At 70.1% G+C, this 230,686-nt stretch carries 188 protein-coding genes, 1 tRNA gene and 3 pseudogenes (2 of these 192 running past the window's edge); 91 read left to right on the top strand and 101 right to left on the bottom strand.

The window, feature by feature from the left end; genetic code table 11:
• A protein-coding gene (locus ACQEVY_RS19565; RefSeq protein ID WP_432950228.1) for an ArsR/SmtB family transcription factor crosses the window boundary here: on the top strand, positions 1–865 show its 3' portion. The gene continues 146 nt to the left of window position 1, outside the view; the window shows 865 of its 1,011 coding nt (coding positions 147–1,011); its start codon lies off the left edge, out of view; it ends in the stop codon at positions 863–865.
• Positions 866–950: 85 nt separating this feature from the next.
• Here the strand turns inward: ACQEVY_RS19565 and ACQEVY_RS19560 are convergent, their stop codons facing one another.
• On the bottom strand, positions 951–1,640 hold the full coding sequence (locus ACQEVY_RS19560; protein ID WP_432950226.1) for a nucleotidyl transferase AbiEii/AbiGii toxin family protein: 690 nt from the start codon (positions 1,638–1,640) through the stop codon (positions 951–953).
• Positions 1,641–2,829: 1,189 nt separating this feature from the next.
• On the opposite strand from ACQEVY_RS19560, the gene ACQEVY_RS19555 reads away from it, so the two are divergent.
• A complete protein-coding gene (locus tag ACQEVY_RS19555) occupies positions 2,830–4,437 on the top strand; it encodes a hypothetical protein (protein ID WP_432950224.1) in 1,608 nt (535 codons plus the stop codon).
• 38 nt (positions 4,438–4,475) lie between these two features.
• Here ACQEVY_RS19555 and ACQEVY_RS19550 read toward each other — a convergent pair whose 3' ends face one another.
• The 4 genes from ACQEVY_RS19550 to ACQEVY_RS19535 all read right to left on the bottom strand — a co-directional run bounded on the left by ACQEVY_RS19550 (position 4,476) and on the right by ACQEVY_RS19535 (position 7,574).
• Positions 4,476–4,883, bottom strand: a complete 408-nt coding sequence (locus ACQEVY_RS19550; RefSeq protein ID WP_432950222.1) for a DUF1257 domain-containing protein — start codon at positions 4,881–4,883, stop codon at positions 4,476–4,478.
• Positions 4,884–4,950: 67 nt separating this feature from the next.
• The gene (locus ACQEVY_RS19545) at positions 4,951–6,525 is read right to left on the bottom strand and encodes an AAA family ATPase (protein ID WP_432950220.1); all 1,575 of its coding nucleotides are present in this window, start codon (positions 6,523–6,525) and stop codon (positions 4,951–4,953) included.
• A 162-nt stretch (positions 6,526–6,687) separates the two neighbouring features.
• Entirely contained in the window at positions 6,688–7,365 is a 678-nt protein-coding gene (locus ACQEVY_RS19540) for a 4Fe-4S single cluster domain-containing protein (protein WP_432950218.1), read from the bottom strand.
• Complete coding sequence (locus tag ACQEVY_RS19535; RefSeq protein WP_432950216.1) at positions 7,362–7,574, bottom strand: DUF2997 domain-containing protein; 213 nt, start codon at positions 7,572–7,574, stop codon at positions 7,362–7,364. Before ACQEVY_RS19535 ends, ACQEVY_RS19540 begins: the two co-directional genes overlap by 4 nt.
• 290 nt (positions 7,575–7,864) lie before the next feature.
• Between ACQEVY_RS19535 and ACQEVY_RS19530 the strand changes: the two genes are divergently transcribed.
• Positions 7,865–8,971 (top strand): NAD(P)/FAD-dependent oxidoreductase, encoded by a 1,107-nt coding sequence (locus ACQEVY_RS19530; protein WP_432950214.1) that lies wholly within the window; start codon positions 7,865–7,867, stop codon positions 8,969–8,971.
• 9 nt (positions 8,972–8,980) lie between these two features.
• On the opposite strand, the gene ACQEVY_RS19525 is transcribed toward ACQEVY_RS19530, so the two are convergent.
• From ACQEVY_RS19525 to ACQEVY_RS19510, 4 genes are read right to left on the bottom strand one after another with little or no spacing between them, the layout of a single operon-like run.
• Positions 8,981–9,418 (bottom strand): nuclear transport factor 2 family protein, encoded by a 438-nt coding sequence (locus ACQEVY_RS19525; protein WP_432950212.1) that lies wholly within the window; start codon positions 9,416–9,418, stop codon positions 8,981–8,983.
• Positions 9,408–10,484 carry an endonuclease/exonuclease/phosphatase family protein gene (locus tag ACQEVY_RS19520; RefSeq protein WP_432950210.1) on the bottom strand — a complete coding sequence of 359 codons (1,077 nt, stop codon included), beginning with the start codon at positions 10,482–10,484 and terminating at the stop codon, positions 9,408–9,410. Before ACQEVY_RS19520 ends, ACQEVY_RS19525 begins: the two co-directional genes overlap by 11 nt.
• 47 nt (positions 10,485–10,531) lie before the next feature.
• Entirely contained in the window at positions 10,532–11,623 is a 1,092-nt protein-coding gene (locus ACQEVY_RS19515; RefSeq protein WP_432950208.1) for a DUF5937 family protein, read from the bottom strand.
• 22 nt (positions 11,624–11,645) lie between these two features.
• Positions 11,646–13,220 carry an AbgT family transporter gene (locus ACQEVY_RS19510; protein WP_432950206.1) on the bottom strand — a complete coding sequence of 525 codons (1,575 nt, stop codon included), beginning with the start codon at positions 13,218–13,220 and terminating at the stop codon, positions 11,646–11,648.
• A 320-nt stretch (positions 13,221–13,540) separates the two neighbouring features.
• Between ACQEVY_RS19510 and ACQEVY_RS19505 the strand changes: the two genes are divergently transcribed.
• A complete protein-coding gene (locus tag ACQEVY_RS19505) occupies positions 13,541–15,445 on the top strand; it encodes a CocE/NonD family hydrolase (protein ID WP_432950204.1) in 1,905 nt (634 codons plus the stop codon).
• A gap of 57 nt (positions 15,446–15,502) precedes the next feature.
• On the opposite strand, the gene ACQEVY_RS19500 is transcribed toward ACQEVY_RS19505, so the two are convergent.
• From ACQEVY_RS19500 to ACQEVY_RS19485, 4 genes are all read right to left on the bottom strand, one after another.
• On the bottom strand, positions 15,503–16,525 hold the full coding sequence (locus ACQEVY_RS19500; protein WP_432950202.1) for a LacI family DNA-binding transcriptional regulator: 1,023 nt from the start codon (positions 16,523–16,525) through the stop codon (positions 15,503–15,505).
• Between the two features lie 78 nt (positions 16,526–16,603).
• Positions 16,604–17,437 (bottom strand): ATP-binding cassette domain-containing protein, encoded by an 834-nt coding sequence (locus ACQEVY_RS19495; protein ID WP_432950200.1) that lies wholly within the window; start codon positions 17,435–17,437, stop codon positions 16,604–16,606.
• Positions 17,434–18,447, bottom strand: coding sequence for an ABC transporter permease (locus tag ACQEVY_RS19490; protein WP_432950198.1), 1,014 nt, complete (start codon positions 18,445–18,447; stop codon positions 17,434–17,436). The genes ACQEVY_RS19495 and ACQEVY_RS19490 overlap by 4 nt, the downstream gene beginning before the upstream one ends.
• Before the next feature lie 211 nt (positions 18,448–18,658).
• Positions 18,659–19,681 carry a sugar ABC transporter substrate-binding protein gene (locus tag ACQEVY_RS19485; protein WP_432950196.1) on the bottom strand — a complete coding sequence of 341 codons (1,023 nt, stop codon included), beginning with the start codon at positions 19,679–19,681 and terminating at the stop codon, positions 18,659–18,661.
• A gap of 288 nt (positions 19,682–19,969) precedes the next feature.
• Between ACQEVY_RS19485 and ACQEVY_RS19480 the strand changes: the two genes are divergently transcribed.
• Complete coding sequence (locus ACQEVY_RS19480) at positions 19,970–20,272, top strand: putative quinol monooxygenase (protein ID WP_432950194.1); 303 nt, start codon at positions 19,970–19,972, stop codon at positions 20,270–20,272.
• 84 nt (positions 20,273–20,356) lie between these two features.
• On the opposite strand, the gene ACQEVY_RS19475 is transcribed toward ACQEVY_RS19480, so the two are convergent.
• The 4 genes from ACQEVY_RS19475 to ACQEVY_RS19460 form a co-directional block, all read right to left on the bottom strand.
• Positions 20,357–21,487, bottom strand: coding sequence for an isoaspartyl peptidase/L-asparaginase family protein (locus ACQEVY_RS19475; RefSeq protein WP_432950192.1), 1,131 nt, complete (start codon positions 21,485–21,487; stop codon positions 20,357–20,359).
• Between the two features lie 445 nt (positions 21,488–21,932).
• Positions 21,933–22,598 (bottom strand): GntR family transcriptional regulator, encoded by a 666-nt coding sequence (locus ACQEVY_RS19470; RefSeq protein ID WP_432950190.1) that lies wholly within the window; start codon positions 22,596–22,598, stop codon positions 21,933–21,935.
• A gap of 393 nt (positions 22,599–22,991) precedes the next feature.
• The gene (locus ACQEVY_RS19465; RefSeq protein WP_432950188.1) at positions 22,992–23,591 is read right to left on the bottom strand and encodes a sugar O-acetyltransferase; all 600 of its coding nucleotides are present in this window, start codon (positions 23,589–23,591) and stop codon (positions 22,992–22,994) included.
• A 141-nt stretch (positions 23,592–23,732) separates the two neighbouring features.
• Positions 23,733–26,291 carry a GH32 C-terminal domain-containing protein gene (locus ACQEVY_RS19460; RefSeq protein ID WP_432950186.1) on the bottom strand — a complete coding sequence of 853 codons (2,559 nt, stop codon included), beginning with the start codon at positions 26,289–26,291 and terminating at the stop codon, positions 23,733–23,735.
• Positions 26,292–26,721: 430 nt separating this feature from the next.
• Between ACQEVY_RS19460 and ACQEVY_RS19455 the strand changes: the two genes are divergently transcribed.
• The 15 genes from ACQEVY_RS19455 to ACQEVY_RS19385 all read left to right on the top strand — a co-directional run bounded on the left by ACQEVY_RS19455 (position 26,722) and on the right by ACQEVY_RS19385 (position 48,788).
• Positions 26,722–27,729, top strand: a complete 1,008-nt coding sequence (locus tag ACQEVY_RS19455; protein WP_432950184.1) for a LacI family DNA-binding transcriptional regulator — start codon at positions 26,722–26,724, stop codon at positions 27,727–27,729.
• 302 nt (positions 27,730–28,031) lie between these two features.
• Positions 28,032–29,330 carry an extracellular solute-binding protein gene (locus ACQEVY_RS19450; protein WP_432950182.1) on the top strand — a complete coding sequence of 433 codons (1,299 nt, stop codon included), beginning with the start codon at positions 28,032–28,034 and terminating at the stop codon, positions 29,328–29,330.
• Between the two features lie 33 nt (positions 29,331–29,363).
• A complete protein-coding gene (locus tag ACQEVY_RS19445; protein ID WP_432950180.1) occupies positions 29,364–30,350 on the top strand; it encodes a carbohydrate ABC transporter permease in 987 nt (328 codons plus the stop codon).
• Between the two features lie 6 nt (positions 30,351–30,356).
• Positions 30,357–31,244 carry a carbohydrate ABC transporter permease gene (locus tag ACQEVY_RS19440; RefSeq protein ID WP_432950178.1) on the top strand — a complete coding sequence of 296 codons (888 nt, stop codon included), beginning with the start codon at positions 30,357–30,359 and terminating at the stop codon, positions 31,242–31,244.
• A 167-nt stretch (positions 31,245–31,411) separates the two neighbouring features.
• Positions 31,412–33,712: a glycoside hydrolase family 3 N-terminal domain-containing protein gene (locus ACQEVY_RS19435; RefSeq protein WP_432955298.1), complete on the top strand. Its 2,301-nt coding sequence runs from the start codon at positions 31,412–31,414 to the stop codon at positions 33,710–33,712.
• 123 nt (positions 33,713–33,835) lie between these two features.
• The gene (locus ACQEVY_RS19430) at positions 33,836–35,314 is read left to right on the top strand and encodes a glycoside hydrolase family 32 protein (RefSeq protein ID WP_432950176.1); all 1,479 of its coding nucleotides are present in this window, start codon (positions 33,836–33,838) and stop codon (positions 35,312–35,314) included.
• Positions 35,315–35,690: 376 nt separating this feature from the next.
• Positions 35,691–36,620 (top strand): dihydrodipicolinate synthase family protein, encoded by a 930-nt coding sequence (locus ACQEVY_RS19425; protein WP_432950174.1) that lies wholly within the window; start codon positions 35,691–35,693, stop codon positions 36,618–36,620.
• 620 nt (positions 36,621–37,240) lie between these two features.
• Positions 37,241–38,314, top strand: coding sequence for a LacI family DNA-binding transcriptional regulator (locus tag ACQEVY_RS19420; RefSeq protein ID WP_432950172.1), 1,074 nt, complete (start codon positions 37,241–37,243; stop codon positions 38,312–38,314).
• Positions 38,315–38,568: 254 nt separating this feature from the next.
• Positions 38,569–39,825 (top strand): sugar ABC transporter substrate-binding protein, encoded by a 1,257-nt coding sequence (locus ACQEVY_RS19415; RefSeq protein ID WP_432950170.1) that lies wholly within the window; start codon positions 38,569–38,571, stop codon positions 39,823–39,825.
• 20 nt (positions 39,826–39,845) lie between these two features.
• On the top strand, positions 39,846–40,829 hold the full coding sequence (locus tag ACQEVY_RS19410; RefSeq protein WP_432950168.1) for a carbohydrate ABC transporter permease: 984 nt from the start codon (positions 39,846–39,848) through the stop codon (positions 40,827–40,829).
• Positions 40,826–41,683: a carbohydrate ABC transporter permease gene (locus ACQEVY_RS19405; protein WP_432950166.1), complete on the top strand. Its 858-nt coding sequence runs from the start codon at positions 40,826–40,828 to the stop codon at positions 41,681–41,683. The genes ACQEVY_RS19410 and ACQEVY_RS19405 overlap by 4 nt, the downstream gene beginning before the upstream one ends.
• A 60-nt stretch (positions 41,684–41,743) precedes the next feature.
• Positions 41,744–43,525: an amylo-alpha-1,6-glucosidase gene (locus ACQEVY_RS19400; RefSeq protein WP_432950164.1), complete on the top strand. Its 1,782-nt coding sequence runs from the start codon at positions 41,744–41,746 to the stop codon at positions 43,523–43,525.
• A 59-nt stretch (positions 43,526–43,584) separates the two neighbouring features.
• Entirely contained in the window at positions 43,585–45,456 is a 1,872-nt protein-coding gene (locus ACQEVY_RS19395; RefSeq protein ID WP_432950162.1) for an RICIN domain-containing protein, read from the top strand.
• A gap of 413 nt (positions 45,457–45,869) precedes the next feature.
• Positions 45,870–47,750, top strand: a complete 1,881-nt coding sequence (locus ACQEVY_RS19390) for an RICIN domain-containing protein (protein WP_432950160.1) — start codon at positions 45,870–45,872, stop codon at positions 47,748–47,750.
• Positions 47,751–47,969: 219 nt separating this feature from the next.
• Complete coding sequence (locus tag ACQEVY_RS19385; RefSeq protein WP_432950159.1) at positions 47,970–48,788, top strand: isocitrate lyase/PEP mutase family protein; 819 nt, start codon at positions 47,970–47,972, stop codon at positions 48,786–48,788.
• A 238-nt stretch (positions 48,789–49,026) separates the two neighbouring features.
• Here the strand turns inward: ACQEVY_RS19385 and ACQEVY_RS19380 are convergent, their stop codons facing one another.
• From ACQEVY_RS19380 to ACQEVY_RS19365, 4 genes are all read right to left on the bottom strand, one after another.
• Positions 49,027–49,473, bottom strand: a complete 447-nt coding sequence (locus ACQEVY_RS19380; RefSeq protein ID WP_432950157.1) for a hypothetical protein — start codon at positions 49,471–49,473, stop codon at positions 49,027–49,029.
• A complete protein-coding gene (locus ACQEVY_RS19375; protein ID WP_432950155.1) occupies positions 49,470–49,736 on the bottom strand; it encodes a hypothetical protein in 267 nt (88 codons plus the stop codon). The genes ACQEVY_RS19380 and ACQEVY_RS19375 overlap by 4 nt, the downstream gene beginning before the upstream one ends.
• A 56-nt stretch (positions 49,737–49,792) precedes the next feature.
• Entirely contained in the window at positions 49,793–50,350 is a 558-nt protein-coding gene (locus ACQEVY_RS19370) for a hypothetical protein (RefSeq protein ID WP_432950153.1), read from the bottom strand.
• A gap of 136 nt (positions 50,351–50,486) precedes the next feature.
• On the bottom strand, positions 50,487–50,708 hold the full coding sequence (locus tag ACQEVY_RS19365) for a hypothetical protein (RefSeq protein WP_432950151.1): 222 nt from the start codon (positions 50,706–50,708) through the stop codon (positions 50,487–50,489).
• Between the two features lie 105 nt (positions 50,709–50,813).
• On the opposite strand from ACQEVY_RS19365, the gene ACQEVY_RS19360 reads away from it, so the two are divergent.
• Together ACQEVY_RS19360 and ACQEVY_RS19355 are read left to right on the top strand one after the other, a co-directional pair.
• Positions 50,814–51,476 (top strand): TetR/AcrR family transcriptional regulator, encoded by a 663-nt coding sequence (locus ACQEVY_RS19360; RefSeq protein WP_432950149.1) that lies wholly within the window; start codon positions 50,814–50,816, stop codon positions 51,474–51,476.
• Between the two features lie 135 nt (positions 51,477–51,611).
• Entirely contained in the window at positions 51,612–53,243 is a 1,632-nt protein-coding gene (locus tag ACQEVY_RS19355; RefSeq protein ID WP_432950147.1) for an MFS transporter, read from the top strand.
• A gap of 373 nt (positions 53,244–53,616) precedes the next feature.
• Here the strand turns inward: ACQEVY_RS19355 and ACQEVY_RS19350 are convergent, their stop codons facing one another.
• Positions 53,617–54,915, bottom strand: a complete 1,299-nt coding sequence (locus ACQEVY_RS19350; protein ID WP_432950145.1) for an SNG1 family protein — start codon at positions 54,913–54,915, stop codon at positions 53,617–53,619.
• 322 nt (positions 54,916–55,237) lie between these two features.
• The gene (locus ACQEVY_RS19345) at positions 55,238–56,425 is read right to left on the bottom strand and encodes a serine hydrolase domain-containing protein (RefSeq protein WP_432950143.1); all 1,188 of its coding nucleotides are present in this window, start codon (positions 56,423–56,425) and stop codon (positions 55,238–55,240) included.
• 121 nt (positions 56,426–56,546) lie between these two features.
• Here ACQEVY_RS19345 and ACQEVY_RS19340 point away from each other — a divergent pair, with 121 nt between their 5' ends.
• Entirely contained in the window at positions 56,547–57,125 is a 579-nt protein-coding gene (locus tag ACQEVY_RS19340) for a TetR/AcrR family transcriptional regulator (protein WP_432950141.1), read from the top strand.
• A 151-nt stretch (positions 57,126–57,276) separates the two neighbouring features.
• Positions 57,277–58,125: a recombinase family protein gene (locus ACQEVY_RS19335; RefSeq protein ID WP_432950139.1), complete on the top strand. Its 849-nt coding sequence runs from the start codon at positions 57,277–57,279 to the stop codon at positions 58,123–58,125.
• Between the two features lie 290 nt (positions 58,126–58,415).
• Here the strand turns inward: ACQEVY_RS19335 and ACQEVY_RS19330 are convergent, their stop codons facing one another.
• From ACQEVY_RS19330 to ACQEVY_RS19245, 18 genes are all read right to left on the bottom strand, one after another.
• Positions 58,416–64,103, bottom strand: a complete 5,688-nt coding sequence (locus ACQEVY_RS19330; RefSeq protein ID WP_432950137.1) for an amino acid adenylation domain-containing protein — start codon at positions 64,101–64,103, stop codon at positions 58,416–58,418.
• Positions 64,104–64,144: 41 nt separating this feature from the next.
• Positions 64,145–65,776 carry a (2,3-dihydroxybenzoyl)adenylate synthase gene (locus tag ACQEVY_RS19325; RefSeq protein WP_432950135.1) on the bottom strand — a complete coding sequence of 544 codons (1,632 nt, stop codon included), beginning with the start codon at positions 65,774–65,776 and terminating at the stop codon, positions 64,145–64,147.
• 73 nt (positions 65,777–65,849) lie between these two features.
• On the bottom strand, positions 65,850–67,670 hold the full coding sequence (locus ACQEVY_RS19320; protein WP_432950133.1) for a class I SAM-dependent methyltransferase: 1,821 nt from the start codon (positions 67,668–67,670) through the stop codon (positions 65,850–65,852).
• Complete coding sequence (locus ACQEVY_RS19315) at positions 67,667–68,905, bottom strand: class I SAM-dependent methyltransferase (protein WP_432950131.1); 1,239 nt, start codon at positions 68,903–68,905, stop codon at positions 67,667–67,669. The genes ACQEVY_RS19320 and ACQEVY_RS19315 overlap by 4 nt, the downstream gene beginning before the upstream one ends.
• A complete protein-coding gene (locus ACQEVY_RS19310; protein ID WP_432950129.1) occupies positions 68,902–69,099 on the bottom strand; it encodes a hypothetical protein in 198 nt (65 codons plus the stop codon). Before ACQEVY_RS19310 ends, ACQEVY_RS19315 begins: the two co-directional genes overlap by 4 nt.
• A complete protein-coding gene (locus ACQEVY_RS19305; protein ID WP_432950127.1) occupies positions 69,096–70,247 on the bottom strand; it encodes a saccharopine dehydrogenase NADP-binding domain-containing protein in 1,152 nt (383 codons plus the stop codon). Before ACQEVY_RS19305 ends, ACQEVY_RS19310 begins: the two co-directional genes overlap by 4 nt.
• A gap of 112 nt (positions 70,248–70,359) precedes the next feature.
• A complete protein-coding gene (locus ACQEVY_RS19300; protein ID WP_432950125.1) occupies positions 70,360–72,120 on the bottom strand; it encodes an ABC transporter ATP-binding protein in 1,761 nt (586 codons plus the stop codon).
• A complete protein-coding gene (locus ACQEVY_RS19295; protein ID WP_432950123.1) occupies positions 72,117–74,045 on the bottom strand; it encodes an ABC transporter ATP-binding protein in 1,929 nt (642 codons plus the stop codon). Before ACQEVY_RS19295 ends, ACQEVY_RS19300 begins: the two co-directional genes overlap by 4 nt.
• Complete coding sequence (locus ACQEVY_RS19290) at positions 74,042–79,663, bottom strand: amino acid adenylation domain-containing protein (protein ID WP_432950121.1); 5,622 nt, start codon at positions 79,661–79,663, stop codon at positions 74,042–74,044. Before ACQEVY_RS19290 ends, ACQEVY_RS19295 begins: the two co-directional genes overlap by 4 nt.
• A complete protein-coding gene (locus ACQEVY_RS19285; RefSeq protein WP_432950119.1) occupies positions 79,660–81,708 on the bottom strand; it encodes an ABC transporter ATP-binding protein in 2,049 nt (682 codons plus the stop codon). The genes ACQEVY_RS19290 and ACQEVY_RS19285 overlap by 4 nt, the downstream gene beginning before the upstream one ends.
• Complete coding sequence (locus ACQEVY_RS19280) at positions 81,705–82,571, bottom strand: ABC transporter permease (RefSeq protein WP_432950117.1); 867 nt, start codon at positions 82,569–82,571, stop codon at positions 81,705–81,707. Before ACQEVY_RS19280 ends, ACQEVY_RS19285 begins: the two co-directional genes overlap by 4 nt.
• On the bottom strand, positions 82,568–82,717 hold the full coding sequence (locus ACQEVY_RS19275) for a hypothetical protein (RefSeq protein WP_432950115.1): 150 nt from the start codon (positions 82,715–82,717) through the stop codon (positions 82,568–82,570). The genes ACQEVY_RS19280 and ACQEVY_RS19275 overlap by 4 nt, the downstream gene beginning before the upstream one ends.
• Positions 82,718–82,749: 32 nt before the next feature.
• Entirely contained in the window at positions 82,750–83,721 is a 972-nt protein-coding gene (locus ACQEVY_RS19270; protein WP_432950113.1) for an ABC transporter permease, read from the bottom strand.
• Positions 83,718–85,286: an ABC transporter substrate-binding protein gene (locus ACQEVY_RS19265; protein WP_432950111.1), complete on the bottom strand. Its 1,569-nt coding sequence runs from the start codon at positions 85,284–85,286 to the stop codon at positions 83,718–83,720. The genes ACQEVY_RS19270 and ACQEVY_RS19265 overlap by 4 nt, the downstream gene beginning before the upstream one ends.
• A 103-nt stretch (positions 85,287–85,389) precedes the next feature.
• On the bottom strand, positions 85,390–86,100 hold the full coding sequence (locus tag ACQEVY_RS19260; RefSeq protein ID WP_432950109.1) for a VOC family protein: 711 nt from the start codon (positions 86,098–86,100) through the stop codon (positions 85,390–85,392).
• Positions 86,097–87,182 (bottom strand): Gfo/Idh/MocA family oxidoreductase, encoded by a 1,086-nt coding sequence (locus ACQEVY_RS19255; protein WP_432950107.1) that lies wholly within the window; start codon positions 87,180–87,182, stop codon positions 86,097–86,099. The genes ACQEVY_RS19260 and ACQEVY_RS19255 overlap by 4 nt, the downstream gene beginning before the upstream one ends.
• Complete coding sequence (locus ACQEVY_RS19250) at positions 87,179–88,579, bottom strand: salicylate synthase (RefSeq protein WP_432950105.1); 1,401 nt, start codon at positions 88,577–88,579, stop codon at positions 87,179–87,181. The genes ACQEVY_RS19255 and ACQEVY_RS19250 overlap by 4 nt, the downstream gene beginning before the upstream one ends.
• Before the next feature lie 128 nt (positions 88,580–88,707).
• Complete coding sequence (locus ACQEVY_RS19245) at positions 88,708–89,496, bottom strand: thioesterase II family protein (RefSeq protein WP_432950103.1); 789 nt, start codon at positions 89,494–89,496, stop codon at positions 88,708–88,710.
• 261 nt (positions 89,497–89,757) lie between these two features.
• On the opposite strand from ACQEVY_RS19245, the gene ACQEVY_RS19240 reads away from it, so the two are divergent.
• Both ACQEVY_RS19240 and ACQEVY_RS19235 read left to right on the top strand, forming a co-directional pair.
• On the top strand, positions 89,758–90,651 hold the full coding sequence (locus ACQEVY_RS19240) for an alpha/beta hydrolase (RefSeq protein WP_432950101.1): 894 nt from the start codon (positions 89,758–89,760) through the stop codon (positions 90,649–90,651).
• 49 nt (positions 90,652–90,700) lie between these two features.
• Complete coding sequence (locus tag ACQEVY_RS19235; protein WP_432950099.1) at positions 90,701–91,174, top strand: hypothetical protein; 474 nt, start codon at positions 90,701–90,703, stop codon at positions 91,172–91,174.
• 46 nt (positions 91,175–91,220) lie between these two features.
• Here ACQEVY_RS19235 and ACQEVY_RS19230 read toward each other — a convergent pair whose 3' ends face one another.
• Positions 91,221–91,850, bottom strand: coding sequence for a proteophosphoglycan 5 (locus ACQEVY_RS19230; RefSeq protein ID WP_432950097.1), 630 nt, complete (start codon positions 91,848–91,850; stop codon positions 91,221–91,223).
• Positions 91,851–91,936: 86 nt separating this feature from the next.
• A complete protein-coding gene (locus ACQEVY_RS19225; protein ID WP_432950095.1) occupies positions 91,937–92,944 on the bottom strand; it encodes a helix-turn-helix domain-containing protein in 1,008 nt (335 codons plus the stop codon).
• Between the two features lie 171 nt (positions 92,945–93,115).
• Here ACQEVY_RS19225 and ACQEVY_RS19220 point away from each other — a divergent pair, with 171 nt between their 5' ends.
• Positions 93,116–94,135 (top strand): methyltransferase, encoded by a 1,020-nt coding sequence (locus ACQEVY_RS19220; protein WP_432950093.1) that lies wholly within the window; start codon positions 93,116–93,118, stop codon positions 94,133–94,135.
• 60 nt (positions 94,136–94,195) lie between these two features.
• On the opposite strand, the gene ACQEVY_RS19215 is transcribed toward ACQEVY_RS19220, so the two are convergent.
• Genes ACQEVY_RS19215 through ACQEVY_RS19205 form a run of 3 tightly spaced genes read right to left on the bottom strand, consistent with a single transcriptional unit; the run spans position 94,196 to position 96,451 of the window.
• Entirely contained in the window at positions 94,196–94,675 is a 480-nt protein-coding gene (locus ACQEVY_RS19215; protein WP_432950091.1) for a YybH family protein, read from the bottom strand.
• Positions 94,669–95,352, bottom strand: coding sequence for an SDR family NAD(P)-dependent oxidoreductase (locus ACQEVY_RS19210; protein WP_432950089.1), 684 nt, complete (start codon positions 95,350–95,352; stop codon positions 94,669–94,671). The genes ACQEVY_RS19215 and ACQEVY_RS19210 overlap by 7 nt, the downstream gene beginning before the upstream one ends.
• Before the next feature lie 37 nt (positions 95,353–95,389).
• Positions 95,390–96,451: a methyltransferase gene (locus tag ACQEVY_RS19205; protein ID WP_432950086.1), complete on the bottom strand. Its 1,062-nt coding sequence runs from the start codon at positions 96,449–96,451 to the stop codon at positions 95,390–95,392.
• A 243-nt stretch (positions 96,452–96,694) separates the two neighbouring features.
• On the opposite strand from ACQEVY_RS19205, the gene ACQEVY_RS19200 reads away from it, so the two are divergent.
• On the top strand, positions 96,695–97,585 hold the full coding sequence (locus ACQEVY_RS19200; RefSeq protein ID WP_432950084.1) for a helix-turn-helix domain-containing protein: 891 nt from the start codon (positions 96,695–96,697) through the stop codon (positions 97,583–97,585).
• 45 nt (positions 97,586–97,630) lie between these two features.
• Here ACQEVY_RS19200 and ACQEVY_RS19195 read toward each other — a convergent pair whose 3' ends face one another.
• Both ACQEVY_RS19195 and ACQEVY_RS19190 read right to left on the bottom strand, forming a co-directional pair.
• The gene (locus tag ACQEVY_RS19195) at positions 97,631–99,265 is read right to left on the bottom strand and encodes an IS200/IS605 family accessory protein TnpB-related protein (protein ID WP_432950082.1); all 1,635 of its coding nucleotides are present in this window, start codon (positions 99,263–99,265) and stop codon (positions 97,631–97,633) included.
• Positions 99,266–99,579: 314 nt separating this feature from the next.
• The gene (locus tag ACQEVY_RS19190) at positions 99,580–100,605 is read right to left on the bottom strand and encodes a response regulator transcription factor (RefSeq protein WP_432950080.1); all 1,026 of its coding nucleotides are present in this window, start codon (positions 100,603–100,605) and stop codon (positions 99,580–99,582) included.
• A gap of 133 nt (positions 100,606–100,738) precedes the next feature.
• Between ACQEVY_RS19190 and ACQEVY_RS19185 the strand changes: the two genes are divergently transcribed.
• Complete coding sequence (locus tag ACQEVY_RS19185) at positions 100,739–101,251, top strand: cupin domain-containing protein (protein ID WP_432950078.1); 513 nt, start codon at positions 100,739–100,741, stop codon at positions 101,249–101,251.
• A gap of 26 nt (positions 101,252–101,277) precedes the next feature.
• On the opposite strand, the gene ACQEVY_RS19180 is transcribed toward ACQEVY_RS19185, so the two are convergent.
• From ACQEVY_RS19180 to ACQEVY_RS19160, 5 genes are all read right to left on the bottom strand, one after another.
• Entirely contained in the window at positions 101,278–101,433 is a 156-nt protein-coding gene (locus ACQEVY_RS19180) for a hypothetical protein (RefSeq protein WP_432950076.1), read from the bottom strand.
• Between the two features lie 145 nt (positions 101,434–101,578).
• Complete coding sequence (locus ACQEVY_RS19175; protein ID WP_432950074.1) at positions 101,579–102,964, bottom strand: hypothetical protein; 1,386 nt, start codon at positions 102,962–102,964, stop codon at positions 101,579–101,581.
• A 73-nt stretch (positions 102,965–103,037) separates the two neighbouring features.
• Positions 103,038–104,309 (bottom strand): CU044_5270 family protein, encoded by a 1,272-nt coding sequence (locus ACQEVY_RS19170; RefSeq protein WP_432950072.1) that lies wholly within the window; start codon positions 104,307–104,309, stop codon positions 103,038–103,040.
• Positions 104,306–104,962 carry an RNA polymerase sigma factor gene (locus ACQEVY_RS19165; protein ID WP_432950070.1) on the bottom strand — a complete coding sequence of 219 codons (657 nt, stop codon included), beginning with the start codon at positions 104,960–104,962 and terminating at the stop codon, positions 104,306–104,308. Before ACQEVY_RS19165 ends, ACQEVY_RS19170 begins: the two co-directional genes overlap by 4 nt.
• Positions 104,963–105,776: 814 nt before the next feature.
• Positions 105,777–106,178 (bottom strand): hypothetical protein, encoded by a 402-nt coding sequence (locus tag ACQEVY_RS19160; protein WP_432950068.1) that lies wholly within the window; start codon positions 106,176–106,178, stop codon positions 105,777–105,779.
• A 395-nt stretch (positions 106,179–106,573) separates the two neighbouring features.
• Here ACQEVY_RS19160 and ACQEVY_RS19155 point away from each other — a divergent pair, with 395 nt between their 5' ends.
• Positions 106,574–107,152, top strand: a complete 579-nt coding sequence (locus ACQEVY_RS19155; RefSeq protein ID WP_432950066.1) for a dihydrofolate reductase family protein — start codon at positions 106,574–106,576, stop codon at positions 107,150–107,152.
• Here the strand turns inward: ACQEVY_RS19155 and ACQEVY_RS19150 are convergent.
• Positions 107,134–107,844 (bottom strand): helix-turn-helix domain-containing protein, encoded by a 711-nt coding sequence (locus tag ACQEVY_RS19150; RefSeq protein WP_432950064.1) that lies wholly within the window; start codon positions 107,842–107,844, stop codon positions 107,134–107,136. The two genes, ACQEVY_RS19155 and ACQEVY_RS19150, sit on opposite strands and share 19 nt — an antisense overlap.
• 1,056 nt (positions 107,845–108,900) lie before the next feature.
• On the opposite strand from ACQEVY_RS19150, the gene ACQEVY_RS19145 reads away from it, so the two are divergent.
• The 3 genes from ACQEVY_RS19145 to ACQEVY_RS19135 all read left to right on the top strand — a co-directional run bounded on the left by ACQEVY_RS19145 (position 108,901) and on the right by ACQEVY_RS19135 (position 113,725).
• The gene (locus ACQEVY_RS19145) at positions 108,901–109,674 is read left to right on the top strand and encodes a DUF4239 domain-containing protein (protein WP_432950062.1); all 774 of its coding nucleotides are present in this window, start codon (positions 108,901–108,903) and stop codon (positions 109,672–109,674) included.
• 130 nt (positions 109,675–109,804) lie between these two features.
• Positions 109,805–112,144, top strand: a complete 2,340-nt coding sequence (locus ACQEVY_RS19140) for a family 2 encapsulin nanocompartment cargo protein terpene cyclase (protein ID WP_432950060.1) — start codon at positions 109,805–109,807, stop codon at positions 112,142–112,144.
• Between the two features lie 168 nt (positions 112,145–112,312).
• Positions 112,313–113,725, top strand: a complete 1,413-nt coding sequence (locus ACQEVY_RS19135) for a family 2B encapsulin nanocompartment shell protein (protein WP_432950058.1) — start codon at positions 112,313–112,315, stop codon at positions 113,723–113,725.
• 516 nt (positions 113,726–114,241) lie between these two features.
• Here ACQEVY_RS19135 and ACQEVY_RS19130 read toward each other — a convergent pair.
• Positions 114,242–115,102 (bottom strand): helix-turn-helix domain-containing protein, encoded by an 861-nt coding sequence (locus tag ACQEVY_RS19130; protein WP_432950056.1) that lies wholly within the window; start codon positions 115,100–115,102, stop codon positions 114,242–114,244.
• A gap of 77 nt (positions 115,103–115,179) precedes the next feature.
• Here ACQEVY_RS19130 and ACQEVY_RS19125 point away from each other — a divergent pair, with 77 nt between their 5' ends.
• The 15 genes from ACQEVY_RS19125 to ACQEVY_RS19055 all read left to right on the top strand — a co-directional run bounded on the left by ACQEVY_RS19125 (position 115,180) and on the right by ACQEVY_RS19055 (position 137,188).
• A complete protein-coding gene (locus ACQEVY_RS19125; protein WP_432950054.1) occupies positions 115,180–116,970 on the top strand; it encodes an ABC transporter ATP-binding protein in 1,791 nt (596 codons plus the stop codon).
• Positions 116,967–118,682: an ABC transporter ATP-binding protein gene (locus tag ACQEVY_RS19120; protein ID WP_432950052.1), complete on the top strand. Its 1,716-nt coding sequence runs from the start codon at positions 116,967–116,969 to the stop codon at positions 118,680–118,682. The genes ACQEVY_RS19125 and ACQEVY_RS19120 overlap by 4 nt, the downstream gene beginning before the upstream one ends.
• 550 nt (positions 118,683–119,232) lie before the next feature.
• Positions 119,233–121,182 carry an HAD-IIIC family phosphatase gene (locus ACQEVY_RS19115; protein WP_432950050.1) on the top strand — a complete coding sequence of 650 codons (1,950 nt, stop codon included), beginning with the start codon at positions 119,233–119,235 and terminating at the stop codon, positions 121,180–121,182.
• 10 nt (positions 121,183–121,192) lie between these two features.
• Positions 121,193–121,525: a DUF6059 family protein gene (locus ACQEVY_RS19110; RefSeq protein ID WP_432950048.1), complete on the top strand. Its 333-nt coding sequence runs from the start codon at positions 121,193–121,195 to the stop codon at positions 121,523–121,525.
• 187 nt (positions 121,526–121,712) lie between these two features.
• On the top strand, positions 121,713–123,518 hold the full coding sequence (locus tag ACQEVY_RS19105) for a fatty acyl-AMP ligase (RefSeq protein WP_432950046.1): 1,806 nt from the start codon (positions 121,713–121,715) through the stop codon (positions 123,516–123,518).
• A gap of 3 nt (positions 123,519–123,521) precedes the next feature.
• Positions 123,522–125,867 (top strand): acyl-CoA dehydrogenase family protein, encoded by a 2,346-nt coding sequence (locus tag ACQEVY_RS19100; protein WP_432950044.1) that lies wholly within the window; start codon positions 123,522–123,524, stop codon positions 125,865–125,867.
• Positions 125,861–127,651, top strand: coding sequence for an acyl-CoA dehydrogenase family protein (locus tag ACQEVY_RS19095; protein ID WP_432950042.1), 1,791 nt, complete (start codon positions 125,861–125,863; stop codon positions 127,649–127,651). Before ACQEVY_RS19100 ends, ACQEVY_RS19095 begins: the two co-directional genes overlap by 7 nt.
• 46 nt (positions 127,652–127,697) lie before the next feature.
• Positions 127,698–128,006, top strand: a complete 309-nt coding sequence (locus ACQEVY_RS19090) for an acyl carrier protein (protein ID WP_432950040.1) — start codon at positions 127,698–127,700, stop codon at positions 128,004–128,006.
• Entirely contained in the window at positions 128,003–131,056 is a 3,054-nt protein-coding gene (locus ACQEVY_RS19085) for a type I polyketide synthase (protein ID WP_432950038.1), read from the top strand. Before ACQEVY_RS19090 ends, ACQEVY_RS19085 begins: the two co-directional genes overlap by 4 nt.
• Positions 131,057–131,193: 137 nt before the next feature.
• Positions 131,194–132,246 (top strand): 3-oxoacyl-ACP synthase III family protein, encoded by a 1,053-nt coding sequence (locus ACQEVY_RS19080; RefSeq protein WP_432950036.1) that lies wholly within the window; start codon positions 131,194–131,196, stop codon positions 132,244–132,246.
• A 35-nt stretch (positions 132,247–132,281) separates the two neighbouring features.
• Positions 132,282–132,509 carry an acyl carrier protein gene (locus ACQEVY_RS19075; protein WP_432950034.1) on the top strand — a complete coding sequence of 76 codons (228 nt, stop codon included), beginning with the start codon at positions 132,282–132,284 and terminating at the stop codon, positions 132,507–132,509.
• Entirely contained in the window at positions 132,506–133,372 is an 867-nt protein-coding gene (locus ACQEVY_RS19070; protein ID WP_432950032.1) for a 2-oxo acid dehydrogenase subunit E2, read from the top strand. Before ACQEVY_RS19075 ends, ACQEVY_RS19070 begins: the two co-directional genes overlap by 4 nt.
• A complete protein-coding gene (locus tag ACQEVY_RS19065; protein WP_432950030.1) occupies positions 133,305–134,198 on the top strand; it encodes a 4'-phosphopantetheinyl transferase family protein in 894 nt (297 codons plus the stop codon). The genes ACQEVY_RS19070 and ACQEVY_RS19065 overlap by 68 nt, the downstream gene beginning before the upstream one ends.
• 320 nt (positions 134,199–134,518) lie before the next feature.
• Positions 134,519–135,772 carry an alpha/beta fold hydrolase gene (locus ACQEVY_RS19060; RefSeq protein ID WP_432950028.1) on the top strand — a complete coding sequence of 418 codons (1,254 nt, stop codon included), beginning with the start codon at positions 134,519–134,521 and terminating at the stop codon, positions 135,770–135,772.
• Between the two features lie 381 nt (positions 135,773–136,153).
• Positions 136,154–137,188: an alpha/beta fold hydrolase gene (locus ACQEVY_RS19055; RefSeq protein ID WP_432950026.1), complete on the top strand. Its 1,035-nt coding sequence runs from the start codon at positions 136,154–136,156 to the stop codon at positions 137,186–137,188.
• A gap of 178 nt (positions 137,189–137,366) precedes the next feature.
• Here the strand turns inward: ACQEVY_RS19055 and ACQEVY_RS19050 are convergent, their stop codons facing one another.
• The 5 genes from ACQEVY_RS19050 to ACQEVY_RS19030 all read right to left on the bottom strand — a co-directional run bounded on the left by ACQEVY_RS19050 (position 137,367) and on the right by ACQEVY_RS19030 (position 144,853).
• The gene (locus ACQEVY_RS19050; RefSeq protein WP_432950024.1) at positions 137,367–140,180 is read right to left on the bottom strand and encodes a BTAD domain-containing putative transcriptional regulator; all 2,814 of its coding nucleotides are present in this window, start codon (positions 140,178–140,180) and stop codon (positions 137,367–137,369) included.
• Between the two features lie 91 nt (positions 140,181–140,271).
• Entirely contained in the window at positions 140,272–141,297 is a 1,026-nt protein-coding gene (locus tag ACQEVY_RS19045; protein WP_432950022.1) for an AfsA-related hotdog domain-containing protein, read from the bottom strand.
• A gap of 225 nt (positions 141,298–141,522) precedes the next feature.
• Positions 141,523–141,843 (bottom strand): ferredoxin, encoded by a 321-nt coding sequence (fdxA, locus tag ACQEVY_RS19040; RefSeq protein WP_432950020.1) that lies wholly within the window; start codon positions 141,841–141,843, stop codon positions 141,523–141,525.
• A gap of 75 nt (positions 141,844–141,918) precedes the next feature.
• Positions 141,919–142,950 carry a 2-oxoacid:ferredoxin oxidoreductase subunit beta gene (locus ACQEVY_RS19035; RefSeq protein ID WP_432950018.1) on the bottom strand — a complete coding sequence of 344 codons (1,032 nt, stop codon included), beginning with the start codon at positions 142,948–142,950 and terminating at the stop codon, positions 141,919–141,921.
• A complete protein-coding gene (locus ACQEVY_RS19030) occupies positions 142,940–144,853 on the bottom strand; it encodes a 2-oxoacid:acceptor oxidoreductase subunit alpha (protein WP_432950016.1) in 1,914 nt (637 codons plus the stop codon). The genes ACQEVY_RS19035 and ACQEVY_RS19030 overlap by 11 nt, the downstream gene beginning before the upstream one ends.
• Positions 144,854–145,191: 338 nt before the next feature.
• Between ACQEVY_RS19030 and ACQEVY_RS19025 the strand changes: the two genes are divergently transcribed.
• The 6 genes from ACQEVY_RS19025 to ACQEVY_RS19000 all read left to right on the top strand — a co-directional run bounded on the left by ACQEVY_RS19025 (position 145,192) and on the right by ACQEVY_RS19000 (position 153,366).
• Complete coding sequence (locus ACQEVY_RS19025; protein ID WP_432950014.1) at positions 145,192–146,223, top strand: SMP-30/gluconolactonase/LRE family protein; 1,032 nt, start codon at positions 145,192–145,194, stop codon at positions 146,221–146,223.
• Positions 146,224–146,253: 30 nt separating this feature from the next.
• Positions 146,254–148,602: an MMPL family transporter gene (locus ACQEVY_RS19020; protein ID WP_432950012.1), complete on the top strand. Its 2,349-nt coding sequence runs from the start codon at positions 146,254–146,256 to the stop codon at positions 148,600–148,602.
• Between the two features lie 401 nt (positions 148,603–149,003).
• A complete protein-coding gene (locus ACQEVY_RS19015; RefSeq protein WP_432950010.1) occupies positions 149,004–149,681 on the top strand; it encodes an HAD family hydrolase in 678 nt (225 codons plus the stop codon).
• Positions 149,678–151,345 carry an FAD-dependent monooxygenase gene (locus tag ACQEVY_RS19010; protein WP_432950008.1) on the top strand — a complete coding sequence of 556 codons (1,668 nt, stop codon included), beginning with the start codon at positions 149,678–149,680 and terminating at the stop codon, positions 151,343–151,345. Before ACQEVY_RS19015 ends, ACQEVY_RS19010 begins: the two co-directional genes overlap by 4 nt.
• Before the next feature lie 253 nt (positions 151,346–151,598).
• On the top strand, positions 151,599–152,654 hold the full coding sequence (locus ACQEVY_RS19005) for a ScbA/BarX family gamma-butyrolactone biosynthesis protein (protein ID WP_432950006.1): 1,056 nt from the start codon (positions 151,599–151,601) through the stop codon (positions 152,652–152,654).
• A gap of 106 nt (positions 152,655–152,760) precedes the next feature.
• Complete coding sequence (locus ACQEVY_RS19000; RefSeq protein ID WP_432950004.1) at positions 152,761–153,366, top strand: response regulator transcription factor; 606 nt, start codon at positions 152,761–152,763, stop codon at positions 153,364–153,366.
• A gap of 94 nt (positions 153,367–153,460) precedes the next feature.
• On the opposite strand, the gene ACQEVY_RS18995 is transcribed toward ACQEVY_RS19000, so the two are convergent.
• The 4 genes from ACQEVY_RS18995 to ACQEVY_RS18980 all read right to left on the bottom strand — a co-directional run bounded on the left by ACQEVY_RS18995 (position 153,461) and on the right by ACQEVY_RS18980 (position 159,502).
• Positions 153,461–154,711, bottom strand: coding sequence for a sensor histidine kinase (locus ACQEVY_RS18995; RefSeq protein ID WP_432950002.1), 1,251 nt, complete (start codon positions 154,709–154,711; stop codon positions 153,461–153,463).
• An 81-nt stretch (positions 154,712–154,792) separates the two neighbouring features.
• Positions 154,793–156,430, bottom strand: a complete 1,638-nt coding sequence (locus ACQEVY_RS18990; RefSeq protein ID WP_432950000.1) for a SagB/ThcOx family dehydrogenase — start codon at positions 156,428–156,430, stop codon at positions 154,793–154,795.
• A gap of 76 nt (positions 156,431–156,506) precedes the next feature.
• On the bottom strand, positions 156,507–158,945 hold the full coding sequence (locus ACQEVY_RS18985) for a TOMM precursor leader peptide-binding protein (RefSeq protein WP_432949998.1): 2,439 nt from the start codon (positions 158,943–158,945) through the stop codon (positions 156,507–156,509).
• Entirely contained in the window at positions 158,942–159,502 is a 561-nt protein-coding gene (locus tag ACQEVY_RS18980; RefSeq protein ID WP_432949996.1) for a TIGR04351 family putative TOMM peptide, read from the bottom strand. The genes ACQEVY_RS18985 and ACQEVY_RS18980 overlap by 4 nt, the downstream gene beginning before the upstream one ends.
• A 247-nt stretch (positions 159,503–159,749) precedes the next feature.
• Between ACQEVY_RS18980 and ACQEVY_RS18975 the strand changes: the two genes are divergently transcribed.
• A complete protein-coding gene (locus tag ACQEVY_RS18975) occupies positions 159,750–160,586 on the top strand; it encodes an AfsR/SARP family transcriptional regulator (protein ID WP_432949994.1) in 837 nt (278 codons plus the stop codon).
• A gap of 292 nt (positions 160,587–160,878) precedes the next feature.
• Positions 160,879–161,670, top strand: coding sequence for a thioesterase II family protein (locus tag ACQEVY_RS18970; RefSeq protein WP_432949992.1), 792 nt, complete (start codon positions 160,879–160,881; stop codon positions 161,668–161,670).
• Between the two features lie 246 nt (positions 161,671–161,916).
• On the opposite strand, the gene ACQEVY_RS18965 is transcribed toward ACQEVY_RS18970, so the two are convergent.
• On the bottom strand, positions 161,917–163,557 hold the full coding sequence (locus ACQEVY_RS18965) for an MFS transporter (RefSeq protein WP_432949990.1): 1,641 nt from the start codon (positions 163,555–163,557) through the stop codon (positions 161,917–161,919).
• Positions 163,558–163,854: 297 nt separating this feature from the next.
• On the opposite strand from ACQEVY_RS18965, the gene ACQEVY_RS18960 reads away from it, so the two are divergent.
• From ACQEVY_RS18960 to ACQEVY_RS18930, 7 genes are all read left to right on the top strand, one after another.
• Positions 163,855–165,147: an MFS transporter gene (locus ACQEVY_RS18960; RefSeq protein WP_432949988.1), complete on the top strand. Its 1,293-nt coding sequence runs from the start codon at positions 163,855–163,857 to the stop codon at positions 165,145–165,147.
• A 371-nt stretch (positions 165,148–165,518) separates the two neighbouring features.
• Positions 165,519–166,580 (top strand): ketoacyl-ACP synthase III family protein, encoded by a 1,062-nt coding sequence (locus ACQEVY_RS18955; RefSeq protein ID WP_432949986.1) that lies wholly within the window; start codon positions 165,519–165,521, stop codon positions 166,578–166,580.
• On the top strand, positions 166,577–168,163 hold the full coding sequence (locus tag ACQEVY_RS18950; RefSeq protein WP_432949984.1) for a class I adenylate-forming enzyme family protein: 1,587 nt from the start codon (positions 166,577–166,579) through the stop codon (positions 168,161–168,163). The genes ACQEVY_RS18955 and ACQEVY_RS18950 overlap by 4 nt, the downstream gene beginning before the upstream one ends.
• Positions 168,153–169,799, top strand: coding sequence for a phosphopantetheine-binding protein (locus ACQEVY_RS18945; protein WP_432949983.1), 1,647 nt, complete (start codon positions 168,153–168,155; stop codon positions 169,797–169,799). Before ACQEVY_RS18950 ends, ACQEVY_RS18945 begins: the two co-directional genes overlap by 11 nt.
• A 30-nt stretch (positions 169,800–169,829) precedes the next feature.
• Entirely contained in the window at positions 169,830–170,873 is a 1,044-nt protein-coding gene (locus ACQEVY_RS18940; RefSeq protein WP_432949981.1) for a ketoacyl-ACP synthase III family protein, read from the top strand.
• A gap of 191 nt (positions 170,874–171,064) precedes the next feature.
• The gene (locus tag ACQEVY_RS18935) at positions 171,065–171,475 is read left to right on the top strand and encodes a hypothetical protein (RefSeq protein WP_432949979.1); all 411 of its coding nucleotides are present in this window, start codon (positions 171,065–171,067) and stop codon (positions 171,473–171,475) included.
• Between the two features lie 188 nt (positions 171,476–171,663).
• Positions 171,664–172,902: a cytochrome P450 gene (locus ACQEVY_RS18930; RefSeq protein WP_432949977.1), complete on the top strand. Its 1,239-nt coding sequence runs from the start codon at positions 171,664–171,666 to the stop codon at positions 172,900–172,902.
• A gap of 85 nt (positions 172,903–172,987) precedes the next feature.
• Here the strand turns inward: ACQEVY_RS18930 and ACQEVY_RS18925 are convergent, their stop codons facing one another.
• A complete protein-coding gene (locus ACQEVY_RS18925; RefSeq protein WP_432949975.1) occupies positions 172,988–174,250 on the bottom strand; it encodes an FAD-dependent oxidoreductase in 1,263 nt (420 codons plus the stop codon).
• Between the two features lie 144 nt (positions 174,251–174,394).
• Positions 174,395–174,850 (bottom strand): SRPBCC family protein, encoded by a 456-nt coding sequence (locus tag ACQEVY_RS18920; protein ID WP_432949973.1) that lies wholly within the window; start codon positions 174,848–174,850, stop codon positions 174,395–174,397.
• Positions 174,851–175,197: 347 nt separating this feature from the next.
• On the opposite strand from ACQEVY_RS18920, the gene ACQEVY_RS18915 reads away from it, so the two are divergent.
• Positions 175,198–177,426 carry an MMPL family transporter gene (locus ACQEVY_RS18915; RefSeq protein WP_432949971.1) on the top strand — a complete coding sequence of 743 codons (2,229 nt, stop codon included), beginning with the start codon at positions 175,198–175,200 and terminating at the stop codon, positions 177,424–177,426.
• Between the two features lie 162 nt (positions 177,427–177,588).
• Here ACQEVY_RS18915 and ACQEVY_RS18910 read toward each other — a convergent pair whose 3' ends face one another.
• A complete protein-coding gene (locus tag ACQEVY_RS18910) occupies positions 177,589–178,131 on the bottom strand; it encodes a DapH/DapD/GlmU-related protein (RefSeq protein WP_432949969.1) in 543 nt (180 codons plus the stop codon).
• Between the two features lie 787 nt (positions 178,132–178,918).
• On the opposite strand from ACQEVY_RS18910, the gene ACQEVY_RS18905 reads away from it, so the two are divergent.
• The 9 genes from ACQEVY_RS18905 to ACQEVY_RS18865 all read left to right on the top strand — a co-directional run bounded on the left by ACQEVY_RS18905 (position 178,919) and on the right by ACQEVY_RS18865 (position 185,794).
• Positions 178,919–179,659 (top strand): response regulator, encoded by a 741-nt coding sequence (locus ACQEVY_RS18905; protein WP_432949967.1) that lies wholly within the window; start codon positions 178,919–178,921, stop codon positions 179,657–179,659.
• Positions 179,660–179,994: 335 nt separating this feature from the next.
• Positions 179,995–180,273, top strand: coding sequence for a hypothetical protein (locus tag ACQEVY_RS18900; RefSeq protein WP_432949965.1), 279 nt, complete (start codon positions 179,995–179,997; stop codon positions 180,271–180,273).
• A 75-nt stretch (positions 180,274–180,348) separates the two neighbouring features.
• Positions 180,349–180,894, top strand: a complete 546-nt coding sequence (locus ACQEVY_RS18895; RefSeq protein WP_432949963.1) for a stage II sporulation protein M — start codon at positions 180,349–180,351, stop codon at positions 180,892–180,894.
• A 26-nt stretch (positions 180,895–180,920) separates the two neighbouring features.
• On the top strand, positions 180,921–181,514 hold the full coding sequence (locus ACQEVY_RS18890) for a hypothetical protein (protein WP_432949961.1): 594 nt from the start codon (positions 180,921–180,923) through the stop codon (positions 181,512–181,514).
• 25 nt (positions 181,515–181,539) lie between these two features.
• Positions 181,540–181,926: a hypothetical protein gene (locus ACQEVY_RS18885; protein WP_432949959.1), complete on the top strand. Its 387-nt coding sequence runs from the start codon at positions 181,540–181,542 to the stop codon at positions 181,924–181,926.
• A gap of 1 nt (position 181,927) precedes the next feature.
• Positions 181,928–183,472, top strand: a complete 1,545-nt coding sequence (locus ACQEVY_RS18880) for a hypothetical protein (protein WP_432949957.1) — start codon at positions 181,928–181,930, stop codon at positions 183,470–183,472.
• Between the two features lie 26 nt (positions 183,473–183,498).
• Positions 183,499–184,080 carry an ABC transporter ATP-binding protein gene (locus tag ACQEVY_RS18875; protein ID WP_432949955.1) on the top strand — a complete coding sequence of 194 codons (582 nt, stop codon included), beginning with the start codon at positions 183,499–183,501 and terminating at the stop codon, positions 184,078–184,080.
• The gene (locus tag ACQEVY_RS18870; protein WP_432949953.1) at positions 184,071–185,003 is read left to right on the top strand and encodes an ATP-binding cassette domain-containing protein; all 933 of its coding nucleotides are present in this window, start codon (positions 184,071–184,073) and stop codon (positions 185,001–185,003) included. Before ACQEVY_RS18875 ends, ACQEVY_RS18870 begins: the two co-directional genes overlap by 10 nt.
• Positions 185,000–185,794, top strand: a complete 795-nt coding sequence (locus ACQEVY_RS18865; protein WP_432949951.1) for an ABC transporter permease — start codon at positions 185,000–185,002, stop codon at positions 185,792–185,794. Before ACQEVY_RS18870 ends, ACQEVY_RS18865 begins: the two co-directional genes overlap by 4 nt.
• Positions 185,795–185,922: 128 nt before the next feature.
• Here the strand turns inward: ACQEVY_RS18865 and ACQEVY_RS18860 are convergent.
• Positions 185,923–186,104: pseudogene (locus tag ACQEVY_RS18860) on the bottom strand (XRE family transcriptional regulator); the annotation flags it as partial.
• 124 nt (positions 186,105–186,228) lie between these two features.
• Here ACQEVY_RS18860 and ACQEVY_RS18855 point away from each other — a divergent pair.
• Positions 186,229–186,438, top strand: a pseudogene (locus tag ACQEVY_RS18855) (pentapeptide repeat-containing protein); the annotation flags it as partial.
• A gap of 523 nt (positions 186,439–186,961) precedes the next feature.
• Complete coding sequence (locus tag ACQEVY_RS18850; RefSeq protein WP_432955297.1) at positions 186,962–187,609, top strand: restriction endonuclease; 648 nt, start codon at positions 186,962–186,964, stop codon at positions 187,607–187,609.
• A gap of 60 nt (positions 187,610–187,669) precedes the next feature.
• Here the strand turns inward: ACQEVY_RS18850 and ACQEVY_RS18845 are convergent, their stop codons facing one another.
• Positions 187,670–188,551: a hypothetical protein gene (locus tag ACQEVY_RS18845; RefSeq protein WP_432949949.1), complete on the bottom strand. Its 882-nt coding sequence runs from the start codon at positions 188,549–188,551 to the stop codon at positions 187,670–187,672.
• A 240-nt stretch (positions 188,552–188,791) separates the two neighbouring features.
• The gene (locus ACQEVY_RS18840) at positions 188,792–189,265 is read right to left on the bottom strand and encodes a DUF3987 domain-containing protein (protein WP_432949947.1); all 474 of its coding nucleotides are present in this window, start codon (positions 189,263–189,265) and stop codon (positions 188,792–188,794) included.
• 190 nt (positions 189,266–189,455) lie between these two features.
• Between ACQEVY_RS18840 and ACQEVY_RS18835 the strand changes: the two genes are divergently transcribed.
• The gene (locus tag ACQEVY_RS18835) at positions 189,456–189,872 is read left to right on the top strand and encodes a hypothetical protein (protein WP_432949945.1); all 417 of its coding nucleotides are present in this window, start codon (positions 189,456–189,458) and stop codon (positions 189,870–189,872) included.
• A gap of 388 nt (positions 189,873–190,260) precedes the next feature.
• On the opposite strand, the gene ACQEVY_RS18830 is transcribed toward ACQEVY_RS18835, so the two are convergent.
• Positions 190,261–191,715, bottom strand: a complete 1,455-nt coding sequence (locus ACQEVY_RS18830; RefSeq protein ID WP_432949943.1) for an NF041680 family putative transposase — start codon at positions 191,713–191,715, stop codon at positions 190,261–190,263.
• A 214-nt stretch (positions 191,716–191,929) separates the two neighbouring features.
• Here ACQEVY_RS18830 and ACQEVY_RS18825 point away from each other — a divergent pair, with 214 nt between their 5' ends.
• The gene (locus ACQEVY_RS18825; protein WP_432944686.1) at positions 191,930–192,586 is read left to right on the top strand and encodes a maleylpyruvate isomerase family mycothiol-dependent enzyme; all 657 of its coding nucleotides are present in this window, start codon (positions 191,930–191,932) and stop codon (positions 192,584–192,586) included.
• A 120-nt stretch (positions 192,587–192,706) separates the two neighbouring features.
• Here the strand turns inward: ACQEVY_RS18825 and ACQEVY_RS18820 are convergent, their stop codons facing one another.
• Together ACQEVY_RS18820 and ACQEVY_RS18815 are read right to left on the bottom strand one after the other, a co-directional pair.
• Positions 192,707–193,363, bottom strand: coding sequence for a response regulator (locus ACQEVY_RS18820; RefSeq protein ID WP_432949941.1), 657 nt, complete (start codon positions 193,361–193,363; stop codon positions 192,707–192,709).
• Complete coding sequence (locus ACQEVY_RS18815) at positions 193,360–194,511, bottom strand: sensor histidine kinase (protein ID WP_432949939.1); 1,152 nt, start codon at positions 194,509–194,511, stop codon at positions 193,360–193,362. Before ACQEVY_RS18815 ends, ACQEVY_RS18820 begins: the two co-directional genes overlap by 4 nt.
• 259 nt (positions 194,512–194,770) lie before the next feature.
• Here ACQEVY_RS18815 and ACQEVY_RS18810 point away from each other — a divergent pair, with 259 nt between their 5' ends.
• Positions 194,771–195,190 (top strand): hypothetical protein, encoded by a 420-nt coding sequence (locus tag ACQEVY_RS18810; protein ID WP_432949937.1) that lies wholly within the window; start codon positions 194,771–194,773, stop codon positions 195,188–195,190.
• A gap of 211 nt (positions 195,191–195,401) precedes the next feature.
• On the opposite strand, the gene ACQEVY_RS18805 is transcribed toward ACQEVY_RS18810, so the two are convergent.
• The 4 genes from ACQEVY_RS18805 to ACQEVY_RS18790 form a co-directional block, all read right to left on the bottom strand.
• Positions 195,402–195,644: a hypothetical protein gene (locus tag ACQEVY_RS18805; RefSeq protein WP_432949935.1), complete on the bottom strand. Its 243-nt coding sequence runs from the start codon at positions 195,642–195,644 to the stop codon at positions 195,402–195,404.
• 564 nt (positions 195,645–196,208) lie between these two features.
• The gene (locus ACQEVY_RS18800) at positions 196,209–196,496 is read right to left on the bottom strand and encodes a putative quinol monooxygenase (RefSeq protein WP_432949933.1); all 288 of its coding nucleotides are present in this window, start codon (positions 196,494–196,496) and stop codon (positions 196,209–196,211) included.
• 94 nt (positions 196,497–196,590) lie between these two features.
• Positions 196,591–196,773: a hypothetical protein gene (locus tag ACQEVY_RS18795; RefSeq protein WP_432949931.1), complete on the bottom strand. Its 183-nt coding sequence runs from the start codon at positions 196,771–196,773 to the stop codon at positions 196,591–196,593.
• A 199-nt stretch (positions 196,774–196,972) separates the two neighbouring features.
• A complete protein-coding gene (locus tag ACQEVY_RS18790; RefSeq protein ID WP_432949929.1) occupies positions 196,973–197,308 on the bottom strand; it encodes an SRPBCC family protein in 336 nt (111 codons plus the stop codon).
• A gap of 663 nt (positions 197,309–197,971) precedes the next feature.
• Between ACQEVY_RS18790 and ACQEVY_RS18785 the strand changes: the two genes are divergently transcribed.
• Both ACQEVY_RS18785 and ACQEVY_RS18780 read left to right on the top strand, forming a co-directional pair.
• Positions 197,972–198,973 (top strand): ArsR/SmtB family transcription factor, encoded by a 1,002-nt coding sequence (locus ACQEVY_RS18785; protein ID WP_432949927.1) that lies wholly within the window; start codon positions 197,972–197,974, stop codon positions 198,971–198,973.
• An 87-nt stretch (positions 198,974–199,060) separates the two neighbouring features.
• Positions 199,061–199,546: a hypothetical protein gene (locus ACQEVY_RS18780; RefSeq protein WP_432949925.1), complete on the top strand. Its 486-nt coding sequence runs from the start codon at positions 199,061–199,063 to the stop codon at positions 199,544–199,546.
• An 87-nt stretch (positions 199,547–199,633) separates the two neighbouring features.
• On the opposite strand, the gene ACQEVY_RS18775 is transcribed toward ACQEVY_RS18780, so the two are convergent.
• Positions 199,634–200,086: a hypothetical protein gene (locus ACQEVY_RS18775; RefSeq protein ID WP_432949923.1), complete on the bottom strand. Its 453-nt coding sequence runs from the start codon at positions 200,084–200,086 to the stop codon at positions 199,634–199,636.
• A 141-nt stretch (positions 200,087–200,227) separates the two neighbouring features.
• On the opposite strand from ACQEVY_RS18775, the gene ACQEVY_RS18770 reads away from it, so the two are divergent.
• Both ACQEVY_RS18770 and ACQEVY_RS18765 read left to right on the top strand, forming a co-directional pair.
• On the top strand, positions 200,228–201,145 hold the full coding sequence (locus tag ACQEVY_RS18770) for a helix-turn-helix domain-containing protein (protein ID WP_432949921.1): 918 nt from the start codon (positions 200,228–200,230) through the stop codon (positions 201,143–201,145).
• A gap of 139 nt (positions 201,146–201,284) precedes the next feature.
• A complete protein-coding gene (locus tag ACQEVY_RS18765) occupies positions 201,285–201,584 on the top strand; it encodes a hypothetical protein (RefSeq protein ID WP_432949919.1) in 300 nt (99 codons plus the stop codon).
• A 550-nt stretch (positions 201,585–202,134) separates the two neighbouring features.
• Here ACQEVY_RS18765 and ACQEVY_RS18760 read toward each other — a convergent pair.
• From ACQEVY_RS18760 to ACQEVY_RS18725, 8 genes are all read right to left on the bottom strand, one after another.
• Positions 202,135–202,968: a PIG-L family deacetylase gene (locus ACQEVY_RS18760; protein ID WP_432949917.1), complete on the bottom strand. Its 834-nt coding sequence runs from the start codon at positions 202,966–202,968 to the stop codon at positions 202,135–202,137.
• A 371-nt stretch (positions 202,969–203,339) separates the two neighbouring features.
• Positions 203,340–203,510, bottom strand: coding sequence for a hypothetical protein (locus ACQEVY_RS18755; protein ID WP_432949915.1), 171 nt, complete (start codon positions 203,508–203,510; stop codon positions 203,340–203,342).
• Between the two features lie 27 nt (positions 203,511–203,537).
• On the bottom strand, positions 203,538–204,407 hold the full coding sequence (locus ACQEVY_RS18750) for a peptidoglycan-binding protein (protein WP_432949913.1): 870 nt from the start codon (positions 204,405–204,407) through the stop codon (positions 203,538–203,540).
• A 259-nt stretch (positions 204,408–204,666) separates the two neighbouring features.
• The gene (locus ACQEVY_RS18745) at positions 204,667–205,155 is read right to left on the bottom strand and encodes a hypothetical protein (protein ID WP_432949911.1); all 489 of its coding nucleotides are present in this window, start codon (positions 205,153–205,155) and stop codon (positions 204,667–204,669) included.
• Complete coding sequence (locus tag ACQEVY_RS18740; protein ID WP_432949909.1) at positions 205,152–205,787, bottom strand: hypothetical protein; 636 nt, start codon at positions 205,785–205,787, stop codon at positions 205,152–205,154. Before ACQEVY_RS18740 ends, ACQEVY_RS18745 begins: the two co-directional genes overlap by 4 nt.
• Positions 205,788–206,248: 461 nt before the next feature.
• Positions 206,249–206,809: a hypothetical protein gene (locus tag ACQEVY_RS18735; protein ID WP_432949907.1), complete on the bottom strand. Its 561-nt coding sequence runs from the start codon at positions 206,807–206,809 to the stop codon at positions 206,249–206,251.
• Positions 206,810–206,902: 93 nt separating this feature from the next.
• Complete coding sequence (locus ACQEVY_RS18730) at positions 206,903–207,211, bottom strand: cold-shock protein (protein ID WP_432949905.1); 309 nt, start codon at positions 207,209–207,211, stop codon at positions 206,903–206,905.
• Positions 207,212–207,384: 173 nt separating this feature from the next.
• On the bottom strand, positions 207,385–208,017 hold the full coding sequence (locus tag ACQEVY_RS18725) for a hypothetical protein (RefSeq protein WP_432949903.1): 633 nt from the start codon (positions 208,015–208,017) through the stop codon (positions 207,385–207,387).
• Between the two features lie 275 nt (positions 208,018–208,292).
• Here ACQEVY_RS18725 and ACQEVY_RS18720 point away from each other — a divergent pair, with 275 nt between their 5' ends.
• Together ACQEVY_RS18720 and ACQEVY_RS18715 are read left to right on the top strand one after the other, a co-directional pair.
• Positions 208,293–209,120: a zinc-ribbon domain-containing protein gene (locus tag ACQEVY_RS18720; protein ID WP_432949901.1), complete on the top strand. Its 828-nt coding sequence runs from the start codon at positions 208,293–208,295 to the stop codon at positions 209,118–209,120.
• On the top strand, positions 209,018–209,587 hold the full coding sequence (locus ACQEVY_RS18715) for a zinc-ribbon domain-containing protein (RefSeq protein WP_432949899.1): 570 nt from the start codon (positions 209,018–209,020) through the stop codon (positions 209,585–209,587). Before ACQEVY_RS18720 ends, ACQEVY_RS18715 begins: the two co-directional genes overlap by 103 nt.
• 16 nt (positions 209,588–209,603) lie before the next feature.
• Here the strand turns inward: ACQEVY_RS18715 and ACQEVY_RS18710 are convergent, their stop codons facing one another.
• Positions 209,604–210,053, bottom strand: a complete 450-nt coding sequence (locus tag ACQEVY_RS18710) for a hypothetical protein (RefSeq protein WP_432949897.1) — start codon at positions 210,051–210,053, stop codon at positions 209,604–209,606.
• 199 nt (positions 210,054–210,252) lie between these two features.
• Here ACQEVY_RS18710 and ACQEVY_RS18705 point away from each other — a divergent pair.
• Positions 210,253–210,574, top strand: a pseudogene (locus tag ACQEVY_RS18705) (transposase); the annotation flags it as partial.
• On the opposite strand, the gene ACQEVY_RS18700 reads toward ACQEVY_RS18705, so the two are convergent.
• From ACQEVY_RS18700 to ACQEVY_RS18690, 3 genes are all read right to left on the bottom strand, one after another.
• The gene (locus ACQEVY_RS18700) at positions 210,564–210,920 is read right to left on the bottom strand and encodes a hypothetical protein (RefSeq protein ID WP_432949895.1); all 357 of its coding nucleotides are present in this window, start codon (positions 210,918–210,920) and stop codon (positions 210,564–210,566) included. The pseudogene ACQEVY_RS18705 and the gene ACQEVY_RS18700 sit on opposite strands and share 11 nt — an antisense overlap.
• Positions 210,921–211,664: 744 nt before the next feature.
• Positions 211,665–211,889 carry a hypothetical protein gene (locus tag ACQEVY_RS18695; RefSeq protein WP_432955672.1) on the bottom strand — a complete coding sequence of 75 codons (225 nt, stop codon included), beginning with the start codon at positions 211,887–211,889 and terminating at the stop codon, positions 211,665–211,667.
• A gap of 104 nt (positions 211,890–211,993) precedes the next feature.
• Complete coding sequence (locus ACQEVY_RS18690; RefSeq protein WP_432949893.1) at positions 211,994–212,326, bottom strand: hypothetical protein; 333 nt, start codon at positions 212,324–212,326, stop codon at positions 211,994–211,996.
• Positions 212,327–212,885: 559 nt separating this feature from the next.
• Between ACQEVY_RS18690 and ACQEVY_RS18685 the strand changes: the two genes are divergently transcribed.
• Positions 212,886–213,329, top strand: coding sequence for a DUF4357 domain-containing protein (locus tag ACQEVY_RS18685; RefSeq protein WP_432949891.1), 444 nt, complete (start codon positions 212,886–212,888; stop codon positions 213,327–213,329).
• 111 nt (positions 213,330–213,440) lie between these two features.
• Here ACQEVY_RS18685 and ACQEVY_RS18680 read toward each other — a convergent pair whose 3' ends face one another.
• Both ACQEVY_RS18680 and ACQEVY_RS18675 read right to left on the bottom strand, forming a co-directional pair.
• The gene (locus ACQEVY_RS18680) at positions 213,441–214,418 is read right to left on the bottom strand and encodes a hypothetical protein (RefSeq protein ID WP_432949889.1); all 978 of its coding nucleotides are present in this window, start codon (positions 214,416–214,418) and stop codon (positions 213,441–213,443) included.
• A gap of 85 nt (positions 214,419–214,503) precedes the next feature.
• The gene (locus ACQEVY_RS18675; RefSeq protein WP_432949887.1) at positions 214,504–215,418 is read right to left on the bottom strand and encodes a recombinase family protein; all 915 of its coding nucleotides are present in this window, start codon (positions 215,416–215,418) and stop codon (positions 214,504–214,506) included.
• A gap of 310 nt (positions 215,419–215,728) precedes the next feature.
• Here ACQEVY_RS18675 and ACQEVY_RS18670 point away from each other — a divergent pair, with 310 nt between their 5' ends.
• Positions 215,729–216,091 carry a hypothetical protein gene (locus ACQEVY_RS18670; protein ID WP_432949885.1) on the top strand — a complete coding sequence of 121 codons (363 nt, stop codon included), beginning with the start codon at positions 215,729–215,731 and terminating at the stop codon, positions 216,089–216,091.
• Here ACQEVY_RS18670 and ACQEVY_RS18665 read toward each other — a convergent pair.
• The gene (locus ACQEVY_RS18665; protein ID WP_432949883.1) at positions 216,088–216,291 is read right to left on the bottom strand and encodes a helix-turn-helix transcriptional regulator; all 204 of its coding nucleotides are present in this window, start codon (positions 216,289–216,291) and stop codon (positions 216,088–216,090) included. The genes ACQEVY_RS18670 and ACQEVY_RS18665 overlap by 4 nt on opposite strands.
• A gap of 349 nt (positions 216,292–216,640) precedes the next feature.
• Between ACQEVY_RS18665 and ACQEVY_RS18660 the strand changes: the two genes are divergently transcribed.
• Both ACQEVY_RS18660 and ACQEVY_RS18655 read left to right on the top strand, forming a co-directional pair.
• On the top strand, positions 216,641–217,627 hold the full coding sequence (locus ACQEVY_RS18660) for an Arm DNA-binding domain-containing protein (protein WP_432949881.1): 987 nt from the start codon (positions 216,641–216,643) through the stop codon (positions 217,625–217,627).
• Positions 217,552–218,220, top strand: coding sequence for a site-specific integrase (locus ACQEVY_RS18655; protein ID WP_432949879.1), 669 nt, complete (start codon positions 217,552–217,554; stop codon positions 218,218–218,220). The genes ACQEVY_RS18660 and ACQEVY_RS18655 overlap by 76 nt, the downstream gene beginning before the upstream one ends.
• 182 nt (positions 218,221–218,402) lie before the next feature.
• Here ACQEVY_RS18655 and ACQEVY_RS18650 read toward each other — a convergent pair.
• From ACQEVY_RS18650 to ACQEVY_RS18625, 6 genes are all read right to left on the bottom strand, one after another.
• A tRNA-Arg gene (locus ACQEVY_RS18650) sits at positions 218,403–218,475 on the bottom strand.
• Between the two features lie 169 nt (positions 218,476–218,644).
• Positions 218,645–220,078 carry a glycoside hydrolase family 43 protein gene (locus ACQEVY_RS18645; RefSeq protein ID WP_432949877.1) on the bottom strand — a complete coding sequence of 478 codons (1,434 nt, stop codon included), beginning with the start codon at positions 220,076–220,078 and terminating at the stop codon, positions 218,645–218,647.
• Positions 220,079–220,696: 618 nt separating this feature from the next.
• Positions 220,697–223,975, bottom strand: coding sequence for a family 78 glycoside hydrolase catalytic domain (locus ACQEVY_RS18640; protein WP_432949875.1), 3,279 nt, complete (start codon positions 223,973–223,975; stop codon positions 220,697–220,699).
• 159 nt (positions 223,976–224,134) lie between these two features.
• Positions 224,135–224,557 carry a TIGR02611 family protein gene (locus tag ACQEVY_RS18635; RefSeq protein WP_432949873.1) on the bottom strand — a complete coding sequence of 141 codons (423 nt, stop codon included), beginning with the start codon at positions 224,555–224,557 and terminating at the stop codon, positions 224,135–224,137.
• Between the two features lie 65 nt (positions 224,558–224,622).
• On the bottom strand, positions 224,623–226,308 hold the full coding sequence (locus ACQEVY_RS18630) for an IclR family transcriptional regulator domain-containing protein (RefSeq protein ID WP_432949871.1): 1,686 nt from the start codon (positions 226,306–226,308) through the stop codon (positions 224,623–224,625).
• A 93-nt stretch (positions 226,309–226,401) separates the two neighbouring features.
• A complete protein-coding gene (locus tag ACQEVY_RS18625; protein ID WP_432949869.1) occupies positions 226,402–227,682 on the bottom strand; it encodes a M6 family metalloprotease domain-containing protein in 1,281 nt (426 codons plus the stop codon).
• Between the two features lie 250 nt (positions 227,683–227,932).
• On the opposite strand from ACQEVY_RS18625, the gene ACQEVY_RS18620 reads away from it, so the two are divergent.
• The gene (locus ACQEVY_RS18620; protein ID WP_432949867.1) at positions 227,933–228,577 is read left to right on the top strand and encodes a TetR/AcrR family transcriptional regulator; all 645 of its coding nucleotides are present in this window, start codon (positions 227,933–227,935) and stop codon (positions 228,575–228,577) included.
• A gap of 182 nt (positions 228,578–228,759) precedes the next feature.
• Positions 228,760–230,301 carry an MFS transporter gene (locus ACQEVY_RS18615; RefSeq protein ID WP_432949865.1) on the top strand — a complete coding sequence of 514 codons (1,542 nt, stop codon included), beginning with the start codon at positions 228,760–228,762 and terminating at the stop codon, positions 230,299–230,301.
• 223 nt (positions 230,302–230,524) lie between these two features.
• On the opposite strand, the gene ACQEVY_RS18610 is transcribed toward ACQEVY_RS18615, so the two are convergent.
• On the bottom strand, positions 230,525–230,686 hold the end of the coding sequence (locus ACQEVY_RS18610; protein ID WP_432949863.1) for a MarR family winged helix-turn-helix transcriptional regulator. The gene runs 342 nt beyond the window's last position; only the last 162 of its 504 coding nucleotides appear in the window; the start codon falls outside the window, past its right edge; it ends in the stop codon at positions 230,525–230,527.

Below are 230,686 nucleotides of genomic sequence, written 5' to 3'. Positions count from 1 at the left end.
CGCCGGGTACAGAAGGCGGTTGGCCGCTGGTCCTGTGACGGCGGCCGTCGTACGGGCCGGTCTCGGCAAGGCGTGGATCGCCGACTTCCTCACGCCGACCCCGACCGGAGAACCGGAGGAGTTCGAGGCGGAGGTCGCGCGCGTACGGGAGGCGTCGCCCGAAGCCGCCCGCGCCCACCTCGCCATCGCCCTGGGCGGCGGCCCGCACGCCCGGCGCGGCGACCCGCTGCCGCGCATCCTCCAGGACCGCGACGACCTTCCGGCCCGGGCCGCGGACCTGCTCGAGTACGTATGGGCCGAAGCCGTACGCCCCTACTGGGACCGGCGGCGACGCGTGCTCGAAGCCGATGTCGTCGCCCGTACCGCCCAGTTGAGCCAGGGCGGCTGGGCCGCCGCGCTCGACGCCATGCGGCCGGGCATGCGCTGGCTCGGCCAGAACCGGCTCCAGATCAACCTGCACGAATACCCGCCCCGCGAGATCTCCGGCGCCGAACTCTTCTTCGTCCCGGTCACGCCCCAGCGGCACGGCTGGGTCTCCTGGGAGGAGCCGCACCGGTATGCGGTCGTGTACCCGTGCTCGGGCGCGCTGGCAGGAGCCGAGCCGTCCGCCGCACCCGAAAGCCTCAACAGGCTGCTCGGCCCCGCACGGGCCGGCGTACTCGCCCTGCTCAACACCCCTTTGAGTACGAGCCAGTTGGTGGCGGTCACGGGCCACGGACTCGGCTCCGTCGGCCGCCACCTGAAGATCCTGCTCGACGCCGGACTCGTCCAACGGCGGCGGGCGGGACGGTCGGTGCTGTACTACCGGACGCCGGCGGGCGAGGTTCTCGTCAGGGCAGGGGGAGGCTGTTGCGGGAAATTGTGACACTCGAGGGGTCAAGTGTCACAATTTCCCGCAACAGCCTCCCCACCCCCCGGGCCGTAGCCGTAACCGCACTCGCTCGGTGCGGTCATTCGTCTTCCGGAACGTCCATCTCCATGAGCCGCTCCGCGATGTCGTCCGCCCACTCCTGCGCCCAGCGGCGCAGGTCTCCGATCGCCTCGTCGTCGAGTCCGTAGGCGGCGAATTGCCAGTCGTCGATCAACTCCGCGCCGACCAGGCGGGTTTGGAGATCGGTGAGGTCGAAGGTGTCGGGGGCGTGGCGGCGGCCCAGTTCCTCGAGTTCGGGGCGGGTCCAATGGTCCGCGGCGGCGTGTACGTCGACAAGGTCGCGGGCGAGGCCGCGGTCGGCGAGGGCGCGGACCTTGGTCCCGACCACATCTTCGAGGGAGAGGGTCAGCCCGTACTCGGTCTGTACGGGTGGATGCCACAGCGCTTCCTTGTACAGATCGACCTCGCACTCCTCGTACTCGCACTCCGCGATGCCGCCCGGCTCAGCGACGATCAGCCGAGCGGCGAGCGGTTCCGCGTCCAACGCCCTTACCTCCCAGCCCCGTTCCCCCAACGCCGCGCCCACATCGGCAGCGATCTTCCCCAGCGCCTCAGGACTCTCGGTGGCGAACTCCAAGTCCTGGCTCAGCCGCTCGACCAGCCCGTGTGCCCGTACCGCGTACCCGCCGGTGAGGGCGAGCGGATAGGGGGCGCCCGCGGCAAGCACATCGTCGAGCAGGCGGCGGCACGGACGGTACGCATGGGCCATGCATCGATTATCGACCGGAGGGCTCGGCTGTGCGCTCCTTCGCGTGCGCGAGGGTGATCGTGCGGTCACCTTCCGTTCAGCATTTCTTCGTCCCGCTCGGGACCCCTCCCCAGTGACCTGCGGGAGCATAAGGAACCTGTAAATGGGGCAAGATGTCCTGTCCATACGGCAGTTGGGGGAGTGAGTCGGTATGAGTGGGTCCGAAGAGCCAACGGGGGCCGGTGGCACACAAGAGCCGTCGAGCGGCGGACCAGAGCCAGAGGACACGCCACCGCCTTCGCCGCCACCGCCGGACGTAACTCCGGCACCGCCCGAGCCTCCGACGGACGTACCTCCGTCGTCGCCCCAGCCCGTATCGTCCGTGGCCGATGTGCCTCCGTCGGACGCACCTCCGCCGGGGTCCGAGCCCGCTCTGTCCGCGCCGCCTCCGCCGGGCGTATCTCCGTCGGGGTCTCAGCCTGTGCCGCATCCGTCGGACGTGCCTCCGGTGTCGCCCGAGCCCGTATCGTCCGTGGCCGATGTGCCTCCGTCGGACACACCTCCGCCGGGGTCCGAGCCCGCGCTGTCCGCGCCGCCTCCGCGGGACGTGCCTCCGGTGTCGCCCGAGCCCGTATCGTCCGTGGCCGACGCGCCGCCGTCGTCGCCCGAGCCGGCGTCCTCCGCGCCGGAAGTACCTCCGTCCGCGCCGCCTGCGTCGTCCGCGCCGCTTCCGGCGGAAGTGCCTCCGTCGGACGCGACTCCGCCGGGGCCCCAGCCTGCGTCGTCCGCGCCGCCTCCGCGGGACGTGCCTCCGGTGTCGCCCGAGCCCGTATCGTCCGTGGCCGACGCGCCGCCGTCGTCGCCCGAGCCGGCGTCCTCCGCGCCGGAAGTACCTCCGTCCGCGCCGCCTGCGTCGTCCGCGCCGCCTCCGCCGGACGTACCCCCGGCGTCGTCCGAGCCCGCATCGACCGTGCCGGACGTACCTCCGTCGTGGCCCGAGCCTGCGTCCTCCGCGTCGGAAGCTCCGGTGCCGGCCGGGCCCGCATCGTCCGCGCCGGACGCACCTCCGTCCGCGCCCGACGTACCTCCGGCACCGCCCGGGCCCGCGGCGTCTGCGCCGGTGGTACCTCCGCTGCCGCCCGCGCCCCCGTCCTCACCCCCACCCCCGCTCCCCCAAAGCCCGCCCTCCGTCCCCCCGGCCTCCGAGTGGTTGACCTACACGCTGCCGGAGGACGAGCCCGAGGATGCCGCGCCGCCGGACTCGTGGCGGGCCGCGGCAGCCGGGCTCTTCAACCTCAGCGGGCTCGGGCTCGGGTACGTATTCATGCGGCGCTGGCCGCAGGCCGCCCTGTGCTGGATCGCCACCGGCTGGTTGCTGGTGGCCGCGCTGCCCGCCGACCCGGACGGGGTGCCGGGCGGGGCGGTGTGGGCGTACGGCCTCGTACTGGTGGTGGCCGCAGCCCACGGGGCGTGGCTGGGACGCCGTACGCGGCTGACGTTGCCGGTGCGGCCGATGGTCGCCGCCGGGCTCGGGCTCGCGCTGCTCGTCGTGCCGGCCGGTAGCGCGGTGGGGTACGAGGCGGCGCGGGAAGAGGCGTACCAGCAGATGCTCCTCGACCGGCTCGACAAGACGGACCGGCTGGTCACCACCGCCTCGCAGCGCGACGGCGGCTTCGCCGAGGCGAAGGACGACTACGAGCGCGCGCTGAAGGCCTACCGTGCGCTCGGCGACGACCATCCCGGCAGCCGGGCGGCCAACCGCGTCCCCGACAGCCTCGACCGGTTCTACGACAAGGTCGCCGCGCCGTACCGCGAGAAGGAGTACTGCGAGGCCCTGGAACCGCTGCGGTATCTGTGGAAGGTGCCCGACCGGATGAAGGGCATGCAGTTCGGCTCCCTCACGTCCTGGCCCGAGGAGCCCCTCGCCACCTCGCTCTACGAGTGCGGCATCACGAACCTCGGCTCCGACGCCGCGACCACATCGACGGCGAACGGCGGGGAACTGGCCGAACTCCTGCGGGACTTCGCCGACTCGGAACCGGCCGCCAAGGTCGGACCGGCCGTCAGCGCGAAGATCGCCGACCAGTCCAAGGCGCTGAAGGGCAACGACCCCTGCCCGGCCAACGAGAAGTTGCAGGCCATCAGCACGACCGTGGGCGGCCTGCCCGAGGGCAGTCCCGGCGACGGGCTGCGTACCGACGCCGAGAACGCGGTGGAGTCCGGCACGTACGCCTGCGGGGTCGACGAGTTCAAGGACGACAAGTTCGGCGCGGCGGCCGCCACGCTCAGCGCCTTCGCCGACACGTACAAGGACAACAAGAACGCGAAGCGCGCCTGGAAGATCGCCATCGCCGCGGAGATCGCCGAGGAGCGGCCGGAGGCGGGCAAGAAGCTGCCGCAGTTCCGTAGTCCGGGCGGCGCCAAGATGCCCCTGGAGATCAGCAACGATTCCCCGACCCCGGTCGAGTTCCTCTACACCGGCCCGGTCACCGGCCGCATCACCCTCGCGGCCTGCGACGGCTGCACCAAGTACTCCAGCAGGGCGGCGGCCCAGGACGTCGCCTGCAAGAACAGTTCCACCTACTACCCGACCGACTTTCTCAACCTGCCCGCCGGCGAGTACCACACCCTCATCAAGTACGCCGGCGACGACACGGAGGACGTCACGAACGAGGCCGACGGCATGAGCATCGAACCCGGCTACGAGTACACCAACTGCGCGTACATGGTGAGCGGGAGCAGCTACCCGGGGCTTCCCGACCTCCCCGACTTCCCGACCCTGCCGGACCTCACCGAGCCCCTCGAGCCGACGGTCTGACTCACATGGTCTGACTCATTCGGTCCCTTCGGGGACGCTCACTGGAACCGCCGCAGCACCATCCTGACCGTCCCGTCCCGCTCCACCGTCTCCTCGGCCATGCTGAAGCCCTGGGCTTCCAGGGTGCTGGCCGTGAGGTGGTAGGCGTGGCGGGCGGTCACTTTTCCCAGCCAGGTCTCGTCGTGCTTGCTGCGGTCGTACTCGCTGATCACCGCCAGGTAGCGGCCGTCGTCCTGGTGCAGGAAGCCGATGTCGTTGGAGGCCGAGCCGATATGGGCGCGGCGGACGATGACATGGGCGCGGTCGGCGCGCTGGTCGCCCTGGTAGCCGTACAGCGGCTGGGCGGTGTCATGGACTTCGACGTCCCCGTAACCGACGTCCGCGAGCGCGGCGCGCAGGGCGTCCGGGTCGGTGATCTGGGTGGTCATGGTGGTGAAGTGCGACATGGAGGACCTCCAGGAAGTGAACCTTGAGGGGGATAAGGGAGTTGGGGCCTTCGGGGGCCCGGACCTGTCAGGGACCCAGCGGTTCCAGCGGAACCACGAACTGCCGTTCCGCCTCGACCGCTTCGTCGAAGGAAGCGGACTGTGCGCGACCCTCCCGCATCCAGGTCCGCAGCGCCCCGATGGTCTCGCGCTGGGACACCGACAGCGGCACCTGGCGGGCGAGCGCGGCGAGGATGTCGTCCGTCGTGAACTCGCGGTCCTGGTGGAACCCGACGTACATCGCGTCCACGATCGTCTGCTCGATCTCGGCGCCCACGTAGCCCTCGGAGCGCGCGGCCAGCGTCGCGATGTCGAAGTCACTCGGCAGGCGGCGCCGCTTGCGCAGGTGCACGGAGAAGATCTCGGCGCGTTCCTCGGCGGTGGGCAGGTCGAGGAAGAAGATCTCGTCGAAACGGCCCTTGCGGAGCACCTCCGGCGGAAGGCTGGAGACGTCGTTGGCGGTACCGACGACGAAACAGGGCGCCGTCTTCTCCTGCATCCACGTCAGGATCGTTCCGAACACACGGGTGCTGGTGCCCGAGTCGCCGCCGCCGTGCGCGAGCGCCTTCTCCATCTCGTCGATCCACACCACGCACGGCGCCACCGTCTCGGCCAGGCGCAGGGCCCGGCGCGTGCGTTCCTCCGCCTCGCCGACCAGCGAGCCGAACAGCGCGCCGACGTCCAGACGCAGCAGCGGCAGCCGCCACAGTCCGCCGATCATCTTCGCGGTCAAGCTCTTGCCGGTGCCCGGGATGCCGATCAGCGCCATGCCCTTGGGCGCCGGCAGCCCGTAATCCCGGGCCTCCTGAGTGAAGGCGCGCTCCCGCAGCCGTAGCCACTGCTTCAGTACGTCGAGCCCGCCCACGTCGTCCGGGGTCTCGTGCACCGGATAGAACTCCAGCGCCTCGCTCTCCCGGATGACCTCCTTCTTCTCCCGTACGACGGACTCGATGTGCCGATCGTCCAACGCGCCGTCGCGCACGATGGACTTGGCGTACGCGCGCCCGGCCTGCGCGGCGGTCATACCGAGCGCCGCCTGCCCCAGCTTCTCCCGCCCGCCCGGCGTCAGATCGACCTTGATGCCGGGCGTCTTGGTCAACCCGCTGAGTACGCCGTCGAGTTGGCGGCTGTCGGGCAGCGGGAGCTCCAGGACCTCGGTCTCGTTCTTGAGCTCCTCGGGGACCGTACGGGTCGGCGATATGACGACGATGGACTTACGGGTGAACTTCAGCCGCTGCGCCGTGTTGCGCAGCTTCCGCTTCACCTGGGGGTTGGACCAGCAGTCGTGGAAATCCTTCAGTACGAAGGTGATGTCGCCGTCCGCCTTCTCCACTTGCTGGATCACGGTCAACGGATCCTTCGCGGTGGGCAGGTTGCCGGGCTTGCCACTGAGCGCCTCGAACCCGTCCGCCAGATCCCAGGCGAGACAGGGCCGCCGCCCACGCTCACAGACCTCGGCGATCGCCTGCAGCGCACGTTCCTCTTCGAGGGTGACGACGACTATGAGCGTGTAGCGGGCGCGCAGGAAGAGGTCGAGCTCGGCTTCGAAGGTCAACTGGCCGTTGGCGGCGGCACTTTGGCGGCCATTCTTGTCGAAGCTCATGCGGCTATGGTCGTTCGTCACTCGGTACCTCGATGTCGAATGGCTGATGTTGATCAACGCGGCCTCGGGGAAGCCCGGTGCGATACCGCGCATCGAGGGGGCCGCAGGCCCCCAAGGGGCGCGGGGAACTGCGCGACCAGCCCCCACCGGCCCGCAGCGTCATCACTGCGCCTCCAGCCGAGCGCTTGGCGGATCCGCGGGCACCGGGGCAGGGGCGAACGGGTCGATGCCGGTGAGGGTCAGCCGGCCGTCGGGGTGGATGACCACCTCCGCGTCCGGTACCGCCTCGAGATCGTGCAGCGTGTACCGGTCGCCGAACAGGTGCACCGTCTTGTTGGCGGACCCCCGCAGACCGCGGGCGATGCGCCGCGCGGACTCGTACCGCCCGGCGAGCAGCACGTCGACGCTCGCGAACAGCGCCTCGGCGTCCGGCATACGGGTCACCTCCGGCCAGCGGTATCCGGTGAACAGGACGGCGGATAGGGGGGTTTCGGCGCGGATGCGGGCCAGCAGGCGCAGGACCGGTTCGCGCTGCTGGAGGGGTTCGCCGCCGCTGATCGTGACCCCCTCGATGCGGTCACCGAGACTCCGGATGCGCTCGAACAGCTCGTCCACGGGCGTCTCCTCGAGGCCCCGCTCGACGCCCCGTTCATGGGTCTCGGGGTTGAAGCACCCGGGACAGCCGAGCGTGCAGCCCTGCACCCAGACCACGGCGCGGGTGCCGGGCCCGTTGGCGGCGCTGTACGGCTCGAAGCCGTGGAGGCGGAGGCCCCGCTGCTGAGGCTGCCCCCGCTGGGGCTGGCCCGGCTGAGGTCGGCCCGGCGGCTGCCGTCCGCTCATGAACCCGGCCCGCGCCGCAGCCGCTCATCGACCCGCTCCTGGAGCAACTCCTGTGCCTCCGCGGTCATTTCACGCTCCACGATCTCTCCACCGAGCGCCTTCTCCAGATCCTCGGTGAGATCGAGACACCCCGCCCCGGCGACTCCGCGCACCTCAATCCGGGTGGTCCCGTCCGGCGCGATGAACACCTCGACTTCCTGCAACTCCATATGCCCTCTCCCTCTCCCCGGTCCATACGTCAGCTTCACAGTGGTCCAGGTCGGCCGGGAGGGGTCCCGAAGGGAAGGGGGCCGAAGCGGCAGAATCCGCCCGCCCGGTCAGGACCGTTCCTCGAGACGGGCCATACATCGGCTCATTCGTCACGTCACTTCACACAATTCACACCAAACAAAACCGCAACTTTAAGTTTCAAGTCATACGCTCGCCAGCAGTCGGGTTGCCGAAACACGACGGCATGTGTCGCGGCCCCGTTACCCCCACAAGGCACAGGAGAGTTGACGTGCGGGACCGCGACGTAGTGGTGATCGGCGGCGGCTATGCGGGCGTCCGTCTGGCGAAACGGTTGGACGGGCAGGCGCGCGTCACGCTGGTGGACCGCAAAGAGGTCTTCTTCCACCGCATCGCCTCACTGCGCGCGGGCGTGGACCCGGAGTGGACGGGGGCGCCCTTCATCCCGTACGACCGACTGCTCACCAAGGGCCAGGTGGCCGTGGGCAAGGTGGTCCGCATCGACACCACCGAACGGCAGGTGGCGCTCGCCACGGGTGAACGGCTGCCGTACGACGTGGTGGTGATCGCCACCGGCGCCGACTACCCCGAACCGGCCCGCTTCACCGGCACGACGCCCGAAGAGGCGGCCAAGTCGTTCGCCGAGCACCAGCAGAACATCGCCCACGCCGAGCATGCCCTCGTCGTCGGCGGCGGTCCCTCCGGCGTCGAACTCGCCGCCGAGATACGGCTGGCCCGCCCGGACGCCCGCGTCACGCTCGCCCACTCCGGTCCCGCGCTGCTCGACTCCACGGGCAGCGCACGGGCGGGGCGCAAGGCCCGCTCCTGGCTGGAGTCCCACGAGGTGGAGGTACGGCTCGACTCCTTCATGTCCCCCGGCTACGACTTCGGCACCTACCGCGACGCCCGCGGCACCATCATCGAAGCCGACCTCTCCTTCTGGACCACGGGCACCACCCCCAACACGCTCTGGCTCCGCCTGGCCGGACACGGCGACTGGCTGAACCCGGCCGGCCAGGTCAAGGTCGACAAGTCCCTCCGGGTAGAGGGCTGGAAGGACGTCTTCGCGGTAGGCGACGTGAACAACATCAGCGAACTGAAACTCACCCCCGCCGCACTCGCCCAAGCAGACCTGGCCGCCCACAACATCCGCATGTACCTCCAGAGTTCGGGCAAGCACCGCAAGGAGCCCCGCTTCTACCGCCCGATCCACCGCACCCCACTGATCGTCCCCTTCGGCCCGGCAGACGGAGTAACTATGCTCCCGGTACCAGGCGGCGAAACAGCGGTCCTGGGCGGCCGCACCAGCACCCTGGCCAAAGCGAAGAACCTCATGACCCCGTACATGCGGCGGCAGTTGGGGTACACCGCAGCCTGAGCCTCTGCGTCAGGGAGTACACGCCGCAGCGATCGACACGCTGTTCTCGTACAGGTGGTGCCGGGTGATCCGCCCATCCTCGACGCTGAGCCGCAGCGCGAAGGGACCCGCGAAGGACTTGCCCGTCGCGCGGACGGTCCCCGAGAGGTGCCCCATCAGAACGGCATCGACGCCGTCGACGAGGATCGTGTCGACGGACGCGCGGGCGTCCTCAGCCACGGTGTGCTCGGCCAACTCCGCAGCCTGAGCGGCGCATTCAGCGGCAGTGGAGCGGGGCCTGATCCACGGGACCACAGGATTCTCGGCGAGCATCCAGTCGACTTCGTCCGCGAAGAGCGCGGTGAGCCCCTCGATATCCCCGGCGAGACGGAGGGCGAGGAACTTCTGGACGGTGGCTCGGGTGGCGTCAGCGGTTTCGGTGGCGGTGTGCGTGGTGTCAGTCGTCATGGGGCACAGCCTGCCGGGATGCTGACGGAGCGTCGATTACCTCGGAGGTAAGGGCGGAACGGGGCGATGAGTTCGGCGAGTTGGGCCACGGGACGGTGGGCGTCATGTCAAGACGTACGCGGCCGACGATCGGCAAGTGGTCGCTTCCGGTCGAGTCCAGGGTCGACACCTCGGTCACCTCCGTCCCCTTGCCGAGCACGTGGTCGATCCGCGCCACCGGCACGGAAGTCGGCCAGCTGAACGCGAACCCCTCGTCGGGAGCGGACAGTTGGGAGGTGAGTGAATCCAGCCCGCGGTCCTGCACGGTGCCGTTGAGGTCGCCCACGAGCAGGAGCCGCTCGGCCGGGTCGGCCGCGATCCGTTTCCCGAGCAGTGTCGCGCTCTCGTCGCGGGCCGCCGACGCCAGGCCGGTCGCGCCGAGGCGGATCGACGGCAGGTGGGCCACGTACACCGCGACCTCGCCCTCGGGCGCGGCGACCGTGGCCCGCAGTCCGCGTTGCCAGCTGTCGGGGAAGCCCGCGGGGCGGATGTCCACGGGCCGGACGTCCGACAGGGGGTAGGCGGACCAGAGTCCAACCGTGCCGCGTACCGCCCGGTGGGGGAGCGAGCCGCCCAGGACGTCCTCGTACGCGGCGCGCGCCGCGGGCGTCAGTTCCTGTACGGCCACGAGGTCGCCGCGCGCGCCGAGCAGCGCCCGTGCGGTGGCGGAGGGTTCGGAGTTGTCGTCGGCCACGTTGTGCTGGACGACGGTCAGGTCGTACGAGCCCGGCGACGAGCCGAACCACAGCCCGCCGAACATCCAGAGCCAGGCAAGCGTGGGCACCAGACAGGCGAGCAGCCCCACCACCGACCGCTTGAGCAGCGCGACCCCGCCCAGCACCGGCACGGCCACCCCCAGCCACGGCAGAAACGTCTCCAGGAAACTCCCAAGACGCCCAACCCAGTTGGGCACGGCGGTATGCAGGACCAGCAGCCCGGCAACGCAGAGGGCGCACGCGACGAGCCCGTACTCCCACCGCCGCCCACGTCGCCGTTCTTGCGCGTCGCGCACCCCTCGTACGACCACAGGACCTCCTCGCTCGGACGGAGGACGCGCTTTGCCCGCCGGGCGGTTCACCGCGCCACGGTCGCGAGGACGTCGTGGCCCAGTCGCTGGATGACGTCCGTGGCGAGTCGGTGGCGTACCAGCTTGCCGTCTCGGGTGGAGCGGAGCAGGCCCGCTTCTCGCAGGGTGCGTAGGGCTCGGGAGACCTGGGGTTCGGTGGAGCCTAGGCGGGCGGCGAGTTCTGAGGTGGTGATGGGTTCGCCCAGGAGGTGGCGGCAGAGTTCCATGCGGGCGGGCGAGGTCAGGGCCATCAGGCGGTGGTGCAGGTCCCGCAGGGTCAGCTGTCCGGCCGGGGTGGTGCCGCGTACCGCGTACTGCACCACCACGCACGACGGGTGCTCGTTCTTGACCGTCAGGTGTGGCCACACCCGGGCGGAGGGGACCAGGACGAGGGGGCGCGGGGCCACCTTCACCTCGTCGGTCTGCAGCTTGTCCAGCCGGACCCGTTCCCCGGGGCCGACCCGGGCCGCTGTCGGCAGCAGCTCGGTGAGGACGTCCGCGGGCGAGCGTTGCGCCAGCCGGCGGCGTACCTCCCGCGCGTGGTCCTCCAGGGCCGGCCGCAGCGTGCTCCAACCCTCCGCGAAGAACGCCGTGTCGGCCGCCCGCAACACCGCCAGCAGCCGGTCCCGTAGCTCCAGCGGAGCCGCCACCAGCTGCCGGGCCAGCTCACCGCGGGCGTAGGAGCGGCGCAGGCAGCGGCGTACGTAGTCCTCCGCGGCGGTGGTGCCGGAGCGGAGCTCGCGGGCCGGCGGCACGGGCAGCACGTTGGTGCCGAGAACGCCCGGCGCCACCAGCTCCAGGAAGTCCTCCGTCGGCAAGGCCGCGATCGCCGCCAGTTCGCCGTAGAGGTCCGTCGTCGGCGGCAACGTACGGGGGAAGAAGAGGCGGCAGCGGAAGCGGGCCCACAGCGGAGCGAACACGGACAGCTCCTCGTGCAGCTCCGGTCCCGCCGCGGCGGCGCGGGCCGCCCAGCCGGCGGCCTCCGGGTGGTGCTCGGGTTCGGCGAGCACGTGCAGGCTCGCCATCAGTTCCGACAGGGCGGAGGGCCCGGCGGTGACATCCGCGGGGCCGAGCCCTCCGAGGTCGAGGACGATGCTCACGCCGTCAGCGTACGGCGGGAGTTCACCGAACCGGTGCGCCAGGACCGAGCGGGATGCCCAGCAGGTACCAGACGAAGAACAGCAGCACCCACACCAACAGCATGATCATGGCGAGGGGCAGCGTGAAGGAGACCAGGGTGCCGATGCCGGCCTTGCGGCGCAGCGTCTGCAGGTAGCCGACACAGAGCATGAACGACGTGCTCATCGGCGTGATGGAGTTCGTGCAGGAGTCGGCGATGCGGTAGAGCGCCATGGTGGTGGCCGGGTTCGTGCCGAGCAGCATCAGCATCGGTACGAGGGCGGGGGCGACCAGCGTCCACAGCGCGGAACCGGAGGTGATGACGAGGTTCATCAACGCGACCGCGACGATCAGCAGGGAGAACAGCACCAGCGTGGGCGCCCCCAACTCCCGTAGGAAATCCGCCCCTTCGACGGCGACGACCGTCGAGATGTTGGTCCACTTGAACAGGGCGAGGAACTGCGACACCGCGAAGAACAGCACCAGCAGCGGTGCGATCGAGCGCACCCCGTCCGCCATGAACTCCGGTATCGCGCGGCTCCCGCTGATCCGCCCGGTGAGCCACCCGTACACGGCGCCGATCAGCAGGAAGAAGACGGTGAGGAAGACGGCGATGGCGTTCATGAAGGTGGACTCCACGATCGCGCCGCCCTCACCGCGCAGCGGCGACGAGGCGGGCAGCATCGCGAGCACGATCAGCGTGGCGTAGGCGAGCACGGCAAGGCCGGTCAGCTTCAGGGCCCGCCGCTCGGTGGCGTCGTCGACCCCGGCCGCGACGACCTGCTGGGCCGCGGCCGCCTCCAGGTCCGCGTCGGGAATCAGGCGGTGCTCGCGCTTGGCGAGGATCTTGTCCACGACCAGGGCGATGGTGCCGGCCAGGACGAACGCCGAGACGGTGGTGAAGTACATGTTGTCCGTCGCCCGGACCGTCACGTCCTTGTCGACGAGGTGCGCGGCCTCGGTGGCCACGGAGGCGAACAGCGCGTCACCCGGGGCGATCAGCGGATTCGCGTCGCCCGCCGCGTTGATGGACACGAACGCGACGATCATGCCGAGCATGGGGGAGCGGCCCACCGCACGGAAGGCCACCGCCCCGAGCGGGATGAGGACCACATACGCGGAGTCGGACAGGAACTTCCCCAGTACGCCGCCCAGGGCCACGCCCAGGACGACGGTGCGCGGGGACAGGCCCGACAGCATGCGACGGGCCAAGGCTTCGAAGAGCCCCGACCGTTCGGCGACCGCGACGCCGAGCATCACCATCAGCACGATGCCGAGCGGGCCGAAGGTGACGAAGGACTCCTCGGCGCCCGTGATCAGGTCCCGTACGGCGTCCGCCGACAGGGCGTTGCGTACGCCGACCTGATCACCCGACGAGGGGTCCTCGACCCGCAGCCCGGAGACGTTCAGCACCCAGCTGGCGAGGGCGACGACCCCGCACAGGATCCAGAACAGCCAGAACGGATGCGGCAGTGCGTTGCCCGCGCGCTCGACCAGGTCCAGGAGCCGGGAGCCACGGCCCCCCTCGTCGGGCTCGGCGGCCTGCACCTCCTCGGGGCGGGTGTCGGGTGTGCTCATGGCGGCCTCCTGTGAGGACTGGGAGATGACGGAAGAGGGGGGAAGGGAAGCGGGGGGAGGGGAGGAGACGGGGAAGGGGAGGAGACGGGGAAGGGGAGGAGACGGGGAAGGGGAACGGGGGCATGGCGCGGCTGGGCCGCGAGCAGTGGTGCGAAAGGGAGCCCGGAGCCGGGCACGATCCGCCGGGAGGGAACGCGGGGCGTTCCCGGGTTGCGCTGACAGTAGGACCCGCGTCCGGTCCCGTCACCGTCCGGCGGAACAGTTGACCTGATGACGTCAAGTGATCGCCATGTTCCGGGCCGTTGCCTAGCGTCACGGGAGTGACCTCGTACGACACTGACGCCCCCCATGCCCACCGCCCCGAACCCCTCCGGGGCGGTGCCCTGTGGCGCCGCACCCTGCGCATCCCCATGCGGGACGGCGTCCATCTCGCCGCCGACCTGTACTCCGCCTCACCCGCGCCGGAAACGACCGTGCTTCCCGTACTGCTGGAGCGCACCCCGTACGGCCGGCGTGCGCAGCGCGGTTCGGACCAGGACCGCGGCGACGCACCGGTCCCGCAACCCGAGGACATCGCCCGGCACTTCACCGAGGCCCGCTACCACGTCGTACGCCAGGACTGCCGGGGCCGCGGCGACAGTGAGGGAACGTTCGTGAAGTACCTCGGCGAGGGCCCGGACGGGGCCGACACGATCGCCTGGCTCAGGAACCAACCGTGGTGCGACGGCAGGGTCGTGATGACAGGCGTGTCCTACTCGGCCCACGTCCAGGCGGCCGCGGCCGCCGAGGGGGTGGAGGGGCTCGCCGCCATGGTGCAGGACTCGGGCGGCTTCTCCTCCGCGTACGACGCGGGGATGCGGATGGGCGGCGCCTTCGAGCTGAAGCAGGTGACCTGGACCCTGCGGCAGGCGGTGACCAGCCCGGAGGCCGCCGCGGATCCGGTGCTGTCCGAGGCACTGTCACGGGTGGACGTGGCGGGCTGGTTCGGCGCGATGCCGTGGCGGCCGGGCTGCACACCGCTGCGGCATCTGGCGGCGTACGAGGACTTCCTGCTGGAGCAGTGGCGCCAGGACACCTTCGGCGACTACTACCGCAACCCGGCGATCTACGGGCGAGGCTTCTACGACCGCTTCCCGGACGCGCCGAGCCTGCACATAGGGAGCTGGTACGACCCCTACGTCCGCTCCACCATCGAGAACTTCACCGCCCTGCGCGAGCTGAAGTCGGCCCCCGCCTACCTGGTCATGGGCCCGTGGACGCACGGGCGCCGCTGCGAGACGTACGCCGGAGACGTGGACTTCGGCCCGCGGGCGCCACTGGACGGCAACCTCGCCCCGTCCTACCTGGAGTTCCGCAGCCGCTGGTTCGACCGGGCGCTGGGCCGGGCGAGCGACTCAGACCTCCCCGCGGTCCAGTACTTCCTGATGGGCGGCGGTGACGGGCGGCGGGACGCGGCCGGGCGGATGCGGCACGGCGGGGAGTGGCGCGCCGACACCTGGTGGCCGCCGACGGCGACGGCACCGGTCGACCTGTACCTCACCGCCGACGGCACCCTCGACGTCAACCCGCCCACGGTGGCCGCCGCATCGGTGACGTACGACTTCGACCCGCGCCACCCGGTCCCCACCATGGGTGGCCAAGTCACCTCGGGGGAGCCGGTGATGAGCGGCGGGGCCTACGACCAGAACGCCCCGGACGCCCGGGTGTACGGAGCGCGCGAGCCGTATCTGCCGCTGGACTCCCGCCCGGACGTGATCAGCCTGAGCACCCCACCCCTCGAGCGGGACGTCGTGCTGGCCGGCCCGGTGTCGGCGAGGCTCCACATCTCGACCACCGCCCCGGACACCGACTTCACCATCAAGCTGATCGACGTCCACCCGCCCAACGCCGACTATCCGCACGGCTTCGCCATGAACCTCACCGACGGCATCGCCCGCTGCCGCTTCCACCGCTCCACCGAGAAGCCGGAGTTGCTCACTCCGGGCCAGGTGTACGAGATCGAGGTCACCGCCCCCGACACGGCGAACCGCTTCACCGCCGGCCACCGCATCCGCCTCGACATCTCCTCCAGCAACTTCCCCCGCTTCGACGTCAACACCAACACCGGCACCCCCGAGGCAGCGGCCCGCCGCACCGCCGTAGCCACGAACACCGTGCACATGGATGCGGGGCACCCGTCGCACGTGCGGGTGTGGGTGGAGGGAGGGGCGGACGGGCTCGCGTAGCCGTACGCCCGGAAAACCTGCCTGCTCAAGGCCCAACTCAAGCCACCCTGAGGCCGCTTACGGCTTGGGCGCGGGCTGCTCCCCCGAGCCTCGGACGATCAGCCGGGTGGGAACGGTGATGGTGCGAGCCCGGGAGCGGTCGCCGTCGAGGCGGGACAGGGCGGTGGAGGCGGCGCTCCGGCCGAGTTCTTCGGGGTCTTGGGCGACGACGGTCAGGGCCGGTTCCAGTGCCTCGGCGAGGGAGACGTCGTCGAAGGCGACGACGGCGACGTCCTTGCGCTTGCTGCGGGCGAGTTCGGCGACGATGCCGAGCGCCATGATGTTGTTTCCGGCGAACAACGCCGTGGGGGGATCGGCCAGTTCGAGGAGCTGGGCGGTCGCGGCCTCCGCTCCCGGCTGGTCGTGTGCGCTGGCGAGCAGCGAGCGGTCGTAGGGGATGTCGGCTTCTTCCAGGGCCGCCCGATAGCCGGCGAAGCGTTCGCGACGCGTGTACAGCTTGACGGGCAGGTCGCCGACGAAGCCGATGCGGCGGTGCCCGTGGGCGATGAGGTGGGCGACGCCCTCGTGGGCGCCCGTGCGGTTGGTGCTGACGACACTGTCCGTGGACAGGCCGACTCCCGGCCGGTCGAGGAAGACGACGGGCAGCCCCGCCGTACGGTGCGACTTGAGGTGGGAGTGGTCGGCGCCGACGGACGGCACGACGATCAGGATGCTCACGCGCCGGGCGAGGAACTTGTCCGTCAACGCGCGTTCGCGGTCGGGGTCGTCGGCGGAGGAACCCATCAGCAGGGTCAGGCCCCGGTCGCGGACGGTGTCCTCGATGGCGCGGGCCACGGCCCCGAAGAAGGGGTTGGCGAGGTCGGGGATGACCAGTCCGATGGTGGTGTCCGGACCGCCGACGCGGATGTTGCGCGCCATGAGGTTCGGCTGGAAGCCCAGCCTGGCCATCGCGGCGAGTACCTGTTCCCGCGTCTGAGCCGAGACGGGTCCGTCCTCGTTGAGGACACGCGAGACGGTCTTGGCGCTGACGCCGACTTCTCGTGCGACATCGGCCAGGGTGGGGCGGCGGTTCGCTGCCATGGCGGAAACGGTCTCCTGCGCTCGTAACTCACGGGTTCCTGCTCGGGCCGGAACCCGTGAGTTGCTTCCGTCGGGTCGTCAGCTGGCCTGGACTCCCGCGGCCTTGGCCGCCGCGGAATCCGCCACGACAGTATCTCCGGCCTCGTCGACGGTCAGCGCGCCGGTCATGATGGCGACGACCTCGGCCATGGAGTAGTCGGACGGCTTGATCACGGCCGCGCGCCGGCCCAGCCGGTGTACGTGGATCCGGTCGGCGATCTCGAAGACGTGCGGCATGTTGTGGCTGATCAGGACGACCGGCATGCCCTTGTCCCGGACCCGGCGGATGAGGTCGAGGACCTGCCCGGACTCCTTGACGCCGAGGGCGGCGGTCGGTTCGTCCATGACGACGACGCTACGAGCCCATGCGACGGCACGGGCGACCGCGACGGCCTGCCGCTGTCCCCCGGAGAGCGTCTCGACCGACTGCGTCAGCGAGCGCAGGCCGATCTTCAGGTCGGCCATGTGCTCGGCGGCTTCCTGGCGCATGCGCTTCTTGTCGAGCATGCGGAAGGCAGTGCCGAGGACGCCGGGGCGGCGCAGTTCGCGGCCGAGGAACATGTTGGAGGCGATGTCCATGGAGGCGGCCACCGCGAGGTCCTGATACACCGTCTCGATGCCGTGGGCACGGGCGCTCTGCGGGCCGGAGAAGGCGATGGGCTTCCCGTTGAGGCGGATTTCGCCCTCGTCGGGAACCACCGCGCCGGTGAGGGCCTTGATGAGGCTCGTCTTGCCGGCGCCGTTGTCGCCGATGACGGCGAGGACCTCACCGGGCAGCAGGTCGAAGTCGGCACCGTCGATGGCGGTGACATGGCCGTAGCGCTTGACCAGACCGCGGGCCTGCAGAACAGGGGTCGGAGTTGAGGTGGTCATCGGGCCTTCTTCCGGGAGAGCTGGTCGACGGTCACCGCGAGGATCACCAGGACACCGGTGATCAGGGTCTGGTAGATGGAGGCGACCCCCATCAGCTGCAGGCCGTTGCGGAAGACGCCGACGATGAGAACGCCGATGAACGTGCCCAGAACCGATCCGCGTCCGCCGAAGAGGCTGGTGCCGCCGAGGACGACGGCCGTGATGCTGTCGAGGTTGTCGGTCTGCCCGGCCTGCGGGTCGCCGACTCCGGTACGGGAGATGAGCAACAGGGCGGCGATGCCGTAGAGGACGCCGGCCGCGGTGTAGACGCCGATGGTCAGGCGGGAGGTGCGGATGCCGTTCAGCCGGGCCGCTTCCGGGCTGTTGCCCAGCGCGTGGACATGCCGGCCCCAACTGGTGCTGCTCAGCGCATACGCGACGAAGAGGAACAGGGCGATGGTGACCAGCGACCCGTACGTGATGTCGGTCTTGCCGAGCGGGAAGGTCTGCCCGAGCGCCGTCAGCGGGCCGGGCAGGTTGGTGACCGTCTGCTCCTCGGAGTAGATGTGGGTCAGCGCGAACGCCACGTTGAGCATGCCGAGGGTCACGATGAACGGCGGCAGCGGGATCTTCTGCACCAGCGCCCCGTTGAGCAGACCGAAACCGCCGCAGACGACCAGGCCCAACGCGATCGCGGCGAGCGGCGGCAGAGACCCCTCGGCCGCCATCTTGGCGATCACGATGCTGCCGAACGCCATCACCGCACCGCAGGACAGGTCGATGCCCGCGGTGAGGATGATCAGCGTCTGGCCGATGGCGAGGGTGCCGACGACCATGACCTGCTGCACGATCAGCGAGAAGTTCCCGCCCGTGAGGAACTGGTCGGTCGAGAAGGAGAAGAAGACACAGGCCAGGAGGAGAGCGACCAGGGGGCCGGTGGTCGGTTGCATGAGCAGTCTGCGGGCCGTGGTCGGCGCTTTGAGCTCCGCGTACGGCGAGGTTTTGCTCGGGGGCGTGGACGTGGCAGTCATGCGGGTCCTTGTCGGAAGACTGAAGTCTTTGTCGGTCGGCAAGAGGACGAGAGGGGGCGGCCGCCCGGGTCGGGGAGGAGGGGGACGGCCGCCCCGCTGAGGGGTTTCGAACGGCGGTAACTACGGCGGCAGCGGCGGGAGTTACGGCCGCAACGGCGGGCGTACGGCGTCAACGGCCGTAGCTACGGCGGCAGTTGAAGGGGCCGGCGGCTCAGCCCCAGCAGTTCTCCAGCCCGTACGCGGTGTCCTTGGACGTGACCCCGTCCTGTGCCTTGTCGGTGATGAGAGTGACGCCGGTGTCGGTGTAACCGGACGCCTTCTTGCCGTCCTTGGCGTACGTCACGACGGCCTTGACGCCCTCGGCGGCCATCTTCAGCGGGTACTGCTGCGACGTGGCGGCGATCGTGCCGCCCTTGACGGCCTCGGTCCCGGTGCAGCCGCCGTCGACGGAGACGATCAGCACGTCCTTCTCCCGGCCCTTGGCCTTCAGCGCGGTGTACGCACCCAGCGCGGCGGGCTCGTTGATGGTGTAGACGACGTTGATGCCGGGTTCCTTCTGGAGGCAGTTCTCCATCGCGGTCTGGCCCTTGGCCTGGTCGCCTCCGGTGTCCTGGGAGCAGACGACGGAGGGGTCGCCCTCCTTGATGCCGAAGCCCTTCAGGAAGCCGTTGTGCCGCTGGACGCCGACGGAGACGCCCGGCGCCAGGTCGAGGGTCGCTATCTTCGCGTCCTTGCCCTTCATGGCCGCCTTGGCGTACTCGCCGATCAGCTCGCCGGCCTTGAGGTTGTCGGTGGCGAACAGGGCGTCGACCGCGCTCTCCGGCTCGGTCGGGGTGTCCAGGGCGATGACCAGGACACCCTGGGCCTTGGCCTTCTCGAGGGCCGGCACGATCGCCTTGGAGTCGCTCGGGGTGATCAGGATGCCCTTCACGCCGGCGGCGACCATGTTCTCGATGGCGGTGACCTGACCGGCGTTGTCGCCGTCGAACTTGCCGGCCGCGGTCATGAGCTCGACGCCTTCGGCCTTCGCGGACTTCTCCGCGCCCTCCTTCATCTTCACGAAGAACGGGTTGGTGTCGGTCTTGGTGATCAGACCGACCTTGACGTCGCCCGAACCGCTGCTCGCGGTGCCCGATTCCGATCCGGATCCACAGGCGGTCAGGGCGAGGGCCGCGACACCCGTGCAAGCAGCGGCTCTGATCAAGGAGGACGGCAGACGAGAGATGCGTGACATGAACGACTCCTGCGGGATTGCGGGCGAGCGGCCGGCATCGGGGCATGCCGTCCCGCAGTGTCATCGTTGACTTATGTCATCGTTGACACTGCTTGGCCAGGATGATGGACTCCGTTTCCACGCAACGTCAATGCCTAGTACCGGACACAAATCGGCAACGCCCGCGACGGCCGCCCGCCCGAAAGCCGTTCGGCGACTGCCCGCACCGTGCCCGTTCCGCCACCGCGTTCACGAGAAGAGCAGCGACTCCACCCACTGACCTCCACCCACGGACAAGGACCCGCAGCCATGACGAAAACCCTGCTCGCCGAGTTCACCGCCCGAGAGGGAGCGGAGGACGAGGTCGCCCGCCTGATCCGGGAGTACGCCCTGAAGGTGCGCGAAGAGAAAGGCAACCTGGCCTTCGACGTCTACACCAAGTCGGCCAACCCACGCGCCTACTGGATCTTCGAGGCCTACCGGGACGAGGCCGCCTTCAAGGCACACCTGAACGCCCCGTACGGCGCTCCGTTCAACGCCGCGCTCACTCCGCTGATCGAGGAGGACGGCTCCGTACTGACTTTCCTCGAGCCGCTGCCGACACCGCGGTAGACGGACGGCTGTGGCCATGCCGATCAGCCCCGAGTCAGGCGCTCGTGTCCGAGACCCGGCCCGGGGCCGCCACCGAGCGCCCAGTCAGGAGTTGGCGGGGGATTCGTCCGGGAAGATCTTGGTCTTGATCGTGCCGTCCTTGGTGAGGTAGCCGTAGAGCATGCCGGGGCTGCTGTGCGGGGCGTCGAAGGTGCCGTCGGGTCCGAGCGCGATGACTCCGCCGGTCCCGCCGAGCTGCGGCAGCCGCTTGACGAGGACCTGGTACGCCGCCTGGGGCACGTTCATCTTCCCGAACTCGATCAGGTTGGAGATCGTCGACGTCGCCGCGCCTCGGATGAATACCTCACCCGCGCCGGTGGCGCTCGCCGCCACGGTCCCGTTCTTCGCGTAGGTGCCGGCCCCGATGATCGGCGAGTCGCCCACCCGGCCGGGCAGCTTGTTGGTCAGTCCGCCGGTCGACGTCGCCGCCGCGAGGTCCTTGCCCCGGTCGAGCGCCACCGCGCCGACCGTGCCCTTGGACTGCTCGTCGGCCAGGGCCTCCTTGGACTTGGCGGCGCTCTTGTCGCCCGCCTCCTCAGCCTTCGCCTTCATCAGGGCGTCCCACCGGGCCTGGGTGAAGTAGTAGTCCTGGGTCACCGTCTTCAGCCCGTGCTGCGCGGCGAAGTCGTCCGCTCCCTCCCCGGCCAGCATGACGTGGTTCGACTTGTCCATCACGAGGCGGGCCGCCTGGATGGGGTTGCGCACGTTGCGCACCCCGGCGACGGCGCCTGCCTTCAGGTCGGAGCCGCGCATGATGGAGGCGTCGAGCTCGTGTCCGGCGTCGGCGTTGAACACCGCGCCCTTTCCGGCGTTGAACAGCGGGTTGTCCTCCAGCTTCTCCACTGCCGCCTGCACGGCGTCGGTGCTGTTGCCGCCCCGGTCGAGTACCTTCTGTCCCGCTTGCAGGGCCTCGCTGAGCCCGTCGCGGTATGCCTTCTCGACCTCCGGTGAGGTCGTGGCGGGGTCCAGTGCCGTTCCGGCGCCGCCGTGCACGGCGAGCACGACGTCCTTGGCCTCCGGCGCGGGCTTTCCGCCGGCCTTCTGCGCCGTGTGCTGGGCAGCGGGCTGGCTGCTGTCGGCAGCGGAGGCCGACCTTTCGGCCTGCGGCACGGCGATCGCTGTGGCCACCACCGCGGCCGTTGCCGCTACGGGAAGAATCAGTTTCGCAGGTCGCATGTGTGTGTTTCCCTTCCAGCATGTTCCGTCAGATCGGGTCGTTTTCATGAGCACTTCATAGGGGTCTGCGGCTGTCGTGCAGGTCCCGATGAGGCGGATTTCCCACCGGGCCTGGCCGTTGCGGGACGTGCGGGCCCTCCAACCGACTCCGACTGCCCGGACGATGTCCTGCAGCCGACGTTCCGTCAGAGGAGTCAGTCGGAGGAGGGCCTTGGGAGTCTGTTGTGGGCACGATGAGCAGAGCTGCCTGGAAGAGCGTCGGTGTGCGGCGCGGGCAGCGGCGTGGCACCGTCTGCGACGGGCGTTTCGGGCATGGCGACGGTGCTCCTCAAAGCCGGATGTGCCGGCAGACGGGGATGAGGGCATGAGGGAGGAAGTGGCGGCGTGGAAACGAGAAGAGGGCCGGGAGCGGTAAGGGGAGAGCAGCGGCGCCGGACGGGGATCGTCAGTCGCGGTGGGCGTCGTTGCCCGTCATGCTCGTGATCATCTGCAGTCGTACACGGTCGAGGTGGAGCTCCATCAGTTCGGCGGCACGCTCGACCTGGCCCTCGGCGATGGCCTCCGCGAGCTGGTCGTGGTCGGCCAGTGAGGCGTCGGTGTGCGACGCGGCCACGTCGTGCCTGCTACGCACCACGATGATCTGCTGATGCACCCGCCACACCTGCTCGGTGATGCGGGGGCTGCGGGCAGCGTCGAGCACCGCGCGATGGAAGTCGAGGTCCATGCGGTGCGCGAGCTCGCGGCCTGCGGCGAGGTGTTTCCTCGACCGTTCGCAGGCGCGGCGCAGCGCGGCGATGTCCTTGCGGTCGCGCCGTGCGGCGGCCAGGCGCGCAGCGGCGGTCTCGAGTGCTGAGCGCAACTCGAAGAGCGCCTCGATCTCATCCGGCTGGGCCTCGAACGCGACAGCGCCCTTGTTGGGGCGGTGCACCAGGAGGCCCTCACTGACGAGCTGCCGGATCGCTTCGCGCAGGGGTCCCCTGCTGATGCCGAACTCCCGGGCGATCACAGCCTCGTTGACCCGGGTGCCAGACGCGATCTGGCCGCTCAGGAGTCGCTCGCGAAGCGTCTCGACAAGCTGGACGGCGAGGCCGCGCTCAAGGGTGCCAGGCATGCGTACCTCCCGTCCGTTCAGAGCTGACCGATGACGTGATCGCCACGGCCACAAGTGGGTCCCACGCCGCCGACTGCGGCGGCAAAGTGTTGACAGATGACAGTTGATAGGGGCGGATCGCAGTCTGTCAACACCCCTGTGCGGTATCGACTCGGGCCTCGGCAAAGTGATAACTGTTAACACTTCAGGTCGACTTGACGGTACAGCCGCAGGCGGATCCCTCGAGGGCAGTCCCGACGACGCCTGATAGACGATGCACGGTCGGAAAGCCCGTGCGATTGTGTTCTTCTGGGCTTTGGAGCGGGCACCAACACTGCTGACCTGCCGTCAAGGCTAAGGTGCTTGCCCGTCCCGAGTGACGGTGCTGGTGGTCGTGGTCCCCCGCCACCGGCGCTAATGGGCGGTACGTGTGGTGAGGTCCTCGTCCGTGATGGCGCGGACCACCCGGCAAGGGGTTCCGACCGCGACGGTCATCGGGGGAATGCTGCGGCTGACGACGCTGCCGGCGCCGATGACCGACCCGTATCCGATGCGAACGCCGGGCAGGACCACCGCGTTGCTGCCGATCCACACCTTGTCCTCGATCACGATCGGTTCCGAGAACCGTCCGAAGTCGACGCGTCGCGAGGGATGCACCGGGTGTCCCGTCGTGGTCAGGGTGACGCTGGGCGCGATCATGACACCGTTGCCTATGCGGATGTCCACGTCATCGACGAACGTGAGGTTCACGTTCCCGAAGAAGTCGTCGCCGATGTGGACGTGGCTGCCGAACCCGGCGTGGAACGGCGGCAGCAGCACCGTGCGTTCACCGACCGAGCCGAAGATCGCGACGAGTAACGATCGACGCTTCTCCGTGTCGCTCGGTGGTGTGTGGTTGTACTCGAAGATCTGCTCGGTGCGGCGCCGAGGGGCCTGGAAGGCCGCTTCGGACTCGGTGTAGACGAGCCCCTTGGCGATGCGGGCCAGGACTTCTTCCTCGTGAGCATGCGTCACAGCGGAACGCTCCTTCATCCAAGGCATGGATCACGACGATCATCCTGCCTGCTGCATCGGAACTGCGACAGGGATCCAATGAGCCGAGAGCCGCGCGCCGGAAGCCGCTCCTGGCCTACCGGCGCGCGGACCCGGGACTTGTCACCGCCAGATGGACTTCAGCTGCCACGCCCGCAGGTGGTCGAGGGTGGCGGTGCCGCCTTCGGCGAAGAGCTCGACGCCGGTGCTGGAGGGGTCGGGGAAGATCTGGTCGGTGATCACGGCTTCGCCGTTGCCGCCGAAGACCTCGATGGATGACCAGTCGACGAGGATACGGAGCTTGACCTTGCCGTTCTTGGCCTTCAGGGGGGCGGTCTGGACGCCGGGGAAGGTGCTGTTGAAGTCGTCGACACCGGAGCGGGTGCGGTCGACGTACAGCTCCTGGGTCGTGGTGTCGTAGCCGATGACGGTCTCCTCGCCGCCCGTGCCGGTGCGGACCTTGAGGCCGAAGCGGTCGGCGTCCTTGAGGGAGAAGGTCGCCTCGATGTCGAGCGCCTTGCCCTTGGCCCCACGGCTGGTCAGGGGCTTGGAGGTGTTCTTGACGGTGATCCCGGACGCGGTGGCCGGGCGCAGCTGCCGCAGGGACTTCACGCTGTCCACCGGCCTGCTGGTCAGCCGGACTTGGCCGTCTACGGTGTGCAGGGCCATCTCCCTCGGAACGCTCTGCGCGCCGCGCCAGGGGGATGTGGGGACGGACTGGCCGTAGTCCCAGTTGTTCATCCAGCCGATCATGTAGCGCTTGCCGCCGGGGGCGTTCTCCCAGGACACCGCCGCGTAGTAGTCCTTGCCGTAATCGGCCCAATCGGCGCGCTGCACAACCGACTTGGCGGGCTTCTCGGCGGCGGTGAACTGGTCGGCCAGGACGTGGCCCCAGCCGCCCGTGTTCATGTCGACGACCTGGATCTGCGCCTTCTTGCCGGCGTACGGGCGCATGTCGAAGGACGCCCAGTCCAGGGTCTCGCTGTCGGCGCCGGTCGCGCTGCGGACGAACTTGCCGTCGACGAGCAGGTTGACGGACGTCTCTGTGGAGACGCGCTGGGCCTGGGTGTCGGACAGCACGATGTGGTCGACGTTGAGGTGGCCCCAGCCGCCGGTGTTGTCGTCGACGATCCGTATCCGCGCCTTCTTGCCGGCGAGGTCGCCGACGTCCCAGGACGCCCAGTTAAGAGCCTCGGCGTCCTTTCCGGTGGCGCTGCGGACGACTTGGCCGTCCACGAGGAGTTCAACCGCAGTCGCGTTATCGGAGCCGGCCGGGTGATTGCCGCCGCCGACAAGGAAGTTGATGTACTTCTTGTCGATGGTGAACTCGGGCGACGTGAGGGTGCCGGTGCTGGAGTCGCCCTTCAGGAAGCTGTTGGCCAGGCCCTTCCCCAGGAAGCCGGACACGCCCTGCTGGTCGGGGAGGGCGCCGGTGGCCGGTGCGGTGCCGAACGCGTCCCCGGTCGCCGTCCACTCGCCGTACGTTCCGCCTTCGAAGTCGGCGAGGACAGTGCCCTTGGGCGGAGTGCTGTCCATGACGGTTCCGGCCTCGTGCGGATGCCGCCCGCCACCGATCTTGAAGTTCAAGTAGGGGCTGTCAACGGTGAATTCAGGCGAGCTGAGCGTGCCGGTGGCGCCGTCACCGCCGTGGAAGCTGTTCGCGAGGCCCTTCCCGTCGAAGCCCTCCACGCCCTCCTGCCCGCCCACCGCCCCCGCTGCCGGTCCCTGGCCGAACGCGGACCCGGTCGTCGTCCACTCACCGAAGCCGGCGCCCTCGAAGTCCTGCACCACCGTGCCCGTGGGTGGGGTGTACGAGCCCTTGTCCTCGGCGGTGAACTTCTTGCCGTCGAAGTCGCCGATGAAGTACTGAGCGGCCGAACCGCCCGCAATACCACCGGGGTTGATGTTGACGACGAGGACCCACTTGATGTTGTCCGGGTCCCCGTCGACCGCGAGGGGGAACAGGTCAGGGCACTCCCACACGCCGCCCGTCGCACCGGCCGGCCCGAACTCGCTCTGCAGCTCCCAGTCCTTGAGGTTCTTGGACGAGTAGAACCGCACCTTGTGCTCGGCGGACAGCGACACCGTCATCAGCCAGCTCTTGGTCGGCGCGTGCCACTGGACCTTGGGGTCGCGGAAGTTGTTGGAGCCGATGTCGATGACGGGATTGCCCTGGTACTTGGTCCAGGTGCGGCCGCGGTCGGTGCTGTAGGCGAGCGACTGGGCCTGCTTGCCGCCCTCTTTGTAAGCGCTGGTGTAGATCGCCACCATGGGCGGGTTCTTCTTCGTACCGAACCCGGTGGTGTTGTTCCAGTCGACGACCGCGCTGCCGGAGAACACCATCTCCTCGTCGTCGTGCGACAGAGCGAGCGGCAACTCCTCCCAGTGCACGAGGTCCTTGCTCACCGCGTGCCCCCAGGACATGTCGCCCCAGGAGTTGCCGTTCGGGTTGTACTGGTAGAAGAGGTGGTACTCGCCCTTGTAGTAGACGAGGCCGTTGGGGTCGTTCATCCAGTTCTTCTTCGGAGTGAAGTGGAACTGGGGTCTGTACGTCTCGGAGTACGGCCGGGTGTCGGCGGCGACCGCCTGGGGGGCGAGCGAGGCTGCGGACAGGGCGCAGGCCGTCGCCACCGCCGCCACCAATCGCATGCGGGCATGCCGGGATACGCGTACAGAGCTCATGGTGTCTCCTAGTCCCGCGGTCGTCCGGGCAGCGGTGACTGCGGCTCCGGCGCGGACGGACCGAAAAGTGACACCCCAGGCCGATACCGACGTCGACGCCGTAGGCCAAGGGTGTCAACGATGACTTGTGTCATCGATGACATCGAGTGCCCCGATTATGAAGCCCAATCCGGCCAGTACGTCAACGGGTGCGGGCGAGATTGCTTCATTACGGGCCGGCAGGGCGGTCAACAGGGCGGTTAGGTGGGCCAGTTAACGAGTTGTTTCCGGGGTGTTGACCGCTCTGGCCTCTCGGTGCTTCACTGCCGGAACCGGTACCGAAACCGGTTCCGGGACCGCTTCCGGTACCGGTTGCACGGGTCTCTGTACGATCGGCCCTTCGGTGCGGGAGGAACGTCTTCCGCCTCTGCAGGAAGGGAGGGGAGGTGACATGGGAGTCACGATCGCCGACGTGGCCACGCGGGCCGGCGTCAGCAAGACGACGGTCTCGCGGGTGCTGAACGGCAAGGGCGAGATCAACGAGAACACCGTCTTGAAGGTCCGTAACGCGATATCGGAACTTGGCTATGTGCCGAGCGCCGGGGCAGTGGGGCTCGCACGCGGTACGACGCAGATGATCGGCATGCTGGTCCCTGATATGGCCTGGGCCTGGGCCGGCATCGTGCAGTCGGTCGTCTCGACGCTGGAGACCGAGGGCTTCGGACTGCGGATGCTGACCGTGAACCGCGGTGAGGAGTCACTGCGCAGACTGGGCCTGCAGGTCGCTGCCAAGTCGTTCGACGGTCTGCTGGTGGTAGAGCCCGAGGGGGCCATGGGAACCATCACGGAACTGCACGAAGCGGGGCTGCCGGTGGTGCTGATCGACGACCGCTTCCAGCGGCCGGGATTCCCCTACGTGGCCACCACCAACCGGGAGGGCGGCGAGCAGGCGGCGCGCCACCTGCTGGACCTCGGCCGCCACCGCCCTCTGGTGGTGACCGGTCCTGATGAGTACGGCTGTACTCAGGAACGGCTGGGCGGCTTCGTCGATGTCTATGCGCAGGCCGGGATCGAACTCGGCCAACGCAGCGTCATCTGCGGCGACTTCCGTTTCGAAAGCAGTCGGAGCGCGGTCGCGCAAGCTCTCGCGGACGGTGTGGAGTTCGACGCGGTCTTCGGGCACAACGACCCTATGGCGGCCGGGGTGCTCGCGGCCTTGCACGAGGCCGGCCTCAAGGTTCCGGGGGATGTCGCCGTGGTGGGGTTCGATGACGTCGAGCTGGCGTCGTACACCTATCCGGCCCTGACCACCGTCCGCCAGCCGATGCGGGAGATGGGTGAGGCGGCGGCGCGTCTGCTGCTCGACCATGTGCGGAGATCGCCGGAGGCCGCCGCCTCGCGCATCATTCCCACCAGCCTCGTGATCCGTGGCTCGACGTTAGCGCCGGGCTCGAACTGACGGAACGTCATCGCGATACGTAAGTGATGGCGCCCCTCGCGGGTCGGGCGGTGCGTTGCCGGTGACGCACCGCCCCCGGCTCCTTGCAGCCTCTCTCCTTGAAACCTCGGCGAACCTCTTCGGACTCGCCTCCTCGCAACTTCTCGCAGCGCCCCGCGGCTGCGCCTGCGTTCACGCCGCCATGCCCACACGCACCCTCCCCCCGCGCGTCCCGATCCGGGACACCGAACGGTGCGCCTCGCACACCCCGCTCTCACCCTTCGCCCCCGCGCCTGTATCGCTCAACGGCAAGGAGCCGCACGATGCGTATCACCAACCGTCACACCGTCAGAACTCTCCAGACCCTGTGCGTCACCGTCACGGCAGCCCTGGTGGCCACCGGCTGCGGCCGGAGCGAGGATTCCGGCCCCGGCAAGGATGCGCCTGCCGAGATCGGCGCGGGCAAGGCCAAGGGCAAGGTCGTCATGTGGTCCATGGGCGACACCGACAAGTCCCTCGTCAGCCTGGCCAAGGAATTCGAGCAGCAGAACCCCGACGTCGACGTCAAGATCACCCCGGTGCCCTGGGACGCCGCCCACGACAAGCTGACCACCGCGATCGCCAGCGGCAACGTCCCCGACATGTCCGTGATCGGAACGACCTGGATGGCCGAGCTGGCCGCCATGAACGGCTTCCAGGCCACCCCGACGTCGATCAAGTCGTCGGACTTCTATCCCGGCCAGTGGGACACCACGAAGTACAAGGAAACGTCCTACGGTGTGCCGTTCATCGCGAACACCATGGTGGTCTACTACCGCACCGACCTCACCGAGAAGGCCGGCATCAAGGGCGCCCTGGCCGGTGACTGGGACGGCTACGTGAAGGACCTCAAGGCCATCCAGGACACCGCCGGCAAGCAGAACCCCAAGATGCGCAACGCCACCGGGTGGAACATCGGCTTCAACTCCTGGATCTTCTGGTTGCCGCTGGTCTGGCAGCAGGGCGGTGACATCTACGAGGAGAGCACCAAGAAGTTCACCTTCGACTCGCCCGCGGTCGCCGAGGCGCTGAAGCACTACGCGAGCATCCCCAAGCAGGGCCTGGCGCCGACCGACAAGACGGAGAGCCTGCCCGCTTTCCAGGGCGGACAGAACGCCACCTACCAGGAGGGCCCCTCGGTCGTCGGCAGTCTCCGTAAGGACACCCCGAAGCTGGAGAGCGTGTGGAAGACCATGCCGCTGCCGTACTCCAAGCAGCCGGCCGGGTTCGCCGGCGGCAGCGACCTGGCGGTGTTCAAGGACGCCAAGAACTCTGACGCGGCATGGAAGTTCACCAAGTTCCTCAGCGAGCCCGCCAACCTGGCCGCCTATGCCAAGGACAGCGGCGCCATGCCCCCCTCGCCCGCCGCATGGGACGAGGCGCAGCTGAGCAACGACGAGAAGATGAAGGCGTTCGACGAGCAGCTCAAGGTCAGCAAGGCGCCTCCCGCCATCACGACCTGGCAGCAGATCGCCGACGCCATCGACTCCGAGCTGGAGAAGCTGTCCCTCGGCAAGGCCACTGTCGCGCAGGTGCAGAAGGCGCTGCAGTCCAAGGCCACCAGCATCGGCGCCGGACGCTGAGCGCCGCCGCGTGAGCACCCCTCGTACGGACGGATGACATCCATGTCCACGAAAACCCTCCCCGAACGGGGCGACGCCGGTCAGCAGAGCACCGCCGGGCCGAAGAGGAGCGCCGACAGCCGGCGCCCCGTGCTGGGCCGCACGGCGCGCGGCAGGCAGACCCGGGCCGCCTGGACCCTGGCCGTGCCCTTCCTTGCCCTGTTCCTCGCCTTCATGCTGCTGCCGGTCGCCTGGTCGCTGCTAATGAGCCTGACCGACACCAAGAGCGCCGACCTGCGCACCCCGCTGAACGTGTCGTTCGTCGCGTTCGACAACTACGTACGGCTCTTCCAGGACGATCAGTTCCTCCACGCCCTGCGTAACACCGCTGTCTTCGTCCTGGTCGGCCTGCCCCTGACCCTGGCCGCCGGGCTCGCGGCGGCGGTCGCCCTCGACCGCGGCATCCGCCGCTTCCGGGCCGTCTTCCGGGTCGGCTTCTACCTTCCGGTGATCACCAGCATCGTCGCCATCGCGGTGGTCTGGAAGACACTTCTGGAACCGCGTACGGGACTGGTGAACACCATGCTGGGCTGGGTCGGGATCGACGGCCCGGCCTGGCTGGCCGACACCCGCTTCGCCCTTCCCGTCATGATCCTCATGGCCGTCTGGCGCAACCTCGGCACCGTCATGATCATCATGCTCGCCGGGCTGCAGTCCGTACCCCAGTCTTTGATGGAGGCGGCCGAACTCGACGGCGCCGGAGCGTGGCAGCGCTTCTGGCGGGTCACCTTCCCGCTGCTGCGCCCCGCCCTGCTGCTGACCGCGGTGACCACCGGCATCGGCTATCTGCAGTTCTTCGACGAACCGTTCGTGATGACCCAGGGCGGACCGCTGGACTCCACCCTGTCGGCCACGATGTACGCCTACAACCAGTTCGGCAACGGCAACTACGAAGTCGCATCGGCCGCTGGCTACGTCATCTTCGTCCTCATCATCGCGCTGACCGTCCTGCAGTTCCGCGTGCTGCGAGACAAGGACTGATGCCCCATGAGCACCCTCTCCACTCTTCAGCCTGCGCAGCCGGGCACGGACCGGGCACTACGACGCCGCCACACCCGGCAGACCTGGGGCCAACCCTGGCTGTACGTACCGCTCGTCGGCGCCCTGCTGCTGATGATCGCGCCGTTTCTGTGGATGCTCTCCGGGTCCTTCAAACCCGAGGCCGACATCCGCAAAGTACCGCCCGTTCTGATCCCCAGCGCGCCCACGACCGCCAACTACGGCGAACTGTTCAGCAGGCTCGACTTCACGACGATGTTCACCAACTCGGTAGTCGTGGCTCTCGCCGTCACCGCGGGCAACATCATCTTCTGCTCGATGCTCGGATACGCCCTGGCCAAGCTGGAGTTCCGCGGACAGCGCGCCGTGTTCATGCTTGTCATCGGGACCCTGATGGTGCCGGGCCTGGTCACCTTCGTACCGCTGTACGTGCTGGTGGCCAACATGCAGCTGACCGGATCCGTGCTCGGGCTGATCCTGCCGTTCCTGGCCACCCCGTTCGGGGTGTTCCTGATGCGGCAGTTCATCTCGACCCTGCCCGACGAACTCATCGACGCGGCCCGCGTCGACGGCTGCCGCGAACTGGCCATCTTCTGGAAGATCATCCTCCCGCTGACCAAGCCCGCCCTCGCCACCCTGGGGATCATCACCTTCCTCGGCTCCTGGAACAACTTCCTCTGGCCGCTGGTCGTGGCCCAGAACGCGGACCAGTACACGCTGCCGGTCGGGCTCGCCCTGGCCAGCAGCGGACAGGACTTCACCCGCTTCGGCATCCTGCTCGCCGGCAGCGTCGTCGTCCTGCTCCCGGTGATGATCGTCTTCCTCCTCTTCCAACGCCACTTCGTGGCGGGCATCGCCACCACCGGCCTGAAGTGACAGCCCGACGCCCTCCCCGCCGCCCTGTGCCGCACCGGTCCCGCCCGGGGCGGCGGGCGGACGGCGCGCGAGCCCCGCCGTGCCGGACGGCGGCGTTCGCGTGACGAAGCGCTTGCCGTGGCCCATCAACTCTCTGATCTGTGACGACTCATCTCTTGGAGAACAACGTGGGACAGCCGGTCCGCTCTGCGGCGTACCTGGATCCGGAAGCATCCGTAGAAGCGAGGATCGAGGACTTGCTGCCACGGATGACGCTGCCGGAAAAGGTCGGGCAGCTGCTGATGCTCGACGCCCAACACGGGGACCTGGACGACATCGTGTCGGCCAAGCTGGCCGGATCGGTCCTGCATGTGTCGCCAGAGCTGCTGCCTCAGGCCATGGAACTGGCCCGGCAGACCCGGCTCGGCATTCCGCTGCTGACAGCCGACGACGGCATCCACGGCCACTCGTTCTGGCCGGGCGCGACCATCTTCCCGACCCAGCTGGCCATGGCCTGCAGCTGGGATCCGTCCTTGCTGCACCGGGTGGCCCGTGTGGCCGCGACCGAGATCGCGGCGACCGGAATCCACGGGACGTTCTCCCCGGTGCTGTGCATCACCCGCGACCTGCGCTGGGGCCGGATCAACGAGACGTTCGGCGAAGACCCGTACCTGATCGGCGAGTTGGGGGCGGCGATGGTACGTGGCTACCAGGGCGAGGGTCTTGGCGACCCGACAGCCGTGCTGGCGTACGCCAAGCACTTCGCGGGCTACTCCGAAACCCTGGGCGGGCGCGACGCGAGCGAAGCCGATCTCAGCCCGCGCAAGCTGCGCTCGTGGTTCCTGCCCCCGTTCGAGCAGGCGGTAAGGGCGGGCGCTCGCGGCTTCATGCTCGGGTATCAGTCGATCGACGGGGTGCCCATCACCGCCAATGACTGGCTGATCAACGATGTACTCAAGGGCGAGTGGGGCTTCACCGGCACGCTGGTGACCGACTGGGACAACGTCGGCCGGATGGTCTACGACCAGCGAACCTGCGCCGACTATGCCGAGGCCGCGGCGGTCGCCGTCAACGCCGGGAACGACCTCATCATGGCCACGCCGCAGTTCTTCGAGGGCGCGCAGGAGGCGGTCGTCCGCGGCCTGGTCGACGAGAAGGAGATCGATGACGCGGTACGGCGGGTTCTGCGGCTGAAGTTCGAGCTGGGGCTCTTCGAGGATCCGCGCACACCCGACCCCGAGCGGCAGGCGCAGGTGATCGGCTGCCGCGAACACGCCGACCTCAACCTCGAAACCGCCCGTCGTTCCCTGGTGTTGCTGCGCAACGACGGGCTCCTGCCCCTCGAAGGCGGGTTGTCCCGGGAGGACGGAACCGGCCGCGCCGCAAGCCAGGGCACAGCGCGGACGATCGCGGTGATCGGCCCGAACGCCGACAGCACGGAAGCCATGCTCGGCGACTGGGCGGGGGCCTCCGGCCAGGTTCCGTGGATGCCTGAGGGCCATCCACGGGCGTCGGTTGAGACGGTGCTCGACGGTCTTCACGCCGTCGCACCCGCCGACTGGACCATCACCTACGCCCGCGGAGCCGACATCGAAAGCCCCGACCAGGACGGGGGGTGGTCCACCGGGCCCGACGGCCAGCCACAGCCGAGCGTTTTCACCCCCGCCCCGGTCGACCAGGCCCAGCTTCGGGAGGCCACCGCTGCCGCAGAGGCCGCCGACTACGCCGTCGTGGTCGTGGGGGACACCATCGCCCTCACCGGCGAGGTGCGCTCCACGGCCACGCTCGACCTCCAGGGAGGCCAGATCGCGCTGTTGGACGCGGTCGCCGCCACCGGCACACCCATGATCGTCGTACTCGCCCAGTCCAAGCCGAGCACCCTCCCGGACTCGGCACTGAACGCGGCAGCACTCATCGAGGCGTTCAACCCGGGCATGCGCGGCGGCCGCGCCCTCGCCGAACTCCTCCTCGGACTCGTCGAACCCAGCGGCCGGCTCCCCGTCTCCTTCGCACGCCACGTCGGACAGCAGCCCGTCTTCTACAACCAGGTACGAGGCCAGCACGGGCACCGCTACGCGGATCTCACCCAGGACCCCCTGTTCGCGTTCGGCGAGGGCCTCAGCTACACCACCGTCACGCACTCCGACCTGGTCGTGCACGAGACGGACGTCCCCGTCGACGGGACCATCAACGCGACGGTGCGGCTCACCAACAGCGGCAGCCGCCCGGCCCTGGAGACGGTCCAGGCGTATGTCAGCGACCTGACCACCAGCGTCACTTGGGCCGAGCAGGAGCTGAAGGGGTTCGCCCAGGTCGAGATCGCGCCCGGCGAAAGCCTGGACGTCAGCCTCAGCATCCCTGCCGCGCAGTGCTCACTCGTCACGGCCGACAACCGCCGCGTGGTCGAAGCCGGTGAGTTCGCACTCCGCGTCGGCCCCAGCTCACGGCGCGAGCAGCAGCTGAGCACAGGCTTCCGCATCCTGAACTGAAGGCCGCGTACGGGCTGTACGGCCTCTGTACGGCCTTGAAGACCCCCGCCCCGCCGGCCCGCCGCCCCGCTCATCCGAAGGCCGGCGGGGCGGGTCCACTCTGAAACACCGAAAGGCACGCGTGTGTCCACCCCACCCCGTGATCCGCACCGCCCCGTGGCGCACCTGCGCCCGCCCCGCAACTGGATCAACGACCCCAACGGGCTGGTCTTCCACGACGGCCACTACCACGTGTGCTACCAGTACAACCCGTACGGAGCGAACCACGCGAACGTGCACTGGGGCCACTTCCGCAGCCCCGACCTGCTGACCTGGGAGCCGCTGCCGATCGCCCTGTCCCCGACCCCGGGTGGCCTGGACGCCGACGGCTGCTTCTCCGGCAACGCCGTCTCCGACGGCGACCGTCTCGTCGCCTTCTACTCCGCGCATCGCGAGGCCCGCTCGTTCCAGCACCAGCCGGTCACCTGCGCCGTCTCCGACGACGGCGGCAGAAGCTTCGGCCCGCGGGGCGAACTGCTCATCCCGGAGCTGCCCGAGGGCTGCACCATGTACCGCGACCCGTACGTCTGGCAGGACGGCGACGGCTGGCGGATGCTGGTCGGCGCCGCCCTCGCCGACGGCCGCGCCGCGGCCCTCCTGTACGACTCACCCGACCTGGAGACCTGGACGTACCGGGGGCCCTTCGCGGCCCGCGAGAAGGAGCCGATCAGCGGCACCGAACTGGACACCGGCGAGGGCTGGGAATGCCCCCAGTACCTCCCGGCAACGGCAGCCGACGGACGCGGCGCCCTCATCTTCAGCGCATGGAACCTACCGACCGGCCCGCAGAGCGTCGCAGCCCTGATCGGCGAAGAGCACGGCGGCCACTTCGAGGCCGGCCCACCGGTACCCGCCGACTACGGCCCCGACTGCTACGCCCCCGCCCTGCTGCGCGCACCCGGCAACCGGTGGCTCCTGTGGGGCTGGTCATGGGAAGCCCGCGACGAAGCCTGGGCCCTCGCGGACGGATGGGCCGGCGTCCTCACCCTGCCCCGCGAGATCCACGTCGACGACGACGGTTCGCTGCGCCAGCAGCCCGCCACCGAACTGCTTGCCCTGCGCGGCAGACACACCCTCCACGCCGAAGGCGCGACGCACGGCCCGCAGCCGGTGGACCTGGGCAGCGTGGGCCGCGCCTTCGACCTGACGGCCCGTCTGGAGCCAACCGGAAACGCCGGTCTGCGGCTGCTCACCGCGCCGGACGGCTCCGAGTACCTCGACATCCACCTCGATGCCGATGCGGGCGAACTGGTCGTCGACCGTGCCCACGCCTCACTGGACCCCCGGGCTCGCCGCGGCTCCTACCGGATGCCCTGCCCGGCCGATCGACCGGTCGACCTGCGCGTGATCGTCGACCACTCCATCGCCGAAATCTTCCTGACCACCACCGGCCAGGTCCTCACCCTGCGCTTCTACCCGACAGGCCAGGGGCCGTGGCGCCTGCAGGCCGGCAGCGCACCGGGTACGCGCCTCGGCTTCGCGGTCGACGCATGGGAGCTGCATCCGCTCGTGATCAAGGAACCGAGCACGGACGCCAACCCCACCCCCACCCCCGGAAACTGAACGAATCAGGTCCAAAGGAGGATCTTCCATGAGCTCGTACGGTCTCGGACGACGCCAGTTCATTACCACCGCTATTCGCGTCGCCGCCGCCTCGATCCAGCTTTCCGGGAACGCTGTCGCCGCCCGCAGCTGATGCAGGCCTCACGCGGAAACTCTGTGCGTCTCTGGCAGACGGGACTGCCTCGCACGGATGGCCAGGAGAGTTTCTTTGATGAAACTTTCTTTGGTGAAACTTTCTTTCGTGCAAGTCTGGCGAGTTGTTCGGGCCGTCTGTCGGCGTGCGTTTCGGTGCGGCATCCTCATGGGCCCTGGGTCGGGCCCGACATGAGCCCGGGTCGGGCCCGACGCTGAACTCGCCCCTCCGGAGGGAGCCCCGATGAAGCCACTGGCCGCGGACCAGGTCACCGGAGTGTGGGGCACGCTTCTGCTCCCCGTCGAAGGGCGGGGCGACATCGACTGGGAACGGCTGGCGGGTCAGCTCGACGTGCTGTTGACCAGCGGTGTCGACGGCGTCTACGCCCACGGCACCGCGGGCGAGTTCCACACCCTCGACGAAGCCGAGTTCGACCGGGTGAACGCGGTGCTGGCGGGGCGGTGCGAGGCGGCCGGGTTGCCGTACCAGATCGGTGCCTCGCATCCGGCCGCCCCGACGATGCTCGATCGCATCCGGCGCGCGGCCGCGCTGCGACCGGGTGCCATCCAGGTGATCCTGCCGGACTGGGTCCCACTGTGCGACGACGAGGTGGTGCGCTTTCTGGTCGGTGCCGCCGAGACCGCAGGCGACGTGCCGCTGGTGCTCTACAACCCGCCGCACGCCAAGACCCAGGTGCCGCCGCCGCTGCTGGGACGGGTAGCCGCCGAGGTCCCCCGGCTCATCGGGGTCAAGATGGCCGGTGGCGACGCCGCCTGGTACGCGGCCATGGCGGACACCGTGCCCCAGTTGTCGATCTTCGTGCCCGGCCACCTGCTGGCCTCCGGGCTGGCCCGTGGCGCGCACGGCAGCTACTCCAACATCGCGGCCATGTCGCCCCGCGGCGCGGTCGCGTGGTACCGGCTGATGACCACGGATCCGGCCGCGGCCGCCGATGTGGAGCGGCGCATCGGTGAGTTCTTCGTCCGGCACATCGCGCCGTTGCAGGCCCGCGGGCTGTCCAACCCGGCACTGGACAAGTTCCTGGCCACCGTCGGCGACTGGGCGGACATCGGCCTCACGCTGCGCTGGCCGGCCTCGTCGGCGCCCGTCGACGCGCTCGAACCGGCCCGCGCCGACGCCCACCGACTGCTGCCCGAACTCTTCCCGGCGTAGCCCGTACCTGGGGGCCCTGGCAGACCCGACGCCTAACGGCCCTGGCAGACCCGACCCGACCCGGCTCGGCTCGGCCCGGCGCACCAGAACGCCGGCCCGGGGGAGCGGATCGGCGGCCTGGTCGACTGCGAGGTGCGGCGATGTCGTACGAGCGGGCGTACGGGAACCATGTGCCGCCGTGGGCCCGGTGAATGGCGTACGGGGAAACCGCGCCGCGAGGGATCCATGCGCCCGCCAACGAGGTCGAACCGGTTCGAACTCCAACCGGATCGGGAAGCTAGCACCGACCAAAAGCGGCCAGCAATACCCACGACACAGAAACCTGCGGTGCGTCGGTCGGCCGCCCGGAGTGAGCGAGTCACGAGACAGCGATCTCCGCAGGTAGTAGGCGATATGTGGGGTCGCCGGCGAGAGTGAGTGCCGCCTCGGCGAGGTTTCGTCGCTGTTACGGGAAGTGCGCAGAGGCATTGACAGCCCTGTGGCTTGAACTTACCTTCACTTCACGCGAACCGGTTCGACAGCCGGTCGCCATCGGTATAAAGCCCTCAGCGCCAGCGGCCGACGATGGTCTCCTCCCCGAGATTGTCGAACCGGTTCGGGCAGTTCGAGCAAGGAGTGCCGTGAACATTGGTGAGATCGCCAAGCGGGCCGGTGTCTCGCGCAGCACCGTGTCGTATGTGCTGAGCGGCAAACGGCCGGTGTCCGACGGCACCCGCGAGAAGATCCAGCGGGTCATCGACGAGCTGGGCTACCAGCCCAACGCGAGTGCGCGCGCCCTGGCCAACGGCCGGACCAACACCATCGGTCTGGTCTTCCCGCCGGCCGGTAACCACTACACCGGCATGCAGCTCGATTTCATCGGCAGTGTCGTCGAGGCCGGCGCGGCCAAGGACTACGACGTGCTGCTCTCTCCCAGCGGTATGGACAGCGACCGCTCGTTCCAGCGGCTCCTGGGTGAGCGTCGGGTCGATGGCGCGATCCTGATGGAACTCCGGCTCCATGACGACAGGTTCGAGCACCTCAACTCGGTGGGCCTGCCCGCCGTCGCCATCGGCCGCACGGCACATCCGGAGAACGACTGGTGGGTCGGGCTGGACCACACCGCGCTGGCGGAGGCCTGCGTCCACCACCTCGCCGACCTCGGGCACCGCACGATCGCCTTCGTCAACCGGCCCGAACAGCTCCTGCGAGCCGGATACGAATCCGCTCACCGTGGGCTCGAAGGGTTCACCAAGGCCGCGGCGGAGCGCGGAGTCACCAGCCGTACGTACTGCTGCGGTGATGACGCATCCTCCGGCCAGGCCTGTCTGGAGCGGATCCTGTACGACGAGCCGGCCACCACGGCGCTCGTCACGCTGAACGAGGCCGCGCTGGGCGGTCTCTACCGGGGGCTGGCCAACGCCGGCCGCCATGTGCCGCGCGACTTCTCCGTCACCGGGGTCGTCGCCAGCCGGTGGGCGGAGACGGTGAACCCGCAGCTCACAGCCGCGGACGTGCCCGCGGAACAGATGGGCCGCCTCGCCGTCGACCTGCTGGTCGAGCGGCTCGACCACCCCGACGCACCGGCCCGGCACCACCTGCTCGCGCCACCGATCTCACTGCGTGCCAGCACGGGGCCCGCAGGCACGGGGCCCGCAGGCACGGGGCCCGCAGGCCCCGGACCCGCAAGCCCCGGACCCGCCAGCACCGGCTGACCCCGGCGACGTACGGGCTGAATCCGGCTCCGGCATGCCACCTGACATGACCCCTGACGCCCGCCCTTCCGACCAATAACACCCTCCGCCAACACCCTCCGCGTCCCCCACCCTTCCCCTCGCGCGCCCTCAACCGCCTTACCGAACCGCCCTATCGAACCGCCTTACCGGCCGCTCGGCCGCCTGAAGCCCTCTCACTCACCCATCACCACCCTCCCTGGCACGCCCATGCCAAAAACCAGAGGAACAGCCCCATGAACAGCCCCAAGAACAGATCCACCAGGCGCCGTCTCACCGCCGCGGTCATAACCGTCGTCGCCCTCACCGCCTCCACCGCCGCATGCTCCTCAGGCGAAGGCAACACCTCCGCGAAGTCGGCGGACGGCGGTACGTACACCGTCTGGGACCCGTACCCGCAGTTCGACAAGAGCTCGGCGTGGGCGAAGCTGCTGGACAGCTGCGGTACCGAAGCCGGCGTGAAGATCAAGCGGACGGCGTACGACACCAGCGACCTGACCAACAAGGCGCTGCTGGCGGCGCAGCAGGACAACTCCGCCGACGTGCTCATCGTCGACAACCCCGTGGTGTCGACCCTTGCCGAGGGCGGGGTGCTGACCACGACCGACGACAACAAGCTGGACACCTCGAATGTGGAGCCGAACCTCCTCGCGGCCGGTCAGACGGGCGGGAAGACGTACGGCACGCCGATCGGCGCCAACACCCTGGCCCTGTACTACAACAAGGAGGTCCTCAAGGCCGCGGGCGTGGACATCGCCTCGGTGAAGGACTGGGCCTCGCTGACGGCGGCGCTGGCGAAGGTCGACAAGGCGGGCAAGAAGGGCATCACCTTCTCCGCGATCGGCACGGAGGAGGGCAGCTTCCAGTTCCTGCCGTGGTTCTGGGGCTCCGGCGCGAAGCTGACCGAACTCGACTCGTCCGAGGGCGTCTCGGCGCTGAAGCTGTGGAGTGACTGGCTGAAGAAGGGCTACGCCCCCAACTCGGTGATCAACAACACCCAGACCACCAGCTGGCAGGAGTTCACGAGCGGCGACTACGCCTTCGCCGAGAACGGCACCTGGCAGCTCGCGGGCGCCGAGAAGGCCGGCTTCAAGTACGGGGTCATCCCCGTACCGGCCGCCAAGGGAGGCAGCGCCGCCGCCCCGACAGGCGGGGAGTTCGTCACCATCCCGGTGCAGAGCGAGACCGGCCGCTACGCCACCTCGCAGAAGCTCGTGGCCTGCCTGACCAACTCGCAGAACCTCCTCGACACCGACACCACCCTGTCGTACGTCGCGCCCACCGGCGAGGTGCAGGACAAGCAGGTCGCGGCCGACCCGAAGCTGGAGCCCTGGGTGGACGCCGTCAAGGCCGCCAAGGGACGTACCAGTGACGACCTCGGCACCAAGTACCCCAAGATCTCCGAGCAGATGTGGAAGGCGGTCCAGTCGGCCCTGAGCGGGTCGCAGTCGCCGAAGGACGCGCTCTCCGCGGCGCAGGACGCCGTCAAGTAACCGGAACCCGGGGCCTGTTGATGAACCGCACGACACAGCTGCCGGACCGTCGGACCGTGCAGAGCCGGAAGGGGGCGGCCCACGCCGCGCCGCCCCCGCCGCGCACGGCGCCACGGCGCCGTCCCACCTCCCAGCAGTTGGCCGCCTGGGGATTCCTCGCCCCGGTGACCCTCTACCTCGTCCTCTTCTACGCCTATCCGCTCTACCGCAACGTCGACCTGAGCCTTCGTAACTACACGGTCCGCTCCTTCGTCCAGGGCGACGCACCGTTCACGGGCCTGGAGAACTATCAGACGGTCTTCGACGACCCGACGTTCGCCCCCGCACTGCTGCACACCGTGGTGTTCACGGTGGTGTCGCTGGTCTTCCAGTACGCCATCGGCCTGGCCCTCGCGGTCTTCTTCACCCAGCACTTCCGGCTCTCCGCGACGCTGCGCGCCCTGTTCCTCGTACCGTGGCTGCTGCCGCTCATCGTGTCGGCCTCCACCTGGTCGTGGATGCTCAACAGCGACTCCGGTGTCGTCAACGCCGCCCTGCACGCCGTCGGCATCGACGCGGTGAACTGGCTGACCTCGCCGTCCTGGTCGCTGACCTCGGTGATCATCGCGAACGTCTGGATCGGCGTCCCCTTCAACCTGGTGGTGCTGTACAGCGGTCTGCAGTCCATCCCCGCCAGCCTGTACGAGGCGGCGGCCCTCGACGGCGCGAACGCCTGGCAACGCTTCTGGCGCATCACCTTCCCGCTGCTGCGCCCGGTGTCCGCCATCACCCTGCTGCTCGGCCTGGTCTACACGCTCAAGGTCTTCGACATCATCTGGATCATGACCAAGGGCGGCCCGGCCGACTCGTCCACCACCTTCGCCACCTGGTCCTACCAGCTCGGCTTCGGCAACCTGGTCCCCGCCTTCGGCCCCGGTGCGGCCGTCGGCAACCTGCTCGTCGTCGCCGCGCTGGTCTTCGGCCTGGTGTACCTGAGGGTCCAGCGAAAGCAGTACGCCTCATGACCACCGTGACCACGACACGACCGCGCCCCCGTCCGCGCCGGGGCCGGACCACCTGGTGGCAGACGGCGACGGGCCTCGCGCTCACGGCCGTCATGCTCTTCCCGGTCTACTGGATGCTGAACGTGTCCTTCACCCGCGACCAGGACATGCGCAAGTCGCCCCCCGACTTGTTTCCCATGAACGGCACGCTGGACGGTTACCGTGCCGTCCTCGACCAGCAACTTCCGTATCTCGCCACGAGTTTGGTCATCGGCCTGGGCGCGGTCGTACTGACCGTGGCGCTGGCCGCGCCCGCCGGCTACGCCCTGGCCAAGCTGCGCCCGCGCGGCGGCGGAGTGCTCAGCTTCCTCTTCCTGGTCGCCCAGATGATCCCCGGAATCATCATGGCGATGGGCTTCTACGCCATCTACCTCAGCCTCGGCCTGCTCCAGTCCGTCCCCGGTCTGATCGTCGCGGACTCCACCCTGGCCGTCCCCTTCGCGGTTCTGATCTTCACCGCGTTCATGTCCGGCATCCCCAGCGAACTGCTTCAGGCCGCGCAGATGGACGGAGCCGGGCCCCTGCGCACCTTCTGGTCGGTCGTGCTGCCGATGAGCCGCAACTCGATCGTCACGGTGTCGCTGTTCGCGTTCCTGTGGTCCTGGTCCGACTTCATCTTCGCCAGCACCCTGGTCAACGGCGGTGCCAACGAACCGATCACCCTCGGCATTTACCAGTACATCGGCAACAACAACCAGGAGTGGAACGCCATCATGGCCACCGCCGTCGTGGCCTCGCTGCCCGCCGCGGTGATCCTCGTCCTCGCCCAGCGCTACGTCGCCGCGGGCGTGACCGCCGGAGCCGTCAAGGACTGACCTCCTCCCTGACCACCGGCACACCTCCACCTCCACCGCTGAAGAATCGAGTAACCCCTCATGACCGCGGCCCGATCCGGACCCGCCTTCTCCATCCGTGACATCCCGTTCAGCACGTACGGATCCTGGTTCGACATCTCGCCCGTGGTGGCGGAGAAGACGTACGCCGAGGACCTCCACCTGGTCTCGCACCAGAACGGCATGCACGCGGTCCTGCGTCTGGTCCCCCTCGACGCGGCCACGGGCGACCGGGCCGAGACCCGCGTGGAGGCGACACCGGGTCTGCTCAGCTGGACCGGTGCGGACGGGCACATCGAGCTCGCCTACGAGACACCGGACACCGTCCGCATACGCGGCGAGGCGCTGGACCTGCGCGTCGCCGCGGCGGCGAAGACCCTGACCCCGTTCAGTGGCAGCTACTTCTACCGCGACCCGGTCGACGGCGCGTACATCCTCACCTCGTACGAGACCGGTCGCCGCTATCGGATCACCGTGCTGTCCGGTGCCGTGGCCGAATCGTCCGGCACGGAGGCTCTCGGCAGCGGCGACCGCGGCGTCACCGTCACCGCGGACGTCGACGGGGCCGACGGGACCGGCGGCGCCTGGGAGATCGCCGTCGAGGAGCTGGACTCGGCGCGGCGGCCCTTCACCTCCTCGGCGACGTTCGACCAAGTCGTGGCGGCAGCGCAGCGCTCGTTCGCCGAGTTCGCCGACGTGGTGGCGCCCTGGCGCTCGTCCGGCACGCCGGCCGCCGAACTCGCCGCCTACGTGGTGTGGTCCGCGACCGTGCGCCCGGCGGGCCTGGTCACCCGGCCCGCGGTACTGATGTCCAAACACTGGATGGACAAGGTCTGGAGCTGGGACCACTGCTTCAACGCCCTTGCCCTGGCCCCCGGTTCACCCGATCTGGCCTGGGACCAGTTCTCGCTGCCCTTCGACCACCAGGACGACAGTGGGGCGCTGCCCGACTCGGTCACCCACTCCGAGGTCCTCTACAACTTCGTCAAGCCGCCCATCCACGGCTGGACCCTGGGGCAGCTGCGCCGACGCCTCCCCGAACCCCTCGATCGGGCGGTACTGGCCGAGACGTACGACAGGCTGAGCCGCTGGACCGACTTCTGGCTCACCGCCCGGCGGGCACCCGGCGCCGCCCTGCCGCACTACCAGCACGGCAATGACAGCGGATGGGACAACGCCACGACCTTCGACCCCCAGCGGGTGATCGTCACCGCCGACCTGGCCGCCTTCCTCATCCTCCAGCTGCGTGAACTCGCCGCTCTGGCCACCGAGTTGGGGCGCTCCGACGAGGCCCGGCAGTGGACTCGTACGGCTGACACGACCCAGGCCGCGATGCTCGACCAGCTCTGGACCGGCGACCGGTTCGTCGCCCGCGCGGTCCACAGCGGGGACACCTGGAGCACCTCCAGCCTGCTCGACCTGATGCCGATCGCGCTGGGCGAGTATCTGCCGGAGGGGGTCAGCAGCGTACTGGCCGAACGTATCGAGGCACACCTGACCGCCTTCGGCCTGGCCACCGAACTGCCCACCTCACCGCACTACTTGGCCGACGGCTACTGGCGCGGCCCGATCTGGGCTCCCGCCACCGTCCTCGTCGAGGACGGCCTGCGCCGCGCCGGCCACGTGCGCCTCGCGGACGAGATCAGCGCCCGCTTCCGCGCCCTGTGCGAGACCAACGGCTTCGCCGAGAACTTCGACGCCCTGACCGGGGCGGGTCTGCGCGACCGCGCCTACACCTGGACCGCCAGCAGCTACCTCCTCCTCGCCGAAGCCCACGAGCTCCGGCACGCCGCACCCGCATCCGCCGCACACACCGGCGGCTGACAGACCCCTGGGCGCCCCCCACCCAGGCAGCACCCACCCCCTCTGGAGAACACATGCACATGTCCCGCTTCCTCCCACCGGCCAGAGGCACCACGGAGCCCGGCTCCGCAGGTGGCCGCCGGCTGCGCAGGACCACCGCGCTCGCCACGCTGCTCGCGTCGGTCGTGGCCGTCGCCCTCCCCGTCACCACGGCGCAGGCCGCCGACACCACCGTGGCCGTCGACTTCTCCGAGGCCGGAGGCGCCCCCGGCTACGGAGCATCGGGCACGATCTACGGCATGACCGTGGACGGTTCGCTGCCGCAGGACCACTTCTACAAGGACATCAAGTGGAAGTTCATGCGGGCCGGCGGCGCCCAGCTCAACAACGGCGGCTACGGCACCAGCCTGGCCGCCTACCAGACCCGCTGGGCCCCCACGCTCGCCCAGTACAAGCGCACCAAGGCGCTGGGCGGGACCTTCGTCATCCTGCCGCACGACCTGTGGGGATCCGACAGCACCACCACGCAGGGCTGGCCGGGCGACAACGGCGACTGGACGAAGTTCGACGCCTTCCTCGACCAGCTCATCGGGGACGTCAAGGCCAACAACATGACCGTCCAGTGGGACATCTGGAACGAGCCCGACTGGGCTCCCTTCTGGGCGCCGTCGCAGGCCCGGTACCTGGAGATGTGGAAGCGCGCCTACCAGAAGATCAGAGCCACCTTCCCGGGTGCCGTCGTCGTCGGCCCCAGTACCGCCGGGAAGCCCGCGTCCGGGGGTAGCGCCTGGTGGAACACGTACCTGGACTACGTGAAGGCCAACAACGTCGAACCCGACATCTACAGCTGGCACGACCTGCCCGGTGACCCGGTCACCGACGCGGGCGCCGTCCGGTCCAAGCTGGCGGCACGGTCGATGACCACGAGCCGTCCGTTCCAGGTCAACGAGTACGCCAGCACCACCGAGCAGAACCCCGGCCGCGGCGGCTGGTACATCTCCCGTCTGGAGCGGGCCGGCGCCGACGGCCTGCGCGCCAACTGGGCCTCGGCCGGAAACCTGCACGACTTCCAGGCCAACCTGCTGACCAAGACCGGCAGCCAGTACCTGCCGCTGGGTGAGTGGTTCCTGTACCGCTACTACGGCTCCCAGACCGGCAACATCGTCAAGGTCACCCCGGGTACTGGCACCGACGGCCTGGCGACGAAGGACAACACCGCCAAGAACGCGAAGATCCTGCTCGGCAGCAACGGCAACACCGGCAACATCACGGTCAACCTCAACCGCCTGGACACCACCGGCGTCGTCGAGAACGGCCGCGTCCGTGCGGTCGTGCAGCGCATCCCGAACAACGGCGGCGCCGCTGTGTCCGGCCCGGTCACCGTCTCCGACCAGACTCTGACCGTCAGCGGCAACTCCGCTTCCGTCAGCGTGCCGTGGACCAACGCGGCGGACGGCTACACCGTCACCCTGCTCCCGCCGTCCAACACCGCGATCTCCACGGTCGCGGTCGCCCAGCACAGCAACCAGTGCCTGGACGACACCAACCGGTCCACGGCCAACGGCACGCAGTACCAGCAGTTCCACTGCGAGGGCGGCTACCAGCAGATGTTCGACTTCAAGCCGGTCGCGGGCCGGGCGAACACCTACACGGTGGTCAACCAGCACAGCGGCAAGTGCCTGGACGTCTCGGGCCGCTCCACGGCCAACGGTGCCGCCGTCCTCCAGTACACCTGCAACGGCGCCACCAACCAGATGTTCACCCTCAACCCCGTCACCGCCCTGGGCAACAGCAAGGACTACCAACTGACCGCCGTCCACAGCGGCAAGTGCGTCGACGTCAGCGAAATCTCGACCGCAGCTGGCGCGAAGATCCACCAGTGGACCTGCGACCCCGCGAGCGCGCTGAACAACAAGAAAAACCAGATCTGGCGCCTCCAGGGCAAGGGCTGACGCACAGGGCAAGCCACAAGTTTCCGGGCCACCACGGCCCGGAGAGCGCCGCCCCGCTCTCACGCTCACCGAACAAGATTCGACATGTCGAGCATCTCTTGGGCATGCGCGAGTCGCCGACCCTCGCCGACCCTCGCCGACCCTCGCCGACCCTCGCCGGGCAGAGCGGCACTCCGTGCTGCGGGACCAGCAGCAGCTTGCCGCCTCAGCATGAGCGGCTGGTAACGCTGCGTCCATGCGGTCTCGCCCCGGGGGTGACCACCCCCGAGCTTCACCTCCTGCCGACGTCGCCTTCTCCTCGGCGGCACTGACGAACTCCGACCGCGGCACCCCGCCAGGACGGCGGCTGCCGAAGACCGCCCGGGCCCACCGGGGTCCGGGCAGCACCCACCCCCTCTGGAGAACACATGCACATGTCCCGCTTCCTCCCACCGGCCAGAGGCACCACGGAGCCCGGCTCCGCAGGTGGCCGCCGGCTGCGCAGGACCACCGCGCTCGCCACGCTGCTCGCGTCGGTCGCGGCCGTCACCCTGCCCGGCACCTCGGCCCAGGCCGCCGACACCACCGTGGCCGTCGACTTCTCCACCGCCGGGGGCGCCCCCACCTACCGCGCCTCGGGCACCATCTACGGAATGACGGAGAACGGCTCGCTTCCCCAGGAGCACTTCTTCAAGGACATCAAGTGGAAGTTCATGCGGTCCGGCGGCGCCCAGCTGGACGGCCAGGCAACGGGAGGGTGGGTCAACGGCAAGTACGACCGCCGCTGGAACTCCACCCTCGCCCAGTACAAGCGCACCAAGTCGCTCGGCGGGGCCTTCATCATCCTGCCGCATGACATCTGGGGAGCCGACGGCCAGATCATGCGCACCTACCCGGGAGACAACGGCGACTGGTCAAGCTTCGACGCCTTCTACGACCGCCTCATCGCCGACGCGAAGGCGGCCGGCATGACCGACGTCCAGTGGGACATCTGGAACGAGCCCGACTGGAGGCCCTTCTGGGACCGGCCGCAGTCCCAGTACCTGGCGATGTGGAAGCGGTCCTACCAGAAAATCCGGGCAGCGTTCCCCAACGCGGTCATCTCCGGCCCCAGCACCGCCGGCGATCCCACCGAGCCCTCCGTGTCGGCCTGGTGGGACGTCTACCTCGACTACGTCAAGGCCAACAACGTCGTCCCGAACATCTTCAGCTGGCACGACCTGCCCGGCGACCCCGTCAACGACGTTCCGGTCGTACGGCAGAAGCTGGCGGCCCGGTCGCTGACCACGAACCGCCCGTTCCAGGTCAACGAGTACGCCACTCGCTCCGAGCAGAACGTGGGCCGCGGCGGCTGGTACATCTCCCGCCTGGAGCGCGCCGGAGTCGACGGCCTGCGGGCCAACTGGGGTGACGCCAACCTGCACGACCTCATGGCGAGCCTGCTCACCAAGACCAGCACCGGCCAGTACCAGCCGCGGGGTGAGTGGTTCCTCTACCGCTACTACGGTTCGCAGACCGGCAACGTCGTCAAGGTCACCCCGGGCACCGGCACCGACGGCCTGGCGACGAAGGACAACACCGCCAAGAACGCGAAGATCCTGCTCGGCAGCAACGGCAACACCGGCAACGTCACCGTCGGCCTCAACCGCCTGGACACCACCTCCGTCGTCGAGAACGGCCGCGTCCGTGCGGTCGTGCAGCGTATCCCGGAGAACGGCGGCGCCGCCGTGTCCGGCCCGGTCACCGTCTCCGACCAGACTCTGACCGTCAGCGGCAACTCCGCTTCCGTCACCGTGCCGTGGACGGACTCCAGGGACGGCTACACCGTCACCCTGCTCCCGCCGTCCAACACCGCGATCTCCACGGTCGCGGCCGTCCAGCACAGCAACCAGTGCCTGGACGACACCAACCTGTCGACCGCCAACGGCACGCAGTACCAGCAGTTCCACTGCGAGGGCGGCTACCAGCAGATGTTCGACTTCAAGCCGGTCGCGGGCCGGGCGAACACCTACACGGTGGTCAACCAGCACAGCGGCAAGTGCCTGGACGTCTCGGGCCGCTCCACGGCCAACGGCGCCGCCGTCCTCCAGTACACCTGCAACGGCGCCACCAACCAGATGTTCACCCTCAACCCCGTCACCGCCCTGGGTAACAGCAAGGACTACCAACTGACCGCCGTGCACAGCGGCAAGTGCGTCGACGTCAGCGAAATCTCGACGGCACCCGGAGCAAAGATCCACCAGTGGACCTGCGACCCGGCAAGCACCCTGACCAACAAGAAGAACCAGATCTGGCGCCTGCTCGGCAAGAACTGAGCCCGGCCTGGCACATCCGACGGGGTCTCCCGGCTGTTGCCGGGGGACCCCGCTCGTGCCAGTCGAGCCACCTAAGTGGTCGGCTCCGGAGGCCCGTTCGGGCGTGGACTCCGGAGCCGGGGCCCATGCGTGTCGGTGCGTCAGATGCCGCGGGTGGGGCCGACGTCTGAGTCGGATTCTTGCCAGAAGGAGGGCAGCAGTCGATGTTTGACTGCGCGCATGATCGTCACACAGCCGGACAACGCCCGCCTCTTCCGCTCCCTGCACACCCCCACTGAGCCTCTCGCGCTCGCCAACGCCTGGGATGTCGCGAGTGCCCTCGTCATCGAGGCCGCGGGCGCCTCCGCGATCGCCACGACCAGTGCCGGCGTCGCCTGGTCACTGGGTTGTCCAGACGGCGACATCCTTCCCCGGGACCGGGCGCTGGAACTGATCGGCCGCATCGTCGCTGCCGTCGCGGTTCCGGTCACCGCTGACATCGAGGGCGGGTACGGCAAGAACGCCGCTGACGTTGCCGAGACCATCGCCGGGGTGCTCGCGGCGGGCGCTGTCGGCGTCAACATCGAGGACGGCACCCGACCTCCGACAGAGCTCGCAGCGCGGCTGGCCACGGCCCGGCAGACCGCCGACCGCACCGGCGCGGACCTGTTCCTCAACGCCCGAATCGACACCTTCCTGTCCGGGCCTGGCGACCCGGACACCCGCCTGAAGGAAACCTTGTCCCGGGCGCACATGTACGTCGATGCGGGCGCGGACGGCATCTTCGTCCCCGGCGTCACCGACACCGCCACCATCGCGGCGCTGGCCAGGGACATCTCCGTACCGCTGAACGTCATGGCCGGCCCCGGCACCCCGACCGTTGCCGAGCTCGGCGCCCTAGGCGTGGCCCGCGTCAGTCTCGGATCGGGCGTGGCACAGGTCGCCTACGCTGCAGCCCGCCGCGCCGCGAAGGATCTCTTCGGCACCGGCGGCTACGACTCCCTCGCCGACGGCATGGCCTTCCCGGAACTCAACGCGCTGCTCTCCGAGCCCCACTGACCCTGGCCGAGCCGGACGGAACGGCCATGACGGCCAGCCGGTGGTGAACGCCCGTCGGCTGCGCGTGAAGTCGTGGTCCGGTACTGCCCACCGCATGGGCCGCCAGCGCTCCGGCGACCCCTATGAGAACCCCTAGCACCCCGACCGTAAGGGAGTTGGCCAGCACGCTGGAGCTCCAGGCGAGGGCTGTGCCGATGCCCACGGCGCCTCCGGGCGCGTCTTGGGGGAGGGCGTCTCGTCAGACCTTCTCGACTCGTACGGAGTGCCCCGCGAGAAGTTGATTCATGTCGTCGGTGTCGGAGGTGAAGACAGTTGTCTGAGCTCCCTGCGTGGCTTCCCGCCCGGCCACGGCCGCCGGAACGGCGTCGATAGCGTACTTATGCCCATGCAGGCCGGCTGCTTTGAGCATGTCGCGCGCCATGGCGATCACCTGGTCGTCCGTGTGCACGACGCGGATCCGGGACAGCGTCCAGTTCCACAGTGCCTGCCTCGACGTTTCGCGAGGGTCCCATGCTTCCAAGGTCGTGAGCGCCGAGGTCACGATCGGGATGTCCAGCCGCGGAGCCGTCTTGATCAGCGCGGCCATCTCCCGATCGCCCTGAACCGCCTTGGAAAGAGCCTCGGAGTCGAACACGAAGACGCGCTGTCGCGGCCGGTGCAGCTTTGCTCGGGCGGTGCGGCTCACGCGGCCTCGTCCGAACTCGAACGCTGCTCGTCATGCCAGCCGTCGATGGCGGCGATGCGGTCCAGCGCTGCTTGCTGCTCTTCGTCCGTCACGGCGCCGTACTCGTCTTCGAGGTGTCCGGCCAACTCGCGCAGTCGGTCCATGGCGTCCTGGTGAGCGGCGGCGGCGGCGATGTAGCCGGACACCCCGCGCGCGTCGACGCGTTCCTTGATTGATTCCACTAGCTCTTCCGGCACGGTGATGGTGATCTTCCGGGTTGCCATACTTCAAGTATGCACGTTGCGTGCGTCGCAGTCTGCTCTTTTCGGGCCGATGCGCGTCACCCTTGGTTCGTCTGATCCGTCCTGGTCAAGGCCTCGGTGATCAGGCGGGTGGCGAAGTCCTGGTCGTCGGTGACCCTGTTGATGTGTTCCGCGAGGAGGACGGCTGTGGCTTCCAGGGGAGTCATCTCGGCGTCGGTCCAGGGGCCGTACTGTTCGCGCCACAAGTTGGGGCTGAGGCCGGTGCCCGCGGCGATGAGGAGGCCGGCCATGGTGGGGATGACCTCGGGGCGGAAGGTCTTGGGCATCATGCGCATCGTCGCCACGAGGGCGGGCACCACGTACTCGATGACGTCCTTGTCGTGGTCCTCGCAGGCTTTCCGCAGCCACTCCATGAACGAGTAGATGAGCGTGCCCGTGCCGTCCAGCAGCTCGTCGATTCCCGTGGGGCCCAAGGACGCGGCGAACTGCTCGACCATCTGCTGCTGTTCGGCGTCGCTCTCGCTATCGGTCTCGGTCTTGCTGTCGTAGATGGCTTTGAGTCGAGAGTCGATCATCATGAGCGCTCCGCCGATGTCGCCGACGGGTGCGTACTTGGGGTCACAGGGCGATGACATCGGGCTCCTCCTCATGCGACCGCAGTGGGTAGCGCGGCATGTTCGTACGGTAGTCGGCGATCGGGCGGCGGGTCGGCAGTCTGGCGAATTCCAGCGGGAGTTCGCCTGCCGTCGCTCAGCCCGTAGTCACCTCACCTCAGAGGTCGTCGCCCGGAGCCTCGTCGCGCTGCTGCTGCGTTCGCCCTCGGATGACACCGACCACCACCCCGAATCCCAGGCCGAGCGCGATCCCGAGACCCACATTGTCCGCGAGCACCCCGAGGGGGATGCCGAAGGCCATGCCAAGGGGTATCCAGAGTGCGAGCGCGTTGTCGGTGGACGAGTCGTTGGACCCGTCCTCTTCTCCCCGTTTCGTCATGTGGTCATTCTGCATGTCGGGGTCAACACCGCTGGGGGCCTGCGGAGCATCCTGAATGGTTGGGCCGGACGGGGCGGGTGCAGGAGGTTCGTTTAGGGTTTCGGCATGTCGAGTGCAGCGGGCGTGGGGGGCGGAGTGCCGTATCGCCGCAGGCGGCGGGGGGCGTTGAGCCGGGCGGCGGTTGTGGATACCGGGCGGGGGATCGCCGAGCAGGAGGGGCTGGACGCGGTCACGATTCGGCGGGTGGCAGCTGAGCTCGGTGTGTCGCCGATGGCGCTGTACCGGCATGTGTCGGACAAGCGTGAGCTGGTCGTCGCGATGCTCGATGATGTGGCTCGGCACCTTCCGGGTCTGCCAGAGGGCGGGGAGTCCCGGGAGCTGCTGGCGCTTGCCTTTGTCGGACTGCGTGACCATCTGGCTGCCAGCCCTTGGGCGGTGGAGGCGTTGCGCGGCGGTGAGCTGTTCGGGCCGGCCGTACTGCCGTATCTGGAGCGGGTGTTGGAGCTGCTCGAGCGGGCGGGGCTCGGTGAGCGGGAGGCCGTGGATGCGTACTGGGCGCTGTGGTGGTTCACCTTCGGGCATCTGACCAATCTGCCCGCGACGTTGCCAGCGGCCCGTCGCGAGAGGCTGGGGTTGTTGTTGAGGTCCGGGGCGGAAGAGCTGCCGCGGGTTCGGCGTATGGCTGATGTGCCCCTGGATCCGGGGGCTGCCGGCAGGGCGTTCCGGGCCGGGTTGGACGCGTTGATCGACGGGCTGCTGCCGCGCTGATTCCGCGTCGTCGCACCGGTATGTGACGTGGGTGCGAGTGAGGTCCCCGTGGCCTGAAGTTCCTCTTCCTCATTGCCCGTTGTGGCGCTCTGACCTTTAGTGTACGTAGTACACAAAGGCTCTGAGAGGTGGCCCATGACCGAACGGTCCCCGGACGCGGACAACGACAAGGCTCCGACCGCGGAGGCCGGTTCCGCGTCCCCCGACGGCGGCAGCCGCTGGCTGCTCGCGATGACGTGTCTGGCCGCTGTACTGATCACTCTCGACATCACCGTCGTCAACGTCGCCCTCCCGCAGGTGGCGGCCGATCTCGACGCCCAACTCGGGGATCTGCAGTGGGTGGTGAACGGCTACACGCTGATGTTCGCCGCGCTGCTCCTGCCCGCCGGCTCCATATCCGACCGCATCGGCCGCCGGCCGGTGTTCCTGGTCGGCGTGGCCGTGTTCACGTTGGCCTCGCTTGTCTGTGGTGCGGCGCCGAGTGTCGGCTGGCTCATCGCGGGGCGTGCGATTCAGGGCGTCGGTGGGGCGCTGGTGTTGTCCACCGCGCTGGCGTTGATCGCGGGCGCGTTCACCGGTCGGGCGCGGCAGTCGGCGATCGGCGCGTTCTCCGCGGCGGGCGGCGCGGCCGCGGCCATGGGGCCGCTGATCGGCGGGCTCGTGGTGGACGGGCTCGACTGGCGCTGGATCTTCTACCTCAACCTGCCGGTCTGCGGGTTCGTCATCGTGGGGATGCTGCTGCGGGTCCGGGAGAACGCCGATGTCCAGGCGGTGGGGTCGGCGGGCCGCCGTTTCGACATGGTGGGTACGGTGCTCGCCGTGGCCGCTCTGCTCGGGATCAACTACGGGCTCGTGGCCGGTCCCGAGGACGGCTGGACCGAGGCGGGCACGGTCGCTCCGCTGGTGGGCGGGGCAGTGCTGATCGCCGGTTTCGTCTGGTGGGAGTGGCGGCTGAAGGACCGGGCGATGTTCGACATCCGGCTTATGGCCATCCCCTCGTTCAGCGGGGCCATCCTGCTCAGTTTCGTGTGCCGGGTGATCTCCTTCGGCGTACTGCCGTATCTGATCCTGTGGCTGTCGGGCGCGCTCGGCTACTCGCCGCTGGACACCGGGCTGCGCCTCCTCGCGATGACCGTGCCGATCATGCTGGTGGCACCGCTCAGCGCGGTCATCCAGAAGCTGATGCCGGTCCAGGTGGTGATGGCTCTCGGCACCGCCCTGGTGGGCGTCGGCCTGTTCACGCTGGTGGGGATGGGCCCCGGGGACGCGTGGACGACGGCACTTCCGGGGCTGGTCCTGATGGGGGTGGGCGGGGCGATCGTCTTCCCGCCGCTGATGGGTCTTGCGGTGGACGTGGTCGCGCCCGAACGCGCGGGCATGGCCTCCGGCATGACGAACACGTTCTTCCCGCTGGGCACGGCCTCCGGGGTCGCCGTCCTCGGCGCCCTGTTCAGCGCCCGCATCGGCGACGGGCTTTCGTCGGCCGAACTCACCGAGCTCGGGGTGCCGTCCGCGGCCCAGGACGGCGTGCGGGAGGCCGTGTCCTCGGGGCAGTTCGAGCAACTCGCGCAGGGACTTCCGCCCGCGGCGCGGGAGGGCGTACTTGAGGCGGCGCGGGGCGCGTTGACGGATGGGCTGGCGCAGATCAGCCTGATCGCGGGTGTGGTGGCGATGGTCGGGGCGGTGGTCGCGCTGGTCCTGATCCGGGGCAAGGACCGGCTGGCGGTGGCGGTCCCGGAGGAGCAGGCCGCGGAGGCACCTGCCTGACGGTTCACGGCAGGAAGGCGGGCCGCGTCCTTTCCGAGGGCGCGCCCGCGCGGCCCGCCGCGCTTCGGTGGCTGGCGCCGGCGACCAGCGCTGAGCTCGTCTGCGGGTTCGTGGTGGCTGGTCGCGCCCCGCGGCGAGCCGCAAATGTCACAGCCCCGCGCCCCTGAAGGGCCTGCGGGCCCTCGCCGGTTGCCGCTGGCCAGGTCCTCTACGCCGCCCCGGCCGGGGCGTACGGCGCTCCCGGGCGGGGCGCGGTCCTTTGATCCGTCAGCTCTGCCCTGCGCGCGGGTCGACCATGCCTGCCCCAGGCCCAGCAACGGCGGGGCAGACACAGGCTCCCAGCGGGCCCAACGAACCCAAGGGACAAGGAACATCACGCCGACACGGCGGTCTTCTCGGGCTTCTTCTCGGCCGGGATGCGGTGCAGCCCCTTGCGGTCGTACCAACTGGTCGTGCCGAAGCCGAACAGCGTGGTGACCGCGAGGCCGACCGCCATCATCACCCACCCCCGGGTCAGGCCCGCGTCGGCCCGGGCGTCGTAGTAGAGGATCGAGCGGAGACCGTCGGTGATCTGCCGCAGCGGCTCGAACTCCGCGAGGAAGCGGTAGAAGCCGGGCAGCGCCTCGATCGGCGTGGCGGCGCCGGCCGTCGGCACCGCCATCGCGATGAAGAACAGTGTGACCACCAGCATGCCGGGCGTACCGAAGGCGGCGAGGAGGGTGAGCGCGCCGATCCCTGTGACGGCGATGGCGCACACCGAGAACAGCCACAGCAGCGGCAGATGGGCGGCGTCCATGCCCATGATGCCGACCGCGCCCGCCATGACCAGGGTGCCCATCAGCAGGGACAGACCGGCCATGAGAGTGCTGCTGATGGCGAGGGTCTGTACCCGGGTGGCCTGGATGAGCGGGCGGTGCAGACGCAGCGGGCCCATGTCGTTGTGGGTGTAGCCGAGGGCGTGGTCGACCTGGCCGCTGATGACGTTGGCGGAGAGCATGCCGCAGACCACCAGGACGAGCGCGTAGTAGAACGCCGTCATGCCCAGGCCGCTGTGTGAGTCGAGGGGATGCCCGTCCTTGACCGTGACGGCGGCCGGGTCGGCGAGCAGGACGCGCGCCGCGACGGGCAGTTTCGCCTGCCCGGTCCCGCTCTGGGCGGTCAGCTCCTTGCCCACCTGGAGCGAGGCGTTCTCGGCCGCCTGCGTCGTCGCCGCCCGGGCCAGGCTGGAGCCCACGCTGCCGGCGGACTGGTTGGTCAGTACCGTCAGCGTCGGGCGGGCCGGGGTACCGGTGGTCGCGGTGCTGGTCAGTGCGGTGGTCGAGGAGGTGAAGTTGGCCGGGACGACGAGCGCGCCGTAGAGCTTGCCCTCGCCGAGCTCCTCCTTCGCCCTTTTCTCGTCCATCACCTTCCAGTCGATCTCGCCTGCGCTCGCAGTGGACTCGATGATCGACTCGGTGATCCGCGCTCCCAGGTTGGTCTCCTGGCCATCGACAGCAGCCCCTTTGTCGGCGTTGACCAGACCGACGGGCAGCTTCTTCATGTGACCGACCGGATCGATGTTGGCACCGACGTACAGCACGGTGAACAGCAGAGCGAGTAGGCCTGTGATCACGCCGTTGACGATCCACAGGGGTGTGGCGCGCAGGACGCGGAAGGGGTGAATCGCACTCATGACTTAACTCCGGTGGCTTCGTGCATCTTCGGGAACAGCGTTTGTCGGCGGGTTCGGGAGGCGGTTGGCGATCAACTGGCTGGCGAATGTCAAGGAGATCTGACGGCACTGGGGAGGCGGGAACGTGGGACGGCCGGCCGCGTGTCCGGGCGGCTGGCCGTCTGGGCAGGTACCGCAGGACCTGGAAGAGAACTGCCTCGGGAGCATCGGTACAGCCATGGTCCGGCTGCGGATCTCCGTGTTCGTGTGGGCTGGTGTTGTTCGCGGAGGTCGGCTGCCTGGGGGGAGGGTTTTCTCGGGTCGGCGGGAAAGGGAACGGGCTTCAGCGGCGCAGGTTGCGGGAGATGTCCCGCATGGCGTCGATGGTTTCCTGCTCGTCTTGTTCCGTACCGTGGTCGCTGAGTTTCACGATCACTGTCTTCTCGGCCGGATTGACGTAGATGTACTGGCCGTAGACGCCTACCGCGCTGAAGTCGCCCGTGGCGCCGCTGGGATGCCACCACTGGGCGGAGTAGCTCCATCCGTCGGCCATCGTCACCGCGGGGGTACTCAGGCGGTCGATCCAGGCTTGGGGGACGATCTGGCGGTCGCCGGCTCGGCCGTTGTCGAGGACTAGCTGTCCTATCTTGGCGAAGTCGCGGGCGGTGGCGTTCAGGCAGCAGAAGGACTTCTCCGTCCCGCCCTCGCGGTCCAGGTTCCAGGTGGCGTCGTTTTCTGCGCCCATGGGCTGCCAGATGCGCTCCTGGAGTAGCGCCGCCACGGATTTGCCCTCCACACGGTGCAGGATCTGGCCCAGGAGCTGGGTGTCCACGCTGCGGTACTCGGCCTTGCTGCCCGGGGTGAAGCGCAGGGCGCGGTTGTCCTTGACGAAGTTCGGCAGGTCGGTGGTGAGGTACATCCGCGGGGTGCCGGTCCTGGGTATGCCGCTGTAGTCCTCGCTCACGTCGATGCCGCTGGTCATGTCCAGCAGGTGGCGCACGGTGATCTGGTCGTAGGCGCCGCCCTTTCTGAGTTCGGGCAGCAGGTCCACCAGGAGGTCGTCCTCGCTCAGGTGTCCTGCGGCGATGGACTGTCCGACCATCAGGGAGATCACGGACTTCGCGGTGGACCAGGAGCCGTGACGGGTCTGGGCGTCGACGCCGTCGCGGTACCACTCGTGAAGCAGGCGGCCGTCGCGCAGGACCAGGAAGGCGTTGGCGTGGGTGTCCGTCAGGAATTGCCGGGTGTCCTTGCGCCCGTCCTTCCACGGCACCGTGACCGGCAGCGGCACCGGGGCTTCCGGCAGCGGTGCCGGCTTGGTGGACGCGGACACTGTACGGGCCGGGAAGAGGGTGCCTTGCTGCGAGGGCGGGGTGTTCGACAGACGGGTGAGGGAGAGGGGGGACGGGAGGCTGAGGGCCGCCGTGGCCGCCCAGGGGCCGGCGATGAGAACCGTCAGAGCCGTCGGTACGGCGATGGCGGCCCGCCGGTGCCGGGCGAGGAATGCGCGCAGGGACGAAGGGGGCGCCACAGGAGTCTCCCGAGTCGTGAATGACAGGCATATGGATGACGGCCGTTATGGATAACAGTCGTTATTGATGACGACTGTAATCTAGGCTGGGCTCCCAAGCAACCGAAGAGAGAAGGCCCCGATGCCCCAGGCCCCTGACACCCGCCGCACGGAACTCCTTGACGCCGTCGTCGCCCACCTGGCCGAGCACGGCATGGCCGGCCTCTCCTTCCGTCCGCTGGCCAAGGCGCTGGGGCAGAGCACCTACGTGCTCACCTACCACTTCAAGGACAAGAGCGGCCTGCTCGCCGCCGTCCTCGACCACCTCGACCAACAGGAACGCGAGGCGCTGCAGGAGTGGGCATCCCAGGCGCCGCCGAGCTCGCCGGGTGCAGGGATCCTCGCCTTCTGGCACTGGCAGATCAGGCCGGAGGCACTCCCACTCGTCCGCCTCGGCTACGAGATCTTCGGGCTGCTGTCGAGCGGACGCATCAGCGGCCATCACCCGCGCATGATCGAGGAGTGGATCGACTTCATTGCTCACCAGCTCATGGCATACGGCTGGGGAGCGCGGGCCGCGCGCATCGATGCCACCCTCATCTCCGCGGCCGTCTCCGGGCTCATTCAGGACTACCTCGTCACAGGCGACCTGCCCAGGATCGAGGAGGCCCTGACCCGCCTCGCCGAATACATCGATGCGCCGGGTCCGGACAGCGAGTAGCCCCTCCCGGCCGCGCCTGGGGGCAATGATCAATGTCGAGGAGAAGTTTTGACAGGCCGTGATCCCGTACCGCGTTGTGCTGGACCTGACATCGGATCCGGGTGCCCCGGCCGTGCGGCTCCGCGGTCGGTTGTTTCATAGGTGGTCGCTCGTGAAACACCCGCCCGCCGGGCGGTCCACCTGCGGCGCCCCCGCGGGCTCCCCCTGCCGCACCGGCAAGGGCAAGGTGGCCATCCAGTACCACACCGCCCGCTTCCGCCTCGTGCCCCAACTCGCCAAGGCGCTCAGCGTGCCGACCCCGGCCGTACGCAAGCCGGGGTCGGTATGGACCGAGCTGCTCCAGCCGGTGAGCGCCAGCGCCGAACCGGTCGGGCACGTCCGCCTCGGCTACGCGCGCGCCTCGACCACCCGGCAGCCCCTCGACGCACAGCTCGACTCCCTCGCCGAAGTCGGGGTCACCCGCGTCTTCTCAGAGAAGATCTCCACCGGCGCCACCCGGCGCCCCGAGCTGGACGCCGTCGTGAAGCTCGCCGGAGAGATTCGCTCCTCCGGCGTCGCCGTCACCCTCGTCGTGCACGAACACAAGCGGCTCGGTCGCGGTATCGAACTCGCCATGCTCGCCGAAGAGCTGAAGGCCAGCGACGTCGGCCTGGAGTTCCTCACGGGGGAACTGAAGGGCTCGCACGACCCCTCCGGGATCGTCTTCACCGTGCTGGCGGCCATGTCCGGTATGGAGCGCGAGTACATCCGCGACCGCACCCTTGAAGGCCACGAGTCCGCGCGCCAGCGCGGCAAGACCATCGGCGGCGCGGGCGTCACCGACGAGTCCATGCTGTCCATGGCCCTCCACCTGCGCGACCAGGAGATGAGCCTGCGCGACATCGCCAAGCGGCTCGTCATCACCACCGGCACGAAGAAGGGCCAGCACCCCTCACCCGCCACCGTCATGCGGATGCTGCGCGAGCACGACGAGAAGGCCGCCATGGCGGCGAGCGTGTGATCATCCGCTACTTTGCGGCTGGTGTCTGAGCTATGACACCGGGGCCTACCCCAAGCGCCCCGAGCTTCCCCGCCGTTGGCCTGCGACCTGTATCGGGACGCGGCCGTACGCCGTATCCCGATGCGTCGCTGGGGGAGCCATCCCGAAGAAGGGCGCCCCCAGCGACGTACGAGCGAACGAAGACGCCTGTGGGCGCGAGCAGCAACTGCTCGCGCCCACAGGCGTCTTGTGTGTTCCGGCCCGGAACGGCGCTTGTCCGGCCCGGAGGTGCGCTCACCGGAGGTGTTCGCTCAGAGGACGCCCTCCTCCAGGACCTCCCAGCCGCCGGACTCGGTCACCAGCTCCGCGATCCGGCGGATCGTGGGCCCGGCGAAGAACTCGGCCAGGGGCACCTCGGCGCGCAGCTCCTGCCGGGCGCGTTCGATGAAGCGGATGGCTCGGACGCTGTCGCCGCTCAGGGTGAAGAAGCTGTCGTCGCGGCCGATGGCTTCGGTCGGGGTGTCGAGGAGGTCGGCCCATAGCCGTGCCAGGGCCAACTCCAGGTCGCCTTGCGGGGGTTCACCGGCAGCGCGTACGGGATCCTGGTCGGCGGCCAGCTCCCGTACCCGGGCTCGGTCCACCTTGCCGTTGGTGCTCAGCGGCAGTGACGGGAGTGGTGTCAGGCGGTCGGGCACCATGTGGGCGGGCAGGCGGTCCGCCGCCCAGCGGAGCACCTCCGCCGGGTCGAGGCCGGGCTGCTCCCCGGCCCCGGTCCCGACCACGGCCCCGGTTCCGACGAGGGCCTCGGCCTCGGCTCCGGCTCCGGCTCCGGCCTCGGCCCTGGCTCCGGCCTCGACCCCAGCCCCAGCCCCGGCAGGCACCAGCGCCCCCACCAACCGTCGCCGCGCCCCCTCCCCGGCGACCACCACAACCGCGTGCTCCACCCCCGGATGCCCGGCCAACACCGTCTCGATCTCGCCCAGTTCGATCCGATGGCCGCGGAGTTTGACCTGGTGGTCGCGCCTGCCGAGGAACTCGAGCAGGCCGCCGGGGCGGTAGCGGCCGAGGTCGCCGGTGCGGTACCAGCGTTCACCGGAGTCCGTCGCGACGAACTGGCGGGCCGTGAGGTCGGGTGCGTTGCGGTAGCCGTCGGCGACGCCCGTGCCGCCGATCCACAGTTCGCCCGCGACCCAGTCGGGGCAGTCGCGGCCCCGCTCGTCCACGACGCGGTAGCGCTGGTTGCGCAGCGGATAGCCGTACGGGATCGACCGCCACTCGGGATCGACCCGCTCGACCTCGAAGGCGTTGGACCAGATCGACGCCTCGGTCGCGCCGCCGAGGGCCACCAGGCGGCAGCCGGGCGCGGTCTCGGCGAGGCGGCCGGGCAGGTCGAGGCCGACCCAGTCGCCCGACACCATGGCCAGCCGCAGATCCGCGGACGCCGGCTGGTCCTCCCGTACGACGAGGAGCATGTCCAGCAGCATCGGCACGGTGTTCCACACCGTGACCCGGTGCGCGCGGACCAACTCGCTCCAGCGGTGCGCGTCCCGGCGTTCGGACTCGGCGATGGTGACCACCGCTCCGCCGGCGCCGAGCAGTCCGAAAACGTCGTACACCGACAGGTCGAAGTCCAGGGCGGAGACGGCCAGTACCCGGTCCTCGGGGCCGACGCCGAAGCGCTCGTTGATGTCCTCGACCGTGTTCGCCGCAGCCCAGTGGGCGATCTCGACGCCCTTGGGCTCGCCCGTGGAACCCGAGGTGAAGATGACGTACGCGAGCTGGGAGCCGGGCACGTCCACGAGGCCTTCGGCGCGTGCACACCGAGCGGCGTCCTCGACGAGCAGCGGGCGTGCGCCGGCCGGCCAGTCCCCGGCGTCCCTCGTGGCGGCGTCGGTGAGGGCAACGGTCAGTCCGGCGGTGCGGAAGATGCGTTCGCGGCGCAGCGGCGGCTGGTCGACGCCGACCGGGACGTAGGTCGCGCCCGCCGCGAGGACGCCGAGCACGGCGGCGATCTGCTCCGGCCCCTTCGGGAGCGTCACGCCGACCAGGTCGCCGGGCCGGACGCCGGCGGAGGCGAGCAGGGTGGCGATGCGCAGGGCCTGGTCGGCCAGTTCGCCGTAACGGACCGTGGCCTGACCGGAAATGCCGGAGATGACGGCCACCGCGTCCGGCTGCCGGGCGGCGTGGTCGAAGAACGGGTGGTGGAGGAGGGTGGTGTGCTGTTCCGCTCCGGTCGCGTTGACCCCGGCACGGACCTCGCGCTGCGCGGGTGGCAGCAGCTCGGGCACCGGGGCCTGCCAGTCTGCCGTGCCCAGCAGGTCCAGCAGCCGCAGATAGGCGGCGAACATGTCGTCGAGCACGCCACCGGGGAACAACTCCTCGACCGCGTCCCAGTTCAGCGACACCCAGGGGCCGTCGGGACCGTCGTTCACCTCGACGACCTGGTGGTCGAGCCACACCTGAGGGGTCTGCGAGATGCCCCAGACCTGCTGGTCGAACGGCTCCTTCGGGCGCGCGGCCAACTCGGTGACAGCACCCAGCGCGCTGGTGAACACCACCGGCACCGCCACCTCCTGACGGCCCGTCCGGCGCGACAGCTCCCGCAGCACGTCCACCGCCGAGACCTCGCGGTGGGCGAGGTCCTTCGACAGCCGCTCCTGCAGCCTGCGTACCCGCGCCAGCCAGGCGTCGGCGCCCCCGGGCTCGTACGCCACCAGCATCAGCGAGGTGAAGTCGCCCAGTACCCGGTCCACATGGGGATGCACCTCGGCCCGGTCGAACAGCGTCACCGTCAGGGTCATGTCCTCCCGGCCGCTCCACGCGCCGAGCACCTCGCAGAACGCCGACAGGAGTACGGCCGACGGCGTCAGCCCATGCTCGCGGGCACGCCCCGACAGCACCGCCCACCGCTCGGCATCGAGCGCGGCCGTACGCCGGGTGAAGTGCGGCTTCGCCACCTGCGCCGGGTCGGTGCGCAGGGGCAGCGCCGGGGCGGGCGGCAGGCTCTCGACGCGCTCCAGCCAGTACTTCTCGGCGGCGGCGAGCGCGTCCGGATCCGGGGATACGCCGAGGACGTAGTCGCGGAACGACAGGTCTACGGGCGGGAGTTCGGCCCGCGGATTCTCGTAGAGGGTGCCGAGTTCGGCGTAGAAGGTGAGGACGCTCAGGGCGTCCAGGACGAGGTTGTCCAGGCCGATGCCGATCCGGGCGCGACGCCCGTGCCGTACGACGCGGATGTCGAACAGCGGCCACTGGGACGGGTCGAAGACCTGGTGGGACATGGCCTCGCGGAGGTCGGCGAGGGCCGTGGGTTCCCCGTCGCCGGGCTCCGACTCGTCCGGCTTCGCCTCGGTGACGGGCACGGTGAAGCGGGGAACCTCCGGGAGTACGCGGATGTCGCCCCGTTCGTCGAAGACCGCGCGCAGCATCTCGTGGCGGGCGACCAGCCGGTTGACGGCTTCCTCCAGGCGGGGCACGTCCAGGCCGGTGACGTCGTACTCGCGGTAGAAGTGGCAGCCGATCCCGCCCAGGGTGAAGCCTTCGGCACGGCCCAGCCAGTACGACCGCTGCACATCGGTCGGCGGGAAGGGGTCGTGGCGGTGGTCCGGGTCGGGGCGCAGTACGGGGGCGGCGGGCGCCTGCTGGTCGGGCTGGCCCGGCCGCAACTGGGCCGCGAAGTCCGCGAGTTCGGGGTGCTCGAACAGCGCGGTGATCTCGGCGCCTTCGAAGCCGGCGGCGCGCAGGCGGCTCAGGCAACGAGTGGCGAGCAGGCTGTCGCCGCCGAGCACGAAGAAGCTGTCCTGGCGGTCGATGCCGGAGACGCCGAGGATCTCGGCCCACAGATCCGCCACGGCCTCTTCGACCGGGCCGCGGGGGGCGCCGCCTTCTACGGCCGGGTCGGCCAGGTCGGTGGGGATGCACGGGGTTGCTGCAGAGGGTTCATTCCCCAATCCCGCCCCTTCCCGAAGCCAGGGGCTCTGCCCCCGGACCCCCTTCGGGGCTACGCCCCGGACCCCGTTTCGGGGGCCAGCCCCCGAACCCCCGGTCCTCAAACTCCCCCAGCTACCGCTGGCGGGACCCCCAACAGGCTGATTGTCACCGGGGATCGTGGAGTCGGCCTCGGGGCGACGGTCTGTCGGCTCGACGTCGGTCCCGAGGCCGTGGTCCGCCCCCGTGACCGGCGACTGCCCCCGGCTCACCCCGAGCACATCGACGCGGCCGCCGGGCAAATACCGGGCGCGTACTCCCGTCGGCTGCCCGTCGACCTCCAGCTCGCCGGGCACCAGCTCGGGACGGGTCCGCCCCCGCGCGTCCACCACCCGGGAACGGCCGCCGCCGCCCGCATCATCGGCAGTCGCCGTGCCGCCAGGCACGGGGTCGGGCACGGCCCGGTCCCACGCGGCGTCCGTTCCCTCGTCGGCCAGCAGCTCAAACAAGGCCCGGTACGCGGTGAACATCGCGTCGAGCATGCCCTGCGGGAACAACCCTTCCCTGGCATCCCAGTTGACCAGCAGACCGCCCCGCACCTCCGACAGCTGGGCGTCCAGCCAGACCTGCGGCACCTGGGAGATGACCCACTCGGGCTGCCCGAAGTGCTCCTGGAACTCCTCCGAGAACAGTTCCCCGACGTTCAGCGCACTGGTGTAGACGACGGGCGCGAGCACCTGTTCGCCGCGGTGGGCGCGGGACAGGTCGCGCAGTACCTCGACTCCGGAGTACGCGCTGTGCCCGGCGGCGTCCTGGAACGTGGACTGGATGTGCCGGGCGCGATCGGTGAAGGGGGCGGTGCGGGACGTATCGACGGCGAGGAGTACGGAGTTGGTGAAGTCGCCCACCACCCGGTCGACGTCCGGATGGAACCTCTCCCGCTCGAACAGCGGCAGGTTCAGCAGGAACCGGGGATGCTCGCTCCACGCGGACATCACCTCCGCGAACACGGCCGCCGCCGCCATGGCGGGCGTGACCCCGCGCCGCTGGGCCCGCTCGGTGAACCGCGCCCGCTGCTCGGGCGTGAACCGGAAGTGACGCCGGGTCACGCGGGTGTGCTCGCCGTCGAGCGCGTCGTCGACCAGGGGTAGGGCGGGGCCCGCGGGCAGGTCGGCCAGGCGTTCCCGCCACCAGGCGCGGGCCCGGTCGTGCGCGTCGGCGCGGCGGGTGGCGCGGGCGGCGAGGTAGCTGGGGAAGTCGTAGCCGACGGGTGCCGGTTGCTCGTCGGGGCGGGCGTACAGGCGGGCCAGGTCGGTGAGCAGGATGCGGAAGCTCATGGCGTCCGCGACGAGCATGTCCAGGTTGACGTGGGTGTGACTGGTGCCGTCCGGCAGCAACGACAGCTGGACGTCGAAGACCTCGCCGACGGTGATGTCGAGCCAGCGGTGAGAGAGCCGGTCGCGCAGGCCGAACAGCGCGCGCTCCGCCTCCTCCGGTGTCGCGGACCGCCAGTCGTGCACAGTCAGCCCCGGCCACGGCGGCTCGGGCAGAACGTGCTGAAGCCCGTCCTCATCGACCCGTACCCGCAGCATCGGATGGTGCCGCAGCAGCGCCCGTACGGCCTGCTCCAGCCGCTCGGCATCCACGGCGGGCCCGCTGAACTCGTGGTAGAAGTGCGCCCCGACGCCACCGAACCGCTGCCCGCGCGCCCGGCCGACCCAGTACGCGTGCTGCATCGGAGCCAGCTCGAAGGGGGCGGCGAGATCAACCCTGGGAGCGGGCTCACTGTCCGGGGCGGTGGTGGCGGTACGCGCCAGGAGGTGCCGCCAGGCGGCGAGGGTGGGCGTGCGGGTGAGGTCGGCGAACTCGACGTCGGAGCCCGCCGCGCGCAGTGAACTGGCCACTTTCATCAGGGAGATCGAGTCGAGCCCGATCTCGATCAGGTTGTCGTCGTCCGCTATGGAGCCCTCGGGCTCGTCCAGCAGCTCGGCTATCTGTCGGCGTGCGTCCTCGACGAGATCGCTTGCCTCATCGTGTGCCTCTTCGACGAGATCGTGCGTGGGGCTGCCCACCTGGGCCTCCTCGTGTTCCTGGTGTTGGGCGGGAAGTCGGGTCACTGCTGCTGGCGGAGGCGGGCGGCGAGTTCCCGCCGGTTGACCTTGCCGAGGCCGGTGCGCGGGAAGTCGTCCACGATTCGCACTCGGTCGGGGTGCTTGTAGGCGGCGACGCCGCGGGCGGTGAGATGGGCGATGAGGTCACGGCGGGTGGGCGGGGTGCCCTTGGGGATGACGCAGGCCCAGGTGCGCTCGCCCATGGTGTCGTCGGGCATGCCGACGAGGGCGACGTCGTGGACGGCCGGGTGGGCGAGGAGATGGTTCTCCACCTCCTCGACGGGGACCTTGTCGCCGCCGCGGTTGATGACGTCCTTGGCCCGCCCCTCCACCACCAGGTGCCCGGTGGGCAGTCGGCGGACGAGGTCGCCGGTGCGGTAGTAGCCGTCCGGGGTGAAGGCGGTCGCGTTGTGCTCCTCGGCCCGGTAGTAGCCACGGATGGTGTACGGGCCGCGGACCTGGAGTTCCCCCGGTTCGCCGTCCGGTACGTCGTTCCCGTCCGGGTCTACGATCCGTACCTCGTCGTCGGCGGCCAGCGGGCGGCCCTGGGTGGTGAGGACGAGTTCCTCCGGGTCGTCGAGCCGGGTGAAGTTCAGCAAGCCCTCCGCCATCCCGTACACCTGCTGCAGTTCGCAGCCGAGCAGCGGGCGCACCCGGCGGGCGCTCTCCTCCTTCAGCCGGCTGCCGCCCACCTGGAGCAGCTTGAGCGTGCCGGGCCGGGCCCGCCCCTGCTCGGCCGCGTCGAGCCAGGCCAGCGCCAGCGGCGGTACCAGGGCGGTTGCGGTGACCTGTTCGGACTCGATCAGCCGGAACGCCTCGTCCGGGGCGGCGCTGCGGCAGGTCACCACGGTGCCGCCTGCCCACAGGGCGCCCAGCATGCCGGGGCAGGCCAGGGCGAAGTTGTGCGCCATCGGCAGGGCGGCCAGATAGCGCGTCTCCTCGTCGAAGCCGCAGAGTTGGGCGCTGGCCCGTACGTTGTAGTGGTAGTCGTCGTGGGTGCGGGCGATCAGCTTGGGCAGTCCGGTGGTGCCGCCGGACAGAAGCAGTACCGCCACCTCGGACGGGTCCGGCTCCAGGCCGCGCCCGCCCGTCGATTCCGGGGGAGCGGACGCGAGTACGGCGTCGTACGCGGTGAACTCCGCGGCGTCGCCGACGACGATCACCTCCCGTACGGCCGGGACCTGTTCGCGCAGGGCGCGCGCGAGTGGCCGGTGGTCGAAGCCCGCGTGCTCGTCCGGGGTCACATAGGCGACGGCGCCGGAGAGCCTGGCCAGGGACACGATCTCGGTCTCGCGGTGCGGGGGCAGCGCGAGCACGGGCACCGCGCCCAGCCGGAACAGCGCGAAGCACAGCGGCACGAACTCCGCGATGTTCGGCAGATGGACCAGGACGCGTTCACCGGACCGGATGCCGCGGGCGCGCAGTCCCGCCCGGAGCCGGTCGGCCTGCTGGTCCAACTCCCGGTAAGTCCAACGGCGTTCGCCGTCGGTGACGGCGGTGCGGTCCGGCCACCTGCGGGCGCCGTGCCGCAGGATCGAGCCGAGGGTCCCGCCCTGCCAGTATCCCTTCGCGCGGTAGTGGTCGGCCGTGTCCTTCGGCCAGGGGACGAAGCCGTCCAGGAAACCGTCGGCCATGCTGGCACCTCCTGATGTCGTGACGATTCATGACGTTTCGTGATGTGGGGAGCGCCTTGGGGCGCGGTGCGGTTCAGTGCTGGGGGCGGGCTGAGTTGCCTGGGCTTCCCGGATTGCCTGGGCTTCCCGGGTTGTCCGGGCTTCCCGGACGGCGGGCGGCGAAGACGCGGTGGCCGAGGGGTTCGAGCGGGTGGCCCGGTTCGGGCAGGTCCACGACCCGGGTGAGGCCCGCCGAGTCGAGGACCTCGCGCCACTGGTCCAGGGAGAGGAAGGTGGCGCCGGTGCGGGCGCGGGCGTCCTGGGCGTCGACCATCAGGAACGCCTGCGTGATCATCACCCAGTACTCCTCCGCCGTCGGCTCGGTGAGCACCAGCCAGCCGTCGGGCACGAGCAGCCCGGCCAGCGAACGGATGGAGGCGTCGGTGTCGCGGGCGGCGTTGAGCACGCCTCCGGCCAGGACGACGTCGAACGAGCTTGGCGCGAAGCCCTGTTGGTGGGCCGGTGTGTCGATGTCCAGGCGGCCGAAGTCGACTCCGGGGGTTGTGCCCCAGCATTGGCGGGCTTGTTGGAGGAAGAAGGGGGTGACGTCGGTGAACAGGTACGTGACGTCGGCGCCGGAGGCCGTCAGTGCGGGTAGTGCCTGCTCGGTTGTGGCGCCGGTGCCGGCGCCTACCTCGAGGACTCGTAGCGGGCGGTTGCGTGGGTGGCGCGTCGCGATGGCGGCCAGGAGGCCGCCTACGGCGTGGTGTTGGTAGCGGGCGGTGACGCTCTCTCGGTAGAGCGACTCGGCCAGGGTCGTATCGCCTTCCGGGAAGAGCAGCGATACGGCGTTCGTCGTGCCGGTCAGCAGGTCGGGGAGGTGCCCGGCGCTGCGTCGCGCGTAGTCCACGGTGTCGGCTGAGCCGAGCGTGGCTCGCCATGCTTTCTCGGCTTCGTCCCAGGCGTGGTCGAGGGCGGGGCCTGTGAACTCGTCGGCGGACAGGGTGGGTTGGGGGCGGTCGCCTTCTTGGCGTAGCAGACCCTCGGTGGTCAGTACGGAGAGCCAGCGGCGTACGAGGCCATGGTGCTGTTCGGCGATCCGGGCGGCGGGCGGCACCTTGGGCTCGCTGTGTCCGGGGCCTGGTTCTGGGATCGAGGCAGCGAACAGGCCTTGGCGATAAAGGGAGTTGAGCATGGACAGCAGGGCCGCCCGGCCCACGGCGCGTACTGCGGCAACCGCGCCTTCGAGATCGATTCCGCCGACACCTCGCTCAGCGGCGGCTTGCGCGGCCTCTACGAGATCGGTCTCGCAATCCTCGCTGTTGCTGTCGGGGAGTGGCACGTGCGCGACCGTGACGCCCAGGGTGCCCGCGACCAGGGAGATCCGATCGTCCGGGAGCGGCTGGTCGCAGTGCACTACGCGGGACAGCGCGTGCAGGTCGGTGAGGGGCGCGGAGGGATGGTCCGGGAGCGCGTCCAGCAGGGCGGCGGGAAGGAACGCCCTGTCGGCTCCCGTGTGTTCCAGAAGGGCCAGCGCCCTGGCGGGGGACAGGGCGTCATGCCCGCACACCACGGCCGCGCCCGCCGCCCAGGCCGCCAGCGCCGCGTCGCCGCCCGCGCCCGCGTAGTCACCGAAGACCGCGACCTTGCGCACGTCGTCGCCGTACGCCTGACGCAGTCGCTCCACGAGGTCTACGAACTCGTCGGACTCGGCGGTCGGTTCAGAGCTGTTCATGAGTAGGGACGCCAGGCGTGCGTACAACGCCTCGGGCTCGTTCGGGGAGGTTTCGCCTCTTACGAAGTGGCGTGCCTGCGCCAGGAGTTGTGCCCCAGAGAGGACCGTACGGCCGTTCATCAGGGCGGGTGTGTCCCCGAGCCGTTCGAGCCCGGCGGCAACGGAACGTAGCTGCGTCATGAAGCGCCCTCCGCGGGAACGTCGGCGACGAACACGTGCTGGCCCACCGCGGCAAGCGGGGAGTCGGGATCGGGCAGCGAACCCAACGGGGTCAGACCCGCCGCCCGAAGCTCCTCGTCCCATTCCTCCGCGCCGAGGAACGCGCTGCCGGTCTCCCGCCGCCGGTCGCCGCTGCCCACGCGGGGCCTGCCGGGCTCGGGCGAGAGCAGGAACGCCATGGAGGTGAGCACCGCCCGGTTCTCGCCCACGGACTCCGTGAACACCAGCCGACCGCCGGGCGCCAGCAGCTCCCGGATGCGGCGGAGCGACGTACGGGCGTCGACGGCGTTGTGGAGGACGTTGCCCGCGAGGACGACGTCCGCGCTCCCCGGCGGCAGTCCCTGCCGGGCGAAGTCCTCGTCGATGTCGAGCAACGCGCAGCGCAGGCCCGGGAGTTCGCGGGCGTACCGCTGCTGGGCGGTCACGGTGAACAGCCGGGAGACGTCGGTGAAGAGGTAGTTGGCGTCCACGCCGCGCAGCGCGCGCAGCACCGCCGCGGTGCAGACGCCGGCGCCGCCGCCGAGCTCCACGATCCGCACCCGGCGGGAGCGCAGGCGCTCGGCCGCCTCCCGTACGGCGTGCCCGGCGGCGGCGTTGACGTACTCACCGACCGCGCTCGTCTGGTACCCGGCGAGCGCGGTCAACGCGTCCCCGTCCGGGAACAGCAACTGCTGCACCGTCACCTCGTCCCGCAGCAACTCTGGCAGCCGACCGAGCGCGGTGCGGTGGAAGGCGGGCATGACGGGCGGGAACCCGAGGGCGGCGTACGTCCCCTCGAGCGCATCCTCCGCTTCCCCGTCCGCCACGGGAGCGGTCAGGCTCAGCCCGAACCGGCGCCCGTCGGCGGACCGCACCACGACGCCGTCCTCCGCCAGCACCTCCAACCACCGCCGTACGAGCCACACATGCCGAGGAGCCACGGCCAGGGCGTCCATGATCTGGCCCGGGGAGCGAGGCGGACCGCCCGTCCGCAGAGCCCCGCTGGACACAAGCAACGAGCCGACGGCCGCAAGACTGACCCACCCCAGGGCCCGCATCGCCTCGGGCAGCCGCGCCGGATCGACACCGGGGTTCCGGGAGCGAAGGGCGGCCAGGCCGGCCGCATGGGCCGCTTCGAGAAGCTGGGCGTGCTCGGGAAGTTGGGTGTGCTCGGGAAGCGCCGGCGTCGCGTGCGCGGGTACGTGTGTGTGGCTCACGGGGCACCTTCCTCGACCGCGATCGGTTCTCCGTGCGCGCGGTCGGCCGCGGCCAGTGAGCGCAGGGCGGCCAGGCCGGCCGCATGGGCCGCTTCGAGAAGCTGGACCTGTCCGAGAAGCTGGGCGTGCTCGGAGAGTTGGGCCTCCCCGGGAAGCGCCGGTGACGCGTCCGCGGGTACGTGTATGTGCCTCACAGGACCCCCTCCTCGACCGCGACCGGCTCCCCGTACGCGCCGTCGACCACCGTCAGCCCCTCCAGCCCCGCCGCCGCACCGGCCGAGCGCAGTCGCCCCAACGTGGCCTCGGGGTCCAGAGCCTCGGCGGCGTAATGCCGGCCCGGGCGGACCTCGCCGCGTAGTGCCGCCATCACGGTCAGGGCGGTGACGGCGCCGCTGAGGCCGGAGTTGGAGCGGGCCCGCAGCACCGTCGTACGGGAGCGGGGGAGGCCCTGTCGCTCGCCGTCCAGGCTCACCACCAGGCCTACGAAGGGTGCGCGGCCCGCCAGGTCGAGGCGGCTTGCGGTGCGTAGCGCGGTCACGGCCTCCGCGCGGGGCAGGGTGTGGATGCGGTCGAAGGCGCGGCCGGTGTGTTCGCCGGTGAGGGCCGTGTACCAGTCGCCGTGCCGGAGGCCCAGGGATCGGGCCAGGCGTTCTGCCTCGGGGGCGAGGTGGGGCAGGAGCGTCAACGGCTCGGGGAGGAAGGGGAGTTCGGCCCCGGCGGCCCTGACGGACGCGGCGGAACGGCGGGACCCGTCCCGCCAGGCCGCCAGCATCTCCGTACGGCCCTCGGCGGCGGCCTGGAGGTAGTCCTCGGCGGCCGTCGCCGTGAAGTGGTCCCGTACGCACAGGTACGCGGACAGCCGGTGCACCTCGTCGAAGTCGCGGGCGGCGGCCCAGCGGGGGAGCAGGCCGGTGAGCCCGGGCTGGAGCCCGGCGGAGAGGACCGCCGAGCGTCCGGCGGCGGCCCACTCGGCGTCGTCGAGCTGTGCGTGCAACGGCTCGTCGCCGGCCGCGTCGACGTAGTCGGCCCCGGCGCGCAGTGCTGCACGCGCGACGCGGTCGCCGATCCGGTACGACGGTCCGGCGCAGTTCACCAGGACGCGGCAGCCTTCCGCGAACGCGGCCAGGGAGGCGTCGTCGGTGAAGTCGACGGGCCCGTGCTCGGCGGCGGGGCGGCCCCGGCCGTCGGCGCCGGACAGTTCCACGGTGGCGAGGCGGCGGGCGGCTTCGGCGTCCCGGCCGCCGATGCGCAGCGGGCCGAGGCCGAAGCCGTACAGCAGGCGGGCGGCGCTTGCACCGACTTCCCCGTATCCGCCGATGATGCCGATTCTGCGGGTGGTCACTGGCGCGTACCTCCTGCGTCGGATGAGGCGGGGACGAGGCGTCGGCCGTCGCCGCGCCGCCTTTCGTTCCAGAAGCCGGTGTTGCGGCCGTCGGCGGCGAGCAGTTCCTTGGTCACGGTCGCGGGCCTCCCGTATCCGATGAGGCGGGGACCAGGCGCCAGCCCTCGCCGCGCCGCCGTTCGTTCCAGAAGGCGGTGTAGCGGCCATCTGCGGCGAGGAGTTCCTCGTGCGTGCCCGACTCGGCGACACCGCCGTCGTCGAGGACGAGGATCTGGTCGGCGGCCACCACTGTGGGCAGTTTGTGGGCGATGACCAGCAGCGTGGAGTGGGCCATGAGGGTGCGCAGGGCCCTCTGTACGTACTGCTCGTTCTCGGGGTCGAGGGCGGCGGTGGCCTCGTCGAGCAGGACGATGGGGGCCCGTTTGAGGACGGCGCGGGCCACCGACACCCGCTGGCGTTCGCCGCCGGACAGCGACATGCCGCCCTCGCCGACCCGGGTCTCCCAGCCCTGCGGAAGCCGGGCCACGATCTCGTCGACGCCGGCGAGCCGGGCGGCCTCGCGTACCTCGGCCTCGGTGGCGTCCGGGCGGCCGACGCGAATGTTGGCCTCGAGCGTGTCGTTGAAGAGGTACACGTCCTGGAACACCAGCGACAGCTGAGCCATGAGGTCCTCGCTCGACAGCTCCCGTACGTCCGCGCCGCCGACCCGCACCGTGCCCGTGTCGGCGTCGAAGAAGCGGGCGATGAGCCGGGTGAGCGTGGTCTTGCCGGCGCCCGAGGGGCCGACGACGGCCGTCATCGTGTGCGCCGGGACACGGAAGGACACCTCCCGCAGCACGGGCTCACCGGGCCGGTAGCCGAAGCCGACGCGGTCGAACTCGATCTCTCCAGGCGCCGTCAGCGGCTGCGAACGCTCCGGCTCCTCCAGCGGACGCTCGGCGAGAATGTCGGCGATCCGCCGCATATCGTTGCCCGCCATGCGCAGGGCCCCGGCACGGCCGGAGACCTCGGCCAGCGGACCCGTGAACCGTGCCGTGAGGGCGAGCAGCGCGATCAGCCGTACCGGCTCGATGGCGTCGCCGGTGGCCAGCAGCACCCCGACCGTGATGAGCGCGCCAAAGGCGAGCTGCACCGCGAGCCCTCCCGCGAGGATCTTCGGGAAGGTCTCCGCGAGCCAGCGTCCACCCGCGGTGCGCTGCGCGGCGATCGCGTCCTCCAGGGGCTGGTAGCCACCGGTGGCGCGGCCGAAGGCACGCAGGGTCTGCTGGTTGCGGGCGTACTCGACGACCCGGCTGGCGGCCACCGTCGCGGCGGCGTCGGCGCGTTCCTCGCCCCGGCCCACCGCGGCCGCCGACCAGCGGTGGGTGAGCACGATGAGCGGCACGCACAGCACCGCCGTCAGACCGAGGCGCCAGTCGAGGAAGAACAGGGCGACCGCGATCGTCGCCGGGGTCAGGATGCCGGACACCACCGGCTCCAGCAGATGCGCCGTCACGGAGGTCACGGTCAGCACCCCGCCGGTCGCGCTCCTCGACAGCCGCCCCGTGGTCTCGCTGGAGAACCAGCCCAGCGGCAGCCGCGCCACATGGTCGCCCAGCCGTTCGTGCAGCGTGCCGAGCGTCGTCAGGGAGAGCCCGAAGCCCTTCATCGCCTGCACATAGCGGGCCACACAGGTGGCCGCCACGACCGCCGCCATCACCGCGATCCACCGCAGCGCCTCTCCGGTGTCCCGCCGCAGCAACGCGTCGAGCACCGGCACCAGCAGGGTCATCGCTACGCCCTGCAGTACGGCGTAGGAGGCCAGCCAGGCCAGATAGGCGCGCAGCGCACCACGGTTGGCCGGGCCGAGGATCCTTTCCAGGTCCCGGATCATGCCTCGCTCCTCTCGGAGGGCTCGGAGGGCTCGGAGGGCTCGGGGCCCGCCCCCGGTCCGGTTATGCCTGGCCCCGTCATGCCTGGCCCCGTCATGCCAACCCCCGGCTCCGTACTCCCGTACGCCTCCCACATCCGCGCGTACGTCCCGCCCTTCGCCAACAGGTCCTGGTGCGCGCCGAGTTCGACGACCCGCCCCCCGTCCAGTACGGCGATCTGGTCGACGCCGACGATCGTGGCCAGCCGATGCGCGATGACCAGCACCGTGCGACCCGCCGCGACGGCGGACAGCGCGTCCTGGATACGGGCCTCCGACTCCGGGTCCGCGAACGCCGTCGCCTCGTCCAGCACGAGCACCGGAGTGTCGGCGAGCAGCGCCCGCGCGATCGCGAGCCGCTGGCCCTCGCCACCGGAGAACTGGGCCTCCTCGCCCACCACCGACTCGTAACCGCGCGGCAGTTCCGTGATCCGGTGGTGAATCTGCGCGGCCTCGGCGGCGGCCACCAGCTCCTCGTCCGTCGCGTCCGCGCGGCCCAGCCGCAGGTTCTCGGCGACCGTGCCGTGCAGCAACTGCACGTCCTGCAGCACAAAGCCCACCGTCCGGTACAGCTCCTCGGGCGCGATCTCCCGTACGTCCGCCCCGCCGACCCGGATCGCGCCGCCCGTGACGTCGTGGAACCGCAACAGCAGCTTGGCCAGCGTCGACTTGCCGGCGCCGGACGGGCCGACGAGCGCGGTCACCGTGCCGGGTCGGCAGGTGAGGCTGACGTCGCGTACGGCCTCCGCGCCGTCGTCGCCGTACGAGAACGTGACGTCGTCGAACTCCACCAGGTGCCCGCTCGGCCGTACCGGGTGCTCGGCCACCGGCAGGACAGGCGTGTCCAGCAGCCCGGTGATCCGGCCGGCCGCCCCGCGGGCCGCACCGCGTGCGGTGAAGCCCGAGTTGATGGTCTGCAGCGTGGTGGGGACGATCAGCGCGACCAGCACCTCGGCGAGCACGTCGATCGGCGCCACCCAGCCGCGGTCGACGAACCACACCCCGCCCGCCAGGCTGACCAGCGCCACCACCGGCGCGGACAGCGCAATCGACGTGGACGCCTCGAGGCGCAGCATCGGGCGCACCCACCCCGCGTACCGCTCGCCGAAGGAGCCGGTGGCCTCGCGGTACGCGCGATGAGCGCGGCCGGTCTGCCCGAAGGACTTCACCACCGCGATGCCGTGCACGAACTCCACGATGGCCGCGCTCACCTGCCCGAACGCGGTGTCCATCTGCTGGAGCTTGTCGCCGATGCCGCGCATCATCCAGCCGTACGCGAGCGCGTACACGGGCAGCGTGGCCATCGCCAGCAGCCCGAGTCGCCAGTCCAGCCAGAACAGGTACGTCAGCCCGCCGAGCGGCAGAACCAGCGCGCCCGCCACCTCGACGTCATGGTGGGCGACGAGGTGGTGCAGGTCGGTGAGGTCGTTCTGAGCGGCCTTGCGCACCTGGCCCGACGTGTTCGCCGAGTACCAGCCGAGTTCGACCCGGCCGAGCCGGTCCACCATCCGGCGGCGCAGCAGCGCCTGGAGGCGGGCGTCCGCGATATGCGTGAGCCACAGGGCCAGGCCCGTACAGGTCCAGCCGAGGGCAAGGCCGACCACGATGACCACGACCGTGCCCGCCGCCTCACCTCCGTCGACGCCGCCCGGCCGCAACAGGTCCTTGGCCAGCTCGGCGATGCCGATGAAGGGGACCAGGGTGCTCAGCGCGCCGATCCCGCCGAGGACGATGCCCGCCCGGGTCAACCCGGCGACGGGCCGCCGCAGTTCACGCAACGCGGCCTGCGCGTCCTTCGGTTCGAGCGAGGGGCTGTGCCCGGCTTCGGCGACCGTTGTCTCCTCTGCCCGCTCGGGGCTCTCCACAGTGGTGGCAGTGGTGGATGTCATGACCGGCGTCCTCCGTCGAGCCGTGCGCCGATGTGCCGGGCCACCTCGGTGACCTGCGGGGGCTCGATGACGGTGAAGTGGTTGCCCGGTACGTCGATCACGTCGAAGCCGCCGACGCACGTCTTCTCCCAGAACCGCTGGGCGAGATGGCCGACGCCGCCGGTGATCCCGAAGGACTGCTCCTCCAAGGCCCGCAGGAACGTCATGTCACCGAGATACGGCTCCGGTTCGATATGCGCGGCGAGCACGCTGTGCCGGAACACCCGGTACAGCGCGGGAATCAACTCGGGCCCGACCGGCACCCCGGCCTGCCCCGCCGAGTGCCGCGCATACCGGGCGAGCCGCTCCTCCTGCGGGATCGCACTCTGCTCCCGTACGGCGGCTGCCACGGCCTCCAGGCCCGGATCGCCGGACAGTTCGGCCATGGCCCCGGCCGGCACCCGGCCGCCATGCTGCTGGGTCAGCAGCTCGAACGCCCGGTAGATATCGGCACTTTCGACCTCGCCGCCGAAGACCACCTCGGCCGGATCGAGATTGAGGTTGGGGACGAAGACGGCTTCGAGGGCGAGTTCCTCGTCGGTGTCGACCAGCATCGGAATGCTGTCTACGAGCGTGAGGTCGACGTCCTCCACCCCGCGCTCCAGCATGCGGCGGGCCACCTCGGTGGCGGTCAGCCCGCCCAGGCAGTACCCGATGAGCTGGAAACGGGTGTGGCCCTCGGCGAGCAGCCGCTCGGTGTAGTCGTCGGCGATCCGCGCGATGAGCTCCCGCGGCTCCACCGCGATGTACTCCTCGGGATCCGCGACCGCGAGCCCGAGCACCGGACCGAGATCCTGCGCCACCAACTCCTTAGCCAGGGCGCGGAAGTAGTCCATGGTGCCCAGCGCCGCGTGGAACAGCACGCGCGCCGGACGCCCGTCACTCCCGTCGTCTCCGTCGGGGGCTTCGCCGCCGAACGGGATGATCAGCGCGTTGCTGCGCGCGGCCCGGCGGCCCAGCAGTCCACCAACCCCGGTGGAGCCGGTCGTGCCACCTGAAGGCTCACCTTCCTGAGGCGCGGCCGGGGCACTGGACCGCAGGGAGGCTGCGAGCGAGGCGATGGTGGGCTCGTTGAGCATCTGCCGCAGCAGCGTGTCGAACGGTACGTCGGCCGCCTCCGGGATCTCCTCCCGCAGCCGTCCGGCGACCCGGGCCAGTACGAGGGAGTCGGCGCCCAGGTCGAAGACGTTGTCCCCCGGCCCGACCGGCTGCGGCAGCCCGAGCGACGAGGCCCACAACTGCCCGAGCCTGCCCTCCAGTTCACCTGCCTCGGAGCCGTCCGTCCCGCTGCCGTACGCGTCGGGCACGGCGATCCGCCAGTCGCCCAGCGTCCTCCGGTCGATCTTGCCGTTGCCGGTGACCGGCAGCGCGTCGACGACCTGAAGCTGCGCCGGAACCATGTGCGAGGGCAGCCGCTCGCCCAGGAAGCCCCCCAGCTCCTCGGCGCTCACCCGCGCCCGCCCGCTCTTGAAGCGCGCCGCGAACAGATGCATGCCCTGCGCCACCATCGCATGACCGTCGTCCGGCAGACACAGCACCGGCTCCCCGCCGGCCTCCTTGACCAGCGCCGTCCACTGCTGCCGGGACATCAACTTGCTACGCCCGTACGCCCGGTCCCCGCCCTCCGGCTCCATCATGAAGCCCTGCGTCAGCAGCAGATGCGGATGCTCCCCGGTCGGCTCCGTGAACACCAACCAGCCGTCCCCATCGAGCAGTTCGCTCGCTGTGGCGAGCGCGGCACGCGGATCGCGGACGCTGTTGAGCATGCCGGAGCAGACGACGACGTCGTACGAGTTCGGGGGCAGCCCCTGCGCACGATGATCGGCGTCGAGGTCGAACCGCCCGAAGCGCACCCAGGGCCGGTCGGCGAAGGCCTCGCGCGCGGCGGCCAGGAAGAACGCCGAGATGTCGGTGAAGTGGTAGTCGACGTCGTACCCCTCCAGCAGCGGCACGATCCGGGAGGTCATGGCCCCGGTCCCCGCGCCCGTCTCCAGGACCCGCAGCCGGGTGTCCTCCTCGCGGGCCGCCGCGACCCGGTTGACGAACGCCGCCGCCCCCTGGTTGAGGTACCGGGCGATCGAGTCGTCCGCGTACAGCGCCAGCGCGACGTCCGTACGACCCTCGGGGAACAGCAACTCGAAGGGGTCCTGCTCACCCTCCAGCAGGGCATGCAGCCGCTCCACGTGCTGCTCGTGGTACGTGACGAACTCGGGCGTGCACAACCCTGCCTGGACGCTCTCGGCGAAGTCCCCCCAAGCGGCGGCCACTTGACCGGCGTCCGTCGTCCGCAGCCGCGCGTACCGGTCCGAGGCGGGGTCGTGGCGCAGCCACCCGTGGTCGGTGAGGGCGGCCAGCCACCGGCGTACGAGCCAGTGGTGCCGTTCGGCCACGTGCGCTGAGGTGAGGATCTCCTCGGCCGAGTGCTCCTCGTTCATGGTGGCGAACAGGCCACGCTCGCACAGGGAGTTGAGCATCGCCGCGAGCGAGGCTTCGTGCAGCCGCCGTACGTGGTCCGCGACGGCGGAGGCGTCGAGCCCGCCGGTCTCCCGGTCGGCGGCGGCGCGGGCGGTCGCGATGATCCGGTCGGTCGCTGTGATCCGATCCGTCCCGTCCGGCTCGTCGGTGGCGGGGGTGTCCGCCGGCTGGACGAAGCCGAGCAGCATCCGGTCGTCGTGCCGCTCCCCGGCCGCTACGACCGCGGCGGCCCCGACGTTCGGGTGGGCGAGCAACGCCGCCTCGATCTCACCCAGCTCGATACGGTGCCCGCGGATCTTGACCTGGTTGTCCTCACGGCCCAGGAACTCGATCTCGCCGCCGGGCAGATAACGGCCCAAGTCGCCGGTTCGGTAAAGGCGTTGGCCGTCCACAGGGTGGAGGAAGAAGCGGCCGTCGGTCAGCTCCGCGTCGCCCCAGTAACCCTCCGCGAGCCCGGCGCCCGTGATGTACAGCTCCCCGGGCACCCACGCGGGCGCGTCACGCAACGCCTGATCCAGCACCCGGAAACCCTGGTTGGCCAGGGGAGTGCCGTAGGGAATGCTCGGCGCCTGCGGATCGACCCGCTCGACGGGGTGATGGATCGACCAGATCGCCGCCTCCGTCGCACCGCCCAGGCTGATCACGCTGAGGTCGGGCACGAGGGTGCGTATTCGGTCGGGAAGGGTGACGGGTATCCAGTCGCCGGACAGCAGCGCGAGGCGGAGCGAACCGACCTCGCCGGGCTCGGACGTCAGGTAGTCGGCGAGCATTTGGAGCTGCGCGGGAACGGTGTTCCACACGGTGACCCCGTGGTCGGCGATCAACTCCGCCCAGTGGGACGGGTCGGAACGGCGCTCGGCCCCCGGCAGGACGAGCGCGCCGCCGACCGCGAGTGTGCCGAAGACGTCGTACACGGACAGGTCGAAGCCGAGCTGCGCCACGCCGAGCACCCGGTCGCCGCCGGTGACGGCGAACCGCTCGTTGATGTCGACGACCGTGTTGAGCGCCGCCCGGTGGCTGATCATGACGCCCTTGGGGTCGCCCGTGGAGCCCGAGGTGTAGATGACGTAGGCGAGGGAGTCTGCGGGCACGACGACGGGTTGGTGGACCGCCGGTTCCACCTTGTCCACCTCATCCACGGCGATCACGCGCACGCCGTACGGCCACTCCTCCTGCTCGGCGAGCCAGGACTGGGTGAGGACATGGCGCACACCCGCGTCGCCGAGCAGTTTGTTGCGGCGCAGGGCGGGCTGTGTGGTATCCACGGGAAGGTACGCGGCGCCGGCGAACAGCGCGCCGAGCACACCCACGACCTGTTCGGCACCCTTGTCCATCACGACCGCGACCCGGTCGCCGGGGACGACCGGCTCGGGTGCCGACAGCAGGGCGGCGGCCACGCCGTTCGCCCGGGCTAGCAGTTCCTCGTACGTCAGTGTCCCGGCCGGGGTGATGACGGCGGGCGCGTGCGGGGCGTGCTCGGCCTGCCGCAGTACGGGCTCGTGCAGCAGTCCCTCGGGCAGCGGGCGCGCGGTGTCGTTGACCCGGCGCCGCTCCTCGCCCTGCCAGGCAGGCAGCCCGACCGGCTCGACGTTCTGCCATGCCTCGTCGCCGTCGGCGAGCCGGCCGAGCAGCGGGCCCAGCGCGGCGAACATGTCCTCCACCAGGCCCGCGGGGAACACCCCTTCCCGCACATCCCAGTTGACCTCCAGGCCGTAGGCGTCGTCCGTCACCTGGCAGTCGATGAAGACCTGGGGCGTCTGGGTGATGCCGTACCCGGTCCGCCGCTCCTTCTGCTCCTTCTTCGCTGTTCCCCCTGGCCCGAGGCCGATCGCCCCGGTGAACACGACCGGCATCAGGGCCGCCTCGCGTCCGCGCCGACGGGCGATCTCCCGGATCACCTCGACGCCCGAGTACAGCCGGTGGTCGAGGTCGGCGAAGAGCCGGGTGCCGATCGCGGCGGCCCGCTCGTGGAACGGCACCCCGGCCCCGCCCTCGACCTCGAGCAGGTTCACCGAGGTGAAGTCGCCGACCATGCGGTCCACGTCGGGGTGGAGGGGCAGCCGGTTGAGGAGGGTGAGGTTGAGGGTGAAGCGGGGCTGTCGGCTCCAGCGTTCCAGGACCGTGGCGTATGCGGCGAGTACGGCCGTGGATGCGGTGATGCCGTGCTGCTGGGCGCGTTCGCACAGCCGCTGCCAGCGGTCGGCGGCCAGCCGGAGGTGGTGCCGATCGAAGCGCACCTCGGGAGTCTCTGGAGTCTCGGGGGTCTTGGGAGTCGACGCGCCGGTCAGCAGGGGGAGTTCGGGCGCGGGCGGCAGCTCGTCGACGCGGGCCAGCCAGTAGTCGCGGTCGCGGCGGTGGCGGGCGCTGTCGCGCAGCCCGCGCTCGGCGAGCAGGTAGTCCCGGAACTGCACGTCCAGCGGCGGGAGTTCACCACCTCCGAGGAGTACGTCGAGCTCGTCGAGCAGGATGCCCGCGCTGGCCCAGTCGGCGATCAGCGAGTCGAGCGAGATGTGCAGGACGTCGCCGTCGTCGGTACGGGTGAGCCGCACCTCGAACAGCGGCCAGGCGGTCGTGTCGTACATCCGGTGGCCCAACTCGTCCCGTACGGAGGCGAGATGCTCGCCGAGCACGGCTTGCTCGGCTCCCCGCAGGTCGGTGAGGCGAATCTGGAGCCGCGGCACCTCGGGCAGCACGCGCTGCCAGCCGTCCGGTTCGACGACGGCGCGCAGCATGTCGTGCCGGGCGACGAGCCGGTTCCAGGCGTCCTCCAGCTCGGCCGGTTCGAGCCGGGGATACGTCACCTCCAGATAGCCGTGGCAGGCGACGCCTCCGTACCCGAACGGGTCGTGCCGGCCCAGGAGATACGCGGTCTGGACGTCGGTCAGCGGGAAGGGCTCGTGGCGGGCTTCGGGGTCGGCGGTGACGGTCTCCTGGGCGTTCTGCTCGTCGAGCAGTTCCAGGACGGTCTCCTTGTGGGCGCGCAGGGCGGCCTTGCGTTCCTCGGTGAGCACGCCCTGCGGGGCGCGGAAGCGAAGCTGTCCGGACTCCGCCCAGAGGTCGATGCCCAGGGCCCTGAGTTCGGTGATGAGCTCGGTCGCGGTCATACGAGTGTGGCTCCTCGGTCGGTGTCGTACGGAGTCGGTTCGGCGGCGTTCGCAGTCGAGGTCGCGGTCGAGGTGAGCAGCCGGGCCGCCTGCTCTTCGGGGTCGGTGCCGGGGCTCAGCAGCGCTTCGGTGGGGCCGGTGGCCGCCACCCGCCCGTCGGCGAGGACGAGCACCCGGTCCGAGGCGGTCTGCGCGACCCGGGCGTCATGGGTGATCAGCAGAACGGCGAGCCCGGTACGCTCACGCAACTCCGCCAGCAGCCGCAGCACGCCCTCCTGAGCCACGGTGTCCAACGCGGAGGTCACCTCGTCGCACACCAGCACAGCCGGCCGCCCGGCAAGCGCCCGCGCCAACGCGACCCGCTGCCGCTGCCCACCGGACAGCTCCCCGGGCAGCCGGGAGGCGAGTTCCGCCGGCAGATGAACGGACTCGAGCAACTCCCGTACGTGTACGTCGAGTTCGGCACGGTCGGTGACCCCGCACAGCCGCTTGAGCGGCCGCACAAGAGCGGTACGCACGTCCTGCCGAGGGTGCAGAGCCTCCGCCGGGTTCTGTGCCACCAGCCCGAGCCCGGCCCGCTCCGCCCGACTGCGCCGCCGCACGTCACGGGCGAGCGGGGTGTTGTGGAGCCTCACGGTGCCGTCGGCGACTGGGTGCAGCCCTGTCAGGCAGCGAGCCAGGGTGCTCTTGCCGACGCCGGAGACACCCAGCACGGCCAGGCATTCACCTTGCTCGACGGTGAGGTCCACGCCGTGGAGCACGGTGGTGAGGCCGTGGCGGGCGACGAGGCCGGAGGCCTGCAGGGCGGGGCCGCTGGCGGCGGGCATGGAGTTCGGGGCGTTCGCCTCGGGGCCGGGGCCTGGGTCCGTCCCACCAAGCAGGTCGGGCGAGGTACGTTGCGGTTCGGCAGCGCCCCGAAGGGGCGCGGGGAACTGCGCGACCAGCCCCGACGCTGCCGCAGACGCTCGACGGCCTGCTGCGGCAAATCCTGTCGCGGCACTTCCAGCGGAGCGCTCGGCGGTGCGCGGCTCGGCGTGCCGACTGTCGTCGGTCGGGCCGCCGTCCCCGGGCGGTTGGCCCGGCACCACTGGTTCCGGCGACGGATCGGGGTCCGCGTCCGTCCCGCTAAGCAGGTCGGGCGAGGTACGTTGCGGTTCGGTAGCGCCCCGTAGGGGCGCGGGGCTGCGTCCATTAGCGGCTCCGCCGCGGGGCGCGACCAGCCCAGACGGCGCCGCAGACTCTCGAGGGCCTGCTGCGGCACTTCCTGTAGCGGCACTTCCAGCGGAGCGCTCGGCGGAGCGTTGCGCGGCGACCAGCCGCCGCCCCGCCGCCGACTCCGGCGCGGTAAGCACCCGCTCCGCCGGACCCTCCTCCGCAACCTGCCCCCCGTCGAGCACGGCCACCCGGTCGGCGAACCCTCCCACCGCGGTCAGGTCGTGACTGATCCACACCATCCCGATACCGCGTTCGCGCAGCGCCCTGAGCTCACGAACCACCTCGGCCTTGGCCAACGGGTCGAGCGCAGTGGTCGGCTCGTCCAGAACCAGGACGGCCGGATCGCGGGCCAGAGCCGCAGCGAGCACGACCCGCTGCTGCTGCCCCCCGGACAGCTGGTGCGGATAACGGCGGGCAAAGTCCGCGCCGCCCGGCAGCCCGACGCGCTCCAACAGCCGACGCACCGTCACATCCCGTTCACTGCGCGGGACGCGCCCCGCCGCCGTGAGCAGCGTCGTACGGATCCTGCCGTACGGATTGAGCGCAGCGCCGGGATCCTGGCCGACGTACCCGAGGAGCGCACCCCGCACCCCGGCCGGCGGACGCGGCAGAACGTCCGCCCCACGCACGCGAACCCGCCCACCGGTATGCCGGATGCCGTCCCGCAGATGCCCGAGCAGCGCAAGTGCCAGCGTGGTCTTACCGGAACCGGAGGCGCCAACAACGGCAAGCGCCTCACCCTGTGCCAGCGACAAGTCCACCCCATCCAACACCGCACCGTCGCCGGTCTCCAGGCGCAGCCCCTCCACAACAAGGAAGCCGGTTGTCATGCGAGCACCCTCCGGGAACGGTGACCGGCGGAGTCGGCCGCCAGGTTGGCGGTGACGGCGACGAGCGCCACGGCCAGCACCGGCGCGAGCAACGCCCAGGGCTGGAGGGCCGCTCCAGGCAGCGCCTCGACGATGAGCAGCCCCCAGTCGGCGCCCGACGAACCGTCCACCCCGAGGAACCCGGCGGCGGCCACCAGGTACACGGCCCCGGTGAACCGGATACCTGCGTCGGCCAGCAACGCCCCGGCCACGAGCGGCAGAACCTCCCGCCCGAGCAGCCACCCCCAGCTCTCACCGCGGGCAACCGCGGCCTCCACATGGGCCCGCCCGACAACCTGCTCCGCCGCCGCGTGCGCCACCCGGGCGGACAACGGAGCCCCGGCCAAAGCGATCGCGGTGACCAGCCCCGTACGGCCGGGCAGCGCGGTGAGGACCAGCAGAAGCAACAGCACCGGCGGTACGGCGGCCAACGCGTCCAGCGGCCGCATCAGCAACGTCCGCGCCCAGCGATGCCGGTCGCCGACAAGGGCGGTGACCAGCCCGGCCGCCGCACCGAGCACACTGCCGATGGCGACCGCGAGCAGCCCCGTCAGCAACAGCGGCCGTCCACCGTGCAGCACCAGGGAGAAAACGTCCCGGCCGAGATGGTCGGTGCCGAGCGGCCCGCCGTTCCCGGGCGCCGCGTAGGGCGGCCCGACCGTGGCGGTCGGCGAATGCGGCGCGAGCTCGGGACCGAGCAGGACCAGCAGCAGCCCCACAGCGAACAGCCCCCGCCACACGTACGCCACCCGGCGCCCCTTGTGACTCGTACGGTCTCTTCCGCGGACGCGGCTGATCCAACTCACCGAGTTGATATGGCTCATACGACGGCTCCGGTCCGCAGCCGGGCCGTCAGCAGTACGACCGCCAGCTCGACGAGCAGGTCCAGCAGCAGCCCCGCGGCGAACAGCCCCCGCCACACGTGCGCCCCCCGGCGCCCCTTGCGACTCGTACGGCCTCTTCCGCGCACGCGGCTGATCCAACTCACTGAGTTGATATGGCTCATCCGGCACCCCCCGTCCGCAACCGCGGCGTAAGCAGCACCACAGCCAAGTCAGCAACCACCAGCGCCAGCAACATCGCCGCCCCCAGCACAATCACCAGCGCCTGCACCACCGGCAGGTCGCCCCCCAGCACCGCGCTCACCAGCAACTCACCGATGCCCGGATACCCGTACACCTTCTCCACCAGGACGGCCCCGCCGACCAGCCCCACCCCGGTGACCAGCCACACCTGCACCGCGACCGGCAGCACGGCGGGCACAACAGCCGTGCGCAGGATGGTGCGTTCGCGCACCCCCGTCAGCCGCAGGAACTCCACCTGGGGCCCGGCCAGTACGGTCACCGCGCAGGCCCGGATGACGCGAATCGCGTAGGCGGCGGCGACCAGCAGCAGGCTGAGGACCGGCATCACGAGCATCCGCGGGTGCTGCAGCGGGCTGTCCCCGGCGGGAATCAGTGACACTGCGGGCAGCGCCCCGAGGCCGACCGCGAACAGCAGGACCAGCCCGCTCGCGACGACGAACTCGGGGACGGACACCAACATCAGGGATCCCGCCGACACCGTCCGGTCGGCGGCCCTGCCGGGCCGCCGCGCCGCGTACAGCCCGGCCGCCAGCGACACCGGGACCAGCAGCAGGACGCACAGCCCGGCCAGGAGGACCGAGTTGCCGATGCGGTCGGCGAGCATGCCGGAGACCGGCTTTCCTGACGCCGAGGTGCCCAGGTCGCCGTGGAGGAGACCGCCGAGCCAGTGCGCGTACCGGGTGAGGACCGGCTCGTCCAGGCCCCGCGCCGCCTTGATCTCGGCGACGCGCTCGGGCGTCGCGTTCGGGCCGAGGCGCGCGGTGACGGGGTCGCCGGGCAGCAGGTCGACGCCGACGAAGACCAGGAAGGACAGCACGGCCAGTACGGCGCCGCCGGTCGCCACCCGCAGGGCGAGACGGCGCCGGACCGGCCCGGCGAGCAGCTTCACGCCAGACCGGCCTTGCCGAGGTAGGGGTACTTGGCCTGGTCGTGCACCTCGATGCCCGCCACGTTCGTACGGGCCAGGCTGAGGATGTCCGCGAGCCCCCAGACCACCGTGTTGCCCCGGTCGGCCATCACGTCCTGCGCCTTCGCCCAGGCGGTGCGCCGCTTCTCGTCCGTGGTGGCGGCCATCGCCTCCTTCAGCGCGCCCTGGAACTCCTTGTCGGGCAGCGTGAACGAGGGGTAGGCGGCCAGCCGCCCGTACATGACGGGCAGCGGCAGCGGACTGCTGGAGAACGTCACCGAGTTGACCTCGGCGAGAGCCTTCGGGTCGAAGAACTCCGCGATCGACACGACCTGTTCCTGAGCGTCCAGGCCGATCTCGCGCAACTGCTGGACGAACAGCTTCGTGGAGTCGTTGTAGCCGGTCTCGTACTCGGCGGAACGGGCCACCACCTTCGCCCCGTCGGCCCCGGCCTCCTTCACCAGCCGACGCGCCTCGTCGAGGTCCCGCTTCAGCGGACGGGCCTCGCTGAAGTACCGGGCGCCCTTGCAGAACAGGTCGTTGCCCTGCGCGCCGTAACCGAGCAGCACCGTCTCGACGAGCTGGGTGCGGCCGATGGCGAGACGGGCGGCCCGGCGCACCTTCGGGTCGTCGAAGGGGGCGCGGTTCGCGTTGAGGACGAAGGCGAAGCTGGTGCGGTTGGCGGCGCCCGCGGTGCGGATCGCGATGCCGGAGCCGCCGACGCCCGCCTTGGCGGTGCTGAACGGGATGTCACCGGCGTAGTCGGCCTGTCCGGTACGGACCGCGTTCACCCGGGCTTGCGGGTCTGAGACGCTGGAGAACACCAGCTCGTCGGCGGGCGACGCCCCGCCCCAGTGCTGGTCGAACCGGGTCAGACGGGTCTCGCGGCCCGCCTCGAAGGCGGCGACGCGGTACGGGCCGGTGCCGATCGCCTTCTTCGCGGAGAAGTCGGTGGCCTTGTTCTTGACCATCTTCGCGGGGAACGAGGCCAGCATCGTGGCCGGGTCACCGATCGGCTGCAGCGTGCGCACGGTGAGCGTGTGCGCGTCCTTGACGGTCACCTTCTGCATGTCGAAGTACATCTGCAGCTCGCTCGGCGCGGCCCGGTCGGGCGAGCTCATGTAGCGGAAGCTGTAGGCCACGTCGTCGGCGGTGAACGCCGACTCGTCGTGCCACAGCACGTCCTTGCGCAGCCGCAGGGTGAAGGACATGCCGTCGGCGGCCGGTTCGGCGGCGGTGGCCAGGGCGGGCTCGGGGGCCCCCTCCTTCAGGACGAACAGCGAGTCATAGATGACGCTGTTGCGCGCGAAGTCGGCGGGCGAGGACCCGCCGAAGGGGTCCAGCGACTCCTCGGCACCGGCACCGGCGAACACGGCCCGCAGAGTGCCGCCCTTGCGCGGCGTGCCCGAAGTGGCCTGCGGGGTGGGGCTGTTGGCGGCGCCGGGGGAGTCGGAGGAGCCGCCGCAGGCGGCGAGCAGGGAGCCGGCGCCGACCGTGCCGAGCAGGGCTCCGGTGGAGCGGATCAGGGTGCGGCGGGGCAGGGGCATCGGTGACCTCCGGAGCATTTCGTGATGGTGCGGGCGTACGAGGGGAGCGGTGCGACGAGCGCGGAGGGGGGAGCCGTCGTACGAGGGGAGCTGTGCGGGCGGTTCATGAGGGCACCGCCCAGACGGTCGCGCCGTGCAGAAGGGCCGGATCGGGGTCCTCGGCCAGACCGCTGATCCGGATGGCGCGTACGCCGGTGACCTCGGCCGCCTGCAGTTCGAAGGCGGGGTCGCCGCCGACGAGGCGTTCCACGGCCGCCCGGTCCTCTGGCCGTACGCCCATCACCACGCCGGTCAGGCGCTCGGCACCGTTGGCGTGCTCCGACGTGGCGGGGTGCAGCGGCGGGTCGTACGGCGTGACCAGGAACGGCAGCCGGTCCCGCCGCGGGTAGGCGAACCGGAAGCGAGTGGTCAGACCCCCGGGCGGCGTCCGCTTCCACGGCACCGCGCGGCCGAACGGCACACCGGCGCCCCGCAGTTCGGCCAGATCGGCGCGGATGTCCGGCCCCTCGGTGACCAGCGCCACGTCGACGAACCCCTCGGGCTCGCGCGACCAGCGGACCATCCGCTCGCCGGAACCCCGGCCGCCGATCAGCGTCATCGGCCACTTGAAGTACTTCGCGTTCGCCGGGGTGGTCAGCAACTCGATGATCGGCCCCTCGGGGAACCAGACGTGCGCGTGCTGCGCCTTGTCCTCGGCGGTGGCGTAGTGCACCTCGAAGCCCAGCTCGCGGTAGTCCCGTACGGCCTGGTGCAGATCGTCCACGCGGACCAGCACATGGCTGCACCGGCGGGCCGGGGACTCGGTGTGCTTCACGGCTCCAACCCTTCGACGGCGGCGGCGAGTTCGGCGGTGGGCAGGGGCTCCGGCTCGGCGGGCCGGATCAGTTCCGGCATCCCGAGCCGTCCCGTCAGATCGGCCCAGGCACGGGAGACACCGAGCGCCCACTGACCGCTGCGGGCCCGCCGCTCCGGGCGGTCGATGTCGTCACGCAGCCGCAGCAGGGAGCGTCGTACGGCATCCGGCCACAGCCCGGCGAATACGTCATGGAGGGTGCTGGTGGCGGCCGGGCCCAGGACGGTGGTGCTGGGCTCCTTGAGGCGGTCGGTGCCCTCGCCGCCCATCACCAGCCGGCCGGTGGCGTCGCGGGGCGCGTGCAGGCGGGCGTTCCACAGCACGGGCCCGTGCGTGTCGGCGAGGGTCAGCACCCCGCCCTCGCAGCCGAGCGCGATGCGGTGCATCAGGTAGGAGTGGTTGTCGGGGTCCTCGGGGTGCACCTGGTTCTGCACCCGCAAGGTGACCGGCACCCCGCCCACGACGGCATGCAGGCTGCTGAACGGCTGCCCGGCCACGGGCTCCGTGAAGGACCAGGGACGCAGCGACCCGACCGCCCGCCCGATCACATCGAGCAGCGGATACGCGACCTGGCTGTTGCACACGGCGTCGACGAACCGCACCTCCTGCCGCCGCCGCACCACCTCCGCCGCCGCGAGGAAACGGCGTACGGGCGCGAGGTCGGGATAGAGCGTGTTCACCGCATACGCGGTACCGCCCGCCCTGGCCGCCCGTACGCACTCGGCGATCTCGGAGGCATGCACGGGGTGTTCCTGCAGCACGTGGACACCGCGCCTCAGCAGCGCCTGCGCGAGGTCCGAGCCGGGCCCGCCGGTCGCCCCGGAGCGCACCACGACACAGGCGACGTCAACGTCCTCCGGAACCTGGGCCGTTGAGGTGTACAGCGGTACGCCATGCCGCTCGGCGCACCCCCGCGAGTACGCGCTGCCCCGGGCCAGTACGCCCGCCAGCTCGAAGTGCTCGGGCGCGGACCGTACGGCGTCGAGATAGACCCGCCCGAACGACGTACCGGCCACGACCACCCGCAGCGGTGCCCCGCTCATACGCGCCCCCGCACGTGCGCCGGGGCCGACGCGACCGGCTCCCGCGAACCTGCCACGGGCACCAGATGACGGGAGACGCTGCGCAACTTCTCCCGGGTCTCCTCCAGTTCGCGGTCCGGGTCGGACTGGGCGACGATGCCCGCCCCGGCGCGCAGCCAGGTGCGGCCGCCCTGCCGGTAGACACTGCGCAGCACCAGCGCGGCATCGATCGAGCCGTCGCTGCCCGCGGTGAGCACGGCCCCGCTGTACAGTCCGCGCGGCTCCGGCTCGGCGCCCCGTATCAGCTCGCAGGCCGCGGACTTGGGTATTCCGGAGGCGGTCACGGCGGGAAACAGCGCGCCGAACGCCTCCCAGGAGTGCCGCCCGTCGGCGAGCCGACCGGTCAGCTCGGAACCGAGGTGCTGAACGCTGCCGCGCTCCTTCACGGTCATGAAGTCCCGTACGCACACGGTGTCCGGCACGCATACCTCGGCCAGTTCGTCGGCCGCAAGGCGTACCGAGACCGCGTGCTCGTACACCTCCTTGGCGTCGCGCAGAAGTTCCTCCCGCAGCGCCAGGTCGGCATCGGCGAGCCCGTGCCGGGCCCGCGTCCCGGCCAGCGGCTGCGTACGCACCCGCCGGTCGGCCGTCACCTCGGCCACGATCTCGGGGCTGAACCCGGCGGCCTCCCAGCCACCGAGCCGCAACAGGAAGGACCGCGCGGGAGCGTTGGCGCGACGCCCGGCGAGATAGGTGGCGGGCAGATCGAGCAGGCCACGGACCGGCACCGTCCGGGACAGGATCACCTTCTCCAGCAGCCCCGCCCTGATGTCGGCCACGGCACGGGCCACCGCGGTCCGGTACTCCTCGCTGCCATGGCCCTCCACATCCGCCGCCACCTCAGGGCCGGCGGCCGGCATCCACGAGTCCGCCCGCACGCGCGCCGCGGCCAGACGCAGCTCCAACTCGTCGAGACCGTCCGGGTCTTGGGCACGCAGCAGGGCCGTGCCTCCGTCCAGCCGGATCTCGCGGCTCGGCACCATGAGCCGCACCAGCTCCGGAAGCCCGGACCCGTTCGCGGCGCCATGCGTGGCACCCGAGAGAACGTGGGCGAGGTCGAACCCCGCCCAGCCGTACGCCCTCCAGCCGCTCATCTCGACGAGCGACAGCGCCTCGGCGAACGCGTCGAGGGGCCGCCCGGGCACCCGCTGTTCCGGCCGCCCGCCCGCGGGACGCAGCACGGCACCGCGCTCGGTGACCGAGACCGAGATGTGCTCCCCTTCCGCCCACGCGACGGTTCCGTGCCGTTCGTACCCGACGTACGGGCCGGTCGCCGTCACCGCGAGCGCGGCCGCCGTGGCGACCGGATCACCGGCGGCCGGGACACGGCGCTCCACATAGCCGGGGGTCGGACTCACTGCGTCTCCTTCGTGCGGCGGCCTGCCCGATGGGCAGCTTTCGGACAGGACCGGACCTGGATCGATCGGGCGCGTACAGAGAGGGGGAGGGCGGCGCATTAAGGGGCAGAGGTGCCCCGGGGGCCGCCTCAGGAGGCCGGGACGCGGCAGGCTGCCAGCAGTTTCAGCACCGCCTGCCGCTGCGGCACGAGATAGAAGTGGCCGCCGGGCAGTTCGTGCAGCTCGAAGCCGCCCGAGGTGTGCTCGGCCCACCTCAGGGCCTGTTCGCGTTTCACCTCGGTGTCCTCGGTGCCGATGACGGCGGTGACCGGGCAGCTCAGCGGTGCTCCGGGCCGGTGGCGGTAGGTCTCCGCCAGCCGGAAGTCGTTGCGGATGGCGGGCAGGAACGCCTCGCGCAGCGCGGGGCTGTTCAGCACGGCCTCGCTCGTGCCGCCCAGCCGCATCAACTCGGCGACCACGGACTCGTCGGGCAGCAGGTGAGTGTCGCCGCCCACGAAGTCCGACGGGGCCCGCCGGCCGGACACGACCAGGTGCGCCACGGGCTGTCCGTACGACTCCTCGAGCAGCCGGGCGGTCTCATAGGCCACGACCGCTCCGAGGCTGTGCCCGAAGAGGACAACAGGGCGGTCGCGGAACGGAAGCAGGGCTTCGGCCACCGCGGCGGCCGCGTTCTCGACACTCGTCGAGAACGGCTCGGTGAATCGATCCTCCCTTCCCGGATACTGCACGGCCCACAGCTCGACATCGGGGGCCATGTCCTTCGTCCACGGGCCGAAGAAGCTCGCCGCGCCCCCGGCGTGCGGCAGGCAGACCACCCTGGTCGCCGCCTGCGGGCGCGGCTCACGACATCGGAGCCAGCCCGTCAGCGCTCCCCGCGGCGCCGCACTCCGCGCGACGCCCGTCCCCCGTCCGGTCATGCCATCTCCTATGGGCGATTATCGGTCATGATTAGGCAAGGCTCACCTTATGTGTACAGCGTATGCATGAGTCAAGAGAGGGGCTGCACTTGAATGGCAATTCTAGGGGTTTGAAAACCATTTTCAATAAATGGGGTCAAGTGAGAGCTACCTCACATCAGGAACGGTCTCGCGCAAGACGTCTCCATTGCGCGATGCGAGTCAAGGCCTCATCATCAGGAAACCTGTTAATTTAACGTTGCAGTGATAGGTGGTGGGACCATGCCCTTCAGCACCGACGTCCAGGCCAGAGGCATCCAGTTGCTGCTCAGCGGCATGATGAGCCGCGTACACGAGGATCTGCGCTTCACGGACGTCCCCAAGCGCACCGAGTCCCTCGAGGTGCCCACGGGCGCCGGACCGGTGAATTGCACGGTGTACCGACCGCCGGCCTCCACCGCCACCCCCGCCCCGGTGTACGTCAACTTCCACGGCGGCGGCTTCGTCGTGCGCCGCCCCGAGCAGGACGACCACATGTGCCGCTCCATCGCGGCCACCGCCGGCTGCGTCGTGATCAACGTGGACTACGACGTCGCCCCGCAGCGGCCGTATCCCGCCCCCCTCACGCAGGCGTACGACGTCTGCGCGTGGGTCGCCGACAACGGCACCGCGGGCGGCTGGGACGGTTCGCGCCTCGCCGTGGGCGGACACAGCGCCGGAGCCAACCTCACCGCCGGGGTGTGCCGCATGGCCCGGGACCGCGGCACCTTCACTCCCCGGCTTCAGATCATCGACTCCGCGCCGCTCGACCAGGTCGCCGACCCGGCCACCAAGCTTTCCCCCATCGCCAAGCCGCTGCTCAGCCCCCACCTCATGCGGGTCTTCACCGCCGCCTACATTCCGGACCCGGCCGAACGCGCACATCCCCTCGTCTCGCCCGGTCTCGCCGACGACCTCGCCGGTCTGCCGCCGGCCCTGGTCATCACCGCGGAGAACGACCGCCTGCGCGACGAGGGCGACGCGTATGCCAAGGCTCTGGAAGCCGCGGGGGTCACGGTCACCCACCGCGTCTTCACGGGCGTCGACCACTACTTCACCCACACCGGTCCGGTGCCCGCCGCGAAGGAGGCTATCGAGCTGATGGCGTCCACGCTGCGCACCGCACTCAGCGCCTGACTCCATCACGCGCCCGGCGTTGTCAGTGGGGCCTGGCAGCATCGGGAGCATGGATTACTGGCCCTACCCGCCGGATGAGGCGGACCGTCTCGATCCCTTCGACAGCGAGCGCACCGAGACGCAGTACGTCCTCTTCGGCGGCCACCGGCCCACCTCGGCGTTCACCGATCCCGACTGGTTCGGCTACCGCGAGCTGCACCTGTATGTCCCGTGGGGCTACAAGATCCTGCGGATGGCCCAGAAGGTGGCCATCCACCGCCATGGTGACCTCGTACGGGAATGGCCGGTACTGCATCGCAACCCTCACGTCGACCCCGTGGACACGCCCGCCGGCGAGACGCTGTACCTGGACAACTGGAAGCGCAGCGTTTGCGGATACCGGGTCCTGACATCGCCGACAGAGATGACCGCCGCCGAGGACGCGTACGACTACGCCGCCGCAACCGAGTTGGCCCGCGCCGCCTCGCGCGCCGAGGGCCGCGCTCTGGTGGTGTACATGTACGACGCCGCGAACTGGCACTGAGCACTGACAATTAGGCGACTCCGGTGCGTGGCGTTGTTGCTTGGGCTCAGACAGCCAGGAACTCCCGGGCCGCCGCCGCTCCTGCCGCCGCGTCCCAGCCGCCCTTGCCGATCACGGCGGTCACGTGGGCCTCCGTGACGTCGCCGTCTGCCGCGATGAGTGCGTCGATGGCGTCCGCAGGAGGCTCCGCCCCGCCGAGTCCCGGCGCTCCCCGGGTGTGCGAGATGACGCTCTTGTGGATGCGGTCATCGTTCAGGGCGGGCAGGCCGACGCTGAGGAAGCCGTCTGGGAGGTCGTACTCGGCGCGCTGCCACCGGGCGCCGTCGAAGCCGTACACAAAACCCACGTACTCGTCCGTCGCCATCGCCCGCGACACCACCGGCCGCCACCAGTCGGGCGCCCCGGCGAGCAGGTCGGTCTCTTCCTCGCCGAAGTACTCCGCCGCGGGGCCGTAGTACGTCTCCGAGTACTCATGGTCGTTGCCCAGCATGACCGCGCGGTCCTCGCCGAGGTGGTACAGGTCCACCCAGTTGCCGCCCCCGTCGTCGTAGTGCCAGACGGAGGCGCGCGCACAGCACCCGGATCCCCATCCCCGAGCCGCCAACACCGCGGCGAACGCCGCCCAGCGGCCCCGCAGTTGGGTCGGCGCGGGCAGGTCGAGCGTCACAAGTCCCATGGTGGAGTCCACCTCTCTCCCAGTCGGCCGTCGTCCCCCGGATGGATCGGTTCGGCCGCGCCCATTCAACCGCGCACCACTGACAATCAGCCTCGGTCCGCTGCCGGGTCAGGTTTGGCGGGCCTGGTCGAGGCCGCGTACTCGGCGGGTGTCTGGCCGTACTGCTTCTTGAAGGCGCGGATGAAGTGGCTGCTGTCGGCGAAGCCCCAGTGGGCCGCGAGCTCGGAGATGCTCCAGCGGCCGGACGGAGCGGTGAGGGCGAGTCGGGCTTCTTCCAGGCGGCGCCCGCGGATGTAGGCGGCCACCGAGTCTCCGGCTGTGGCGAAGGCCCGCTGCAAGGTCCGTACGGAGACGTTGAGTTGACGCGCCAGCATCGCCGGGGACAGTTCGGGATCGGCGAGGTGGCTGTTGGCCACGTCCTTCGCGGCCTGGGTGAGTGCGGGAGCCAACCGGGGTTCTGTGTCGTCGAACTGCCCCTGCACCACCGCCTTCGCCAGCTCGATCAGGGCGCTGTGCGCCCCTTGCACACCGGCCGGGCTGAGGTCGGCCATGGTCGCGTGGACCATATTCGTGTGGGCCACCAGCAGACGCAGCTCGGGTGCGTCCACCGGCCCGGTGACGCTGCGATTCCCGAGGAGTGGTCCGAGCATCTCAGCGGGCAGGAAGAGGAGCTTCGCCGTCGTGTGCGGCGCCGACTCGAACTGCGACGGCCGCCCCACGTGCCGTAGGAGGAACTGCCCGGCCGGTACGGTCTGTTCATCGCGACCGCGCGGGTCACCCACCGTCCAGGCGCCGCGCCGTACCACCTGCATCCGAACCTGATCCTCGACGTTGCCGAGGATGGCGTTTCCCCGGGCGCCTGACGCGCCGTGGACATCGACGATCGCCGCGTCGCGCACCCTGGCGCCGCGGGCCTTGACCCGGAAGTCCCCGATCGAGTCCGGGCTCAAGGCCGGCAGCCGGAAGACGGCGCCGAGCTTCGACTCCCACTCGCGCTGTAAGGCCTCGAACCCGCGCGGCCCGGCGCCCGCGCGGGTCGAGTCCAGTAAGAACGCCCCGCGCGACCCCTCGGTCTTCGGTGCAGCGTTGTTCATCGTCTACCTCCATGCGATTGGACAACGTTGTCTGGTGGCGCGGATGTTCCGTTCTGATGCCGCTGTGGTTCAAGGCCGTGCTGCGCCGGCCTTCCTAAGCTTCGGCGGGAGTGGCAAACCCAGGGCGGTTCCGGGTGCTACGCATAAATGAGGACAAAGAGGAGAGCGCTGATGAACCCGCCGATGCCGGTGCCGAAGCCGACTGATGTCATGTTGCAGATGGCGGGAGGTTTTCAGGTCTCCCAGGCCGTCTACGTCGTCGCCAAGCTGGACGTGCCGACGATGCTGGACGAGGCCGGCGGCCCGCTGACGGTGAGCGAACTGGCGGAGAGGTCCGGCGCGCAGGTCCAGCACTTGCGCCGTCTGCTGCGCACGCTCGCGTCGATGGGGGTGTTCGTCCTTGACGGTGACGAGGTGTCCCTGACGCCCATCGGCGCGACGTTGTCCCGCAACGCCGACGATTCGCTGCACGCGGTGGCGCTCATGTGGATGGAGACCCACTATGCGCCGTTCGGCGATCTGCTCCACACGGTCAAGACGGGCGAGCCCGCCGCGAACCACCACTTCGGCAAGCCCTTCATCGACTGGGTGACCGAGAACCCGGACCGGGCGCAGCTGCTCAGCGATGCGATGGCCTCGGTCACCAAGGGCCTTCGTACCGGCATGTTCGACGACTACAGCCTGCCTGCCGGTGAGCTCGTCGCCGACATCGGGGGAGCGGACGGCAGTGTTCTGGTCGAACTCATCAAGGACCTGCCCGACCGGCGAGGGATCGTGTTCGACCTGCCGCCGGTGACGCAGGCGGCGCGGGCCAACGTCGCCGCCCGGGGGCTCGAGGGCCGGGTCGAGGTCATCGGTGGTGACTTCTTCGACAGCGTGCCCGCCGCGGACATCTACGTACTCAGTGCCATCCTTCACGACTGGGACGACGCCTCCGCTGTGCGCCTGCTCCAGTCCGTGGCCAAGGCGGGCGGATCCGGAGCGCGGGTGCTGGTCATCGAGGCCGTCGTGCCGGACGGCGGTGAACCGCATCTGGCCAAGATGAGCGACCTCACGATGCTCGGTATGGCGCCCGGGATGGAACGGACCCGGGCGGAGTACGAGTCGCTGCTGAACGCCGCCGGCGTCGGCATCGACAGGGTCGTACCGACGTCGACTCCCTACTCGGTCATCGAGGCGACGGTCGCCTGAGCGGACGTCAGCCAGGGCGCGGGGGGCGCCCTGGCTGACGTAGCACCAGACGGTCAGTGGTCAGCCCTTGAGCATGATGGGCCGGCGGAAACTCGCGTAGGTGTACTTGCCGGTGATGCGCAGCTCCTCGTCGAAGTGGAAGATGTCGGTTCCTTCCCAGTGCATCCGGCTGCCGTAGCGGGCGCGGAGGGCCCAGCGCAGTACCGACTTGGTGCCGCGGGTGTGCTGGGGCGCCAGGTCGAGGCGGCAGGTCCAGCGGATGGCCGCCCGACGCTGCTGTTCGTCGATGAGCCGGTCGTGTTCGTCGAAGGTGACCAGGCCGAACTTCCCCGAGAAGATCGGCACGAACGCGGCGCGGATCTGTGCGGGTCCGCGGTGGACGGCGCCGTCGCCGGGACGGTACTCGGCGTCCTCCGCGAAGAAGGACATGGCGAGGTCGAGGTCCTGGACGTTGAAGCTGTCGACGAAGCGGTCGATGGTGTCGGTGATGGGCGCCCTGGGCTTCGCGTCCCGGCTGGGCTTCGCGTTCCCGGTCACCACGGTACGACCCCGTCGGCGCCGAGGAACTGTCCCGTCGGGCCGTCCGGGCCGAGGAGAGCGACCCTGGCGACGGTCGCGGCCGCTTGGGCCGGCGGCTGGCCCACCTGACCGCCCATCATGTCGGTCGCGGTCAGACCCGGGTCCACGCAATTGATCCGCATAGCCGGATATGCCTTGGCGTACTGGACGGTGAACATATTGAGGGCCGCCTTGGAAGCGCGATACACATCCTGCGGGTAGGCGGCGAATTCGTCGTCCGGATCGGCCGATTTGGCCAACGAGCCAATGCTGCTGGTCACGTTCACAACCGCCGGCCGCTCCGACTCCGCGAGGAGAGGCAGAAAGGCCGTCGTGACGCGTACGGCACCGAAGACATTGGTGTCGAAAATCTGGTGCACGAGGTCGGACGTGAGGTCTCCGATGTGCGTCGGCGGTTCCAGCAGGCCCGCGTTGTTGACCAGTACGTCGAGTCGGCCGACGGTCGCGGCGGCGGCTTGGGCGGAGGCGTCGTCGGTGACGTCGAGCCGTACGAATCGCCCGCCCAACTCGTCGGCGGCGCGCTCCCCTCGGGCCTTGTCCCGGCAGCCCAGCCATACGGTGTGGCCCTCGGCTATGAGGGCTCGGGCCGTCTCGTAGCCGATACCTCGATTGGCACCGGTAATGAGAATTGTTGACATGGCATTCTCCTGGAACTCTGGGGTTCCGTCCTGCTGGTCAGATGGCCTCGAGTTCCATGGCGAAGTAGCCGCCGCCGACGGGGTAGGTCTTGCCGCGGCGCCAGCAGGTGGCCTCGAAGAGCGCGTCGAATTCGTCAAGGTCTCGTTCGATGCCGCCCGTGACGCAGAGCATGGTCACGTCCGCGATGGTGGCGAAGTCGGGCTTCCCGATCTCCTGGTCGACGAGCATTTCCACCACCAGGGCGCGCCCGCCTTCGCCCGCCGCGGAACGGCAGTTGCGCAAGATCGTCGTACAGCGCTCGTCGTCCCAGTCGTGGAGCACGGTCTTGAGGAGGTAGAGATCCGCGCTGGGTACCTCATCGAAGAAGTCGCCCGGCACACCGGAGAAACGGTCGGACAGGCCCCGCCGTTCGGCCTGCTGGAGCGCATCATCGATGGCGTGCGGCAGGTCGAGTACCTGGCCCTGCAGAGCGGAATTGGCCTCCATGAGCGCCAGTACGAGGTGTCCGTCGCCGCCACCGACATCGATCGCCGTGGACAGGCCCTTGGTGTCGGCCTCGGCCAGGATGCCCTGGGTCACCATGCCGGCCAGGTCGCGCATGGACTCGGCGAACAGCTTGGCCTCGTCGGCTTTCTCCGGCCGCGCGTAGTAGTCGAAGACGTCCGCGCCCAGCGCCTTCTTCGCCTGGCTCGTGCCCTGCCGCACCGCCTCGGGGAACAGGCTCCAGGGCTGCCAGTGCGACTCCCCGGCCTGGATCAGCACCAAGGAACGCAGGGAGCCCGGCACGTCGCTACGCAGCATCTGGCCCCGCCCGGTCAGGCCGAACCGCCCCGACCCTTCGTAGCTGAGCACTCCCAGTGAAGCGGCGGCACGCATCAGACGGAACGTGGATCGCTCATGGCTGCCTTCGCGCTCGGCCACCTCCTTCGCCGTGCGTGCTCCATCGGCAAGGTGGTCGGCGATGTTGAGCTCGGCAACCGCGTGCAGCGTCTGGAGGATCGCGCCACCGGCGATCATCTGCATCAGGCTCGCGACATCCGCCGCCGGGTCGCCGGCGCCCGCGTCCGTTGCCGCGTGAGTCGTGGTCGTTTCGGTCATGGAATCCGTACCTCGTGCCTCTCGTGTCCCAGAGGCCTGTAATTTTGTTCGGGTTCGTGTGGGGGCGCTTGCAACTGAGCGACACATCCATGGGATTTCCGTGCCTTAACCGAAAAGGGCAACGGTGAGAGGGTCATGACGGGGAGCCGGCCGGGGAGGACGTTCACGGCAGACGTCACGCAGCCGCGAACGGCCAGAAACGGCTTCGAGGTCTTCCGGCAGGAGTGGGAGACACAAACGGGCGTGGCGTTACCCCTGCCCGCCTTCGACGTCGGCGATACCGGCGATTTCCGGATCAACGTCCAGGCCGCCAATCTGCACGACGCGGTGATCGCGGACGTCTACAGCGAGCGTTTCCTCGGGCGTCCGGCCACTGCCCGCGAATGCGACGACCGGGTGCTCGTACATCTGATGCGGCACGGCTCCTGGCGCTTCGCCGCACTGGACGGGCGAAGTGAGAGCGTCACGGTTCCGGCCGGGTCCTTCATCGCCCGGCACAACAACCCGCCCTCGTTGTTCGACGTGGCGCCCGGGGCCCGGGCGACGGTACTGATCCTGCCCACCGCGGTGCTCGGGCGGACAACCGGCGGCAGGCACGGCAGGCAGATCGTCGGTTCGGCCCGTTCCAGCGAGATGCGCATGCTCATGGCCCACGCGAGCATGGTCCGCGAGACCGTGCACGGCCTCACCGGGGCAGGCGTACGCGGCGCACGCGACGCCCTGCTCGAACTCGTAAGAGCCGCCGTGCGACACGAATTCGACGACACCGAGCCCCAGTTGGCCCCCGCACTCGCCCGCGCCGCGATGGATCTCGCGGACGAGCACCTCACGGACCCCGACCTCTCGCCTCGGTGGCTGGCACGCCAACTGAACGTCTCTATACGCACATTGCACCGCGCCTTCGCCACCGTCGAAGAGCCGGTGGCGGCCTACATCCGCCGCAGACGACTGGAACGCGCCCGGCACGAACTGCTCACCCCATGGGGCAGGCCGACCATCGCGGAAGCCGCGGCGCGCTGGCACTTCTCCGACAGCAGCCATTTCATCCGGGCTTTCAAAAAGCAGTACGGGGAGACGCCGGCCCGGATGACGGCCGCCTTCGACGCACATCGGCGGCGGCCGCCGGCCGTTTGATCTCCGCTGATCTCAGCGTGCCGGTGTCGATCTCGGTGACCGTTCCTAGAGACTGAGCGGGAGTGAGTCCTGGTGCCAGGACTCGTGCTCAGCCGTGTGCCCCGAACGGTGTTGGGCACGCTGGTCGCCCGCTTTCGCTCCACCGCCGGGCGGCGCGCATCTGGTGCGCGGTCCGGGAAGGTGGGGGCGGGGTTCCTCACGCCCTCGGGTCTCCGGTCGGGCCTGGACGGTCCGATGCCCCGCAGCATCGCTCTGGTGCTGCGGGGGCGGTGCCGTCCGTCGCCGGATCGGATGCCCGAGGGCGCGTCGCCCGACTGCGATGCTCGCCGCATCGTGCCGGGACATCTCACGTCGTGGGGTGGTCAGCGGTTTCTGCCAGTGCTGGGCACCCCACTTGCTCGTATATGCCGGGTCGACCGCGACGATGGCGATGCCTTGTTCGGCGGCCATCGATACGAGCCGGGCCTTGAGTTTCGCGGTGGGGAAGCGGGAGAGCAGGCGGCGGAAGCGTTTGTTGCGGCCGTGCTTCTCCCGGCTTCTGCCGTCGGTGAAGTTGAGGTCCTCGAGGGCGATCGCGGCGGCCCCGCAACGTTGGGCGTAGTGCAGCAGCCGACTGAGCGCATGCCGAATCTGTGCATCCCGGTGCTCGGTGCTGCCCGAGAGGTCGTAGAAGAAGCGCTGCGGCTCACCGACCGGGTTGCCGTGTACATCCAGGTGCCAGGTAGCGAGGTGGTCGTCGTTCATGTCCACGCCCACCACACCCCGCGCGAGGGCCGCGTCGAGTGGGAGGACCGGTACAGCGGCGCGCTGCCAGGAGGCGGTCACGTACCAACGGCCACGGAGAACGTCGTGGTGGATGCGGTAGGCCACCGCCCGGTTGGCGGTGATCCGGTCGCGCCACTCCCGCCCGCGATGCTTGAACGCTACGGTCGCATCCAGCACGTACCGGCCGTGCGGGGCGTTGGCCCGGTGGGCCAGCGGCGCCGGGAGCTTGAGGGAGAGCTGGCCGGTGTCGGTGATGCGGATGGTCTCGTTGCCGAAGCGTTTGCCGGACTCCCCGTCGGCGGTCAGGAACATCCGCGCCGCCTGCCAGTGCTCCCGCCACTGCTGCTCGCTCAGCCCGGCCGCCTCCAAGTGGTGGCGGGCGTTCGCCAGGCGCTTGCCGCCGCGCACCACGTGGACCCGGCCCGCCGCCCAGTCCGCCTCCACTGCGGCCAGCCGGTCCTGCAAAGCATGCTTGCGGCGGGACTTGGCATGCCACTCGGGGCGCGAGCCGTAGCCCCGCGCCAGCCCCTCTCGCTTGTCCGCCTTGGCGCCCAGCGGCCTAGCCAGCCGCGCCTCGATGGCGGCGATCTGCCCACGCAGCCAGGTCAGATGGGCAGCCTGCCCGCGCCTCGCCAGCGCCCACTGGTCATGGGTGGCCTTGGTGATGCTGCCTGCCCAGCGCGCCGACGACTGACTGGTCAGCTCCCGCTTGCGCCCCGCCCACGAGGCGGCATCGTGCCCCAGGCCCTGCCAGGACCGCTCCGCCAGATCACCCGCGGCCAACGAACCCAGGAACACCCCGACCTCGGCCAGCACCGCCGCATCTGTCTGCGACACCCGCAGTCGGTCCCGGATGGCCACCCCAGCGGGTACGGGCACCACGAACGACGCCGCCAACTCCCGCAGCCCGCCCACCCGTTCACCCCGGCCCGGTCGAAGATCCCGTCACGGCAGTCAACGAGCAGCACCCGCAAAGGTCACCCATTCGACCCAAGAACCCCAGTTCCCGTCCCGAAGAACGGAGACCGAGAACTCACCCCACGGCATGGATGACCGTCCCGGCACAGGCGCCGGGCGGCACCAACGACATCCGGCCTCGGCACTCACTCCCATTCACCAAAAGTCACTCCCGCTCAGTACGCCCGCAGCAGCTCCCAACCCCTCCCGGCTGACCGCAGCCTCCAGCGGCCAGCCAGCCAGCCAGCCAGCCAGCCGGTCGGCCGGCCGGTTCACGCGGTGTGGGGCGCTTCCATGGGCGGATGGCCCAGGGCACGCGCCACCAACTGCCCGCGGCTGCGCACGCCGAACTTGGCGAAGAGGGACTTCACATGGTCCTGCACGGTGTACGGGGACACGCTCAGCGCGGAGGCGATTCCCGTCGACGAGCGGCCGGAGATCACCTGCTCCAGGATCTCCCGCTCCCGGACCGTCAGCCCGTACGCGAGGGCCAGCATCCCGGTGATGCCGGAGGCCGGGGCCGGCTGGATGACGACCGAGGCGCCGGAGTGCGGGTCTCCGTCCAGCGGGGAGCCCCACAGCGACAGCCAACGTCCCGTGCGGGACCGTACGCGCAGATACGCCTCCTCGCCGCGACCGGCCCGGGCCGCCGCCGCCACCTCGTACGGGGCCAGCGGGCCGATCTCGTCCAGCCAGTGCCGCGCCGTCTCGTTAGCGACCAGGGTGCGGCCTTCGGCGTCGAGCACCAGGACACCGGGGCCGGCCGGAGCCTGCGGCGCGAGGGGCGTGGCGTCGACACAGGCCCGGCGCAGCGCCACCGCGACCGGCCGGGACATCGCGCGTAACAGCGCCGCCTCCCGCGGTGTGAAGTCCGCCCGGCCGCCCCGCCGGAACAGCGCCAGCGCGCCCCAGCACTCACCGTCCGCCACGAACACGGCACGCAGCTCGTGCTGGGCCTCGATGACCGGCAGGACCGTACGGAAGCGGGCACTGCGCGGCAGGTCACCGCCCACGCTGTCACTGAGAATCCCGACCGTACGGCCGGTCCGCGCCAGGTCCGCGAACTTGTCCACATCGGCCACGAGGTACTCGTTGTGCGACGCCAACTGCGCGCTGCCGGGCGGAATGCCCTCGGAGACGTCGTCGCTGACCAGCAGCGTCCACGGGTCGATGGCGCCGAAGCAGTACGCGTCGTACGGGACATCCTCGCCCAGCCGGGCGGCCACGCGGGAGCGCAGCGTTTGCGAGTCCAGACCGAGCCGGCATATCCGCTCGATGTCGCTCCGCAACCTCCGCACCGGCGCAGCCTAACGCCCTCCCAAAGATCCCAGAATTCTGGGATACCGCGCACCGGGGCACCCCACATAGCGTCCGCGTTGATCACCAGTTCCACGGTGATCATCAGTCGAATCGCGGAAGGATCGCATCGCAGTGAGTTCTCCCTACGTGGCCCAGGCCGGCGAGCATGAGCAACTGGAGTGGCTCGGTGGCGGGCTCATGGAGGTGCTGCTCGACGCGCGGCACACCGGTGGCCAGCTGAGCGTGTTCCGCTCCACCGTGCCGACCGCCACGGCCTCCCCGGTACACGTGCACCCCAACGAGGACGAGATCTTCGTGATGCTGCGCGGCAGCGGCCTGATCTGGGTCGGGGACCAACGGTTCGAACTCACCGAGGGAGGCATCGCCTTCCTGCCCCGCAACATCCCCCACGCGTACCGCCTCACCACCGACAACGTCGACATGCTCGCGATCGCCACCCCCTCGGGCATGGAGGGCTTCTTCCGCGACGCGGGCTGGGACAAGTCCCGCCCCAAGCCGGCCGACTGGGCCATCACCCCCGCGGACCTGGGTAAAGCCGCCGCCGCGAACGGCCAAGTCGTACTCGGCCCACCGCTGGCCGCCGACGAGATGATTTCGCCGGCCCTGGTCGATGTGAATTCCTGACCTGGCCCTGCGTCGACGCCTGCCGGTCAGCGCACCAGGGGGAGGAAGACCGTATCGACGATCTCTTCGAGGACGTCGTCGGGTACGGGAGCGAAGGTCACCCACACCCAGCTCGCGAATCCCGCGCAGGGCAAGGGAGTTGCCTTGCCTGTGGCGGCAAACAGGTCCTGAGGGACCGTCAATGTGGCTTGCCTGGCGTCCAGTTCTACGGGATCCACCGCCCCCTAGCGGCACACCTAGCCCGCTGACGGTCACCCGCGCACGTGCGCCTGTGGCCCGCGCACGGGTGCGGGCCACAGGCTGTCCATTGCCGTCAGGGCTTGTTCGTCAGCGGAGTCCGCGGGAGGCCAGCAGGCCGCAGACGTCCGTCATGCTCGTGCACTCGGCGGTGCCGGAGGCCAGTACGGTGCGGGTGCCGGGGATGCCTGCGATGCCGTAGACCGTGCTGCCTCCGCTCGTCGAGGTGAGTTCTGCCGGGAGTTCCTCGTCGGTCCAGGTGGTGCCGTTCCAGCGGGAGAGCAGCGTGTGGGCGCTGCCTTGGGGCGCCCAGCCTCCGACCCACACGCCGCCCGAGCCGTCCGCGCCCGAGGCGTTCACTTCGTCGATCCCGGGGGTGGGTATCTCCTGCCACTTGCGGCCGTCCCAGCGCGTGGAGATCAGCCCGTTCGGCACCCCTGGATCGTTGGTCTTGCCGAAGACATGGACCGTTCCGCGCCTGGTCGACACGACGTGGTTGGCCACCCAGCCGGCGCTGTACTCGAAGGGGACGGGGACGGTCTTCACCGTCCAGCGTCGGCCGTCGAAGTGGTAGAGCAGGGGCGTGGAGACACCGTCCGCCATGGCCTCGGCGCTGACCCATACGTCGTTGGGGCCGGTGCCGGTGATGTCAAAGGGCTGTACGGGCTTGCCGTCCGGTGCCTGGGGCAGTGCCGTACGGCTCCACTTGCGGCCGTCCCAGTGCTCCAGCATCCCGGAGTACGCCTGGTCCGGGTCGTCGGGGTCCGCCGTCGGGTTCCAGTCCATGGTGGTCAGCCATACGGAGTCCGCGCGCACCGACTCCATGTCCAGGACGAAACGGATCCAGCCCTCGGCGGGCCCCGGACGCGACACCGACTTCCAGCGGGTGCCGTTCCAGTGCTGCAGCACGATCGAGCCGGAGGCCTCGGGGAGCGCGGAGCCCTCGCGGAGCCGGTCCGCCAGGGTGTCCGGCAGCCGCTCCAGGAGCGTGTCCGGCAGCCGGTCGGCCTTGCGGCCCTCCTGCGTCCGGGCGGCTGATGAGGCAGCGGCGACTTCGATGTCGGTGTAGGTGCCGGCCGCCCAGACGTCGTCCGGCCCCGAGGCGGCCACTGCCTCCAACGTCGCGGGTCTGCCACCGGTCCCGGCGAGCGGGACATCGCTCCACCGGGTGCCGTCCCAGTGCTTGGCCACCGGAGCCGTAGTCCAGGACTCGTCCGCCTTCCCGCCGACCGCCCACGCGTCGGTCCGGCTCGTCGCGGTGACGTCGTAGAAGCCGGTCGACTCCGCCGAGGACGTCGGTAATTCGAGTTTCCAGGGCGCCTTCGCGGGGGCAGCGGCCTGCCGCTCGGCCGGCTCCGGCGCTGGTGCCTGCGGCTGCGCCTGCGCGGCGTACGGGGTGAGTGCGATGGCGCAGGCCGCGAGTGCGGTGGCCACACGGGTGGCGGGTGACGCCAACCGTCGTACGGGTGTTGTCATCTTTCCTGTTTCTCCTGTGGTCCTACTGGATCCTGTGCTGTTGTCGGCGGGCGTTCCGACGGGTCGTACGCGCTCACCGCTGAGCGTTCTTCGGCACGGTGATCTGGCTCTCGCCCCAGCTCATCCGGGTCGTGGCCGTGTAGTTCACCGTCGTGCCCGCGTCGAGACCCGCCTTCTGGGCCTTGGCGGACGGTTCGACCAGTACGAGCTGCTCGGAGAGCATCGCGCCGGTGGACGGGTCCACGACCAGCCGCTGCTCCACGCTGCCCAGCGGGGTCTTTGACGTGCCGGGGAAGGTGAAACCGGCGCCCTTGCGCCCCAGCGGATCGCTGACACTCCCCAGCCCCCGGACGCCGGGCATCTCCGCCATCACCCGGTACGCGGCCGCCCGGACCGCGGGCTCCACCGGCATCGTGATGAGGTTGGCCGCCTGCCGCAGCACGTACGCCGTGCGTCCCACGCCGGCCTCGGCTCCGCTGTCCTCTCCGTGCAGTTTCTCCAGCTCTCGGCGCAACTCGCCGCTATCGGAGGGCAGTTCACGCAGATCCTGGTACGAGACGTTGTGCGGGCCGAGGGCGTAGATCTTGTCGTCGGCGTCCGTCCGCATGACCATCGGCGGCCGGGTTCCCATCGTGTACCCGAGCGTGCCGCCTGCCTCGTTCCCCGTGACCTCGGCCTCCATCGTCTCGGGCGAGCCGGCGGCCCGCCAGCGTGCCTCGTCCTCCTTGGTCCGGGGGGCGATCACGGCGTCCAGACCGGAGACCATCAGGCTCTTTGTTCCCGGCCGCACGCCCACCGACCACTGGGAGGTCGCCGTGTCGCGTACGGCGAAGAGCTCCCCCTTGCCTCCCGTCGCGCTGACGAGGTTCACGTTCTCCGAGCGCGTGGTGGTCTGCCAGTACGTTCCTTCGGCAGCCGGCGTCTCGGCCTTCTTCGCCACGCTGAGCAGTTCGAGGCGGCCGTCGACCTGGACGTCACCCTGGCCGCCCGACGCCGACGAACCCGGCGCCGCAGCGGTGGAGGAGGTCTGCGGGGGTGCCCCCGGGTTCACGCCGAAGGGATCCCCGTCGAGAGTGGTCACGGCAACCGCGGACGCCGCGACGGCGGTGAGGGCCACCACGGTCCCGAGCGGCCGGATCCCGCCCCAGCGCCGCCCCGGCGCCCGGAACCCCGACACCCGGGAGCGTGCCGCGCTACTGTCCGTCGCGCCGGCCATGATGCGTGCCAGGTCCTCGCGCTGCCGCGGGGTGTCCGCCAGCCTGGACGGGTCCAGCTCGTCGGGCCGGGCGTCCGCGAGCACCTTCATGACGTCGGGTCGCCTGGACCGTTCCTGCGTGTTCTTCATGTGAGTGCTCCGTTGCGATCAGTGCGGTGCGGGGTCTGGGCGAGTGGTGCGGAGTTCGTCTGCTGCGCGGATGCCGGCCTCTGTATGGACATCGGTTCAGGTACCGGTCTCGGTTCACGTGCGGGTGCCGTCCCCCGTGCAGGTGCCGTATCTGCCGGATACGCCGGCTCCAGGGCCTTCTCCAGACGGCGGCGGGCCCGGTGCAGCCGGACGGTCACCGTCGCGGTGGTGCAACCCAGGACTCGTGCGGCCTGCTTGGCGCTCAGCCCGTGCCAGGCGATGAGCGTCAGCAGCTCCCGGTCGGCGTCGGACAGGCTCGCCAGTGCCTGCAGCGCGGCTTCGCGATCGGTCACGTCTGCCGCGACGTCGCCGACGTCGGTCCGGGCACCGCTGCTGATGCGCTGCGCCTCCGCGGCGGCGAGGGCGTACTGCCGGCTGTCCCGGCGACGCAACTCGCGCACCAGGTTGCGGGCCACCCCCAGGAGCCAGGGCAGCGCGGGTTGCGAGATGTCCCGCATTCGCCGCCAGGCCACGGCGAAGGTCTCGCTGGTGACGTCCTCTCCTACCTGCCGTCCCACCAGGCTCGTGGTGTAGGCGAGGACGCGCGGATAGCACTCCTCATAAATGTCCCGGAAACGTTGGGCATGTGTCATGCGCCGTCCCCTCATATCGACTCTGTTACCAAGCAATGCGCGCAGCGGCCGACTTCTTACAGGGATCCGAAATCCATGAGGGGTGATCCACGTCACGCAGATCTCCTCCGTGGCGGGTGGTCCTGTCCGGGACCGGTCCCCGGCGACCCCTGGTGCACTGGAATCCCCGACCCAGCGGAGGTCCAAGTGGCTCTGTTCCGGAGGCGAAGGCGCTTCTCGCCGCCTGCTGCTCAGCCTGCTCAGTCTGCGCGGTCTGCTCGGTCTGTGACTCCGGCCGGTCGGGCCGGTCAACAGCCGTGGTTGGACCATGGGTTGGTCAACGGCGACACGGTCGCGTGCGGCCGTTGTGCCCGAGGACTCAGAATCAGGCTCCAGTCCCCGTCGTCCGTGACGGTCAGTCATGACGGCGCACTTGATGGCATAGCCCTGATCTGCACCGCATGCGGCCGGTTGCTCTGCGCGAACTGCGCACTCGAAGCCAGCGACAATCCCTACCTGCCGAAGTGCGATAGCTGTCGAGGCCCGATAACCATCCCGATGTCGCGTTGAGATACGCGGATTTCGCCGATTCCGCAGACATCAGTCATCAGTCATCCGTACGGCTCGACGAGGGGGCCGCGTGCCGCCGCACTTCATGAGGATGTCCGGGTTCTATCTCGTTGTGATGGGCATCGGAGGGCATCGCGTCCTGGATATGCCGACCTGGCTCAGCGTATGGAACGTCGTGATGGGTGTACTTCTCATCGTCGGCGCGACGTCGAACGGGGCGGGTGAGGAGTGACGCGCACGTCCGCTGACGGTCACGCTCCAACGATCAAGACTTGGTGGTGTCCACGATGAAGCGGCGACTGAGACTGATCTCGCTCCAGAGCAGGCCCAGGTCGGTGGTCACCGTCAGCTCGTAGTTCCCGTCCCGCAACGCCGCCGCATCGAGCACCCGGTGGTTTCCGACCCAGAGGGTGGGAACGATCTCGCCGTTCAGCCTGACCTCGACATTGCGCAGCGCCTCACTGTTCAGGGTCGCATCGTCGCCGCTGCCGTCCGTGTCTTCGGTGTCCACCGTGAGCGTGCCCTTGGAAAGCGCGGCGGCGTTGAGCACGCCGTTGCTGGGGATGCCGCGTATCCGGAGCTCTGGCTGGTTCACCGCGTTGGACACTGCAATGCCGCCCATCACCAGGGCGGTGGCAACAGCGGCAACCAGGAATGCGATGAGCATCCTGCGCAGGGACCGGGCTCGTACAGGGTCCGACGTCTTCAGGGTCCGCCGCATGGACACATCCTTCAGGAGTTGCTGCTGCCGGTCGTCGGCTCCGCCTCTTCGCCCCGCGGGCCCGGGGACACGGACTCGCGGGTGTCCGGCGACCTGATGGTGCCACGTCAATCGTCATCACGGCATCCAGTTCGCCCGCACGCGTCTCGGTCTCGTAAGCGGATTCGGCAGGCCGAGGGCCGCAGCGTCGGCGTGGGCGGGGGTGCGGATTCGGAGTAGGCCTGGCGGAACCGATAGGTGTGCCGCCAAGCCGGCCGCTGTCGTTTCCGTCCAAGACGGCCGCCGTGGCCGCGATCTAGCGTGGGCTCCAGCAGCTCGCCCGATCAGGAGGAGACAGCACCATGCGTGACCTCGTCTACACCGGTTTCATGTCGCTCGACGGCGTCGTGGACTCGCCCGGCGGCGGGCCGGGGGAGGAGCACCGCAGCGGCGGCTGGGTGTTCAAGGACCTCGAGTTCGTCCCGGAAGCCTGGTCGCTGAAGGGCGAGGAGCTCGCCGACACTACGGCGCTGATGTTCGGCCGCCGCAGTTACGAGGCGTTCGCGCGGGTCTGGCCCGGCTCGGAGGACCACGCCGCCTACAAGGAGCTGCCGAAGTACGTGGTGTCGAGCACGCTGTCCGAGGATGCCCTCGTCGACGGGTGGGGGCCGACGACCATCCTGCGCTCGACCGAGGACGTCGCCGCGCTCAAGGAGGGCGAGGGCGGCGCGATCTTCATCCACGGGAGCGCGGAGCTGGCCCGGCGGCTGTCGGACGCCGGCCTGATCGACCAGTACAACCTGCTCGTCTTCCCCGTGCTCCTCGGTGCCGGGAAGAGCCTGTTCGGCCGGGCCGACCGGGACAAGCAGATGCTGACGCTGCGGGAATCGGAGAGCTACGCGAACGGGATCCTGAAGCTCGTTTACGACGTCAAGCGCTGATCCAGGTCGAGGGCGATCGCGCCGCCGGCGCCCTCGCGCAGCTGCCCGGCGGTGCGTCCGACGTAGGAGCGCAGTGCCCGGGCCAGGTGCGGTTCGTCGAAGTAGTCGAGCTTGGCGACGACATCGGCGGCCGGGTGGCCGGCCGCCAGCAGCTCCGCCGCCGTGCGGGCCCGCTCGATCTGCCGTACGCCACCCCGCGTCAGCCCGGTCGCGGCGCGGAACCGGCGTTCGACCGTGCGCCCCGAGACGGCCGGGCGGTGCCCCCGCAGCACCTCGGCGACGAGCGGGTCACGGACCACGATCCCGGCCCGGACGAGACGCTCGACCAGGGCCTCGGCGTCGTCGGGTCCGGGCGTCTCCCAGCGCGCGCCGTCCAGTCGGAACGTCCGGCGCGTGGTGTCGGGCAGCTCGACGCCACCGTCGACCAGCGCGGGCGTGGGCACGGCCCGCAACGAGGTGCCCACGGCGAACTCGACGCCCGTGAAGGCCGCGCCCTCCGGCACCGGCGCCGTGCCGGTCCGGGTCTCGGGACCGGTGACGCCCGCATACGCCCGGCCGCCCTGCTCCCAGAACACCAGCCCCCAGCGCACCCCCGCGACGGACGTCATCGCCGAGACCTGCTCGCTCGTGCAGGTCCACACGGCGTCGACCCACGGCGAGTCCGACTGGCGCGTCTCGAAGCGCAGTTCCACGGGTGCAGAATACGCCGCGCCGGGCAGCCGACGGCTGCTCCGGGCGAGAACGAGGACGTCGCTGAATCACAATCCCCGGGCTCCTGTCTATTCGTACAGCAGGTCGTGGCATGGCTCGTCCGAGGGGTGCGTGACGTATCCCGATTGCCCGCAGGTCTGCCTGCACAGTCTTGAAGACATGACGGAGTGGGGGATCAGGTCGGCCCGCGGGGGACTGACGCGAGTGAGCGTCGCCGCCGTTGTCGTGCTGGGCTCGGTCGCACTCACGAGTGGTGCGGTGCGGGCGGAGTCGGCCGACACGGACAACCCGCCGCCCCACGGTGTACGTGTCGAAGTGACGGCGGGGCCCGCGCCTGGATGCCGTCGGATCGTCGTTGACACCGAGGGCAGCCACTCCCTCCTGACCGTGGGGTGTGACGCCTGCCCGCACTCGTACGTGGCCGTGACAGCGCGCACGGCGCCCCAGCTGCAGTTGGGCCTCGTATGGAAGGGACCGTGCGAGAGGCCGCCCGCCACGCCGCCCCCACCTACTCCGAGTCCTGAGCCCTCGTCCCCGAGCCCTCCTGCCCCCACCCCTGCCTCATCTGCCCCCACCCTCACGCCACCTGCCCCCACCCCTACCTCCCCGGCACCCACGCCCTCACCACCGAGGGCCGCGGCTCCGCCGCCCGCGCTTCCCGTGCCGACCCGGCCGCACCCCTCGAAGGCGGCCGGTACGCCGAGCCAGCAGCCGAAACAGCCGGAGCGGGCGGCGCCGGCCCCGCAACCCGTCAAGCACCGGACGTACCAGGCCCCGCCGCGCAGAGCGACACGCGAAGGGACCCCGTTGATGACCCTGGCCCTGCTGCTCATCGCTCCGGCGGTACTGGCCGCGGCGGCCCTGCGCACACGTTCCTCGTCCGGGGGCGGCGGGCGCGGCCGTTAGGGCCCGTATCGAAGGTGGCGCCCACCCGGTTCGCGCCCCCTCACCACCGCCACAGGTTGCAACGCAGCGACCGGACCAGGCCCCACTGCAAACCCCACCCCACCGACCCTGCCGCGCTCTACGGAGGCTCCATGTCGCAATGGCTGGTCCTGGCCCTGGTGATGGCCTCGGCCTGCGTGGTGGTTCTGGCCATCACCCTGCTCAGGCACCGGCGTATCCCCGACGACGACGATCCCACCGAGACACCCGATGTCATCGAGTACATGACCATGATGATCGGCGTTGTCTACGCGATCGTGCTCGGACTCGCCATCGCCGGTGGCTGGGAGGCGCGCGGTGCCGCGCATGAGAACGTACGCGCCGAGGCCCAGGCCCTGCACGAGGTCAACGAGCGTGCCCAGGCATACCCGGCGGCCGTACGGGACCGCATCAAGAAGGACATCGACGCCTACGTGCGGTACGTGGTCGACGAGGAGTGGCAGGTCATGGCCGATCGCGGCGAACTGTCCGACCGGGGAACGGAACTGTTCTCGCGGGTACGCAAGGACGTCGCCGGCTACGAACCGCGGACCGACCAGGAGGACCGGGCCTACCAGCCGATGGTCGACCAGGTCGCCGTGGCCGATGACGCCCGGGGTTCCCGGGGCGACAGCGCGGGTGGGGCGATGCCGGGCGTGGTCTGGTTCGGTCTCATCGCGGGCGCGCTGGTGACGATCGGCATGATCTTCACCCTGCAGATCCGCACCTCCCCACCGGAATTGCTGCTCGCCGGCCTGTTCAGCGCCCTGATCGCCTTCCTGCTCTTCCTGATCTGGGAATTCGACTCGCCCTTCAGCCGGGACGCCGGCACGGCGGCCGGCCCCTTCCTCGACCTCTTCCCCGCCGTCGACTCAACCGCACGCTGACCGCCGTCGACTCAACCGCACGCTGACCGCCGTCGGCCACGGCCACGGCGCCGTCCCGGACGGCCCGTCGTCCGAAAGCGCGATGCATCCGGAAAGCAGCACCTCCACAGAGAGGAACGAGAGGCAGACCATGTCACAGCCCTTCAAGCTTCCGGCGTTCTACGAGCCGTACCCGGCACGGCTCAGCCCCCACCTGGAGACGGTGCGGAAGGACTCCAAGACCTGGGCCCGCAGGATGGGGATGATCGAGGGATCGGAGGTCTGGGACAGCCGTGACTTCGACTCCCACGACTACGCCTTGCTGTGCTCGTACACCCATCCCGATGCCCCGGCCGCCGAGCTGACCTTGGTCACCGAGTGGTACGTGTGGGTGTTCTTCTTTGACGACGACTTCCTACGGCGTTTCAAGCGCAGCCAGGACCTTTCCGGAGCCCGCGCGTACCTCGACCGGTTGCCGGCCTTCATGCCGATGGAGCCCGGCGGTGCGCCCGCGGAGCCGGAAAGCGCGGTCGAGCGCGGCCTGGCCGACCTGTGGGCCCGCACCGTGCCGGCCATGTCCCAGGACTGGCGCCGCCGGTTCGCGACGAGCACGCAAGCTCTGCTCGAGGAATCCCTGTGGGAGCTGCGCAATATCTCCGACGGCCGTGTCGCCAATCCGCTGGAGTACATCGAGATGCGGCGCAAGGTGGGTGGTGCCCCCTGGTCCGCGGGTCTCGTCGAGTACGCCGCGGGCGCCGAGGTGCCGGAGCCGATCGCGGCCTGCCGTCCCATGCTCGTGCTCCGGGACGCCTTCTCCGACGCGGTGCACCTGCGGAACGACCTGTTCTCCTACCAGCGGGAGATCGAGGACGAGGGTGAACTCTCCAACGGCGTACTGGTCTTCGAGAAGTTCCTGGGCTGCGACACCCAGCAGGCCGCCGACGCCGTCAACGAGCTGCTCACCTCTCGGCTGCAGCAGTTCGAGCACACCGCGCTGACCGAGCTGGCACCGCTGTTCGCCGAGCACGGCCTGCCCCCGCAGTCCTGCGCCGACGTCCTGGCCTACGTCAAGGGACTCCAGGACTGGCAGGCGGGCGGCCACGAATGGCACATGCGCTCCAGCCGCTATATGAACGGCGCGGCCGGGGGCTCAACGACCGCAGGCTCAACGACTGCAGGCTCAACGGCCGCAGGCTCACCGGTCACGGCGAGCGCGTCAGCCATCCCGGGCGGTCCGGCGGGCGGCCTGGCAGGTGTCCTGCACGGTCCGACCGGTCTGGGCACCTCCGCGGCCCGCATCACGGCCTCGGTTGCGGCGACGATGCCGCAGCGGTTGCGCAGCCACGCGCATGTGCCGTTCCAGCGGGTCGGGCCGGTCCCCGTCCCCGAGCTGTACATGCCGTTCACCACAGAGCTGAGTCCTCATCTGGACGACTCACGCGAGCACGTCGTCGACTGGGCCCACACGATGGGGATGCTGGAGCCGCTGCCCGGCGTGCCCGGTCCCGGCATCTGGGACGAACACAAGCTGCGGGCCTTCGACTTCGCCCTGTGCTCGGCGGGCATCCATCCGGACGCCTCCCCCGAAGAGCTGGACCTGACGACGCACTGGCTCACCTGGGGAACGTACGCCGACGACTACTACCCCGCCGTGTTCGGACCCCGGTCCGACATCACCGGCGCCAGGCTGTGCAACGAGCGGCTGTCCGCGTTCATGCCGGTGGACTCCACGGCGGTCCCCACCCCGGCGAACGCGCTGGAACGCGGGCTCGCGGACCTGTGGTCCCGTACGGCCGGCCCGATGACGACCGCAGCACGCCGCGCGTTCCGCGGCACCATCGAGGACATGACCGGCAGCTGGGTGTGGGAACTGTGCAACGCGGCGGAGAACCGCATCCCCGACCCGGTCGACTACATCGAGATGCGGCGCAAGACCTTCGGGGCGGACCTCACGATGAGTCTGTGCCGTCTGTCCCACGGGCGGACGGTGCCGCCGGAGGCGTACCGGAGCCGTCCCGTCCAGGCGATGCAGAACTCGGCGGCGGACTACGCGGCCCTGATCAACGACCTGTACTCGTACCAGAAGGAGATCGAGTTCGAGGGTGAGATCCACAACGCCGTTCTCGTCGTCCAGGACTTCTTCGACTGCGGCCTCACCGAAGCGCTCGGCATCGTCGCCGATCTGATGACCTCGCGGATGCGGGAGTTCGAGCGCGTGGTGTCCACCGAGCTGCCGGAGATGTTCGACCAGCTGAATCTCGACTCCGGCACACGGGCCACGCTCACCGGGTACGCACAGGAGCTCAAGCACTGGCTCGCCGGAATCCTCATCTGGCACCAGCAATGCCACCGGTACGAGGAGGCCGAGCTGCGCCGCCCGGTGGGTGGCTGGACCGGCCCGCCCACCCGTCCCACAGGTCTCGGCACCTCAGCGGCTCGTATCCCGGCCCTGTCATGCGGGAGCAATTTCATGCCCGAAAAGAGCCCGTAAAAGCGGAAGTAACTCTCTGGGGAATGCTCGGTGGTGCCCGTTCGGTGGCATTTCATTCCCACTCGTTTGAGTTATGGCAAAGCGCCGGTTTTAAATGTCACGCTTTTTCAGCACGTCGAAAAACTGTCGAAAAACTGATTCTCCATCACAATCGCTTGGGGGAAATACATGTCGGTCGAGGCGGGTAGCGAGAACCGCACGGAGCAGGACCGGAGCCAGCAGAGCCTGGCGACGTCGGCCGCGCGGAACCTGGCCACCACCACCAAGTCCGTCCCGCAGATGCAGGAGATCACCTCCAGGTGGCTGCTGCGGATGCTGCCCTGGGTCCAGGTGGAAGGCGGAACCTACCGGGTGAACCGCCGGCTGAACTATGCGGTCGGGGACGGGCGCGTGACCTTCGTGAAGACGGGGGACCAGGTGGAGGTGATCCCGGCCGAGCTGGGGGAGCTTCCGACGCTGCGGGACTACGGCGACCTCGAGGTGCTCGGCGAACTGGCGCGGCGCTGCCGGCAGCAGGAGTACGAGCCCGGGGAGGTCCTCGCCTCCTTCGGCAGCCAGGCGGACACGGTGTTCCTGCTGGCGCACGGCAAGGTCGAGAAAGTGGGCTCCGGGCCCTACGGAGATGACGCGGTACTAGGTGTACTGGCCGACGGGGCGTACTTCGGCGACCAATGCCTCACCGCCTCCGACGGCATCTGGGAATTCACGGCACGTGCCCTGACCCATTGCACCGTTCTCGCCCTCACCCGGCAGGATGTCCTGACACTGGCGGACCGTTCCGCATCGCTCCACGCCCACCTGGAGCAGGTGCGGTCCGTTCCCGAGCAGCGCACCAACAAATACGGGGAGGCCGCGATCGACCTGTCGGCCGGCCACGTCGGAGAGGCCCTGCTGCCGCACACCTTCGTGGACTACGAGCCGGCCCCGCGCGAGTACGAACTGAGCGTCGCGCAGACGGTTTTGCGGATCCACAGCAGGGTCGCCGACCTCTACAACCAGCCGATGAACCAGACGGAGCAGCAGTTGCGGCTCACCGTCGAGGCGCTCAAGGAACGCCAGGAGCACGAACTCGTCAACAACCGCGAGTTCGGCCTGCTCCACAACTGTGAGTACGACCAGCGGCTGCAGCCACACGCCGGTGTGCCCAGCCCCGACGACATGGACGAACTGCTCAGCAGGCGCCGTGGATCCAAGCTGTTCCTCGCCCACCCCAGGGCGATCGCCGCGTTCGGACGGGAGTGCAGCAAGCGGGGTCTCTACCCGGACACGGTGGAGGTGAACGGCCACCAGGTGCCCGCCTGGCGCGGTGTGCCGATCTTCCCCTGCAACAAGATCCCGATCTCCGAGGCCCGCACGACATCGATCATCTGCATGCGTACGGGCGAGTCGGAAGCCGGCGTCATCGGGCTCAGGCAGAGCGGCATCCCGGACGAGATCGAGCCGAGCCTGTCCGTTCGCTTCATGGGCATCAGCGAGCAGGCGATCATCTCGTACCTGGTCACGGCCTACTATTCGGCGGCAGTCCTGGTGCCGGATGCCCTGGGCGTCCTGGAGAACGTCGAAATCGGCCACTGGCGCTGACACAAGCACAAGTGCCAAGACCCGGAGCTGGGCCGGACGGTCCTTGGACGATCACGGATCGTCCAAGGACCGTCCGGCCGTCCGGCACCCCCAGCGGGTCTTTCGACGTCGGCTACGGCCACTCGCGGCCATTCACCCGCGGGGACGCGTTGGGCGATCGCCTCCCAGGGAGCGAGTTCTGGAGGTGGGGGCTGCCTCCACCTTGGTGGTCCTGCCGAGGGGACCCACCTCTGTGTCCGGGCAGGCTTGGACGGCTGCCTCGCACTGGCCGCACAGGGCTTCGGCCTCGTCGTGGGTGGTCCCTTGTGCGCGATGACCAGATCGCACCGGCCCACGAAGCCGCCGTTCAGCCGGAGTCGCCCGTGTCGGCGGCGCGAGCGGGCTGCCGGCGCCGGTGACGGGACCGTACATCCGTACTCCGCGCGGGAACTCGTCCACCTCGGGTCTCTCCGCCGGTTGGCGGCGGTGGCCGGTGCGGCCCGTCGAAACGGGCGGCGGGGCATGGCCCCATGGGCCCTAGAGGCGTGGCACGTGGTCCACCCACGCCATGTCGGCCGGCGCGATGAGCGACTGGCCGGCCACGGCTGCGGGGGTCACGCCGGTGAACGCCACGACGTCCCGGTGCAGATGCGACTGGTCGGCGTAGCCGCAGTCGGCCGCGACCCTGGCCGCCGCCTGGCCCCCGGCCAGGCGGGTGGCGGCCCAGTCGTAGCGGACGAGCTTCACGGCGCGCTTGGGCGGCAGGCCGAGCTGCGCGTGGAAGCGGGACCATAGGCGCTTGCGGCTCCAGCCCAGCTCGTCGGCCAGCTCCTCGACCCGCACCTGGCCGTGCCCGGCGACGATACGGTCCCAGGCCCAGGCCAACTCCGGCTCGATGGCGGGCCCCGCGGCGGACAGCCGGGCGAGGAACGCTTCGACGAGCGCGAAGCGTTCCTCCCACGAGGGGGTCCCGGCCAGCTGTTCGCGCAGCCGGGCTGCCCACCGCTCTCCCCACAGGTCGTCCAGGGCCACCACGGAGCTCTCCAGCTCAGCAGGGCCCACGCCAAGGACGGCGCGCGCGATAGCAGGGGACAAGCGCACCTGCATCCACTCGACGTTCGCGGCCCGCACCCGCGCCGCACCGCCGACGCCGAACCCGAGCCCGGTGACAAGGCTGCCGCGGTGCTGCCGCCCCGTCGACTCGTCGATGCCGAGCGCCGCCTCGCCGCAGGCCAGCGCCAGCGTCAGCACGGGGTGCGGGTCGAGCCGGTGGTCGACCGGAGCCGGGCCGCGGTCGCGCAGCCCCGCCAGGACGACGCCGGGTACGCGGCCGGGCCGGGCCGGGCGCGTGACCTCCCACACGGGGGTAACGACGCGCTGACGCACGGCAGTTGACATGCGTCCATGCTACGGGCCCCGCCCGGACGGAACATTTCTCCAATCCAGCGGGCCGCACCCGCGGCGAAGGTGAGCGCATGACTTCCACCGGAACCACCGCGCTGCCACCACCGGGCGTGGCCCGTCTGCTGCGCCCGTACGCGGGCGGCCTCGCCGTCGTCGTCGTCCTTCAGGTCATCGGCGCCGTCGCCGGCCTGGCGCCGCTCCTCGCGGTCGTCGAGCTCGGCCGTACGCTGCTGGCACCGGGGCCGGCCGACGACGGGCACGTGCGCAACGTCGTGATCGCGGGCGCGGCAGGGCTGCTCGTACGGCTGCTGTTCACGGCCGCCTCGTCCGGCGTCGGACACCTCCTCGACACCCGGGTGCAGCTGTCGCTGCGCCGGCAACTCGCCGCGCGGCTCGGGCAGGTGCCGATCGGCTGGCTGGCGCGGCGGCGCAACGGGGAGCTGGCGAAGCTGGTGGGTGAGGACGTCAGCGCCGTGCACCCGATCATCGCCCACACGCCGGGCGAGCTGGTCTCCGCCTTCGTGGTGCCGCTGGTCTCGCTCGGCTACCTCCTCACCGTGGACTGGCGGCTGACACTGATCACGCTGATCCCCGTGCTGCTGGCGGTCGCGCTGGTGCCGCTGATGATGACCCCTACGCGGCTGCGCGAGCAGAAGGAGTTCGACGCCGCGATGGGGAGGATCTCGGCGTCGGTGGTCGAGTTCGTGCAGGGCATCGCGGTGGTGAAGGCGTTCGGCGGGTCGGAGCGGGCGCACAGCGCGTTCCGTACCGCGGTGGGCGACTTCACCCGGAGCTTCTACCGGATGGTGCGCGGTCTGTCCGGGCTCGCCGCCGGGATGCAGGTGGCGCTGTCGCCGCCGTTCGTGCTGCTGGCAGTGCTGGTCGGCGGCGCGTACCGGATCACCGGGGGCGGGCTCGCCCCGGCGGACCTGCTGCCTTTCCTGCTTCTCGGCCTCGGGCTGACCGCGCCCGTGGCCGCGCTCGGGCACGGCTTCGACGACCTCCAGGCCGCGCGGCGCGCCGTCGGCCGCATCCGGGACGTACTCGCCGAGCCGTCACTGCCCGAGCCTGTACGGCCGGTGGCGCCTGAGGGACACCGGGTGGAGCTGCGGGACGTCCGCTTCGGGTACGAGGGTGCCGCGGCTGGGCGCGAGGTCCTGCGCGGTATCGACCTGGTGCTGGAGCCGGGGACGACCACGGCCGTGGTCGGGCCGTCCGGCAGCGGCAAGTCCACGCTGGTGCAGCTGCTGCCGCGGTTCTACGACCCGACGCACGGCTCCGTGCTCCTCGGCGGCGTCGACCTGCGTGAGGTGGGCAGCCAGGAGCTGTACCGGCGGGTGTCCTTCGTCTTCCAGGACGTCCGGCTGCTGCACGCCTCGGTCGCGGACAACATCGCCCTCGCCGTCCCGCACGCCGACCGCGACGCCGTCGTCCGCGCCGCCCGCCGGGCGAGCATCCACGACCGCATTCTCGAACTGCCCCGCGGCTACGACTCGGTGATCGGCGAGGACGCCCGCCTCTCCGGCGGCGAGGCGCAGCGCGTCTCGATCGCCCGCGCCCTGCTCGCAGACGCCCCCGTCCTGGTCCTCGACGAGGCCACCGCCTTCGCCGACCCGCAGACCGAGCAGGCGGTGCGCGAGGCGCTGGCGCAGACCCGGGAGAAGCGGACGACGCTGGTCATCGCCCACCGCCTGGAGACGATCGCCGACGCCGACACCGTCGTGATGCTGCGCGACGGCGAGATCGTGGAGCGGGGCACGACCGCGGAACTCCTCGCGCGGGGCGGCGCGTTCGCCGAGTTCTGGAAGATCCACGCCGGTGCCATGGAAGCCGGTGCCATGGAAGGGGAAGAGGCCCGATGATCAGCACACTGCTGCGTGTGCTCGGCCACGAGTACGCCGGGCCGGTGCGCCGCACCGTTGCCCTGATGACGGCGACCGCCCTCGCCGAGGGACTGTCGTACGCACTGCTGGTGCTCGTGCTGCGCGCGCTCTTCGGCAGTACACCCGAGGACGCCCGGCCCTGGCTGGCTGCCTTCGGCGCGGCGGTCGCGGTCTATGCCGCGCTGCGGTACGTCAGCGACCGCTCCGGTTTCCGCGTGGGCACGACGATGCTGCACGGCATGTACGAGCGCCTGGGCGAACACCTCGCCCGGTTGCCCATCGGCTGGTACCAACCCGGCCGCACCGGCGAGGTGTCCGTCCTCGCCAGTCAGGGCGTGTTGCAGGCGATGAGCGTGATCGCGCACCTGCTGGCGCCGTTCATCTACGCCTGTGTGACGCCGCTGACGATCGTCGCCGTGATGCTCGCCTTCAACTGGCAGCTGGGGCTCGCCGGCCTGGCTGCTGTGCCGTTGGTAGCCGCGGTCCAGCTGCGTACGGCCCGCGCGACGACGGCGACCGACACGGAGCGCGTGGCACGCGAGCGCGCGGCCACCGGCCGCGTCATCGAGTACCTCCAGGCCCAGCCGGTGCTGCGCGCCGGCGGCCGCACCGGCGAGCGATTCGGTTTGCTGGACGATTCCCTGGAGGAGCTGCGCCGCGCCTCGCGTCGCTCCACCCTTTCGGCGCTGCCAGGTGTGCTGGGTCTTGCGGTCACCGTGCAGGCGGCGTTCACCGCGCTGCTCGCACTCGGTGCGTACCTCGCCCTAGGCGGCGACATCGGCGCGGCCGAGGTGCTCGCAGTCCTGGTGCTCGCCGCCCGCTGCGCCGACCCGCTGCTGTCCCTCGCCGAGATGAGTGGCGGCATTCGCGCCGCCCGCGCCGAACTCACCCGCCTAGACGACGTCCTGGGAACCAAGCCGCTGCCGGAGCCCCGCGTGCCGCGCGAACCGTCCTGCCACGACGTCGAGTTCGACGCGGTCACCTTCCGGCACGGCGACCGCACGGTCGCCGACGGGGTGACGCTGTCCGTACCCGAGGGCCGACGGCTCGCCGTCGTCGGGCCGTCGGGCGCAGGCAAGACGACGCTGCTGCAACTGCTCGCCCGCTTCTACGACGTCGACGCGGGCGCGGTGCGGATCGGCGGCTTGGACGTACGGGAGATGGACACCGCGGCGCTGATGGCGCGGATCGCCATCGTCTTCCAGGACGTCTACCTCTTCGACGGCACGATCGAGGAGAACGTGCGCCTCGGCCGCCCGGACGCCACCGACGCCGAGGTACGCGCCGCGGCCGCCGCGGCCCGTCTCGACGAGGTGATCGAGCGGCTGCCCGGCGGCTGGTCGGCGGACGTGGGCGAGGGCGGGGCCCTGCTGTCGGGCGGCGAGCGGCAGCGCGTCTCCATCGCCCGCGCACTGCTGAAGAACGCGCCGATCGTGCTGCTCGACGAGGTCACTTCGGCCCTGGACCCGGTGAACGAGACGGCCGTGCACGCCGGCATCGAGAAGCTGATGGCGGGCCGGACCGTGGTGCTGGTGGCGCACCGCATGGGGACCGTGCGCCGGGCCGACCGCGTCGCCTTCCTGGACGCCGGGCGGGTGGTCGAACAGGGCAGCCACGAGGAGTTGCTGCGGCGCGCCGGCCGGTACGCCGCGTACTGGGACCTGTCCCTGGCCGGGGCGGCGCGGGACTGAGACGGCGTGCAGGGCCCCGGTGGACCTGGCGTAGCGCCTGGTCGTAGACGGACTTGGCTTGGGGCGCACCACCCGCAGCTCGGCGACGGCACCCACACCGCGTACGCACGCGGCCTATTGCTGACTTTCGCAACGACTGCCCGCTTCGACCGCGACTTCAAGAAGCTCCTTCCCACGAACGTCCCATCATGGAAATGACCTGGGCGCCTGACGGGCGCGCCACCGGGCAGTACGGAGACGAACTCCGCGAGGGCTGAGAGCGGCCCACCTGATACACGTGGTGGGCCGCTCTCGTGTCCCTCGCCTACGAGGCGACTCGCTCAGAGAGCCCTGCCGCAGCCGGCGCTGTGGCTTCGTGTCCGAGCGCGGCGCTCCATCGTCACTGACGCTCCCTCTCGCTCAAGGGCGGCTTAAGACAGGCCCGGCAGGGTCGGTCAGGCCACCGCCAAGGGTGGTGGGCCTGTGCCCGGGACGGGGCGCGGGCCGTATCGGCGTCGTGGACCGCCCACGGGGATGCCGAGCGATGCGCGACTCAGTGAATGGAGACACCATGGCCACGGTTGCGAGCACCGCCGTGGGCGAGCGGACCGGACCACTGGACCGGCTGCGCGCCCTCCATACCGAAGGACGCCTCATCGGCGCGTACGACGAGGTGCCCGGGCTGCTGACCGAGCTGGCCGGGTCGGGGGACCCGGCCGGACCGCCCGCGCCCGACCTGGTGCGCGCCGGACAGCTGCTCGCCCGCCTCGACCCGGAGGAGGTGCTGCGCGAGCACCCCGGCACCGAGACGTTTTCCGTCGCGGTCACCGGCCACTCCACCCTCAGTGGGCTCACAGCCCCGCTGACCGCTGAACTCGCCCGCCACGGCCTGCTGTTGAAGCTGCACGAGGGCGATTACGACTCGTGGTTCCGCGATCTTCAGGACACCGGTAGCGAGCTGTACGCCTCGGGTGCCGAGCTGGCGCTGTGCGTCCTGGACCCCGAGGTCGTCTTCGACGAGCTGCCCCACCCCTGGCTGGTGGAGGACGCACAGCGGGTCACCGCCGCGAAGCTGGCCCTGGTCCAGAACCTCGCGGAGCGCTATGTCACGCACGGCAACGGCACCCTCGTACTCAACACCGTGCCGCTGCTGCGCACCCAGCTTCGCCGCCTGGTCGACGCCCGGTCGCGGGCCCGGCTCGGGGTCGTCTGGCGGGAGTTCAACGCGGGGCTGCTGCGGCTGTCGGCCGTGCACGACCGCGTCCACGTCGTCGACCTCGATCCGCTGATCGCCTCCTCCGGACCGGTCAACGAGCCGCGGCTCGCCGCCTACGCCAAGGTGCAGCTCGGCGAGCAACTGCTCGCCGGTTACGCCCGCGAGGTCGGCCACCTGGCCCGGGCGCTGCGCGGACGCACCAAGAAGGTGCTGGTGGTCGACCTGGACAACACGCTGTGGGACGGCATCCTCGGCGACGACGGTCCGGACGGTATCGCCGCCGCGACCACCTACCGGGGCGAGGCGTTCGGCCGGTTCCAGAAGGCCGTCGGCCAGATCGGCGCCCAGGGCGTACTGCTCGCGGTGTGCAGCAAGAACGACAGCGAGCCGGTCCGCAACGTGCTGCGCGAGCACCCCGACATGGTGCTGCGCGAGGCCGACTTCGTCCAGATCACCGCCAACTGGGAACCCAAGGACCGCAATCTGCTGGAGATCGCCCGTCGGCTCAACCTCGGTGTCGACAGCTTCGTCTTCGCCGACGACTCGCCGTTCGAGTGCGGTCTGGTGGCCCGCAGCCTGCCCGGGGTCGCCGTGGTCCGGCTCGACGAGGAACCTGCCCTGCACATCGAGCGGCTGCTCGCCGACGGCTGGTTCGACGTACGGGAGCTGACCGCCGAGGACCGCGCCCGGGCGACGCAGTACCGCACGGAGGGGGCACGCCAGGACCTCCTGGAGCGGGCGGGCTCCATGGAGGAATACCTCGCGGAACTCGGTGTCGAGGTCACCCTCTCGCCCGTGGCGGAGCACGAGATCGCCCGGGTCTCCCAGGTGACGCTGCGCACCAACCAGTTCAACCTCACGACCGAGCGGCTTCAGCAGGCCGACGTACGGGCCCGGCGGGAGTCCTCCGACGGGCTGGTGCTCGCGATCCGCTCCGCGGACCGGTTCGGCGACAACGGACTGGTGGGGGTGATCCTGGTGAGCGACGTCGGCGCACCGGACGGCTGGCACATCGACAACATGCTGCTGAGCTGCCGGGTGTTCGCCCGCGGCATCGAACAGGCCTGCCTGGCCGCCGTTCTGCGCGAGGCCCGGGCCCGCGGGGCCGGCGCCGTGCGCGCCCGCTACCGTCCGACCGCCAAGAACCACCGGGTGCGCGAGCTGTACCCGTCCATGGGCTTCGCGGAGACGGGTGAGGACGCGGACGGCACCGTGTCGTTCCGGCACGACCTGGCCGAGGATCACCTGCCCACGCCGCCGGCGCACGTCCGTCTGACGGCGGACTTCGGCCGGCGGTCGTCCTGAGGCGGGCGGCGTGGCGGCCTGGCCCGGCATGGGGCGGTGGTCCGTGCGCCGGGCGGCGCGGCGGGTCTGGCGGGGGATCGTCACGTTCCTGGTGGACGGCTTCGGCGCGCTCGCCGTCATCTTCGGCATGGTCCCTCCGGCCTCCGTCGACCAGGCGAAGCAGTGGTGGCTCGGCGACGACGGCTCCAGGACCCCGGTCGGTGTCCTCCCGCTCGACGAGCCGCCGCCCGCCCATCCGGAGCGACTGGTCGCCGATGCGCCGCTCTCCCCGCGCGAACGGGAGTTGTGGGCGCAGCTGGAGGATCCCGGCCGGGTGGAGGACGGGCCCGGCCGACGGGAGTGACACAGCCGCGCGAGGGCTGGTGACGGACTCGCGAGAGGGCTGGTGACGGAGCCGCAAGAGGGGCTTTAGAGGCGGGGCCGACGATCGGCACGACAGCTCCGACGGGCAGTCGGTCAGGTCAGGTCAGTCGGTCGGTGAGTCGGTCAACTGGTTTCAACGCGATACGAGGCGCTTCGAGGCAAGGGGAATGACGGTGGCGGAATTCGGTTCATTCGCGGAGCTTGTGCTGACGCGGTCGGACGAACGGGGTGACGCGGACGCGTTCGTGTTCCTCGCGGATGGAGTGCGGGGCAAGGAGCCCGAGCGGCTGCCCTATCTGGAGCTGGACCGCGCGGCCAAGGACATCGCGTCCTGGCTGCAGGAGCGAGGTCTTGCGGGGCATCAGGTCCTGCTGCTGTACCCGTCGGGCCTGGACTTCGTGAAGGCGTTCGTGGGCTGCCTCTACGCCGGGGCCGTCGCGGTGCCCGCCCCGCTGCCCTCCGAGCAGGGCCAGCACTTCCGGCGGGTCTCCGGGATCGTCCGCGACGCCCGGGTCGGCGCGGTGCTGACCCTCGCGGAGCACGCCCCGGAGGTGGAGGCGTGGCTGGCGGCCGAGGGCTTCTCGGACGTGATGTGCCTGGCCACGGATCAGGGGACCGTCGGTGACGCGGGCGCCTGGCGCGACCCGCGGCTGGGCCCGGAGCACCTGGCGTTCCTGCAGTACACCTCGGGTTCCACGAGCACGCCCAAGGGCGTGATGGTCTCGCACGGCAACCTGCTCGCCAACGAGGCGGCCATCGCCCGCTCCACCGGCAACACCGCGGACTCGGTGATCGGCGGCTGGCTGCCCTTCTACCACGACATGGGGCTGATTGGGCACATCCTCCAGCCGCTGTGGCTGGGCACCACGAGTGTGCTCATTCCCCCCGTGTCGTTCCTGCGCAAGCCCGTCCGCTGGCTGGAGCTGGTCAGCGAGTACGGCGTGAACGCCAGTGGCGGCCCCAACTTCGCGTACGACCTGTGCGTCCGCCGGGTCACCGACGCGCAGTTGGAGGGCCTGGATCTGTCGTCGTGGCGGACGGCCTGCAACGGCGCCGAACCGGTCAGGGCCGAGACCCTGAAGGCGTTCACCAAGCGCTTCGGGCCGTACGGGTTCCGGCCGGAGACCATGTTCCCCTGCTACGGCATGGCCGAGACCACCCTGCTGGTGACCGGCACCCCCAAGACCCGCGGCGCGCTGCTGCGCGAGGTGGACGCGGCCGGACTGGAGCGCGGCACCCTGGAGGGCCCGTACCTGGGCGCTTCGCGACGGACCCTGGTCAGCAGCGGTGTCGCGCTGGCCGAGGACTTCGAGGTGCGGATCGTCGACCCCGAGACCCTCGTCGAGCGGCCCGAGGGCCAGGTCGGGGAGATCTGGGTACGCGGCGCCAGCGTGGCCTCCGGTTACTGGGAGCGGCCCGAGGTGAACGCGGAGGTCTTCGGCGCCCGGATCGCCGGCCAGGAGGAGCTGGGCACCTGGCTGCGCACCGGCGACATGGGCGTCCTGGGCGGCGGCGAGCTCTTCGTGACCGGCCGGCTGAAGGAGATGGTCCTCATCAACGGCCGCAACATCTACCCGTACGACGTGGAGAGCGCCGTACGCGGCCTGGATCCCGCGATCGGTGCGGGGGCCGTCTTCGCCGTCGACACCGATGGGCAGGAGCACCTGGTGGTGGTCCACGAGATCCGGGCCGCCGCCGCGGGTGCCGACCTCAAGAGCATCGCCACCGACGTCCAGCGGCACATCGGCATGGAGTTCGCCGTTCCGGCCGGCAATGTGCTGCTCGTCCGCCCCGGCACCGTACGCAGGACCACCAGCGGGAAGATCCAGCGGACCCTGATGCGGAAGCTGTTCCTCGAAGGAGCGGTCACCGCGCTGTACTCCGTACTGGACCCGGCGGTGCGGGCGCTCGTCGAACGGGGCGCGCAGGACGCGCAGGCAGCCGATGGCCCGGCCCTGGTTCCGGTGGGCTGACGCATGGAGCATCCTCCCTACCGCGTCGCGCAGGAGCTGGAGCTGCTGCTCGGCGATCCCGAGGACCCGGACACGGACTTCTCCCACGCCGGCTGCCTGGAACTGGACGAGAACGAGGAGTTCCCGGCCGGTATCTGCCGGGTGCTGGAGGACTGGGGCCTCCAGGAGTTCTACATCCCAGCGGAGTACGGTGGCCGGCTCACCGACTACGAGACCGTCATGCAGGTCATGCGGGTGGTGGCCCGCCGCGATCTGACCGTCGCCGTCGGACACGGCAAGACGTATCTGGGCGGGGTGTGCGTCTGGATCGCCGGCACCGCCGAGCAGGCCCGCCGGCTCGCCGCGGACATCCGCGCGGGGGTGCCGGTCTCGCTGGCCCTGACCGAGCGTGCCCATGGCAGCGACCTGCTCGCCGGGGACGTACGGGGCGAGCCCGACGGCCGGGGCGGCTGGCACATCAGCGGCGAGAAGTGGCTGATCAACAACGCCACCCGGGGCCGTGTGCTCTCCGTCCTCACCCGCACCGCCCCGGACGGCGGGCCGCGCGGCTTCACCGTGCTGCTGGTGGACAAGCGGCGGCTCACCGAGGGCGAGCACTACCGGTGCCTGGACAAGATCCGTACGCACGGCATCCGGGGCGCGGACATCAGCGGGATCGCGTTCGACAGGGCGCCGGTGCCCGCGGACGCGGCGGTCGGCGGGGAGGGCGGCGGCGTCGAGACGGTGCTCAAGGCGCTGCAGCTCACCCGCACCATGTGCGCCTCGCTGTCGCTGGGCGCGGCCGACCACGCGCTGCGTATCGCCCTGGACTTCGCCGAGCGGCGCGAGCTGTTCGGGCGGCATCTGGTGGACCTGCCGCAGGCCCGGCACGTGCTCGCCTGCGCGGCGGCCGACGTACTGGCCGGGGAGGCGCTGGCCACGGTGGCGGCCCGGTCCGTGCACACCGTCCCCGACGAGCTGAGCGTGGCCGCCGCCGTCACCAAGTACCTGGTGCCCACCGGCACCGAGGCCGTGATCGGCGAGCTGACCCGGCTGCTCGGGGCACGGGCCTTCCTCAAGGACGTCCACGCCCGGGGCATGTTCCAGAAGGTCGACCGCGACCACCGCATCGTCGGCCTCTTCGACGGCAATACCCTCGTCAACCTCAACTCCCTGGTCAACCAGTTCCGTTCGCTGGCCCGCGGCTGGCAGCGGGGCGGCGGCGACACGGCCGGCGCCGTCCGGGCGTTCGACCTGTCCACGCCGCTGCCGCCGCTGGACCCCGCGCGGCTGTCCTTGGTCGCCCGGCGGGGCAGCGGCATCATGGCCACGCTGCCGGACTCCGTGGCGGCGCTGCGTTCCGAGGCCGCCCGGAGCCCCGAGCTCAAGGAGGCGCTGGCCACGGCGGAACGGCTGCTCGCCGTGACCGGCCGGGTCCACGAGGCCATGCACGCCTACCGCACCGTGGTCTCCGACGTCCCGCCCGCCGCCTTCGACATCGCCCGCCAGTACAGCCTGTGCCTGGCCGGCGCCGCCTGCCTCGGCCTCTGGGCGCACAACCACCGGGCCGCGAGCACGGGCCGCACCGGGGCGCTGTGGCGCGACGGCGTGTGGCTGCGGCCCGTACTCGACCGGCTGCTGGCACGGCTGGGCGAGCCCGACACGGGCGAGCCCGACGCCTACGCCCCGCTGCTGGAGCGGCTGCGGGCCGCCCGCACCGAGGGCGAACTGTTCTCGCTGCTGCCGTTCCAACTGCACGGGGGCGCCGCGCTGCCTGCCGGGGCACCTGGGGGTGCCGTTGCGCGGGCCGGGGTGCCCGGTGGCGCCGCGCCGCAGAGCGAGGCATCCGCAGGTGCGGCCTCGGACACCGAGGCATCCGGTGGTGCGGCCTCGCACGCCGGGGCACCTGGCGGTGTTTGTCCGCGTTCCAATTCACCTGACGGCGCTCGTCCGCAGGCTGCGGCACCTGGTGGTGCCGTTGCGCGGGCCGGGGTGTCCGGTGGCGCTGTCGCGCAGGGCGCGGCATCCGGCGGTGCGGCCTCGCACGCCGGGGCACCTGACGGCGCTCGTCCGCAGGCTGCGGCACCTGGTGGTGCCGTTGCACGGGCCGGGGTGCCCGGTGGCGCCGTCGCGCAGGGCGAGGTTTCCGGCGGTGCTGCTCCGCACACCGACTCATCCGGCGGTGCGGCCCCGCACGCCGACTCGTCCGGCGGTGCTGCTCCGCACGCCGGCTCCTCCGGCGGTGCCGTCGTGGCCGCTGATGTAGCCGGCGGTGGCGGCGACGGTTCGTGGGCCGCTGTTTCGTACGTACATACCGACACCCGGGCCGCCGTGGGCGGTACCCGGACTTCCGAGGGGACGTCATGCTGAGTGAACCCGCGGTTCAGGGGCCGCACGGCACGGCAGCCCCGGCCGGTTCCGCCCGAATCAACGATCCGGCTGCCCAGGAGAGCGCGGTCCGGGCCAGGGTCGCCGAGTTGGAGAGCCGCTTCGGTGATCCCCACGACCCCGCCAACCCGCTCGGCGCCGCAGGGCTGCTGGCCGCCGATGAGGCCGGGGAACTGCCCGCCGCCGGCGAACGGCTCCTGGACGACCTGGTGCTCAACGCCGAGTTCGTGCCCCGTGAGTTCGGCGGGCGACTGGACCGGCTGGACTCTCTCGTCCGGGTGATGCGGCAGGTGTTCCGGCGCGATGTGGCGCTGGGGCTCGGCTACGGCATCACGTCGTTCATGGCCGCCGTCAACGTATGGACGGCCGGGAGCGAGGAGCAGCGGCGCAGGCTCGCCGATCTGCTGCTGGGTGGCTCCAAGGTCTCCGTCGCCTACCACGAACTGCCCCACGGCAACGACTTCGTGCGCAACGAGTTCCGGGCCCGCTCAGTGCCCGGCGGTTTCCGGCTGCACGGTCGCAAGGAGGTCATCAACAACGCGGACCGGGCCGACGCCTTCACCCTGTTCAGCCGTACCGACGACAGCCCCGGCAGCCGCAGCCACTCGGTGCTGCTGGCGGAACGGGAGCAGCTCGACCGGGACCGCTTCAAGGTCCTCCCCCGCTACCAGGCGGTCGGCGTGCGTGGCTGCAGGCTGTCCGGCCTGGACTTCACCGACTGCCCCGTACCCGACAGCACCCTGGTCGGCGCCCGCGGCCAGGGCGTCGAACTGGCCCTGCGCTCCTTCCAGATCACCCGCAGCGCGGTGCCCAGCATGGCCATCGGAGCCCTCGACACCAGCCTGCGCACGGTGGTGCGGTTCGCCGTCGGCCGGCAGCTGTACCGGCGGTCGGTCATGGAGATCCCGCACGCCTCCGCCACCCTCACCGGCGCCTTCCTCGACCTGCTGATCTGCGACAGCCTTTCGCTGGTCGGCACCCGGGCGGTGCACCTGCTGCCCGCCGAGACCAGCGTGTACGCGGCGGCCGTGAAGTACCTGGTGCCCAAGATGCTCACGGACACCATGTACGACCTGTCGATCGTGCTCGGGGCGCGGTTCTACGTACGGGAGGGCGAGTTCGGCCTCTTCCAGAAGCACGTACGCGACCTGCCGGTGCTCAGCCTCGGCCACGCGGGCTCGGCGGCCTGTCAGGCCACCATCATCCCGCAGCTGTCCCGGCTCGCCCGGCGTGCCTGGTTCTCCGGGGACGAGGCCCCGCAGAGCCTGTTCCGTCCCCTGGAGAAACTGCCCGGCATCCCCTTCGACCGGCTCGCCCTGGCCAGCGGCCGGGACAGCCTGAGTGCCTCCCTCGTCGCCGCCGCCGACGACCTGCCCAGCGGCTCCCCCGAGGAACTCGCCGTGCAGGCACTCGTCATGAAGATGCTGGACCAGCTGCGTCAGCTCCAGGAGGACAGCCTGAACCTCTCCCCGCAGGACCGCACCGCACTCGCCAGCCCGGCCAGCTTCGCGCTCGCCGACCGCTACGCGGTGTTCCTCGCGGCGGCGTCCGTCCTGGGTGTCTGGCGCGGGGCCCGTGACGGCGACGACCCCTTCCTGGCCGACCCGGCCTGGGTGGCCGCCGCACTGCACCGGCTCGCCCGCCGGCTCGGGCAGCGCCCGGCCGACCTGCCGCCCGGGTGCGAGGGCCGGGTGCACGAGGAAGTGCTCCGGCGCTTCCACGAACGCCGCAGCTACGACCTCTACGACACCCCGCTGGCCGGCTGACCGCCGGCCGGCCGGACCTGACGCGCCTTCACCGAGGAGTTACCCCATGTCTGTTCCCGCGACCGACCGCACCGCGAACACCGAGCACACCGCACACACCGTCGAGTCGCTGAGCAGGTGGCTCGCCGACCGGATCGCCCTGTACCTCAAGCGGACGCCGTCCGAGATCCAGCCCACCGTCCCGCTGGCCGAGTACGGGCTGGACTCCGTGGCCGCGCTGAGCCTGTGCGGTGACATCGAGGAGGACTTCGACCTCGTACTCGAACCCACGGTGGCCTGGGACTATCCGACCATCGAGGCATTGGCCGGGCACCTCGTCGAGGAGCTGAGGGCCATGGAAGGCGGTCATCGATGAGGCCCGTCGCCATCGTCGGCATCGACTGCCGCTTCCCCGGGGCGCCCGACCCCGGCGCCTACTGGGACCTGCTGATGCGCTCCGGTGACGGGGTGGAGAAGGTACCCGGGCAGCGCTGGAACGCCCGCGACTTCCACTCGCCCACCGGCGAGGAAGGACACTCCAACACCACCGAGGGCGGTTTCATCTCCGACCCGGACGCCTTCGACAACGAGTTCTTCACCGTCTCCCCGCGCGAGGCGGCGGCGATGGACCCACAGCAGCGGCTGCTGCTGCAGTGCGCCTGGCGTGCCGTCGAGGACTCCGGCGTCGCCCCGCAGCGGCTGGCCGGCACCGACACCGGCGTCTTCGTCGGCATCATGGGCAACGAGTGGGCGCAGCTCCACATGACCGACTACGCCCGGGTCACCGCCCAGCTCGGCTCCGGCAACGGCTACTGCATGACCGCCAACCGGATCTCGTACCACCTCGACCTCAAGGGCCCCAGCCTCGCGGTGGACACCGCGTGCTCCTCCTCGCTGGTCGCCGTCCACCTCGCCTGCAACGCCCTGCTGGCGGGTGAGTGCGACACCGCGATCGCCGCGGGCGTCAACGTGGCACTCACCCCGGCACTCGGCATCTTCTACACCCAGGCCGGACTGTCCGCCCCCGACGGCCGGTGCAAGCCCTTCAGCGCCGACGCCGACGGCATCGGCCGGGGCGAGGGCGTAGGAGCGGTGGTGCTGCGCCGGCTGGAGGACGCCGTCGCCGACGGCCAGCCGGTGTACGCGGTGATCCGCGGCACCGCCGTCAACCAGGACGGCCGCAGCAACGGCATCACCGCCCCCAACCGCTGGTCGCAGCAGGAGGTGCTGGCCGCCGCCTACCGCCGGGCCGGTGTCGAGCCGTCCGAGGTCACCTTCACCGAGGCCCACGGCACCGGCACCGTCCTCGGCGACATGATCGAGGTCAAGGCCCTCGGCCACCTGCACTCCGGCCGCTCCGGGCGTCCGCTGGCCGTCGGCTCCGTCAAGGGCAACATCGGGCACACCGAGGGTGCGGCGGGCATCGCGGGCCTCATCAAGGTCGCCCTGTCGCTGCACCACAAGGTGGTTCCCGCCAGCCGTTTCGCGGTCAAGGAGAACCCGGCCCTGAAACTCGCCCAGCAGGGACTGCGGCTCCTCAAGGCCCCGCTGCGGCTGCGCTCCGGGCCGACGATCGGAGGCCTGAGCAGCTTCGGGATGGGCGGCACCAACGCCCACGCCCTCCTGGAGTCGGCGCCCCCGCACGCCGCACGCCCCGAGGCGCCGTACCCGGAGTCCGGGCACACCGGTCAGGGCGGCGGCGCCACGGGACTGGGAACCGGGGTGTTCACCCTGACCGCCCCCTCGCTGGACGCGCTGCGCCGCAACCTGATGGTGCAGGCCGACGCCATACAGCGGCGCAGGACGCCGGTCGGACCGCTGTGCTGGAGCAGCAACCGGGCGAAGACGGGCCACCGCTACCGTTTCGCGCTGCCCGCCGCCGACACCGGCGAACTGGCCGCGGGGCTGCGCGAGGCCGCCACCGACGACGACCTGCTGGCCCGGCTCGCCGGCCAGCCCACGGGGAAACCGCAGGTGGCCCTGCTGTTCACCGGGCAGGGATCGCAGTACCCGGCGATGACCGCCCGGCTTTACCGGCAGTCGCCGCTGTACCGGCGGTTCCTGAACGAGGCCGACGCGGCACTCGCCCCGCACACCGGCGGCTCGGTACGCGATCTGCTGCTCTCCGGCGACGAGGCCGTGCACCGCACCGGCTGGACCCAGCCGGCGCTGTTCGCCGTCGAGTACGCCCTGGCCGCGAGCCTGACCGAACTCGGCGTGCCGCCCGCGCTGCTGCTCGGTCACAGCGTGGGTGAGTACGCCGCCGCCGTACTCGCCGAGGTCTTCCCGCTGGAACAGGCCGCCCGGCTGATCGCCGCCCGGGGCGCCCTCATGGAGCAGTTGCCCGAGGGCGGCGGGATGCTCGCCGTACGGGCGCCGCTCACGGAACTGACCGAACTGGTGGACGCGGAACCCCTCGTCGGGGTGGGCGCGGTGAACGGCCCCCGTGCCACCGTGCTCTCCGGGGACGCGGCGGCGCTCGGACGGATCGAGGACGTGCTCGGCCGACGGGGCGTCAGAACGCGGCGCCTGGAGGTCTCCCACGCCTTCCACTCACCGCTGATGGAGCCGATGCTGGACAGGTTCGCCGAGCTCGCGGACGAGATCGGCGGCGGCGTCCCCAAGCTCCCGGTGTACTCCACCGTGCGCGGACGGCTGCTGGAGGCCGAGCCGATGGACGCCAAGTACTGGACCGAGCACATCAGCGCCCCCGTCCTGTTCGGCGACGCCATGGCGCGGCTGCTGGAGGCCGGGCCCACCCACCTGGTGGAGGTCGGCCCCCGGCCCGTACTCACCGGCATGGCGCGTGCCCTGCGCTCCGCCGCCGGGGCCGGGGTGCACACCGTCGCCCCGGTGCCGCACGAGGACGGCGACGGCCGCGCGTTCGCCGAAGCCGTGGCCGAACTCTTCCGCAGCGGACTGGACCCGCGGTGGGACACCGCCTACCCGGAGGAGGAGCGGCTGCCGCAGCGGCTGGCACCGTACGCCTTCTCCGACGCCCACCGGTTCTGGACCCGCACCCCCGTACGGGCCGTTCCCGCGGCGGACATCGGTGTCGTGCCCGACCCCGCGCACACCGTGCGGCCGCACCCGCAGGAGCAGCCGGCCCCGAACGGACGCGGCGCCGTCCTCACGGCCGTGCGGACGCCTGCAGGGGAGGAGCAGACAGCGGATCCGGTGGCCCGTGCCGTGGTCGAGGCCGTCGCGGAGGTGGGCGGATACGCCCCTGACGAGGTGTCGCCGCTGTCCCTGCTCTACGAGGACCTGGGATTCGACTCGGTGATGGTCATGGAGCTGAAGGACCGGATCCAGGAGCGGTTGAGCGGGCTGGAGGCGATGAGTGTGCAGGATCTGCTGCCGCGGTTGTCCTCCGTCGGTGATCTTGTCGGCTATCTCAGGGACCGGGTCGGGTCGGCCGTCGCGTAGACGCCCCCCGAAAGCGCTCCGCCGGAATCGCGGTCGGGAAGCCGCAGGCCCGCTGTGGCTGACCCCGCGGCCCCATGGGGCGCGACCCGTCCCGCACCGCACAACCCTCCGCAGCCCGGAAAGGAAGGACCTGTCCCATGCAGTCACCCCAGTCGTCCCAGCAAGCCCCTTCGCCCCCCGTCGCCTACCTCGCCGGCGTCGGTACCGCTCTCCCCGGAGACCCTGTCGACAACGCGATGCTGGCCAGGACGCTCGGTGTCAGCGAAGAGTGGATCGACGTGTTCATCGGCACCCGGACCCGGCACTTCGCGCGGGATCTGGAGAGCGGCGAGGTGCGCTGGTCGCTCGCCGATCTGTGCGGCCGGGCCGTCGAGCAGGCCCTCACCGCGTCCGGACTCGCCCCGGACGAGATCGACTTCGTGGTCATGGGCACCGCGACCCCGGACCATCTCATGCCCGCCACCGTCAACCACGTCGCCGACCAGCTCGGCCTGGACCAGATCCCCACCTATCAGCTCCAGTCCGGCTGTGCCGGCGCCGTACAGGCCCTGGAGCTGGGCCGCACCCTGGTCACCGGCGGGGGGCACCAGACCGGTCTGGTGATCGGCGGTGACGTCTGCAGCAAGCACCTGGACCTCGACCGGGACCTGTCCGGCGCGGCCCCCAGCGATCTCGTCAACTATGTGCTCTTCGGGGACGGAGCGGGTGCCGCCGTGGTCTCCTCGGTGCCGCGCGGACAGCGGCTGGCCGTGCGCCGCGTGCTCAACCGGTTCACGGGGCTGGGCCGGGAGCCCGGCCAGGTCATCGACTGGTTCGGGCTCGCCGACCGGTACGAGGACCGCCAGGCCGTACGGGAGGACTACAAGGCCATCGAGGAATCCGTCCCCGTCATGGCCGTGGAGATCCTCTGGGAGCTGCTGGAGGACCTCGACTGGTCACCGGAGCAGGTGGACTTCCTGTTGCCGCCCCAGCTGTCCGGCCGGATGACGCGGCGGATCGCGGAGCAACTCGATCTGCCCGACGCGGTCGAGGTGTCCTGTGTCGCGGACACCGGCAACAACGGCAACGCCCTGCCGTTCCTCCAACTGGAGGCGCTGATCGGGAAGATCGGCCAAGGCCAGCGCGCGCTGGCGGTCGCCGTCGAGTCCAGCAAGTGGATCAAGTCCGGTTTCGCGCTCGAAAAGATCTGACGTCCGCACGCACCCGCCCCGGAGGGCCGTACCGAATGCACACCATCGATGAATTCGTCCGCCTCGTCAGGGACGAGCTCGGCATGCCGCTGGAGGAGCACCAGGTCTCCGCCGATCTCGACCAACTGCCCGAATGGGACTCGTTGTACCTGCTGAAACTGGTCACCGCCCTGGAGCAGGCCACCGGCCGCTCGCTGCCCGTGGGCAGACTGCTGGAGGCCCGCAGCCTCCGCGAGATCTACCGGTTGGCGGCCCCGGCATGACTGCGTCCCCGCCCGGCGGAACCCGCTCGTCCCCCGCCCGGGCACACCCCGAGCGCCGGCGCCGGCACACCCTGTATTTCCTGGAACACGCCGCCCGGCAGCGGCCCGTACACCTCGACACCGAGGTCGACATGACCCGGATCGAGGCCCACCGGGCCGCCGCCCGGGCCGCCGGCCTGCGCTACTCCGTCGTCACCTACCTGCTGCACGCCACCGGCCGGGTACTGCACCGCCACCCGGAGGCCAACGCGGCACTGGCCCCGGGCCGGTGGTTCGGACTGCGCGGGCCACGGACCGTACGGTTCGCCAAGGTCACCGCCAAGCTGGCGCTCGACCGCACCGTGGACGGGGAGCGGACCGTGCTGTCCGCGCTGCTGCCCGCCCTCGAGAGCGCCGGTCTGGACGACATCCAGCAGCGCGTCGACCGCTACCGCGGACCCGGTACCGAGCGACTGCCCGAGTTCCGCGGCGTCCGGCTGCTCGGCCGGCTGCCGGTGCCGCTCGGGCGGCTGGCCTTCGCCGCCGCTCTGCGCGACCCGGTCAAGCGGCCGGGTGTCCTCGGCACCGTCGCGGTCAGCTCGCTGGGCCATCGCCCGGTCGACGGCTTCCACTCCAGCGGTGGCACCGCGGTCACCCTGTGCGCCGGGCGCGTCGTGGACCGGCCGGTCGTCCGCGACGGGCAGCTTGCCGTGGCCCCGGTGATGCGGCTCGGACTCACCTTCGACCACCGGGTCATCGACGGGGCCGCCGCCGCCGACGTACTCGGTGATCTCAAGCAGGCATTGGAGGGCTTCGATGACGGCGCGGAGGAGGACGGCACCCAGCTCCTCGTTCGGGGAGCCGGTTCAGATCTCCGGCCGTGACGGAGCCTGGGACCGGGTGCGCGCGGATCTGGAGGAGCACGCGGTCGCGGTGCTGCACGCCCGGCTCGCCGACTGGCGGCCGGACCGGGCGGGCGGGCCGCGGCTGCGTGCTCTGCTGGGCCGGGACTGGGACCGGTATCTGGAGATGACGCACCCGGACGTGCGGATGCGGTTCGCCGCCTCCCGGGTGCTGCTGAAGTTCGCTGCCGCGGTGGCGCTGCGGGTGCCCCCGCAGGCCGTCGAACTCGGGTACGGCCCGACCGGCCGCCCCTTTCTGCGCGGCTACGACGCGGTGGACATCAGCCTCAGCCACACCGAGGACCTGCTGCTCATCGGGCTCACCACCAAGGGGCTGATCGGGGTGGACGCCGAGCGGGCGGACCGCCCCCTCTACACGCGCGGGCTGCACCGCCACGTCTGCACACCGCACGAGATGACCGTCCTGGAGCGGCTCCCTCAGCGGCGACGGGGCCCCGCACTGGTGCGTCTGTGGACGCTCAAGGAGGCCTACAGCAAGGCGATCGGGCAGGGGCTGAGATTCCGGTTCACGGACTTCGGTTTCGGCGGCGAGCATCAGCCGGCCAGGGTCCTGGCCCCGGACGGGGCACCCGGCACCGGCGTCGAATGGGAGTTCCGCACCTTCTCGGTGGACGGCGGTTACGTCGTCAGCGTCGCGGTGAGCGACGCCGGCTTCGGCGGCACCCAGGACACGGCGGCGCGCACCATGCTCGATCCGCATGTGGTCGCGGCCCTGGCGGAGGCGCTCGGCGAGGACGTGGAGCCCGACGACGGGACCGGGGGAGAGGACGACCTCCTGGGCTGGTGAGCGGGACCGGCGGCGCGCCGGTCCGAAGAGGGGCTTCGAGGGGCTTCTCTTCGGCCCGGCGCGCCGCCCTGCGCGTGGGGCCGGTCCGCCGGTGGGACCCGCGCGGACACGGTGCAAGGGCCCCTTAAGCGGAGGCGGGCAGCATCGTTTCCAGGCGGGGCGCCCTGCCCGGGGGACGTCCCCCGCTCCCGGTACGTGCGCCCCGCCTCCCCACGACCGGACAGCCCCGCCCGCAGCCGGTACGACCAGGAAGGCCTCCGAGCCCTCCGGGCCGCATCCCCCGGCACCGCCCCCGCATCCGGAGGAGACGGAGAACAGCCATGGACCATCTCGGAGAGCTCAAGGAATTCGCGCGGCTGCACGCTCGCGGCCAAGGCATCAGCGAACGCCAGGTCGCGGCCGTCCTGCCGCGGATCACCAACGACGAACCCGGACACCCCGCGTCCTGGGCGCGGGTGTGGACCGCGGAGGCCGACCGGCTGGCCTTCGCGGGCCGCCCCCTCGACGCCTGCCGCCGCTACGCCCTCGCCCGCTTCCCTTACCACGGTGACGACGACCGCCGGAGGGCCCAGGACAAATGCGTACGGACCTTCGACGACTGGCGGCGTCGGCGGGGCGTCGAACGAGTGGTCCTCGACCACCCCGACGGCCGGGTCGCCTGCTGGGCGAGCGGGCTCGACGCCCGCCGGTCACGGCCGCTGCTCCTGATCATGGGCGGCATCGTCAGCGTCAAGGAGCAGTGGGCGCCCCTCCTGCCCCGGCTCTCACGCCTCGGTTACGCGGCGGTCGCCACTGAGATGCCGGGGGTCGGCGAGAACACCCTGCGCTACCACGCGGACTCCTGGCGGCTGCTGCCCTTCCTGCTGGACCGGCTGGCCGGCCGCGCCCGGGTGTCCGACACCTCCGTCCTCGGCCTCAGCTTCAGCGGCCACCTCGCGCTGCGTGCGGCGGCCGAGGACACGCGCATCCGCTCGATCCACACCGTCGGCGCCCCGGTGGCCGGGTTCTTCACCGATCCCGTCTGGTGGCCCCGGGTGCCCGCCATCACCGTCGAGACACTGCGCCGGCTCACCGGTGCGGCTGACCACGACGAACTGCGCGTACTGCTCCAGGACTTCGCGCTCGGCCCGGACGTACTGCGCGGGGTGGACGTTCCGGTCGGGTACGTGGTCAGTGCCCGGGACGAGATCATCCCGCCCACGGAACGGCAGCTGCTCGGCTGCGCGCTGCCCCGCGTGCGCTTCAAGGAGTTCGACGACGTCCACGGTTCCCCCGCGCACCTGGGCGCCATGCGCAAGTGGCTGATCGGGTCGCTGCTGCGGGCGCGCGTGACGAACAAGGCGCGCGGCGTCCGCCCGCTGCCCGCCGCCCGTCGTGCGGGGGTGGCGGGCACGGTGGGTGCCGGTGCCGGCGGGGCAGAGCGCTCCGGCTCGGGGGACCTCCGACCGACCGGCCCGTCCGGTCATGTCGTCACCGGCGCCGCGAACCGTGCGTCCGGTCCTGCCGCCGCTACAGGTACCACCGGCGCTGCCGAGGCCGCACCGCAGCGGCCGCGCGTGGCCCCCGCCGAGTGAGCACCCCGATCTCGCACCCCGGCCCTCGTTCCCCCCACGCCGCGCGTCCCGTCCCCCGCTCCTCCATGCCGCGCACCCCGGCCCTCGTTCCCCCACGCCGCGCGGAAGCAGTACAGGCCCCGCTTCCGGGGCGTTCCTTCGCACACCGACCCAGAGGTGGCTGTCATGTCGTCCGTGAGCACCCTCCCTTCAACCTCCTCTCCGGCCCAGGCGTCCGCTCCCTGGCGTGCCAGGACGCCCGGCCGGGCGCAGCCGTGGCGTTCCCTGGCGTCGCTGGGCCTCGATCCGGATCCCGATCCCGGAGCCGAGGGTGCACCCGGTGGCGGCGTCCCCCCTCGCCCCGTCTCCGACCACCGCCCGATACCGCAGGAGGCCTGACCCGTGGACGACACGCCGTTCACCGCCCGCTCGCCCTTCACCCCCAGCCGGCAGCCGGGCAGGCCCAAGCCCCGCGCGGTGGGCCGCAACGAAGTCCGTGTCCGCACCCGTCACATGCACGGCTACCGCTTTGCTTACCGGATGGCGGGCAAGGGCGAGGCCATCGTGCTGATCCACGGCATCGGGGACTCCTCCGCGACCTGGGCCGAGGTCATCCCGGGTCTGGCCGCCCGGTACCGGGTGGTCGCCCCCGACCTGCTCGGTCACGGGGCGTCGGACAAACCGCGTGGCGACTACTCTCCCGGGGCGTACGCCAACGGGCTGCGGGATCTGCTCAGTGCCCTCGGCATCGAGCGGGCCACGCTCGTCGGGCACTCGCTCGGCGGTGCGGTGGCCGCGCAGTTCGCCTACCAGTTCCCGGAGCGCACCGAACGTCTGGTGCTGGTCGGCAGCGGAGGCATCGGCCGCCAGGTCTCCCCGCTGCTGCGTGCTGCCACGCTGCCGGGCGCCGAACTGCTGCTCATGGCCTCCCAACTGCCCACCGTGCGCTGGCAGTTGGGGATACTCATCCGGATCCTGAAGATGCTCGACACCGGACTCGGGGTCGACGCTCCGGATCTGCTGCGGGTCGTCGACGCGCTGCCCGACGCGAGCTCCCGCAGCGCCTTCGTACGCACCCTGCGGGCCGTCGTCGACTGGCGGGGGCAGGTCGGCACCCTGCTCGACCGCTGTTATCTGACCCAGGGCATGCCGACGATGCTGGTATGGGGAGGACGGGACATGGTGGTCCCGGCGATCCACGCGGGCCTGGGGCATGTCTCCATGCCGGGCAGCCGGCTGGAGATCTTCGAGCAGGCGGGCCACTTCCCCTTCCACACGGACCCCGAACGCTTCCTCGGCGTGCTCCACGATTTCATCGCCCGCACCGAGCCCGCCCGCTTCAGCGCCGAGGAGTGGCGCCAGCTGCTCCGCACCCGCCGCGCCGAGACCCGCACCCGCCCCCGTACCCGCTCCACCCCGGGCCGCGCCACGGGCTGAGGCCCGCCGGCCTCGGCAAAGCCGCGCTGGCAGCCGCCCGCGCCAACGGGGCTCCGCAGCCCACGGGGTGCCGCAACAAACGGGGCGCCGCGGGCGGATGCCTCGCAGGCGTCCCGGCACAGTGAGAGCCCTCCGGTCCCTTGCCGAGGGACCGGAGGGCTCTCACTGTGCCCACGCGTCAGGCGGCGCCCGCTCCGACGAGGGTGGCCGGGCTGATGAGCCACATGCCCGGGCGGACCTCGACCGCGTGGGCGGTGAGGGCAGGTGGGCGCGGAGTGCCCGTCTTCAGGCGGGCCGCGGTGCGGCGGACGTACTCGGTCCAGCGGCGGTCACCGAGCCGTTCCGCGGTGCGCCGGCACTGTGCCAGCTGCCGTACCGTCGCCTCCGTGCGGCCGCGCCGCAGGTTGACCAGGGCCAGCCCGTTCAGCGCCGCCACCTCGCCCCGCAGGTCCCCTCCCGCGGAGCACAGGGCGAGCGCCCGCCCGTAACGGCGCGCGGCGGGCCCGAGCCGGCCCTGGCCGAGCAGGATGTCGGCCACCCCGATGCGGCAGCGCGCCGCCCCGATCCGGTCGCCGACCAGCTCGAACGCGTCCTTGGCAGCGGTGTAGTGCCGCACCGCCCGGTCGGCCTCGCGGCGCTGCCAGGCGAGGTCGCCCAGCGAGTACCGGATCGCCGCCTCCGCCTCGGTGTCGCCGGCCCGCAGTGCGGCGTCCAGCGCGAGGCGGTGGGTCTCCTCCCAGTCCTCCCAGGCGGCGCAGGCGTGGAAGTACCCGGCGGCGGCTCCCGCGAGCTGCCACACGAGGGGCCAGAGCCCGACCGCGTGGGTCTGCCGCACCATCTCGACCAGGCCCGTGGCCTCCTCACGGAACCACCGCAGCGGGTTCGCGCCGACGATCGCGGCGGCGTCGCATTCCGTGCCCGTGCCCGTGCCCGTGTCCGCGGGTGTGGGTGCGGGGGGCGGTCTCCAGTCCCGTCCCGGGGTGAGCTGCCGGTCCGCGTACCGGGCCAGGGTTCCGTAGGCCCGGCCCAGCCGCTCGACGGCGTCCCGTCGCGTCCGGGCACTGTCCGTCTCCTCGGCCACCAGGTCCGTGGCCAGCACCCGCTGCAGCGAGTGGAAGGCGTAACGGACCGCCTGCCCGTCGGTACGGGCCTCCAGCAGCTGGGCCCGTACGAGCTCCTCGGCCGTGTCCTCCGCCCTCGCGCGCCCGGTGTCCAGCAGGGCCGCGGCGGTCCACACCGCGAAGTCGGGCGCCGGGGCCAGGGACAGCAGACGGAACGCCCGCTGCAGAGCGGGTCCGATTTCCTGATACCCCGTCAACAGAGTGGACCGGAGGTCGAGATCGCCCTCGCGCAGGACGCCGAGCCGGGTCCGCTCGTCGCGCAGGCGCCCCGCGAGCGCGGCCGGTGTGGTGTGCGGGCGCGCCGTGAGGGCCGCCGCCGCCACCCGCAGCGCCAGCGGGAAGCAGCCGCACAGCCGGGCGATCTCGGCGACCGCCACCGGGTCCCGCGCCATCCGCTCGCCGCCGGCGGCGATCAGGAGTTCCGCCGCCTCGTCCGGCCGCACCGCGTCCAGCAACAGGTGCTCCGCGCCGTCGAGCGCGGCGATCCTGCGGCGGCCGGTGAGGATCACCGCGCAGTCCGCGGCGGACTGGAGCAGCGGCCGTAGCTGTTCCTCCGACGCCGCGTCGTCCAGGACGAGCAGCAGTCGGCGCCCGTACAGGGCCCGCCGCAGCCGGTCCGTCAGCTCCTCGGGATCGGCCGGCGGGGAGCCGGGCGTGTCGTCACCGAGACGGCGCAGCAGGGTCGCCCCGGCCTGCGCGGCGGTCAGCGGGCGGCCGTGCGGTCCGCGCAGGCCCAGCAGCAGCTGACCGTCCGGAAACAGGTCGGCTGTCCGGTGCGCGAGTTGCAGCGCCAGCGCGGTCTTGCCGACACCGGCAGGACCGGACACGGTCAGCACCCGCACCGGCGGCCGGCCGGCGCCGCCGCGCAACGCCCGTTCTCCGTGGGCCAGTTCCTCGTGGCGGCCGACGAATCCGGAAGGAGCGGCGGGCAGTACCGGCGGCGGAGCGGGGACGGGCCGTCGCGGCCCGTCGGCCGACCCCGGCGCGCGCTGGGAGGCCTCGTTGCCCGGTGCCGTGTCTCGTACGGTGCTCCGTGCCGGGCCGGCGTCCCGGTCCGCTTCGTTCCCACTGGTGCGGCTCGTGTCCCGGGGCGGGTGCCAGTCCAGTGACGGATCCCGGCGCAGGACGCGTTCGTGCAGCCGGGAGAGGCCAGGGCCCGGCTCGACGCCGAGTTCCTCCACGAGGGAGTGGCGCAGCCTGCCGTAGACCCTCAGGGCGTCGGATCCGCGCCCGGTCCGGTACAGCGCCACCATGAGGTGCCCGTGCAGGGTCTCCCGAAGGGGATGCTCGTTGGCCAGGGCGAGCAGTTCCCCGGCGAGCTCCTGGTGACGGCCCAGCCGCAGGTCGGCGACGATCCGCTGCTCCAGGACCGCCATCCGCAGCTCGTCGAGGCGGATGGCGGCGGACTCCAGCCGTACGCCGTGCGGGATCCCCGACAGTGCCGGTCCCGTCCACAGGGCGAGAGCGTCGTGCAGCAGCAGGGAGGCGCGAGCGAAGTCCCCCTCCTGATATGCCGTACGGCCCTCGGTCCGCAGCCGTTCGAAGCGCGGCAGGTCGAACTCCCGCTCGGGAACCTGCAGCAGATAGCCGGGCGCCCGGGTCAGCAACTCGCCGGCGTGCCCCCCGCTTCCGTCCCCGTTCACTTCCCCGCCTCTGCCGTCGGCGAGCACCTTGCGCAGCTGGGACACGTACACCTGGAGGGTGGTGGTGGCGGTGCGCGGCGGTTCGGTCCCCCACAGTTCGTCGATCAGGCTGTGCACGGGGACCACTTCACCGGCCTGCACCAGAAGGGTGGCGAGCAGCGCGCGCGGCTTCGCAGCGGAGGGCGTGCGGGGCGACAGGCTCACCGGCCCCAGTACCCGGAAACGCATGGAGGGCTCCTTTGTCATGGCGCGAGAGGTGGGGGAGCGGTGCGGTGGGGGAGGTGGGGGGAGCGAGCCCGGCTCGGGCGGTCGTCGTCGGTCAGCAGTCCTGGAGCAGGACGGCCGAGGCGGTGCACAGGACCCGGCTGCCCTGGCTGAAGGAGAGCCGCGTACGGACGGTGGGGCGGCCGGCGTCGTCGCGGACCGGATCCTCCGATGTGACCGCGCAGGTCAGCGGAAGGTCGGCGTCCCCGAAACCGCGGAAGGACACCCGCCACCGGGTCAGCACGGCGTGCGCGGGCCGGAACCCGTGCTGTTCGGCGGCGACCAGCAGCGAGGCCTGCCGGGACGCCTCCAGGAACACCGGACCGGGGACATGGCCCTTGGGATCGCCCCCGAAGACCTCGTGGCCGGGCTCGGGAGCCACGGGAAACACGAACTCCCCATGGGTGGCCCGCAGCGGCGGTCCCACGACGACGTTCCGCGCGCTGTCACGCCCGACCAGCTCGGGCCGCACCGCGGTCCGCTCCCCCTCGCCCCCTGAGCTCTTGGAGGTCAGGGGGCGTACGACCGGTGCGGTGCTCCGGAGGCTCTCTTGGCGCCCCTGTTCGCGGTGCGACCGGTACACCTTGGGCATCAGGAACTGAAGCCGCGCGGACGCGCTCCCACAGCTGACGCCGCCGATCGCCACGTCGCCGCTGCAGTCGAGGCCACGGGGTATCCCGTTGACCACGTCCACGGGGGTCAGGGTGATGCCCAGGGTGATGTGGGCCGGTTGGCCCCTACGACGCCACGGGTCGAGGTCGAGGACGTCGAGGCCGCTGGAGACGAAGACCGCGGGGCGCTCGGGGGGAACCCGGAAGTACTGGTGGGCGACGAAGTGCGTCGCCTGGCGCAGGGTCTCCGCGACGAAGAGCAGATCGTGGAAGGTTCCCGGCCCGTCGTTGAACGTCCCATGCTCGCGGGGCAGTTCGGCGGAGAGCGCGAAGTGCTGCTCGACCGGTGCGGTGGCGTCCAGCAGGAAGCCCTCTGGAGTGGCCGGTCTGTGCAGCAGGTGAAGCGGTGCGGTGACCCCCTCCGGGTCCGGTGCGGACGCGGCGGGCTGAGGCGTGAGAGCGATGTCCATTTGAGCTCCTTCTCGGGTCCCCCGGGGTGCGCGGGGTGGTACGTGGGTCGGCGCGCACAACGCCACAGGGCGGTGGCGAAAGGATTCCGCCACCGCCTCCACGGTGTCCCGGACCGCTGGTATCGGCCTGTACCTGGCCTGGTATCGGCCTGTACCTGGCCTGGAACCGGGCTGAACCAAAGCGGTATCCAGCCGTCCACGGTCGGATCCCGGCGGGGCGACGCTCTATGCGGCCTGCTCCGACCGTGCGGAGACCAGTGGATGGTCGGTGGGGAGCGGACCGGCCGCGCTCGCCCCGCCGGGCGACCCGAGGACGGCGAAGACCTCGGCGTCCGCCGTCCGGTACGCACTCCACTCGGCCGGGACGTCGTCCTCGAAGAAGATCGCCTCCACCGGGCAGACGGGTTCACAGGCACCGCAGTCGACGCATTCGTCGGGCTGGATGTAGAGCTTCCTGGGACCCTCGTAGATGCAGTCGACCGGGCACTCGTCGATGCACGCCCGGTCCTTGACGTCGACACAGGGCTGAGCGATCACATAGGCCATGCTGTCCCTCCCCGGGATACGGCGGATCAGGCGGATACGGCTTTGCGGATACGGCTTTACGGCGGAGCAGGCGGCTCAGGCGGATCGGGCGACCGTCCAGGTGTCCCCGCCGGCCAGGAGCGCGGCCAGGTCGCCTTTGCCGTTCTGCTCGACCGCGGTGTCGAGCTGGTCGGCCATCTGGGTGTCGTAGACGGGCCGGTCGACGGAGCGGAAGACGCCGATCGGGGTGTGGTGGAGGGTGTCGGGGTCGGCCAGGCGGGAGAGGGCGAACGCCGTTGTGGGGGACGGGGAGTGCGCGTCGTGGACCAGGATCTGCTGCTCGTTCTCCGGCGTGACGGTGACGACCTTCAGGTCACCTGTCGGCTGATCCCGTACGACACCCTTGGCGCCGTCCGTGCCGAAGCGGATGGGCTGGCCGTGCTGGAGCCGGATGACCGCCTCCTCAGCCTGTTGCTTGTCCTTGAGGGCTTCGAAGGCGCCGTCGTTGAAGATGTTGCAGTTCTGGTAGATCTCGACGAGAGCCGTGCCGGGGTGGGCGGCGGCCTGGCGCAGGACCTCGGTGAGGTGCTTGCGGTCGGAGTCCACGGTGCGTGCCACGAAGGACGCCTCCGCGCCGATGGCCAGTGAGACCGGGTTGAAGGGTGCGTCCAGCGAACCCATCGGCGTGGACTTCGTGATCTTGCCGACCTCGGAGGTCGGGGAGTACTGGCCCTTGGTCAGGCCGTAGATGCGGTTGTTGAAGAGCAGGATCTTGAGGTTGACGTTCCGGCGCAGGGCGTGGATGAGGTGGTTGCCGCCGATGGAGAGCGCGTCGCCGTCACCGGTGACGACCCAGACGGACAGATCGCGGCGCGAGGTGGCGAGGCCGGTGGCGATGGCGGGGGCGCGGCCGTGGATGGAGTGCATCCCGTACGTGTTCATGTAGTACGGGAAGCGGGAGGAGCAGCCGATGCCGGAGACGAAGACGATGTTCTCCGTGGCCAGGCCCAGCTCCGGCATGAAGCCCTGGACCGCGGCGAGGATCGCGTAGTCACCGCAGCCGGGACACCAGCGCACTTCCTGATCGGACTTGAAGTCCTTTGCCTGGAGGCGTAGTTCAGTTCCCACGGAGCGTCTCCCGCAATGTGTCGGCGAGCTGTTCGGCCTTGAACGGTGTTCCTTTGACCTGGTTGTACGAGCGGGCGTCGACCAGGTACTTCGCCCGGATGAGGGTGGCGAGCTGACCGAGGTTCATCTCAGGTACGACGATGCGCTCGTACCGTGCGAGGACCTCTCCCAGGTTCTTCGGGAACGGGTTGAGGTGGCGCAGGTGTGCCTGGGCGATGGACTCCCCGGCCGCGCGCAGCCGTCGTACAGCGGCGGTGATGGGCCCGTAGGTCGAGCCCCAGCCCAGTACCAGCGTGCGCGCGCCGTGAGGGTCGTCGACCTCGATGTCCGGTACGTCGATGCCGTCGACCTTCGCCTGGCGCGTACGCACCATGAAGTCGTGGTTGGCGGGGTCGTACGAGATGTTGCCCGTGCCGTCCTGTTTCTCGATGCCGCCGATGCGGTGCTCCAGGCCGGGCGTGCCGGGGATGGCCCAGGAGCGGGCGAGGGTGTGCGGGTCGCGTTTGTACGGCCAGAAGACCTCGGTGCCGTCGTCCAGGGTGTGGTTCGGGCCCTGCGCGAACTGCGTGCGCAGATCCGGGAGTTCATCGATGTCCGGGATGCGCCAGGGCTCGGAGCCGTTGGCCAGGTAGCCGTCGGACAGCAGCATCACCGGGGTGCGGTAGGTCAGGGCGATGCGGGCGGCTTCCAGGGCGGCGTCGAAGCAGTCGGCCGGGGTGTGGGGGGCGATCACCGGGACCGGTGCCTCACCGTTGCGCCCGTACATCGCCTGCAGCAGATCCGCCTGCTCGGTCTTGGTCGGCAGACCGGTGGACGGCCCGCCGCGCTGGATGTCGATGACCAGCAGCGGCAGCTCCAGCGAGACCGCGAGGCCGATCGTCTCGCTCTTCAGCGCCACGCCCGGCCCGGAGGTCGTCGTCACGCCCAGCGAACCGCCGAACGCCGCCCCCAGCGCTGCGCCGATGCCCGCGATCTCGTCCTCGGCCTGGAAGGTCCGTACGCCGAAGTTCTTGTGTTTGCTGAGTTCGTGCAGGATGTCCGAGGCCGGGGTGATCGGGTACGAGCCGAGGAACAGCGGCAGGTCGGCCTGGCGGGAGGCGGCGATCAGGCCGTAGGACAGGGCCAGGTTCCCGGAGATGTTGCGGTACGTACCGGTCGGGAACGCCTTCGTGGCCGGGGCGACCTCGTACGAGACCGCGAAGTCTTCGGTGGTCTCGCCGAAGTTCCAGCCGGCGCGGAAGGCGGCGATGTTGGCCGCCGCGATGTCCGGCTTCTTGGCGAACTTCGACTTCAGGAACTTCTCGGTGCCCTCGGTCGGCCGGTGGTACATCCAGCTCAGCAGGCCCAGCGCGAACATGTTCTTGCTGCGCTCGGCCTCCTTGCGGGAGAGGCCGAATCCCTTGAGTGCCCCGACGGTCAATGTGGTCAGGGGTACGGGGTGGAGGCGGTAGCCGTCGAGTGAGCCGTCGTCGAGAGGGTTGGTGGTGTAGCCGACCTTCTGCATCGCCCGTTTGGTGAACTCGTCGATGTTGACGATGACTTCGGCGCCGCGTGGTACGTCGCTGATGTTGGCTTTGAGAGCGGCGGGGTTCATGGCGACCAGGACGTCGGGGGCGTCGCCGGGGGTGAGGATGTCGTGGTCGGCGAAGTGGAGCTGGAACGACGAGACGCCCGGCAGGGTCCCGGCAGGTGCGCGGATCTCGGCGGGGAAGTTCGGCAGCGTCGACAGGTCGTTGCCGAAGGACGCCGTCTCCGAGGTGAAGCGGTCACCGGTGAGCTGCATGCCGTCACCCGAGTCCCCCGCGAACCGGATGATGACCCGATCCAGCCGGCGGACGGACTTGGTGCTGATCCCGGCCGGCGCCGGCTCGGCTTCTTCGATGTCCACGGTGTCTACCGTCACGAGACTTGTCTCCTCTGGCTCTCCGGTGTCCGGCCCGGCTGCGTGCGCTGACTCACGGGGACGCTAGGCAGCGTGCCTTGCGGCAGGCCAAAGCGCGCCTCCGCCCGCCTCCGCCCGGGTCGGTGCCCGGTTACAGCGGCGGTTCAGCGGTTCTCCAGAGCGGATCGGGACGCTTTTGCAGGCCGGTGGCCGCCGGACTCGGTGGTTTCTCCCGCCGGCGACGGGCGCCGGACGGCCGGCCCGCCCGTTCCGCCGCGCCGCACATCAGCCGGCCGATCACCCGTCTTCGCCACCGCCTGGTCGTCACCACCTCTGAACCGTCTCTGAAGGAGCACACAATGAACGCGTCAGTTCCGGCCTCCCGCCGCACTGTGCTGAGACTCGCCACCGCGGGCGCCGTGGGCGGCGCACTCGCCGCCACACCACTGCCGGCGTTCGCGAAGTCCGCCCGCTGCCCGCTGCCGCGCACCCTCTCCGTCACCGCGCCGGGCCTGTACCCGGAGGGCGTCGCCTGGGATCCGCGGAGGAAGGCGTTCCTCGTGGGGTCGAGTGCGCAGGGCACGATCTCGGTGGTCAAGGCGGACGGCTCGGTCACTCCGCTGGTCGCCCCGTTCGCCCAGGTTTCCGTGCTCGGCATCGCGGTGGACGCTCCCCGGGGCCGCATAGTGGCCGCGTACACCGACTACTTCTTCCGGCAGCTGGGCGTCGTGGACCCCTCGCTGCCCCCGGTTTCCGGCGTCGGTGTCTTCGACCTGGCCACCGGTGCCGTACAGCACCTGGTCGATCTGTCCGCGGGGCAGCCCGAGCCGCGTGCCAACGACGTCACCGTGGACCGTGACGGCACCATCTACGTCACCGACACCGGGGTCGACACGGTCAGCGTGGTGAGCCGCGACGGCAAGGTCCTCCAGGTGATCAGCGACGACCGCTTCGTCACCGCCGACACGGGACCGAACGGCATCGTCCACCACCCCGCCGGATACCTCCTCATGGGCAAGTACGACGGCGGCCGGCTCTTCCGCATCGACCGTCCCCGGTCGGCGCGGCCGGTGATCAGCGAGGTCCGGCTGGACCGTGCGCCGACCTCCGTCGACGGCATCGCGCTGCGCCCGGACGGCTCGCTGGTCGTCGCGGCCAACGACCTGTCGCTGGCCGGTGGACGTGCGGGCAGGGACGCGGTCGTGGTGCTGCGGTCCACCGACAACTGGCGTACCGCGCGCACGGTGCAGGACCAGACCTGGCCGGTCGAGGACCCCACGACCGTCGCCGTGACCCCGTACGGCGACTACGTGATCAGTGGCGGGCTCCGGGAAATCCTGACCGGCACCCCGTCCTCCACGCCCGGCCAGTTCCACCTGCGCCGCCGCTGACGGCCCACACTCGATCTCCCGGGAGTCCCCATGCCACCCGTAGCCCATGACACCCCGCCGCCCGAAACCACGCCGCCCCGCGGTCTGTTCACCGCCCTCGCCCGGCTGACCGGTGACCGGGCCCGTCTGCTGCTCGTGCTCACCGTGATCCTCCTGGCCGGGGCCGTCGTCCTGGGCAGCGGCGTGGCCGACCGGCTGCGCAGCGGGGGCAGCGGCGGTGTCGTCGACCCCGCCTCCGAGTCCTCGTACGCCGCGGACATCCTGGAACGGGAGTTCCCCGGCGCCCGCCCCAACCTCGTCCTGCTGGCCCGGACCGACAGCCGGGTCGACGACGCCGACGTGGCGCGTCAGGGACGGGAACTCGCCGCCCGGCTCGCCGAACAGAAGGGCGTCACCGGCGTCACCTCCTACTGGGACACCGGCTCCCAGGCGCTGCGCTCCAAGGACGGCAGGGAGGCCCTGGTGGTGGCCCGGCTCACCGGCGACGAGCTGGCGGCCGAGCGCACGCTGGAGAACCGCGTCGCCGGGCGCTTCGACGGGCGGCAGGGCGACCTCACCGTACGGATCGGGGGCAGCGTCGCCGTCCAGCACGAGCAGCAGACCTTCATCAGTGAGGACCTGCTGCGCGCCGAGGCCATCGCGCTGCCGATCACGCTGCTCATCCTCATGGTGGTCTTCGGCAGTGCCGTCGCCGCCCTGCTTCCGCTGGGCATCGGCGTGATCGCGATCCTCGGCACCAACGCGGTGCTGCGGGTCCTCACGTCCTTCACCGACGTCTCCGTCTTCGCCACCAACCTGACCACCGCCCTCGGCCTGGGCCTCGCCATCGACTACGCGCTGCTGATCGTGCGCCGCTACCGGGAGGAGCTCGCGACCGGCCGGGACACGCCAACCGCGCTCGCCGTCACCCTCAACACCGCAGGGCGGACGGTGCTGTTCTCGGCCGCGACGGTCGCCGTGTCCCTCGCCGCGATGCTGGTCTTCCCGCTGTACTTCCTGCGTTCCCTCGCGTACGCCGGGATCAGCGTGGTGGTCCTGGCGGCCGCCGCGGCCCTGATCGTGCTGCCCGCGCTGCTCGCCGTCCTGGGCCGGCGGATCGACGCGCTCGACGTGCGCAAGCTCGTCCGGCGCCGCTCCCGCGAGCAGCGGCAGCCCGCCGAGGCCGGAACCGGCTGGGCCCGGCTGGCCCGGTGGGTGATGCGGCGTGCGCCCCTGGTGGCCACCGGCACCCTGGCCGTCCTGCTGCTGCTCGGCGCGCCCTTCCTGAACGTCGGCTTCGGCACCGCCGACTACCGGCAGCTGCCCTCGTCGGCCGAGTCCCGGGTGGTGCAGGAGCACATCAGGGACGGCTTCCAGGGCAGCCCCACCGGAGCGATCGAGGTCGTCACCCGGCAGGCGCCCGCCGCTGAACTCGGCGGCTACGCCGAGCAGTTGTCCCGGCTCCCCGGTGTGCTGCGGGTGGACGCGCCGACGGGCCGCTACAGCGACGGCCGGTCCGCCGGGCCGGCACAGCCCGACCGCACCTCCGGCGACATCTCCTACCTCACCGTGGTGCCCGGCGTGGAGGCCGTCTCCGACGAGGGCAAGGACCTGGTACGGGGCGTACGGGCAGTGGAGGCGCCCTTCGCGACGTACACCTCCGGGACGACCGCGGCCCTGATCGACAGCCAGTCCGCCATCGGGCGGGGCCTGCCGTGGGCCGTCGGCATCATCGTGCTCGCCACGCTGGTCCTGGTGTTCCTGCTCACCGGCAGTGTGCTGGTGCCGGTGCAGGCGGTGCTGCTCAACGCGCTCAGTCTGACCGCGATGCTGGGGGCCGTGGTGTGGGTCTTCCAGGACGGGCACCTCTCGGGTGTGCTGGGCTTCACCCCGACCGGGAGCATCGAGACGGCGCTGCCGGTGCTGATGTTCTGCCTGGCCTTCGGGCTCTCCATGGACTACGGGATCTTTCTGCTCTCCCGGATCAAGGAGGAACGGGAGCGCGTACTCGACCACAAGGCCGCCGTGGTGGAGGGGATCCGCAGCACCGGGGGTGTCATCACCGCCGCCGCGCTCGTCCTCTCGGTCGTCATGGTGGCCATCGGCACCTCCCGGATCACCAACACGAAGATGCTCGGACTGGGCGTCGCTCTCGCGATCCTCATGGACGCGATGGTGATCCGTACGCTCCTGGTGCCCGCGGTCCTGTCGCTCACCGGCCGGGCCACGTGGTGGGCACCCGGGCCGCTCCGCCGTCTGCACGCGCGGTTCGGCATCAGTGAAGGCGGCTCGGTACGACCCGCTCCGGCACCGGACGCAGCGGAAGCACCGGTGCGGGAGGCAGAGGCCGGGGAACCGGCGGCCGTGGTCCACGCGGTGGTGGGGAAGCCGTCCGACTGACGCTGTCACCGACGCGAGTTGAGAGTGCGGGAGGACCTCCACGGTCCTCCCGCACTCGCTTTGGCAGGGGACCTCCAGGGTCCTCCCGCACTCGCTTTGGCAGGGGACCTCCAGGGTCCTCCCGCACTCGCTTTGGCAGGGGACCTCCAGGGTCCTCCCGCACTCGCTTTGGCGGCCGAACTCGCTTTGGCGGGGCGCAAGCGGTCGTCGTTAGCGTCCGGGGCACCGCGTGAGGCGGACGCCGGATCGGGGTCGGGCAACCGCCCGACCGGCCGGGAACGACGGAACCACCGCTAACCGGAGCAAGGGGGAGCAGTCCGATGACATCCGCACAACCATCCGCGTCGCGGGCGTGGTCGGTACGCCGCGTTGTGCTGAGAGAGTTCAGAGAAGGGAGCGACATGGCCGTCGACACGGTGGTCGTCGATTACGGCGGTGTGCTGACGAACCCGCTCGTGGAGACCTTCGCCGCCTTCGCCGAACTGGCCGGGATCGAGGCGGGCGACCTCGCCCAGGCGTTCCTGGCGGCGACGGAACGCCACGGGGAGACACCGATGGCCGCCCTGGAGACCGGCGCGATCACGGAGCGGCAGATGGTGGACCGGATTCTCGCCGAACTGCCCGAGGAGGCGGGCCGGATCCTCGCCGGCGGGCACAGCTTCGGCGAGCTGTGGTTCCGCGGCCGGCGCCCCAACGAGCCGTTCCTGGCGTTTCTGCGTGCCCTGCGCCGCGACGGGTACCGGCTCGCCCTGCTCACCAACAACGTCCGTGAGTGGGAGCCGCTGTGGCGCGCCCAGCTCCCCGTCGACGAACTCTTCGACGTCGTCGTGGACTCGCACCGCGAGGGCGTACGCAAGCCGGACCCGGCCATCTACCGGATCCTGCTCGACCGGCTCGGCACGACCCCGCAGCGCTGCCTCTTCGTCGACGACACGGAGGAGAACTGCAAGGCCGCGGCCGAACTCGGCATCCGCGCCGTGCGGTTCGCCGACACCGCCAGTGCCGTTCGCGAGATCTCGGCCCTGCTCCACCGCCCCGTGGCCGTGCCCGCCGGAGCCACGGGAGGTGGGTCGCGATGACCGCACCGGTTCTGGTCGTCGGCGCCGGGCCCACCGGGCTCACCGCCGCCTGCGTGCTGTGGGACCTCGGCGTGCCCTGCCGCGTCGTCGACCGGCGCCCCGGTCCCGGCATCGCGCCCAAGGGTCTTGTGCTGTGGAGCGGTGCCCTGGAATGCCTGGACCGCCTCGGCGTCGCGGAGAAGATCCGCGAGGTGGCGTTACCGCTGGCCGGGGCGTCGTACTGGTCGAAGGGCCGACGCATCGCCGGGGCGCGCTTCGGCGGGTTGACGGGCACCGCCTTCCCCGGCCCTCTCTGCGTACCGCAGCCGGTCACCGAGCAGGCGCTGCACGCCCGGCTCACGGAACTCGGCGGCACCGTCGAGTGGGAGACCGAGGCCACGGCGGTGACCGTGAACCGCGGCGGTCCCGCGCAGTCCGTGAGCGGCGGCTCCGCGCAGTCGGTGACCCTGACCCTGCGCTCGGCCCGTGGCGAGGAGACGGTGACGGTGCCCTGGCTGATCGCCGCCGACGGTGCCCGCAGCCTGGTGCGCGATAGCGTCGGCATCCCCTTCGAGGGGCACACTTTCGACCGTATGTTCCTGATCGGGGACGGCCGACTGGAGGGCGCGGCCGCCGAGGCCGAGGTGCAGCACCACATCACACCGGACGGGGTGCTGGTGATCGTCCCTCAGCCCGACGGCCACCGGGTCTTCTTCGACATGGAGCCGGACGGGCAGACCGACCCGCCCACCGAGGAGTTGCTGCAGCGGCTCCTCCACGAGCGCGGCCCGGGCGGGCTGCGTCTGCACGGCACCTGGTGGTCCAGCCGCTTCCGGGTACACGCCAAGGTCGCCCCGCGGTTCCGCGAGGGTCCGGTCCTGCTGGCGGGCGACGCGGTGCACGCCCACACCACCGCAGGCGGCCAGGGGCTCAACACCGGCATCCAGGACGGCTACGACCTGGGCTGGAAGCTCGCGAGCGTGGTACGCGGCGCTGATCCGGCGCTGCTCGACAGCTACGAGGCGGAACGCCGTCCGGCATCCGTCAGGGCGGTCGCGAACGGTGACCAGCAGACCCGGATGTGGCTGCTGCGCAGTCCGGCGGCGCGGCTCCTGCGGGACACGGTGATGCGGCTGCTGTCCGCCACCGGCCTGCTGGAGAAGAAGGCGATCCCGCTGCTCGCCCAGCTCGACCTGGACCACTCCGGGAGCCCGGCGGTCGCCGATCTCGACGGCGCCCCGGCCGTGCCGGGCATCCTGCGGCTCGGACGGCGCGCCCCCGACCTGGCGCTGGCCCCGGTACACGGCACGACGGCGGTGTCGCTCCACGCCTATCTGTCGGCCGGCCGGCACACCGTGCTGCTGCATGGCGACCAGGCCGCCGGGGAACTGGCCGCGCGAGCCGCGGCCATCGTGGCGGAGAGGGGTGCGGGGGACGCGGTGCGGGTGCTGTGGATTCGGCCCGCGGACCCGGCTCCCGGTCAACTCCCGCGGGACGGCGCCGGGTTCGCCGTCGCACGAGAGGCGGGTGCAGCGCCCGGCGGCTCCGGGTCCCCGTGGTGCGCGTACCTGCGGCCCGATGGTGTCGTCGCGGCCCGCTCGGGCCCGGCCGGTCTCGACGCGCTCCTCGACCGGCTGCCGTCCCGTCCGCCACGTGTCACCCCGGTTCCGGCCGTACGGCCCTGAGGGGCCCTTGCACTATGCCCGTCCGGGTCGCGCGGCCTGGCACCGCACCTCGCCGCGTTGCCGAAAGGCCCTAGTAGCTCCTCCCCCACTCTCGGCTCCGCTCGAGCGGGGGCACCCCCATCGAGGACCTTCCGGCGCCTTGCGATGCACGGCACCAGACCACGCGCCCTGATCGGACGCTCATAGTGCAAGGACCCCTCACGCGGCCCGGCACACCGATCGTGGCACCTCCTTGGAAGGATCAACCCTGACCATGACCATCCCCATGTCCGCGTCTACGCCCACGACTGCGGCCACGTCCACGCCCACATCCGCGGCCGCGTCCGGGACGACCCCGGAGCGCCCCCGGAACGCCGAGGTGGAGCTGAGCTACGACGCGACCGTTCCCCGCACCCTTGTGCACAGAGCCTCGATAGCCGAGGTCTTCGTCACCGACTCGGCCGAGACGGGCGAGGACAGCTTCGTCGTGGCCGCGCAGCTCCCGCGCGCCCATCTGATCGGGGAGAACTCCCCGCTGTACGACTTCACCCTGCTGGTGGAGGTGGTGCGTCAGGCCGGGGTCCTGGTCGCCCACCGCCATCTGGGGGTGCCTCTGGACTCCGCGTTCATCTTCCGGGACCTCGCACTCCGTACGACCGCGTTCGAGCCTTTACGCATAGGCCGGCGGCCTGCCGACGCGCGGATCAACATGGCCGTGCGGATCCGCCGCAACCGGGCGGGCCGGGTGCAGGGGTTCAGCTACACCGGGGACGTCGAGGTCGACGGACGGACCGCGATGCGGGGCGGGGGCGGGCTGCTGATCCTGTCCAAGACCGCTTACCTGGCCATGCGGAGCAGGCGGCAGGTGCCCGACCACCCCGGCTTCCTGCTGCCGCGCTTCACGGCGGCCGAACCGTGCGCCGTGGGGCGGCGCGACGCCCGGAACGTGTTCGTCACCCAGCCCGCCGCGGACACCGAACCGGGGCGGTTCTCCTGCCAGTTGGTGGTGGACACCAGCCATCCGCACGTCTTCGACCACCCGTTGGACCATGTGCCGGGCCATCTGCAGATGGAGGCCGCGCGCCAGCTGGCCGTCGCCGCCGTGGCCCGGCTGCACGCCCTCGACCCGTACAGCCTGTCGGTCGCCTCCATCGCCACCGACTTCACGGACTACGCGGAGCTGGACCGGATCACCAGGCTGCGGGCGACCGTGGACGGATTCCGCTGGGACGAGGAACTGGGCACTTTCACCACTCCGGTCGCAGTGGAAGCCGTACAGGAGGAGACGGTCACCACGGCCATGCGCCTTGATGTGGCACAGTGGGGTTGAACTTTAAAGGAATTGCTCGGTGGAGCTCCCCGGACAAACACTCCGTCAAGTAATGTTCCCGTCAAATAGATCGGTCCGGCCGTCCGAGCCTGACGGGGGAAGCATTTTGATACGCATCCTGCTCGCCGAGGACATGCACATGGTCCGTGGAGCACTGGTGGCTCTGCTGGCTCTGGAGGGCGACCTGAAGATCGTCGCGGAGGTCGAACGGGGCGACCGCATCGTCAGTACGGCACTGGACTGCACCCCCGACGTCGCCGTCATCGACGTCGACCTGCCCGGTCTGGACGGACTGAGCGCCGCGGCCCAGCTGGCGGAACAACTGCCCTCGTGCCGTACGTTGATCCTCACGAGCCTCGGCCGGCCGGGGACACTCCGCAAAGCGCTCGCGGCCCAGGTGAGCGGGTTCCTCCTCAAGGACGCGCCGGCGGACCGACTGGCCGACGCGGTGCGGCAGGTCGCGGCGGGACGGCGGGTCATCGACCCCCAACTCGCCCTGGCGGCCTTCGACAACGGCGAGAATCCGCTGACCCCCCGTGAGGCGGAGGTACTGCGGATGGCCGCGGACGGAGCGGAGGCGGCGGAGATCGCCGGCCGGCTGTTCCTCTCGGTGGGCACGGTGCGGAACTATCTGACGACGGTGGTCACGAAGCTCAACGCACGCAACCGGGTCGACGCGATCCGGGTGGCCCGGGAGAGCGGCTGGCTGTGAGGTGACGGGGCGGGTCGGTCTCGTCCGCCGGGTTGTTGGTGGTGGTCGGCTGCGGGTCCGTTGTGGTTGTCGCGCACTCGGGGACGGCGCCCGTTCACCCGGCGCCGCGGGTCGGTTGCCGGAGCGGGGCCACGGCCCGCACGATGAACCATCCCGCGTCGTCCAGTCCGGACGAGAGGCTGCCGCCGACTTTCGTCAGCCGGAACTGCAGGTTCCCCAGGCCGCTGCCGTCCACGATCCCCGGCAGGTCCTGAGGATAGTCCGGGGCCCACTGCACCCCGTCGTTGGCGATGGTGAGGACCAGCTCGCCCGAGTCGGTCGTACAGCTCTCGAGCCGACAGTGCTCCGCCTTGCTGTGGCGCAGCAGATTGGTGATGGCCTCCCGGAGCACGGTGGCCATGATGGTGTTCACCTCGTCCTCGGCGGGCTCGCCGCGGAAGTCCGCGGTCACCTGGATGCCGGCGGCCTCCAGGATCGCCTGCGCCGACACCGCCTCGGTGGTGAGCGACATGTCCCGGTAGCCGCGGGCGACCGTGCGGACGTCGGCCAGTGCCTGCCGGGAGATCTCCAGGATGCTCTTCAGTTCCTCTTGAGCGCGCTCGGGGTCGGCGGGTACGAGGCGCAACGCCAGTTCGCTCTTGAGGGTGACGGCCGACAGGCTGTAGCCGAGCAGGTCGTGCAGGTCCCGGGCGAACCGCAGCCGTTCCTGGGTGACGGCCAGCCGGGTGAGCTCCATCTGTGCCGTCTGCACGTCGACCACGAGTTGGGCGAGCCGGGTCAGCCCGTACACGATCAGCCCCGTCAGCACGGTGGCGACGGCGATGTAGACCGAGGTCGCGGCATTCATGCCCAGCATCGGCCCCGTGACGGCGGCCGCCGCGGCGACGAGCCCGAACAGCGGCCAGGCCACCACGGGCCGCAGCACCAGCAACAGGGAGGCGCCCAGGAACCCGGCCATGCCGCCCCACCCGAACCCCAGGGCGAACAGCGGCAGATAGGTCAGCAAGGCCTGCAGGGTGAGGGTCCAGCGGTACCAGCGGGCCCGGAAGTGCCGCAGACGGTACGAGGAGTGGACCAGCTGGAGAAGGAAGATGAGGCTGAAGCCGACGCCCGAGGCGACGAGGGTGAACGCGCTCGGCTCCGCGTCCAGGATGTTCAGGAAGCCCACCAGGACGAAGCCGCACTCGACGATCAGTACGAGACTCAGGGCGAGCCGGGGCGGCGGGGCGTTGAGGCCCAGCGCGCGAACCACCGCCGACAGGGCGGCACCACCGGCGCCGCCTGTGGAGAGGTCCCGTAAGGATGTGTCGCCGTCTCTCCCCGAAAACGGCGCGGCTGCCCTCATGAACGCCCCCACAACGCGTACTGGATCAAGTGCTGTCAGTGTATGCGGGGTTGTTGAAATAAGAAGGGGTATGTGTAGGACTCATGCGCCAACTGTGTGATTAATGGTGGGAGTTGGTGGCAGCTCGGACGGTGTACCCAGGATGAAGCCGCCGACGCTTGGCTCGATCCGCCAGTCGGTGCCGGTGGCGCGGGCGGCCAGTTCGATGTCGCCGCTGCCCAGGGCACATGGAGCCAGGCCCATCGCGGTGCCGATCAGATACAGGTTCTGGATCACCGCGCCGACGTGCGTGAGCGTCAGTGCGTAGGGCAGGCCGCTGTATTTCCAGGACAGGCGGTGGATGCGCGAGGTGATGGTCATGACCACGGCGGGTGGCGCGGCCAGCCCGGCCGCGATCTGCGCCTCCGCGAGCCGCTCGGACAGCGTCGAGTCCGTCCCGCTGTCGCCGAGTCGCACCAGGCAGTGCTCCAGCGGGGCGTAGTAGTAGGTGCCCGGCGGGATGTCGGTGCAGTCCCGGACGGTGAGATAGAACTCCAGCTCGTAGGCGCGGCCGCCGCTGGGATAGGGGCGGTCGGTGAAGGCTTCCTCGTACCGGCCCGCGCCGCGCGACTCGTACACGCTGCGAATCCTGAGCGCCCGGTACAGGAACTCGCCCAGCGCGGCGGCCGTGAGCCGGGTGGAGCCGTAGGACCGGATGCTGCGGCGCTCCTCGACCACGGTGGTCAGCGGGGGATCGCTCGCCGCCACCTCACTCAGGGAGGGCCGGGCGAGGGGCAGGCGCGGTCCTTCCGGCAGCGGCTTGACGGCCGGAGCGGGGGCCATGCGGTGGGCGAGCGGGTAGGTGGCGCCGAAGTCCGCGTCGTGCCGGCCGAGCGTCGAGCGGCTGTGGAAGAGCAGGTCGACGGCGGACCACGACAGCAGCGCCGGATCCTGGTCCTCGGCGAAGTGCGGGACCGCGCCGCCGTTGAGCGGGGTATCGCCGTGGGCGCCCTCTCCGTTGGGCCCGGTGCCGGGCACCGGTGACGGCTGTTCGGCGGGGACCACCATGCCGGTCGCCAGCAGATGCGCGACGATGCCGGCGATCGCCGGGACGGCCAGCGGTACGGCGGCCGCCATCGCGTCCACGGTGACCGGCCGGCCGAGCATGCTGACCACCAAGGCGGCCTCCGGGCCGTGCATCACTACGCGGTACAGCGACGCGGGGGACTCCAGGACAAAGCCCTGGCCCTCGCTGCGCAGGAACGCGAAGCGGGACAGCCGCACAGGATGGTGCCGGCCGGCCGCGACCGGCAGGTAACGGGCCGACTGGGCGATCGGGACCACCGACATCAGCAGCTGGTCCGACTCCTCCAGGCTCAGCGAGCGCACCACCAGGTGCTGCAGCCGGTGCAGCACCGCGAGGATCTCGGCCTCGGGGCCCCCGGCGGCCGGCCCGGCCGTGCGCCCTCCGGGTGAGGAGGGGCGCACGGCGTCGTCGGCCGCCGGCTCGTCCACCGCGTTGGCCAGCGAGACCGGGCCGAGGCTCATCCGGCGCAGCGCCTCACGGACCGCCGGGCCCGCCCCGCGCAACCGGACCTCCCCCCACCGTCCGGAGAGCACCACGGAACCGCTCGGACCGCTCGTGTCCACCACGACGTCCTCACGGAGCGACCAGAAGGAGACGCAGCGCCTCTCGGCCTGCGCGGTCACGGCTGTGCTGAACGACCTCTCGGCGGACATGGGGGGCTCCTGGTAGTGGATGGTCGACGGTGGTGGGGGACACCGTGGGGCTCGGACGAACAGGCTCAGACGAACATCAGACGAACAGGGGAACGGGATTGAGGGCGTCGTACGGCGTGGGCGCGGACAGCCGCCCCAGCCGCACCGGTACGTCGAACAGCCGGCCGGGGGCGAACCGGGCCCAGAAGTGGCGCAGCCCCGGCACGACGACCTTCACCACGGGGAGCCCGATGTCGGGCCTGGTCTGGTCGAGCACCAGCAGCTCCATGCCGTGCTCGCGCAGCAGTCCGATGACGGCCTCGATGTCGTCGCGCAGGTCAGGGCGGTACCGATAGCCGAAGTCGCCCGTACCACGCCCCGGTTGCTCGGGATCCGGCACCAGGTAGGGCTGGTTGCCGAGGGTCGCGCCCCACCACCAGCCGAGCAGCTCGGCGGCGGTCGAACCGTAGCCGCCGCCGTCGGGCCGGGCACCGGCCACCGCGGGCAGCAACTGGTTCATCTCGGTCAGGGCACGGCGCAGCGCGACGACCGGATCGAAGTGCGCGCCGAACCCGAGCATGATGTCCTCGGCCGGTTTGTCGGTGCGCCGTGACAGCGCGGCGAACACCGGAATGCCGAGATCCGAGGTGAGATCCAGGGCCCACACCTCCCGGTTCAGGTCCCGGTACGCGCCGAGCAGTTCCCCGGTCCAGCCGTCGCCGAAGCCGTCCGCACCGTCCAGGCGTACGCCGGGCTGCCGGGTGCGGTTGTACCACCACAGGGCCACCGCGTCCCGCTCGACGAGTTCCAGGAAGCCGTGCAGGATCGCGTCCTCCAGACTGCTCCCCGCGGCATTGCCGTTCGAGTCGGCGCGCAGGGAGCGGCGGCCGGCCACCGGCCCCGCCGCCCCGTCGGGCGCGCCCGGGAAGTACAGCATCCCGGTCGGCAGCAGCCGCTGCCGCTGCTCGGTGAACGACCACACGGGAGTCCAGTCGACCGGGGTCCGGTCGTCGAAGGGTTCGGGAACGTAATGGAACGAGCTGTGCAGGGCGTTCCACCGGTCGCGGTCGCGGAACTGCCGGGCGGCGAACAGCTGGCAGGCGTCCGGCGAGACGGCCGCGTCACCCAGGCCGCGCAGGCTGTCCCGGGTCCGCGGCTCGTCCCCCTGGAGGGTGCCGCTGTACCGCTCCAGTGCCTCGCACATGGCGCTCACCTCGGCATCCAGCGCGGTGGCGCCCTTGCCGCCGCTGAGCTGACGCAGACCGGCCCGTAGCCGTGCCAGGTCGGTTCCGCCCACCGCGGGATTGCGGCCGGCCAGATAGCAGTGCAGGGGCTCCGGTGCCCGGGGATCGCGGTGGATGTCCTCGATCACCCCGGTCACGGGGCTGACCAGATGCCGGTACCGGTCGTGGACCTCCTGAGCGGAAACCGCCCGGTGGCCGCCTGCGCCGTACGGGATTTTGGTCCGGGAGACGATCCGCACAGGCTGCCGCACCCGCCGCGCGACCAGACCGGGGTCGCCGCAGTCCGGGCACTGGGGGCGGCTGCGCAGCTCGTGGTGACGAGTCGTCAGGGAAAGGGTGTCCAGGGTGAGGACTGCGGACTGGCCCGGATGGCGGTAGCCGGCCAGCCACTTCGCCGCCTCCAGCACGGTGAGTTCCGTGGCCGCGGCCACGGAGCACGGCACCTGCGCGGCCGGCCGGGGAACCGGCCCGCTCAGGCCGAGGGCCCGCCGTACCGGGGCCTCGGACAGCCGGTGGCCGCGCAGCCGGTGGGCCAGACAGGACCAGCAGGGACCGGAGTCGGGCTGGAACACCGGCCCGACCCAGGCGGTGGAGCCACCGGGTCTGGCCAGCAGCCAGGGCAGCCCTGTGGCACGGTGCAGGGCGTCGATCTCGCGCAACTCGGGGTTCAGGTAGTCGTCGCAGACGACGAGGGACAGACCGGCGAGGTCTGTTCCGGCCGTGCGGTCGGCTCCACTCGTACGGACCGCTCCGCCGCCCCCCTCACCGGCCGTCGCCGCGAGCCCGGCCGCCCGGCACGCCCCCAGCACCCCTTCGGTGCCCGCACCGCCCACCGACAGGACGCGTATCCGGGAGGCGGTCAGTCGCCGGAGGGCCACCGTGCCGTCCAGTCCGGCCAGTTCCCAGTACGCGCGGGCGGGCCCCCGCGCGGAGTCGTGGGTCTCGTCGGCGATGACCGGGTCGGGTCCCGAATACCCCACGAGACCTGCCTGCGCGAGCCGCCCGATCAGCTGGCCCGCCCGCTCGGGAGGGATCTCGGGGGCCGCGTCGCGCAGGACGGACGGCAGGTCCCTGGTGCCGTCCAGCAGCGGCACCAGTGCCTCGATACGGTCGCCCTGAAGGGCCGTCACCCCTCGGTCGGAGAACAGATAGGCAGCGTCGTCGGCGACGACCTCCGCTCTCAGATGACTCCGGAACCCCACGCGCCGCCGGTCGTCCTTCGCGGGTGCAGGTGCGGTTGCCGTCGCAGATGTGGTCGCGGGTGTGGAGCGCTCGCCGAAGACGGCGGTCACCGCAGGACCGCCCGGGGCGCGGCAGGAGCGGTGCCGGACGCCGGCTCCGGAGGCAGATCGTCGGCGTTGAGGCAGAAGCAGGCCGCCGCATGCGCGGTCGCCGGCCGTGAGAGTTCCTCGATGGTGAGTTCGCCCGCCGGTCCCGGAGGCAGGTCGTCGGCGTTGAGGCAAAAGCAGGCCGCCGCATGCGCGGTCGTCGGGCGTGAGAGTTCCTCGATGGTGAGTTCGCCCGCCGGTCCCGGAGGCAGGTCGTCGGCGTTGAGGCAGAAGCAGCCCACCGCATGCGCGGTCGTCGGCCGTGAGAGTTCCTCGATGGTCAGTTCGCACGCCGGGTTCTCGGGCAGTGCGGGAGGCTGCTCGTCCGAGGCGAGCGTGACACCGAACTCGTCGAGCACCGACCGGGCATCCGCCCGGTAGCGCTGCGAGAGCCCCGGCTCCAGCCAGGTGTGTGCGACCAACTCCACGAGTCGCAGGTCCCGGCCGGACTGGGGGCCGGTGACCCCGGGGTCGTCCGTACCGGACGTGCCCACGGGAGCGAGAACGAAGCCTTTGTACACGGTGCCTCCGCATTCAACCTGTGTGTGGATCGGGAGCCGTCGTGAGTGGATCGGCACACAGAATTGTTCGGGCGTCCGGGCCGCTGAGGACAGTGTTCCTTTAATGGCTCTCATGTGAATCCGTCATGGGCCGTCACCTTGGTGATTCATGTGCGGCCGATGAAGCGCTCACTGGGGGCGGTACGGGCCGCCGTGCCATCGTTGAGCGCCTAGGAAGCCGAGCGGTTGTGGCCTGAGGGAGAACCAGATGGAGATCCGGGTTCTGGGGCAGTTCGTCGCCCAGCTCGACCGTACGTCCGTGGTACCCAGCGCGGCCAAGCCCCGTCAGGTGCTCGCCCTGCTGGCGCTGCACGCGGGCCAGGTCGTGACCGTCTCCACCCTGCTCGACGAACTGTGGGGGGACGCGCCGCCGCGCACCGCGCCCGCCACGCTCCAGACGTACATACGTCAGCTGCGCCGCATGCTGGCCTCGGCGCTGGGCCCGACCGCCGTGCGCGGGCCCAAGGACGTGCTGTGTACCCGCTATGGCGGTTACGCGCTGGACGTGGCCCGGCCCGCCGACGCGACGGAGTTCCAGAAGCTGTGCGTGGCTGGGCAGACGGCGCTCCGTGAGGGAGCCGCGCGCGAGGCCTCGCAGCTGCTGCACCAGGCGTTGGCGCTGTGGCGCGGGCCCGCCCTGGCCGACGTGCAGATCGGCCGGGCCCTGGAGATCGAGGCGGTGCGTCTTGAGGAGACCCGGCTCGGCGCCCTGGATGCCAGGATCGAGGCCGATATGCGGCTCGGCCGGCATGCCGCGCTGCTGGGCGAGCTGACCGCCCTGGCCGCCCAGCATCCGCTGCACGAGACCGTGCACGCCCAGCTGATGCTGGCGCTGTACCGTTGCGGCCGGCCCTCGCACGCCCTGGGCGCTTTCCAGCGGCTGCGCCGCTCCCTGATCCGCGAACTGGCACTCGAGCCGTCGACCCGGCTCCAGCGACTTCACCAGGCGATCCTGCAGGCCGACCCGACCCTGGAGTCACCGGCCCCGACAGCGGCCGACGGCGACGACTGGTTCGTCCCGCCCATGACGCCTGCTTCCGTCTGAGCCGGCCTGGTCGGCGTCTGCTTCTGGCTGAGCCGGCCTGGCCAGCGTCTGCTTCTGGCTGAGGCGTGCTCCGCCCGGCGACACCCTGCCCGGTTGTCCCCGCCCCGGCGAGCTGTCCGCCGCGGGACGGGGGCCCTTCTCCCGGTCGGCGCGGTCGGCCCCGGTCCGTGCCGTTTGGCGGGGCTTAGGGGTCCTTGTGCAAGGGGCCCTTAAGCGCTGCTCCCGACGCTGTGGGCACTGCGGGCCTCGGTCATTCGGTGGCCACCGCGAACCGAGAGGAGTTCCGGGCACTATGACGCGATACCTGAGGCGCGGTGGCACGGGCCACGACGGCCGCCTCCGTATGTTTTGCTTCCCCTACGCCGGCGGCGGCGCCTCCGCCTACGCGGGGTGGCAGCGCCGGCTGGGAGCCGAGGTGGAGGTGTTGCCGGTACAACTGCCAGGCCGCGAGGGCCGGATGGCGGAGCCCCGCTTCACGGACCTCTCCGCGCTCGTGGCGGACCTGGACCGGGAACTCGGCGAGGAACTCGACCGTCCCCACGTGCTGTACGGGCACAGCATGGGCGCCCTCGTCGCCTTCGCCCTGGCTCAGCACCGCCGGGCCCGTGGCGAACGGCTGCCCCTCGCCCTCCTCCTCGGAGCCCACCGCGCCCCGCACCTTCCGGCCCCGCCGATCACCCGCTGCTACCGGGCGGACGACAGGGAACTGGTGCGTGGCCTGGCCGTGTTGGGCGGTCTGCCCCGGGTACTGCTGGACCGCCCGGACTGGCTGGCGGCGTTGCTGCCCGTCGTCAGGGGCGACCTGATGCTCTGTGACGGAGCCGGGAGCGTGGACCGTACCCCGCTGCCGATTCCGGTGCACACCTTCGCCGGGGTGGACGACCGGCTGGTGACCGTCCCGGAGATACGGGAGTGGTCGCTGTACTCCACCCGGGACAGCGAGACCCTGGTGGTGCCGGGCGGCCACTTCTTCATCCGGGAACAGGAGAACGTCTTTCTCGACCGGCTCTCGGACGTACTGAGTCGTTACGCCGAAACCGCCGGCCTGCTCGGCATGGACCTGGTGGGCGCGTCCGGCGACTGACCACCGGACTCCCGCGAAGCGGCCGCCTCTCCTCGAACACACCGAGGGAAGGCGGCCGTTCGTCGGTGGCCCGGGCCCGGAGGGCGGTACCACCCGGGCCGGACTTGCAGCCGCATCGCCCTCGTACTGGACGTACTTGGGTGATGCGGCCGTGCGGCGGTGGGGGCACCGCCCGCGCGAGCGAAGCCGAGCGTGGGGGAGCCCGTGCCAGGCGTCGTGCGCCCGCGAAGATCGGGGAGACAGGGCCTAGCCCTGCCGCACCCTGCCGGCCGCGCCGGTTTCGCTGAACGCACCGGCTTCGGCAGGCACACCGGCGCCGCCAGGTGTGCCGGTCCCGTCCGGCGTGCCCGATTCGCCGAGCGCGCTCGGCGAATGCCCGGCGCCGGCCGGCCCGGGCGCGTCCCGCAGACCGCCACGGCCGGGCATCAGCAGCGCGGCGACCGCCGCGCCGCCCGCCACGACGGCTGCCGCCACGGTCAGGCCGACGCCGGCGGCGTGGTCGAAGGCGGCCCTCGCGGTCGCGGCGATGCCCCGGCCGGTGTCGCCTCCGACACGGTCGGCGAGGGCCAGGGCGCTCTGCAGAGTGCGCCCGGCCGCCGGGGGCAGACCGGACTCCGACATGCCGATCGTGTAGCTGTGGGCGAGCACGCTCCCGACCACGGCGACTCCGAGCGCGTTGCCGAACTCCTGCATGGTCATGTCCAGCGAGCCGGTCGCCCCGGACCGTTCCGGCGGCACGAGGGACATCACGACGTCCGTAGTCGGCCCCATGGCCAGCCCGAAGCCGACCCCGGCCAGGACCAGTCCGACGAGCACCGGCGGATAACCGTCGCCCACCCGGCCGAGGATCAGCACGCCCGCGGCCCCGGTCGCCAGGCCGACGGCCACGCTCCCGCCCGGACCGACGCGGCGGACCACCGCCGGGCACACCAGCGTGCCGAGCAGCACCGCGAACGCCACCGGCATCACCGCGAGCCCGGCCTGCAGAGCCCCGTACCCGAAGGCGAACTGCAGTCGCTGGGTGAGTACGAAGAGCGTGCCCGCCAGACCGAACATCAGCAGAAGGATGCTCACGCTCGCCCCGATGAACGGTGCCCGGCGCAGCAGGGCGAAATCGACCATCGGGTACGGGTGTTGACGCTCCCACAGTACGAAGCAGACAGCCGCGACGGAGGCGACCGCGAAGCCGGCGACCGGCCCCGCGGAGGCCCAGCCGTGCTTCGACGCCTGGATCGTGCCGAACACCAGCCCCACCATGACGCCCGTGCCGAGGAGCGCGCCCAGCGGGTCGGGCCGACGCGGCGAGGGGTCGGACGACTCCGGCAGCAGCAGAGCTCCGGCGACCAGAACCACGGCCACCGGAACCAGGTTCACCAGGAAGATCGACCCCCACCAGAAGTGGCTGACCAGAGCGCCACCGACCACCGGACCGGCCGCGACTCCCAGCGCGGAGGAGCCGCTCCACACACCTATCGCCCGGGCCCGTTCGGCCGGAGGGAAGACGGCGACCAGGACGGCGAGTGTGCCCGGCATGATGCACGCCGCCCCCAGCCCCATCAGGATGCGTGCCGCGATCAGCTGGCCGGACCCGTCCGCGGTCATGCCCACCATCGAACCCACGCCGAAGACGGTCGTGCCGAGCAGGGTCGCGCGCTTGTGCCCGTACCGGTCCGAGAGCGTCCCGGCGGTGAGCAGCGCCCCGGCGAGGGCCAGGGCGTAGCCGTCCACGATGAACTGGATCTGCCCGACGTCGGCGTCGAGGCTCCGCATCATCGCCGGGATCGCCACGTTGAGCAGGCCATTGTTGAGCACGATCGCGAACAGGGCGAGGGAGAGCACACCGAGGATCCACCAGCGTCGGGGATCCGCGGATTCGGGGCTGTGCATCTGTCGGTCCTCCGTCATCGAAAGCGGGCACACCGGTCGCCGCCACCCTCCCGGGGCCCGCTGAAGGGGGACTTGCGGCGCGGCGCCACTGCGCGTCCGCGCCCTTCGAGAGCCCGTACGCCCTACGGTCCGTACGCCCCACGGCCCCCGGGCCCGACGGCTCGTACGCCCGACGGCCCGTACGGCCCACGGTCCGTACGCCACGCCAGCCGCTCAAGCGGCCCTTCAGCGGCACTCCATACGGTCACGCCCGGCGCTGCCCTCGGACGAGTGGCGGCGATCACCGAAGGAGGTGCCATGGAGATCCCGGTACGGCTGCGACAGGCCCGCTCCGCGCTGCTGCTGGTCTTTCTCGTCCACGGCGCGGTCTTCGCCCTGCTGGTCACCCGTATCCCGGCGATACAGGATCGGTACGGCCTCAGCGACGCCGCGCTCCCGCTGTTCCTCGCCGCCGTGCCGATCCTGGCCGGCGTGGGCAGCGTCACCGTTTCACGCGTGGTGCGCCGGGTCCCCGCCCCCGTCGTGCTGCGCGTGCTCCAGCCCGTGGTCTGTCTGGCACTGGCCGGGGTCGGGGCGGGCGAGGCCCTCTGGCAGCTCGCGGTCTGCCTGGGCGTCTTCGGGCTGGTGGTGGGCGCGCTGGAGGCGAGCCTGAACATGACAGGCATCGGGATCCAGCGCGAGTACGGGCGCAGCATCATGCTGGGCTTCCACGGTGCCGCGAGCCTAGGCGGCATCCTCGGCGCAGTACTCGCCTGGTCGGGAGCCCACTGGCAGCTCTCCCTGCTCACCCTCTTCGCCGGTTCGGTCGCCCTGTTGCTGCCGGCCGCGGTGGCGGTCGGCCCCTACCTCACCCGGCGGCGGGGCGGACCAGAGGGACCGGACACGGCGACCGAAGGCCGGGCCGCCGCCGAGCCGGTCGCTGGGTCCTCGTCCCCGAGTACTGCAACTGGGCCGGTTCGACGGCGTGCGGTTCCGTGGCGGCCGCTGCTGCCCCTCTGTCTGATCATGACCGTGGCCGTCGTCGCCGACTCCACCGCCACCAACTGGAGCGCCAAGTTCCTTGAGGACACCCTGCACAGCTCGGAGGCGATGGCGACCGTGCCGTACGCCCTCTACATGGCGGCCACCCTGGTGGGCCGCGGTCTCGGGGACGGCTGGGTGCAGCGGTGGGGAACAGTGGCCGTGGTGCGGGCGGGCGCCCTGCTCTCCGCTTGCGGCTTCGCCGTCGTCGCCACCGCGCCGGAACCCCTGACCGGTGCGTTCGGCTTCGCCGTTCTCGGGGCGGGGCTGTCCGTGATCATTCCTCAGCTCTTCGTGGTCGGTGCGCAGCGGTTGCCGGGGGCGGTGGACACCGCCGTGGCCCGCGTCAACCTCTTCAACTACGTGGGCTTCCTGATCGGCCCGCCCCTGGTCGGGGCCGTCGGGGCGGCCGTCTCCTACCGGGCGGCCATGTGCGTGCCGTTGGTCCTCATCCTGTGCGTCCTCCTCGTCACCCACTCGCTGGCCCCACCGGACCCGGCCGACTCCGACTCTGACTCCGGCTCCGCCTCGGGCGTTCCGCGGGAGGCGACCACGACCACCGCCGGCTGACGGCGCCGCGTCCCCCGGCGCGCCGTCCGCCCGGTCTGTGCCCCGGCTGCCCCGCAGCGGCAGCCGGGGCACAGACCGGTCCTGCTTCGAGCCGCCGCCGACACCGCATCCCCGCTTGCCTTCCGCGCTCTCCCCGGGCCACGTGTTCGCCCGCCGCATGCCCCCGGCAGGGGCACGCGGCGCGGGCAGGGGCGGGGAAGGTGAGCCAGACGCTCACGTGTCACGTGGCCGTCGCCCTTTGCCCCACCCCCGTCTTTAGCCAGGCCAAAGCACCAACCCCCACGATCCCAGCAGGGCGGATCCCAGGAGCCCGGCCGTGCGGCTCGGATGCCCGGCCGTCCGTGGGTGAGCCAACCGACGATGGGAGAACCATGCGCTGGGAAAGCGTTTACGTGGCGGGGACCGGGGCCTGGCTCCCCGAACCCTTCTCCGCCCGCGCCGCCGTGGAGGCGGGTGAGTACGACCCCGAGCAGTTCGAGGCGGACGGCCTGCTGTCCGTCCGGGTGGCGGGCGAGGACGTCCCGCCCCCCGACATGGCGGTCCAGGCCGCCACCACCGCCCTCAAGCGGTCAGGTCTCGACGCCGGGACCGTACGGCTGCTGCTGCACAACTACGTCTGGTTCCAGGGCCAGACCATGTGGCCGGTGGCGTCGTACGTGGCCGACCACGCCGTCCACCCGGGCGTGCCCGCGTTCGAGGTGAAGCAGGAGTGCAACGCCGCGATCGGCTCGCTGGAACTCGCCGCCCGTCATCTGACCACCGAGCCGGACGAGGCCGCGGCCGTGCTCACCACCGCCGACCGCTTCGCCGAGCCGCTGATCAACCGCTGGACCGCGGAGGCGGGGCTCGTGTACGCGGACGGCGGCACCGCGCTGGTGCTCTCCAACCGGGGCGGCTTCGCCCGCGTGCTGTCGACCGTGACCCGCGCCGACAACCGGATGGAGGCGCTGGCCCGGGGCTCCGGCCTCACCCCGCTGCCCACGCAGGAGCCGTACGACCACGCCGCCCGGTTCGCGCACTACATGCGCGCCCAGGGCAACATCCGGGAGGCCACCGACCGGCTGGTCGCCATGGTCAAGGGCGCCGTCGACGACGCCTTGGCGGAGGCCGGGACCTTGGCGGCGGACCTGGCTTGGGCCGTCATCCCCACCGGCGGCCGCAGCAAGATGCAGTGGCAGGCCGAGCAGTTGCTGGGAGTGCCGGAGGAGCGCACCACCTGGGAGTTCGGCCGGCGCACCGGACACCTCGGTGCCGGCGACCAGTTCGCCGCGCTGAACGACCTCGCCGAGACCGGGGCCCTGCGTCCGGGCGACCGCGTGCTGATGCTCTCCGCGGGCCCGGGCACCGCCAGCTGCGCCGTCCTGGAGATCCTCCACACACCGGGCTGGGTGTCCCCGGCCGCCGGCCCGCAGTCACCCGAGGAGCAGCGATGACCGCGACCATGATCGGATCCCTCCCCGCCACGGCACTGATCGACAACGCCGTCGGCACCGAGACCGCCCCCCGCGTCGAGAACGCCGCCGAGGTCTTCCTGACGGCGGCCGTGGCCCGGCACCCCGACGCCCCGGCTGTGCGCGACCGCTACGGACGGTGGACCTACGCCGAACTCGACGCCGCCGCCGACTCCTTCGCCCGCGTGCTCGACGGCTACGGCATCCGGCCCGGCGACCGGGTGCTGGCCCGCGTCGACAGCATCCGGGAGTTCGCCGCCCTGCTCTACGGGACCTGGCGGGCCGGAGCCGTCCTGGTGCCGATCAACCCGGGCATGAAGGCGTTCCACCTGCGGGCGGTCCTCGCCGACTCCCAGCCCTCGCTGATCGTCGTTGAGAGCGGGGAGCGCACCGGTGCCGACGGTCTGACGTGGCCCTCGGAGGTGCCGGTCGCCGTCGCCACCGAGCTGGACCTGTCCGGACCCGCCGACCCGGCCGCCCGTACCGAGACCGAGGTCCCCGCCGACCGGCTCGCCCTGCTCATCTACACCTCGGGCAGTACCGGGTTGCCCAAGGCGGTGGCCTGTCCGCACGGTCCTGTGGCGTTCGCCGCCCGCGCCATCCAGGCCCGGCTGAATTACCGCCCGGACGACATCGTGCTCACCGCCGTCCCGCTCTCCTTCGACTACGGCCTCTACCAGGTCCTGCTCGGCGCGCTGGCCGGCGCCGAACTGCTGCTGTCCGGACCTGCCGACCACGCACGCCTGCTGGGCTTCGCCCGGGACCACGGCGCGACCGTCGTACCGCTCGTGCCGTCGCTGGGCGAACTGCTGGTGAAGCTCGCCCTCCGTGACCCGCGGCCCACCCGGATCCGGCTGTTCACCAATACCGGGGCCGCGCTCAACGCCCCGCTCATCGCCTCGCTCCGGGAGACCTTCCCCGGCGCGTCGGTGGCGCCCATGTACGGCACCACCGAGTGCAAGCGGATCACGATCCTGGAGCCCGACGGTGACCTGGCCCGCCCCGGCTCGGTCGGGCCCGCCCTGCCCGGCACCGAGGTCCTCGTCGTCGACGACGACGGGCGAGTCCTCCCGACGGGGGAGACCGGCGAGATCGTGGTGCGCGGCCCGCACGTGATGGCCGGCTACTGGCGGGCCCCGGAGCAGACCGCCCAGCGCTTCCGCCAGGCCCCGGACGGCGGCCCGGTCACCCTGCACACCGGTGACTACGGCCGGCTCGACGAGGACGGGCACGTCTACTTCCAGGGTCGTAGGGACGACCTGTTCAAACGGCGCGGCTCGCGGATGAGCGCCGTCGAGATCGAGGCCGCCGTGCTGGACATCGACGGCGTACGGGAGTCCGCGCTGCTCGTCCCGGAGGGCGACCGCGACATGGCCCTCTTCGTCGTCCCCGAGACCCCGGACGTGACCGGCGAACAGGTGCTGGCCCGGCTCGGCGAGCGCCTCGAAGCGGCCAAGGTTCCGGATGAATGCCACATTCTGACCGCCCTGCCGCTCACCCCCAACGGCAAGACCGACCGCAAGGAGCTGCGCCGGCGGCTCATGGAGGACACCGATGTCCACTGACCAGGACCTCACCGGGCGCCCCGGCGACGAGCAGACGCTCCGGCGTCTCGTCGACCGGTACGGCAGCCCGCTCTACGTCTACGACCTGGCCCGAGTGCGGTCCGCCCTGGAGGACCTGCGGGCGGCCCTGCCCCAGCCGTCCCGTGTCTACTACTCGCTGAAGGCCAACGCGCACCCCGACCTCGTCGCCGAACTGCGCCGGGGCGGGGCCCGCGCCGAGGTGACCTCACGCGGGGAACTGGCCGCCGCCCTGGAGGCGGGCCACCCGGCGGCGGAGCTGATGTACTCCGGTCCCGGCAAGGTCCCCGCGGAACTCGACGAGGCGATCGCGGCGGGGATGCGCACCTTCTCCGCCGAGTCCTTCGGCGACCTGGAGCGGATCGGGGCCGCCGCGGACGCCCGGGGCGTGACCGCGGACTGCGTGCTGCGGATCAACGCCGCCGGCGCTCCCGGCCAGGCCGGGCTGCGGATGACCGGCGGCCCGTCCCAGTTCGGGTTCGATCTCGACGACCTGGCGGAGCACGGGGCCCGGCTCCTGGTGAAGGGCGTCCGGATCATCGGCATGCACTTCTTCCCGCTCACCAACGCCCGGGACGAAGACGGTCTCCTCGCCGAGCTGGCCCAGAGCGTGCGCACCGCCGCACAGCTCCGTGAGGAACTCGGCATCCCGCTGCACCTGCTGGACCTGGGCGGAGGGTTCGCCGCCCCGTACGCGACCCCCGGCGAGCGGCCCGTATACCCGGGCCTGCGCACCGCGCTGACCACCGTGCTCGACGAGCACCTCCCGGGCTGGCGGGACGGCGAACCGGTGGTCGCCTTCGAGTCCGGGCGTTACCTGGTCGGCGACAGCGGACGGCTGGTGGTCACCGTCACCGATGTGAAGAACAGCCGCGGCAACACCTACGCGGTGCTCGACTCCGGCATCAACCATCTGGGCGGACTGTCCGGCCTGGGCCGTCTCCTGCCGCTCTCCGCCCAGCCGCTGACCGTCCCCGACCGGGCGCCGGACGGGACCGGGACCGACGGACCGTCCCACGTGACCCTCGCCGGGCCGCTGTGCACGCCCGCCGACGTCCTGTCCCGCGCCGCCGAGCTGCCGGGCGTGCGCTCGGGAGACCTGCTGGTCTTCCCCAACGTGGGGGCCTACGGGCTGTCCGCGAGCCTGCTCGGATTCCTCGGCCACCCGGCCCCCGTCGAGGTCGTCGTGGACGGCGCCGAGACCGTGTCCGCCACCCGCCTGGCCCTGCGCCGCCACACCGCCGAACCCCGCACCGCCGAACCCCACAGCACCGCATCCCGTACGGAGGACACCACCGCCATGACCGATACGACGACGGGACCGGGAACGGTGCCCGCAGGACCGGCCGACGAGACGGCCGTGCCCTGGGACGAGGCATTCGAGACGCTGCTGAACGAGGTCCTGCCCCGGCTCGCCGCCAAGGGCGCCCTCACGCCCGACACCAGCCTCAAAGCGGCGGGACTGGACTCGCTCGCGATGGTGGAGGTCCTGGTCCGCGTGGAGGAGGTGTACGGGATCTCCATCCCGGACGCCGAACTGGTGGCAGCCACCTTCGCCACCCCGGCCACGCTGTGGCACGTCGTGTCCACCCTGCGCCAGGCCGTCGGGTCCGCCTGACCACCCGTCACCGACCCGAGAGGAGACCCCATGCAGTGGGAAGGCGTGTACGTCGCGGGGACGGGGGTGTGGCTGGGCGAGCCCGAGTACGCGCGGTCGGCCCTGGAATCCGGCGCGTACGACACGGAGCAGCACGCGGCGGACGAGATCCTGTCCGTCTCCGTCGCCGACGAGTCCATGGCCCCTCCGGACATGGCCGTCCAAGCGGCGACGACCGCGCTCAAGCGCTCCGGACTGGACGCGTCCGACGTGGATCTGCTGATCCACAGCGGCATCTGGTTCCAGGGGGTCGAGATGTGGCCGGCCGCCTCGTACGTGGCCGGGCACGCCCTGCGCGGGGGCGTGCCCGCCTTCGGCCTGGAGCAGGAGTGCAACGGCGGCCTCGGCGCGCTGGAGATCGCGGCCCGCCAGGTCGCCGCGCGCCCAGGGGCCGGAGCCGCGATGATCACCACCGCCGACCGGTTCGGCGCACCCCTGGTGCAGCGCTGGAGCAGCGAACCCGGCTTCGTGTACGGCGACGGCGGCACCGCGCTGCTGCTGTCCGCCCGGGGCGGCTTCGCCCGGCTGCTGTCCACGGCCACCGGCGCCGACAACTCCTTGGAGGCCGTGGTGCGCGGACCCGGACTGCGACCGCTGCCCTCGGGCGAACCCCTGGACCTGCTGGGCCGGGTGGGGCACTACGCGCGCGCCCACGGCAGCGTCCGGGAGGCCACGGAGCGGGTCGCGGCGGTGATGAACACGGTCGTGGACACCGTGCTGGCCGACGCCGGCATCGGCAGGACGGACGTGGACCGGGTGGTGACCCTGGCCAGCGGGCGCAGCCGGCTGGAGTGGCAGGTGCCGCAGTTGCTCGGCCTGCCGGTGGAGCGGTCCACCTGGGAGTTCGCCCGCAAGGTGGGCCACCTGGGCGCCGGCGACCAGATCGCCGGGTTCAACGACCTGGTGGAGCGCCGGGAGTTGGGCCGGGGCGACCGGGTGCTGTTCGTCGGCGGCGGCTCGGGCTTCAGTTGCACCTGTGCCGTACTGGAGATCCTCGACGTACCGGACTGGGAGCCCTCGGGCAGCGGGGAGTGACCGCGTCGGCGGTGGGAAGAATGCACCCGCCACCTGCGGCTTCAGCGGTTCTCCAGCGACCCGCCGGATACTCCACTGTTCGACGACTCGTGTCGTACGGCCAGGACGGCTCGTACGGCCGCAAGCGCTTCCACGGCCAGGACGGCCGGCCTGGCCGAACCGCCTCGACACCGAGGAGAGATGCAATGGTGATGACCGGACCCACGGGCGCGACGAGGAGTTCCACCCCGGCTCCGCTGCGCCTTGCCTGGGGTGTCCTCGGGGCAGTGCTCCTGCTCTGGGACGTCTTCGAGGTGGTCAAGCACATGGGCTGGGTGATCCCGGGGGCCGCCCTCGGCGCGGCCGTGCCCTTCCTCGCCCGGCTTGCCGGGCTGGGCCAGGCACACGCGCCGGGTCAGCTGGCTCCCCGGGCCGTGCCGCTGCACAACCTGCTCAACCGTGCCGTGATCCCGTTCGCCGTCATGGTCGTCTTCACGTTCCTCGGGGACGCGCCGGAGGACATCGCGGCCCCCTTCACCTTCGGAATGAGCTGGCTCACCAGCATCGCGTTCGCCCGCGCGCTGGGCTTCGGCCTGCGCACACCGGACGGCTGGCAGCGCTGAACCCGAGCGGTACCACTCAAGGCCCGCAGCCCCTCCTCCCCCGGGGGCTGCGGGCCTGCCGCATGCGCGCGGCGGGGTCTGCCGCACCGGTCTCATCAGACGGCCTTTATCGGTGCGCAAGGCACTCCTGCGACTGTCACCTGACAGCCCGACATGTCTGCGAACTCCGAAGCCCTGGAGGCCACCCGATGGACACCGCCTCAGCGCCCCCCGCCGCCACCGAGACCGAGACGGACGCGGCACTGCAGTACCCCTTCCACCGCCCTTCGGCGGTGGAGGTGCCACCCGTCTACGATGAACTGCGTGCCAAGTGCCCCGTGGCCAAGGTCCAGTTGCCCAGCGGTGACGAGGGATATGTGGTCAGCCGCTACGACGACGTCCGTACCGTTCTGGCCGACCCCCGCTTCAGCCGGGCCGCGATGCTGGCCGAGGGGGCCCCGCGGCTCACCGCGGCCCCGCCTATGCCGGGCAGCCTGTTCACGATGGACCCGCCCGAGCACACCAGGCTGCGCAAGCTCGTCTCGCGCGAGTTCACCGCGCGCCGGGTGCAGAACCTGCGCCCGCGGATCCAGGAGCTCACCGACGAGTTGCTGGACGAGATGGAGAAGCTGTCCCCGCCGGTCGACCTCAACCCCGTCTTCGCGTTCCCGCTGCCCGTGATGGTCATCTGCGAGCTGCTCGGCGTGCCCTTCGAGGACCGGGACCGCTTCCGCGGCTGGTCCGACGCCTTCGTCTCGCTCACCGCGCACACCGCCGACGAGGTCATGGAACAGCGGATGTCGATGGTCCAGTACCTCGCCCAACTGGTCCAGCGCAAGCGCGAGGAGCCCGCCGACGACCTCATGAGCGCCCTGGTCTCCGTCCACGACGAGGACGGAGACCGGCTCAGCGAGCACGAGCTGATCACCATGGGCATCACGCTGCTGGTGGCCGGGCACGAGACCACGGTCAGCATGATCGGCAAGTGTGTGCTGACCCTGCTGCGGCACCCCGAGCACCTGGCCGCGCTGCGGGAGCGGCCCGAGATGATCGACCACGTGGTGGAGGAGCTGCTGCGGATCAACCCCATCGGCGACGGCGGCCCGTTCCGCGTCACCCTGGAGGACGTGGAGATCGCGGGCACCACCATCCCCAAGGGCAGCGGTGTGATCGCGGCGGTCGCCTCCGCCAACCAGGACCCGGCCCGCTTCGGGGAGGCGCCCGATGCCTTCGACCCCTCGCGGACCTCGGCCACCGCTCACCTGGCGCTGGGCCACGGCCCGCACTTCTGCCTGGGCGCCGCACTCGCCCGCGCCGAGCTGCAGATCGCCGTCTCCTCACTGATCCGCCGCTTCCCCCGGCTGAGCCTGGCCGACGAGGTCGGCAACCTCTCCATGACCAGCGGCATGATGGTCCACGCCCTGAGCCGTCTGCCCGTCACCTGGTGAACCGCCGCCGGTGAACGCGCCGCTGCCCGGGTCCCCGACGGGGGACCCGGGCAGCGGTCTGTCGTGACCTGTCCCGTGCCGGCGATCAGGCGTGCGAGGCCGGCCGCCGCACCACCCGCGGGGCCACGGTCGGACCAGGCTCCTGCACCTGGAAGTACGCCCTGGCCAGCACCCGCTGCTGCAGCGCCCGGTTGTGGTCCACGATCCGGTACAGGGACCGGCGGGCCAGACCGCCCAGCCGCCCGTCGAGGGCGAAGAGCCGCTCCTGGCGCAGCTGGAGGGCGCGGGAGAGTCGTACCGCCTCCTCCCGCGAGCGCTGGAACAGCTCGCCGGCCCGTACCAGTGCGGCCGTGCCGCCGCCGTCGGCCATCGCCTCGTCGACCAGCGGCGCCAGGGTGACGGCGTCGATGATCGCGTGATTGACGCCCTGTCCGAGGATCGGGGTCAGGGTGTGTGCGGCATCGCCCATGAGGATCAGACCGGGCATGGACCAGCGGGGCACCACGGTGGTGAAGATGTCCAGCATCGAGGTGTCCGACCAGGCCCGCACCTCCTTGCGCACAGACGCCGACAGCTCGGGAGCGAGCCGGTCAAGGCGCTCGTGCAGCGCGCCCAGACCCTGGGCGCGCAGATCCCTCAGGCCGCCCTTGGCGATGTTGAGGCCCACCCGCACGCTGTCCGGGTGGGTGGGGATGAACAGGCCGTGCTCGCCGCCCCGGATGCGGATGCGGTACGTATGGCTGTCCCACTCGCGAGGAAAGGGCAGCCGCAGCCAGATGACGTCCCGGTCCAGCGGCTGCTTGTCGTACGGCAGCCCGGACATCTCCCGGACCTTGCTGAACCGCCCGTCGGCCGCCACCGTCAGGCCGGCCCGCACGACGAGCTCGCCATCGGGCGTGCGGGCGCGTACCCCGGTCACCGGGCCGCTGTCGCCCCGCTCCCTGAGCAGGCCCACGGCGGTGGCCGACTGACGCAGCGTGAAACCCGGGTGCTCCCGTCCGGCGTCGGCGAGGGCGGACAGCAGAGCGGGCTGGGGCAGTTCCACCGGGTACGGGTGGGGGTAGGGGAAGTCGGCGAAATCGACGCCCAGCACGGTGCTGCCGGAGTCGAGGATTTCCATGTGGTGCATCTGTGCGTACGTTCCGTCGAGCCGGTCGAGCAGTCCGAGCCGGTCGAGCAGCCACACCGAGTCCGGGGACACCGACTCGCCGCGGAACGACCGGTTGAAGTGTCCGCTCTGCTCCAGGACCACCACGGACACGGAACGCTTGGCGAGCTCCACGGCCAGGGTGAGCCCGGCGGGTCCCCCTCCGACCACGCACACCTGTGCGGTCAGCTCTGCTGTCATCGTTTTGCTGCCTCTCCAGGGAAAGTCATGGTCGGTCGATCGTGGGACCGCGGACTAAAGCTCCCCTTGCAGACAGCGGGTGACGAGGTACGGCGGGCCGGTCCGGGTTCCGGTCCAGGTCTGGGGCCAGGCTGCAAGGACCCCTCAGTCCAGGTCTCGTGACGGAACGCCGGACGACTCCACCCTGGCCTTCAGGGCGTCGGTGAGGTGCCGGAAACCCTGCTCGGACGGGGTGATGACGGAACCGGCCAACGGCACGAGCAGTCCGCTGAAGCGCTCGGTCTGCAGCACATGCGTACCGCCGTCGCGCGGGCTCAGCTCGAAGCTGTGCACTCCATCGAAGACGCCGGGTACGCCGAACCGGCCGCGCCAGCGCAGCAGCCGCCCCGGTTCGCTCTCCAGCACGGTCGGCCGGAACACCATCTGCCGTCCGCTGCCCGGCAGTTGGAAGCGCAGGGTGAGCCGGGCGCCCGGCACCGCCCGCCCTGCTGCCTCGACGAGGAAGGGGTTCCACTCGTGGAACCGCTCGAAGTCGGTGAGGACCGCCCATACCTGGTCGGCGGTCGCGCGGATGTACACGGTGGACGAGATACGGCGCATGAGAGTCCTTCCAGGGGCGAACCAGGGGCGAACCGCGGGAGCGCGGCGAGATGGTCCCGTACGGGACGAGGAAAGGGCCGGTGCCGCCAGGGCCCGCCTCGCACTTTCCGGGCGCGCGGGCTACCCGGGTAAGTCCGGGGGGCCGGCGGTGAGTTGTGAGGAGGAGCGGGAGACCGACGCTACCGGTGGGCTGGAACCGGTGCAGCCCTTCGACTCCCCGGCTCCAGCGAGCCCCCAGCGCCGCTCCACAGGGACTGTGTCCGGCCGCTTCAGTGAGATTTCAGCGCCCTGTCCGAGTCTGGGTGTGCGCGCTGAAGCCCCCACGGGCGCGAAGGAAGGAAACCCCCATGTTCTCCGCTCTGGGCTCGGCCCTGCACCGACGGCGGATCGCCGTGCTCCTGCTGTCCCTCCTGGTCACCGCCCTGGCCACCGTCTACGGCGGCACCGTGGCGGAGAGACTCTCCAACGGCAAGGCCGACTACGACGATCCCGGCGGCGCAAACGTCGCGGCCCGCGAGGTCATCGAGCGCGCCACGGGCATCGACCCCCAGCAGGGCCATGTCCTGTTGGTGCGCACCGACGAACCGGTCGAGGCGACCACCACCCCGCCGAAGGCGGTCGCCGCCGCCGCGGCGCTCCTGCGGTCCCGTCCCGAGGTCGAGCAGGTGGTCGACTACACCTCTCCCGGGGGCACCGCGCTGATCTCCAGGGATGGGCGCAGCACCGTGGTCGTGGGCGCCGTCGGGTCCCTGACGGACCAGCGGAGCGTACGGGCCGAGGAGGAGCTCCAGCAGGCCATCGACGACGACCCAGCCCTGCGTGGCCGCGCCTTGCTCGGCGGCGCCACTGCCGGTCACGTCCAGGTCGCCGAGGTCTCGGACACCGACCTGGCACAGGCCGAACTCCTCGCCACCCCGGTCATCCTGGTGGTGCTCTTCCTGGTCTTCCGCGGGCTGGTCGCCGCCTTCATCCCGCTGCTGGGCGGGATCGTCTCCCTGCTGCTCACCATGGCGGGCCTGCGGGTCGCCACGGAGTTCATGGACGTCTCCACCGGCGCGATGAGCCTGGCCTTCGCCCTGGGCCTCGGCCTGTCCATCGACTTCGGCCTGCTGATCGTCTCCCGCTACCGCGAGGAACTGGCCGACCGGGGCCCCGGCGCGGAAGCAGTACTGCGGACCGTCGCCACCGCGGGCCGTACCGTGCTGTTCAGCGCGCTCACGGTGGCCGCGGCGCTCGCCGCGCTGATCGCCTTCCCGCAGCCCTATCTGCGGTCCATGGGCCTGGCCGGAGTCATCACGGTGGTGTCCGCGGCCCTGTTCGCCCTCCTGGGACTGCCCGCGCTGCTGGCCCTCCTGGGCCGGCGGATCAACTCCCTCGCCCCGCGCCGCTGGCAGCGGACGGCCGACTCCGCGCGGGCCACCGAAGGCCGCTGGTACCGCATGGCCCAGGCGGTGATGCGCCGCCCCGCGGCCTTCGCCCTGCTGGCCACGGCGGTACTGCTGGTGATGGCCTCCCCGCTGCTCGGCGTCCGCTTCACCGGTGTGGACCCCACACTCCTGCCGGAGGAGACCAGCGCGGGCAAGGTGGCCGCCGTGCTCGACAAGGAGTACGACGCCCCGGCCACCTCGCCCCTGCAGATCGTGCTGACCACCGACGGCACCCCGGACACGTCGCGGCTCACCGACTACACGGACCGGATCGGCGCGGTTCCGGGCGTCGAGTCGGTGGGCACGCCCGTCCAACTGGACGACCGGCACTGGGAGATCGACGCCGTACTCACCGACAACCCCCTGGACGAGGGGGCCAAGGACGCCGTGGGCACCGTCCAGGACCTGTCCACCCCGTATCCCGCCCGCTACACCGGCACGACGGCGGACTTCCTGGCACAGCGTCAGAGCATCGCCGAGGCCCTGCCTCTCGCGGGCGGCATCCTGGCCGGTGTCACCCTGTTGCTGCTCTTCGCCTTCTCCGGCTCGGTGCTGCTGCCGCTGAAGGCCCTCGTGATGAACCTGCTGTCCACCAGCGCCGCGTTCGGCTTCCTGGTGTGGGTGTTCCAGGAGGGCAATCTCGGCTTCTCCGCCCAGACCGGGCTGGAGGCCACCACACCCGTCCTGGTCTTCGCGCTCGCGTTCGGCCTCTCCACGGACTACAACGTCTTCCTGCTGAGCCGTATCAAGGAGGCCCGGTCGCAGGGCATGGACAACCGGACGGCGGTGGCCCACGGCCTGTCCCGCACCGGCGGGATCGTCACCTCGGCCGCCGTCCTGTTCTGCATCCCGGTGGGCGCGCTCGCCCTCTCCCGTCTGGTGTTCATCCAGGAACTGGGCCTGGGCGCGGCCTTCGCCGTCCTCATCGACGCCACGCTGGTACGCGCCCTCCTCGTCCCCTCCCTCATGGCCCTCCTAGGCACAGCCAACTGGTGGGCCCCGTCCCCCCTACGCACCCTGCACCGCGCCCTCCACCTGGACCGCATGGAAACCCCGGCCCCGCCGGCCCCCGCGCCCGCCTCCGCCAAGGTGCCCGATGTTCCGGATGCTCAGGATGTTCCGAAGGAAGCATCCTCACCCATCGTCTGACACGCCATCAGGTAGAAGCGGGCTCGCCGCGCTCGTACTGCCGCAGCGATCCGTCAACGAGGATGCCCAGGCAGGCGCCCAGGGCCATCGAGCGCGCGAGCGCATTGTCGGCGGACGAGCCTCCGGGGTTATCCCTGGCCCGGTGTGGCACCGGAGAGGTCGTCACCAGCGTCGGTTCACGGTTGCCTTGGTGCCGGTCACCAGGCTGGCCGGCGGAACGTCATCGGCCACGACCGCGCCGGCGGCGACCACGGCATCGCGGCCGATGCTGACGCCGGGCAGGATCGTGGCACCGGCGCCGATCCACACGTTCTCCGCCACGTCGATGGGCGCGCCGGTGAGGTACAGCCGCCGCTCCTCGGGATCGACCGGGTGGCCGCTGGTGATGAACGTGACCTTCGGGCCGACCATCACGCGCTCGCCGATCCGGATGCCGGCGTAGTCCAGGAACGTGCAGTTCTGGTTTATGAACACGCGCTCGGCCAGGTCGAGGTGGAGGCCGTGGTCCGTGTAGAAGGGCGGATAGATCGTCACTCGCGTCGGCAGGGGCTTGCCGAGGATCTGTTCAAACAGTTCCGCTTTGCCCGCATCGTCCTCGAAGGGCAGGACGTTCAGGCGGGAGGTGAGTTCGGTGACCTGCAGGACCCTCTCGGCCATGGCTTGGAACTCGGCGCTGTGGATGCGCATGAGCCGGTCGCTGGACATACCACGATCCCCTTTTCTGCTGATCTGCGTCGCGACGGTGGAACGTACCAGTGGGACGTCTCGGAGAGCCTTTCACTGACAGCACTTAGCCCCGCGGGACAGTCCCAGGAGCAGGCCCGCCCTCTGCCTGCTGACGTCGCGCCCCGCAACTTGATGGCCACCGAAGCGCGCCCCTGGCCATCGAGGCGACGCCGCCTCGGCCCAGCCGGGCTCAACGCCTCCTAGGGAGGCCGGCCTTGGGGAGAGTGACGAGTTGCACGACCTGGGGCCAACAAGTTCCGCTCGCCCGATGAACGGTTGGCCCGTCAGCTCGACCTGCCTGCCGCGCGGCAACGGTGAAGACGTCGAGCCTGCGGCTCGCACCGCATTTGAACTGGCCACCAGCAAGCCGACTTCGTCCACGTCGTGCGGACCCACGGCCCTGTGACATCCATGGCGTCGCCCTCCGCTCATGCCTGCCAGTCGTCTGCTTGCAATTTCTGTTATCGGACGTCCCTTCCGGGGGTCTCCTAACCGTCCCACCAGGAACACGACCTTCGACCCCGAGGAACGAAGCCCGTGACACGACAGCTCGGTTGCCGCATCATGTCGCGCTCGCGCGCAGGCCGACGCCCTCGACGCGATGCCCGGGGGCATCATTCCGGCCGAGGACATGTGCTGCTTTCTGGGTCCTGAGATGGTTCACATGCGAACGCCTGGTGGAGTGCCCTGACCCTGCCCCACCGCAGGCAGAGCGAAGTCACAGATTCTGTACGGGGGAAGAATGCGCGAATTGGACATACGAGTGGTGATCGTCGACGACGAGATCCTCATACGGGAAGGAGCCAGAAGAGTCCTCGACACTTTCCGGGGTGTGCGCGTCGTGGCTGCCTGCGCGGGGGCACAAGCCGCTGGTGAGGTAAAGCGCTGGCAACCGGACCTGGTCCTGCTCGATGTCAGGATGACTCACCGCGACGGCCGCAAGACGCTGGCGGAGCTGCGCATGTTGAAGCGGCCGCCGGTCGTCGCCATGCTGACTGCCTCCGACGCCGAGGAGCACATGTTGGCGGCGCTGCACGGCGGGGCGGCGGGCTTCCTCCTCAAGGACACCGTCCCGGAGCAGCTGGAGTACGCAATCAGGGAGCTGGTCAAGGGGAACGCTGTCATCGACCCCAGGATGGCCCGTACTTTGATCCATGGGTACGTGACCTGCGGAAGCGGGCGAAGTACGTCTGCCGGAAGCGAGAGCGCGCGGTTGGTCCCGATCCCGACGGAGCCCAGGGCCCGCGCCGACTGGGTTGCGAACACGGGGCGTGCCGAAACGGAGGAGTTCACGGCGCGAGAACGGGAAGTGCTCGAACTTCTTGCCGAGGGCCTCTCCAATACCGAGATCGCCAAGGAACTCCACATCGGCACCACCACTGTCAAGGACCATGTCAGTGCCCTGTTGAGGAAGTTGGGTGTGGCCAATCGGGTGCAGGCGGCGGTCCGGGCCCACCAGCGAAGTCTGGTGAGTGATGCGCAGGCAGGGACGCTCCGCACGGCGTGATCCATGTGAGATTCCCCGCCTGGGCCCGCTCTCGGCCAAGCAAGTGGCCGCAGGGTGCCTCAGCCAGCGCTGACGGAGGGTTTCTCGCCAGGGCCGCATGGCTGCGGCGGGGCGGTCACCCACCGGCCGATGGCTGAGCCGGCCAACAGACCTCCACCTGGAGGGGGTCACCCGGAGGTACCGGTGGATCCGACTGAACGCCATGATCGTTCTCGGCCCGAGTATCCGTGTGACAGCGCACGAAGGCTTCGAGTTCCCGTATCGACGCTACCGCTACGGGATCGGCGCACGGGAGTCGCGGCCTCATCCAATGTGATTCGAGGGAGTAATCCATCATGAGCTCGTTCGCCACCCGTAAGACGGCCGGCGCCACGGCTGCCGCCGCTGCCATCAGCGTCATCGGCCTGGCCTTCGCCGGCATCAGCGTCATGTACGTCGCTGGCATGTTCGGTCTGTCGACCGCGGTCGCTTCCCAGATCGTCAGCGCGATCGAGGTCGGCGGCTGGGTCCTGGCCGCCGCGATGGCCCTGGTGTCCGGCGGCATCGCCAGCGCGGTCATCGCGACTGCCAAGTGGGCAATCACCAAGTGGGGCAAGACGGTCGCCGTCGCCTAGTTGACATGACCGAGTAGCTGGGAAGTCACCATTTCACAGGCAACTCGCACAGCCGCCAGGGACGTTACGAGGCGTATGGTCGCCATCGCGTTCTCGGTGTCCCTGGCGGCACTGTGCACAGGAATCGCACTGGGTTACATGAGCATGGACCAAGGGGGCGGTGACGGTGTCTGGTCGGGGCCCGGTGCTCAGTCGGCCGCGGCGCCCTTCACCGACTCACTCGGTCCCATCGTGCTCCGTAACACCGGGGCCGCGATGCTGCTGTTCTCCGGTGTGCTGACCGCGGGATTCTCCACCGTCGTGGCACTCGGCCTGATGGCCGCGTACATCGGCGCCACATTCGGAGCGGCAGCCCGTACCGCCGGATTCCAGGAAGCGCTGGGCTCCATCGTCCTGTACGCGCCGATCGAATTCCTCGGGCTGCTGTTCGCAGCCACCGCCGGAATGCTGCCGGTAGTGGTGGGCGTGGCAAACGCCCTGCGCAGCAGCGTGGAGGACGGCAGATCGCCGCTGCGGGCGTACGCCGATTCCGTCGCGCTCTCGCTCAAGACGCTCGGCGTCGCGGTCGCGGTCATTCTGGTCGCGGCACTGGTGGAGTCACTTGTGATAGCCGCTCGCTAGGCGAGGGGGATTGGAGGAATGACAACATGGCGGTGCCTACAACGGCCGTGCCCGCGGAGTTGGAACACGGCGCCGACGGAAAGCCGCGGAAGGTCCGCCGGCCTGGACCGACGAGCCGAGTCTTCTGGCTCATCGCCTACGGGCTGACGATCGCTGCCGTCCTGCTGCGGCTGCCCACGCTGCACGAGACCGTCCGACAGCAGCTGCGGGACAGCGACATGGCGGGCAAGGTCGAGGACAAGAGCATGGAGGCACTGGCAGTGAACATCGGTCTGCTGCTGGCCGTGTTCCTGTCGATGATGCTGCTGGCTGTCTTCTACTCACTCGCCGCTGTGGTGGAGCGAAACGTCCTCACCATGCGGCGGCAGGCCGGCCGGGACCTGGGCTTCGGGCTCGGGTTCGTCATCGCCCTGCTGTGCACCTTCCCCGTGCACCTTGTCTGCTCGGCGCTCGCCATCTCGTCCCCCAAGACAACCGGTTGGTACTACTTGTACGTCCTGCTGGTTGCCCTGAGCGCACCCATCCTCTTCCGTAAGGACTGGGTCGGGCTCGATCGACGCAAGATCATCACTACCTACGCCTTCACCGTCGGGCTCGCGGGACTCTCCCTCGCGGTCTGACGGCAAGGCTGAGTGAGAGAGAGCCATGCCCCCCACCACCTCACAGCTGACCGTCGAACGGGCTGCCGCAGCCGTCGTGGCCTTCGCCGGTGCGGTGTCCGCCGCCGTTCTGTTCATCGAGGACACCCGGGCGCCGGGTACGCCCGCGTGGCTGCTGTCGGCCCTCGCCGTGCTCGGCGCGGCCGTACCGCTGTTCATTGTGCTGGTGCTGCGCAAGCCCTCGCACCGGGCGGCCCTGGTGGCGTTCCTGCCGGCGGCCGCCTGCCATGCAGCAGCCCTTGGTGCCTCGGGTGGTGGCCTGCCGCTGAAGGTCCCGCTGGGTCTGTCCATCGTTGTGTCCCTCCTGGTCTGCGTACGGGTGACCGTGCTTCGGGCGGAGGCGTCGGAGAACCGGCCGCGGAACCGTTTCTGAGATGCCTTCACCCCGTACGTCCGAGTCCGGCCTGCGCAACACCGTCGACTTTTTGCTCTTCGAGCGGCTGAACTCGCTGGGCTGGAGCATGCCCATGCAGGTCTTCCGGGTGCTCTGCGCCATGGGCAGCGTTGTGACGGTCCCTGTGTTGCTGGCCGGGACCCTCCTCGGGGCGCACTTGCTGCACCGGACGACCGAGCTGCCCGGCCCGGTCCTGGCAGGCGGTTTCCTCCTCGCCAACCTGTATGGGGGCGGGGTGTATCTGCTGCGCGAGGCGTTCTCCCGGCGACGCCACAGTGTCAGCGGCAGCCCGAACGAGCCCTTCTTCCGGGCCCTCGACATCAGGGCTCGCGATGTGTTCTTGGTGTACTGCGCCGCCCGCATTCTCTACTTCCATACCGCCCTGCTCACTGTGGACGCGGCCTTCCTGTTCGTCTTTCAGGACTCCTTGGCCGGCTCGCTCACGCCAGGGCTGATCTGCGTGCCGCTGGCACTGTGCGCGCTCACGCTGGCCGTGTCGGCCCGGCTGGCCACGCGTGCCGGTACTGCAGTGCCCGCCGGGCCTGGTGTGCTCGCGGCGCTGGGCCTCGTCGTGTTCGTCACGGGCCTGGCCACGGGGATGCTGCTGGATGGCCCTTGGGCGGGAGGTACGGCAGGTGTGGGCGGAGGCGGTAGCTCAGGCGTGGGCGTGACCTCCGGTACGGGCGTGGTCGCGCCGCTGACCATCGCCGTAACGGCGACCTGCGCGGCCCTGACAGCCGCCGCCCTGCTCCGCTTCGCACGCGACTTCCGCCACCTGGACCGAAACGCGTTCGCCATCCGCCCTTCCACCCAGTCCGCCACCGTGCCCGCCATGGTCTTCCGGCTTGCGCGGCTGCCGCTGCTCCCGGTCCTGCACCGGCACTTCACTTCCGGCCGTACCGCTCCCATGGTCAAGCGGATCTATGCGGCTCTGCTCATGGCCGTACTGCTGCTGGCCGGAGTACACGCATCCGGCAGCGGGCTGCTGCCGCTGCCGGTCGGTGCGGAACGGCCTCTGACGCGTACCGCGGTCGCCTTCGGCTTCGTCCTGATGCTGGGCTGTGTGGAGTTGGTGCTGGCCACCAGCGGCCCGACCACGCTCGGCCCTCAGCTTCGTTTCGCTTGGGAGAACCTGCTCTCCCATCGCCATATCGCGGTGAGCGCCACGCTCTACCACACCGCCCACGCGGTACTCCTGGCCACGGGCGTGGCGGTGGCCGCGGGCCTGGTGAACGGCACGGTGCTGTGGCAGCTGCCGTTCCTGGGACTCGGGGTCATGTCCGCCTCGTTGATCGCGGAATCCCTGGCCTCGGCACCCAAGCGGCTGGTGGATGGCACCAGCGCGCCGGGCGTGTTCGTGGCGTGTGTCTCCATCGGGCTGGCCCTGCCGGCCCTCGCGGGCAGCACCGCGTACCCCCTGCCCCTGCGGCTACTGGCTGCCTTCTACAGCGTCTGTCTCTTCGGAGGAGCGATCACGTGCATCGGCCGTCGGATCAGAACCCTGCCCTTGAGATCCGCGATGTAACAGCGGGCTATGCGGAGGGCAGTCCCGTGTTCACTGGGCTCTCGCTCTCCTTCGGCGCACCGGGGCTGGTACATCTGCGGGGCGGCAACGGTTCGGGCAAGTCCACCTTGGTGGAACTCTGCTCGGGATACCTGTTGCCCTGGCAGGGCAGCGTACGGGTCGGTGGCCTGGACGCGAGCAGCCCGGCCGCCCGGTCCGGACGCCGGATCTGCCGCACCCAGCCCGCCCTGTACCCCGACATGACGGTTCGGGACCACATCGTCTTCACCTCGCGATGCCGCGGCATCGATCCCAAGGGCGGCCTGGACCGTGCCGTGGGGCTGGGGCTGGAGCCATGGCTGGACCACGCTGCGAAGACGCTGTCCACCGGCAACACCCGCAAGCTCTGGTACGTCGTCTGCACCCTCGGCGGATTCGACTTCGCCGTCCTTGACGAGCCGTTCAACGGTATCGACCAGGAGGGCGTGGAGAAGATCGCCGAGGAACTGTCGGGGTGGGCCGCCGACCGTCTCGTCCTGCTCATCAGCCACACGGCGCCCGCTGCCCTGGCCGTGACGGCCGACTTTGTACTGGACCGAACCCTGCTCTCTGGAGAGTCATGGCACTGATCGAGGCCCGCGGCCTCACGAAACGATTCGGCGAGAAGACGGTCGTGGAGGACCTCTCCTTCCGCGTGGAACCTGGGAAGGTCACCGGCTTCCTCGGCCCCAATGGTGCCGGGAAGTCGACCACCATGCGGCTCATGCTCGGACTCGACGAGGGTGAAGGAGAAACCCTCTTCGACGGTGTTCCGTACCGTGCACTGGCCCAGCCCGCACGCCGTGTCGGGGTCATGCTCGACGCACGTTCCTTCCACCCGGCCCGGACGGCTGTCAACCACCTGCGGATGCTTGCGAAGGGGGCCGGGCTGCCGGTCTCCCGTGCCGACGAAGTGCTGGAGCAGGTTGGGCTCACCTCGGTCGCCGCCGCCCGGCCCAAGGGCTTCTCGCTGGGCATGTGCCAGCGGCTGGGCCTTGCCGCGGCATTGCTGGGCGACCCGGACATGCTGATCCTGGACGAGCCCGCGAACGGGCTGGACCCGCAGGGCATCCACTGGCTCCGGGAGTTCCTGACCCGGTATGCGGCAGCCGGCAACTCCGTACTGATCTCCTCGCACCTGCTCGCCGAGGTGGAGGCGGTCGCCGACCACCTGGTCGTCATCGGCCGCGGCCGGCTCCTCGCCGACCTGCCCCTGGCCGAGTTCATCCGCTCCTTCGAACTGGAAGCGGTACTCGTGCGCAGCTCCGACGCGGAGGGACTTGCCACGGCCGTGGCGGAGGACGGAGGCACGGTGGTGGAGAGGGAAGCCGATCTGGTCGTCGTACGCGGACTGACGCAGCGGCGCATAGCTGAGATCGCCGCGCCGCTCGGGATCCTCGTCTACGAGTTGGTCGCCCGCACTTCCACGCTGGAGACCGCGTACCTGCGCGCCTCGGCGGAACAGACCGACTACAACGCTCAGCCGGCCGGCCAGGAGAAGGTGACGGCATGATGACAGCCCTCGCTTACGAGTGGTGGCGGTTGCGGACCTTGCGCAGCGCCTGGTGGATGGCAGCCGTCACCTTGATCGTCACTGCCCTGCTGGCCTTGGCTTTCGGGGCCCTGATCAAGGACATGTCGTCGGATCAGGGACAGGCCCTACCGGTCTCCGAACTCCTCGTGATCATGCTGACGAAGTCTCCGCTGACGCCGGTGATCGCCGGCACACTCGGGGTCTTCGCCATGGGCCACGAATACCGGTACGGCACGATCCGCACCACCCTCGCCCTGACTCCCCGCCGACCCGTCGCATTCGGTGCCAAGGTCGCATCGATCGCTGCCGTCAGTGTCGTGCTGGCGCTCGCCAACCTGGCTGTGGCCTGGGCCGTCGCCCTCCCTCTGCTGGCCGGCGAATCCCTGACGGATGTATCGGCAGCGCTCCTGGTCCGCGTCCACCTGGGGCAGGTGCTGCTGATCGTGGGCTGGGGCCTGGCGGGCGTCGCCCTGGGCACGCTCATACGCTCCCAGACCGCGGCCCTGCTTATCCTGCTGGCCGTCCCCTTCGTGCTGGAGCCGATGCTCCGCGCGGTTCTGGCAAACTCCGGCCAGTCGGTGCTGGAGCATGCCGCGATGTTCTTGCCCTTCGCCGCGGGCAGTGCCATGACCAGCGCAGCGGACGCGGGCACCACCCTCATGGACAGCAGCGCCCAACTGGGCCCGCTGGTGGGCGGCGTGGTCTTCCTCGCCTTGGTCACGGCGAAGACGGCAGCGGCGGCGACGGCCTTCCAACGCCGCGACGCCTGACCCGGACCAGAACGGAAGTGGCTCGTCCCGACGCTACCGGGACGAGCCACTTTCTCACGATACGGCTCTATCCCGCCTGGGCATGCCGAATGCTCCCCGTGAACCGCTCCGGTTCGAATGGAGGCTCCGGCCTGGCCCGAGTTGCATCTCGGCGAGGCCTGGGCCTCACACATGTGCGCCTTGGCGATGTCGCAGCGGCGGCCGTCGATGGCGGCCCACATGACCGAGGAGGGAACGGCGCTGCGGAGGCGTAGAGGCTGCTGCGCAGACGCTGTGTGGCGCTGCTGGCGTTCTGGAGGTTCAGCGCCTCGAAGCGCCGCCTCTCTTCGTAGGCACTTTCACTGTCGATGCTTGTTTATGTGAGGAAACTACGGACAGCGCTGGTGAGTGCTGCATCGCCAACTCGTAGGTGAACCGGGGGAGCCACGGTTCACAAGGTAGACCCGCAGAACACCACCGGGAACCGGTTCACCGGCGAGCGCTTCGAGAACGCCCTGAACGTCACGCTCAACTCGGTGGTGTTCCGCTCCTCCGGCCAGGACCTGACCACCACCGGCACCTACATCGAGATGGCGTCCCGCGTGACCGAGCCTGTCCTGTTGGGCCTGGCGGTCCTGGCCGTCCGTAACCGCGTCAAACGCTGACCCCAGCGCCCCCACGGTCAGGGGTCGGCGGAACTCCGCAGCCACCGGATACTGAAGCAACCGGCGCGCCCGGACCGCAATGAGTTGCCGCGCGGAGGATTTCAGGGCCCAGGTCGCGGCCCCGTCCACTGAATCTTCCGTGCGGCCCGACAGGAATGCCGCAGACGCTGCCCGACGCCGTTGACGTAAAGGGCGAACGACTCCGGCCCAGGCCGTCAGGTAGTTACTGATGTCTTCGGGTTGTTGTCGGGGTGATCCCTGCGGTAGGCCGGTGGCATGCGGTACGCGCAGGGTGGCGGGCTGACCGTGGAGCCGCGGCGGCATCGCCCCGAACAGCTCTCGGCAAATCAGCCAGTCCGGTGCTGTCCCTGTCCGATAACGCCTTCTTGTGGCCCTCCGGCCCGTTTCTCACACTGCCCGAAGGGGCGGCACGAGGGGGGCGGGCGATATGGCTGCACGGGCGGGTCGACGGCGGCGATCCCGGCGTGGTGCGCGGGCTGCGTTACTTCGTAAGTGGGGGGCTCTGTTGGCGTTGGCCATCGTGGTGCTCCTGGCGTGGGCTTGGAGCACCCTCTGGCCGTACGTCGTCTGCGTGCTGGGGACCGGCGCACTTGGAGCCGCCGGATGGTGGTTGGGGCGGGTACACAAGGCCGCGCGCGACGGTGACCGTCGCTGGCGTGCAGAGGAGGAACGCAAAGCACGGGAGATGTCGATGGCGGCCGTCGACGCCCTGCCGTGGGAGGAATTCGAGGTGTACGTCGCCGAACTATGCCGTCGCGACGGGTGCACGGACGTCGTCGTAAGCGGCAGGAAAGGGGACCTCGGCGCGGACGTCGTCGGCCGTATGTCGGACGGTCGGCGCCTCGTTGTGCAGTGCAAGCACTATGCGCCGCACCGGTCGGTGCCGAGCGAGGACATGCAGAAGTTCGTGGGCACGGCGAGGCTGGAGCACAAGGCCGAGGTCGCTTTGTTCGTGACCACTTGCCGCACATTCACGAAGGACGCGATGGGGCTCGCGCTCCGGCACGACATCGTCGCGCTGCACCGGGACCTCCTGGGTGCCTGGGTGAAGGGTGCGCGTCTGGAGTCGCTGCTGCCGTTGAACGGAGCAGGCCTGGGGAACAGACCGGGCCGCTATCGCGGCGCTCGCAAGACGAAGCGCGATGCGTGAGGGAGTTGGAAGCGACCCGCGCCCAACTCCCCTGCGACAGCAGTACTTCGCACTGTGCGATTAGAGGAGCCGACCCTCTTCGTGAGCTGTGCCGCCAGTCCTACCCAGAAGACTCACGAGAGGCAGAGCTTCATTGGCATTTCGGCGAAGGATCTTGATCGAGCGCCCTTCGACCCAGGCGTTCCACGCCTTCAAGTAGTAGGTGAGGTGCTCCCTTGAGTCGTCACGCTTGCGGCTTGACTTCCCCTGCTTCAGCGCAGCCATGGTGTTGCGCAGGATCAACCGAGGGTCGTTGCGCTTGAGATTTGCGCCGGTCATCAGCCCGTCCAGCCATTCGTCGTTCGCGACGTCCGGCCTATCCGTGGTCGTTGCGTAGATGCCGACTGCTGCCGCGGTAACCGTGATGCGGACTTCTCGGTTGAGGTTCATGCCTGCTTCCAGGGCCTCGCGAATCCCTGGATTGTCGTCGAGAACCTTCCTCAACTGGTCATGAGAGATCGTCGCTGACGGTCCGAGCCATCCAATCTTGGGCGCGGTCCGGTACAGGTGGAGCCCCCTGAGCGCAGCGGCGAGGTGCTGCGTCCTCCGCTCGCCCTCAAGGTGCAGCAGGTCCCGGGCTGTCCGCCGCTTCCCTGTGTCCATGACTGAGAACGTGGCAGGATCGACGCCACGAGCGATGAGTAGCTCTGCTGGCTTCCTCGCCTGGACGATGGCGGCGAGCCGATGCTGTCCATCGAGCAGACGTCCGTCAGCAGTGAAGGCGATGCCCTGGTGATGGATGCGCCATTCGCCGCGCTCCAGAGCGCGTGCAAGCGATGACACATGTGTGGCGCTCAGAGGTCTGTTGCCGCGGTTGTTCTCGCTGAGCCACTTCTGCGCCTTCTCGGGAGTAACCAGCTCCATCTTGACTTTGATCACTGCTGTTGGCTCATCTCTGTTCATCGCTCCGTGGTCTTCGTGATTACGACGAGGGGCGATGGAGGACACACCGTTGGTCAACACGTCGTGAGAGTGCCTCAACACAGGCCGACGAGGCGCCACCTGCGAATTAACGTTCATCCGCTAGGCGAGATTCACCCCCGAGAGCTTGTAGCAGGATCATTGATCATGCTCGTGCTACAAGCTCTCAGGGCCTGAAGCAAGGACCGCCAACTCAAGTCTGTTGCGGGCCTTTTCGCGGCGTTAGGTGGCGGTGACGTCCGGGTGGACGCGGTAGGTAACCGCGGGCTGGCGTCCCCGTGATCCGCTGCGCTCGGAGCGCAGTGCACGCACAAATCCGTGTTCTTCGAGCACAGTCAGCGCCGAGCACACGGACGCGACCGTTTTGAAGCGCCGACAGCCAGCGACGACGTCCTTGGCCTTGAACTGGGCTCGGCCAGAGCGGGTGATCCAGTCGAGCACGGCCTGGGCGTCGTCCACCGCCGGTTCGGCCGACATCAGGTCGAAGGACGCAAGGGCGTGTGCGGTGTAGTACTCGCCGATGGCGATGGCGCGCTCGATGGTGGAGGCCTCGATGGGCTGGCCCCAGCGGCCGGTGACGTGGTCGCCGAGGTGGAGCAGGCCGGCGATGCGGGCGACGGCGCCGATGCTGCACAGCAGCCACCGAGTAACAGGCCACGCTGATACCTGTAGCTCGGGAAAGGCAACGCACTCCAACGTGAAGCCGCCTCTCGGAAAGCGTAGTTCTGCGGGCGACTTTCGGCCAACTTGATTTGAAGGTAGCCGTACACAGCCGGACGTCCACGGACTCACCCGGACGCAGTGATAACTACTGAGACAGAATTGGACTGGCCGGGTTCAGCCCACGTCGAGTTACGTATCCCGCAGGGCGGGCCACACTGCAGGCATGGCGAGCTTTCAGCAGCGGAAAGCGGTAGGCGACGCTCACGAGCGATACGTCGCTGAACAACTCACCTTGCGCGGGTGGGAAGTCAACCCCTGGGGGCAGGGTCTGCTGACCAAGAGACTCCAAGATGCTCTTCGGGGAACCGACAGCTTCATCAGGTGGATCCCTGGCCTCATTGCAGCGAAAGGTAAGGATCTCGTACTGATCGACTGCAAGAGTCGCATGACCGGCAGGAGCACTGGTCGGCACGCCGTCGAACGAGCAGCTGTGTACGCCCACTTGCAGCTCGTCGCGTGGACACGACTCCCGGTCTACTACGTGTTCGACGATCTCGACGTGCTGGCGCCGCACGACGTTCTCATCGCAGGGCAGGAAGGCCCACACAGCATCGCCGGTTCGGGGCGCCGTACTTCTTGATTTCTGGGAGCTTTGCTCGCCGATTCGACGGCCTGTTTGGCTCCGGGGGATCGGCTGCTCAATGGGAAATTGCCTCCTAGCCCACGTGCCCTTCACTCAGCGACGTGATCAGGAAGGAAGAGAGTGACTGACTCCTGGCAGGGAGAGCCACTCACGGTGGCAAGCCCGTTGAAGGAAGACATCCACTACCGAGTCCATGACGTCACTACGGGGGAACTCCTCGGGTTCGGGACAGGGCGCAAAGGATCTCTCGGTACGGTGGTCGACCATTGCGCCCAGATCCAGGCGGCCCACCCTGGCCGACATCTCGTGATCCGGCAGTACGACCAGGCCGGTGGCTCCAAATTCGACCGGCCGCTGGGGCCATAGATGACCCTCAGCTTGTTCTTTATGGTCTGAGTCGGTTTCGTTCGATGATGCTCTCGGGTCGTTTCACGGTCTTGCCCACGTCGTAGCGGGTGGCAGACCGCCGGTTTTTCGAGCCAAGTGGCCTTCCAGGTCCGGGAGTTGAGGGTTTCGGTGCACGGGCCGGACAATGCAGGAGCGGGCGGAGGTTCCGAAACACCCGGCGGACTCGGGCCGGGGTAAGCCGGCCGGGCTCGGCGGGCTTCTCCCACGGCCGCCGCAAGTCGGCGGCGGCCTCGCGCAGAAGGCGGATCTGGGTGTGTGCGGCGATGATCAGCCAGGTCCAGCGCTCGCCGGCCTCGGGGGTTCGCAGCTTCGGACGGGTCCACCCGAGGGTCTGTTTTATCAGCCTGAAGAGGTGCTCGATGTCGAATCTCCGTAGGAACGCCTGCCAGCGCACGTCGACGTCCGCGCTGTTCAGGCCGGTGGCGGACGACCAGAGCCAGAGCGGCAGTGGGTCGCCGCCGCCGGGCAGGCTCTCGACCTGGAGGCGGATCAGCATGCCTTCGATGATGGGGAGTTCGCCGGTGTGGTCGATCCACGCGGAGCGTGTGGTCAGCCGGGGGTGGATGCGGTCCCAGGCCATCGCGCGGGCGGTGCCGTACCGGTCGGTGACCTGCGTCGTGGCCGCGTCCGGCTCGCCCCAGGTCTCCGTCTTGGCGAAGCGGAACTCCTTGCCGTGCTTCGGCGGTCGCCCGCCCTGGGGGTAGGACAGGGCGTACTCCTTGAGCGAAGGCGTGGGCCGTCGCATGACGCGGTCGGAGCGCATCCGTCCCAGCACCTCGATCGGGAGGCCGTCGAGGAGATGGGCCATGCGAGGGGCGTCGTAGCCAGCGTCGAAGATGATGAGGATGTCGCGGTCGCCGACGTGCCAGCGGCCCATCTCGATCAGGTCCGTGACCACACGGCGGAGCTGGGTGGCGGTGACCTCGGCGACGTCGTCCTCGGGTCCGAGACGGACGGCGTCCAGCAGCTGGCACCAGGACGTCCGGCCCGATTCGAGGGCGGCGACGAAGGAGTACGGCCAGCCGGGGATGAACTGGTCCGAGGACCGTCCGCTGCGGCCGTAGACGTGGCAGAACAGGCGGTCCGCGCTGGTCGGCGCGTCGGGGCGGAGCCAGTTGCTGACGTCGACCGCCAGGACCAGGCGCCCGTCAGCGGCCCGCGGCATCGGCAGACCGGCGAGCACTTGCCGCAACCGGGGCACGTCCACGTTCCCGCTGTTCAACGCCTCGTACATCGCGCCGTGCCCGCGCCGGTGCTCGGCTACCAGTGTGAGGTCCACCGGCGAGGTCACCGGGCCGTCCGCGCACAGCAACGCGTCGACGAGCTCGAACAGTTCGTCCCCGTGTGCGGTCAGGCAGTCGAATAAGTCCTCCCGGAAGCGTGACGCTTGCGCGAACGCTTCCCCGGGACCTGCGTCAGGCAGCAGACTCACTTCACGGCCTTCGTCTCGATCGGTGCACCTTGGTCGGAGCACATGATCAGACGAAGGCCGCTCCAGTGTCCGGCGAACGCCCAGGTGAGCGGCCTAGTTCGAGGCTCATTTCGACACTGGAAGGTCGAATTCGGCTCGCTACGCGGGTGCAGTCGATGAGTTTGGGCGGCGATAGGAGTCTGATGGAGGACACCCGATCTCTGGAGGCTGTCCTATGGCTGAACCACACGTTCTGGAAACCCGGGAAGCTCTGGAAAGGGCGATTCACGTCGAGCGGTCCGCGCTCGCTCAAGACCTCACCGGGCTCAGCGCGGCCCAGTGGGCGAAAGCATCACTGTGTGAACGCTGGACCGTGGAGGAGGTCGTAGCCCATCTGACGGCAGGTGCCAGCACGAGGATGTGGCGCTGGCTGCTGAGCATGCTGGCCGCTCGGTTCGACTCCGATCTGCACAACGACCGACGACTCGCAAAGCACCGTGGTGCTACGCCTGAAGAGACCTTGCGGCGATTTCGCGATGTTGTCACCGGGCCTGCCGGACCGACAGGACATACTGCGGCCTGGCTGGGCGAAATAGTCGTCCACAGCGAGGACATCCGTCGGCCATTGGGTCTTGTGCGGACACCCCCGGTGGCCACGACGACCGCCGTGGCCCGGTTCTTCGCCAGCCGCGATTTCACTGTCGCGAGCAACACTGCAATCGCGGGCTTGCGGGTCGAGGCCACTGACGGACCGTTCAGTACCGGCTCGGGGGATCTGCTCCGGGGGCCGACCCTCTCGCTGGTGATGGGGATGGCAGGCCGCGCAGCGGCCTGCGAGGACCTTGAGGGGGACGGTGCGGCAGTCCTGCGCGCCCGACTGCGCTCAGGTTAAAGAACAAGCTCAGAAGCTGTGTCTGATGCCTGCATGACAAACGGTGATGGCCGGTCCGTGCCGCCGCAGCGAGGCCGAACGGAGCCTCCGGGCGCATGGGGCTGCCAGAGCACCTGGCCGCTATCCGCCCGGGGTCACAAGCCCCGATTCGTACGCCACCACTACCGCTTGTGCCCTGCTGTCCAGGTCCAGTTTGGTCATCGTGCGGTTGAGGTGGGTCTTGACGGTCGCCTCGCTGATGTAGAGGCGATCGGCGATCTCCAGGTTGGACAGGCCGCGTGCGATCAGTTTCAGCACCTCGAGCTCACGGGAGGTCAAAGCCTCCAGGTCCGCGGGCTGTTCGCATGCGGTCTGGCGGGCGTACGCCTCGACCAGGCGGCGGGTGACGCTGGGCGCGAAGAGCGCGTCACCACCGGCGACCGCGGTCACCGCGGCGAGCAGCCGTTCGGGGCCGGATTCCTTGAGCAGAAACCCGCAGGCTCCGGCGCGCAGCGCCCCGTACACGTACTCGTCGAGGTCGAACGTGGTCAGCACCAGGATGCGGGGCGTCGGATCGGCGGCTTGGGCGAGGATGCGTTCGGTGGCCTCGATGCCGTTCATGCCGGGCATCCGGATGTCCATCAGGATCACCTCGGGGGCGGCCTCGGCGGCGAGCGCCACGGCGTCCACGCCGTCGCTGGCCTCGCCGACCACTTCGATGCCGGGTGCGGCGTGCAGCAGCCCGACCAGTCCGGCCCGGATGAGGTACTGGTCGTCCACGACGAGCACGGTGGTCATGTGGTGGCGTCGTCCCCCCGCCCTGCGGCCCGCGCGGAGGTCGGCAGGGTCAGCCGCACGGCGAAGCCACCTTGCTCCTGCGGGCCGATGCTGATCTGCCCGCCGTAGAGCTTGGCCCGCTCGCGCATGCCAAGCAAGCCATGCCCGCCGTCGCTCTGCACTCTGTCCAAAATCACCCCCTCTCCGTCGTCCGTGACCGAAACAGTCACGTGATGCGGCTCGTACCTCACCCATACCTCCGCACGCGCGCCGGGCGCGTGTTTCAGGACGTTGGTGAGCGCCTCCTGCACCACCCGGTAGGCGCACAGTTCCACACCGGGGGCCAGCGGGCGCGGGGTGCCCTCGACGGCCAGGGCGACCGGGACCCCGCCGGTGCGCACGCGTTCGGCCATCTCGTCGAGGCGGGCCAGGCCCGGCATCGGGGCGGCCGGGGCGCCGTCGTCGTCGGCGCGCAGCACCATGAGCATGCGGCGCAGCTCGTCGAGGGCCTCCTTGCCCGTGGCGTCGATGGTGTCGAGCGCGGTACGCGCGGTCTGCCGGTCGGTGTCGAAGACGAACCGGGCGAGACCGGTCTGCACGGAGATCACGGACATGTGGTGGGCGACCACGTCGTGCAGTTCGCGGGCGATCCGGCCGCGTTCCTCGGCCACCTCGCGCCGGGCCCGCTCGGCCTGTTCCCGGCGCAGTTGCCGGGTCAGCTCGGTCGTTCGGCGGGCGACGACGCCGAACCGCCACAGCACCGCCGGATAGACCACGGCCTGCCCGACGACGGACGGCCACGAGTCGGTGTGGCTCACCGCGCCCGCGTAGAGCCAGACCCCGCCCATCAGCGCGGCGCAGGGGACAGAGACGCGCAGCGCTCGCAGGGAGGCGACGGTGTAGACGGCGAGCATGGGGCCGAAGCTGCACACCACGGGCCAGTAGCCGGCGGTGATGTAGACCAGCCAGGTGGCGTGCACGAGGCAGCAGACCACGACCGGGGCCCGGCCGCGGAGCACCAGCGGCAGATGGACCAGGACCACCAGCGCGTAGGCGGTCACGTCGAGCGGGTTCTGCCCCTGGCGCTCGGCCTCCGGCCCCAGCAGCAGGGCCACACTGGTCAGCGCCGCCGCGATCAGCGCGTCGACGGCGAGGGGGCGGATCCGCATCGCAGCAGCGTAAGGCCGGTTCCGGTGGATGGGCGTCAAACTTCCGCGGTACCGCGAAAGTTGCAGGAACCTCGGAGCTACCGCCCGGGGCGGGCACGAACTTCAACCCAGCGCGGGACGACCGCGGGGTGCGGGACGCCGTAGGTTCTTGGACCAGCACCAAGGCGGCGCCGGCAGACCACCGGAGCCGCCAGGACCGCGGGTCGTCGGGGGACCCAACAGGGGGACCAGGCCCGTGGCCGGAAAGGACCGGCAAGACATGAACGTACGCAAGCGCATTGCACTGGGCGCGGCGGCGCTCGCCGCGGCGGCCACCGCCACACTGGCGCCAGCGGCCGTCGCCTCGCCGTCGGACGTCAGCGCGGCTGAGGGGGCCTGCACGGACTGGCGGAACATCCAGGTCGACGACAACGCCGCGGGGGTCAAGTACCGCGAGTGCGACCGGTACAGCGGCCTGAACACGCAGACCAAGGCCCAGCTCTACATCTGGGACAACAAGCGCGACGGCAAGGTCGCCCAGGTATACACGGCCACGGGCTCGAACCTGAACGGCCAGTGGCACCAGTCGTGGCACAAGTACTACGTCTGGGGCACCGAAAGCCACCACAGCCCGCTCGTGGACACGGGCTGGCACAAGGGCCACGACGTGAAGGTGCTGTTGAAGAACGTCCGGGGCTGATCCACGGCGGGGGTATGACGGTGCCCCGTCCTCCACATCGGGAGGACGGGGCACCGTCACGCATGCTGCATCGGCTCGGCCTGAGATGTGCGTTTCGCCCCCGGTTCATCTGGTTGGATGCGGGGCGACGTCGTGGGCAATGGTCCCATTCTTCCGCCGCCTGGCGCAGCTGTGCGCCGGGCAGCGGGTCGCTGTTTCCGCCTTCGCCCCCTCAGCGGCCGTCGGGCTTGGGAATGAGGCCGTCGGCGACCAGGCCGGCGAGTACCGCGTCGAGCGCGGTTCGCGCGGTTCGAGGCGGCTCGCTCCGCTCACCGCGCGCGGCACGGCCCCCGGCCGGGCCTGCGCTCCTGTCTCCGCCCCGCTCCAGCCCGGCCGGTGCCCGTGCCGCGCGCACAGCGATCAGCCACTTGCCGTGAGAGAAGGGGTACGTCGTGGCTGGGGCGGTCGGCTCCACGGCTTTACGGAGCCACTTTGGCGCGAGCCTCGAAGCCGCTCCACCGACCTCACAGTTCTGACGCGCGGCCAAACATCCGTTAAGGGATTAAAGAGCCAAACTATTTATTCTGAGCCGCTACGAGAACCCCGAGACTGCATCCGGATTCGAACCTGCGACACCCGCTTTAGGAGCAAGCCAAGATCGGTTTTGGGTCTGGTAGGGCAGGAGTTGGCTGATCAGGCAGGAAGCCGGGCGTGTGGGTGAGGGGGCGTCAATATGGCTTCTGACCTGCGCGGATACTGTCCCATCGAGTCCCGAAGACTCCTCGGAACTACCGAGGTGTACCACGCGCTACGTCCCCGCTGTGTCCCCGTCGGAGGGGGCGTGTCCCCGTTCTGTCCCCGTCGCGTCCTCGCGAGGCCGACACGGGAACTGCCTGTGTTCTGCGCCGAATTGAGGTACTGGTAGAGGCGCGGATCCCATTTTTGGTGAGCACCGCTCCACCTTCGCGGGCGGGTTGGCTTTCCCGATTGCTGGGGGCGCCGGTGTGTGGGGGAGTTGCGAGTTGGTGCCCGGGCTTCTTCAGGTCAGCGAACGCACGCCCGCGATGTCGTACTCGGCCACCGAGGCGGCGAGCATCGCAGCGCTTTGCTCGTCACTAGGTCCACTGCCTCGGAACGCTTCGACTGCGGCCTGCGACTCCCAGCGCTCGAAGATGTTGATGCGGCCGACTTCCACCAGATCAGCGGTGAGGGCGAAGTCGAGGCAGCCGGGTGCGCGGCGGGCCTGTTCAACAACGCTCACGCAGTTCGCGAGATACGGTCCACGCTGGTCCGGGTCGACGACGATGTGCCCCGCGACGATGACCATGTGCTGCTCCTCTGCTGGGTTCGACCGGCTGTCGCGGAGTATGACCGTCGGACAGTGCCGAACTCATCTGTGGGAGCGGCGATGGATGGATGCGTCATTTTCCTTCCCGCTTCTTTCTCGGGCCGACGCACAGCAGGACGAGGAAAACGATGGCGCCGATCAGGCCGAGGTCACTCCAGAGCGCCGAAGGCTGAAGCGTGCTGGCCGGCATGTTCGCCATCTGCACGATCACGAGGCAAACGACAAGACCGATTGCGGACTTTCGACGTGTCATCATGCGGGCGAGCATCCCAGGCGCCGCCGGGACCCCTCCCGAAGCGAGGGGCATCCGCGGTCGACTTCTGGCGAACGCAGGGGCGCCTGATTCGTCCTCGTATTTGAGGAGCGTCGCCCCGTTCTGACCCGGCCATTTTTCTGAACCGCTGACGCGCTCCCGAATCGGGGTTTGTCGTCGACGACCGCCGTCCGCAAGCAGATCAGTCCTTCGCTTCGCGGACGTCCTTTCCCAGCTCGGCGAACGCCTTGAAGTCCTGCATGTGCGGTTGCGACTGCTTGCGGAAGGCACCGGGCTTCAGGCCCCCTACCACCCGCATCAGCACGCCGCTGAACCGGTACTCGCTCTCGCTCACCCAGAGCGTCTTCTCCGGACCGGCTTCGGTCAGCCGGTCGCGCACGGCGCTCCACATGTCCTCGCCGACGATCTCGCGGTCGAAGTGAACGACGTTCCCTATCGGGATCTCGCGCAGGTCTGCAGGATCCCGGCGCGTGATGGTCTCGGTGCACTCGATCTTCTGCCGCCCCATCTGCATCACGACCCGCGACTTGGTACCGACCTCCCATGCACCCCACTCAGCGGCTCGTGCAGCACCAGGCCCGCAGCCACTTCGGCAGGTGTGCCAGGTCGGTGAGCAGCTGGAAGAGCGGTGCGGGCGAAGGACTCGGTGCCGGCGAGCTGACGCCGTCAGGACCGGGGCCTCGTCCATGGTGAAGCCGTGCGGCCCGGTGCCGTAGGCGACGTGGAGGATTTCCTCCATCGGGTCCTGGTCGGCTTCGGGGTGGTGGTCGGGGTCCCAGCCGAGGGTGAAGGCGCCGATGCCGGTGATGGCGTAGACGGCTTGGCCGGTGTCGAAGTCGGCGAATTCGGCCGCCTCGAGGGCACCGGTCCGCTGCCGAGGGTGAAGGTGAGCACAGAGGTGCCTTTCTCCTGGTTCAGGTATGGGTGAGGTAGGGGGCCGCCAACGATGTCGTGGGCGCGGCCCCCTGCGGTGCTGTGGTGTGGAAGGGCGGCGCTATCCGCGGTGTGCAGCGCGCCAGCCGCTGACGTAAGACGCCGTCGTCCTCGACGGAGGGGGAATCCGGTTCGGGGAACAAGTGACCGAATGCGGCCTTGCTCGCACCACTGGTCTCGGTCACCGTCGTGAGGCACCGCCATCCACGTCAGCCACCCGATGACCTCCCACCATCGGAGACCCTCCATGCTGCGGGTTCACTTCACCAACGAAGACGTTGCGCGTGTCCGCGTCGCCGCCACCCCCGACCCCCTCTGGGAGATCACCAACAGCTTCCAGGTCCTGATCAGCGAGGACAGCGGCCCGGTGTTCGGGCAGTGGCGGCGGCTCGTCAGGCCCCGCCTCGGCCCGGCGGACGGTCTGCTCGGTGCGCTGCTGCCGTCCCACGGCTACTCTCCCGACTTCCTCACCCCGGACCTGGCCGGCGCGACCGACCTGGACTTCGCGGTCGACACTGTGCTCCGCACCCCGCGCTCCGCTCTCAGCGCCGACCTCGCCCTGCTCGCCGCGTCTCCCAGGCGCTCCCGCTCACCGCTGCCCACCGAGGTTCGCGCCTTGGCCGACGGCGCGCCCGAGGACCTGCGCCGCCTGGGTACCGCCCTGCACGACTACCACCGGCGCATGCTCGCCCCCGTCTGGCGGCACGTCCGGGCCCAGGTCGACGCCGACCACTCGATGCGCGCCCGCGTGGTACTGGCGGGCGGCACCGAGGGGCTGCTGGCCGACTTCAGCCCGGTCCTGCGCTGGAATCCGCCGGTGTTGGAGGCGGATTACCCTGTCGACCGCGAACTCCGCCTGGGAGGAAGGGGTTTGGTGTTACAACCCTCCTTCTTCTGCCGTCGAAGACCCGTCATGCTCGCGCACCCCGCCGCCGACCGCACCCCAGTCCTTGTCTACCCCATCCAGCACACTCCCGGCTGGGCCCACCCCGGCACCCCCGCCCACGGCGCGGAACTCGGCGCGCTGCTCGGCCGGACCCGCGCCGCGATCCTTGCGGACGTCGTCACCGGCCGCACGACCGGCGAACTCGCTCAGCGCTTCGGCATCTCCGGCGCGGCAGCCAGCCAGCACACCGCCGTACTCCGCCGGGCGGGACTGCTGCTGAGCGTCCGCCGCAGTAAGTACGTCCTGCACACCATTACCCCCGTCGGCCTGGCCCTTCTCAACGGCGCCCCGGCTTCCGTTTAAGGCAGAACTTCAACCTGTGGCGCCGGGGACGTTTACGGCAACAGCGTGGGGAGGTCAACGCAGCGTTCTGGCAGGGGGTTTGAGGGCATGTGCAACAAACAACGTTCCCTTCTCGGCGTCCTCGGCGCCCTGTTGCTGGCACTGGTGGCAGTGTTCGCGGCCGGTCCCGCACAGGCGGCGGTTCCGCCGGACCGTGACCTGAACCAGGTCCTGACGCTGCCGGCGGCGCCCGCGTCGACGCTGTCGGCAGCCGCGGTGTCCCCGACGATCACGCCGGCCGTCCGCACGGAGCACGGCCGGCCCGGCGACGACTACACGTGCCCCAGCGGAAACCTCTGCCTCGTCGTCTGGGATCCGACGACCGTGGATTACAAGGTGTTCTTCCTCTACACCTGCCAGCTGTACGCGCTGCACTACTGGCAGGGCTGGGGCAACTTCTACGACGCTCAGACGGGCGGTGTCACCTCGTACTTCTACGACCAGAACATGGGGGAGCTCAGACGCTTCACCCCGGAGGGGTCCCACAACATCGACCAGAACTGGGACCCGGTCTGGTACGTCCGTAACTGCTGACCCCGCTCACCGCGTACCGGCGGCTCGCACGTTCCACCGCTGCTCCACCTTCGCGACCGCCAGTACGCCAGCACGGTGTCAGGCCAGTCAGACGGTGGTGTACGGATCCAGCCGCCCGTCGTCCGCGGCCGGGGTGCTGCGCAACAGCACCCCGCCCGGGATCAGCGCCTCGGCCGTACGGTCATGGAGAAGCCGGCGTTCAGGAGTTCCGCCGCGAACGCTGCGCCATCCTCCGCCGAGTCCTGGCCGGGCCGGAACGTCCGCGCCTCCGGCAAGGGCGTCGGCGTCGGCTTGGGCTCGGCAGACGGCTTGCGCCCGCGGGGCTTGATCTGCTCGCGCTCGCCCGCCCGAATCCGGGCAACACCCTCCTGGATCGTGGTACGCGCACGCAGCCTTGTACTCCTTCAGCCGCCCCGGCAGGTACTCCCATGTTCCGTCCTCGGCGAGCCCGAGCACGGTCGGCAGCAGCCAGTAGGGGTTCCCGGAGATAACGGCGTCCGGCTCTCCGAGCACGCGGTACGGGAAGCGCTTTGCCGCCATGCCCGACACGTTCAGCGGTCATTTATTCGAACTTCGTACGGCCTGTCCAAGCTGACCCACAGCACGGGGGAAATGATGATCAGGACACTATTCCGGACCGATGACCTACCGTCGGCGGAACGGTTCGAGGCGTGGCGTGTGATGTCCGACCAAGGGTCGGTGCCCATGGAGATCCGCTGCGACCACGAGGACGACTTCCGCGCAGCCGCAGGCAGCGTGCACCTCGACGCCGTCGACGTCTCTCATACGTCCATTCCGTCCATACGGGCCTACCGAACACCAAGGCACATCCGGCGATCGGATCCGGAGCTGTACCACCTGCGGTTGAACTTGACCGGAGAGACGGACCTGTCCCAGGCGAACCGGGAGACCACGATCGGCTTTCGGCAGTTCGCGCTCCTCGACACCTCGCGGCCCTACGAGGGAGCCAATACCCGTGGCAGGGTCGACGCGGTCGTCGTCCGCTTCCCGCGGGCGGTTCTGCCGCTCCCGGAGACCAGGGTCGACGAGTTGGTGGCCCGGTGCCTCTCCGGGCGTGGGGGAGTCGGGGCCATGCTCGCCGACCTCCTCACCCGCTTCATCAAAGAGACAGATACCTATCGGCCGGCCGATGCCTCCCGTCTGAGCATGGTCCTGCTCGACCTGGTCACCGCGCTGCTCGCCCACGAACTCGAAGCCGACAGCCCCGTGCCGCCCGAGAGCCGCCCGCGCGCCCTGCTTCTGCGCGTTCAGGCGTTCATCCAGCAGCACCTGGCTGACCCGGAACTCAGCCCGGCCATGATCGCAGCGGCCCATCACATCTCGCTCAGATACCTGTACCGCCTCTTCGAGCAGCAGGGGCACACCGTGGCCGCGTGGATTCGCGCCCAACGCCTGGAGCGGTGCCGCGCCGACCTCGCCGACCCCACGCAGTGCGCCACCGCCATCCAGACCATCGCCAATCGCTGGGGATTCACCCACCCGGCCGACTTCAGCCGCGCCTTCCGTACCGCATACGGCGTGCCACCCCGGGACCACCGCCGAGCGGCGCTCAGTTCGTCGGTGTGCAAGCAGGGTTAAGTACCTGTGCACGCTGTGCCGAGGACTTACACGCGGCGGGACGGAACCATGAATGACCACAGGAATTCGCCACAGGCAGTTGCTGGGAGACGGCGTATTCCGGAATTTTCACCAGGTACACCCTTTGAGGGGGAAAACCATGCACCTTCGCAAGACCCTGGCCACGGCGGCGTTGGGCTCCGCCCTGGTCGTCGGTCCACTCATGGCACCAGCGGCACAGGCCGCGGAAAAGCCCGAAACCGCTTCCGCGACCGTTGCGCAGAAGGCACCAGCCCCGCTCACCGCTCAAGGGCAGTGGGAATACCACAGTTGGTATTGGACTTACGCCAACTGCCATGAGGCCGGCAAGGACTTGGTGAACGACCCACGCTGGACGGACTACACGTGCACCGACCACTCCAGTGGCGTGACGGTGCTGCTCTGGATGTGGAAGCCGTAGACCAGTTCAGTTCGCCAAGGCCCGAACGCAAAGGGCCGTAAGTGCCGCGTGAGCAGGGGCGGCTCGAAATGTGCCTCGTCAGCCGCCGCTGACATATCAGGGTCTGTCCCCCTGGCGGGGGGACAGACCCTGACCGTGCGCGCCCCACGCGGTCGAGTGCGGCGGCACCAGTCGCGGATGCGCTCGGAGACGGTGTTGCCGTCCTCGGTGTCGACCAGGGTGTCCCCTGCCTCACGGCGTGTCGGACATCGGAGCCTCAGCTTCGTGTCGCTTCTTCGGCGGTCTGTCTTGATCGGAGCAGACCGCTGGGCTTGTGACCTGGGCTGTCGCGCACCCTCCGAGTCAGCAGCTCGCAGGTCTCCCACCTGTGCGACGAGCGCGGTGTCGGGTCAGAAGTGCGGGCACGCGTCGACGTCGTCGGCGAGGGCCTGCCGATCTGGTCGCGGGCTGCCGGAGCGGAACTCGCGTGGACAAGTCTCCGGGTGTGTGACGCGCTCGATCGTGCCGTGCGGTCGACGAGCTTTCCCGAGCTCCGCTCCGGATGGGTGGATCAGCGCAGTCCGGCGAAGAGATCGTTCTCGGGTACGGCCGCGCCGGTGGCGTCCTGGACACGTACGAAGGTCTCCATGCCCATCAGCTCGCCGAACCTCTCCTTGCCCATCTTGAGGAAGAAGATGTTCTCGCCCTGACTGGCGTGTGCGGCCAGCGCGTCGAACTTCTGACCGCTGAACGCGGTGGTGTCCACCCACGTGGTGATCTCATCGTCTGGGAGGCCGATCTCGGCCATCGCGGCGGCCTCGGCAGGATCCGGCTCCGGCATGTCCGGATGAAACTCGCGCATGATCTCCCCGAACCGCTGCATCCCCGAGCGGGGCATCGTGGTCCAGTACACCTTCGGTGTCAGCGCGGTCATCTCCAGCGCCGCCATCGTGATGCGGTGGGCCTGGATGTGGTCGGGGTGGCCGTAGAAGCCGTTCTCGTCGTAGGTGACGACCACATCGGGTCGGTAGTGCTGCATGAGTTCCGCAAGTCGGGCCGCGCCTTCCTCCACAGGGGTCTGCCAGAAGGATCCGGGGGCATCGTTGCTCGGCCAGCCCATCATCCCGGAGTCGGCATAGTCCAGCATCTCCAGATCGCTGACCTTCAGGACGCCACAGCTCGCTTCGAGTTCTTGACGGCGCATCAAGGCGACGGCGGCCGGATCGTGTCCGGGGTCGCCCGGCTTGACGCCCCCCGGTCCGTCACCGCAACCGCCGTCGGTACACGTCACGAGAACCGTGCGGATGCCTTCCGCCGCGTACTGCGCGAGGACCCCTCCGGTTCCGGTGGCCTCGTCGTCGGGGTGGGCGTGTACTGCCATGAGCGTCAAGGGCCGGTCAGTCATGAAACAGTCCTCCTGCAGAAAAGAAATACGTCTTGCTCCGAGTGCGCGGCGGGCATACCGCGAACCTTGGGCCCGGATCCTGGCGGGTCGGACGACCTTGTGGCCTCCGAGTTCCCCGCCCGTGCGGCGCCGGCCCCTCGGCCGATGCAACCGCGCCGGCCGGACCGGCTGTTCCCGGCGCCGCCGCTTGGCCTCCCAGGCGTCGGCGTTTCAACGCGAACGAGGTACAGGCGGCCGATCGTCGGCTATGTTCCGCCCGCTTACCGGTCAGCGTCTGCGGCTGGAGTCGTTCACCGCGCTGGTCGCCGGTTGTGTGGTGGGCGCTGGGGACGGGGTGGACGGTCCTGATGGAGGTGGCGGTGGACGAAGTCTCAAAGAAGATGCACGAGCGCCGTGCCAAGCAGTTGGCCAAGTGCGGACAGGGCGATGAGGTTGGTCGTGCCGGAGGCGCGGAGGAGGCCGAGGAATGCCTCGACGTACGTCAGTGCGGTGCGCTCGGCGATGTCGGCGACGAGCTTGGACGCGCTGTTGATGGTGGCCATGGGGCAGAGGTCCTCTCGGGGCGTGGGTCAGGGATTGGGGACGCGGAGCTTCGCCCAGCTCGTGGTGCCTGGGATGCCGTCGGCGTCATCGCCGGAGTAGCGGAGCTTGCGCTGCCAGGCGGCGTAGGAGCGGCGGTCGGCGTCGGTCCAGTTGGGGCCGGGGCCCTTGGCGTATTTGCCGCAGCCCTCGGCGACGAGCCGCTTGCCCATCGCGGTGATCAGGGCGGAGCGTCGGCCGATGCGGAAGTAGTCGGCGCCGGGGAACGGCGCGTACTCCGGCTCGTCGTCCGCGTCCGGGGCCGGCTTGGTGCTGAGGAGCTCGGCAACTGCCGTACGGAAGTCGTCCATCGCGATGCCCGCGGGGTCCGGCGTGCCGGGCTGCCAGTCCTTGTGGCCGATGACCGAGCGCGCCGTCCAGCCGTGCGCTCGGCACAGGGCTGCGCTGACCTTGTGCATGGCCTCCAGCTGGTCCGCGGGCCATGCCTGTCCGCCGCCGGTGTTGATGCACTCGAAGCCGTAGAAGTGCGGATTGCCGTCGGTGTTGGCCTCGTTGTCCGGTGGCACGGGCTTCTCGGCGATGACGGCCTTGAGGACCTCGTCGTCTCCGGAACCGGCGTGGTTGGCGCGGCCGTAGCCAACGAGGTGGACGGTGCCGGAGCGGTCGATGACGCCGTGGCACAGCGGGCCGGGCAGGGAGGTGTAGCCGGTGCGGCAGAGCTCCACCATGCCGGCTTCGGTGGAGTACGGGCCGGTGTGGTGGATCATGACGCCGTGTACCGGGCCCCAGGTGCCCTTGTGGTTACGGTTGTGGGTGCGCCAGTTGCCGTGCTCGAAGACGCGGACGCCGGACTTCTTCAGGACGGCCAGGAACTGGTCTGCGGACAGTGGCTCGGCCACGTCGGACGCTTTCTCCCCCGCACCTCCGTGCAGTTGGACAGCGCCAGGAGCCAACTGGCGGTCCCTCTTGTGTGTTGCCGGTGAACTCCAACGCGATGGAGGGTCATCTCGATCGAGCGGCGCAGCCTACCCCTCGGAAGGAACCATCCGCACCTGCGGCGGTACTCCAGACGCTTGCTGTTCGGGTGGAGCCGGGCATGCCAGCAGACTGAGCGCCCTCCACGGGTCATGCTGGAGGGCGCTCAGTTGTGTCTCTGGATCAGATGGCGTCGATCTGCCAGGCGATTACGCCGGTCGACCCCTTGGTGCCGTCGACGTCGATGCGAATCGGCTTTTGTGCGGTGATCCGCTGCTTTACCACCGACTGATCGCAGGGCACTGTGGTCTTCGTGCCGGTGCTCGCCGGTGTGAATGCCAATTGCGCGCTTCCGCTGCCGAAGCAGACCAGGTTGAGCGTGTAGGTCTTGCCCTTGCTCAGGGTGGGCTCGGTGTGGATTCCGTCGGTCACGCGCTCCGCTCCGGCCTCGACCATCGTTCCGCTATGGACGTCGGCGAGAGCCGCCTGAGCCTGTTTGGTGAGCCTTTCCTCCAACGCCCCCGGAGCCGTCGGCGAAACGCTCGGCGTAGGTGAGGAAGAAGAGTCGGCGGCGTTGTCATCCCCGCTGCCGGAAGTGCAAGAAGTGAGCAGCAGTGCTGATGCCGCTACGACGCATCCGGCCAACCAGGCCCGCGAGCTCACATTGGTCATGTCGAGGTTTCCCAGTACTTCCAGCCGGTTTCGGAGGTGGGAAGTGTCGCCTTGCCCCTGCCGATTTCGACGCCGTCGCAGCCGTTACCGCTGGCCCGGTACTTCTTCCACGTCAGCTTGTATCCCCATGAACCGTACTGCAGGTGGCCGTACTTGTTCCTCTTGATCTCGTGGGTGTAGTTGTGGCCGGTGGCGATGGTCACGCTGCCAGTGATCTTGGTGCTGACCGTAGCCTTGGCCTTGGAGATGATCGCATTCGATTCCCACTCGATCGAGCCCGAGATTTCGAGGCCGACGGTGCCGCTCTTGGTCACGGACACCATCATCGTTCCGCCCGGGCCGTCCTTGAACTTCGTGCCGTTCCACCACGAAGGAATGTGGTACGCCTTCTTCGACGTGATGAGGTACCACGTCGACGGACCGTCACACCGGAGCGGCTTCACTCCCTCGTGAACCGGCTGCTCCGTGTCGTCCTCCCAGCCCTGTCTGTCGTTGATTTCCGTCGTCTGGTCGGCAGATATGGCCGGGACGTCGGGCGCTTCCTCAGCGGCGGCAGTGCCCGCAGTTCCGAAGCAGAAAAGCAAGGCAGTTGTGGCAGCGCCGGTCGCAGCGCGCCGTGAACTGATGCCCATGTAACACCTTCCGGTGGACCGCCCCCGTGGCGATCAAGTACCTGGAGACAGTATGTGCAGGTCATGCACACAACAAGTAAATGATCAAACTCCTGAGGAGAACTTGAGGAAAGGGTTCCGCTCCGGGCTGCCTGCCGTCGATGAGCCGCTCAGCAAGGTACGGCGAGAAAGTTCCCGCTGAGATCCCTTCACCGATGCCGCAGGAACCGTCCGAGTCGCCCAGACCTTGATCCAAAGTCCCCGCGCCTCCGTGCAGTTGAACTGCGCCAGGAGCCAACTGGCGGCCCCTCGGAGCGAAGCCGTTCCTTAGGCAGGGCGGAGGGTCGCCCAGCGCGCGGAGCCTACCGCATCACAGGAACGCCACCCCGGCCTCGCGAAACACCAGGCCAGGCGGAAGCTCCGGTGCAGACAACGCGGCTCTCTGCACATCGTCTGGATGATGTGCAGAGAGCCGACGTGTGTCAGGAGTCGTAGGCGATGTCGAGCTCGCTGGCGTAGGAGGAGTCCTCGACGGCGGTCTCGTCCTGAGCAGCGGAGGACCTGCTGATCCCGTCGAACAACGAGTACTTGAAACTGAAGCCGAGGTTCGCGGTTCCTGGGCGGCCGCCTACGTTCACGCGGAACTTGCAGCTTCCGTACAGCGTGTACTCCTTGTTGCGCCGGTTGTTGGGGACCGACGAGTGCCAGAAGTAGCTGACGGCGACGTTGGTGTGCCGGTCATGGTAGGGGAGCTGCATATGGCCGGCCGTGCACGTCATCCTCCCCGTCGCGATAGCCCGTACCGCCGGAGAGATACGGAAAGACCACGCCATGTGGGCCGGCCTGCCGACGGTGCCGGCCATGTTCACTTGTCCCGTGAAAGTGCCGTTGCGGTCTGTGCGCTTGTAGTCCGGGTCGGACAACTTGAACGTGTGCTTGGCCTGGTTGACCGCGGCGTTGGCCGGGACGACACCGAGAGCGAGAACCGCGGCAAGCGCCGCCGAGCTGACCGCAGCGGCTCTTCTGGTGGATATGAAAGACACGAGATTCCTGTCTGCTTACGCACAGCAGCAGAGACCATCCGGCCACTCTGCGTGACTGATAGGACTGATCCGGTCGGTAAAACCGATGCGCGATCAGGAATCGAAGTCGATGTCCAGGCTCGATGAGTAGCCCGGACCGTCATCCCCGTTTGACTGGCGGCGTGCTCCGGCCTCGGGCCAGACGCACACGGCGCGCCAGTGGTATTCATCCTGCTCGGCCTCCTCGGCCGAGAAAGTGACAGACTGACCAGCGGTCAATTCGCGGAAGCCCTCAACCTGGATAGCCGAGTAATGTGCCCACACCCTCTCCGGAAGGGCATCGGAGGCAAGAACTCCCCACCCCGCGTCGCGGTGCCACTCGAGCACATGGCCAGAAAACACGTCTTCGGACGTCTCAGGCATGCTCCCCTGTCCCCCTTTGCGTCATCGGCGTATCGCCGTCCGGCGCTCACTGTGGTCAGCAGTGATCGACCGGATCAGTGTTCAACCTAGCAATCACATTCGGCCACACCCTGACGGGGCGGCCGCGTGTTGTGGACCTGACGAAAGCAAGCGATCACGCGCGGCCGGTCTGGCTACCGGCCGTCGGTGCACGGGCCGGTGATGCAGAGGGATGGCCAGGCCGGGAGGTCGCCGTCGTTACGTACCCAGCCGCGCCGTTCGTCAGGGATCGCCACGCCCGTCGTGAGCGGCGCGACCAATGGGGCGCGGAAGCCGCCCAGGCCGTCGGCGGCCAGGGCGAGGGTGAGCGCGGAGGCTTCGTCGGCGTGGAAGCGCGGGTCGAGGGCGGCGAACTCGAGGTCGAGCGGGATCCAGCCGTGTACGGCCTTCGCAGTGCTGGTGGCTTCCTCGCGGCGAAGTCGGCCGTAGAGTCGGCGAGTTGTGCGGCCAGGCCAGCGCAGGCGAAGTACCGTCTGCGCGCTCGAGTCTGTCCGTACGGCAGGATCGTCGGCGGCGCGCTGGAGGCGGCCGAGGACGTCGAGGGCCGCAGCCGGGTTGCCTGCGGTGCGGATACCCGCCTCGATGCGGATGGTCCGGGCCGCGTAGAGGTCGATGCCGGGGAACGCGCCGTCTCCGGCCGGGTTATCCACATCCTGTGTACGAAATTCGGGGATACCGAGACCCTCGACTTCGCTCGCCGGTACATCAGTCCTGGCACCGATCAGCACTCCGGCCATCTCGATCTGCCAATCACCGAGCCCCGCCATCACAACCGGCCTCCCCTCTGAGCGTTACGCAGTCGGCGCATGACCTCGGCGCCGACCTGCTGCGGAGTGGCCTGAGCCGAGGTGACGATGACGAGCATGGTACCGATCGGAAGGTGCTGTTTACGTGTGGTGACAACCTGAACTTCCGGGCAGGATGAAGACGGGCGTTTATAGGCCATGCCGCGACTGGGCGGTTCTCGAAGGTCGAACTCACTCCATGCAGTGGAAAGTTGGGAAAATGCGCGCTGCCACGAGCCGTCATAGATCATCGCGTCATGACGCAGCCGACAAAGGTCAGCCGCCGCTCAGCGGCACCTGACGTCGCGAGTGAGTGGCATCCCACCCGAAACGGAGATATGACCCCGGATTCGGTCGCCGCAGGGTCGAGTCGAAAAGTGTGGTGGCTCGGGAAGTGCGGCCACGAGTGGGAGGCGGTCGTCCACACGCGACGCGGCGGATGCGGTTGCCCCTACTGCGGAAGCCGCAAAGTGGGTTTCGGAAATGACTTGGCTACGAAGTCCCCGGATATCGCACACGAATGGCATCCGACACGAAACGGCGACCTGCGGCCCGATTTGGTTGCTCCTCGATCGAACCGGAATGTCTGGTGGTTGGGGCTGTGCGGCCACGAGTGGGAAGCGGTGATCGCCAACCGAACAGGACGGGCACGCTCCGGATGCCCGTACTGCGCAAACCAGAAGGTTGGCTACGGCAATGACCTCGCCACGCGTCACCCGGAACTTGCTGCTGAGTGGCACCCCTCCAAGAACGGCGATCTCACCCCCGAACAAGTCCCGTACGGGGCACGACGCAACGTCTGGTGGCGCTGTGCCAGAGGGCACGAGTGGCGTGCCATGGTGTTCAAGAGGTCCAGCGGCAGCTCGTGCAGCAAATGCGGACTGATTGGCGTATCCGAGCTGGAGGTCAGGGCATTCGCGGAGCTTCAGTATGTGCTCGACCGGCATGTGACGCCATTGTTGCCGCGGCTGTCCTGCAGAAGATGGTCGACGAGGCGCTCCTGCCTTCGGCAGCTGCGTGCGAGGCCGCGCTCGCCTATGTCGCGGCAGGGCGGACCGTTGCCAAGGAGAGTGGCGACCGTTTAGCCAACTCCCTTCGTGCCCGGCACTACGGTTCCAAGTCTCTCGCAGCGAAATACCCCAAGGTCGCGCAAGAGTGGCACCCGGCACTGAATGGTGATCTCTCCCCGGAACAGGTGACTGGAGTGTCGGGCAAGCAAGTGTGGTGGCTCTGCTCCGCGGGGCATGTATGGCAGGCAAGAATTGATCAGCGCACAGCCAAGGGAACGGGATGCGGATTCTGCTCGGGTCGCTATGCCACCGAGGCGACCAGCCTCGCCACTCTTCGGCCCGATTTGGCAGCACAGTGGCACTCGACTCTCAACGGCGATCTCACTCCTGACCAGGTGACGCCACACACCAGGCGCGTGGTGTGGTGGCTCTGTCCCGCTGGCCACGCTGTCGAGGATGCCGTTGCGAACCGTGCTAAAGGCATGGTCTGCCAACTCTGTCCCAACGCGCGCAGAGGACGTTCGGACCCTGAGGACGACTGAACATGCCGCCACGCTCTCACGACGGGCGGGGTGCCCTCGATCGTGGTCGCCCTTGGCAGCCGGTCAACTCGGCCTGCACCGCGAGGAGATCGGCCAGCGTGGAGTCCATACCCTCGGTCTCCAGCAGCAGCGAGACCTTCGACGGCATCAACCCGAGACTGTCGGCCACCGCCTCGGCCTGCTCGCGCGTCAGCCCGTAACCCTGAGCGGCCCGGACAGCGGCCGTGCGCGCCTTGTCCATCTGCGTGCGGGCGGCGGCCAGGGACTCGGGCAGCGGCTTCCCGTTCTGCTGCGCGAGGGCGTACGCCGATACGGACGCGTCGGCGGCTGCGTCGCTCAGGGAGGTGAGGGACTGGTAGAGCTGCTGGCCGTTGCGGGTGGTGGTGTTCAGCGTGCCGTTGTTGTTCAGCAGGGCCCTGCCGAAGCCGTTGGCCTTGTCGATGTCGTGGTCCAGGGCTTCGTTCACGTCGAGGATCGCGCTGTTGACGCGCCTCAGCGGCTTGGAGGGAGATGCTGCCGCCGGAGAGCAGGTCGAGGGCGTCCTTCAGGGCACGGGTGCGGGTGTCGGCGTCGGCGGTGGTGTCGGCGAGTTCGCCGACCGCGGTCTTCAGTCGGTCGTACGCGCTGGCTCCCGACCCGCTGCCTTTCAGCCGCTCGTGCGCGGGATCCCGCCCGTCCGCTCCCGTCGTGGGCCCCGCCGCCGTCGTCCTGCCAAGCTCCACGCCGACAAGGGCTACGACTACGACCACCTGCGGAAATGGCTTCGTGGACGAGGTATCCGCCACCGCATCGCGCGCCAAGGGCATCGAGTCGTCCACGCGGCTCGGCCGTCACCGTTGGGTGGTCGAGAGGACCGTGTCCTGGCTGGCAGGCTGCAGACGCCTGCACCGCCGCAACGAGCGGAAGCCGGAACACTTCCTCGCCTTCGTCGGCCTGGCAGCATTTCTGATCGGATATCGCCGCCTGACCAGGACCGTCAGGGCCTGAGCCGATTCTGCTGAGGATCGAAGCAGACCAGTCCCATTGAGTCCGCGAGGGCCGCTGCCCAGGCAGAGACCTCCTCAGCCATGCTCCAACTCATCGGGAAGTAGACGAGCGGACCGCCGGCCCCGCCGATCAACGGTCCTGCAGCCCAGGGTGAGGCGTCCTCCAGATCTTCAGTCACGTCACCCCACCGCTCCACAAGCGCGGCGACGTAAGCCTCGATGCGCTCGGTCGGAGGATCGCTCACCTCTGTGTCCAGGTAGCGGTCGAAGAGGTCCGTGAAAGATCGGCCAGCGGTTTCGTCATCCGCTGGCTGCTCTCCTTCCCACACGGCCAAGTCGTAACTCATGCCCGGAGGCTCTCACGCCGCAGTGACAAGACAACGCTGACGGCCGACAAGCACCAAAGGAAACGGTGTCTAATGCCGCCGCTCGGCCCGCACCCACCTCACCTGTGACTGAGCGACATGACTCGCTGAATTGGCTCACGAGCGCCGTGGTAGCCCGCCACATTTTCAGGATTTGTTTGTTCGGACCACTGCTCCGAACCCGAACAACGCCTGAGCCGCTACACCTTGTGCGAACCGATCCAGCCGACCCTTGCAAGGAAGGTAAGAAGTCATGGGGATGAAACGAGCACTCGCCGGGATGGCGGCAGTCCTGGCAGTCGGGACATCAGCATCGCTGGTGGCGGTGCCGGCGCAGGCGGCCTCCGGAGACCGGACCATTCAGTACGACGACAACAACGTCCGTCTGGGAACCAACCAGTGCGCTGAGTCCCACGGCTCGTTCGTGCCGCTGGGCGGAGCGCCCGGGTCACCTTCGGGCCTCATCGCAACCGCCTCGTCCGGAACTGGGAATTGTAGTTCGCGAATCCGCATTGTCTACGTCGAGAGGTGGAACGGCCCAGTGCGCCAAACGGCGCGCAGGACTGCAGGCCCAGGTTCAGCGACCGTCGTTGCCGCAGACAGCGGCTTCCGCTGCTACGTGGAGTTCGGCGTGCGACGCAACGACGGCACGTATTTCACTCGATTCATGATCTCCCCCAACCGTCCGGCAGGCTGCCCGTCGTGATCTCGCAATAAGAAGTCATGTCATTTGGTGAGTCGGCGGTAGCAGATGAGTGTGCAGGCGATGCTGGTGAAGGCCAGGATCTGCGGCGGCATGCTCGGCCGTCCGTTCGCCGACGGATACAGGTTCGCGAACATCTCAGCCGGGAACAGCTCGCCACGAAGCTCGGCCAAGAACGCGAACACACTCCCGGCCGGGATCAGATCCCGGCAGGTCTCCCATACGTCCGGCCCGACCATCTCGCCCATCGCGCATGACGAGTCTGGCCCTGCCGCTCACGCGGCAGGGCCAGAACCCAAGACCTTCATCGACCTTCGAGGGGCTTCTGATGGATCTGGGCGTCCTGGGACGCTCAGCCGCCGTACTCGATCGCCACGCCGCCGACGCCGGCGGTCAACGGGCCGCAGCGGACACCGATGGCGGCCCACGTGCCCGGCTTCACATATACCCAATTCGAGTAGGCGTCGGGGCCCCAGCCGCAGATAGCGCGTACGGAGAACGCGTGCAGCTGCGTCCCGGGGTTGTAGCAGTCGCCGATGGCGACATCGTCCGAGATCCAGGCGCTGCACTGCAGCACGTTACGCTCTGCAGCCGCCGCGGGTGAGGCAGTCGCGAGACCGACTCCGCCGGCGAGAGCGATCCCCGCTGTTCCGGTCACGAGTGCGCGTTTCCAGAGGCTCTTCATGTCCTGCCCTTCTGTTCAGCCCTGTGCCCAGGCGTTTGGATCAGTAAGACGGCGCCCTCATGGTCCATGGAATCCCTCGACCGGCACCAGGCGTTTCGGGCACAGCCGAATACCACTGGTCACCGGGCGCGTGGGCGCGTCGCCCGGAGGATCACTGAAGCGCCGCATCGGTGGCGCTGAGTCCCTGGCCAGTCCTGGGAACTCGTCTGCGGTGCGAGGAAGCAGGCGTGCACGCGGCGGCGCAGAGCCTCCAGGGTGCCCGGTCGGCGGGGCCCGAGACACGGCCCAGGGCCACCAGGATGGTGCCCAGGAGTATGTCCGTCCAGGCTGTGCCCGGCCTGCGACGGCGGTCCGCCATGCCGCGAGTTCGTGGGTGAGGGCGGCGGGTATCCCCTGGTGCCCGCCGGAGGTGTTGAGGAGAGCAGCCTCAGGGCGTGGACCGGCGAGATGACTCCTTAAGACCTGCGGGCAGGGTTCTTGGAGCGGTGACGCCACCCTGTGTCGCGCATCCCTAGTTCTGCTGTCTACTCTGCACTAGAGTGGAACGCAGACAGTAGAGTTGGCTTCAGGCCAACGAGCGGAGGAGGGGATTTACATCGCAACACTCACCATCCACTTCGACCCGGAAGTGTTGGCGCACATCGCTGCGGTTGGCGCGGAAGGGGCCGTCGAGGTCAACGTGTCGCTCGGCGGAGGCGCAGGTACCGCCAAGGCCACTTCAGCACCTCCGATTGGGCCCCTTGCCCCGCTCATGACGGCAGGACTGCTCAGAGCCAACGACGTGCTGACGTTCCGCCAGACCCGTGCCAAGCGGTCCGCCAAGGCGATCGTCCAGCCGGATGGGCAGCTGATCGTTGAGGGGAAGGCAACGCCTTTCCAGTCACCTTCCAAGGCCGCCAGCGCTGTGACCGGAAGTGCCATCAACGGCTGGACGCTCTGGCGGCTGCCCGACGGGCGGACACTGGACGATCTCCGCGACAAGCTGATGTCTGACGAGGGCTGACGCCGCCCTGGCCCCGGTTGCGCGCGTTGGCAGCCGGGGTCATCGGACGCCCAGCGCCTCCCACTGAGTCGCCTGTCTGCGGTCGCTGTCGGCGCTCCGGGCACCTTGGGGTCAAGGAACAGCGTCCATCAAGCCCGCGAGCAGATCCATGCGCTGCTGCCGGGAGGCCCGCAGGTAGACGCTCGGTACGTGCTTGTTGGCGAGCACGCCCAGGGCTTGAAGCCGCGGAAGCAGCCCGCTGATCGACCAACGAGGGCAGAATCCCTTGCGATGCTCCACCTGGAGCACCGGGTGGCCAGCAGCTTCGAACGCGGCGGGGATTTCTTCGTCGGCCGACGTGATGATCGCCTGCCTACTGTCGCCATCCCCCAGCCAGACACCAAACAGGTAGGAATCAACGGGGAGTTCAGCTTCAGGAAGTTCCAGTGGTCTGCAGGTCGGTACCGCGTGATTCGTGTCGCCGCGCTTGCCGACGGTGATGGTATCGACGATCTCCTGCGTGGTCACTACGCGAGGCCCTCTGCCGTCGGACCGTCCATTGCCCCACCGGCCGGGAGCTCTCCAGGACGGCCAATCTTCCGGGAACTGGCCATCAGTCCCGGCAGATCGGTTCAGCGCCTTGCGGGCCGCCGAGTCCCATGTGACCCACTGGTGGTCCGCGCAGGCGTCGATCGTCGTGCCGTCTGAAAAGTGCAGCCGATACGCGCAGTCGGGCACGGCATCGAACACCGCCATCATCGTGCACGGGCGCCCAAACTCGTCGAATACCTGGTCGCCGACGCGGAGTTCGCCGTTCTTCTTCCAGCCGCCCGGCGTGGGGATGAGTGTGTTGACGGCCAGAATCTTTCCCCAGTCGCGTCCAGTGAGGAGGAGCCATGAGGTCCATTCACTCTCAGGAGTGACCTGGCTGCCGCGGGCGTGGTGGTGCAGCCAGCCCTCGTGGGGCGGGTCGTCGCAGTCTTGGCGGTCACAGGCCCAGCGACGCGCTGAGGCCGCGTCGGCGTCTATCAGTGCAGCGACCTCGGTCTGCAGTTCGACGTCGGACATGCCGGCCGGGTCCGGTAGCGCGGCCAGCGGGTCGGCGGTCATGATCCACCCACTCCGCGCAATGAGTGACCTGTGCGGGAGCACTCGCTGAAAGGGTCGGCAGCCAAGCCGAAGCGCAGGCAGCCCGCTACTGCCAGAAGATCTCGAACCGGGCCTCGTCGAACTTCCGCGACCCGCGCACCGTCGCCGGACCCACGCGCACCTCCCGCACGGTGAGCTGGATGAGGTTGCGGCGCTGCTCGCGGCCCGCGGTCTCGTTCCACCAGGTCTCGACGCCCTGCGGGGTCAACTCCGGCAGCTCCTCGAGGGCCTTGCCCCGTCGTACGGCCGCCATCGCCTCACCCCGCCGCTTCTCCAACGCGGCCTTCGCCGCCCGGAACTCGCTCAGGTTCAGCTCCTTGCCGCCGTACGCCTGCGCCAACTCCTCCTTGTGCCCCCGCAGTTCCTTCTGGAAGCGCTCCGCCTCCCGCGCCTCCGCGGCCAACCGGTCACGGAACGCGGCGAGCCGCTTGAGCTGCTTAGGGCTCGCCAGCCGGGCGACGACGCGTTCGCCGATGTACTCGTCCAACGGCTCGGCGGAGATCCGTACCTTGCCGCAGACCTCGCACACGTACCCGCGTCCGCCGTTCGCCGTGGACCGGGCCACCAGCGGCTGCTTACACAAGGCGCAGGTCGCCGGGCCGCCGGACAGGTAGTGCACGTGCCGGGACTTGCTGCCCTGGCTCTTCTGGTTCTCCTGGAACAGCTCCTGCAGCGCATCGAACGTCTCGCGGTCGATCAGCGGCTCGGCCGGGCCCGGGACCAGCTCGCCCTCGGCGTTCTCCCGAAGGCCGGCGATCGCCGGATTCCGCAGACGGCGGCGCAGCGTGGTGGGCGACCACGGCCGCCCCGATACCGTCGGTCCGGCGTTCTTCGTCATCCACTCGGTGGCCTCGGTGAGAGGCTTCCCCTCCTCGAGGAGAAGCCTGGCGACCGCCGCCAGGTAGGCGGCCTCCTCGGGGACGGCGGTGACGCCGTCCGTCTCATGCCCGTACGCCCTCATGTACTCTCCAGCCAAAATCCCCCTGCTTCCTACGCGCAGGGTATGCCAAAACGCAGCATTGTCACCCCTACATCTGAGACTCGGCTGTGAACCGAGGTCAGCAGCTGCACGGCGGACTGTACAACGGGAAGATCGGTTACTGGATTGTCCCGGGCGCCTCGGCATGTGCCAACTCGCTGTTGGGGAAAGGGGCTTGCGGAGTCGGCGTTGGGATGGGTACGAGCTGATGCCGCGTCACCGGACCCCTTGCCCAGGCGGCAGGGCTGTGGCTGACTGGCGTCGATGCCGCCAGTGCCAAGGGGGAGCAGGCGTGGGCAACTGGGCCGTGATCGCGCAGTGCGGAAGCAACCCTGACTTTTACGGGACCGAGATCATCCGCCGCGGGCTGGGAACGAAGGACAGTGCACTGGAGGAACTCCACGCTGTCGTCCACACGTACCTGCCGAACAAAAGGATCAGAGAGAAGTGGCGCCAGGTGTACCGCTTCGCCGACCAGGAGTCGTACCTGGTGGTGATCAAGGGCCAGATGACGGAGTGGGAGTGCACCCTGCGCGTCGCGGAACTGATCTCGGACTCGACCGACCCGACCAGGGCTGAGCGAGCGCAGGTGGCAGACAGCGTGCCCGAGGTAGCTGACACGCCGCCGACTACTCCAAGGGACAGCGCACCCTAATCCGACGGTCGCACTCCGAGGGCATCCCGCAGCTCCGAAGTGAGCACCCTGCGCTTGCCCTTGCCGTACGGGTGCACCGGCACCGGGAACTCGCCGGACTTGATCAGCTCGTACGTTGTGTTCCTGCTGAAGCCGAACGCCTTGCCCGCCGTCAGGACGTCGACCGTCACCGGCAACGCGAGCACCTCGTCCCGGGTCATCGACGCACCACCGCCGACGACGCGTGCCGGATGGCCGGATCTTTTCGATCTCGCATGGTCAGACTCTCCTGTTCCGCCCCCGCGCCTCCCAGGAAGTGCCGACGGAGTCTAAGTTCTCTCTCGGCGGCCGAGCAAGATCTGCATTGATGGTCACGAGCAATAGGGCTCATGTAAGCCACCACATATGTGGGTTCTTCAGGGGCTGGTCGCCTCATTACCTGCCCACGTCGATGGGGGATCGGTGCCAGTGCGTGCGTCCCTGTCTGTCAAAGCAGATGGGAGACGGCGTTCTGCTTCCACATATGATCTCCCTCGCTTGGCAGCTCAAGTGGCACACAGGAGGGGAACTGTGTTCAAGGGTTCGGTCTACAAGCGCTGCGCGTGCAGAGGGCCCGTCCTGGGGGAGGACGGCGAACCCGTCCTCAACGACGACGGCAACCCCAAGCAGCGGCAACTCGGGACGGAGTGCCCTCTGTTCGGCAAGCGCGACCACGGCCTTTGGTACTTCACCATGGACCTGCCGCCCGGACCGGACGGCAAGAGACGCCGAGTCCGCAGAGGAGGCTTCCTCACCAAGAAGAAGGCAGAGGAAGAAGCCCAGACGCTATGGGACGAAGCGCAGGACGGCATCGACGTGCTCTCCGACGAGACCGTCGAACACTTCCTGCTCCGCTGGTTCGACAAACGCGTCGACCTCAAGCGCTCCACCCGCGAGAGCTACCGCGACCACATCCACCGGGTCTTCATCCCGGCCCTGGGGCAGATCAAGATGCGGGACCTGCGCACCCGGCACCTGCAGGAGATGTTCGAGCAGATCTGGCGCGACAACGAGCAGCACGCCGCCAACCGGGACGCCGCCGAGCTGGCCAGGCTGGAGTGCGAGGCCGCCCACCGTGCCTGGAAGGATGCCCTCAAGCCGCGCCCGCCCGAACTGCGCCAGCAATGGAACGCGGCCAAGGAGAAGCTCCGCGAGGCCCGAAGGAAGCCGAGGTACATCACCGGCCCCGGCGCCCAACTCAAGCTGAAGAACGAGCTCAGCGCCGCCCTCGACTACGCGAAGAACACCGAAAAGCTCATCAGCGACAACTGGGCCAGGCGCGTCGTCCTACCGAAGTACACCCCGCCCAAGCCGCTCGTCTGGACCGACGAACGCGTCGCCCACTGGCGCGAGACGGGGGAGAAGTCGGGAGCGGTCATGGTCTGGAGGCTGAGCAGACCGGCGCCTTCCTGGACGCTGTCGCCGAGCACCGGCTCTACCCGATGTTCCATCTCATGGTCTTCCGCGGCACCCGCCTTGGCGAGTCCTGCGGCCTGCCCTGGCGCGAGACCGACATGACCCTCGGCACCGTCCACATCAGCGAACAGCTCGTTGCCGCCTCCTACGACGTCTGGGAGGACACTCCCAAGAGCGACAACGGCGCCCGCACCATCCGGCTCGACAGCCAGACGCACCAGCTCCTCAAGTTCTGGCGGCGCCGTCAGCAGACCGAGCGCGCGGAGTGGGAGGAGAAGCACCGAAAGGAGCCCAAGAAGTACGGGCCTTACGTCGACTCCGGCCGCGTCTTCACCTGGGAGGACGGCCGCCCGTACCACCCGGAGTACCTCTCCCAGATCTTCAACCGGCTCATCCAGAAGCTCGGGCTGCCCCCGATCCGCCTCCACGACCTGCGCCACTGCGCCGCGACGCTCTCCCTCGCGGCCGGCATTCACATGAAGACCATCCAGGTGATGCTGGGGCACTCCTCGTACAAGCTCACCGCCGACACCTACACCAGCGTCCTCCCGCAGCTCGAGCAGGAGGCCGCGGACGTGCCCGTGGCAATCGTTCCACGCAAGGCGCAGCAGAAGCCTGGCCACGAGGCGCCACGACGCCCCAAGGCCGTTCCGGACCCCGAGCCTCCAGCCGCCGAAGAGGAATCAGCCGCGTAACCGGGCTGTGAGCTGCAACGGGGCCGGAGCGAGTCGGCACATATTCAGCACACACGCTGCCGCTGGCCTCGGTCCCACATTGGTCCCACTGGCCACGAAACAGCCCCTCCTGGCCACGAAACAGCCCCCTCGAAGATCATTTCGAGGGGGCTGTTCGATTCATATTGCCTGGTCAGGCACTGTGCCCCCGGCAGGATTCGAACCTGCGACACCCGCTTTAGGAGAGCGGTGCTCTATCCCCTGAGCTACGAAGGCCGACGGCGGCCCGAAGGCCGGATTGACCAGGGATAGCGTAGCGGATGTGTGCTGGCGAGGGGTCTCCGTATTGGGGCGGGGGAGTGGGGCGGTGGGCTGGAGTGCTTCTGACCTGGGGTCTCTGGGGCTTGTGGTGCGGGATTGTGGGCGTTGAGGGTGGCTGGACCCGTCAGTTCGTTGCGCGGAACGTTGCGTCGCCTCGGGCTGTCGCGGTGGTGATCGGGTCGAGGCGGAGCTGGTAGGCGTAGTGGCGGATGTAGCGGTCGGGGTGGTTGTAGGACTGGAACGACGACCAGGTCGCGTCGGCCAGGCCGGCGACCTGGCGGAAGGTGGCGTCCGCCGCGAACTGGGCGGTGCCGTCGTTGCGGACCAGCTGGAAGTCGTAGTTGGAGTGGCGCAGGAAGTAGCCGGGGAAGTTCACCGACTCGAAGGAGACGGTGCCGGAGCCCGCCAGGCCGGGCCGCGGCCGGAAGCGGGCGTCATCGGCTGGGCTGACGTTGGGGTCGATGCGTACGTCCAGGTCGGCGTGCCGTACGTACCGGTCCTGGAAGTTGAACGACTGGAGCCGCTTGGCCGGGGTGTCGGCCCAGCGGGTGAGGACGCGGCTCTCCTCGGCGGCCGTCAGGGTCAGGATCGAGCCGTGGCGCTTCTTGTTGCCGCCCATGTCGTAGCTGCCCGACGCCGGGAGGCGGTAGGTGCCGGAGGCAGACGGGTTGGTCGTCGTGACCGGCATGTAGCCGCGGCCTGAGGCGTACTGGTCGAGGTACAGGGCCCACTCGTTGCGGTCCCGGAACTTCAACCACATCGGGCCCTCGACCTGGGAACCGGTCAGGCCGATGCCGGAGAGATCGCCGAGTCGCGTCCACGTTCCCAGGATCGAGTTGCTGCCTTCGAGGGTGAGCTGGCCGTCGCCGGAGGCCCGTACGTAGCGGTGGCTGCCGACGCCTGCCGGCATCTCGACGATCTGGGTGTCGATGAGTTCCTGGGTGCCGGGGCGGTCGATGTAGATCTTCGGGGTGGTGATGGTGCGGAAGTCGGTGGTGTGGGCGTAATAGATACGGTGCTTCGTCTTGCCGTTGAGGGGCACGTTCGTCGCCCAGTACAGGACGTAGTCGTTGGTGGCCGGGTTCCAGATCGCCTCCGGTGCCCAGGCGTTGCGGCCGTCGGGGATGGCTCCGGCGACGTTGAGCAGCCGCGGCGCGGACCAGTTGACGAGGTCGGTCGACTCCCACACCACGAGGTTGCGGCTTCCGCGGTTGATGGCGTCGTCCCACGACTGGCCGCAGTCGATGCACAGGTCGGTCGCGATGATCCAGTACTTGTCGCCGCCCGGGGAGCGGACCAGTGCGGGGTCGCGAACTCCCCGCGTGCCCACCGTGGAACGCAGGGTCATACCGCCGCCGTTGAGGTCTTTCCAGCGCAAACCGTCCGTGCTGTGCGAGAAGTAGAGCTGTTGGCCGGTCTCCCCCTCACCGACGAAGTGCGTCATCAGGTAGCCCGGGTCGGCGGCATCGGCCTGCTGTGGTGCGGTCAGGGCCTGGCCTGTGAACAGCAGACAGGCGGCGATCCAGATCGCCGCCAGCCGTGCGAGAAACGGGGACATGGCGGTCTCCTGCCTTTCTTCGTGTGCCCGAACGACGCGCGACTCCGCGTCGATTCGCCGCTCGGACAGGGCGAGTACGGAGCCACGCCCGAGTGGCTCAGCGGGGTCACGAACGACGCCGGGGCGGCTCGTACGCATACGGAGGAGGTAGTTGCATGCCCATGACAGACAGGCAGGCGTGGGGGCGTTAGGGCCGTTCCCGTCGCGGCCCGGAGATCGGTGGTGGTCGGCTCTTCGTGCGGTCGAGGAGGTGGCGGACGAGGAGGCCGACGCGGCGGCCGCTCACACAACAGGTGGGGTGGTGAGCGGGCGAGTGTCAGCGATCCATGTCCGATATATAGAACAGTGTTCGGAAAGTCGGCGAGACGCTATAGGCGGCCGCGAGAAGGTGTCAAGAGTTAGGACAAGAGGCGGATTGTGTGGGTGGGGCGACGCGATAGCCCTGGTCAACGGTCTGTCACCCCGTCGTGTGGATGCCGTAATCGGCGAGCAACCAGAAGTGGACCCTCACCTGATCCGTCCCCAGCAGGACGGTGACGCGCTCTCCTGCCAGCAGCCGGAACCCGAACTGGCAGGAGAGCGCCGTCAGTTACTCATGTCGCCCACACGCGCCGTGCCCTACCCACGGACACCGAAGCTGTACGAGCCCGACCCAACCTCGAACACGGCGGCCCCGTCCTCCATGCGCAGGAACCGGACGCCCTTTGCGGCGTCCGCGGACCGACCGCCCTCGGTCACCGCCCCACGCGTCTTCGCCGGTACGTGCACCTCCGCGACGGTGCTGACCGGCACCGTCACCTTCAGGTCGAACTCGCCGTCGCGGGCGGCGTTCCACTTGGACGACAGAAGGCCGTAGACGGTCTTGAGGCTTCCGGAGCCCTCCGTCAACCCTCCGCCGGGCACCGGCGCGATGCGGGAGCGCTTGTAGCCGGGCTCGAGCGCCGACAGCCCGCCGATGTTCTGGAGCATCCAGTCGCCCACGGCCCCGTACGCATAGTGGTTGAAGGAGTTCATGTCGACCGGGCCGAAGCTGCCGTCCGGCATGATCGAGTTCCAGCGCTCCCACATGGTGGTGGCGCCGTTGGCGACCTCGTAGCCCCAGGACGGGTAGTCCTTGTGCAGCAGCATCCTGTACGCCAGGTCGTCGCGCCCGATCTTGCTCAGCGCGGGCAGCAGCAGCGGTGTGCCGATGAAGCCGGTCCTCAAGTGGTAGTCGGTCAGGGCCAGTTTGGCGACGAACTTCTCGCCGGCCTTTTCGACCAGTGCCGGATCCGAGATCAGGTCCATGCCGAGGGCCAGCGCGTAACCGGTCTGCGAGTTGCGCATCACGGTGCCGTCCGCTGCGACGTACGCCTTGGTGAAGGCGTCGCGGATGTCGGTGGAGAGCTTGCTGTACTCGGACGCCGCCGCGTCATCGCCCAGGGCCTTGGCCACCTCGGCCATCATGCGGGCGTTCTCGGCGTAGTAGGCGGTGCCCAGGATGCCCTGCTCGGTCGGGTCGTCCAGGTGTAGCCAGTCGTTGGTGAAGAACGTGGTGCGGCCGGGCTCGAGCAGGTCCGCTCCGGCGCTGTCGCGCACGAACTGGAAGAACTTCCGCATGGCGGGGTAGTTCTCGCGCAGGATGCTGGTGTCGTCGTAGGCGCGCCACACGTGGTACGGCACGGTGATCATCACGTCGGACCAGCCGACACCACTTTCGCCGAACTGGCCCTGAGGTGTCGGTACGACCGCTGGCAAGTCCCCATTCCCGTACTGGGAGTTGCGTACGTCTGCCATCCAGTGGGACAGGAACGCGCGGGTGTCGACGAGGTAGTTGGCCGTCGGCGCGAACAGGCTGATGTCTCCAGTCCAGCCGAGGCGTTCGTCGCGGGCGGGGGTGTCGGTGGGGATGGAGAGGAAGTTGCCGCGCTGGCTCCAGGAGATGTTGCTGACCAGCTGGTTGAGCATGCCGTCCGAGGTCTTCAGCGTGCCGGTGGACGGGAGGTCGGATCCCCAGACGACGCCCTTGACGTCGGAGAGCGCGGGCGGCTCGGTCACCCCGGTGATCTCGATGTAGCGGAACCCGTGCTGGGTGAAGGTGGGTTCGTAGGTGATTGTTCCGTTCTCGGCGAAGGTGTAGCGGTCGGTGACCTTGGCGCTGCGGAAGTTGTCGGTGTAGAGGGTGCCGTTCTTGTTGAGCACTTCCGCGTAACGGATCTTGACGGTCTGGCCGGCGGAGCCGGTGAGGGTCAGCCGGGAGACTCCGACCATGTTCTGGCCGAGGTCGTAGACGTACGTTCCGGTGGTGGGCTCGGTCAGCTTCTGGGCCTTGAGCACCTGGGTGCGGCGCACCGGCTCGTCGCTTTGTGGCACCAGGAGGGCGGTACGGGACTCAAGGCTCGCGGCGGGCTCCCACTTCGCGTCGTCGAATCCCGGCCGGCTCCAACCCGAGGGCGCCAGGCGGGCGTCGTACGTCTCGCCGTCCTGCAGGTCGGCCTTCACGTACGGCCCGTCCGCCGCCTTCCACGAACCGTCCGTGGCGATCCACTGGACCGATCCGTCGGTGTAGGTGATACGCATCTTCGCCACGAGCGCGGGGGTGTCCCCGTACTGGCGGCTCCAGCCGAGCCCGACCTTGCCGGCCCACCAGCCGTCGGCCAGGGATGCGCCGATCACGTTGTCGCCGCTGGCGAGTTGCTTCGTCACGTCGTACGTCTGGGACTGGATGCGCTTGTGGTAGTTGGTCCAGCCGGGTGCGAGCACCTGGTCGCCTACCGGCTTGCCGTTGAGCTCCAGTTCGTACAGGCCGAGGGCGGACGCGTACACGCGCGCGGAGGCGATCTTCTTGCCGGTCCTGGTCGCGAAGTCCTTGCGCAGCAGCGGCTGCGGCCGGGCCGTGGGTTGGTAGAGGGCGTCCGTGGTGCCGGACACGACGAGGGCGGAGTCGGTGATGTCACCGCCGGTGAACGGGTTGCGGCCGGACGCGAAGTCGGTGTCGAGCAGGGTGTCGCCGTCGGCGCTGGTCACGACGGTTTCGTGGATGGTTCCGCGTTCGTCGCAGCATGAGTGCGTACGGAAGCCGATGTAGCCCTTGGCGAACGTGGAGTCCGTGAAGGTGTTGACCAGCTTGCCGTCGAGGGTGGTCTTGATGGTGCTGCCCGCCACGTCGTAGCGGACGGTGTGCCGGCCGTCGAGGAGGCTCGCGTTGGTGAACCCGTGGGGCGCGAGATCCACCTGCTGCACTACGGAGTACGTGCCGTTGACCTGCTGGTGGAGTCTCAGCATCGGAGTGGAGCCCGTGACGCTGAACTGCCACATGTAGCCGTTGCTCACATCCGGGGCACGCAGGAACATCCCGAAGGCAGAGCTGTCGAGCTCGAACTCGACCGTGGCGGTGTAGTTAGTCCACTTGTCCAACTCACTCGGGGCGGTGGGGCGCGTGATCCACTGGGCGCCGTCCCAGTCGCCAGGGCTGAGCAGGCCCGTCTCGAAGTGCGCGGGCGCGCTCCAAGGGCTCGCGACTCCCTTGTCGTCCCAGGCACGCACGCGCCAGGAGTAGCGCGTGCCCGCCTTCAGCTCAGGACCGCCGTACCGCACGCCGACCTGGCGGTCGGATGCCACCTTGCCGGACGACCACACATCGGTAGCCCCTGGCGTGCGCCCGACCTGGATCTCGTAAGCCTTCTGCGAGGCCGCCCGTCTGGTCGACATCGACTGCCAGCCGAAGACCGGGTCCTCGGCATCGATGCCCAATGGGTCCACCCGGCCGTTGGTGGTCAGGGCCTTCACGGTGAACGGCGCCTCCAAATCCGATGCCGCGGGGGAGGCGGCCGCCGGCAGGACCGATAGGCCTTCGACCACGGCGAATACGACCAGGCCTCTCAGGAGTACGAGGAAAAGCGAGCGTCTACGTAGCATGCGATCTCCAATCTGAATCGTTTCAAAGCGGCGCCAGTTTTGTGGGCAACGTTTTACGTCCGGAAACGGCTCAACCTTGGGGCGCACGTGCCCGGTGCGTCAAGAGGTGCGTCAGGTAAGTGACTTCCGGGCGCCGACTCGGGCCGGCAGGTGCACAGCTCAGCGGTTGATCCCCCACGGCATGACGAAGCCGTACTTCCACACGTACGCCGACAGAAGTGCCGCGCAGATCGCGACGCCGACCGCGGTCAGGATGAGGTTCCGGCGGCGGACGCGCGGGTCCATGGCGCGCTGGGCGGCCTCGGTGACCTTGTGCTTGGTCCAGCGGAGGATGCGTTGCGCCCAGGCGAACTCGGTGGCCCACAGCGCCATTCCGGCGAAGATCACCAGCCAGCCGGGCCCAGGCAGCGGCAGCAGGATCACCCCCACGACGACGACGGCGAGGCCGATCAGCAGGACACCGGCCCGCCAGCCCAGGTGCAGCGGCCGCGAGCGCCTGATGAACTCCGGCGCCCTGGAGCCCAGCGGCCTCTCGTCCGTCACTTCGCCCACTTCACCGTCGGCCCTGTCTGCGTTCGGCACGTGGATCAGCCCTTCGAAGGGAACGCTGCTCTCACTTCATGGTGCGACGTACGGCGCCGTCCGGCTCACGACGCCGGTACGCGGGTGAACCGGCCAGCCACCCGCAGGTCCGCCTCGATCGCGTCCACCGTCGTACGCAGCTGAGGCAGCACCTCCGCGACGCACTGCTCCGGAGTGCGTCGCGAGCTGTGCATGGCAACGTTCACCGCGGCCACCACCCTGCCCGTGCGGTCGCGGACCGGGACGGCGATGGAGCGCAGGCCCTCCTCCAGTTCCTCGTCGACCAGGGCGTAGCCGTCATGTCGTACGCGATCCAGGACGGCCGTCAGCGCGGACGGGTCCGTGATCGTGCGCGGGGTCAACACCGGCACGGCGGGGGCGGGGCGCTCGGCGGGGGACAGGTCCGCGAGCATCACGCGGCCCAGTGAGGTCGCGTACGCCGGCAGCCGGGTCCCGATCGTGATGTTGACGCTCATGATGCGGCTGGTGGCGACACGCGCCGTGTACTGGATCTCGTCGCCCGCCAGGACCGCCAGCGAAGCCGATTCGTGCAGCAGGCCAGCCAGTTCGGCCAGGTACGGTCCCGCGATCTGCGGGAGCGTCGTGCGCGACAGCGGCGGAAAGCCGAGGCCCAGGACGCGCGGCGTCAGCGCGAAAGTCCGCCCGTGCGAGGTGACGTACCCCAGGTGCTCCAGCGTGATCAGCGCCCGTCGAGCCGTCGCGCGCGCGAGCCCTGTAGCCCGCGCGACCTCCGTGAGCGTCAGCTCGGCGCGTCCCTCGCCGAACGACGTCAGCACCGTCAGCCCGCGCGCCAGCGACTCGACGAACTCCCGGCCCAGCTCCTGCTTCGACGCCCCCGTCCAGACCGCGAGCCCGGACGGAGCGGCCGGAGGAACGGCGATGGCCGCCCCCAGACCGGCGCGCAGATCCCCTTCCATCGCGCGCACGGTCTCCCGCAACCGAGGCAGCAAGGTCTCCCGCAACGAGTCCGCCGTATGCCGGCTGGTGTGACTCACCACGCTCACCACGCAGGCGATACGCCCGCCACCGTGCTCGCGTACGGGCATGGAGACGGCGACAAGCCCCGGCTCGATCAACTGGTCGTCCAGCGCCCACCCCCGCTCGCCCGCCTCCCGCGTACGCTCCTCGAACTCCCCGTCCGCGGTGGGCCGTTCAGCGGGCGGCAAAGCCGGGAAACCCCGGTCCTCGGGATCCGCGGCCCGCCGCTCGCGCCACCGCGCCCAGTCCTGCTCGCTCCACTCCGTGGCGAACAGCGGCCCCGGCGCGGTGCGTTCGGCGGGCAGCAGATCGCCGATCCGGAAGCTCAGCGACATCGCGCGCCGCCGGGTCGCCTGGTGGATAAACCGGATCCCGTCCCGGTCGGCGACCGCCAGCGACACCGACTCGTCCAGCTCGTCCGCGAGCGCGTCGGCCCGCCCGTCCAGCAGCCGGGGCAGCCGCAGCGCGGCCAGATAGGCGTTGCCCAGCTCCATCAGCAGCGGCGCGAGCACGGCGTCTCGCCCATCCAGGCGTACGTACCCCATGCGCTCCAGCGTCGCCACGATCCGGTCGACGGTGGACCTGGCAAGCCCCGTGGACCGCTCAAGGCCGCTGAGACTCGACGTCCCGCCCGCCTCGGTGAGCCGGCGCAGCACGGCGATCCCGCGCATCAGCGGGGCGACGGCTTCCGCGGGCACGGGCGCGTCGGCATCGGGGGTGCCGGGTGCCGGCGTGAGGTCGGTCGATGACATGGGCTCTGGGGTTCTCGGCTTTCCGTGGCGGTGTGTGGAACACCGTAACCACCGCCGACCATCCACCGCCCTACCAGCCGGAGCCGCCCCACCTCACCGACGCGTCACGTACACCCGCGCCTTCCCGTCCCCGTCACTCTCCCCGACCCGGATCCGGATCCCCTCCCGTACGTCCTTGAACTGCCGCCCCGGCCCGAACGCCGCGTCCGACAACTCCGCGTGCACGTTCGGGCTGCGCGTGCACCCCCCGCTGCCCTTGGTGGAGTCGACCACATGGATGGGGCCGTGCCCGGTGTCGACGTCCGCGTCCACCTTGTAGACGAGTACGCCCGGCTTGCAGACGTCCTCGTCGTTGCCGCCGGGGGTGCGCAGCTCGACCGCGTACCCGCGCTTGGCGTCGAGCGGCACGAAGACCAGCTTGCCGCCGCCGCGTTCGGGCAGCGGAGTCAGGACGTGCTCGCTGGTGCCGGGTGCGGTCACGCAGGCGACCTGGTCGTTGTCGAGCCAGCCGAGCTTCCACTTGTGCCAGGCCAGCAGGTCGTTACCGGCTCCCCAGTCCTCGCTCATGATGTCCCAGTGCCCGACCGCGCCGCCCCCGTCCTGGGTGTAGAGGTCGGGCAGGCCGAAGACATGGCCGTTCTCGTGGGGGAGTACGCGGTAGCCGGTTTTGTCGTACGAGCCGGAGCCGTCGTCCTGGCGGCTGTAGATGAAGGACGCGTTGGCGACGGGCGCGCCGTCGGCGACCGGCGCCTCCGCGTTGCCCGCGAAGGTCACCGACAGGACGGTGTCCAGGGCAGAAGGGCCCGCGTTCGGGGTGACCAGGACGTTCAGCAGGTCGTACGCCTTGAAGTCCACCTTCGGATCGGCCACGGAGACGAGGTCCTCGACCAGCTTCCGGTACGCGGGATCGAAGGGGGCGCCGCGTTCTATCCCGTACGCCCTGAAGGGCTTGGGCATGCGCAGCCAGTCGCGGACGGGGGCGGAGGGGCGGTAGTCGAGACGGCCGTACGAACTGGTGCGGAACCAGCGGGTGGTCTGCGGGAAGAACTCCCGGTAGCGGTCGAGCGCGCTGCCCCGGCCGGGGGCGTCGGAGAAGTCGACCATGAGGTTCAGGGCCCGGACGGTGCCGGTGGAACGGGCGTAGCCGGGCGGGGTCGGGATGCCCTCGGAGAGCTGTACGTCCACCGCGCCGCTGATCCTGCACGGGCTGAGCGCCGCCGGGCGGGCCGTCGCGACCGGTCCCGCCGCTGTGAGCGAGTCGGCCGGCAGTCGGCCGCTGTCCGCCGAGGTGCTGACCACCAGCGTCAGCAGGGTCATGGATGCGAGGGCGGCTATGCGGCGGCGCGAACGTATCCGGCGGCTGGCGGGCTGCATGCAGGGGGCCTTTCGCTCCAGGCAGCCTGCTGTTTCCGGCTGCACCCTGTGCGATCACCCTGTTCCGGCCGCCGGTCGGGCGCGCGCTGGAGGAGACCGAACGTGGGCCTCCGGAGGGCTGTGGCCTGGATCACAGAAAAATTCCTCAGGTGGGAAATATCCGGGGAGCGTCTCCCCGTTTAGACCTGTGTCCGAGCGAAACGGGGAGCCCTTCCCCGGATCGCGAACCATCAGCACTCAGGAGTACGCCGTGCAGACCGCAACCCCCGAGCAGCGCAAGGCGCCCCGGCCGCGCGCCGACGCCCTGCGCAACCGGGAGCGGATCGTCACCGCCGCCCGGGAGATGTTCGTCGAGTTCGGCCCCGATGTGCCGCTCGACGAGATCGCCCGCCGGGCCGGCGTCGGCAACGCCACGGTGTACCGCAACTTCCCGGACCGCGACGCACTCGTGCGGGAGGTCGTCTGCTCGGTCATGAACCGGGTCTCCGAACAGGCCGAGGAGATGCTCGCCACGAGCGGCGACGCCTTCGAGGCGCTGTCCCGCTTCGTCCACGTCTCAGCCGACGAACGGGTCAGCGCGCTCTGCCCGATGATGATCGAGACTTTCGACAAGCAGCACCCGGATCTGGTCGCCGCGCGCGAGCGGATGGAGCGGCTGGTCGAAAAGCTCATGGAGCGCGCCCAGGAGGCCGGGCAACTGCGCCGGGACGTGGGTGTCGGAGACCTGATGATCTCCGTATCCCAGCTCTCCCGGCCGCCGGCGGGCGCCATGTGTCTGGCGCACGACCGGTTCGTACACCGTCATCTGCAGCTGTTCCTGGACGGCCTGCGGACACCGGCCCGGTCCGAACTGCCCGGCGCGGCCCCCACCTTGGAGGACCTGCGACGAGCCTGAGCGATTAGTTCCGCGCCCAGCGCAAGTCACCACTCACAACTCACAATTCACGACTCACAACTCACGACTCACAACTCACGACTCACACAAAGACTTCCGGCCGTCACCGACGAAGACGTCACCGACGGATCGTCCCTTTACGTCATCTTTTTTCGCTACGAAGTACCGGAGTGGGTACCCCCATGTCTGAAACAGACCAGGCCACCGCCACCAAGGCGCCGGCTTCCGATCCCAACCGCTGGAAAGCGCTCGTCTTCATCGCGCTCGCCCAGCTCATGGTCGTACTCGACGCGACCATCGTGAATATCGCCCTGCCCTCCGCCCAGCAGGACCTGGGGATATCGGACGGCAACCGGCAGTGGGTCGTCACGGCCTACGCCCTCGCGTTCGGCGGTCTCCTTCTCTTCGGCGGCCGGATCGCCGACCTGTGGGGCCGTAAGCGGGCCTTCGTCGTCGGCCTCATCGGGTTCGCCGCAGCCTCCGCGCTCGGCGGCGCGGCCACCAACGAGGCGATGATGTTCGGCGCCCGCGCCCTCCAGGGCGTGTTCGGCGCACTGCTCGCGCCCGCCGCGCTCTCCCTGCTCGCCGTGATGTTCACGGACGCCAAGGAGCGCGCCAAGGCGTTCGGTATCTACGGTGCGATCGCCGGTGGTGGCGGCGCCGTCGGCTTCATCCTCGGCGGCGTGCTGACCGAGTACATGGACTGGCGCTGGACGTTCTTCGTCAACATCCCGTTCGCGATCGTCGCCGCGGCCGGTGCGTACTTCGTCATCCGTGAGCCGGAGGGCGGCCGCAACCGCAACCCGCTCGACATCCCGGGTGTTCTGCTCTCCACCCTGGGCCTGGTCGCGCTGGTCTACGGCTTCACCCGCGCCGAGTCCGACGGCTGGGGCGACTCCGTGACCGTCGGCATGTTCGTCGCCTCCGCGGTCCTGCTCGCGGCCTTCGTACTCGTCGAGTCCCGCGTCAAGGCCCCGCTGCTGCCGCTGCGCGTGATCACCGACCGCAACCGCGGCGGCGTCTACCTCTCGCTCGGTATCGCGATCATCGCGATGTTCGGCACGTTCCTGTTCCTGACCTACTACCTGCAGATCGTGAAGGGCTACTCGCCGATCAGCACCGGCTTCGCCTTCATGCCGATGATCGTCGGCATGATGGTCGGCTCGACCCAGATCGGCACGCGTCTGATGACCCGCGTTCCCGCGCGGCTGCTGATGGGCCCCGGCTTCCTGGTCGCCGCGGTCGGCATGCTCCTGATGACGCAGCTGGAGATCGGCTCGTCGTACGCCTCGATCATCCTGCCGGCGATGCTCCTGCTCGGTCTCGGCATGGGTACGGCGTTCATGCCGGCCATGTCCCTGGCCACCCTGGGCGTCGAGCCCCGGGACTCCGGTGTCGCCTCCGCGATGGTCAACACCTCGCAGCAGGTGGGCGGCGCGATCGGCACGGCCCTGCTGAACACGATCGCCGCGTCGGCCACGACCTCCTACATCGCGGACAACATCGGCTCCGCGACCTCCCGCTCCCAGCAGCAGCTGGTCCAGCTCCAGGGCCAGGTGCACGGCTACACCAACGCGATCTGGTTCGCCGTCGGCATGCTGGTGCTCGCCGCGGTCATCGTCGGCACCCTCGTCAACGCCGGCAAGCCCGACATGTCGGCGACGCCCACCGGCACGGGCGACGAGGCCGAGGACGAGCTGCCGGTCCCGGTGGTCGCCCACTGACGGGACGGCACGGGGTCTCCCACTGACCCTCGTACGTACGCAGTGGTGGGGACGACTTCGTACGTACGAATCCGGGATCTGCCCGGCTCCATGAGCGGTGGAGCCGGGCAGATCCATGCGCCCCTTTAGGGGCGGGGCTGTCACATTTGCGGCTCCGCCGCGGGGCGCGACCAGCCACGACGGACCCGCAGTCCGACATACATTCCGGAGGCCTGGCGAGCGCCTAGCGAAGCCAGGGCAAATCCGCGCTAGCATCCTTCGGCTCGAGACCCTCGGCGATGATCTGCAGGGCCTCGCCGAAGGCCTTCTGCTGGTCCGGGGAGAGCCGGTCGAAGATGGCCCGGCGGACGGCGTTGACGTGACCGGGCGCGGCCTCTTTCAGGAC

Origin of the sequence: Streptomyces sp. CA-288835 (assembly GCF_050936385.1) — a bacterium.
GTDB lineage: Bacteria > Actinomycetota > Actinomycetes > Streptomycetales > Streptomycetaceae > Streptomyces.
Note: the sequence above shows the minus strand (reverse complement) of the source record. Positions and strands in the feature narration are given on the sequence as shown.

Excerpts from the sequence above, each read along its gene's own strand:
- ACQEVY_RS19415 (WP_432950170.1), top strand. The coding sequence starts at position 38,569 with ATGAACAGCCCCAAGAACAGATCCACCAGGCGCCGTCTCACCGCCGCG.
- ACQEVY_RS18930 (WP_432949977.1), top strand. The coding sequence starts at position 171,664 with ATGGACACCGCCTCAGCGCCCCCCGCCGCCACCGAGACCGAGACGGAC.
- ACQEVY_RS19020 (WP_432950012.1), top strand. The coding sequence starts at position 146,254 with ATGCCACCCGTAGCCCATGACACCCCGCCGCCCGAAACCACGCCGCCC.
- ACQEVY_RS19280 (WP_432950117.1), bottom strand. The coding sequence starts at position 82,571 with ATGAGCCATATCAACTCGGTGAGTTGGATCAGCCGCGTCCGCGGAAGA.
- ACQEVY_RS18880 (WP_432949957.1), top strand. The coding sequence starts at position 181,928 with ATGCCTTCACCCCGTACGTCCGAGTCCGGCCTGCGCAACACCGTCGAC.
- ACQEVY_RS19370 (WP_432950153.1), bottom strand. The coding sequence starts at position 50,350 with ATGTCATCGCCCTGTGACCCCAAGTACGCACCCGTCGGCGACATCGGC.
- ACQEVY_RS19105 (WP_432950046.1), top strand. The coding sequence starts at position 121,713 with ATGACGGTGGCGGAATTCGGTTCATTCGCGGAGCTTGTGCTGACGCGG.
- ACQEVY_RS19385 (WP_432950159.1), top strand. The coding sequence starts at position 47,970 with ATGATCGTCACACAGCCGGACAACGCCCGCCTCTTCCGCTCCCTGCAC.
- ACQEVY_RS18700 (WP_432949895.1), bottom strand. The coding sequence starts at position 210,920 with ATGAGTTACGACTTGGCCGTGTGGGAAGGAGAGCAGCCAGCGGATGAC.
- ACQEVY_RS19230 (WP_432950097.1), bottom strand. The coding sequence starts at position 91,850 with ATGGGACTTGTGACGCTCGACCTGCCCGCGCCGACCCAACTGCGGGGC.
- ACQEVY_RS19160 (WP_432950068.1), bottom strand. The coding sequence starts at position 106,178 with ATGCTCATCGCATTCCTGGTTGCCGCTGTTGCCACCGCCCTGGTGATG.
- ACQEVY_RS18885 (WP_432949959.1), top strand. The coding sequence starts at position 181,540 with ATGCCCCCCACCACCTCACAGCTGACCGTCGAACGGGCTGCCGCAGCC.
- ACQEVY_RS19140 (WP_432950060.1), top strand. The coding sequence starts at position 109,805 with ATGTCACAGCCCTTCAAGCTTCCGGCGTTCTACGAGCCGTACCCGGCA.
- fdxA (WP_432950020.1), bottom strand. The coding sequence starts at position 141,843 with ATGGCCTATGTGATCGCTCAGCCCTGTGTCGACGTCAAGGACCGGGCG.
- ACQEVY_RS18955 (WP_432949986.1), top strand. The coding sequence starts at position 165,519 with ATGCGCTGGGAAAGCGTTTACGTGGCGGGGACCGGGGCCTGGCTCCCC.
- ACQEVY_RS18900 (WP_432949965.1), top strand. The coding sequence starts at position 179,995 with ATGAGCTCGTTCGCCACCCGTAAGACGGCCGGCGCCACGGCTGCCGCC.
- ACQEVY_RS19360 (WP_432950149.1), top strand. The coding sequence starts at position 50,814 with ATGTCGAGTGCAGCGGGCGTGGGGGGCGGAGTGCCGTATCGCCGCAGG.
- ACQEVY_RS19525 (WP_432950212.1), bottom strand. The coding sequence starts at position 9,418 with ATGACGACTGACACCACGCACACCGCCACCGAAACCGCTGACGCCACC.
- ACQEVY_RS18770 (WP_432949921.1), top strand. The coding sequence starts at position 200,228 with ATGTCCGACCAAGGGTCGGTGCCCATGGAGATCCGCTGCGACCACGAG.
- ACQEVY_RS18960 (WP_432949988.1), top strand. The coding sequence starts at position 163,855 with ATGGAGATCCCGGTACGGCTGCGACAGGCCCGCTCCGCGCTGCTGCTG.
- ACQEVY_RS19155 (WP_432950066.1), top strand. The coding sequence starts at position 106,574 with ATGCGTGACCTCGTCTACACCGGTTTCATGTCGCTCGACGGCGTCGTG.
- ACQEVY_RS18720 (WP_432949901.1), top strand. The coding sequence starts at position 208,293 with ATGACGCAGCCGACAAAGGTCAGCCGCCGCTCAGCGGCACCTGACGTC.
- ACQEVY_RS19025 (WP_432950014.1), top strand. The coding sequence starts at position 145,192 with ATGAACGCGTCAGTTCCGGCCTCCCGCCGCACTGTGCTGAGACTCGCC.
- ACQEVY_RS19100 (WP_432950044.1), top strand. The coding sequence starts at position 123,522 with ATGGAGCATCCTCCCTACCGCGTCGCGCAGGAGCTGGAGCTGCTGCTC.
- ACQEVY_RS19470 (WP_432950190.1), bottom strand. The coding sequence starts at position 22,598 with ATGCCTGGCACCCTTGAGCGCGGCCTCGCCGTCCAGCTTGTCGAGACG.
- ACQEVY_RS18815 (WP_432949939.1), bottom strand. The coding sequence starts at position 194,511 with ATGCGGATCCGCCCCCTCGCCGTCGACGCGCTGATCGCGGCGGCGCTG.
- ACQEVY_RS19440 (WP_432950178.1), top strand. The coding sequence starts at position 30,357 with ATGAGCACCCTCTCCACTCTTCAGCCTGCGCAGCCGGGCACGGACCGG.
- ACQEVY_RS18690 (WP_432949893.1), bottom strand. The coding sequence starts at position 212,326 with ATGAAGAGCCTCTGGAAACGCGCACTCGTGACCGGAACAGCGGGGATC.
- ACQEVY_RS19225 (WP_432950095.1), bottom strand. The coding sequence starts at position 92,944 with ATGAACAACGCTGCACCGAAGACCGAGGGGTCGCGCGGGGCGTTCTTA.
- ACQEVY_RS19210 (WP_432950089.1), bottom strand. The coding sequence starts at position 95,352 with ATGTCAACAATTCTCATTACCGGTGCCAATCGAGGTATCGGCTACGAG.
- ACQEVY_RS19065 (WP_432950030.1), top strand. The coding sequence starts at position 133,305 with ATGACGGCGCGGAGGAGGACGGCACCCAGCTCCTCGTTCGGGGAGCCG.
- ACQEVY_RS18715 (WP_432949899.1), top strand. The coding sequence starts at position 209,018 with ATGGTCGACGAGGCGCTCCTGCCTTCGGCAGCTGCGTGCGAGGCCGCG.
- ACQEVY_RS18675 (WP_432949887.1), bottom strand. The coding sequence starts at position 215,418 with ATGAGGGCGTACGGGCATGAGACGGACGGCGTCACCGCCGTCCCCGAG.
- ACQEVY_RS19295 (WP_432950123.1), bottom strand. The coding sequence starts at position 74,045 with ATGACATCCACCACTGCCACCACTGTGGAGAGCCCCGAGCGGGCAGAG.
- ACQEVY_RS19410 (WP_432950168.1), top strand. The coding sequence starts at position 39,846 with ATGAACCGCACGACACAGCTGCCGGACCGTCGGACCGTGCAGAGCCGG.
- ACQEVY_RS19075 (WP_432950034.1), top strand. The coding sequence starts at position 132,282 with ATGCACACCATCGATGAATTCGTCCGCCTCGTCAGGGACGAGCTCGGC.
- ACQEVY_RS18940 (WP_432949981.1), top strand. The coding sequence starts at position 169,830 with ATGCAGTGGGAAGGCGTGTACGTCGCGGGGACGGGGGTGTGGCTGGGC.
- ACQEVY_RS18680 (WP_432949889.1), bottom strand. The coding sequence starts at position 214,418 with ATGACCGCCGACCCGCTGGCCGCGCTACCGGACCCGGCCGGCATGTCC.
- ACQEVY_RS18890 (WP_432949961.1), top strand. The coding sequence starts at position 180,921 with ATGGCGGTGCCTACAACGGCCGTGCCCGCGGAGTTGGAACACGGCGCC.
- ACQEVY_RS19080 (WP_432950036.1), top strand. The coding sequence starts at position 131,194 with ATGCAGTCACCCCAGTCGTCCCAGCAAGCCCCTTCGCCCCCCGTCGCC.
- ACQEVY_RS18785 (WP_432949927.1), top strand. The coding sequence starts at position 197,972 with ATGCTGCGGGTTCACTTCACCAACGAAGACGTTGCGCGTGTCCGCGTC.
- ACQEVY_RS18920 (WP_432949973.1), bottom strand. The coding sequence starts at position 174,850 with ATGCGCCGTATCTCGTCCACCGTGTACATCCGCGCGACCGCCGACCAG.
- ACQEVY_RS18775 (WP_432949923.1), bottom strand. The coding sequence starts at position 200,086 with ATGGCGGCAAAGCGCTTCCCGTACCGCGTGCTCGGAGAGCCGGACGCC.
- ACQEVY_RS18895 (WP_432949963.1), top strand. The coding sequence starts at position 180,349 with ATGGTCGCCATCGCGTTCTCGGTGTCCCTGGCGGCACTGTGCACAGGA.
- ACQEVY_RS19550 (WP_432950222.1), bottom strand. The coding sequence starts at position 4,883 with ATGTCGCACTTCACCACCATGACCACCCAGATCACCGACCCGGACGCC.
- ACQEVY_RS19325 (WP_432950135.1), bottom strand. The coding sequence starts at position 65,776 with ATGGCCGACGGTTTCCTGGACGGCTTCGTCCCCTGGCCGAAGGACACG.
- ACQEVY_RS19235 (WP_432950099.1), top strand. The coding sequence starts at position 90,701 with ATGGATTACTGGCCCTACCCGCCGGATGAGGCGGACCGTCTCGATCCC.
- ACQEVY_RS19060 (WP_432950028.1), top strand. The coding sequence starts at position 134,519 with ATGGACCATCTCGGAGAGCTCAAGGAATTCGCGCGGCTGCACGCTCGC.
- ACQEVY_RS18965 (WP_432949990.1), bottom strand. The coding sequence starts at position 163,557 with ATGCACAGCCCCGAATCCGCGGATCCCCGACGCTGGTGGATCCTCGGT.
- ACQEVY_RS19170 (WP_432950072.1), bottom strand. The coding sequence starts at position 104,309 with ATGAAGAACACGCAGGAACGGTCCAGGCGACCCGACGTCATGAAGGTG.
- ACQEVY_RS18835 (WP_432949945.1), top strand. The coding sequence starts at position 189,456 with ATGGCGAGCTTTCAGCAGCGGAAAGCGGTAGGCGACGCTCACGAGCGA.
- ACQEVY_RS19285 (WP_432950119.1), bottom strand. The coding sequence starts at position 81,708 with ATGACAACCGGCTTCCTTGTTGTGGAGGGGCTGCGCCTGGAGACCGGC.
- ACQEVY_RS18625 (WP_432949869.1), bottom strand. The coding sequence starts at position 227,682 with ATGCAGCCCGCCAGCCGCCGGATACGTTCGCGCCGCCGCATAGCCGCC.
- ACQEVY_RS19405 (WP_432950166.1), top strand. The coding sequence starts at position 40,826 with ATGACCACCGTGACCACGACACGACCGCGCCCCCGTCCGCGCCGGGGC.
- ACQEVY_RS19490 (WP_432950198.1), bottom strand. The coding sequence starts at position 18,447 with ATGACTGCCACGTCCACGCCCCCGAGCAAAACCTCGCCGTACGCGGAG.
- ACQEVY_RS19400 (WP_432950164.1), top strand. The coding sequence starts at position 41,744 with ATGACCGCGGCCCGATCCGGACCCGCCTTCTCCATCCGTGACATCCCG.
- ACQEVY_RS18810 (WP_432949937.1), top strand. The coding sequence starts at position 194,771 with ATGAACGTACGCAAGCGCATTGCACTGGGCGCGGCGGCGCTCGCCGCG.
- ACQEVY_RS19010 (WP_432950008.1), top strand. The coding sequence starts at position 149,678 with ATGACCGCACCGGTTCTGGTCGTCGGCGCCGGGCCCACCGGGCTCACC.
- ACQEVY_RS19015 (WP_432950010.1), top strand. The coding sequence starts at position 149,004 with ATGGCCGTCGACACGGTGGTCGTCGATTACGGCGGTGTGCTGACGAAC.
- ACQEVY_RS19050 (WP_432950024.1), bottom strand. The coding sequence starts at position 140,180 with ATGCGTTTCCGGGTACTGGGGCCGGTGAGCCTGTCGCCCCGCACGCCC.
- ACQEVY_RS19395 (WP_432950162.1), top strand. The coding sequence starts at position 43,585 with ATGTCCCGCTTCCTCCCACCGGCCAGAGGCACCACGGAGCCCGGCTCC.
- ACQEVY_RS19445 (WP_432950180.1), top strand. The coding sequence starts at position 29,364 with ATGACATCCATGTCCACGAAAACCCTCCCCGAACGGGGCGACGCCGGT.
- ACQEVY_RS19130 (WP_432950056.1), bottom strand. The coding sequence starts at position 115,102 with ATGTCAACTGCCGTGCGTCAGCGCGTCGTTACCCCCGTGTGGGAGGTC.
- ACQEVY_RS19070 (WP_432950032.1), top strand. The coding sequence starts at position 132,506 with ATGACTGCGTCCCCGCCCGGCGGAACCCGCTCGTCCCCCGCCCGGGCA.
- ACQEVY_RS18615 (WP_432949865.1), top strand. The coding sequence starts at position 228,760 with ATGTCTGAAACAGACCAGGCCACCGCCACCAAGGCGCCGGCTTCCGAT.
- ACQEVY_RS18820 (WP_432949941.1), bottom strand. The coding sequence starts at position 193,363 with ATGACCACCGTGCTCGTCGTGGACGACCAGTACCTCATCCGGGCCGGA.
- ACQEVY_RS19535 (WP_432950216.1), bottom strand. The coding sequence starts at position 7,574 with ATGGAGTTGCAGGAAGTCGAGGTGTTCATCGCGCCGGACGGGACCACC.
- ACQEVY_RS18745 (WP_432949911.1), bottom strand. The coding sequence starts at position 205,155 with ATGACCAATGTGAGCTCGCGGGCCTGGTTGGCCGGATGCGTCGTAGCG.
- ACQEVY_RS19265 (WP_432950111.1), bottom strand. The coding sequence starts at position 85,286 with ATGCCCCTGCCCCGCCGCACCCTGATCCGCTCCACCGGAGCCCTGCTC.
- ACQEVY_RS19390 (WP_432950160.1), top strand. The coding sequence starts at position 45,870 with ATGTCCCGCTTCCTCCCACCGGCCAGAGGCACCACGGAGCCCGGCTCC.
- ACQEVY_RS18640 (WP_432949875.1), bottom strand. The coding sequence starts at position 223,975 with ATGCTACGTAGACGCTCGCTTTTCCTCGTACTCCTGAGAGGCCTGGTC.
- ACQEVY_RS18800 (WP_432949933.1), bottom strand. The coding sequence starts at position 196,496 with ATGGTCATCGTCGCGGGGCACATCGTCGTCGACCCGGACCAGCGTGGA.
- ACQEVY_RS18845 (WP_432949949.1), bottom strand. The coding sequence starts at position 188,551 with ATGAACAGAGATGAGCCAACAGCAGTGATCAAAGTCAAGATGGAGCTG.
- ACQEVY_RS19085 (WP_432950038.1), top strand. The coding sequence starts at position 128,003 with ATGAGGCCCGTCGCCATCGTCGGCATCGACTGCCGCTTCCCCGGGGCG.
- ACQEVY_RS18935 (WP_432949979.1), top strand. The coding sequence starts at position 171,065 with ATGACCGGACCCACGGGCGCGACGAGGAGTTCCACCCCGGCTCCGCTG.
- ACQEVY_RS18970 (WP_432949992.1), top strand. The coding sequence starts at position 160,879 with ATGACGCGATACCTGAGGCGCGGTGGCACGGGCCACGACGGCCGCCTC.
- ACQEVY_RS19340 (WP_432950141.1), top strand. The coding sequence starts at position 56,547 with ATGCCCCAGGCCCCTGACACCCGCCGCACGGAACTCCTTGACGCCGTC.
- ACQEVY_RS19135 (WP_432950058.1), top strand. The coding sequence starts at position 112,313 with ATGTCGGTCGAGGCGGGTAGCGAGAACCGCACGGAGCAGGACCGGAGC.
- ACQEVY_RS19495 (WP_432950200.1), bottom strand. The coding sequence starts at position 17,437 with ATGACCACCTCAACTCCGACCCCTGTTCTGCAGGCCCGCGGTCTGGTC.
- ACQEVY_RS19300 (WP_432950125.1), bottom strand. The coding sequence starts at position 72,120 with ATGATCCGGGACCTGGAAAGGATCCTCGGCCCGGCCAACCGTGGTGCG.
- ACQEVY_RS19090 (WP_432950040.1), top strand. The coding sequence starts at position 127,698 with ATGTCTGTTCCCGCGACCGACCGCACCGCGAACACCGAGCACACCGCA.
- ACQEVY_RS18975 (WP_432949994.1), top strand. The coding sequence starts at position 159,750 with ATGGAGATCCGGGTTCTGGGGCAGTTCGTCGCCCAGCTCGACCGTACG.
- ACQEVY_RS19290 (WP_432950121.1), bottom strand. The coding sequence starts at position 79,663 with ATGACCGCGACCGAGCTCATCACCGAACTCAGGGCCCTGGGCATCGAC.
- ACQEVY_RS19145 (WP_432950062.1), top strand. The coding sequence starts at position 108,901 with ATGTCGCAATGGCTGGTCCTGGCCCTGGTGATGGCCTCGGCCTGCGTG.
- ACQEVY_RS18630 (WP_432949871.1), bottom strand. The coding sequence starts at position 226,308 with ATGTCATCGACCGACCTCACGCCGGCACCCGGCACCCCCGATGCCGAC.
- ACQEVY_RS19320 (WP_432950133.1), bottom strand. The coding sequence starts at position 67,670 with ATGACGCAGCTACGTTCCGTTGCCGCCGGGCTCGAACGGCTCGGGGAC.
- ACQEVY_RS19255 (WP_432950107.1), bottom strand. The coding sequence starts at position 87,182 with ATGAGCGGGGCACCGCTGCGGGTGGTCGTGGCCGGTACGTCGTTCGGG.
- ACQEVY_RS19500 (WP_432950202.1), bottom strand. The coding sequence starts at position 16,525 with ATGGCAGCGAACCGCCGCCCCACCCTGGCCGATGTCGCACGAGAAGTC.
- ACQEVY_RS18780 (WP_432949925.1), top strand. The coding sequence starts at position 199,061 with ATGTGCAACAAACAACGTTCCCTTCTCGGCGTCCTCGGCGCCCTGTTG.
- ACQEVY_RS19125 (WP_432950054.1), top strand. The coding sequence starts at position 115,180 with ATGACTTCCACCGGAACCACCGCGCTGCCACCACCGGGCGTGGCCCGT.
- ACQEVY_RS19365 (WP_432950151.1), bottom strand. The coding sequence starts at position 50,708 with ATGACGAAACGGGGAGAAGAGGACGGGTCCAACGACTCGTCCACCGAC.
- ACQEVY_RS19485 (WP_432950196.1), bottom strand. The coding sequence starts at position 19,681 with ATGTCACGCATCTCTCGTCTGCCGTCCTCCTTGATCAGAGCCGCTGCT.
- ACQEVY_RS19175 (WP_432950074.1), bottom strand. The coding sequence starts at position 102,964 with ATGACAACACCCGTACGACGGTTGGCGTCACCCGCCACCCGTGTGGCC.
- ACQEVY_RS18825 (WP_432944686.1), top strand. The coding sequence starts at position 191,930 with ATGGCTGAACCACACGTTCTGGAAACCCGGGAAGCTCTGGAAAGGGCG.
- ACQEVY_RS18730 (WP_432949905.1), bottom strand. The coding sequence starts at position 207,211 with ATGCCTGAGACGTCCGAAGACGTGTTTTCTGGCCATGTGCTCGAGTGG.
- ACQEVY_RS18995 (WP_432950002.1), bottom strand. The coding sequence starts at position 154,711 with ATGAGGGCAGCCGCGCCGTTTTCGGGGAGAGACGGCGACACATCCTTA.
- ACQEVY_RS19560 (WP_432950226.1), bottom strand. The coding sequence starts at position 1,640 with ATGGCCCATGCGTACCGTCCGTGCCGCCGCCTGCTCGACGATGTGCTT.
- ACQEVY_RS19205 (WP_432950086.1), bottom strand. The coding sequence starts at position 96,451 with ATGACCGAAACGACCACGACTCACGCGGCAACGGACGCGGGCGCCGGC.
- ACQEVY_RS19165 (WP_432950070.1), bottom strand. The coding sequence starts at position 104,962 with ATGACACATGCCCAACGTTTCCGGGACATTTATGAGGAGTGCTATCCG.
- ACQEVY_RS19540 (WP_432950218.1), bottom strand. The coding sequence starts at position 7,365 with ATGAGCGGACGGCAGCCGCCGGGCCGACCTCAGCCGGGCCAGCCCCAG.
- ACQEVY_RS18665 (WP_432949883.1), bottom strand. The coding sequence starts at position 216,291 with ATGACCCGGGACGAGGTGCTCGCGTTGCCGGTGACGGTCGACGTCCTG.
- ACQEVY_RS18725 (WP_432949903.1), bottom strand. The coding sequence starts at position 208,017 with ATGGCGGGGCTCGGTGATTGGCAGATCGAGATGGCCGGAGTGCTGATC.
- ACQEVY_RS18655 (WP_432949879.1), top strand. The coding sequence starts at position 217,552 with ATGTTCCATCTCATGGTCTTCCGCGGCACCCGCCTTGGCGAGTCCTGC.
- ACQEVY_RS18915 (WP_432949971.1), top strand. The coding sequence starts at position 175,198 with ATGTTCTCCGCTCTGGGCTCGGCCCTGCACCGACGGCGGATCGCCGTG.
- ACQEVY_RS19480 (WP_432950194.1), top strand. The coding sequence starts at position 19,970 with ATGACGAAAACCCTGCTCGCCGAGTTCACCGCCCGAGAGGGAGCGGAG.
- ACQEVY_RS19510 (WP_432950206.1), bottom strand. The coding sequence starts at position 13,220 with ATGAGCACACCCGACACCCGCCCCGAGGAGGTGCAGGCCGCCGAGCCC.
- ACQEVY_RS18990 (WP_432950000.1), bottom strand. The coding sequence starts at position 156,430 with ATGTCCGCCGAGAGGTCGTTCAGCACAGCCGTGACCGCGCAGGCCGAG.
- ACQEVY_RS18795 (WP_432949931.1), bottom strand. The coding sequence starts at position 196,773 with ATGATGACACGTCGAAAGTCCGCAATCGGTCTTGTCGTTTGCCTCGTG.
- ACQEVY_RS19095 (WP_432950042.1), top strand. The coding sequence starts at position 125,861 with ATGCTGAGTGAACCCGCGGTTCAGGGGCCGCACGGCACGGCAGCCCCG.
- ACQEVY_RS19245 (WP_432950103.1), bottom strand. The coding sequence starts at position 89,496 with ATGACCGGACGGGGGACGGGCGTCGCGCGGAGTGCGGCGCCGCGGGGA.
- ACQEVY_RS18645 (WP_432949877.1), bottom strand. The coding sequence starts at position 220,078 with ATGTCCCCGTTTCTCGCACGGCTGGCGGCGATCTGGATCGCCGCCTGT.
- ACQEVY_RS19375 (WP_432950155.1), bottom strand. The coding sequence starts at position 49,736 with ATGGCAACCCGGAAGATCACCATCACCGTGCCGGAAGAGCTAGTGGAA.
- ACQEVY_RS19545 (WP_432950220.1), bottom strand. The coding sequence starts at position 6,525 with ATGAGCTTCGACAAGAATGGCCGCCAAAGTGCCGCCGCCAACGGCCAG.
- ACQEVY_RS18740 (WP_432949909.1), bottom strand. The coding sequence starts at position 205,787 with ATGGGCATCAGTTCACGGCGCGCTGCGACCGGCGCTGCCACAACTGCC.
- ACQEVY_RS19475 (WP_432950192.1), bottom strand. The coding sequence starts at position 21,487 with ATGCGACCTGCGAAACTGATTCTTCCCGTAGCGGCAACGGCCGCGGTG.
- ACQEVY_RS18910 (WP_432949969.1), bottom strand. The coding sequence starts at position 178,131 with ATGTCCAGCGACCGGCTCATGCGCATCCACAGCGCCGAGTTCCAAGCC.
- ACQEVY_RS19240 (WP_432950101.1), top strand. The coding sequence starts at position 89,758 with ATGCCCTTCAGCACCGACGTCCAGGCCAGAGGCATCCAGTTGCTGCTC.
- ACQEVY_RS18695 (WP_432955672.1), bottom strand. The coding sequence starts at position 211,889 with ATGGGCGAGATGGTCGGGCCGGACGTATGGGAGACCTGCCGGGATCTG.
- ACQEVY_RS19045 (WP_432950022.1), bottom strand. The coding sequence starts at position 141,297 with ATGGACATCGCTCTCACGCCTCAGCCCGCCGCGTCCGCACCGGACCCG.
- ACQEVY_RS19425 (WP_432950174.1), top strand. The coding sequence starts at position 35,691 with ATGAAGCCACTGGCCGCGGACCAGGTCACCGGAGTGTGGGGCACGCTT.
- ACQEVY_RS19115 (WP_432950050.1), top strand. The coding sequence starts at position 119,233 with ATGGCCACGGTTGCGAGCACCGCCGTGGGCGAGCGGACCGGACCACTG.
- ACQEVY_RS18765 (WP_432949919.1), top strand. The coding sequence starts at position 201,285 with ATGCACCTTCGCAAGACCCTGGCCACGGCGGCGTTGGGCTCCGCCCTG.
- ACQEVY_RS19455 (WP_432950184.1), top strand. The coding sequence starts at position 26,722 with ATGGGAGTCACGATCGCCGACGTGGCCACGCGGGCCGGCGTCAGCAAG.
- ACQEVY_RS18945 (WP_432949983.1), top strand. The coding sequence starts at position 168,153 with ATGTCCACTGACCAGGACCTCACCGGGCGCCCCGGCGACGAGCAGACG.
- ACQEVY_RS18950 (WP_432949984.1), top strand. The coding sequence starts at position 166,577 with ATGACCGCGACCATGATCGGATCCCTCCCCGCCACGGCACTGATCGAC.
- ACQEVY_RS18925 (WP_432949975.1), bottom strand. The coding sequence starts at position 174,250 with ATGACAGCAGAGCTGACCGCACAGGTGTGCGTGGTCGGAGGGGGACCC.
- ACQEVY_RS18865 (WP_432949951.1), top strand. The coding sequence starts at position 185,000 with ATGATGACAGCCCTCGCTTACGAGTGGTGGCGGTTGCGGACCTTGCGC.
- ACQEVY_RS18755 (WP_432949915.1), bottom strand. The coding sequence starts at position 203,510 with ATGGCCACCATCAACAGCGCGTCCAAGCTCGTCGCCGACATCGCCGAG.
- ACQEVY_RS19005 (WP_432950006.1), top strand. The coding sequence starts at position 151,599 with ATGACCATCCCCATGTCCGCGTCTACGCCCACGACTGCGGCCACGTCC.
- ACQEVY_RS19350 (WP_432950145.1), bottom strand. The coding sequence starts at position 54,915 with ATGAGTGCGATTCACCCCTTCCGCGTCCTGCGCGCCACACCCCTGTGG.
- ACQEVY_RS18760 (WP_432949917.1), bottom strand. The coding sequence starts at position 202,968 with ATGACTGACCGGCCCTTGACGCTCATGGCAGTACACGCCCACCCCGAC.
- ACQEVY_RS19220 (WP_432950093.1), top strand. The coding sequence starts at position 93,116 with ATGAACCCGCCGATGCCGGTGCCGAAGCCGACTGATGTCATGTTGCAG.
- ACQEVY_RS19120 (WP_432950052.1), top strand. The coding sequence starts at position 116,967 with ATGATCAGCACACTGCTGCGTGTGCTCGGCCACGAGTACGCCGGGCCG.
- ACQEVY_RS18870 (WP_432949953.1), top strand. The coding sequence starts at position 184,071 with ATGGCACTGATCGAGGCCCGCGGCCTCACGAAACGATTCGGCGAGAAG.
- ACQEVY_RS19450 (WP_432950182.1), top strand. The coding sequence starts at position 28,032 with ATGCGTATCACCAACCGTCACACCGTCAGAACTCTCCAGACCCTGTGC.
- ACQEVY_RS19460 (WP_432950186.1), bottom strand. The coding sequence starts at position 26,291 with ATGAGCTCTGTACGCGTATCCCGGCATGCCCGCATGCGATTGGTGGCG.
- ACQEVY_RS19355 (WP_432950147.1), top strand. The coding sequence starts at position 51,612 with ATGACCGAACGGTCCCCGGACGCGGACAACGACAAGGCTCCGACCGCG.